This is a genomic window from Streptomyces sp. NPDC102437, assembly GCF_044765565.1.
Taxonomy (GTDB): Bacteria; Actinomycetota; Actinomycetes; order Streptomycetales; family Streptomycetaceae; genus Streptomyces.
In genome coordinates this window covers 567,172-747,850 of record NZ_JBIWKI010000001.1, presented here as the reverse complement: position 1 = coordinate 747,850, position 180,679 = coordinate 567,172, and the positions used below count along the sequence as shown (strand labels likewise).

133 protein-coding genes and 24 pseudogenes (1 of these 157 cut by a window edge) are annotated in these 180,679 nt (G+C 69.4%); 86 read left to right on the top strand and 71 right to left on the bottom strand.

Annotated features, from left to right (window positions below; genetic code table 11):
* Window positions 1–182: 182 nt before the first annotated feature.
* Window positions 183–1,526 carry an endonuclease domain-containing protein gene (locus tag ACIRJP_RS03300; protein WP_404167593.1) on the bottom strand — a complete coding sequence of 448 codons (1,344 nt, stop codon included), beginning with the start codon at window positions 1,524–1,526 and terminating at the stop codon, window positions 183–185.
* Window positions 1,527–1,915: 389 nt separating this feature from the next.
* Here ACIRJP_RS03300 and ACIRJP_RS03295 point away from each other — a divergent pair, with 389 nt between their 5' ends.
* Entirely contained in the window at window positions 1,916–2,434 is a 519-nt protein-coding gene (locus tag ACIRJP_RS03295) for a HEAT repeat domain-containing protein (RefSeq protein ID WP_404167591.1), read from the top strand.
* Window positions 2,435–3,110: 676 nt separating this feature from the next.
* Here the strand turns inward: ACIRJP_RS03295 and ACIRJP_RS03290 are convergent.
* Complete coding sequence (locus tag ACIRJP_RS03290; protein WP_404167589.1) at window positions 3,111–3,809, bottom strand: hypothetical protein; 699 nt, start codon at window positions 3,807–3,809, stop codon at window positions 3,111–3,113.
* Between the two features lie 149 nt (window positions 3,810–3,958).
* On the opposite strand from ACIRJP_RS03290, the pseudogene ACIRJP_RS03285 reads away from it, so the two are divergent.
* Window positions 3,959–4,154 (top strand): annotated as a pseudogene (locus ACIRJP_RS03285) (IS256 family transposase); the annotation flags it as partial.
* Here ACIRJP_RS03285 and ACIRJP_RS03280 read toward each other — a convergent pair.
* A complete protein-coding gene (locus ACIRJP_RS03280) occupies window positions 4,135–4,578 on the bottom strand; it encodes a hypothetical protein (protein WP_404167587.1) in 444 nt (147 codons plus the stop codon). The pseudogene ACIRJP_RS03285 and the gene ACIRJP_RS03280 sit on opposite strands and share 20 nt — an antisense overlap.
* Before the next feature lie 1,242 nt (window positions 4,579–5,820).
* Between ACIRJP_RS03280 and ACIRJP_RS03275 the strand changes: the two are divergent.
* Window positions 5,821–6,069 (top strand): annotated as a pseudogene (locus ACIRJP_RS03275) (TetR-like C-terminal domain-containing protein); the annotation flags it as partial.
* A 1-nt stretch (window position 6,070) separates the two neighbouring features.
* On the opposite strand, the gene ACIRJP_RS03270 reads toward ACIRJP_RS03275, so the two are convergent.
* The 5 genes from ACIRJP_RS03270 to ACIRJP_RS03250 all read right to left on the bottom strand — a co-directional run bounded on the left by ACIRJP_RS03270 (window position 6,071) and on the right by ACIRJP_RS03250 (window position 18,766).
* Complete coding sequence (locus tag ACIRJP_RS03270) at window positions 6,071–7,942, bottom strand: hypothetical protein (protein WP_404167585.1); 1,872 nt, start codon at window positions 7,940–7,942, stop codon at window positions 6,071–6,073.
* On the bottom strand, window positions 7,939–11,691 hold the full coding sequence (locus ACIRJP_RS03265; RefSeq protein ID WP_404167583.1) for a DUF5682 family protein: 3,753 nt from the start codon (window positions 11,689–11,691) through the stop codon (window positions 7,939–7,941). The genes ACIRJP_RS03270 and ACIRJP_RS03265 overlap by 4 nt, the downstream gene beginning before the upstream one ends.
* Window positions 11,688–12,842: an AAA family ATPase gene (locus ACIRJP_RS03260; RefSeq protein ID WP_404167581.1), complete on the bottom strand. Its 1,155-nt coding sequence runs from the start codon at window positions 12,840–12,842 to the stop codon at window positions 11,688–11,690. Before ACIRJP_RS03260 ends, ACIRJP_RS03265 begins: the two co-directional genes overlap by 4 nt.
* A gap of 153 nt (window positions 12,843–12,995) precedes the next feature.
* On the bottom strand, window positions 12,996–17,903 hold the full coding sequence (locus ACIRJP_RS03255) for a DNA-binding protein (protein ID WP_404167579.1): 4,908 nt from the start codon (window positions 17,901–17,903) through the stop codon (window positions 12,996–12,998).
* Window positions 17,900–18,766 carry a DUF4132 domain-containing protein gene (locus tag ACIRJP_RS03250; RefSeq protein WP_404167577.1) on the bottom strand — a complete coding sequence of 289 codons (867 nt, stop codon included), beginning with the start codon at window positions 18,764–18,766 and terminating at the stop codon, window positions 17,900–17,902. The genes ACIRJP_RS03255 and ACIRJP_RS03250 overlap by 4 nt, the downstream gene beginning before the upstream one ends.
* Window positions 18,767–19,235: 469 nt before the next feature.
* On the opposite strand from ACIRJP_RS03250, the gene ACIRJP_RS03245 reads away from it, so the two are divergent.
* A complete protein-coding gene (locus ACIRJP_RS03245) occupies window positions 19,236–19,715 on the top strand; it encodes a hypothetical protein (RefSeq protein WP_404167575.1) in 480 nt (159 codons plus the stop codon).
* Window positions 19,712–20,392, top strand: a complete 681-nt coding sequence (locus ACIRJP_RS03240; protein WP_404167573.1) for a vitamin K epoxide reductase family protein — start codon at window positions 19,712–19,714, stop codon at window positions 20,390–20,392. The genes ACIRJP_RS03245 and ACIRJP_RS03240 overlap by 4 nt, the downstream gene beginning before the upstream one ends.
* On the opposite strand, the gene ACIRJP_RS03235 is transcribed toward ACIRJP_RS03240, so the two are convergent.
* Window positions 20,343–21,677 carry a globin domain-containing protein gene (locus ACIRJP_RS03235; protein ID WP_404167571.1) on the bottom strand — a complete coding sequence of 445 codons (1,335 nt, stop codon included), beginning with the start codon at window positions 21,675–21,677 and terminating at the stop codon, window positions 20,343–20,345. The two genes, ACIRJP_RS03240 and ACIRJP_RS03235, sit on opposite strands and share 50 nt — an antisense overlap.
* A 277-nt stretch (window positions 21,678–21,954) precedes the next feature.
* On the opposite strand from ACIRJP_RS03235, the gene ACIRJP_RS03230 reads away from it, so the two are divergent.
* On the top strand, window positions 21,955–22,659 hold the full coding sequence (locus ACIRJP_RS03230; RefSeq protein WP_404167665.1) for a response regulator: 705 nt from the start codon (window positions 21,955–21,957) through the stop codon (window positions 22,657–22,659).
* A 48-nt stretch (window positions 22,660–22,707) separates the two neighbouring features.
* Here the strand turns inward: ACIRJP_RS03230 and ACIRJP_RS03225 are convergent, their stop codons facing one another.
* Complete coding sequence (locus ACIRJP_RS03225; protein WP_404167569.1) at window positions 22,708–24,381, bottom strand: GAF domain-containing protein; 1,674 nt, start codon at window positions 24,379–24,381, stop codon at window positions 22,708–22,710.
* Window positions 24,382–25,144: 763 nt separating this feature from the next.
* On the opposite strand from ACIRJP_RS03225, the gene ACIRJP_RS03220 reads away from it, so the two are divergent.
* The 4 genes from ACIRJP_RS03220 (at window position 25,145) to ACIRJP_RS03205 (ending at window position 27,620) form a co-directional block, all read left to right on the top strand.
* A complete protein-coding gene (locus ACIRJP_RS03220) occupies window positions 25,145–25,513 on the top strand; it encodes a hypothetical protein (protein WP_404167567.1) in 369 nt (122 codons plus the stop codon).
* Between the two features lie 190 nt (window positions 25,514–25,703).
* Complete coding sequence (locus ACIRJP_RS03215; protein ID WP_404167565.1) at window positions 25,704–26,354, top strand: hypothetical protein; 651 nt, start codon at window positions 25,704–25,706, stop codon at window positions 26,352–26,354.
* A gap of 334 nt (window positions 26,355–26,688) precedes the next feature.
* A complete protein-coding gene (locus ACIRJP_RS03210) occupies window positions 26,689–27,372 on the top strand; it encodes a transposase domain-containing protein (protein WP_404167563.1) in 684 nt (227 codons plus the stop codon).
* Window positions 27,360–27,620, top strand: a complete 261-nt coding sequence (locus ACIRJP_RS03205; RefSeq protein WP_404167561.1) for a DoxX family protein — start codon at window positions 27,360–27,362, stop codon at window positions 27,618–27,620. Before ACIRJP_RS03210 ends, ACIRJP_RS03205 begins: the two co-directional genes overlap by 13 nt.
* Before the next feature lie 105 nt (window positions 27,621–27,725).
* Here the strand turns inward: ACIRJP_RS03205 and ACIRJP_RS03200 are convergent, their stop codons facing one another.
* From ACIRJP_RS03200 to ACIRJP_RS03190, 3 genes and pseudogenes are all read right to left on the bottom strand, one after another.
* Complete coding sequence (locus ACIRJP_RS03200) at window positions 27,726–28,226, bottom strand: MarR family winged helix-turn-helix transcriptional regulator (protein WP_404167559.1); 501 nt, start codon at window positions 28,224–28,226, stop codon at window positions 27,726–27,728.
* 57 nt (window positions 28,227–28,283) lie between these two features.
* Window positions 28,284–28,736, bottom strand: a complete 453-nt coding sequence (locus ACIRJP_RS03195) for a hypothetical protein (RefSeq protein ID WP_404167670.1) — start codon at window positions 28,734–28,736, stop codon at window positions 28,284–28,286.
* A 109-nt stretch (window positions 28,737–28,845) separates the two neighbouring features.
* Window positions 28,846–28,950 (bottom strand): annotated as a pseudogene (locus ACIRJP_RS03190) (transposase); the annotation flags it as partial.
* A gap of 5 nt (window positions 28,951–28,955) precedes the next feature.
* Here ACIRJP_RS03190 and ACIRJP_RS03185 point away from each other — a divergent pair.
* The 3 genes and pseudogenes from ACIRJP_RS03185 to ACIRJP_RS03175 all read left to right on the top strand — a co-directional run.
* A pseudogene (locus ACIRJP_RS03185) lies at window positions 28,956–29,470 on the top strand (integrase core domain-containing protein); the annotation flags it as partial.
* Between the two features lie 134 nt (window positions 29,471–29,604).
* A pseudogene (locus ACIRJP_RS03180) lies at window positions 29,605–29,747 on the top strand (transposase); the annotation flags it as partial.
* Window positions 29,748–30,070: 323 nt separating this feature from the next.
* Window positions 30,071–30,301: a DUF6480 family protein gene (locus tag ACIRJP_RS03175; RefSeq protein ID WP_404167558.1), complete on the top strand. Its 231-nt coding sequence runs from the start codon at window positions 30,071–30,073 to the stop codon at window positions 30,299–30,301.
* Between the two features lie 365 nt (window positions 30,302–30,666).
* Here the strand turns inward: ACIRJP_RS03175 and ACIRJP_RS03170 are convergent, their stop codons facing one another.
* The 3 genes and pseudogenes from ACIRJP_RS03170 to ACIRJP_RS03160 all read right to left on the bottom strand — a co-directional run bounded on the left by ACIRJP_RS03170 (window position 30,667) and on the right by ACIRJP_RS03160 (window position 33,850).
* A complete protein-coding gene (locus ACIRJP_RS03170) occupies window positions 30,667–31,326 on the bottom strand; it encodes a CoA transferase subunit B (RefSeq protein WP_404167557.1) in 660 nt (219 codons plus the stop codon).
* Window position 31,327: 1 nt separating this feature from the next.
* On the bottom strand, window positions 31,328–32,104 hold the full coding sequence (locus tag ACIRJP_RS03165) for a CoA transferase subunit A (protein ID WP_404167556.1): 777 nt from the start codon (window positions 32,102–32,104) through the stop codon (window positions 31,328–31,330).
* 241 nt (window positions 32,105–32,345) lie between these two features.
* Window positions 32,346–33,850 (bottom strand): annotated as a pseudogene (locus ACIRJP_RS03160) (PHB depolymerase family esterase).
* A gap of 438 nt (window positions 33,851–34,288) precedes the next feature.
* Here ACIRJP_RS03160 and ACIRJP_RS03155 point away from each other — a divergent pair.
* From ACIRJP_RS03155 to ACIRJP_RS03135, 5 genes and pseudogenes are all read left to right on the top strand, one after another.
* Entirely contained in the window at window positions 34,289–35,083 is a 795-nt protein-coding gene (locus ACIRJP_RS03155; RefSeq protein ID WP_404167555.1) for a 3-hydroxybutyrate dehydrogenase, read from the top strand.
* Between the two features lie 79 nt (window positions 35,084–35,162).
* Window positions 35,163–36,536: an MFS transporter gene (locus tag ACIRJP_RS03150; RefSeq protein WP_404167553.1), complete on the top strand. Its 1,374-nt coding sequence runs from the start codon at window positions 35,163–35,165 to the stop codon at window positions 36,534–36,536.
* Between the two features lie 96 nt (window positions 36,537–36,632).
* Window positions 36,633–37,232, top strand: a pseudogene (locus ACIRJP_RS03145) (GAF domain-containing protein); the annotation flags it as partial.
* A gap of 1,226 nt (window positions 37,233–38,458) precedes the next feature.
* Complete coding sequence (locus ACIRJP_RS03140) at window positions 38,459–38,872, top strand: hypothetical protein (RefSeq protein WP_404167663.1); 414 nt, start codon at window positions 38,459–38,461, stop codon at window positions 38,870–38,872.
* A 105-nt stretch (window positions 38,873–38,977) separates the two neighbouring features.
* Complete coding sequence (locus tag ACIRJP_RS03135) at window positions 38,978–40,564, top strand: hypothetical protein (RefSeq protein WP_404167551.1); 1,587 nt, start codon at window positions 38,978–38,980, stop codon at window positions 40,562–40,564.
* A 2-nt stretch (window positions 40,565–40,566) separates the two neighbouring features.
* On the opposite strand, the gene ACIRJP_RS03130 is transcribed toward ACIRJP_RS03135, so the two are convergent.
* From ACIRJP_RS03130 to ACIRJP_RS03100, 7 genes are all read right to left on the bottom strand, one after another.
* Complete coding sequence (locus ACIRJP_RS03130; RefSeq protein ID WP_404167549.1) at window positions 40,567–41,160, bottom strand: M15 family metallopeptidase; 594 nt, start codon at window positions 41,158–41,160, stop codon at window positions 40,567–40,569.
* Between the two features lie 500 nt (window positions 41,161–41,660).
* Complete coding sequence (locus ACIRJP_RS03125) at window positions 41,661–42,221, bottom strand: hemerythrin domain-containing protein (RefSeq protein ID WP_404167547.1); 561 nt, start codon at window positions 42,219–42,221, stop codon at window positions 41,661–41,663.
* A 587-nt stretch (window positions 42,222–42,808) separates the two neighbouring features.
* Complete coding sequence (locus ACIRJP_RS03120) at window positions 42,809–43,282, bottom strand: MnhB domain-containing protein (RefSeq protein WP_404167545.1); 474 nt, start codon at window positions 43,280–43,282, stop codon at window positions 42,809–42,811.
* 128 nt (window positions 43,283–43,410) lie between these two features.
* Window positions 43,411–43,701: a DUF4040 domain-containing protein gene (locus ACIRJP_RS03115; RefSeq protein WP_404167543.1), complete on the bottom strand. Its 291-nt coding sequence runs from the start codon at window positions 43,699–43,701 to the stop codon at window positions 43,411–43,413.
* Window positions 43,698–44,000 carry a monovalent cation/H(+) antiporter subunit G gene (locus ACIRJP_RS03110; RefSeq protein WP_404167541.1) on the bottom strand — a complete coding sequence of 101 codons (303 nt, stop codon included), beginning with the start codon at window positions 43,998–44,000 and terminating at the stop codon, window positions 43,698–43,700. Before ACIRJP_RS03110 ends, ACIRJP_RS03115 begins: the two co-directional genes overlap by 4 nt.
* A gap of 638 nt (window positions 44,001–44,638) precedes the next feature.
* Window positions 44,639–45,691, bottom strand: coding sequence for an SDR family oxidoreductase (locus ACIRJP_RS03105; RefSeq protein WP_404167539.1), 1,053 nt, complete (start codon window positions 45,689–45,691; stop codon window positions 44,639–44,641).
* Complete coding sequence (locus ACIRJP_RS03100; protein WP_404167537.1) at window positions 45,688–45,939, bottom strand: hypothetical protein; 252 nt, start codon at window positions 45,937–45,939, stop codon at window positions 45,688–45,690. The genes ACIRJP_RS03105 and ACIRJP_RS03100 overlap by 4 nt, the downstream gene beginning before the upstream one ends.
* Window positions 45,940–46,566: 627 nt before the next feature.
* On the opposite strand from ACIRJP_RS03100, the gene ACIRJP_RS03095 reads away from it, so the two are divergent.
* Complete coding sequence (locus ACIRJP_RS03095) at window positions 46,567–46,923, top strand: hypothetical protein (RefSeq protein ID WP_404167535.1); 357 nt, start codon at window positions 46,567–46,569, stop codon at window positions 46,921–46,923.
* A 197-nt stretch (window positions 46,924–47,120) separates the two neighbouring features.
* Here ACIRJP_RS03095 and ACIRJP_RS03090 read toward each other — a convergent pair whose 3' ends face one another.
* Window positions 47,121–48,029 carry a Rieske 2Fe-2S domain-containing protein gene (locus tag ACIRJP_RS03090; protein ID WP_404167661.1) on the bottom strand — a complete coding sequence of 303 codons (909 nt, stop codon included), beginning with the start codon at window positions 48,027–48,029 and terminating at the stop codon, window positions 47,121–47,123.
* A 280-nt stretch (window positions 48,030–48,309) separates the two neighbouring features.
* Window positions 48,310–49,035 (bottom strand): annotated as a pseudogene (locus ACIRJP_RS03085) (TIGR03557 family F420-dependent LLM class oxidoreductase); the annotation flags it as partial.
* A 244-nt stretch (window positions 49,036–49,279) separates the two neighbouring features.
* On the opposite strand from ACIRJP_RS03085, the gene ACIRJP_RS03080 reads away from it, so the two are divergent.
* Window positions 49,280–49,723, top strand: a complete 444-nt coding sequence (locus ACIRJP_RS03080; RefSeq protein ID WP_404167533.1) for an HD domain-containing protein — start codon at window positions 49,280–49,282, stop codon at window positions 49,721–49,723.
* 54 nt (window positions 49,724–49,777) lie between these two features.
* On the top strand, window positions 49,778–49,960 hold the full coding sequence (locus ACIRJP_RS03075; RefSeq protein ID WP_404167531.1) for a hypothetical protein: 183 nt from the start codon (window positions 49,778–49,780) through the stop codon (window positions 49,958–49,960).
* Window positions 49,961–50,144: 184 nt separating this feature from the next.
* Here the strand turns inward: ACIRJP_RS03075 and ACIRJP_RS03070 are convergent, their stop codons facing one another.
* The 7 genes and pseudogenes from ACIRJP_RS03070 to ACIRJP_RS03040 all read right to left on the bottom strand — a co-directional run bounded on the left by ACIRJP_RS03070 (window position 50,145) and on the right by ACIRJP_RS03040 (window position 55,850).
* The gene (locus tag ACIRJP_RS03070) at window positions 50,145–51,005 is read right to left on the bottom strand and encodes a phosphotransferase (protein WP_404167659.1); all 861 of its coding nucleotides are present in this window, start codon (window positions 51,003–51,005) and stop codon (window positions 50,145–50,147) included.
* 432 nt (window positions 51,006–51,437) lie between these two features.
* Window positions 51,438–52,511 carry an SRPBCC family protein gene (locus ACIRJP_RS03065; RefSeq protein ID WP_404167529.1) on the bottom strand — a complete coding sequence of 358 codons (1,074 nt, stop codon included), beginning with the start codon at window positions 52,509–52,511 and terminating at the stop codon, window positions 51,438–51,440.
* A 6-nt stretch (window positions 52,512–52,517) separates the two neighbouring features.
* Entirely contained in the window at window positions 52,518–53,210 is a 693-nt protein-coding gene (locus ACIRJP_RS03060; protein ID WP_404167527.1) for a histone protein, read from the bottom strand.
* Window positions 53,211–54,416: 1,206 nt separating this feature from the next.
* A complete protein-coding gene (locus ACIRJP_RS03055) occupies window positions 54,417–54,956 on the bottom strand; it encodes an HAD hydrolase-like protein (protein ID WP_404167657.1) in 540 nt (179 codons plus the stop codon).
* Window positions 54,953–55,123 (bottom strand): annotated as a pseudogene (locus ACIRJP_RS03050) (cytochrome P450); the annotation flags it as partial. The pseudogene ACIRJP_RS03050 and the gene ACIRJP_RS03055, both read right to left, overlap by 4 nt.
* Window positions 55,124–55,157: 34 nt before the next feature.
* Window positions 55,158–55,481 (bottom strand): annotated as a pseudogene (locus ACIRJP_RS03045) (cytochrome P450); the annotation flags it as partial.
* 96 nt (window positions 55,482–55,577) lie between these two features.
* A complete protein-coding gene (locus tag ACIRJP_RS03040) occupies window positions 55,578–55,850 on the bottom strand; it encodes a hypothetical protein (RefSeq protein WP_404167525.1) in 273 nt (90 codons plus the stop codon).
* 989 nt (window positions 55,851–56,839) lie between these two features.
* Here ACIRJP_RS03040 and ACIRJP_RS03035 point away from each other — a divergent pair.
* From ACIRJP_RS03035 to ACIRJP_RS03025, 3 genes and pseudogenes are all read left to right on the top strand, one after another.
* The gene (locus ACIRJP_RS03035) at window positions 56,840–57,037 is read left to right on the top strand and encodes a hypothetical protein (RefSeq protein WP_404167669.1); all 198 of its coding nucleotides are present in this window, start codon (window positions 56,840–56,842) and stop codon (window positions 57,035–57,037) included.
* A pseudogene (locus ACIRJP_RS03030) lies at window positions 56,995–57,161 on the top strand (IS630 family transposase); the annotation flags it as partial. The gene ACIRJP_RS03035 and the pseudogene ACIRJP_RS03030, both read left to right, overlap by 43 nt.
* 82 nt (window positions 57,162–57,243) lie before the next feature.
* Entirely contained in the window at window positions 57,244–57,621 is a 378-nt protein-coding gene (locus ACIRJP_RS03025) for a nuclear transport factor 2 family protein (protein WP_404167523.1), read from the top strand.
* 71 nt (window positions 57,622–57,692) lie between these two features.
* Here the strand turns inward: ACIRJP_RS03025 and ACIRJP_RS03020 are convergent.
* From ACIRJP_RS03020 to ACIRJP_RS02995, 6 genes and pseudogenes are all read right to left on the bottom strand, one after another.
* A pseudogene (locus ACIRJP_RS03020) lies at window positions 57,693–58,085 on the bottom strand (transposase); the annotation flags it as partial.
* Between the two features lie 371 nt (window positions 58,086–58,456).
* Window positions 58,457–59,470 carry a BtrH N-terminal domain-containing protein gene (locus ACIRJP_RS03015; protein WP_404167521.1) on the bottom strand — a complete coding sequence of 338 codons (1,014 nt, stop codon included), beginning with the start codon at window positions 59,468–59,470 and terminating at the stop codon, window positions 58,457–58,459.
* On the bottom strand, window positions 59,467–60,273 hold the full coding sequence (locus ACIRJP_RS03010) for a MerR family transcriptional regulator (protein WP_404167519.1): 807 nt from the start codon (window positions 60,271–60,273) through the stop codon (window positions 59,467–59,469). Before ACIRJP_RS03010 ends, ACIRJP_RS03015 begins: the two co-directional genes overlap by 4 nt.
* A 160-nt stretch (window positions 60,274–60,433) precedes the next feature.
* A pseudogene (locus ACIRJP_RS03005) lies at window positions 60,434–61,135 on the bottom strand (MFS transporter); the annotation flags it as partial.
* A gap of 596 nt (window positions 61,136–61,731) precedes the next feature.
* Window positions 61,732–62,892, bottom strand: a complete 1,161-nt coding sequence (locus ACIRJP_RS03000) for a PP2C family protein-serine/threonine phosphatase (RefSeq protein WP_404167517.1) — start codon at window positions 62,890–62,892, stop codon at window positions 61,732–61,734.
* A gap of 468 nt (window positions 62,893–63,360) precedes the next feature.
* Window positions 63,361–64,065 (bottom strand): annotated as a pseudogene (locus ACIRJP_RS02995) (MBL fold metallo-hydrolase); the annotation flags it as partial.
* A gap of 71 nt (window positions 64,066–64,136) precedes the next feature.
* On the opposite strand from ACIRJP_RS02995, the gene ACIRJP_RS02990 reads away from it, so the two are divergent.
* Window positions 64,137–64,334 (top strand): hypothetical protein, encoded by a 198-nt coding sequence (locus ACIRJP_RS02990; RefSeq protein ID WP_404167515.1) that lies wholly within the window; start codon window positions 64,137–64,139, stop codon window positions 64,332–64,334.
* A gap of 147 nt (window positions 64,335–64,481) precedes the next feature.
* Here ACIRJP_RS02990 and ACIRJP_RS02985 read toward each other — a convergent pair whose 3' ends face one another.
* Window positions 64,482–65,225, bottom strand: coding sequence for an ArsR/SmtB family transcription factor (locus ACIRJP_RS02985; RefSeq protein ID WP_404167513.1), 744 nt, complete (start codon window positions 65,223–65,225; stop codon window positions 64,482–64,484).
* A gap of 126 nt (window positions 65,226–65,351) precedes the next feature.
* On the opposite strand from ACIRJP_RS02985, the gene ACIRJP_RS02980 reads away from it, so the two are divergent.
* Together ACIRJP_RS02980 and ACIRJP_RS02975 are read left to right on the top strand one after the other, a co-directional pair.
* Window positions 65,352–65,894 (top strand): GNAT family N-acetyltransferase, encoded by a 543-nt coding sequence (locus ACIRJP_RS02980; RefSeq protein ID WP_404167511.1) that lies wholly within the window; start codon window positions 65,352–65,354, stop codon window positions 65,892–65,894.
* Window positions 65,895–66,249: 355 nt separating this feature from the next.
* Window positions 66,250–66,479 (top strand): annotated as a pseudogene (locus ACIRJP_RS02975) (IS1380 family transposase); the annotation flags it as partial.
* Window positions 66,480–66,534: 55 nt separating this feature from the next.
* On the opposite strand, the gene ACIRJP_RS02970 reads toward ACIRJP_RS02975, so the two are convergent.
* Together ACIRJP_RS02970 and ACIRJP_RS02965 are read right to left on the bottom strand one after the other, a co-directional pair.
* Window positions 66,535–67,362, bottom strand: a complete 828-nt coding sequence (locus ACIRJP_RS02970) for a PhzF family phenazine biosynthesis protein (protein WP_404167509.1) — start codon at window positions 67,360–67,362, stop codon at window positions 66,535–66,537.
* Window positions 67,363–67,477: 115 nt separating this feature from the next.
* Window positions 67,478–68,118: pseudogene (locus ACIRJP_RS02965) on the bottom strand (fumarylacetoacetate hydrolase family protein).
* 396 nt (window positions 68,119–68,514) lie between these two features.
* On the opposite strand from ACIRJP_RS02965, the gene ACIRJP_RS02960 reads away from it, so the two are divergent.
* The 5 genes from ACIRJP_RS02960 to ACIRJP_RS02940 all read left to right on the top strand — a co-directional run bounded on the left by ACIRJP_RS02960 (window position 68,515) and on the right by ACIRJP_RS02940 (window position 75,507).
* Entirely contained in the window at window positions 68,515–69,081 is a 567-nt protein-coding gene (locus ACIRJP_RS02960; protein WP_404167507.1) for a TetR/AcrR family transcriptional regulator, read from the top strand.
* A 96-nt stretch (window positions 69,082–69,177) separates the two neighbouring features.
* Window positions 69,178–69,693 carry a VOC family protein gene (locus ACIRJP_RS02955; protein WP_404167505.1) on the top strand — a complete coding sequence of 172 codons (516 nt, stop codon included), beginning with the start codon at window positions 69,178–69,180 and terminating at the stop codon, window positions 69,691–69,693.
* Entirely contained in the window at window positions 69,690–71,357 is a 1,668-nt protein-coding gene (locus tag ACIRJP_RS02950) for an FAD-dependent monooxygenase (RefSeq protein WP_404167503.1), read from the top strand. Before ACIRJP_RS02955 ends, ACIRJP_RS02950 begins: the two co-directional genes overlap by 4 nt.
* Window positions 71,358–71,953: 596 nt before the next feature.
* Window positions 71,954–74,671, top strand: coding sequence for an indolepyruvate ferredoxin oxidoreductase family protein (locus ACIRJP_RS02945; protein WP_404167501.1), 2,718 nt, complete (start codon window positions 71,954–71,956; stop codon window positions 74,669–74,671).
* Window positions 74,668–75,507: a DUF6537 domain-containing protein gene (locus ACIRJP_RS02940; RefSeq protein ID WP_404167499.1), complete on the top strand. Its 840-nt coding sequence runs from the start codon at window positions 74,668–74,670 to the stop codon at window positions 75,505–75,507. The genes ACIRJP_RS02945 and ACIRJP_RS02940 overlap by 4 nt, the downstream gene beginning before the upstream one ends.
* Window positions 75,508–76,006: 499 nt before the next feature.
* On the opposite strand, the gene ACIRJP_RS02935 is transcribed toward ACIRJP_RS02940, so the two are convergent.
* Window positions 76,007–77,284, bottom strand: coding sequence for an MFS transporter (locus ACIRJP_RS02935; RefSeq protein WP_404167497.1), 1,278 nt, complete (start codon window positions 77,282–77,284; stop codon window positions 76,007–76,009).
* Window positions 77,285–77,588: 304 nt separating this feature from the next.
* On the opposite strand from ACIRJP_RS02935, the gene ACIRJP_RS02930 reads away from it, so the two are divergent.
* From ACIRJP_RS02930 to ACIRJP_RS02905, 6 genes are all read left to right on the top strand, one after another.
* On the top strand, window positions 77,589–77,912 hold the full coding sequence (locus ACIRJP_RS02930; protein WP_404167495.1) for a rhodanese-like domain-containing protein: 324 nt from the start codon (window positions 77,589–77,591) through the stop codon (window positions 77,910–77,912).
* Between the two features lie 101 nt (window positions 77,913–78,013).
* Window positions 78,014–79,408, top strand: coding sequence for a rhodanese-like domain-containing protein (locus ACIRJP_RS02925; protein WP_404167493.1), 1,395 nt, complete (start codon window positions 78,014–78,016; stop codon window positions 79,406–79,408).
* Window positions 79,409–79,490: 82 nt separating this feature from the next.
* Window positions 79,491–80,075, top strand: coding sequence for a rhodanese-like domain-containing protein (locus ACIRJP_RS02920; protein WP_404167491.1), 585 nt, complete (start codon window positions 79,491–79,493; stop codon window positions 80,073–80,075).
* Entirely contained in the window at window positions 80,072–80,989 is a 918-nt protein-coding gene (locus ACIRJP_RS02915) for a sulfite exporter TauE/SafE family protein (protein ID WP_404167489.1), read from the top strand. The genes ACIRJP_RS02920 and ACIRJP_RS02915 overlap by 4 nt, the downstream gene beginning before the upstream one ends.
* A gap of 63 nt (window positions 80,990–81,052) precedes the next feature.
* Window positions 81,053–81,745: a TetR/AcrR family transcriptional regulator gene (locus ACIRJP_RS02910; RefSeq protein WP_404167655.1), complete on the top strand. Its 693-nt coding sequence runs from the start codon at window positions 81,053–81,055 to the stop codon at window positions 81,743–81,745.
* A gap of 53 nt (window positions 81,746–81,798) precedes the next feature.
* On the top strand, window positions 81,799–83,370 hold the full coding sequence (locus ACIRJP_RS02905; RefSeq protein WP_404167487.1) for an FAD-dependent oxidoreductase: 1,572 nt from the start codon (window positions 81,799–81,801) through the stop codon (window positions 83,368–83,370).
* A gap of 193 nt (window positions 83,371–83,563) precedes the next feature.
* On the opposite strand, the pseudogene ACIRJP_RS02900 reads toward ACIRJP_RS02905, so the two are convergent.
* A pseudogene (locus ACIRJP_RS02900) lies at window positions 83,564–83,698 on the bottom strand (DoxX family protein); the annotation flags it as partial.
* A 3-nt stretch (window positions 83,699–83,701) separates the two neighbouring features.
* On the opposite strand from ACIRJP_RS02900, the pseudogene ACIRJP_RS02895 reads away from it, so the two are divergent.
* Window positions 83,702–84,043 (top strand): annotated as a pseudogene (locus ACIRJP_RS02895) (hypothetical protein); the annotation flags it as partial.
* Window positions 84,044–84,357: 314 nt separating this feature from the next.
* Here ACIRJP_RS02895 and ACIRJP_RS02890 read toward each other — a convergent pair.
* A complete protein-coding gene (locus ACIRJP_RS02890; RefSeq protein ID WP_404167485.1) occupies window positions 84,358–85,947 on the bottom strand; it encodes a N,N-dimethylformamidase beta subunit family domain-containing protein in 1,590 nt (529 codons plus the stop codon).
* A gap of 668 nt (window positions 85,948–86,615) precedes the next feature.
* On the opposite strand from ACIRJP_RS02890, the pseudogene ACIRJP_RS02885 reads away from it, so the two are divergent.
* Window positions 86,616–86,756 (top strand): annotated as a pseudogene (locus tag ACIRJP_RS02885) (stress protein); the annotation flags it as partial.
* Window positions 86,757–87,208: 452 nt separating this feature from the next.
* On the opposite strand, the gene ACIRJP_RS02880 reads toward ACIRJP_RS02885, so the two are convergent.
* Together ACIRJP_RS02880 and ACIRJP_RS02875 are read right to left on the bottom strand one after the other, a co-directional pair.
* Window positions 87,209–88,135 carry a hypothetical protein gene (locus tag ACIRJP_RS02880; RefSeq protein ID WP_404167483.1) on the bottom strand — a complete coding sequence of 309 codons (927 nt, stop codon included), beginning with the start codon at window positions 88,133–88,135 and terminating at the stop codon, window positions 87,209–87,211.
* A 1,071-nt stretch (window positions 88,136–89,206) separates the two neighbouring features.
* Window positions 89,207–90,073 (bottom strand): hypothetical protein, encoded by an 867-nt coding sequence (locus ACIRJP_RS02875; protein ID WP_404167481.1) that lies wholly within the window; start codon window positions 90,071–90,073, stop codon window positions 89,207–89,209.
* Between the two features lie 558 nt (window positions 90,074–90,631).
* On the opposite strand from ACIRJP_RS02875, the gene ACIRJP_RS02870 reads away from it, so the two are divergent.
* Complete coding sequence (locus ACIRJP_RS02870; protein ID WP_404167480.1) at window positions 90,632–91,921, top strand: esterase/lipase family protein; 1,290 nt, start codon at window positions 90,632–90,634, stop codon at window positions 91,919–91,921.
* 10 nt (window positions 91,922–91,931) lie between these two features.
* Window positions 91,932–92,957 (top strand): alpha/beta fold hydrolase, encoded by a 1,026-nt coding sequence (locus ACIRJP_RS02865; RefSeq protein WP_404167478.1) that lies wholly within the window; start codon window positions 91,932–91,934, stop codon window positions 92,955–92,957.
* Window positions 92,958–93,109: 152 nt separating this feature from the next.
* Here ACIRJP_RS02865 and ACIRJP_RS02860 read toward each other — a convergent pair whose 3' ends face one another.
* The gene (locus tag ACIRJP_RS02860; RefSeq protein WP_404167476.1) at window positions 93,110–93,844 is read right to left on the bottom strand and encodes an SDR family NAD(P)-dependent oxidoreductase; all 735 of its coding nucleotides are present in this window, start codon (window positions 93,842–93,844) and stop codon (window positions 93,110–93,112) included.
* 328 nt (window positions 93,845–94,172) lie between these two features.
* Window positions 94,173–95,741 carry an FAD-dependent monooxygenase gene (locus tag ACIRJP_RS02855; protein ID WP_404167474.1) on the bottom strand — a complete coding sequence of 523 codons (1,569 nt, stop codon included), beginning with the start codon at window positions 95,739–95,741 and terminating at the stop codon, window positions 94,173–94,175.
* A 101-nt stretch (window positions 95,742–95,842) separates the two neighbouring features.
* Between ACIRJP_RS02855 and ACIRJP_RS02850 the strand changes: the two genes are divergently transcribed.
* A complete protein-coding gene (locus ACIRJP_RS02850; RefSeq protein ID WP_404167472.1) occupies window positions 95,843–96,379 on the top strand; it encodes a CGNR zinc finger domain-containing protein in 537 nt (178 codons plus the stop codon).
* Between the two features lie 103 nt (window positions 96,380–96,482).
* Here the strand turns inward: ACIRJP_RS02850 and ACIRJP_RS02845 are convergent.
* Both ACIRJP_RS02845 and ACIRJP_RS02840 read right to left on the bottom strand, forming a co-directional pair.
* Window positions 96,483–96,604, bottom strand: a pseudogene (locus ACIRJP_RS02845) (transposase); the annotation flags it as partial.
* 314 nt (window positions 96,605–96,918) lie between these two features.
* Window positions 96,919–97,308, bottom strand: a complete 390-nt coding sequence (locus ACIRJP_RS02840; protein WP_404167470.1) for a hypothetical protein — start codon at window positions 97,306–97,308, stop codon at window positions 96,919–96,921.
* A 232-nt stretch (window positions 97,309–97,540) separates the two neighbouring features.
* Between ACIRJP_RS02840 and ACIRJP_RS02835 the strand changes: the two are divergent.
* Window positions 97,541–97,732 (top strand): annotated as a pseudogene (locus ACIRJP_RS02835) (MerR family transcriptional regulator); the annotation flags it as partial.
* A gap of 54 nt (window positions 97,733–97,786) precedes the next feature.
* Window positions 97,787–98,626 (top strand): hypothetical protein, encoded by an 840-nt coding sequence (locus ACIRJP_RS02830; protein ID WP_404167653.1) that lies wholly within the window; start codon window positions 97,787–97,789, stop codon window positions 98,624–98,626.
* Window positions 98,627–98,738: 112 nt separating this feature from the next.
* On the opposite strand, the gene yidD is transcribed toward ACIRJP_RS02830, so the two are convergent.
* A complete protein-coding gene (gene yidD / locus ACIRJP_RS02825; protein WP_404167651.1) occupies window positions 98,739–99,104 on the bottom strand; it encodes a membrane protein insertion efficiency factor YidD in 366 nt (121 codons plus the stop codon).
* A gap of 294 nt (window positions 99,105–99,398) precedes the next feature.
* Here yidD and ACIRJP_RS02820 point away from each other — a divergent pair.
* The 3 genes and pseudogenes from ACIRJP_RS02820 to ACIRJP_RS02810 form a co-directional block, all read left to right on the top strand.
* Window positions 99,399–99,614, top strand: a pseudogene (locus ACIRJP_RS02820) (transposase); the annotation flags it as partial.
* A 76-nt stretch (window positions 99,615–99,690) separates the two neighbouring features.
* Window positions 99,691–100,974 carry a hypothetical protein gene (locus ACIRJP_RS02815; RefSeq protein ID WP_404167468.1) on the top strand — a complete coding sequence of 428 codons (1,284 nt, stop codon included), beginning with the start codon at window positions 99,691–99,693 and terminating at the stop codon, window positions 100,972–100,974.
* Between the two features lie 906 nt (window positions 100,975–101,880).
* Window positions 101,881–102,459: a GNAT family N-acetyltransferase gene (locus ACIRJP_RS02810; RefSeq protein ID WP_404167466.1), complete on the top strand. Its 579-nt coding sequence runs from the start codon at window positions 101,881–101,883 to the stop codon at window positions 102,457–102,459.
* 899 nt (window positions 102,460–103,358) lie between these two features.
* Here the strand turns inward: ACIRJP_RS02810 and ACIRJP_RS02805 are convergent.
* From ACIRJP_RS02805 to ACIRJP_RS02785, 5 genes are all read right to left on the bottom strand, one after another.
* A complete protein-coding gene (locus ACIRJP_RS02805) occupies window positions 103,359–103,736 on the bottom strand; it encodes a hypothetical protein (RefSeq protein WP_404167464.1) in 378 nt (125 codons plus the stop codon).
* Between the two features lie 577 nt (window positions 103,737–104,313).
* On the bottom strand, window positions 104,314–104,829 hold the full coding sequence (locus ACIRJP_RS02800; protein WP_404167462.1) for a hypothetical protein: 516 nt from the start codon (window positions 104,827–104,829) through the stop codon (window positions 104,314–104,316).
* A gap of 15 nt (window positions 104,830–104,844) precedes the next feature.
* On the bottom strand, window positions 104,845–105,393 hold the full coding sequence (locus ACIRJP_RS02795) for a hypothetical protein (protein WP_404167460.1): 549 nt from the start codon (window positions 105,391–105,393) through the stop codon (window positions 104,845–104,847).
* A gap of 466 nt (window positions 105,394–105,859) precedes the next feature.
* Window positions 105,860–106,972 carry an AI-2E family transporter gene (locus ACIRJP_RS02790; protein ID WP_404167458.1) on the bottom strand — a complete coding sequence of 371 codons (1,113 nt, stop codon included), beginning with the start codon at window positions 106,970–106,972 and terminating at the stop codon, window positions 105,860–105,862.
* 382 nt (window positions 106,973–107,354) lie between these two features.
* Entirely contained in the window at window positions 107,355–107,948 is a 594-nt protein-coding gene (locus tag ACIRJP_RS02785) for an SMI1/KNR4 family protein (protein ID WP_404167456.1), read from the bottom strand.
* A 252-nt stretch (window positions 107,949–108,200) separates the two neighbouring features.
* Between ACIRJP_RS02785 and ACIRJP_RS02780 the strand changes: the two genes are divergently transcribed.
* A complete protein-coding gene (locus ACIRJP_RS02780; protein WP_404167454.1) occupies window positions 108,201–109,517 on the top strand; it encodes a PP2C family protein-serine/threonine phosphatase in 1,317 nt (438 codons plus the stop codon).
* A gap of 261 nt (window positions 109,518–109,778) precedes the next feature.
* Window positions 109,779–110,855 (top strand): NAD-dependent epimerase/dehydratase family protein, encoded by a 1,077-nt coding sequence (locus ACIRJP_RS02775; RefSeq protein ID WP_404167452.1) that lies wholly within the window; start codon window positions 109,779–109,781, stop codon window positions 110,853–110,855.
* Between the two features lie 22 nt (window positions 110,856–110,877).
* Here the strand turns inward: ACIRJP_RS02775 and ACIRJP_RS02770 are convergent.
* A pseudogene (locus ACIRJP_RS02770) lies at window positions 110,878–111,215 on the bottom strand (sensor histidine kinase); the annotation flags it as partial.
* A 170-nt stretch (window positions 111,216–111,385) separates the two neighbouring features.
* Between ACIRJP_RS02770 and ACIRJP_RS02765 the strand changes: the two are divergent.
* The 3 genes from ACIRJP_RS02765 to ACIRJP_RS02755 are packed head-to-tail and all read left to right on the top strand — an operon-like array spanning window position 111,386 to window position 113,630.
* Window positions 111,386–112,132: a glycosyltransferase family 2 protein gene (locus ACIRJP_RS02765; RefSeq protein WP_404167450.1), complete on the top strand. Its 747-nt coding sequence runs from the start codon at window positions 111,386–111,388 to the stop codon at window positions 112,130–112,132.
* A complete protein-coding gene (locus tag ACIRJP_RS02760; protein ID WP_404167448.1) occupies window positions 112,129–112,806 on the top strand; it encodes a DUF2064 domain-containing protein in 678 nt (225 codons plus the stop codon). Before ACIRJP_RS02765 ends, ACIRJP_RS02760 begins: the two co-directional genes overlap by 4 nt.
* Entirely contained in the window at window positions 112,803–113,630 is an 828-nt protein-coding gene (locus ACIRJP_RS02755; RefSeq protein WP_404167446.1) for a class I SAM-dependent methyltransferase, read from the top strand. Before ACIRJP_RS02760 ends, ACIRJP_RS02755 begins: the two co-directional genes overlap by 4 nt.
* A 349-nt stretch (window positions 113,631–113,979) precedes the next feature.
* On the opposite strand, the gene ACIRJP_RS02750 is transcribed toward ACIRJP_RS02755, so the two are convergent.
* A complete protein-coding gene (locus ACIRJP_RS02750) occupies window positions 113,980–115,293 on the bottom strand; it encodes a molybdopterin-dependent oxidoreductase (RefSeq protein WP_404167444.1) in 1,314 nt (437 codons plus the stop codon).
* A 162-nt stretch (window positions 115,294–115,455) separates the two neighbouring features.
* Here ACIRJP_RS02750 and ACIRJP_RS02745 point away from each other — a divergent pair, with 162 nt between their 5' ends.
* Together ACIRJP_RS02745 and ACIRJP_RS02740 are read left to right on the top strand one after the other, a co-directional pair.
* The gene (locus tag ACIRJP_RS02745) at window positions 115,456–116,850 is read left to right on the top strand and encodes a hypothetical protein (protein WP_404167442.1); all 1,395 of its coding nucleotides are present in this window, start codon (window positions 115,456–115,458) and stop codon (window positions 116,848–116,850) included.
* A 680-nt stretch (window positions 116,851–117,530) separates the two neighbouring features.
* Window positions 117,531–118,982 (top strand): amidase, encoded by a 1,452-nt coding sequence (locus tag ACIRJP_RS02740; protein WP_404167440.1) that lies wholly within the window; start codon window positions 117,531–117,533, stop codon window positions 118,980–118,982.
* On the opposite strand, the gene ACIRJP_RS02735 is transcribed toward ACIRJP_RS02740, so the two are convergent.
* Window positions 118,894–119,397 carry a hypothetical protein gene (locus ACIRJP_RS02735; RefSeq protein ID WP_404167439.1) on the bottom strand — a complete coding sequence of 168 codons (504 nt, stop codon included), beginning with the start codon at window positions 119,395–119,397 and terminating at the stop codon, window positions 118,894–118,896. The two genes, ACIRJP_RS02740 and ACIRJP_RS02735, sit on opposite strands and share 89 nt — an antisense overlap.
* A gap of 95 nt (window positions 119,398–119,492) precedes the next feature.
* Entirely contained in the window at window positions 119,493–119,807 is a 315-nt protein-coding gene (locus ACIRJP_RS02730) for a PQQ-binding-like beta-propeller repeat protein (RefSeq protein ID WP_404167437.1), read from the bottom strand.
* Window positions 119,808–119,836: 29 nt separating this feature from the next.
* On the opposite strand from ACIRJP_RS02730, the gene ACIRJP_RS02725 reads away from it, so the two are divergent.
* Together ACIRJP_RS02725 and ACIRJP_RS02720 are read left to right on the top strand one after the other, a co-directional pair.
* The gene (locus tag ACIRJP_RS02725) at window positions 119,837–120,940 is read left to right on the top strand and encodes a helix-turn-helix domain-containing protein (RefSeq protein WP_404167435.1); all 1,104 of its coding nucleotides are present in this window, start codon (window positions 119,837–119,839) and stop codon (window positions 120,938–120,940) included.
* Window positions 120,941–121,534: 594 nt separating this feature from the next.
* Window positions 121,535–122,230 (top strand): hypothetical protein, encoded by a 696-nt coding sequence (locus ACIRJP_RS02720; protein ID WP_404167433.1) that lies wholly within the window; start codon window positions 121,535–121,537, stop codon window positions 122,228–122,230.
* Between the two features lie 579 nt (window positions 122,231–122,809).
* On the opposite strand, the gene ACIRJP_RS02715 is transcribed toward ACIRJP_RS02720, so the two are convergent.
* Window positions 122,810–123,361 carry a YciI family protein gene (locus ACIRJP_RS02715; protein WP_404167649.1) on the bottom strand — a complete coding sequence of 184 codons (552 nt, stop codon included), beginning with the start codon at window positions 123,359–123,361 and terminating at the stop codon, window positions 122,810–122,812.
* A gap of 299 nt (window positions 123,362–123,660) precedes the next feature.
* Here ACIRJP_RS02715 and ACIRJP_RS02710 point away from each other — a divergent pair, with 299 nt between their 5' ends.
* The 3 genes from ACIRJP_RS02710 (at window position 123,661) to ACIRJP_RS02700 (ending at window position 129,302) form a co-directional block, all read left to right on the top strand.
* Window positions 123,661–125,724, top strand: a complete 2,064-nt coding sequence (locus ACIRJP_RS02710; RefSeq protein ID WP_404167431.1) for a discoidin domain-containing protein — start codon at window positions 123,661–123,663, stop codon at window positions 125,722–125,724.
* 222 nt (window positions 125,725–125,946) lie between these two features.
* The gene (locus ACIRJP_RS02705) at window positions 125,947–128,007 is read left to right on the top strand and encodes an alpha-galactosidase (RefSeq protein ID WP_404167429.1); all 2,061 of its coding nucleotides are present in this window, start codon (window positions 125,947–125,949) and stop codon (window positions 128,005–128,007) included.
* Window positions 128,004–129,302, top strand: a complete 1,299-nt coding sequence (locus ACIRJP_RS02700; protein ID WP_404167427.1) for an MFS transporter — start codon at window positions 128,004–128,006, stop codon at window positions 129,300–129,302. Before ACIRJP_RS02705 ends, ACIRJP_RS02700 begins: the two co-directional genes overlap by 4 nt.
* A 138-nt stretch (window positions 129,303–129,440) precedes the next feature.
* Here ACIRJP_RS02700 and ACIRJP_RS02695 read toward each other — a convergent pair whose 3' ends face one another.
* Window positions 129,441–130,064 (bottom strand): TetR family transcriptional regulator, encoded by a 624-nt coding sequence (locus ACIRJP_RS02695; protein ID WP_404167425.1) that lies wholly within the window; start codon window positions 130,062–130,064, stop codon window positions 129,441–129,443.
* A gap of 61 nt (window positions 130,065–130,125) precedes the next feature.
* Between ACIRJP_RS02695 and ACIRJP_RS02690 the strand changes: the two genes are divergently transcribed.
* A complete protein-coding gene (locus tag ACIRJP_RS02690; RefSeq protein WP_404167423.1) occupies window positions 130,126–131,460 on the top strand; it encodes a GH1 family beta-glucosidase in 1,335 nt (444 codons plus the stop codon).
* A gap of 301 nt (window positions 131,461–131,761) precedes the next feature.
* Here ACIRJP_RS02690 and ACIRJP_RS02685 read toward each other — a convergent pair whose 3' ends face one another.
* On the bottom strand, window positions 131,762–133,816 hold the full coding sequence (locus tag ACIRJP_RS02685) for a phosphocholine-specific phospholipase C (RefSeq protein ID WP_404167421.1): 2,055 nt from the start codon (window positions 133,814–133,816) through the stop codon (window positions 131,762–131,764).
* A gap of 105 nt (window positions 133,817–133,921) precedes the next feature.
* A complete protein-coding gene (locus ACIRJP_RS02680) occupies window positions 133,922–134,179 on the bottom strand; it encodes a hypothetical protein (RefSeq protein WP_404167419.1) in 258 nt (85 codons plus the stop codon).
* A gap of 547 nt (window positions 134,180–134,726) precedes the next feature.
* Between ACIRJP_RS02680 and ACIRJP_RS02675 the strand changes: the two genes are divergently transcribed.
* The 7 genes from ACIRJP_RS02675 (at window position 134,727) to ACIRJP_RS02645 (ending at window position 142,774) form a co-directional block, all read left to right on the top strand.
* Window positions 134,727–135,929: an aminotransferase class V-fold PLP-dependent enzyme gene (locus ACIRJP_RS02675; protein ID WP_404167417.1), complete on the top strand. Its 1,203-nt coding sequence runs from the start codon at window positions 134,727–134,729 to the stop codon at window positions 135,927–135,929.
* Complete coding sequence (locus ACIRJP_RS02670; RefSeq protein WP_404167415.1) at window positions 135,914–137,248, top strand: ABC transporter substrate-binding protein; 1,335 nt, start codon at window positions 135,914–135,916, stop codon at window positions 137,246–137,248. Before ACIRJP_RS02675 ends, ACIRJP_RS02670 begins: the two co-directional genes overlap by 16 nt.
* A 5-nt stretch (window positions 137,249–137,253) precedes the next feature.
* Window positions 137,254–138,216 (top strand): carbohydrate ABC transporter permease, encoded by a 963-nt coding sequence (locus tag ACIRJP_RS02665; protein ID WP_404167413.1) that lies wholly within the window; start codon window positions 137,254–137,256, stop codon window positions 138,214–138,216.
* Window positions 138,213–139,028: a carbohydrate ABC transporter permease gene (locus tag ACIRJP_RS02660; RefSeq protein WP_404167411.1), complete on the top strand. Its 816-nt coding sequence runs from the start codon at window positions 138,213–138,215 to the stop codon at window positions 139,026–139,028. The genes ACIRJP_RS02665 and ACIRJP_RS02660 overlap by 4 nt, the downstream gene beginning before the upstream one ends.
* A 5-nt stretch (window positions 139,029–139,033) precedes the next feature.
* The gene (locus ACIRJP_RS02655) at window positions 139,034–140,935 is read left to right on the top strand and encodes a glycoside hydrolase family 36 protein (RefSeq protein WP_404167409.1); all 1,902 of its coding nucleotides are present in this window, start codon (window positions 139,034–139,036) and stop codon (window positions 140,933–140,935) included.
* Between the two features lie 57 nt (window positions 140,936–140,992).
* Window positions 140,993–142,021 carry a LacI family DNA-binding transcriptional regulator gene (locus ACIRJP_RS02650; protein ID WP_404167407.1) on the top strand — a complete coding sequence of 343 codons (1,029 nt, stop codon included), beginning with the start codon at window positions 140,993–140,995 and terminating at the stop codon, window positions 142,019–142,021.
* A gap of 525 nt (window positions 142,022–142,546) precedes the next feature.
* On the top strand, window positions 142,547–142,774 hold the full coding sequence (locus ACIRJP_RS02645) for a hypothetical protein (protein WP_404167405.1): 228 nt from the start codon (window positions 142,547–142,549) through the stop codon (window positions 142,772–142,774).
* A gap of 367 nt (window positions 142,775–143,141) precedes the next feature.
* On the opposite strand, the gene ACIRJP_RS02640 is transcribed toward ACIRJP_RS02645, so the two are convergent.
* Together ACIRJP_RS02640 and ACIRJP_RS02635 are read right to left on the bottom strand one after the other, a co-directional pair.
* Window positions 143,142–145,292 (bottom strand): DUF6351 family protein, encoded by a 2,151-nt coding sequence (locus tag ACIRJP_RS02640; RefSeq protein WP_404167403.1) that lies wholly within the window; start codon window positions 145,290–145,292, stop codon window positions 143,142–143,144.
* 138 nt (window positions 145,293–145,430) lie between these two features.
* Window positions 145,431–146,573 carry a mandelate racemase/muconate lactonizing enzyme family protein gene (locus ACIRJP_RS02635; protein ID WP_404167401.1) on the bottom strand — a complete coding sequence of 381 codons (1,143 nt, stop codon included), beginning with the start codon at window positions 146,571–146,573 and terminating at the stop codon, window positions 145,431–145,433.
* A 260-nt stretch (window positions 146,574–146,833) separates the two neighbouring features.
* Between ACIRJP_RS02635 and ACIRJP_RS02630 the strand changes: the two genes are divergently transcribed.
* The 7 genes from ACIRJP_RS02630 (at window position 146,834) to ACIRJP_RS02600 (ending at window position 156,673) form a co-directional block, all read left to right on the top strand.
* The gene (locus ACIRJP_RS02630; protein WP_404167399.1) at window positions 146,834–147,835 is read left to right on the top strand and encodes a LacI family DNA-binding transcriptional regulator; all 1,002 of its coding nucleotides are present in this window, start codon (window positions 146,834–146,836) and stop codon (window positions 147,833–147,835) included.
* A 132-nt stretch (window positions 147,836–147,967) separates the two neighbouring features.
* A complete protein-coding gene (locus ACIRJP_RS02625; RefSeq protein ID WP_404167397.1) occupies window positions 147,968–149,308 on the top strand; it encodes an ABC transporter substrate-binding protein in 1,341 nt (446 codons plus the stop codon).
* Window positions 149,309–149,315: 7 nt separating this feature from the next.
* Window positions 149,316–150,263: a carbohydrate ABC transporter permease gene (locus ACIRJP_RS02620; RefSeq protein WP_404167395.1), complete on the top strand. Its 948-nt coding sequence runs from the start codon at window positions 149,316–149,318 to the stop codon at window positions 150,261–150,263.
* The gene (locus ACIRJP_RS02615) at window positions 150,260–151,138 is read left to right on the top strand and encodes a carbohydrate ABC transporter permease (protein ID WP_383713466.1); all 879 of its coding nucleotides are present in this window, start codon (window positions 150,260–150,262) and stop codon (window positions 151,136–151,138) included. Before ACIRJP_RS02620 ends, ACIRJP_RS02615 begins: the two co-directional genes overlap by 4 nt.
* Before the next feature lie 112 nt (window positions 151,139–151,250).
* Complete coding sequence (locus ACIRJP_RS02610) at window positions 151,251–153,542, top strand: hypothetical protein (protein WP_404167393.1); 2,292 nt, start codon at window positions 151,251–151,253, stop codon at window positions 153,540–153,542.
* Window positions 153,543–153,554: 12 nt separating this feature from the next.
* On the top strand, window positions 153,555–155,777 hold the full coding sequence (locus ACIRJP_RS02605; protein WP_404167391.1) for an FAD-dependent oxidoreductase: 2,223 nt from the start codon (window positions 153,555–153,557) through the stop codon (window positions 155,775–155,777).
* A gap of 26 nt (window positions 155,778–155,803) precedes the next feature.
* Complete coding sequence (locus tag ACIRJP_RS02600; RefSeq protein WP_404167389.1) at window positions 155,804–156,673, top strand: NAD-dependent epimerase/dehydratase family protein; 870 nt, start codon at window positions 155,804–155,806, stop codon at window positions 156,671–156,673.
* 252 nt (window positions 156,674–156,925) lie between these two features.
* Here the strand turns inward: ACIRJP_RS02600 and ACIRJP_RS02595 are convergent, their stop codons facing one another.
* Window positions 156,926–157,147: a hypothetical protein gene (locus ACIRJP_RS02595; protein WP_404167387.1), complete on the bottom strand. Its 222-nt coding sequence runs from the start codon at window positions 157,145–157,147 to the stop codon at window positions 156,926–156,928.
* Between the two features lie 244 nt (window positions 157,148–157,391).
* On the opposite strand from ACIRJP_RS02595, the gene ACIRJP_RS02590 reads away from it, so the two are divergent.
* Complete coding sequence (locus tag ACIRJP_RS02590) at window positions 157,392–157,736, top strand: hypothetical protein (RefSeq protein ID WP_404167385.1); 345 nt, start codon at window positions 157,392–157,394, stop codon at window positions 157,734–157,736.
* A 123-nt stretch (window positions 157,737–157,859) separates the two neighbouring features.
* Window positions 157,860–158,879: a proline racemase family protein gene (locus ACIRJP_RS02585; protein WP_404167383.1), complete on the top strand. Its 1,020-nt coding sequence runs from the start codon at window positions 157,860–157,862 to the stop codon at window positions 158,877–158,879.
* A gap of 314 nt (window positions 158,880–159,193) precedes the next feature.
* Here the strand turns inward: ACIRJP_RS02585 and ACIRJP_RS02580 are convergent, their stop codons facing one another.
* Both ACIRJP_RS02580 and ACIRJP_RS02575 read right to left on the bottom strand, forming a co-directional pair.
* Window positions 159,194–162,589 carry a S8 family serine peptidase gene (locus ACIRJP_RS02580; protein WP_404167381.1) on the bottom strand — a complete coding sequence of 1,132 codons (3,396 nt, stop codon included), beginning with the start codon at window positions 162,587–162,589 and terminating at the stop codon, window positions 159,194–159,196.
* Between the two features lie 137 nt (window positions 162,590–162,726).
* Window positions 162,727–163,758, bottom strand: coding sequence for a helix-turn-helix domain-containing protein (locus ACIRJP_RS02575; protein WP_404167379.1), 1,032 nt, complete (start codon window positions 163,756–163,758; stop codon window positions 162,727–162,729).
* 165 nt (window positions 163,759–163,923) lie between these two features.
* On the opposite strand from ACIRJP_RS02575, the gene ACIRJP_RS02570 reads away from it, so the two are divergent.
* On the top strand, window positions 163,924–165,045 hold the full coding sequence (locus tag ACIRJP_RS02570) for a PP2C family protein-serine/threonine phosphatase (RefSeq protein WP_404167377.1): 1,122 nt from the start codon (window positions 163,924–163,926) through the stop codon (window positions 165,043–165,045).
* 419 nt (window positions 165,046–165,464) lie between these two features.
* Here ACIRJP_RS02570 and ACIRJP_RS02565 read toward each other — a convergent pair whose 3' ends face one another.
* Window positions 165,465–166,298 (bottom strand): PIG-L family deacetylase, encoded by an 834-nt coding sequence (locus ACIRJP_RS02565; RefSeq protein WP_404167376.1) that lies wholly within the window; start codon window positions 166,296–166,298, stop codon window positions 165,465–165,467.
* 390 nt (window positions 166,299–166,688) lie between these two features.
* Between ACIRJP_RS02565 and ACIRJP_RS02560 the strand changes: the two genes are divergently transcribed.
* Together ACIRJP_RS02560 and ACIRJP_RS02555 are read left to right on the top strand one after the other, a co-directional pair.
* Window positions 166,689–166,988 carry a hypothetical protein gene (locus tag ACIRJP_RS02560; RefSeq protein ID WP_404167374.1) on the top strand — a complete coding sequence of 100 codons (300 nt, stop codon included), beginning with the start codon at window positions 166,689–166,691 and terminating at the stop codon, window positions 166,986–166,988.
* Between the two features lie 476 nt (window positions 166,989–167,464).
* A complete protein-coding gene (locus ACIRJP_RS02555; RefSeq protein ID WP_404167667.1) occupies window positions 167,465–167,833 on the top strand; it encodes a hypothetical protein in 369 nt (122 codons plus the stop codon).
* A 9-nt stretch (window positions 167,834–167,842) separates the two neighbouring features.
* Here the strand turns inward: ACIRJP_RS02555 and ACIRJP_RS02550 are convergent.
* Window positions 167,843–168,190 (bottom strand): annotated as a pseudogene (locus tag ACIRJP_RS02550) (hypothetical protein); the annotation flags it as partial.
* A gap of 91 nt (window positions 168,191–168,281) precedes the next feature.
* Between ACIRJP_RS02550 and ACIRJP_RS02545 the strand changes: the two are divergent.
* From ACIRJP_RS02545 to ACIRJP_RS02520, 6 genes are all read left to right on the top strand, one after another.
* A complete protein-coding gene (locus ACIRJP_RS02545) occupies window positions 168,282–168,851 on the top strand; it encodes a TetR/AcrR family transcriptional regulator (protein WP_404167372.1) in 570 nt (189 codons plus the stop codon).
* 94 nt (window positions 168,852–168,945) lie between these two features.
* Window positions 168,946–170,124: a GDSL-type esterase/lipase family protein gene (locus tag ACIRJP_RS02540; RefSeq protein WP_404167370.1), complete on the top strand. Its 1,179-nt coding sequence runs from the start codon at window positions 168,946–168,948 to the stop codon at window positions 170,122–170,124.
* A gap of 353 nt (window positions 170,125–170,477) precedes the next feature.
* The gene (locus tag ACIRJP_RS02535) at window positions 170,478–178,973 is read left to right on the top strand and encodes a type I polyketide synthase (RefSeq protein ID WP_404167368.1); all 8,496 of its coding nucleotides are present in this window, start codon (window positions 170,478–170,480) and stop codon (window positions 178,971–178,973) included.
* 144 nt (window positions 178,974–179,117) lie between these two features.
* Window positions 179,118–179,669 carry a DUF664 domain-containing protein gene (locus ACIRJP_RS02530; protein ID WP_404167366.1) on the top strand — a complete coding sequence of 184 codons (552 nt, stop codon included), beginning with the start codon at window positions 179,118–179,120 and terminating at the stop codon, window positions 179,667–179,669.
* Window positions 179,670–179,781: 112 nt separating this feature from the next.
* Window positions 179,782–179,907 carry a hypothetical protein gene (locus ACIRJP_RS02525; RefSeq protein ID WP_404167364.1) on the top strand — a complete coding sequence of 42 codons (126 nt, stop codon included), beginning with the start codon at window positions 179,782–179,784 and terminating at the stop codon, window positions 179,905–179,907.
* A 589-nt stretch (window positions 179,908–180,496) separates the two neighbouring features.
* Window positions 180,497–180,679, top strand: the start of a protein-coding gene (locus ACIRJP_RS02520) for an IclR family transcriptional regulator (protein WP_404167362.1). It continues 606 nt past the right edge of the window; the window shows 183 of its 789 coding nt (coding positions 1–183); its start codon is at window positions 180,497–180,499; the stop codon falls past the right edge of the window.

Here is a 180,679-nt window from a genome sequence, read left to right as displayed (position 1 = left end):
CGCCGCCACCTGATGACCGCCACCGAATACCGCGCCGAGATGACCACCCGCTTCGTGATCTGGGACCAGATCACCGGCGCCACTACCCCGCCCACGACAGCGTGACCCAGGTCCCCGCCCAGACCGCTACACGCCCTGACGCGCCCTCAATCGATCAACATCCCACCAACGTGACAACGCCCTCAAAACAGTTCTAGGTCCTTGCCGCTGGTGTCCGCGATGACTGGCCGGAACTGGGCAGGGAGGCCGTCCAGGCGGTCAGGACCGGCCGCGGCGGCCACGGCAGGTGCCGTCTCGGCCAACCACGCACGAAACCGCTCGGCGGCTTCGCGGTAGGGGACTCGCGCCAGGACACGGTGCTCGCCGGAGGGGCAGAAGTCGACGGCGACAGTGAGCAGGCAGGAACGGGGCGCCTTCTGACTGCCCGCCCAGGACACGCGCAGGGTACCGCAGGGCTTGCGCCCGCGGGGGGCGCGGTGGGTCGGACGCAGCGATCGGCAGGCTATGTGGGCGGTCCATGCGGCGAGGTGCGGCAGGGGCAGGGTGGTGCGTGCGCGGCAGCCGGGGCAGCGGTGCCAGTGGCGGAGCCAGTCGTCGGTGTCGGTGCGGAAGAGGCGTGTGTAGCGGTTGGCCACGCGGATGTCGTTGCTGTATAGGTGGTCGGGGCGTTCCTGTGTGTTGCAGGACTGGCAGACGGGGGCGCGAACGTAGCCGTGTTCGTGGCAGTGGTCGAGCACGGTGGCAGGCGCAGTGCGGCAGACGGCGCACGCCCACCCAGCCACCCTGCGGGAGGAACCGGTCTTCCTGCTGAGCACCGAGTACAGCTGGCCTTCCAATTCTTTGTTGTACGGGCGCAGTGCGGCGGTGGGGCCCTCGGGGCTCGTCGTCTGCCGACCGCCGGCGTCTCGGACCTGCCGGGGGTGGGAGGGCGGCTCGGTGACGGCTGCGCTTGCTTGGCGTGTCCGCGCGGCTTGCACCCACTGCGTTTCGGCGTGCTCGACCGCGTCCAGCAGCCTGACCACAGCGCGCGGCAGCCACCATGTGCGCTGTGTACCGGCGCGGGTCTGCTCCACGAGTATCTGCCGCCAGTCGATCCCCGCCAGATGGTACGGCTGGCCGACTTCACGTCGTGCTGCCCGCTCGGGGCCGCCCAGCTCCTGCAGTTCCTTCGTGATGTGCTGGCGCCAACGCAGCGGCGTTTCCTCGTTGCACTCCTGCCTCGGCGCCCCACGAAACGGACCGATACGGACCAGGTCCTGCCGATCCATCGCAACTGCGTTCAGTTCTGCGGCCGCCCGGCGCACCTCAACCTCCGGAACAATCCACTGACCGCCGCTCGCCCTCACCGTCGCCACCACATGGCCGCCGAGCAGGACGTACCCCACCCGGGCACGGGCAGGGGAGCAGGTGAATGCCCCAGAGGCCGTCGGCACAGCACTGTCGGCCGTCAAATCGACCCACAGGACATCCGCGGCAACCAAGGTGATCAGGCCGTCCGTGCGGCCGGGCATGACACGCTCTGACATACCGACAGGCTAACGGCCTGCAACGCGGCAACGGGTCCCAAGCGCCTCGGTCATACGGGCCGGCGCGAACCTGTCCGCGGCGTGTTCGCCGCCGGCGACGTCATCGACCCCACCTACCGCCAGGCCGTCACCGCCGCCGCCTCCGGCCGGGTCGTCCGCGTTCAGAAGGGAGGTTCGTCGCTGTACGTCTGCTGACTGCTGGTCTTCTTTTGCGGTGTTCCGGTGGCCTGGCTTTGTCCACGAGAACGGGAGTCGTTTGTCGATGAGCGCGGGAGGCGCCCCGGAGGCGGCCAAGTCGATGTTCACGAGTTCGGGAGGCACCCGCCGAGAATGATCTTGCTAGGGTCCACCCAGGATGGGGCGTTCAACGCGTGGGAGGTGGTCAAGCGATGACCCGCGAGGAGCAGGAACTGATCATGGGCCTGGTGTTCGTACCGGGCAAAGGCCGGACGCGCACGCTCGACGAGGTGCTCGCCCACTTCGGCGAGTCCGACGGCGAGGCCCTGGCGCTGAGTCTGCTCCGGGACGCCATGGAGCGCCAGGACGCCGACGACGTCGAAATGGCGCTGATCCTCCATGCCTCTGCCGGCGCCTCCGTCGAGGAGTTCCTGGAGCCGTTGACCGAGTTGTTCCCCGCCGACTGGCACAGGGACCACGAGGACATCGTGCGCATGCTGGGCAGGCTCCGCTCGCCCAGGACGGTGCCGACACTGGCCCTGGCAACCCACTGGGTCCCCGAGCACCTGGACTGGGACGAGAACCGGGCACTCGCGGTGAAGGCAATCTGGGCCCTCGGCGCCATTCCCGGCCCGGAGGCCCGGGATGCCCTCGAAGGTTTGCGCGACGATGGGAACGAGATCATCCGCGAGAACGCGCTAAATCAGCTCGCACGCCGCGGCGAACTCTGACCGCGGAGTCGTAGCCGCTCACCCGGAACGCCCGGCCGCGTTTCCTCGGCCAGGCGTTCCGCCCAAGATCAATCTCGCCAGGACTTCCTGTACCTCGGCCACTCAAGGGAGGTCACGCAAAACCAACCCGCCGGGCCATGAGTGACTCCCAAACTCATCGACATTGATCAAGGAACCGGGGTTCTGGCACACATTCCGTTTGCGCCGTGAGGCGCTGTTGGTTCGAGTGGAGGTGGAAGACCTGCGCCAACCCGCTGTCGCAGCAGTTGGGTTGCAGCTGAGGGCAGCCTGATCCGGGTGATGCCGGGGAGGGCGAGAGCGGCCCTGACAACGCCGGGACGTGTCCAGTACTGCCAGATGGGGCGGGTTTCACCTGCCCGCTCCCCCCTCACGCGGTCCTCTCCTGCTCCGGGCCCGCCGCCCCGGCCGGTCGACGGCGTCGGCTACGACCCGGTCGCCACCGAGTGCCTGGAGCCGTCGCCGAAGTCGGTGGTCTGTGAGGTCCTTGGGGAGCGTCGGCACCAGAACTGCCGTGGTCATGCAGCGCCCGCGACTACCGGCGGCATCCGAACAGGCCGCCCCTCCTCGTCAGCCCTTGGAGTGGCAAAACAGGTGCCCGCCCTGCGCGAGGAGCCCATGTGGCACCGAATCAGCGGACGGAGACCCTCCGCAGTGATCAGCGGTTAGTGTCCGCCATGGGCCAGTGTACGACCGTCGTCTCCGGCGTGACACGCTTCGGGTCCTGCTGCATTCCCATCCCTCCGACCATCTGGGCACGCCGGTGTTGAGACAACCAACTGAGAGAGCGAGACACCGTCTCGCGTTGACCGCCGAAGTCATGGCGGCAACTGTCACGGCCACCTTGGTCGTCGTTCTCGCCATCCAGCACGACACCGTACTTGCCTTCATCTTCGCGGTGGGCTCCGCCTCGTTCGTCGTCGACGCGATACGCCGGATCCGCAGAAGCTCGGGAGCAAGGACAAACTGAATACACCGGCGTACCCTTGCCGTCCTCGCCCCCGTCCTTGGCGGTCAGGAGGGTCACGAGGACGTCGTCCGGCAGCGGTCGGACCCATCGGGGGTAGTGACGGGGGCCGGCGGCGAGCCACCCGCGGACGATCCCCGACGGGTCCGTCGCCAAGGGGGCGAGCCGCGCCGGGTCGACGTACCGGTTGCGGGCGAGCGCGCGGCGGATGACTCCGGCCGGATGGCGCAGGGCAGCGTCGATGACGGCATCAGGCAGGTCACGACCCTCGCACATCAGCAGGCCGGCCTCACCGGCCACTCGATCCAACAGGCGTGCCAGTACGTCGGAGGGCCCCGCCGAATTGAAGGCGATGCCGCGCAGCCACGGTTCACGCAGAGAGTCGAACACCGTGTCATCCTGCTACCTCGTCGCTTGAACCGGGCCGCCCGACTACGACTGCGGCGGCGCCGGGGCGGCTCCGCGTCCACCCGCGCCGGGAGCACGCACGACATCTGGGCTGTCGAGGAGTTGGCCTAGCTGAGTTGGCCGCCGAGACGGACGATCGGGGCCGGCGCATCCGCAACGGCCACCACCGGCCCCGCACCGTGGTCACCGCGGCAGGTCCCCTCAAGGTCACCGCGCCACGGGTGAACGACCGGCGCGTGGACGAAGCCACCGGCCAAGCGGTTCTCCTCGAAGATCCTGCCGCCGGGGTGCCGCAAGTCCCCGGAGATCAGCGAGGTGCTGCCGCTGCGTCGCTCAGGAAGGTGACGAAGCGACCGAAGGCCTCGTCCCCAGAGCGATTACCGGCGAGCTCCGCGCACAACGCAGGGAAATCAGCCCAGGCCTCGCCCTCGACGGTCCACCTGGCAACGCTGCTACGCCCGTCACGGATGTGCACTTCGTCGACCCACCGGTCGAGGCCGTCGCCCGCCGAGTAGACGAAGAAGTGCGCGTCCTCCATAGCCGGTGCCAGGAGATCGATGAGCTGGTGAAGGTTGCGCATGTCGATGTAGCAGATGTCCGACAGCATCTCCAGGCCGAGGTAGTCAGCCTCCGGTGGGCCCAGGTCGAAGCCCCAGCCTCGCCCATGGACCTTCTGGTTGAGCAGATGGACCGGCCAGGTTTTCTGCCTGGGCACCTCGGCAGCCACCACCGAGAGCGTCTCCTCGACCAAAGACCGCCACCCCGGACGCACTCGAACAAACGTCCAGTTCGAGTCGGGCCACGGCGACACCTGAGGAAACCACAACCGGTACCGCCCATACCATCGATCATCGCGCCAACGATCATCCCCCCTGGTGACAAACGTTCCTGATAGCTCGATCGGTTGGGGCTCTCTCATGGGCGGAGCATATGAGACACCGCCGTCGGCGCCATGGAGCTCCACGTCCGGTCGGCAAGCCATCCCGGGCCGGCATGCCAGGCTCAAGCACAAGGCTTTCACCAAGCCTCAGTGAGACACCTCCACCCTCACGCACCACCTGACCCACAGCTCTTGACAATCGCTCATCCATGCGGCGAAGCCGATGTCGATGGCGACTCGTACTACCCCGACGACGACGTCCTGCCAGGCGTCGTCCAGGCCCTGGTGGTCGCCGGCTGCTCAGGCGTCGACAATGCGGTCCCAGCGGCGGACGCTCAACGTGCGGTAGTCCACCAGCCGCTGGAGCGGACGCGCCAAGCTCTCCGTTGACAAGCTTCACCAGTTGGCCGACCCCGGCCTGGAGTGGGCCACGGGGTGACGGAGGACGGCGGCGCCCGTCCCGGGGATGTGCCCGAGACGGGAGCCTCGTTCGTCCTTGCCGCCACGAGACCGCGTGGCCGGCCTTCTTGGGACTACGGGACGGATGTGTCGGGAGGGCTCGGGCCGGCCGAGGCGCAGGCGGGTGAGGAGGCTGAGTTCGTCCGGTCCGTTTGCCCGTACGTTTTCCAGCAGGCGGCGGTTGAGTCGGGTGCCGGTCTGGTGTTTGAACTGGAGGAACTTTTCCAGTTCGGGTTCGCCGTTCAGTACGTCGTCCTTGTCGCCGTAGGTGAGGGCGTGGGCGGCTCCGTCGTCCAGGAGGCGGCCGATCAGCTTGGCGAGGGCGCCGGGGGCGGAGCCGGTGTAGCCCCAGTACGGGCAGGGCTATGCCGAGGGTGGGCTGATGGCCGAGGTCGCGGCCCGTGCCGGGGCCAACGAGACCATGGTGTACGGGCGTTGAGGCATCCGGGAGAAGCTCGCACTGGACGCCATGCTGGCAGGCAGCGACGAGGGCATCCCCGACACCGGAGCCGTCCGCACCGACCTGGCCGCCTTCGCCCACGCACCGGCCGAGTACCAGGCCGCCCCGACCGGCCGCTCCGTCGGGCCTCGCTCAGCGCCGAGGACCCCGACCTCGCCGCGGCTTGGCACACCTTCTGACAGTCCCGCCTCGATCAGGCCGGCGCCATCATCAGCCGGGCCGTCGAACGCGGAGAACTCCCGGCGGACACGGACAGGGACACGGCCCTGGCACTGGAACTGCTCTGCTCCCCGCTCCAGACCCGCTCCCTGCTCGACCCCCGCCCGATCGAGCCGGACCTCCCGGAGCGCTTGACGGACTTGGTGCTGAACGGTCGGACCGGGGCCCGGGGCCGTCTGAGCCCATCGGGCGGCCCAGGCGGCCCGATGGGCTCAGTGTTGTAGGTCACGACCAGGACGCGGCCACCAGCGAGCGTTCCGCAGCCGCCAGGTGCACGGCCGAGGCGAGCCAGGCCCTCGCGTAGGCGTCGGCCGAGGGGTCGGTCAGGCGGCCGAAGGTGTCGCGGGGGCGGCCGCCCGCCTCCGTTGTCAGGGCCTGTGCGAGATGGGCCGCTACGCCGAGTTCCGCCCGGGTCAGGCGGGCGGAGAGCGAGGCCGCGTCCGTCCCGCGGCCCGCCTCCGCCACGGCACGGCGACCGCCCGCGACGCCCGTCTCCAGCAGGCGCCGGACACGCCACAGCGGTGCCTCCGCCAGCGGGTCGAGGCCTGCGGTGACCGGCCTGCAGGCCGCGGGTTCCGCCGCTGCGCGGGGGAAGTGCTCGCCCTGGAGCCGGTCGTAGCCCAGGTCGGCACGGCCCTTCCACGTGTCCGGCAGCCGCAGCGTGGCGGATGCCCCCGGCACCGGCCCCACCGCCAGCGGCAGGAGCGTCGCCGCCCGGTCCAGGTCGGGACGGCCGAGCACGCGCAGGGCGAGCCCCGGGTGACCGGCGATCCGGCGCAGGTTGGCGGCGTGCGGCAGCTCCGGGTGGGGGTGTGCGGGGCAAAGCCGCAGCAGCGGTCCCTCACCGGCGACGCGGACGACGACAGAGTCGCCGGCCGCACCGATCACCTCGACGTCGCAGCCCAGCAGACTCGGCGTTGTACTGCCGGGTCCGCCCGTCCCGGGCGGGCCGTCGGTGAGCACGGCGGCCATCGCCTCCTGCACCGGTCGGGCGAAGAGGGCGGCGGCAGGTTCCTCCGACCAGTCCACCCCGCGCAGTGGCGTAGCGCTGACCCCCCGTCCTGCCCCGAGCCGCCCGTCCGCGGAGACGGTCGCGCCGACGATCCGCAGACCTCCGCGTGCCAGCCCGGCGTGGTCGAGGACGGCACCGCCGAGCGCCACGGACGCGGACCCCGCGCCCTTCACGCGGGCGAGGCCACCGGGGCGCACGTCGGACACCGTGTAACCGGCGCCGTCCGAACCGACCAGGTGCGTGGTCACTCCGCCGTACCCCGTCGCGGACAGCACCGGCTCCCGGCACAGGCCGTACACCCGCAGGCTGCCGCCCTGTACGTAGACCCGGCGCGCGGAGCCGGCCGCCTCCGTGTCGGCCGACCCGGAGACGAGGAGGGCGGTGCCGGCCAGCAGCTCACGGAAGGCTCCGGTGAGGTCGGCGAGACTCTGTCCCTGGCTCCGCTCCCGCGCGGCCCTCAGGCTCCGTACAACTCGCAGCGCGGCCGCTTCGGCCCGCGGCAGCCCGGCCAGCCGCGCGGTGTGGGCGGCGCGGAGCAGCTCGGCCTGCACCACGGCGCCGCCCGCCGTGACACCGGCGGACAGGGCTTCGGCGGCGGCCTCCCACAGCGCCGTGGCGGCCTGGACCTGCGCCGCGGTGAGGGCCGCCGGCTTGACCACCGTGGCCGCAACGTCGATGGCGGGGGTGTTGGGTGCGGGCTCCTCGGGACCCGCACCTGTGTCGGAAGTTGTGCCCGGGCCTGCGGCCTCACCCGTACCTGAGTCGTCCTCCCCGCCCACGTCGTCCTCGCCGTCGGCGATGGGCGCCACGCCCAGGGCCGCGGCCCGGTGCAGGCAGCGCGGGGCCAACAGGCAGGTGCACACGGCCTGTTCCGCGTTGGTGACCGTGCCGGACGGGCCTGGACGCAGCGTGACCGTGGCGTCCTCGCCGAAGTGGACCTCGATCGCTCCCTCGGCCGTGGCGGAGGCCCGGTCGGCGCAGCCCGAGATCGCTGCGTCGAGTTTCTTGCGCAGCCGGGCGCTGAGCTGCTCCACGGCGTCGGCGAGGACGTCGGGGGCGACGGGAGGCAGGAGTTCTGTGCTCAACGGGGTTCTCCACGGAGGCGGTCGCCCACCCAGCGGGCGAGTTCGAGCGGGCTGAGGGCGGCCACCGGCATACCTGCCGCGACGAGTTGGCGCGCCACGGACACCGAGTAGCGCGGTCTGCCGGTGTCGTCGAGCGCCGCGCAACCCAGCAGGTGGGAGCCGGAGGCCGCCAGGGCACGCACCTCGCCCAGCAGCCCGCCGAGCGGGGCGCCCTCCTCGAAGTCGCTGACCACGACGACGAGCGTGCGGCTCGGCACGGTGATCAGCGAACGCGCGTGCGCGAGCCCGGCCGCGATGTGCGTACCGCCGCCGACCCGGACCTCCAGCAGCAGCGACAGCGGATCCTCGACCCGGTCGGTCAGGTCGATCACCTGCGTGGAGAAGGCCAGGAAGTGCGTGGACAGAGTCGGAACCCCGCCAAGAACCGCGGCCGTCAGCGCCGACCAGATCACCGACGCCTCCATGGAGCCGGAGACATCGACGACGAGGACCAGGCGCCAGTCCGCCTCCTTGCTCGCCCGCGTGCTGAACAGCGGGCGCTCCGGTACGACGACGAGCCGGCCGTCCTCCGTCCGCCGGGTGTGGGCGAGATTGGCCCTCAGGGTACGGGCGAGGTCGAGGCGCCCGCCGGGCCGTCGGGTCGGGCGAGGGGTGGCCAGACCGGTGAGCGCCGGGCGCAGTCGGGTGGCCAGCTCCCGGGACAGCTCGTCGACGAGCCGCTTCACCAGCGGCCGCAGCCGGGCGAGTTGGGCCTCGGGCATTCCTCCGGCCAGGGACAGCACCGAACCGAGCAGCTCCACCGACGGGCGCACCGACGCCGGATCGAGCTGCGCGAGCACGTCGGTGCGACCCGCGTCGGCGGCCTCCGCGAGGACCTCCTCGCGTACGTCGGTGCCGAAGAGGGCCTCCAGCTCCTGCGCCCACTCCCGCGCGGTGGGGAAGGACGGGTCCTGACCACCGCCTCGACCTGGTGCGCCGCCGTCCAGGTCCTGGGCGCCTTCGCCGCGCCCGCGGCCGTAGAGCTCGTCCAGAGCGTGGGCGTAGCGGCGCGCGTCGCCGGTGAGGCGTTCCTTGTGGCGACCGAGCAGCAGCCGCCAGCGGTCGGCACGGCCGAGCCGTCGGTCCGCGTCGTCCGCGGCGGCGCTGTGCGCTGCGGGCGGGGGTGCGGGGCGGGGATTGTCGGCCGAGTCCGGGCTCGGGTTCGTTTCCGCGTCGGCCTCCGCACCCGGCAGGCCCAGGGCCTTCAGCGCTGCCGATCCAGCCAGGTCGGCCGCCGCCCACAGGGCGAGCAGCTCGGGCGGGGCGTCGAGTGACAGGTCGAGCCGGTCGCCGAGCCGCTCCGTCACGGTGGTGAGCAGCCGGTCGCGCGCGGCGGGGGCCAGCGTGTCGAAGCCACCGCGCAGCGCCGGGAGCCGGTCGAGGAAGTCCTGGTCGGCCAGCGCATCAACCCGGTCCATGAGCACGGCGAGCGCGTCCGGTGACGCTTGGAGCAGGGGACCGGCTGCGGTGAGCAGCCCGGCAAGACGCTTCGCCAGCGCCCGGCGCGTGTCCGGAGCCGTGGCCCCGTCGATCCAGCCGGCCGTTCGCTCGCCCAGCCCGGCCACGTCGTCCAGGTCGAGCAGCACACGTACCGCCAGGGCCGCGCCCTGGATGAGTGGGGAGCCCTCGGCCGCCAGCTCGGCGAGCGCCCGCTCCAGTCGCAGGCCCAGGTGACGGGCGGCTGTCCGGTCCGCGAACGCCACCAGCGCCCCGGCGTCGGCGCCGCTGTCGCTCCCGGCGAGGCCGGGCAGGGACCGGACCGCGGCTTCGATGAGTTCCTCCGTGAGCGCGCCGGCCGTCGTGCGGGTGTCCTGCGTCGTGGCGGGGTAGTGGCCTCGCTGCAGTCCCTCCAACAGGTCCAGGGCCTGGAGGAGCTCGGGCAGGTCGGCGCTGTCGGGCAGCACGGCGGAGGCCTCGTACAGGCGCGCGTCGACCAGTTCGGGCAGGCCGCAGCGCGCGGCGGCGGTCAGCCCGGTGAGGATCTGGGCCGGGGTGGGTCCGCCTTCGGCGGCCTCGTGGCGCGCGGTCGCGGAGAGTGTACCGGCGGCGGCCTGGGCCGCGGTCACCCCGCGCGCGCCGGCGAGGTCGAGGCGCGCGGGCACGGACGGCGTCCATGCCAGACGCCACTTGGTGCCGAGCGCGGTGCCGTCGCCCGTGCTCGCCACGTCCAGAGGTTCGCCGTACGAGGCGCCGATCACCAGCAGCCGCTGGAGCAGCACTTCGCGACGGCCGTCCAACGGAGAACGGAGCGGGTCGAGGCGCAGGTCTCGGCGGTCGGGGGCGTCCGGTCTGGGCAGCCGCAGTTCCGCGAGCTCGGCCTCGACCGAGGGGCCGAGACCGGACCGGGGCGCGCGCGGGCTGATCCGGCCGCGCGCGGTGCCGACGAACACGGCCTCCAGCGCGCGGGCCAGGGCCCGGCCCCGGCCGAAGGGTTCACCCTGACCGAGGACAGTGGTGACGGCTTCCAGGACTTCGCCGCGCCCGGGAGCGGGCAGTCCGCGCAGGGCGGCCAGGTCGCAGGCCAGACGCAGCGTCTCGGCGGCCTCGCCGGTCCCCGCGGTGTGACCGCCGCGGCGCATCTCCCGACACAGGCCGGTCACCGCGTCCGCCACCGCCACCCGGATCCGTTCCGGATCGCCGGCGGCGGTTAGCACCGCCTGCTGCCACAACGGGTCGCGGATTCCGGCCGGGTAGCCGGACCGGGAGTCGAGCAGGTCGAAGGAGTAGGGCACGAGGGAGGTCACCGCCGAGCCATCGGTCGCTGCGGTGCCGTCTTCCCCGGCGCTGCCGGCCGCCCGAACCTCTGCCGCGTCCGAACCGGACCGCCACGTGCCGGGCCCCGCACCGCGCGGCCCGGCCTCGGACGGGACGGCCGCCCGCCCCGTAGCGCCGGAGACTCCCGTCGTCCCGGTCCGGGCCTCCGCTCCGGGATCCGCCTCCGTGGACGCGAGAAGCGCGGGTGCGTGGAAGGCGCCGACCACGGCTGCCACCCGGCGCCCGTCCGCCGCGGCAGAGGCGATTACCTGCCGCATCCACTCCTCTCGCGCCAGGTCGGCGGCGGGTACTGAGGCGTCGGCGCGCAGAGCCCAGCCCACGCCCAGTGCGGCTCGGCGCACCGCGTCCGGGGCGCACCCCGGAGCCAGCACCTCCACCGCGCGGTCCCACAGGTCGTCACCGTCCCGGCCGGTCCCGGCGGCGGCGAGCGCCTCGGCGTACGAGCGCCGCACCCGCGCCGTCCCGTCTTTGGGGGCAGGGTCCGGACCGGCGTCGAGCGCACCCGACGGCGTATTGGCCTCCGGACGTACGGCCTCGCTCCCGTCCGGGGCGCGCACCGGTCCGAGCGCCCCAACCGACCAGCCGGGGTCGCCGAGGGGGAGGTCACAGCACACAACCTCCACCCCGCGGCTTGTGGCCCAGCGGACCGCGGCGAGCTCCGGTGAGAAGTCGGCGAAGGGGTAGAACGAAAGCCGTCCCCCCTCGCCCGCCCCGGCCAGGGCGACCGGGGCCACGGTTTCGGGGTGTGCCAGGTGTTCCAGCCAGGGCTGGAAGTCGGTCGGCAGCTCGACGCAGACCACCTCGGCCCGCGCATCTTCCAGCAGGGCGGGTACCACCGCGGCCAGCGCCGGACTGTGGTGGCGCACTCCCAGCAGGTACGGCCTGCGCGATGCGGCCAGTGCGTCCACGGCCGTGCGAGGGTCGGCGGCCGTCAACGCAGGCTCCCGCGCAGGTCCCAGAGTCGGCGCCACATCGCCGAGCCGTTCTCCGCGCGGCGGCGCACCGGGCCGTCCCAGTAGCCCAGCAGCCGTGCGTGGTCGGCGGGGTCGTCCTTGCGGACCACTCCGAGCAGATGTCCCGGCAGCAGGTCGAGCACGTCCCCGCCGGGCAGATAGGCGGCCGCGACCCCGAGCGACGCCGCCACCTGGACGGCCTCGGCGGTGGACATGACCGTGCCCGGCCGCTCCACGTCCCATCCCTCGGTGGAGCGGCCGGTGCGCAGGTCCCGGAAAGCGGTGACCAGGGCGTCGAGAACGGCGTCATCGACGGCGAAGGCCGCGCCCGCCCGCTGCACGGCGGCGACAGCCTGGCGGCGGATGAGGACCGCCTCGGCGTCGGCGTCGGCGATCGGGTCGACGGTCTCGAAGTTGAAGCGGCGCTTCAGCGCGGCCGACATCTCGGAGACGCCCCGGTCGCGCAGGTTGGCGGTGGCGATGACGGTGAAGCCGGGGGCCGCGCGGACGACCGCGTCCTCGGTGGTGGTCAGCTCGGGTACGCTGATCCGCCGGTCCGAAAGGATGGAGACGAGGGCGTCCTGGACCTCGGGCAGACAGCGGGTGATCTCTTCGACCCGCACCACCCGTCCGGCTCGCATGGCGGCGAGGACCGGGGAGTCCACCAGGGCCTGCGGGGTGGGGCCCTGGGCGAGCAGCAGGGCGTAGTTCCATCCGTAGCGGAACGCGTCCTCGGTGGTGCCCGCCGTGCCCTGCACCGTCAGGGCGCTGGTCCCGCTGACAGCGGCCGCGAGCAGCTCCGACAGCATTGACTTGGCCGTACCGGGCTCGCCGGTGAGCAGCAGCCCCCGCTCTCCGGCGAGGGTGACCACACAGCGTTCGACCAGCGCGCGCTCGCCGACGAACTTCGGGGCGATCATCAGCTTCGGCGGCAGACCGGCGCGACGTCGGGGCACGGCCAGCTCCACGCTGTCGCTGCCGCAGACGAACGTGACCACCGCGCGAGGGGTGAGCGCCCAGCCGGGCGGGCGCGGGCCGGGGTCCTGGGCGGCGAGGAAAGCGAGTTCGGCGGCGTGGCGCTCCTCGGCCGGCTGGCCCTGCCGGACGGGTGCGGTCTCTTCGGTGACGGTCATGCGGGTTTCCTTGTCATGGCTCGACAGGTGTTGCGTACGGTTCGGGGAACCGGCGCGGCGCACCCGGGGGTGGGCGCGCCGCGCCGCGCTGACGACGGGCGGCTGGTCAGCGGCGGCTCAGGTGCCGCTCGGCGGCGTCACAGTGACGGCGCCTCAGCGGCGGCGCCTCGTACGCCGCGCCTTCAGCTCCTCGAAGCGCGGGAGGTCGCCGTCGAGGATCCGCTGCCAGGCCCTGGCGAACAGCTCCGCGGCCGGTTCGATCGGCACCAGGGCGCCCAGCACGGGCCGGCCGCCCGTGGCCACCCCATACATCGGCAGCTTCCACTGCTCGACGGGCAGAACGGGCGCCGCCTGCTCCGCCCAGGCGCCCGGCAAGAACAGAGAGCGTCCCGCCCGGACCCGTACGGCCGACACCACCAGATCGGTCTCGGCCAGTTCGGCCCGCGCCGTCTTGAGACGGGCCGGCTTCCACCCCGTCCATCGCGCGGTGTTGCGGTCCGTCGGGTCGGGCATGGCCAGCAGCATCAGGTACAGCGTCGCCGCGTCGGCGGTCAGACCGCGCGCCTCGGCGACCTCGGCCACCCGCTCGGGCGCCGAACGAGACGGATCCTGCGGCCACCACAGGCCCTCGTCGTCCGCCGTGCCGGCAGCGGGCGCGCCCGGGTCGGCCAGCAGCCGTGCGAACGCCGGGTCGTACGCCCGCCCCAGGGCCGTCTCGACACCGGTGTGCTGCTGATCGGGGCCGCGCAGTGCCACCAGGTACGGGTCGGAGCCGGTGGAGTCCAGCAGGGCGGGCCGTATGGCCGGCTGGGGCTGGCCGTCCTGCGTGGCCATGAGCACCACGCCGTACCGCTCGTGGTCCGGCGCCGTCTCCGTCGGGGCGCCTGCCACCTTCCGGAAGTCCGCGAGGCTCGTGTAGTGCCCAGCGGAGAGCAGCAGTTCGGGTGCCGCGAGACGCTGCCGTACGGCGGTCAGCGCACTCGGCAGCGCCGCCCGCACCGGATCGCCGGCGGGCAGCCGGTGGGCCAGCCAGGCCGTCAGGCTCATCGAGCCGGCCAGCACCGCCGAGGTGAACGGAGCGTCGGCCGGGGACGCCGTCGCCGGGTGATCGCCCTCGATGTGCCACGGCACGTCGACGCCGAGCTCCGGCGACGACGCCGGTTCCAGCAGCGCCGGGAGTGCCCGGTGCACAGGCCAGCCGCTGCGCACGGCGCGTGCAGCCTCCGCCGCCAGCCAGTCGGGCACCTGTCGGCGCCGTCCCACCTTCTCGTTCCACACGGCAGCCGCCGACGCCACGTCCGGGCCCTCGCTCCACAGCAGTGCCGGGTCGTCGGGCAGGAGCGCCGCGAGTACCGCTCGGCGTACCTCGACCGGGAGCGCGCGCAGTTCGTCGCGAGCATGTCCCGCCTCGGCCACCTTCAGATCGAGCGCCTTGCGCAGCTCGGTCGGCAGGAAGTTGTTCTCCCAGCTGTCCACGTCGGGCATGCCTGCGAGAACTATCCGGGCCAGCGCCCGGGACACGCCGGTGAGGCGGCTGAACTCGTCGGCGGCGCCCGGCAGGAAGGGCACCTCCTCACGGGACCGCGCCTCCCCGAGGAAGCCGGTCAGCCAGTCGGCGCCGCGCACCCGGTCGCCCACCGGGGCGTCACCGCTCACGGTGTAGGGGCCGGGCACCTCGAAACGGCCGCTCGGGTCGTGGAGCAGTGCGCCGAACACCCACCCGTCGTCGACGGCGGAGTTGTGTTCGGTGATGCCGAGCACAGCACCGCCGCCCAGGGGCAGCACACTGCGGTGCGCGACGTTGTGCCGCTGGCCGTCCGGCATGTGCAGGTGGGGTGTCGCCAGGCGGATCAGGACCCGGCGCCAGTGACCGGCCGAGGCCGCCGTCGAGGCCAGCCCCAGCGCGTCCACCCGGCCGAGGACTTCGAGCAGGGCTGCCCGGTGTGCCGGGTCGCTGCCGGGCGCGACGGCCCGGTAGGCGATCGCGGCGGGCTCGTCCAGGAGCGAGACGAATGGCAGCCCCGAGTAGGGCAGGGAGGGCAGATCGAAGTGCAGTCGGCCCGGCAGCGCCGTGGCTGTGGTGTCCGCGCGCACGGACCCAAGGGTCTCCAGGTATCGGTGGGTCACGTCGGTGTCCGCGCCGTAGCGGTAGTAGCCGGTGTCGACGATGCCGTGCAGCGCCCTGGCGAGCACGTGGTCGCTCGGTCCCTGGTCCCGGACCTCCGTGGGCTCGGCGGCGTCGAGCCGTGCGGCCACGGCGTCCAGTGCCTTCTGCTGCCGCACCGCGAAGCGCAGCACCTTCACCACGCCGGCGATCAGCTCGGGTGCCGAGACCTGTGGCAGCGCGGCGCTCACCAGTTCGGGCAGGTCCGCCACCCGCTCCGCGAGCACGGCCGCCTTCAGCAGGACGCCGGCCGAACCCGCGTCGGCGCGCCGCAGCGCCGCCGACCCCTGCGGATCACGCGCGCGCAGCATGTACAGGTACGGCAGCGGCGGCAGGGCCTGAGCCGCGGTTCCGTACAGCTCGTTGCGGTGGTCGCACTGGGCCGTCGTCGTGACCATGCCCTCCGGGTCGCTGAGCGACAGCTCGCGCCACTCCTGGGTCAGTGCCCGCGGCCGGTCGTCACCGGGGAACGTGAGCGCAGCGACCGGCCTGCCGGCACCCTTCGGAAGGGTGACGAACCGTCCGGTGGTGTCCTCGCCGTGGTGGCCGCCGTCGCGCAGCCGCACGACACGCCAGCCGAGGAGCCCCTCCGCCGACGTCCCCTGGGCTGAACCCGCCACCGCCGGGGCGGGCCGCAGCCGGCACGAGTCGGCCGCCAGCTCGGCCCCGGGAGCGTGCCGCAGCAGCGCGTCGGCGAGGAAGCCGGGCTGTGAGCGTCGGCCGTACGCGCCGCCCACGGGGTCGTACTCGAGCCAGCCGCCCTTGTCCGCACCGTCGCTGTCCTGCCACACCCAGTACGACGTGCCGTCGGAGAGCAGGGCGCGTTCCGCGGGCAGCTTCGTGTCGCCGATGTGGAGGACCCCGCCGCCGGTGGTTCGGCCGCCGCCGGACAACTGCAGGCTGAGGTGATCCGAACGCATCGCCCAGGAGTCGGCGCCGGCGAGAGCGAACACGGTGTCGGGCGCGGTGTGCCAGTAGCCCTGCGGCTCGCCGCGACCGTACGTGCTCCAGAACACCAGCAGCGCACCGTCCACGTAGTGGAAGCCCGTCCGCCACACGGACGTGGTGGGCACCCGCAGATCGTGCACGAGAACGGTGGAGTCGGCATCGATGACGCGCACCTGCGTAGCGTTGGCCACGATCAGGTACGGCCAGGCCTCGACGACCGTCAGGCCCTCGGTCGTGTGGAGCCCGGGCGCCAGCTCCATCAGCGCCTCCTCCCACGCCGGCCAGCGCAGCTCCTCCCACAGACCACCCCGAAGCGTGCGCGCCACGGCCTCGCCGAGATCGGCACCGGCCGCGGTCGCGACCTCCTGCGGTGCGAGTGCGAGGGCCTCGGAGGGCAGCCACGAAAGCCGCTCGATCGCCTTCGGCAGTCCGGGCAGCCCGGCCGCCACCGACGAGGCGGCCACCTCGCGCATCCACTCGGTGAGCATCGGGCGGCCACCGGGCGAGGCGGCCAGCCGCCGCATCACGTCCGCACCGGAGGACGCGCTGTTGTAGCTGTTCGCCCCTCGCCCGAAGGCGGGCCGGAAGCGCGGGTCGGCCGCCAGCGCGACCATGTCCCGCGGCTCCTCGCCGCGCGCCCAGTCCGACAGGTTCAGGGCATTGCCACGCTGGTAGGCGGACTTCTCCTCGGGGTCGGCGACCGCGATCTCCAGCGAGAGCAGGAGGTCCAGCAGGTTCACGTCCTCGACACCGATCCGCAGGAACCGCTCGCCCTCGGGCCGCGCCGCCAGATCGGTACGCAGCCGGCCGGCCGCCCCCTCGACCAGCTCCAGCAGGGCGGGCGGCGTCGGGCGCGGTCCCCAGCCGCGATGCCGGGCACCGTGGAAGCGCTCCAGCCAGCCCGCCGCGCCGTCGGAGCACTGCTCCTCCTGTGGCAGGTTGGCGTCCGCGAGACCGGCGTCGGCCCCCGACTCCGCCAGGATCCCCAGCCACAGCTCGGTCATCTCCCCGTTGTCGCCGGGCGGGGTCATCGACAGCAGCGTGCCCCGCACGGACGGAACGCGCCGGGCCAGCGCGACAAGCGCGCCGCGGTGCGACTTCCACCAACCGGCGGCGGCCCGCAAGGTGGCCGGCAGCGGAAGGAGCTCGGCAAGGTAGTCCTGCTCCGCCTCATTGCCGGACAGGGCCGCCGCGCGGGCGAGCCGCTTCAGCTCCACCGCGGCCTGGGCGGACGGCGCGAGACCGCCGGCGGTCCGGCGCACGCACAGCCGCCGGAACCGCTCGTAGGCCTCGACCGGGGCGAGCCGGGCCGACAGGTCCTTGCCGTAACCGGTCAGGACCTTCACCGGCAGCGCGCCGGCCAGGGCGAACTCCAGGAACACGGCGTCGAGCCGCTCCTCGTCGACCGTCAGCCCGTGCTGCGCCTCGCTCGTGCGGGCACGGCCGAACAGCTGGCCGGCGTACGTGCTGTTCTCGACGCCGAGGAAGACCCGCGCGGCCTGTTCGTAGAAGACGGGCAGGAAGTGCGGGACGGCCGAGGCGAGCCGCCCGGCCAGCTCGTGGCAGGCGTCCAGGGCGGCCTTGGGCTTGGTCTTGGCCTGCCGGGCCAGCCGGTCCAGCTCCGGCACGACCGCCAGGGCGTGGTGCCCGTCCTCGGGGTGGTGAACCAGCACCCACTCGGGAAAGCCGAGTTCCTGGCGCCGGCCAAGACCGACCACGGCCGGCTCACTTTGCGGCTCAAGTCCGAGGAAGCCGGCGGCGAGGTCCTCGGCGGGTCCCAGTTCGGCCGTGGCCAGCCGCACGACGACCCGATCCTCGCCGAGCACCGCGTGGCGATAGGCCCGCGCGGTCAGCTCGACCGCTGAAGGGCCCGCACCCTGCGTGTCGGCGGGGAGGACGGCGCCTGCCGCGAGCAGCTCCTTGTTGTCGTTCCCAACAGTCCCGGTCACGCGTTCCCACCCTCTTCGATCGTGCGGCCGGCGTACAGCGCAGCGGCCATGCGCATCCCTTCGGACCAGGCCACCGGCCCGACCTCGGTCAGCCGCACGGCACGGCCGTCCTCGTCGTGCCAGCTCAGCCCGCCGGTCTCCGACTCCCCGTCCCAGTACGGCTCGCCGATCCACACCGACGCCTCCGCGGTGCGGCCCCCATCGCGCACCTTGGACGTGGCGTAGCCACCGGACACCCGGTAGCCGAGGCCTGTGGCGCGCGCCGCAAGACCGAACCGCGAGGCGAACTTCCCGCCCGCGTAGTCCCGTATCTCCGTTGCCGTCTCCGGACGCCCGGCATCCGGCCCGTCCGGCCTGGTCCAGGTCGCCCGGTGGATCTGCTCCACCTTCTGAGTGATGCCGAGGTCGGCCGCGAAGTCCCGTACGTCGTCCAGGTCCGGCAGGAGCACGGGGTGGGGAAGCGTCACCGTGCGCGGCGACAGCCGCACGGTCTCACCGTCGAGGTCGACCACCTTGAGCTCCCCGTCGCCGGTGACGTCCCGCAGGAAGCCGACCTCGTCCGGATCGTCGCCCACGACGGCCATGTCGCGCAGCGCCGCCTGCCACGCCTCGTCCGGCCACACCCGCGCGATCAGTTCGGTCGGGACCGGAAGCGACGACACCATCCAGGCATCCACCTGCGCCACGCACGAGGCCGCGTGCCGGTCCAGCCACTCGGCCAGCTGTCTCAGCCGGTCGACCCCGGGGCTGTCGCGCAACGCCTTCGGCAGCGTTTTCAACTGCCGCCCCCCGACGCGCCGTGCGACCACACGCCCGTCCTCAAGGGTGATCTCGTACCCCTCACCCGCTGCCAGCCACGCCATCAGCTGTGCCCTTCTGCCTGTCCATCAGATGTCAGCGCAGCCCGAACCAAGGGCCACGGAGCCCCTGGACTGCGATATGAGGGGAGCCTAACGAGGGCCACTGACAACGCAGATCGGTCCGCGGTGCCCTCACGACGGCCCGGCAGGCATCTTGGCACTGCCGGGGACGGCAGGCGGCGCGGACGACGGCGGGAGGCAGTGCGGCCGATGGAACGTCAGCAGTGCGCCGTCCGGATGCGATCCGGACGTCGGCCGAGTGGTGCCTCCGTACCCGGTCCGGCTTCGCGGCACTCTCCGCGTCGACGGCCGGTACGAAGACGATGCCGACTTCCTGCCGGTCCGGCGCGCGGGAGTTCTGCCTCGACGGTGACCGCACCCCACCAGGGCCGATCGGCCCTAGTGGTGCGTGGCCTCCGATGGGTTCACTGCGATGCATCGCACGCCGCGGGTGCGCGAGAAGGGAAACATCGTGATCGCAGTCGTCGGACACAGGGACCTCGGCAACAGAACCCTGGAGTTGGTGGAAGCCGACCTGAGAGCGCGGCTGGACCGCTTGGCAACAGGTGCCGCCGCCCTGGTACGGGCCGGGGCGGGGCTGCCGTTGGTGTTCGGGCGGGCCGCCAGGGAGGCCGGGCGGAAGCTGACGGTGCTGTTGCCGGCCCAGGGCGCGGTCCCCACCGTGCTGCCCGAGCGGGACCGTTCGGCCGCGGGCGAATTGCTGGTGCTGGCCGAGCACGTACGGCTGCTGCCTTTCGATCCGGAGGACCGCAACGCGTGTGTCGGCGCCGATGAACAGCTGGTGGCGACCTGCCGGACCGTGCTCGCCGTGTGGGACGGATCGCCGTCAGACGGCCGGGACGCCACCGCGCATCTGGTCGCCTTCGCGCGTGCACGAGGAATCCGGGTGGAGGTCGTCTGGCCGGACGGTTCCGTGCGGGGGCGGGCATGAAACTTTCGGAGCGCGGTACGGGGAGGGTGGCGGACGGCCCCGAGGCCGGCGAGCGGGAATGCGCCGGTGTGTCCGCGACGGGCGACGCACGGGAGTGTGCCGGGGCGAGGCGGGGGTTCGGGTGGCTGCTGGTCGTCACCGCCGCGCTCGGATTGCTCGCCTCGTTCGTCATCACGATCGACAAGTTCGCCCTGCTCGCCGACCCCGGCTTCGTGCCCGCCTGCTCGCTGAGCCCCGTGGTGTCCTGCACCAGTGTGATGCGCAGCGATCAGGCGTCGACGTTCGGCTTTCCCAACCCGCTCATCGGGCTGGTCGCCTTCGGGACGGTGCTGGGGACCGGCGTGGGCCTGCTCGCGGGTGCGCGCTACCGGCGCTGGTACTGGTGGGGACTGAACCTGGGCATGCTTTTCGGTGCCGGCTTCTGTATGTGGCTGATGACCCAGGCGTTGTTCGAGATCGGCGCGCTCTGTCTGTGGTGCGTGCTCGTGTGGGTGGCCACCGTCTTCATGTTCTGGCACACCACGGTGCACAATCTGCGCCACGGCGTCCTGCCCGCGCCGCGCGCTCTGGTCGCGGCGGTGCTGGAGTTCCCCCTCGTGGTGCCGGTGACCTGGTGTCTGGCCATCGTCATGCTGATAGCAATCCGGTTCTGGTCGTACTGGCAGACATTTCTGTGACCGCGACCACGCCGGTGGCGTCATGACGGATCTGCTCGGCCGGTACTCCGGCGGCGGCCAGCCGAGCGGCGACGGCCTGCGCCGGCTCGGTCGTGGTGGCCTCGGGGGTCAGGGCCAGGAAAGCGTGCTGACCGGCGGCGGCCCCGGGCTGTGGGGGCAGTATTCCGTTCAGGGCCCTCAGTCCGGCACCCGCGAAGCGGGTGCTCGCCGCGTCTGCCGCTATGACGCTCAACCAGGGGCGCTTGCGCCGGAACGCTCCCAGATACGCAGCGTCGTACATCTCCCCGGCCGTCGCCGTCTCCCCTGCGGGACTCAGCAGCAGCAGTCGTACCCGGTGTGCGCGGGAGCGTTCGTCGTCGACCCGCTGGAGCAGAGCCTTCATCGGGGCCCAGCCCGTACCGGAGGCGATCAGCAGGAGGTCGGCGGCCGGAAGGTGATCCGGCAGGGCCAGTGCGCCGCGCGGGGCACTGAGCCGGACGGCGCTCCCCTCCCGCGTACCGAGCACCAGAGCATCGCTCACCCCGTCGGCACCCCGGGCCCGTACGTGGAACTCCAGTTCACCGTCCGGATGCGGAGCACGGGCCAGGTAGTACGGACGCCAGGCCTGCTCCAGCAGCGGCGACTCCAGGGACGCGTACTGCCCGGCCTCGAAGGCGTACGGCTGGTGGGGCCGTACCCGCAGTACCGCGAGATCGGGGGTGCGCAGTTCGTGCGAGGTCACCGTCGCCTCCCAGCTGGGTGGTTCGGCGATCGCCTCGTCCGCGCCCCTGACCATCGCCGAAACGGCCAGCCGCAGCATCCGCAGCCAGGCCTGCTCCAGCGCGTGGGTCCACCGGACGCCGGCGCGCACGCGCAGCGCCTCGATCAGCGCCGCCTCGAAGGCCTCGAAGTGCGCGGGACGCACACCGAGCTTGCGGTGATCGCGCCCCAACTGCCTGAAGACGCCGATCATTTCGCCCGTGCGGTGCAGATTGCCGATCAGATAGCGGAAGATCTTGGCGAGATGGGCCTGCTGGAAGGCCATCGACGCGGGGAACAACGACCGCAGATACGGGTGCCGTTCGAACAGGATTCGGTACAGCTCGGCGATCAGCTCCTCCAGCGGGTTCACCAGGGGCAGCGAGTCGCCGATCAGCAGTTGGTCGGCCGTTCCGTCGTACGTCTGCGGGGCCTTTGCGCCCCACTCCCCGACACGGCTGCCGGACGGGGCCAGGATGCGTCGCCGAAGCCGCATCGCGTCATGCCGTGCGAGCAGTGCATGGTAGTCCTCGCTCGGGGTGTTCATGGGCCGGTTGCTCCTCGTTGCAGCACAGTGGGGTGGCCGGGAAGGAAAACGTCCGGGACGCCCGGACGATCTTGGCGGCGTCAGTATGGCACCGCGCCCCACCCGCTGACCGGCCCCTGGCCACAGGGCCTTTCGGCCCTGTTCAGGCACCGATTTCCATGCTGCCGCACCCCGGCAGAAATAGCTCCGCGGGTGGGCACATACTGTTTGCGCCCCTCTCCCTGAACCGATCGAGCATGTGGTGAATGAGTTCGCGAATACCCCACCGAACACGACCCTGACGAGCACGGAATCGCCCCGGTCCGCAGCCCCCGTACGCGTCTTCATCCTCGACGACCACGAGGTCGTCCGGCGCGGCGTGCGCGATCTGCTGGAGGCCGAGGACGACATCGAGGTCGTCGGCGAGGCGTCCAACGCCCGGGAAGCGCTGGCCCGGGTACCGGCCAGCAGGCCGCAGGTCGCAGTGCTGGACGTACGCCTCGGCGACGACCGGGGCGGTGATCACGCCGGCATCGAGGTGTGCCGGGAACTACGCGCGCTGATGCCCGAACTTGCCTGCCTGATGCTGACATCGTTCGATGACGACGAGGCACTGTTCGACGCCATCATGGCGGGAGCCGCAGGGTACGTGCTCAAGCAGATCAACGGAGCCGATCTGCTCACCGCCGTACGCAGGGTCGCGTCGGGCACCTCGATGCTCGATCCGCGGACGACCGCCCGCGTGATGGAGCGACTGCGGAGCGGTGAGCGGCCCCCTGCCGAGGCGTCGAAGGGGTCGGAACTGGACGGACTCACGCCCAGGGAACGGCAGATCCTCGATCTCATCGGCGAGGGACTCACCAACCGCGAGATAGCGGAACGCCTATTCCTCGCCGAGAAGACCGTCAAGAACCGCATCTCCTCGATCCTCGCCAAACTGGGCGTGGGCCGCCGGATCCAGGCCGCGATGCTCGTCGGCCGGGTCAAGGACCGCCAGGGGTGACCCCAGGCCCCAAGGGGCTGACGGGTACTCGGACGCCGGTCTCTGGCATCAGTCGTGGAGCGGTGCTCGCCAGATGATCCGGGTGCCACCGTCCGCCGGCCGTTCGACGGCCAGGGTGCCGCCGCACAGTTCCGCCCGCGTACGCATATTGGTCAGCCCTCCGGGGCGCTCGGCTGCGGTCCCTGTCCCGGCCGTGGTCGTGACACCGTCCCGGATCCCGATGCCGTTGTCGGTGACGGTCAGAGTCACCGCGTCGTCGGCCGACAGCACGATGCCGATACGCGTGGCACGGGCATGGCGGGAGGCGTTGGACACCGCCTCGGCGGCGACCGCCACCACATGTTCGGCCACCTCGTCCGGGACCGTGGTGTCCACCGGCCCGTCGATCTGCAGAGAGGGCCGGAAACCGAGGGCGTGGGCCGCCGTGCGAGCGGTCTCCGTCATACGGTGCCGCAGCCCGCCGCAGCCCGGACCATCCGCCGTCCGCAGATCGAAGATGGTGGACCGGATGATCCGGATCGTGGTGTCCAGATCGTCCACCGCCCGGCTGACCCGCTCGGCCGCGTCCGGCCGGTCCGCGATGGCACGCGTGGTGCTCTGCAGGGTCATCCCGGTCGCGAAGAGACGCTGGATCGCCAGATCGTGCAGATCGCGGGCGATCCGGTCCCGGTCGTGCATGACGGCGAGTTCCTCGGACTCGGCCCGCCTGCGGGCCAGTTCCAGAGCGATGGCCGCCTGGTCGGCGAAGCCCGAGACGAGCGCGACCTCGGTGTCGTCGAACGGCGGGCGGTCCGCCGGCCGCCCCAGGCGCAGGGCGCCCCTGGTCTCCGCGTCGACCCGCAGAGGCACCGTCACCACCGGGCCCAAGCCGTCCTCGGCACCGTCGCCGAACGGGTGGGCCCGGGGATCGGTACGCACATCGGCGCAGTGCACGGGGGTCCCGGTACGGGCGGCGAGTCCGGCCAGTGAACCCCGCGCGGGTAGGGACAGGCCCATGACGCGCTCGGAGTCCCTGCCGTGGGCGACGGCAACGGTCAGACGTGCCTGCGCTTCGGCGGCCTCCGAAGCCCAGGAGCGGGGCGTGGGGGGTACCGGCAGCAGGATCGCGGCCCGATCAGCCCCGGCCACTTCCATCGCCCGCTCGGCAATCAGATGCAGCACCTCGTCGGCGTCCGTTCCCGAGAGCAGGGTGCGGGTGATCTCGCCCAGCGCCTCCAGTCGCCGCTCCCGGCGACGGCTCTCGTCGTACATGCGGGCGTTGTCGATGGCGACCCCGGCCGCGATCGACAGGGTGGTCAGCACCGCCTCGTCGTCGGCGTCGAAACTCACCCCGCCCCGCTTCTCGGTGAGATAGAGGTTGCCGAACACCTCGTCCCGCACTCGCACCGGCACGCCGAGAAAGGTACGCATCGGGGGATGGTGGGGCGGAAATCCGAAGCTGCGCGGATGGTCGCTGAGATCGGTGAGCCGCAGCGGTTCCGGGTGCCGGATCAGCTCACCGAGGATGCCGTGTCCGCACGGTGTCTGGCCGATCGCAGCGGCGAGCTGCTCCGATATGCCGACCGGCAGGAACTCCAGCAGTTTCTGCCCGTCCCCGACGATGCCAAGTGCCCCGTACTCCGCGTCCGTCAGGGTCACCGCGGCCTTCACGATCCCGCGGAGCACCTCGGGCAGTTCCAGGCCCCGCCCCAGGCTCATCACGGCATCCAGCAGACTGCGCATCCTGTCCGGCCGGCTGGGCTGCGGCCAGACCGCCGGGCCGGCACAGAGGGATTCGGGCAAAGCCCTGGGGGCTGTCTCTGTCATCGGGCGCCGCTCTCAGGATCCGTGTGCCGTATACCGGGAATCGCTCACCGGATCACCGCAGGTCTGGGACCGGTCCACGGACGGTCAGCCTACGGCAGCCGCAGGACGGTTCCGGCCGTGCGCCGCCGGCCCGGTGAGGCCGGTCGGCTCCCCTACACCCCGGCAAGTAGGGCCGGTCGGCCCGGCGGAACGTACCCCGTCGGTCCCTCGAGGGCTTCGAGGGGCGCGGCCAGCATGGTGTGGCCGGGAAGGTCCGGTCCCGTCCCCCTGTGATTCGCCGGACCTTTCCGGCCGCTCACCACCGCCCGTACGGCCGGGCGAACAGGGCCCGGCCCGACTCCCACCGCACCTCCACGCACACTGGCCAACCGCTCCCGGGAACTGGCAGCGGTTCACCAGCGCGTCTCTCCTGCGCAATACCGACCTGCCGCCCCGGCCGAGGGCGAGCAGCAGGCCGCGTGACGGTCTACCGCCCCGCCTACCTGTGGGTCTACCACGACAGCTACCGCCATCTACCGGTGGTTCTACTGCCGCTCTACTCATCACTAACGAGCGGCGCCCGCCCCGGGTGCTCCGGGAGTAGACACCACATCTGTCACACCAACCACGAAATTGCGTACCCGTGCACTCTGCCGTCACGGCAGGGGTAGTACATCCACCACCCGATGAAAGGGAGACCATGAGCTCTTGGATGATGCGGGCCCGTGTGCGGGTCGTAGCGGACGTAGCGGCCAGTAACCCGTACACCCGCCCTCGGGTCTACCGGGCCGGTGACGAACTGGAGATGCTCCTGCGAGGCATCCCCGGCGAGCCGATGAACTCCGCACAGTGGTGGTCCAGCGCGGACGTGAACGGCGCTTACATCCTCCCCTTCGAAGCGGTGGCTGTTCTGGAACCCCTCGGTCCGACCTGGGTCAAATGCGGCTGGTGCGAAGCAGGTGGGCGGATCGAACGGGATGATGACGGGCTGGCCTACGTGGACGTGGGAAGCAGAATTGCCCAGCGGCGGCGGGCCGCCAAGATTGCGACAAGGGGAGACCGAGCTTGACCCGATTGTCGGAGCCGGCCCGTACGGTTGAAACCGTCCCCGTTCGCGCTTCATGGCTGCGGAGCTACTCGGACGCCGCCCGAACATCCCCCGGGCGAGGCCGCGTATCTGGCCTGTTCAACCTCTGCCGGAAACGGGGGCTTTGGCGGTTCAATGGCTCCCCAGGTCATGAAATGCCACGGGGGGCGCTGTGCTGGCGGAAGAGTTCGGGTACCAGGTCACGTCACAGCCCGCTGCTGAACTGACAGCAACTATACGACCGGAGACAGAGCAAGCACTCCAGGCAGCAAAGGCTGCCTTGGCCAACGTTTCCATTGGCTTTGCATATCCCACTTCCTTTTTCATCACGTGTTTCATCGTCGCCAGCTTCAGGGACTCACCTACTCCATTCTTCATAGGCGTAATCGGCGTGATCTCGGTGATAATTTGGAACGTCTTCGCCGCGAGCACGGAGAGAGCTGCAATAGTCGAACTGGAAGAAAAGATTCCGGCTGTATTGACAAGCCCCTGGCAAGCATGGCCTTGCCGCGTAGAAGCCATCGCTGGAGACCAGGCCAAACGACTGCTTCTACTCGATCCCGACGGGGGTGTGGCTCGTGAGTTCCACTCAGTCATACCTCACGCCGTATGGATCGGTATGACAGATGGCCGAGCACTGATTTGGTTTGCTGGAGACATGCGATTCGGAGGTTTAGCCTCGCTCCCCGGCGGCAGCCCCATCTGGTGGGTTTCTGCACCGAAAGCACCATCGCAGCCTACGCCGAGTGGACCTCGACAACGCCTGATCGAGGAAGAACTGACGCGGCAGGCAGTGACGTACATGTTCGACGAGTGGCTCTGAGACCTATCACTGCGCTGACCATCCGGCCGCGGATGTGCAGATGGATGTGTCTGGGGACATGGCCCACGTTTCCTGCGAAGTGAGGGCCTGCCGAAGCTCTGCCAGGAGGCGCAGCCGAGGACGCGTGAGAGCGACGCCTGGCGGTAGGGCCTTCACCCAAGGCCGGGTAGTTAACGTATTCGTGCTGGTGGCAAGGGGGTTGGCGGCGATTTTGGCGTTGGAGGGAACGCGGGCAACGGAGCCCCGTTGGAGCAGGTAGTCCGCCAAGACTTTCTGCTGTTACGGAGCTCCGTTGCCTGCACGTCATTGTGTCCTGCCGCCTGGTCTAACGACCGTGTCCCGCGAGTTCGCGGTGGCCGGGGGTCGGTTCGTCCCCGGCCACCTGGGCGAACTGACCCAGGTGGTGCCGTTCGATCTTGTTGACGCTGTCCTGGAAGAGACGTTGACTGTGCAACGCCGACTGCGGGATCTGCCCTCGCGTGTGGGTGTCTACTTCGTGCTCGCGATGTGCCTGTTCCCGGAGGTCGGCTATCGGCTGGTATGGCAGAAGCTGACCGCAGCGCTGACAGGGGCGGGGCTGGAGATCGCGGCTCCGACCGCGAAGGCCCTGCGCGACCTGCGCCGCCGGGTCGGTGCCATCCCGATGCGGCGTTTGTTCGACATCCTGGCTGGGCCGCTGGCCCAGCCGACGACGCGCGGCGTGCGGTTCGGGCCGTTCCGCACGGTCTCCTTCGACGGCTGCAGCTCCATCAAGGTCCCCGAAAGCGACAGGAACGTGGACCGGTTCGGGCCGCAAAGCCGCGGCGGCTACCCCATGGTGGAGCTGATGACCCTCGTGGAGACCGGCACCCGAGCCCTGATCGGGGCGGTGTTCGGCCCCACCAGCGTCGGCGAGACCGACTACGCCCGCCGACTGCTGTCTGCCGCCTATATCGCTCTCGCCGTTCTACTGTCGTTGATGCTGGTCGTCTCGGGCCGGGCAAGCTCATCAAGGACCCGAAGCTCATGCCGGGCATGACTGCCGTGGGGGTCTCGCCCGGTATGGTGCCCGTACTGGCCGTTCTGGAGTTCGCCGGGGCGGGCGGGCTGCTCATCGGGATCGGCTACCGTCCGCTCGGCGTCGCGGCGGCCGTGGGTGTGGTCCTGTACTTCCTGGGCGCCGTGATTGCCCACCTGCGGGTCAAGGACCTCAAGGGAACGCCCGGCGCCGGCATTCTCCTCGTTGCCTCGGCGGCCGAACTCGCACTCGCCGCCGTCAGCATGTGATCGGCGGACAACCGCTCGGAACAACCCCGCTGTGAAGCACTGGAGCGGGCCGCCATGCCGGCGACCCGCTCCGTAATACCCGCGCTCCCGCCCCCGAGGGTGGCGTCAGAGGTGATCCATCGCCTCGCAGGGATTGTCCCCCGGGTGCGCGCGGTGGATGTGCATGGACAGACGCCCCGTCAGCGCCGTCAGCGCCGCGGCCTCCTGCGGGGACAGGGCCGACAGCAGATCGGCCTCCGCAGCGGCCACACGCTCCCCGTACTTGGCCAGTACCTCGGCACCCAGGTCGGTGGCCACGATCTTGCGGGCACGGCGGTCCACCGGGTCGGGGACACACTCGACCAGTCCGGCGTCGACGAGGGTATCGATCAGGTAGGTCAGGACTGTGCGGTCGATCCCCAGGTGAGTACCGATCGCCTGCTGGTTGGGCGGATTCGAGTACACAATGGTCGACAGAATGTGATACCCGCGCACGCCCGCCGGCATCCCGTCCATCGCTGTCTCGAAACGGGTCTGGAACCCCCGGAGGATGATTCCCAGATGCCGGACGAGATCCCCAGGAACGGCGGCGCCCTTCTCCGCAGGTGTGAGCGCGTTCGTGGCCATGCACTCACCTTACTGTGCGTGCACTGGCGGTCAACGACTCCGCCATGCGCATGATCATCACACCACGATGCCGTAAACCCGGTGCCGGGGCCCCGTCTTCGCGCGCCCGGCGTCCGGCCGGTGCCGGCCGCTCAGGCCTGGTCGCGTTCGCCGGCGAACTGCAGCCCCGTTGGTGCCGCCGGTCTCGATGAAGAGCTTCATGAACTGGGCAGCGGTGTCCTTGCGGGACCAGTCACGCTGGAGCTCGCACAGGAGCTGGGGCCAAGTGATCAGCTGCGCGCCTGCCTGCTCCATACGGCGCAGGGCGGTCTCGTGCGCCATGAGCCACGTGCCGCCGCCCGCGTCCACCACCGGGTACACCTCGTAGCCTCGCCCTCCTGGCGGATCGATTCCGGAGGTACGCCGGGGAGGGCCTGGCTCGACGACGAAGACACCGCCGTCGCCGCCCTGCCGTTTGCGAACTTCCCAGAACGAACCGGTGACCATCGTCGGGCACACCAACTTCCTCACGCCCTCGAAGGCGCAGCGTGCTGACCACCAGGGACTGGAGCCGGGTGAGGATCCGGTGCTGGGTGCCGTCCCGCTGCCATCGGCGGAACAGGTCGTAGATCCGTCCCCACGGCCCGTACTCGATGGGCACGTCCCGCCACGGCACACCGGTCCGGACCCGGAATCGTATGCCGTCGATCAGCTGCCGCCGAGGCCAGGCAGGCGGCCGCCCCACCCAACATCCCCGACGGTGGCGGACACAGAACCCTCGGGCGCCAAGCGGGCCGCAAAACCCGCTCCGGTGCCGGCCACAGCTACCTCCACAACGCCGTCGACGACCACTCCCGCCTCGCCTACAGCGAGATCCTCACCGACGAGAAGAAGGAGACCGCCGTCGCATTCTGGCAACGCGCCCACGCCTACTTCACCCCGGCCGGGATCACCGTTGAGCGGGTCCTGACCGACAACGGCGCCTGCCTCAAGAGCCACCTGTGGCACAACGCCCTTACAGGGCAAGGGATCTCACACAAGCGCGCCCACCCCTACCGGCCTCAGACCAACGGGAAGGTTGAACGGTTCAACCGAACCCTTCTGGACAAGTGGGCCTACGCCAAGCTCTACCGGAGCGAAGCCGAGCGACGCGCTACCTACCCCGCCTGGGCTCCACACCCACAATCACCACCGCGGACACACCGCGCTCAAGGGCCCAACCACCCGCCAGCCGCGTCCCCAACTTCACGGGTCATTACAGCTAGATAGCCCTTCGGGCATGCAACACCCGAACCCCGAGCCGTCCCCAGCTCCGCCCCCTGGCTGCACTGCGGCCGCGAGAGCACCCCCAGAGGATCCCGTCGACTGCCGCGGAATCCACGTCCCCGGCCACACCCGCGCAGATCGTGGACGGTTCTGGCAGGCATTTCTCCGCCGCTTCGATCTGAGCACACCTTCCGCTTCGCGAAGCAGACCCTCAGCTGGACCACCCCGAAACTCCGTACCCCCGAAGCGACGGACCGCTGGACCTGGATCCTGATCGATGTGCGCCGCCTGAGAGCCGCGATCGGAGAGTCTGCATAGCGGCCGTCCCACACCGGTCCGGGGTCTGCGGTATAGATCTGGCTCGCATGGGTAGGCAGCAGATAGGCGCCGAATCGGAAGCCACTCGGGTCGACGGACGCCCCGCCAAGGAACTCTGCGAGCGAATCGCGACGGATTCTCTTGTCACGGCGCAGTGCGGCGCTTGGTCCGCACTTTTCCAGAGGCGCGTACTTTCTCTGGAGAAGCGCTCGTCTCGAAGTTCGCCCCAAGTGAGGCAAGGGAGAGCAGGGTCCTGGCTTCCGGCGGATGAGGAGGACATGATGGCCGGAATCCATGAAGAGCTGCCGGACGAAGGTCTCTCCGTTCCGGAGGACACCCAGATGGCTGCCGGCGCCACACCGCCCGCTGAGTCAGGCGTTTCCGAACTCGGCCCCCCACAGGAAGCCCCACGGAGGAACTGGCGTCCGACACCCATGACACCGGTCCTGGCGGTGTTTGTCCTGGTCCTGCTTCTGGTGGCGGCGCTGGCGATCTTCAAGGCTGTGGGATGAGGACGCCCCTGAGGAGACCGCACTCACCGATGCGGCCCTTGGATCGGGCAGCGTACGAGCAGGCGCCGTCCGCAACAGGTCGGCTTGAATGCTGAGGCCGCCGACGTCGGCCACTCGGCATGGCGTCGGCGATCTCTGAGCCGGGACGGCACAAGAAGCTTCCGTGGAGCGCTGACTTGAAACACAGGGTGCGCCTCACGACCACTTGAAGCATTCCGCTCAGGCCCCTGTTGCACGACGATTCGGGGGCAGCCATACGACGGTCCCTGATCGGGGCTCCACTGGCCGCTGCCCATGTGAAGTGTCAGTCAGCCGTTGAATCCATTCGCCGCCGACCGGCCAGGAAGCCGTTGTGCAGAGGCCATTCACGCGGTGGGTACGGCGTCGAGTGCTGCCGACACCGTCAGTTCCGCGGCCGTGGCAGCCCGGACCTCGTCGACGGAGACGCCGGGAGCGAGTTCGAGGAGGAGGAATCCTTCCCCGGTGACATCCACCACGGCGAGATCGGTGATGACGCGCTGGACGACGGCACGGCCGGTGAGCGGCAGACTGCATTCGCTGACGAGCTTGGGGCTGCCGTCCTTGGCGGTGTGCTCCATCAGGACGATGACCCGGCCGGCGCCGTGGACGAGGTCCATGGCACCGCCCATGCCCTTGACCATCTTGCCGGGGATCATCCAGTTGGCGAGGTCGCCGGAGGAGGAGACCTGCATGGCGCCGAGGACGGCAGCGTCGATGTGGCCGCCGCGGATCATGCCGAAGGACAGGGCGGAGTCGAAGAAAGAGGCGCCGGGCAGCGTGGTGACGGTCTCCTTGCCCGCGTTGATGAGGTCGGCGTCGAGTTCGTCCTCCGTCGGGTAGGGGCCCACCCCGAGGATGCCGTTCTCGGATTGAAGAACAACCTCGACGCCGCGCGGCAGGTAGTTGGGGATGAGCGTGGGAAGGCCGATGCCAAGGTTGACGTAGCTGCCGTCGGTCAGTTCCCGGGCGGCGCGGGCCGCCATCTGCTCGCGGGTGAGGGCCATGTCAGGCGTCGCCTTCCTGTCGTACGGTCCGGCGCTCGATGCGCCGCTCGGCCGCGGGGTCGCCTGGAGTTGCCCGGACCACACGCTGGACGAAGATGCCGGGCAGATGGACCTCGTCGGGATCGAGCTCGCCCGGTTCGACGAGGTAGTCCACCTCGGCGATGGTGATCCGGCCCGCCATGGCGGCCAGCGGGTTGAAGTTGCGGGCCGAGGAGCGGAAGACCAGGTTGCCGTGCCGGTCGCCGATGGTCGCCCGGACCAGCGCGAAGTCAGTGGTGATGCCGTGCTCGAGCAGGTGCGGGCGCCCGTCGAACTCCCGTGTCTCCTTGGCAGGGGAGGCGACGGCGACCGATCCGTCGGCCGCGTATCGCCAGGGCAGTCCGCCCTCGCCGACCTGGGTTCCGGTGCCCGCAGGGGTGTAGAAGGCCGGGATGCCGGCGCCGCCGGCCCGCAGCCTCTCCGCCAGCGTTCCTTGGGGAACGAGTTCGACCTCGAGTTCTCCGCTCAGGTACTGGCGGGCGAACTCCTTGTTCTCGCCCACATAGGAGCTCGTCATGCGAGAGATCTGCCCGGCGGCGAGGAGCAGGCCGAGGCCCCAGTCGTCGATGCCGCAGTTGTTCGAGACGAACTTGAGGTCGTTCACCTCGCTCTGCCACAGCGCGTTGATCAACGTGCCCGGTATTCCGCACAGCCCGAAGCCGCCTACGGCGAGCGAGGCCCCTTCCGAGATGTCGGCCACCGCCTCTGCCGCGCTCGCGACCGTCTTGTCCAGCCCCATACGGAACCCTTTCCCTCAGGCGACGGGACCGACCCGCTGGTCGGCGCCGGTGCCATTACCAGCGATGGTCAGCGAGCCTAGGCAGGTGACGGAGTGACGACTATGGCCACCATCCACATGTCACCCCCCTCCTGTATGGCGGTCACCACTGGTGCTGGTGGAACCCCGTTGTGGCGGGGACGTGATGCGCGGCCCCGGTGGGTGGCGTTCGTCCACCGGAGCCGCAAGGAGGGTGCGAGGCTCAGGCCGAACAGCCGGAGTCCGCGACGATGTAGTAGCCGGGCGCGGTCTGCTTGAGGGCGTGCGTGGTGAACGCATTCCACAGGCCCATGCCCTGCTGAGACCCGTTGGCGTAGGTGTTGCCGCCGCTCTGGTAGGCACGTCCAGCCGCTACGTGGTCGTAGTTGCTCGCCGTGTGGCACGTGGGCGTGAAGCCGGTCGTGGTGGCGGACACGGCCGCGGAGGCCGCGCCTGCCGTGCCGGCCGCGTCCACGGCCGCCACTGTGTAGCCGTAGGTGGTGCCGGTGGCCAGGCCGGTGTCGGTGGCGGTGGTGGACGTGGTGGTGGCTACCTTCGTGCCGCCGCGGTAGACGGTGTACGAACTCGCGCCGTCGACCGCGGTCCAGCTGAGGGTGGCGCTGGCGTCGGTGATCCCGGTGACCTTCAGCCCCGTGGGTGCGGGCAGGGAACCGGTGCTCGGGGCGTCGCCGTCGAGCCCCCAGAAGCGGGCGGTGTGGTAGCTGGAGCAGATGGTGTCGAGGTAGTAGGTGCCGGTGCTGCCGCACTGCTCCGGGCCGCTGCCCGGGTCGACCGCGAGGCCGTGTGCCATCCCGGAGATGGAGTAGACCTCGACGGCGGGCCGGCCGGAGGTGTCTTCGTAGATGCTGAGCGTGGTTCCCCCGCTGAGGTCCTCGGTGCGGGTGGGTGTCTGGCCGAGGCCCCAAACGTTCGTCCACTGGTCGCGCAGTTCCGTGGCGTTGGCGGGCCTGACGGTGGTGTCGGCGGTACCGTGCCAGATCGCGACGCGGGGCCAGGAGACGGTGCCGGCGGGAGCGGCCGCGCGTACCAGGTCGCCCCACTGCGAGGGGTTCTTGTCCGGCGGACTGTACATACAGGTGTACGCCACATACAGGTGTACGCCGCGGAGACGCTGGTCGCGCAGGACGCGGGCAGTCCGGAGTCGATGGAGCCGCCCGCGAACACGTCGGGGTAGGCGGCGAGCATGTTCGCGGTCATGCCGGCGCCGGCGGACAGGCCGGTGATGTACACCCGCCGCGTGTCGCTGCCGAACTGGGCGACTGCCTTGTCGACCATCTGCTTGATCGACAGCGCCTCGCCCTGATCGCGCTTGCTGTCGCCGGATCCGAACCAGTTGAAGCAGGAGTTGAGGTTGTTGGCGCTGCTCGTCTGCGGGAAGACCAGTGCGAAGCCGTAGCGGTCGGCGAACGTCGGCCAGCCGGAGTGCGCGTAGTAGTCGTTCGCGCTCTGGGTGCAACCGTGCAGCGCGACCACCAGCGGGGCGCCGTCCGGCAGTGCGTCGGGTGCATAGGTGTACATGGACAGATTGCCGGGATTGCTGCCGAAGGAGGTGACCTGATCCAGACCCGCAGCGGACGCCTGCGGGCCTGCGACGACCAGGCCGCCTGTCAGGGCCAGGGCACCCGCGGCGGCGGTGACCCAGCGGTGGATGCCTCTGACGAGGCGGCGGCTCTTCGCGATACGGAACGGAGGGTGCGACGGTCCCATGACGACTGCCTCCTGATGTGGGGGGAACCGGTCGCACACCGACGTCGGACGACGGCCGGTGAGCGAGGTGAAGTGCATCATCACGGCGCACCCGCCCAAATTGGCATGGGCAGGACATCCAATTTCGCCGGTGTCCGTGTGTGACGGGCACCTATGCCCACGGTGTGATCGGCCAGGTATGACAGGAATCCGAGGAACGGGGGACGGACCCGACCAGCCTCGCGAATGCCTGCCCCCTGAGTGCGGGCCGCCGAGCCGGCCCTGCCGTGACGCCCTGAGCGGCTCGCTGCCGCGGTCCAGTCCGGCTGCGAGCCACACGGTCGGACTGTCTACTGTCCACGATCGGACCTCATGGTGGAATTCACCATGTAAATGTTGTGGTTTATAGCGACTGTATACATGGGAGAGGTGTAGGGGCTCTCTCTAACGTCTCCGGCCATGACGAACACATTTCCCAGCCCGGTTCCCTTGCCCTCACCCGCGGCCGCGATCGACCTGAGCGGGCGTACGGCGCTGGTGACCGGCGGCGGCAGTGGCATCGGCCATGCCTGTGTGCTCGCCCTGGTACAGGCGGGGGCCGATGTCCACGTGGTCGACCGGGACGGTGCGGCCGCGAAGGCCGTGGCCGAGATCACTGGCGGCGCAGCGCATGTGGTCGACCTCGCGGACGCAGGAGCCGTCGACCTTCTTCCGTCCGAGGTCGACATCCTGGTGAACAACGCCGGCCTTCAGCACGTCGCGCCGCTCACCGAGTTTCCGACGGAGCGCTTCGAGCTGATCCAGAAGGTGATGGTCACCGCTCCGTTTCTGCTGATGCGCCGAGTGCTCCCGCACATGTACGCACAGGGCTGGGGCCGGATCGTCAACGTCTCCAGCGTCCACGGACTGCGGGCCAGCGCCTACAAGTCCGCCTATGTCGCCGCCAAGCACGCCCTGGAGGGGCTGAGCAAGGTCGCCGCGATCGAGGGTGCCCCGCACGGAGTGACGAGCAACTGCGTCAGCCCCGGGTACGTCCGGACCCCCCTTGTCGAAGGCCAGGTGCGCGACCAGGCTGCCGCGCACGACATCAGCGAGCGCGACGTGCTCTCCAACGTCATGCTGGCCCGCTCGCCCGTCAAGCGACTCCTTGAGCCCGAAGAAGTCGCCGCCGCCGTCCTGTGGCTGTGCGGCCCCCACGCCGGCTACCTCACCGGCGCCTCCCTCCCGCTCGACGGCGGCTGGACCGCCGGCTGAATCACGGCCCCGGCTGCCCACACATCTCCGGCATCCCCCGCACCACCCCGTCCCGTCCGTTCGTGAAACCGGTGAATCCATGTCTGACACCACCACCACGCCGAGAGGCGGCATCAGCCGCATCGTGGCCGCGAGTCTGATCGGCACCACCATCGAGTGGTACGACTTCTTCCTCTACGGCTCGGCCGCCGCCCTTGTCTTCAACACGCTGTTCTTCCCCAGCGCCGACCCGCTGGTGGGCACGCTCATCGCCTTCGTCACCTATGCCATCGGGTTCGCCGCCCGGCCGTTGGGCGGCGTCGTCTTCGGCCACTTCGGCGACAAGGTCGGGCGTAAGAAGCTGCTGGTGGTGAGCCTCCTGATGATGGGCGGCGCGACCTTCGCCATGGGTCTGCTGCCCACCTACGACACCATCGGCGTCGGGGCGCCGATCCTGCTGACCGTGCTGCGCCTGATCCAGGGTTTCGCGCTGGGCGGCGAGTGGGGCGGGGCCGTTCTCATCGTCTCCGAGCACGGCGGCGACAAGAACCGTGGCTTCTGGGCGTCCTGGCCGCAAGCCGGTGCTCCCGGCGGGAACATGCTTGCCACTGGTGTGCTGGCACTGCTGGCCTCGTTCCAGTCGGAGGCGGCCTTCCAGTCCTGGGGCTGGCGCATACCGTTCCTGCTGTCCGGGCTTCTCGTGCTGATCGGCCTGTGGATCCGCGTCTCGGTGTCCGAGTCCCCGGTGTTCCTCGAAGCGCAGGCCAAGGCAGAGACCGCCGGGCAAGGCGCGAAGGAGAAAGCGCCGGTCGTCGAAGTGTTCCGGCGCAGCTGGCGCGAGGTCCTCTCCGCCATCGGCACCCGGTTCGGCGAAAACATCTCCTACTACATCCTCACCTCCTTCATCCTGGTGTACGTCACCGTGCATCTGGAGCTGCCCAAGAGCACCGCCCTGAACGCCGTCCTGATCGGCTCGGCCGTCCACTTCGTCACGATCCCCGCGTGGGGCGCCCTGTCCGACCGCGTCGGCCGACGACCGGTCACCCTGATCGGCTCCGTGGGCATGGCCGTCTGGGCCTTCGTCTTCTTCGGCCTCGTCGACTCCACTTCGTTCCCGGTGATCACCCTGGCTGTGACCGTCGGTCTGCTGCTGCACGGCGCGATGTACGGACCGCAGGCCGCGTTCATCTCCGAGATGTTCGACACCAAGGTCCGCTACTCCGGCGCCTCGATGGGCTCGCAGCTCGCTTCGATCCTCGCCGGTGCCCTCGCCCCGATCATCGCTGTCGAACTTCTCAAGGACTACGATTCGTCCACCCCCATCTCCATCTACCTTTGCGCGGCTGCCGTGATCACCACCATCACCGTGGCTGTTACCCGGGAGACCCGGGGCCGTGACCTCACCCGCTCGCGGGACGAGGAAGACGGGACGACAGCCGATGTCCCCGCTGTCACTGCGGGCGACCCCGCCTGAACCAGCCGCACACGAGCTGCCCGGTCTGCCGTCGGGGGAAACGAAGGACCGGGCCTACTGCGTACCCCCACGACACCCCGCCCGAGACGAGGCCCCATGACCACGGACCGCAGCGAACACACTCGGACATCGACCCGGCCGCCCACGGCTGCCGAAGAGGTCGCGCGGCGCCTGGTCAGCCTCCTCGCCGCCGACGCTCCTGCCGAAGAGCTCGCCCTCCAGTCGGCCCGCTCCCGTGCCAACGGGGCCGACGAGGCGGAGGCGGCCCGGATCGAGGAGAGTGCCGAGGCCGCCCTCGCCGTGCGGCGGGTACTCGACCAGTACCGTCGCCGCGAAGCGGAACTGGTGGCGCTGTTCGACACCGCGGGCGACCTGGCCGGCCTGAGGGACCTGGACGCCGTACTGCGCGCCATCGTCCGGCGGGCACGAACCCTGCTGGGCGCCGACGTCGCCTATCTCACCCTCAACGACCCGCTCGCGCAGGACACGTACATGCGCGTCACCGACGGCTCCGTCTCCGCCGCCTTCCAGCAGCTTCGCCTGGGCATGGGGGAAGGCCTCGGCGGCCTGGTCGCCCAGACCGCCCGCCCCTACGCCAGCACGGACTACCGCAACGACCGGCGCTACCAGCACACCGGCACCATCGACGGCGGCGTGGCCGAAGAGGGACTGCGCGGCATACTCGGCGTCCCGCTGTCAGTGGCTTTCGACAACGCCATGAGCTCAGCACGCTGCAGCCAGGGCCCTGCCCGCTCCTGGTAGCCGTGACCGGGCAGATCAACGGCAGGCCCTGGCGCGAGCACCTCGACTTCAACGAAGCCCCGAGCTTGATGCGGCACCTGTCCACCGCCGCGTTGATCGTCTGCCTCTACCTGACCGGCATGCGGCCGCAGGAAGTACAAGGTCTCCGGTCCGGCTGCTGCCCCGACCCCGAGGACGGGGGCCGACATCTCATCCGCAGTCGCCACTACAAGAACGTCACCGACGACGACGGCCAGCACGTCTCGGCCGGTGAGGAGCGGGATGTCCCTTGGGTCGCCATCACCCCGGTCGTCCATGCGATCCGAGTCCTTGAACGCATGGTTCCCGAGGGCGAACTGCTCTTCAGTTCCACCCATCTCGATTTTGTCCGTGGCCGCCAGTTCAGCGGCGCCTTGAAGAACGCCGGTATGAACCAGCGGATCGAGAGCTTCGTCGCCTGGATCAACCGGGAAGCCGAATCCCAAGGGCTGCCGGACCAGGGTGTTCCCGAAGATCCTCATGGCGCCATCGGGCTCGGACGGTTCCGTCGGACCCTTGCATGGCACGTCGCCCGCAGACCTGGCGGACTCGTCGCGCTCGCGATCCAGTACGGCCACATGCGCACCGTCCTCGACGCTCGTACGTCGAGCGGGTACGGCAGCCGAAGCCGCCGCGGCATCCACAGTGTCCTTGATGTCGAGACCGCCTTGGCCGCGGCTGACACCGCCGCACGGCTGCGGGACCGCCTCGCCGTCGGCGAAAAGATTTCCGGCCCCGCCGCCCGACGAGCCCTCACTGCCGCGGTCCAGGTGCCACGATTCGAGGGCCGCACCGTCACCCAGAAGTTCGCCAAACAGGCCGCCGACTACCTGGCCCGCGACGGCTTGGTCCTCTTCGACAACCCGGACGCTTCGCTGATCTGCGTCTTCAAGCGCGACAACGCGCTCTGCGAACCAGGCCCCGATGCAACCGCCCCGAACCTTCGACTGTCGCCCCGGCTGCGGGAACGCCGTCCGCCTCGACAGTCACGCGAACGAACTGCTGGAAGAGACCGACCGCATCAACAAACTCGCGGCCCTCTCCCCTCAGCCGCTGGCCCGGCGCCTCCGCATCGCCGCCGAGCAATACCGTGCCACCGCCGACACTCACCACGCCACCGCCCAATCTGCCGAGGACCTGTCGTGACCGAGCGATACACCGACGAGCGGGTACGCATCCGTGCCGCCATGGACCGGCTCCTCGCCGGCCGACCGACAGCCTCCGACGGCGCACTGACCGTCGTCGCTCTCGCGGCCGAGGCTGGTGTTCACCGCATGGCCCTCCAGAAGCGCCATGCGGACCTGAAGCACGAGTTCTACGAACGCGTCCGCACCGAGACGAAGCAACCTCCGGAATCGGAAAAGCGGCTCCGCAAGACCGTGTCCGACCTGAAGGAGACCGTTGCCGCGCAAAAGGCCGAAATCACGGTGCTCCGGCACCAAGTCACTCAACTCGCACTCGCGAACGCCGTCCTCACTCGCCAGGGCCACAATCTGAGCGAGAGCTTGGCGGAGGCGCCAGCCAATGTCGTACCCCTCCGTCCGAAGGGACAATGACCAGACGGGAACCTCCGACCGCAAGTCCGGGCCACCTCTCTACCGATGGCACCTGGGCATCGAAATCCAGGAGCCATTCGGTGACGTTCCGGGCAGGATGCCTCTGTGAACCATGCTCTGTGCGGGCTTGCCGCCAACGTAAGCCTGCCGTCCGAGCTGGTCGACCGGCTGATCGCGGTCGCGGACGCCGAGATCGCTGCGGACCTCTCTCATCGGGCCGACCTCAGGCACGCGCAGGCGGTGGTGCTGGCCTCGCGTGTCGAGGAAAGCTCTGTGTCTCTTGCGTATGCAGGCCTGCTGACCGCCGCAGACGTTGATCCCGCGACGCAACCGGACGTCGCGCTCGCCCTGCTTGCCGAGCGTGCCGGACGCCCGGAGTGGGCGCGCCTCCTCGCGGAAGATCCAGTCGTCGAGCGCCGGGAGAAGCTGGCGGCCTGCTCCGGCCTTCCTCTCGATGTGGTGGAGATGCTGGCCACCGACTCGGACGTACAGGTCGTCGCGGAGCTCGCGTTGTGGACGACACCGGAGACAGCCACCAGACTTGCGGCGCATCCGCATGCCGAGGTTCGTCGCGCGGTGGCGGCCAACGAGGCGACGCCACCGGCTGTACTGGCGGCGCTGCTCATCGGCGAGGGCCTGCCACCGGCACAGCGGTGCCTGGTCTGCGACCGTGAAGAGGCGCCGTTCGTGCACGATCCGCACTGCTCGCGACTCGACTGCGACCTGCCGTCCGGTGCCTCCTGCGACGACTCCCACGAGTCCACCAGGCACGACATGCAGCAGATGGCGATTCGGAACCCGGCCACACCCACGGAAGCCGTCGTTGGCTTCGTCGGCCACCCTTCGCTGCTGCTGCGCTGGGCGCTCGCCGGCCGCTCCGATCTGCCTTCGGAGGTCTGCGTTCGGCTCGCCGTGGATTCGAATCCCGGTGTTCGAGCTGACCTCGCCGAAAATCCGGCGATCGATGAGGCCCTGATGCGCGTACTGGCCACCGATCGTGACCACGAAGTACGGCGCAGGCTTGCCCGTAACCCGCTCGTACCGCTCGACGTGCTGACCCACTTGGCCGGCGCTACCAAGATCGGCGCCACTTTGCTGCCGCGGATCGCCTCGGCATCCCCCAACGAGGTCGAGAAGCTCGCCGAGTCGCCGAACCCAGCCGCGCGGATGCTCGTATCCCAACGCCGCGATTTGCCACCCGCTACACGCGACGCGCTGGCCGCCGACTCCGACGCAAAAGTGGTCAAGTCCATCGCTCCACACCCGGGCCTCTCCGAAGGCCAACTGCGCACCATGCTCGACCGGCACGGAGCCCGAGTCGTCGCCAAGGTGGCTTCCAATCCGGACGCGACTCCGGCACTTCTGGAAGACCTTGCCCGGCACGACCCATCGGTGCAGAAGGCGTTCCGCGAGATCGCCCGGCATCGCAATGCGTCGGCGCCGGCGCTTCTCGCCTGCCTGGCAGACGCACAAGCGAGGCGTATAGCCGCCAGTCATGCGGCACTTCCACCGCCGATCATCGAAGAGCTACTCAGCGACGCCGACTGGCAGGTGGTGGAGGCGGCAGCCGCCAATCCTTCGCTGCCCCTCGCTGTCATGTCGGATCTGATATCCCGGACCCGGGCGCCAATTGAGCTCTCTGCCCCGCCAGTCACATCCTGGGAGACTCTTCCAAAGACCTCCTACTCTTGAACTCAAGAACTTGACTGGGAACACCACTCTGTGGGGTAGTTGACCAGGCCAGCGGCCGTAAGTGCCGCACCCAGGATGTCTCGGTTGGAGCGGGCCTGGTCGCTGATGTTGTCGGCCAGGGTGTAACAGGCGCCCGCACTCTCTTCCGGAGTCGCGTCCATGTGGGTGCCCATGTCGAGTTCACGGCCGTCGGCGTCTCCGAGCGTCAAGTCAACGGCTGCGCCGGCGCTGTGAGGTGCGATCTCAGGCGGGGACACGCAGCGGCTGGCTGCCGAGCGGACCCGCTCAGCAGACCATTCCGGATGATCGGCCCGCAGCTGCGTTGCGTATTCGTCGAAGTAGCGGCGTTGAAGGGACGGCGGGCGATAGCCCTCGACGAACAGCAGCCGTATCCCTTGAGGCAGCTGTGCCTGGGCCTTGAGGAGTCGATCGAGCACGCCTTTCCGAAGATGTGCGAAGGCGCCGGCGGAGTCCTGCCACTCCCGCTCGTCAACCGAAAGAGAGTTGTCCCGTCGCACATCGACGAGCCGTTCACCACACTCCTGAACAGGCACGGCTGCAACCCTCGGGTCGGACATCAAGACGATCTCGGTCATGACGCGATCATCCCGCGACCTTGTGACTTCATAGCTCTCTTCCCGCCACTCGCCGAGGAAGGACTCTCGAATGAGTGCCCGTTTCCGGCATCGGGATAATGACCCTGAGGGCCGGTTGGGTTCTGCTCGGCACCCCGCGCCCCGCTCCTGCCCTGGGGAAGGTGGGCGGGCGGCGGGGCGCTCCTCGGGAGTTCGGAGTGGGGGCGGGCAGGACGCGGCAAAGGGCGGCGGCCCCTGGCGAGGGGGCCGCCTTTGGGCTGCGTTCAGCTTCATTGTCCGAACCCTGCCGCACCATCCGGGCAACGGGTCGGTCGATGGTATGGCTAGCCCCCTCTGAACTGGGGAAACTCGGAGGCCGGAGTGTGGCTGCCGCACTCAGATCATCCACGCGGCACCTGAGGGCACCCGACACGCCGGCAGCTTTCCGTCGAAGACGAAGCGTTCCCGGTCCGGCCGTCCGGCTGCCGAGCCGGGGACGTCGCGGGCTGGTGAGGGCGGGCTCAGCTCTTACCGCGACCGGTCAGCAGGTCACGGGCCCGGTCCACCAGCCCGACACCGGGCCCCAGCAGCTTGTTGCCGGGCGGGGTGCTTGGGGCGGAGGGGTGCGGGCGGGTCGGGGCCATCTTCTTCGCTGTGCGTACCTTGTCACCCAGTTCATCCAAAGCTGCGGGTGTACAGGCGGCAGCGAGCAGGGGGAACAACCGGTCTTCCTCGTCGCGCACGTGCCCGCTCACCTCGAGCTTCAGCTGCGCCACCAGAGGATCGAACTGCGGGTCGTCCGCAGCCATGCCCTCCAGATCCTTGAGGTGTTGTTCCACCTGGGCGTGGTCGGAGAGTTCCTTGTCCGCGATCACGTCCCCGTCCTCAACGTGCTTGCGCACGGCCGGGTACAGGTACATCTCCTCTGCGACGGAGTGGCGCACCAGTTCGATGGTGAGCTCATCGGCCAGCTTGCGGCGCTGCGCGTCGCCGGCCGGCTGAGCCTCGATCTTCGCGAACAGTCCGTCGACTTCCCGGTGATCAATGATGAGTTCCGCGATCACATTGCCGCCGTGTCCCATAAGGATCAATCCCTTCGCTTGTGTGGCGCGAACTGAAGACAGCTCACCGTTCCACAGCGGGCGACCGAGAGCGTGTCAACACGCGTGCGGTGTGGCTGTCAGGTGACGAGTCATCGGCTGCTCCCGCCGGGCTCTGCCCTTCTTTGGGTCCGGCGGGGGAACACATTGCTCGATCGAGGCACACGACCTGCGTACCCGCTCCTGCACGTACCCGCCCGCCCCGGGTGGCCGTGCCGCAGGTAGCCGACCGGCACCTACGGGGTCTCCGCCAGGCGCGTGGAGCCGGGCGAACCATCCGGCCGGACGCGCTCGCACTGCGTCAGAACCGGAAGTGGGACTATTGAGACGTGGGGCGTTCCCGACAGGGCGCCGACACGAAAGGAGGCTCCCTGAGTCCGAGTTCTACCGCCGTGACCGGCCAAAGAACGCCAGCCTTCCCGAGGCCCGGCCCCGTGGAGGCGGACCCGGAGATCCGTCTCCCCGACACCGGTCTCCGTGGACATGAATCATTGTGATCGTTCATCATCGTGCTGGCGGTCGCCAGCGTGGTGCCGCTGGTAGTGATAACCGGGCGAAGTCGTGCTCGGTCAAGGCGACGGAGTGCCCGTAACACCTCCGACAACGCCGGTGATCAGACCCGCGAAGCCGAGCGCAGTGAAGGCCCCGGCGCCGACCGCGTCCAGCGCGTCGAGCAGCGCGAGGGGGCGGACCCGGCGCAGCACCTTGTAGTCAGCGGTGAGGTAGGCGAGATGGAGGCCGGTCGCCAGGATGACCCCGCCCTGAAAGCCGCCACCGGGGCTCAGCTGACCGTGGGCGACGATATTGACGCCGGTGAGCAGTGTGACGGGCAACAAGGCGGCGCCCAGCAGCCGGACCGATGGCAGGGCGCGGCTCGGCTCTGGCCGTCTGGCCTCCTCGTCGCGGGCCCGGCGAAGCAGCACCACTGCTCCCAGTACTGCCCCGAACAGAATGGACTCCTCACCGAGTGTGTCCAGCGCCCGCTGGTCGAAGTTGACGGACGATACGACGTTGGCGGTGCGGTGGTGGAAGGAGGCGCTCACCGCGCGCTCGCCGTAAGGATGGTTCGAAGTCCCGAAAGGCGGCAGGCCGTAGCAGGCCTGTGAAGGCAGCAGCGAAGACGCCGGCCGCTACGAAGAAGAGCCGGAGCCTGACGGTCCTGGTCATGCCGTCACTCCCGCTTCTTCTCGTCGTGAGGGGCCTTTCGCCCGCCGCAGCGCACCTTGCGGACCGTCAGGAGAATGAGCAAGGGCGTGATCGTGGTGCCCACGCCGAGTTGCGACAGCGCCACATCGGGAGCCTGGACAAGCAGGAACAGCAGCGCGAGGCAGATTCCGAGCACGGCCAGCACGCAGGCTTGTCGCACCGGGTCGCGGGTGAGGACCGCAGCGGTCGCCGTCAAGGCGACCAGGGCAAGGGCCACAACAATCAGGAAATCCACGGCTCCGGGACCGATGTTCACGTCGGAGGTCCGTTCTCCACGAGCCCTTCTTCCTGGGCGGAGCTACGGCCGATGGCCATGGAAGTGACGGGGCCGGCAGTTGCTGAGAGAAGGGCGATGAACAGGAGCTTGATGGCAGTGCGCCCCGCTCCCGTTTCGAGCGCCAGCGCCAGGGCGATCAGCGGAAGCCCCAGGGACGTGGCCGGAGCGAGTGCGTGCAGCCGCGCGTACGGGGCCGCCAGCACCACGAGGGACAGCGCAGACAGCAGCAGCACGGCCACCCCACAGCCGAGCAGGACCAGGGCGCTCAAATGCCGCATATCCATCACCCGTTCCGGCTCCCTGGCTCCTGACCATCGGGTACCGGTTGGTCCTCGCCGACCACGAACCGGGCAAACACGAGGGTCCCGGCGGGGGCCAGTACCGCCAGGACGAAGGCCAGGATCAGCCCAAGGGCCGCTGCCGCGGACCAGCCACGAAGGCGCCGACGATGCCCAGCAGTACCGCGCGCCGACCACGACGGCGACCCTGGTGACCATCGGGTGCACGGCGACGGCGTACTTCTTGCGCGCGGCACGATCAGATAGTCCTCGGCGATCCGGAAGCCCACGTAGAAGGCGACGGTTGCCAGGGCCACCGGGAGGGATACCGCGACCCAGGCTGACGGCGATGAACAGCGCGAGAGTGGTCAGAATGAGGATGTCGCTGATCCGCAGCGCAGCGTCAATCAGCCGGTAGGCCAATACCGCGCCGTGGCCCGGGCCGATGCCGGCATCGAACCACGAGCGCGGCGACGGCCCGACGGGGACCGCTGCCTCGTCTGCGGTTTGCCGAACACACGATCCTCCCGCGCAGTTTCGGTACGACATATCGGGGCTGCCGCCGTGGACTGCGGCGGTCCCGGACCCGGCTGGCGCCGTTCGCCGCGGGCATGAGGCGCTTGCCGGGCCGGCGTTCATCAAGACCGGCGCGCCGGCCGAGGAGGTCGCCGCCTTCCAGGGCGGCGGAGCCTGCGGCTACCTGCCAGGGCGGTTGCGGCCCCGAGTGCCGTGCCCAGAGCCAAACCGGAAGCGAGCCCGGGATGGTGAGAGAACCACATTTGCGCAGAGCGGTCGTGGGCCTGGTCATCGAAGGCCCCGTGGGCGCCGTGGTCGTGCCCGTCGGCGCTGTCGACGGGGTACCACAGATTGTGCGGACGGTTGGGGTTGTCCGGTTCGGCGGTCTGCTGAGAGTCGAATCCGGTGCGGGCCAGGTACCGGTCGATGAGTCCGGGTGCGATCTTGTTCGCCAGGATTGTCAGGGCAGTGGAAGCGCCGACGTAGTACTGCTTGCGCCCGGGGTGATCTGCGGCGTACAGGACGCTCCTGGCTGCCACTTCGGGCTGGTAGATCGGCGGGACCGGCTGCGGGCGGTGTGGCAGCCGGGACAGTACCCAGGAGAACTGTGGGGTATTCACCGCCGGCATCTGCGCCACGGTGATGCGCACGTTACTTCCGCTGTGAATCAGTTCGGTGCGCACCGAGGAAGTGAAGCCGTTCACGGCATGTTTGGCGCCGCAGTAGGCCGATTGCAGGGGGACGGCGCGTGAACCGAGGGCGGATCCGACCTGGACGATAGTGCCGTGGTCGGTCGGCAGCATCCGGGCCAGTGCGGTCCGGGTACCGTTCACGACGCCGAGATAGGTCACTTGTGTAACGCGTTCGTACTCCTGCGGAGTGATTTCGGTGAATGGCGCGAAGACCGAGGCGAAGGCGACGTTGACCCATACGTCGATCTGCCCGAACGCCTCCTGAGCGGCGTCCGCCGCGGCGTCGATCTGTTGATGGTCCGCGGTGTCTGCCGGTACGGCCAGTGCCCGGCCGCCTGCCGCCTCGACTTCGCGTGCCGCCGCGTCCAGGCCGGCTTGACCGCGGGCGACCAGTACGACGTCTGCGCCGCGCGCGGCGAACAGCCGGGCGGTGGCCCGGCCGATCCCGGCGCTCGCTCCGGTGATGACGACGGTCTGCTTCATGGTGTCCTCTCTGTCCCGCCCGAGCGCTGGTTGGTCCGCCAGGGAATGGCCAGCCGGGTCACGGTTTCCAGCAGCAGTGCTTGGACGAATGCCTGGGGCAGGTTGCCGCGCAGTTGCCGTTGGGCGATGTCGTATTCCTCCGCGTACAGGCCTGCGGATCCGCAGGCGGCGCGGTTGTGTTCGAACCAGCGCAGCCCGTCTGCCTCGTGGCCCTGTTGGTGTTCCGCAGGGCCATCACGTAGCCGCACAGCAGGAAGGCGCTCTCGGCGACCTCGAGAGGCCGATCGTCGTGGCGGAACCTATAGGCGTAGTAGCCGTTCGTGAGGTCCCTACTGTGCGCGTGCAGGGTGTGTACGGTGCGCGGGTCGTCGGCGAGCAGCGCGCCGCGCAGGAGCGGCAGCAGCAGTGCCCCGCCCCTGCTTGGGGCCCGGCGGCGTGAACGGCAACTGGCCCTTCCGGTGGTATGCGGCAAGTGCGTCCAGTACCGGGGCCTTCTCATGGTCCATGAATCGCGCGTTCCCCCTGCCCTGCGAGGAAAAACGGCCCGGCCGGAGTACCACCCCCTGGTGAACGGCAAGCGGCCCAGTCGCCGGGCCGCAGCGGTGGAGCGGGAAGCCTCCCGACACGCGGCGCCAAGAGAGCAGGGTTCGGACCGCCTCCCCGCCCGAGCCGTGCGTCGCGACCGGTGCCCAGTGCCAGGGCGAGGTGACGCCTTCCTCGACTTCCATGAGCCGCAGATCGACGTACGAGACGAGGCACGCGGCGGGGGTGCCGCCCAGGTAGTGCGCCACCTCGCGGACAACCCTGTACGCGGCCCACTTGCGCGCGGCTCGCGAACCGCAAGACCTTGGCAGTGAGGTCGTTCCGTTGGTTTCGTGCAGGTGCTCATTGAGGTTGCTGCTGCGGCCATCGTGCCACTGCCTGTCCTGGCGACGGGGCAGCAGCCGGTCACCAGGGTGGCGGCTGCGCAGCGCCCTGAGCACGGGGCGCCTCTGCGCGCCCGCCGCCGCTGCGATCCGCTGTCGGCCGGGCTTTCCGTTGTCCGCCCCGGCCCGGCGGCTGGTGTGCGCCTGAGGCACGGCCTATCGCCGTCTCGGGCGCAGGCCCTGTCAGGATGCGAGGAGGTCGGTGAGGTCGTCGGCGTGTTCCTCCTCCTCTTCGAGGATGGATTCGATGAGGAGTCGGGTCGTGGTGTCGTGATCGCCAAGCCAGTTCGGGCGATCTCCTGGTAGGTGGAGGTGACGATGCGCTCGGCCAGCAGGTTGTGCTCCAGCATCGCCTTCAGATCCTTCTCGTCCGGCGCGGTGTAGTCGGTGTGAGCGCGCCGGACGAGTGTCGCGGGGCCGAAGTCCAGGGCGATCCGCTCGGCGGACCGCATTGCATCGCAACCGCCACGGCTGCGACGGTCCGTCGGTTCGGCGCGGGGTGCTCAGCCGGCGCCGGGCAGGCGCGCCTGCAGATTGCCCTCGCCGTCTGTGCGGGTGTCGAAGGTCGGCTGCGGGGCGGTGGCCGGGCCGCCCACGTTCCAGCCGTCCGAGAGACGGAACACGCTGCCGTGCCAGGGGCACGTCACGCAGCCGTCGGCGACCTCGCCTTCCGAGAGGGGGCCGGAGAAGTGGCTGCACCGGTCGGCCAGGACGTGGAAGACGTCGTCGGATTCCCTCACCACCAGTACCGGCACCTCGCCCACCATCCGGCGCACCCCCGTACCGGTGACGAACTCCTCGCGGCGCCCGAGCGTGTGCCAGCCGTCCTCCACCAGGTGGAGGACGGCCTCCGTCTTGTTCGCGCCGGCGGCCTGCCGGTAGGCGAGGTGGCCGCCGAGCGCGGCACCCGAGCCGACTGCGGTCAGTCCGGCGAAGCCCAGCGCGCGCCCAAGCCCGCCCCGGCCGCGCGACCGGGCGGTCCAGGACGCGCCGTACAGGCCCACCGCGGCGGCGATCGAGGCGGCGTGCAGCAGACCGGTGCGCATCTGCTGCTCGTGCTGCTCGGCCCAGTCGACCCAGCCCGTCCACACCGCCGGGGCGGCGCTGACGACGCCTACCGCGACGAGCAGGCGCGCGGCACGCTCAGAGCCGGGCACGAGGTCGAGAACGCCCGCGGCGATCCACGCACCGACCGGAATCTGGACCAGGGCCGGATGCAGCGGGTGGCCCAGGGGACGACCGTGCAGCACACCGCGCAGCCGCCCCAACGGCAGGCCCTGGACGGCGCGCTTCAGCGGCTCGGTGACCGCGTCGAGCTCCTCGGCACCACTCACGGCGTCGAGCACCTTCAGCGTCCGGATACCAATGCCGTCATCGCCGTCCGAGCGCGCGGCGGCGGTGATACGGGCCATGAAGGTTCCCATGGGGATCACACTGCTCTCCTTCCTGCATCAGCGCCGCCCGGGCTGGGCCGCACGGCGTACGCGAGCCGACAGCTGCATCAGCCGCAGCGGCGGGCCATGGATGTGTAGGCCGGCCACACACCGCCCGGGGTCAAGGCCCGGCCGGGAGGCGAGGACGGCGTCCAGGGCGGGACGGCTGCCCCCCGCGCGGGCCGCACCGACATCGCCCGCGGTCAGTCGCCCGCCGCAAACGACAACCGCAAGTCACCTGACGCGATGAAAGCAGAGGTCAGCCATGCAGGGCGGGCAGGACCAGTTCTCGGTAGGCATCGAAGAAGACCTCCTGGCCCGGGCCGATCTGTCCGACGTAGACCTCGTCGAAGCCGGCCCGGGTGTAGGCGCGCACCGTCTCCACGTGTTCATCCACAGCGTCGCCGCAGGTCACCGTGTCGGAGACCATCTCGCGGGTGACCAACTCGCTGGCCTGCTCGAAGTGTGCCGGGGTCGGCAAGACCTGGGCGAGTTCGCCGGGCAGCAGCTCGGTCGGCCACAGCCGGTGCACGAGATCGACGGCCTCCTCCCGGTTGCTGCTCCAGCACACCTTCACCCCGCCCGCCACCTTCTTGCCCGCGCCGCCGCTGTCGCGGAAGGTGCCCACGAGGTCGGCATCCGGCATCATGGTGACGAAGCCATCCCCGATCCTTTCGGCCAGCTCGGCGGCCTTCGGCCCGAACGCGGACACGTAGACCGGTAGCGGCTGGTCAGGGGCGGTGTACAGGCGGGCGTTTTCCACGGTGTAATGCGGGCCGCAGTGGCTGACCTGCTCGCCCGTGAACAGGCTCCGCATCACCTCGACCGCTTCTTCCAGCATCTCGGCCCGCGTCTCGAACGAGGGCCACGCATCACCGTGGATGTGCTCGTTCAGCGCCTCACCCGTTCCGACGCCGAGAGCGAAGCGCCCGCCGAGCAGCACGCTGGAGGTGGCTGCGGCCTGCTGACGGGCGATGGCCGCAGGACCCCCGTCCCCGAGTTGCCAGCCCAGCTTCAGTCCCGGGCTAGCAGGTCAACGTCCGATTCGGGTCGCGGGCCTTCACCAAGGCGCCCCGCGTCCCTCGAGCGCCGAAGGCAGTTCCCTCTGCCCCGGCACTGTGCACACCCCACGAATGGCCGGTCGCGGGACTACGAGTACACAGTTTCGGACCACGGCGAAAGCAGCCGCGAGGGAGCGGCGGAGGCTCGGTGCCCGTATGGTCATATCTATGCTTACGCTCGACCAGATCGAGGCGATCGCCCGCGAAGGCCACGCGCATCAGAGGGACGAAGGGGGTCATCCCTACCTGGAGCATGTCCAGGCAGTGGTCGACGGGGTAAGGGAGCGGGGTGGCTCCGACGAACAGATCGCCGCCGCCTGGCTGCACGACACGATCGAGGACAACGTTCTCTCCCGCGAGTGGCTCGACTCGGCCCAACTTCCGCAGGAGGTTAAGGATCTGGTCGACGCAATGACCAAACGCCCGGGGGAGGGCGACGCGTCGTACACGCAGCGGATCCTTGCCACCCCGGGCGCCCGCCTCATCAAGGAGGCCGACCTCGCCCACAACTCCGACCCGGACCGGCTTGCCCTGCTCGACGAGCCGACCCGGTCCCAGCTCGGCGAGAAATACACAAGGATGCGGCGGCTGCTCGACCTGCAGGAGCCGTAATGGTTCCTCTGCGTTGCTCGCGCGGCCTTCGGACAGGGAATCTTCAAACGCCGCATGATCTTCGAATGGGGTATCGGTGGTGACCAGGGAGCGTTGGGTTTGGCGCTCCAGTTGGCCTGGCTGAGCGGTTTTGGTGAGGCCATGGAGCTGGGGAAGCCCGGGCGCGGCTCGGTCTTCCGCCCACTGCTCCATAGATTGCGCAATCTGGTACCGCGCGCGGCCGCCACCTTGCCGTAGGCGGTTCTTCGCCCGTCTGCAGAGCCGAAGGACCTGGGTGGCTGGCTGGCCCAGGACTACGTCGACGACGAGCCGACGGAAAGTTCGGTGACCCGTGGGGTTGACGAGGTCCGGCATGGGGTTTGCAACGGCGACAGTCTCGCCGCTTGGTTCCTTGCCGCTTTCACGTGACCTTCGGCGATTTCTACAGACCATCCAGCCGCCTGGTCACCGTGTCGAGCGTCGGCCAAGGAGAACCCTCGCGCAACAAGCGCAGGAATTCCTCTCCGAATCGCCTCCCATTCGGAAACTGGTCGCCAAGCTCCCAGCGCCACGCGGCGACCATCGCGATAACGAGCTGCCGACACTCGTCCAGCAGCCCTTGGTCAACGCTTGGGTAGTGCTCGCAGACCGCCTCGGGAACATGGGCAAGATCGAACTCGACGGGTCCACGGCAGCATGTCTCAAGGTCGATGAACAACGGGCCGTTCCTCGTGCTGAGCACATTGCCTGGATGCGGCTCGCCGTGGAGCAGCTGCTCCACGGCGCCGCGGTCGTCGATCGCTCGTCGCAGACTTGCCAGCCTGCCGCTGAGGAACACGCGGTCCGCGTCGGTGAGCTCCGGCGAGCGATCCGGGTCGGCGACAACTTCTTCCGCCTCCGTGATCCGGTCCGTGAACCTCGGACTCGGCATCTCGACCTGGCGCATGACAGCGTGCAGCTGCTCCAGCGCCTTGGCGTAGCCGACCGGTGAGGTGGGAGGTGTCACAGGCTCGTAGTAGGTCCACAGCGTCACCGCGAAGTCATCGCGCGTGTACACACGCGGGTCTGCCCGAGGCTCCAAGGGACACACCGGGCATCCGGCGTCGGTGAGCCGCTGGGCGAGATCGACTTCGAACTGTGCAACCTCTTGTCCCACAGGGGCGACCCGGGCAAAGACGTCGCATGGTGTCAGCCGCAGTGCCAGCTTGTTCGAGTTATGGAGAACGATTGCATCGTCGGCTGGCAGGTCAAGCGATTCGGCGACCGAAGTCGCAGCCGCGATCGCACGCGTGACGTCCGTCATATCCACCCTCGAATCTTGGCATAGATGAGCGAGGGCGATGCCAGCCAGCGTGGCCAGGTGCCAACTGTCATGGCCCGGCATAGTGACGCAGGTCACTCAAAGTTCAACGACAATCGCTCAAACTTCGCTGCAGGAGGTCACACTCGCCGGTGGAGGAACCTCGGCGACGTCAGCGTGCTCCGGATTCCCGAGCGCACCAAACTGGCGGATTCCAGAGCCCGCGGCGAAGGGCGGGATGAGGCGTGATCGAGGCCGTCACCTCACGTACGCCGTCGCGCGGAAGCCGAACGGAAGCTGATGTGGCGGTCGGCGTGAGCCCAGTATCCGATCTCCACACTGTGGCCAGTCGGGATTGTACTCGCGGTTATCGGGGGCTGGTGGATCTCGGGGTCCCTGGGGCACGCGGTCGCTGATCGAAGGCACTGCTCGACGTCATTCTTCTTCGCCCTCAGGCTCGTCCTCGTAGTCTTCGTCCTCGTATTCATCTTCGTCCTCGTATTCATCTTCGTCTTCGTCCTCGTCTTCGTCTTCGTCTTCGTCTTCGCCCTCGTCTTCGTCTTCGTCTTCGTCTTCGTCTTCGTCTTCGTCTTCGTCTTCGTCTTCGTCTTCGGGATTGTCGCCCTCAGATTTCTCCCTGTATTCCTCTTCCTCGGACTCCTCGCCTTGTGCGTCCTCCTGTTCGGCGGACTCTTCTTCCATGGCGTCTTCGTGGGACACGACGACTTCACTGTCCCGGATCTCACCTCGCCAGCCCTCAGGCTCCTCTTCGGCGAGAGTGACGTATCGCTGAAAGTTCTTGAAGTCGAGGCGCATCCGACGCCCTTGTGCGCGCCACAGGTTGCCTGTCTTCTCGAAGAACCCGGAAGGGTAGTACTCCACAACCAGGACAATTCGAGTGAGACTGGGTGCCAGTTCATGGAAGCTGACCGCACCACGGGTAGTCCCCTTGGCTCCCTCGGAGGTCCAAACGATCCGGTCGTCGGGAATCTGTTCCTGGACAGTCGCTTTGAAACCGCGCGAGGAAGGGCCGATTTTTACCTTCCAGTCACTGGACATCTCATCGCTCTTCGAGACGTCGCGAACTCCCTTCGCAAAGCTGCTGAACTGGTCGTACTGCGTCCAGTGGTCGTACGCGACACGCAGGGGCACTCCCACATCGAGAACCTCGATAATGTTCATGACCTTGCTGCCGCTCGACTTGCGTTTCCCCCTTCCGCCGCCGAACACTCCCTTGGCCTTCTCCACGACTTCATCCTTGACGCCCTTGACTTTCTCTCCGACGAACGCCTTCAGCGGAGAATCGCCTTGGAGAATACGGGAGCCGATCGCAGCAAGTGATCCACTCTCGCCCACATCGGTGAGCTGACCAGCGACATCGGTCAGTTTGTCGCCCGCCTTCTCGGCGAGCCTCTCCACCTGTGCACTGAGGAAATTGGACGCCTCTTCGCGAAGCCGGTCCGCACCCGACATTTGTGCCGTGGGCCGGTCTGTTTCCGTCCTGGTCATGACTGGCTACCTTCGACGATCGGCATGCTTGGACGCTGCTCGCTTCGACGATGTCGTCTTCCGGGCAGCCGTCTTCTTGGCCTGAGCAGTCTTCTTCTTTGGCGGGGCCGCCTTCCGGGCAGCAGACTTCTTGGCCGCACGAGGCTTCTCTCCGTGGGGAGCGGCCTTCTTGCGTGCCGCGCCTTCTCTGGGCTGGGCGCGAGTCCGGCGCCGCTTCGACTGCTTCTCTTCCTCTTCAGGTTCCTCCTCTTCCTCAGCCTGGCCCCCTTCGTACTCGGTCTCCGGCTCTTCCTCTTCAGGTTCCTCCTCTTCCTCGTACTCCGGGCCTCCCTCTTCCGGCTCGTACTCCTCCTCGTCCCCCTCTTGCTCTTCTCCTTCATCCTGCTTCTCATCGAGCCGGGCCGTGCGGTCGCTGATGGCGTCAGCCAGCGAACTCATGCCCCGGTCGGCGACGGCAGCCACCGCCTTACGGCCTGCTCCGAAGACTTCCCCTTTCAGCTGTTCCTGCAGTTCGGCAAACTGGGGAACCTCTCCGAGTCTGCGCATCCCGGCGGCGGCAATCTGTCGGGGCTCAAGGCCGAATCGCCTCCCTGCCAGATACGTCGCAATTGTCAGTGCCAGCCGACCCTTCTTCGTCCGGCCCAGCACGTAGCCGCCCACTATTGCGGCCGCGAGGGTAGCCTTGGCTCTGTCATCCATGAGTGCGTCACCTTCGGTCGTTCACTGCGGGGCCGGCCTAGGCAATCGACCAGCCTTCCCTCTTCCCGGATTCGAAACCCCCTTCGGGTCGATATTTCCGCCTTCAATTTCCCGGTTCAGAACAGCAGGTTTCGCACGGAGCACCCCTGAGTCGCACAGTTCGTATTCGGCCGCGTCGCTGAGTTCCCGCCATCCCGATCAGACTGTGGACCGGTGCGATGGTGAGCGTGAGCAGTCCCATGGTCAGACTCCGGCGGCCTGAAGGAGTGCCCGCAGCGGCAAAGAAGTTGCAACATGGCAGCGGGCCCCTGACGTTCTTCTGCCATGCATTCAATTCTGATCGGTATTGGGCGCTTCGCACCTTGAGTGGAGCTAGACCATGGCCCAGCACGTGCGTCTATACGTGCCACGCGACGGCTCCGCCTGTCGTACGTGGCGTAAGGAGCCAGCGCACAAGCGGAACTAGCACATCGCACCCAAAGAGTGCGACCCTTTCCTCGGCATCACCCAGGCTCGGACCGCACTTCGCAAGCGCAGAACCGCTCACGGAGACGCCAGACGGATTCGCACGTTATAACTCCCGTGGCCACGACGACGGAGCCCTCCGCCACAATCATTGGACGCGCTGTCGCCGACGGTGGCTCTCAGCGGCGAGCTGCCCCGTGCAGGTGCCGGCGCAGCTGTGCGCGCAGGCAGAGAGACACTCGCGCCGAGCCGCCGCAGGAAGTCGGCAGCATCCCAGGTGATCAGGGCGTCCTGGCGGGAGAGGTACAGGTCCCTTGTCGATGCCGAACTGTTTGTCGTAGTCGAGCAGGAGGTGCCCGGCGAGCTGGTAGATCTTCTCCAGCCCGCAGTTCTGGACGGCGAGATCGTCGCGCTCGACCGTGAGGGGCGCAGTGACTTCGAGCGGCTGCAGTTCCGCATGGGCCTGACCTCGGCGGCGAGCGTCTGCTTGGATCCGCAGGGACAATGTCTCCAGCCGCGATCTGGCTGTTCTTCAGCGGCAGCACCGGAGGAAGATGCCCGCGATGAGGAGGCCGGCGCTCAGGCATACCGAGGCCGGCGCCTCACCGCTGAACCGCCGGATACGGATCGCGTTCACGTCATACCCGGGCCGACCCGGCGTTGCTGCCCCACCTCTTGGGAGGGGTCGTCTCGAAAGCGGCCCCGGTCTGGTTCATCGCCAGGGTTGATGCCGGGTGTCGATCACGTCCATGCCTGCGGATACGGCTGCCACGATGCCGTCGTCGGTGTTCTCGTGTGCGAGGCAGCATGAGGCGTGATGCCGAGGAGCCGGGCGGCGTGCAGGTAGCCGTCCGGGGCCGGCTTGGTCCGCGGGGTTTCCTCGCGGCCAACTACGGTCCACGGCAGGTCGTGGACGCCCATCGCCTCCAGGCCGTGGCGTACGACGTCGCTGTAGTTGGCGGAGACCACGGTGATGGCCGCGTGGTCTGCCGCGTTGCTTGCGGCGATCGAGCGGATCCGGTCGGTGTGGGCGAACCAGTATGTGCGGGCTGCTTCGGCGAATGTGTCCTGCGGAAGGTCGGGCGGCCTGATCCCGAGCCGCCTGCGTAGTTGGGCGGCGGTGAATACGGGTTCGGAGGCGATCCACGCGAGGGACACGGTGATTCTGTGGGCGGCCAGCGATGCTTGGACGGCGCGGTGGTCGAGGTCGGCCGTGTCGGCGAGGGTGCCGTCGAAGTCGAAGGCACAGGCGGCGTACTGGGTGTCGCGGCCATGGGTCACGGGGTGAACTCCACGGGTAGTTCGGCCAGGGCGTGTACGACGCGGGGGTGATGGGGGGCGGTTTGGGCGGGGTGGGCTGCCAGTCTCGGGTCGGGGAAGTGGCGCAGCATGGTGGTGAGGAGGATGCGCAGTTCGATGCGGGCGAGTTGGTCGCCTGGGCAGTGGTGGGGACCGTGCCCGAGGCTTGAGGTGTTTGGCGGCGTTGGGGCGGTGTGGGTCGAAGTGGTCCGGGTTGGTGAACCTGTCGGGGTCGCGGTTGGCGGCGGGTAGGTGCAGGACGATGCGGTCGCCGGTCCGGATGTGCTGGCCGACGATGGTCAGCGGCTCTCGGGCGACTCGTAGTAGGCCGAATTGCAGTACGGTCGCGTACCGCAGTGATTCCTCTGCGACGCAGTCGACCAGGTCTCCGGCGATGCCCTTCTCGATCAGTGGGTGGCCAGGGGCGAACTCCCATACAGCCAGCAGTGCCAGCAGGTGCGCGGCCACGTAGTTCTCCCAGACTGGCGCGCGGCTGGAGCCCAGCATGGCGATCAGTTGCTCTCGTTCCTGATCGGTGATCTGTGAGGCCGATCCCAGGCCGTGGACCACCAGGATCCGCGCACTCAGCATGATCATCCCGATTTAGGCGACCGTGTTGTCCTCGGCCCGTCCCGCCGTCGGAACGGGCCGGAGCATCGACGGCTCGAACCGGCCCGCTCCTGTGACGGCCAGGTAGACGTCGAACAGCAGACGCTTGCGAGCAGTTGAGAGGTGCTCGAAGCCTGCCAGCAGTTCACCTCCGACCACGTCGGCGTCCGCCACCTTGCCGTGCAAGGCGCCCTGGGCCACAGCCGTATCGAATGCGGTGGTCTGCGCACCCGGCGCGGACAGATACACGGCCAGGCGTCGTACCATCTGCGGATGACTGCCTCTGCGCCGTAACAGACACCAGTAACAAGGACGATTCGAGCGTGCGGCTCGCGCACGGCGCCCGCACCGCCCCGCAACTGCCGACGGCCGCGCCCAAACGCATGGACAGCCGCTGTTTCGCGGCCAGCAGGCCGAGCGGATCCGGCTCGGACATTCGGGCTGTGGGCAGTTTGGTCGTGCCGGCTTCATCCGTCGTCATCGTCACACGCTCCCGGCCGGGGACGACACCAGGACACCCCGGGTTCTCGATATCGCTGCGCGCCGACACCCCTGATGCCTGTCGCCACCGTGAGGAGGCGCCGACCTCACCGGTCGAGTCGACGTTCTCCTCACATCGTCCCTTCCGGCGAGAAGCGTGCCGGGCGATTCCATGCTCACCCGGAGCCTGCGCTCTCTGCACAGAAACACACAAAAGAGCATCACATGACCGATTCATCTGCTACAGCCCAATTCAATGGGCCTCGGTCGGATACCAGCAGTCTCCAGCAGTGAGCGATGACTTGCGAAGACGCTCAGAGCAGCGGACGTCAGGACCCGCCGGGTCCCGCCACCCGCCTTGGGGGCGGTGCGGGAGGTGCTTGGCGATGTTCTGGGCGGCGCACGGGCCGGTAGACGTTGTCGATGCGTTCGAGGCTGGCTTTCGGGGTCGGCGTTTGCCGGTCCACCAGGCCTTCACGGTGCGGCCGGTGACGGTCTGGACATCGACACCAGTACAGGCAGCTTCGACGGGGCACCGCAGTACTTCACTTCCCTCGGTGGCACCGGAACCCACTGGGCGGTGACGGGGTACACCGCCATCTACAGCCCCACCGCCACCGGGTTCAGGGTCTACGCCCAGCACAGGGACGGAACACCGCTCACCGTGCAGCACGCCACCCAGTACGGGTTCTTCATCAACTGGTTCGGTATCGACAACCCCTGGCCGTGCGAGAGGCACGCGGCAACCGTAGGAGAACCCGGGAAAGAGGAACGATATGGCGACTCTCCGCGTCGGCGCGGGCAAGACCGCGCCGGGTCAGGGGTGGCAGGCCTACCAGCCCGTCCCTGGCGTCATCTACATCGACGTCGACACCTCAGCGGCACACTTCGAGGGCAATCCCACCTACACCACATCCCTCAGCTCCACCGGCGGCTCCTGCTCCGCAAGGAGGGCGTCTCCTTTCAACGCCTGAAGTCCTGGAAAACTCCCGCGATCCGGACTACGCAGCCAAGAAAGCCCGCGTCGGGCATCTCTACGCGATCGCCAACGGTGAGGTCATGGCCGAGGACGGCGAGCCCGAAGTCGTTTTTTGCCTAGTCCTCTGACCGGGAAGGTTCACCGTGATCGGAAGGCGGCTCGTGGGACGAGTGCACGCGAAACGTCTGGTATTACTGAGGCATGCAGGAAGAGACCGCACGCTCCGCGATCGACACGTTCATCTCCGCGTTCAACGCCTCGGACGACAGCTATGTGACTGCCCTGCTCTCCCAGGCCCTGACCTCAGACGTGGTCTTCTGGGGGCCGTTGGGTCGCAGCGAAGGAATCGCGGCGGTCGAGCGGTTCGTGCTGGACATCCGACGTCACCCGGCGGGGACCGGCACGATGGTGCGCTGCTCAGCGGTGGACATGCCTGACGAGTGGGCCCGGTACCAGTGGGTCTTCACCACGCCTGATGGAGGCCCCCGCCTGGCGGGAACGGACGTCGTCCATATGCGACGGAGCCTCATCGACCAGGTCATCGTCTTCGCGGGGGAGATCGAACCGTCCGCCTCCTGAGTCATCCTTCTTGCGCTGTCCTTCTCCTGAACTTGCCCCGTCGGCGTTCGGTGGCTGCTGTTCGCGGTTGGTCAGGCCGCGGTGTTGAAAGGGCGTCCGCCCCAGCGAATGCCCTTTTCGCTGCGGGTGCGGGCGCGTTCCTTGCGTTGGGCGGCGAGTACATCGGGGTGGCGGGCGTCGGTGTTGCGCCAGCGCAGGTAGCGGCGCAGAGCCTGGGTTCGCGCAGGGTGGTGGGAGTTGGCCAGGGTGAACTGCCGCAGCTGGCCGAAGTGGGCCTCGATCGGGTTGGCCCAGGAAGCGTAGGTCGGGGTGAAGCACAGCTCGACCTTGTTCTTCTTCGCCCAGCGGCGGATGCCCGCGCCGGTGGGGGCGGAGAGGTTGTTTGGGACGATGTAGATCGAGGCGGCGCGGATCGACTTGAGCGCGGCCAGGGTGTTGGCGGTGCCCTTGCAGCGACAGTCGACGAAACGAGTCACTCGACGACGGGGACGGGGACCGACAACTCCGCGGCGCGCCCCCGCACGCACCCCTGCGCCAGGAACGTGCGAGCGCATTGCGGCTAGGAACTGTCCGGCCGACACTTCGCGTCCGCGATCCCCGGGTTTATGACCTCGCCGTCCTCCGAGCCACGAGGCAGCACCGTCGTCCACAACTCGGTGAGGAGGCCGTGCGCCTCTTCCTCACCAGCCCGGGGCCTTCGGCCCGGCAGGAGGGTGTGGGCGAGGCCGTGGCAAGCGATGTTCGAAGAGGCCCGGTGGCGGTACTCCGCGGGCTTCTGACGTTCCCGCAGGGCGATCTTCAGAATTCGAGATTCGAAAGGCGACCTTGAGGGCTGTCAGGGCTGGATCACTCTTGGCGTCTCACGCCCCAGGCAGCTCAGTGCCTGCATGGCCTCTCGCTCCAGACGTGAAAGGTCGCCGAGGACCGAGCCGGCCTGGGCGAGGCACTGCGCATCGCCCGATTCGCCGGCTTTCTTGATCAGTGCTGCCGCTTCCGTCCACAGGCCGGCTGCCTCGGTGTACAGCGCGTGGCCGGTGCGCAGATGGCTGCTGTCGAGCAGATCGGTGCATTCGGCGAGGAAGTCACGGTAGAGGTTACGGAACAGGGCGCCGCCGGTGCCGGCCTTCTCCATCATGAGGGCAGCCTGTGGCAGATCTCGCTGCGGGGCGTCGGTGCGCTGGAACCATCCACCCACCAGCTTGCCCGCCTTCTCAATGCCTCGGTGACCGAGGTTGGCAATGGGCGGGTTGAGGAAGGCATCGGCGCAGGCCGTGATGGCGGGGATGATCCGGCCCTGTGGGGAAGGCGGGTTCCTCGGTACGGTGAGAGTGAAGGAGCGGTGCTTGGCGGTCATCGGGCCCCGCGCGGCCCTGGCCTGGGCGAGGCTGGTCCGGCTGGTGGATACCTCTCCGCCTTGCTGGTCGGTGTCCATCAGGTAGGCGTTGTGGTCGTCGTAGCCATACATGGCCACGACGTGGCCACCGAAGTGGACCTCCGAACCGAAGTAGTCCAGGTAGTAGCTGTCGAGCTGCAGCCCGACCGGGCGGCCGGCGTCGATGGAAGCCACCACGTTGTCCCATGCCTTGCGCGGAGAGGTGGTTTCCTGGACCAGGAGCCCCAGCCCGAGTCCGGTGGCCAGTTTTCTGGTGAGATCGAAGGGCTTGACCCGTCCCCCGAGGAAGGGGAAGCCCATGCTCTTGCCGTCCCAGTAGATGAAGGACAGACCGGATCCGAGGCCGAACAGCATGGGCTCGGACAGATCAAGTCCTTGGTGCCGCAACAGCACCCCCAGGGCCGTCGTCTCGCAGTGCCGCGTACCGCGGGCATCAATGTCTATCAACACAGTCATGCCATGCTCTCCTGGATGGGGATGATCAGCCGCGTCATCAGTTCTTCTTGCGGTGCCTCTGCCGGTCCGACGAGATACGCCTCGCGTACCGGTGCTTGCGGGCGCAATCCGCACTCGTGGATGGCAGCGAAAAGCGCGTGGTAGGCCAAAGGCAGTTGCGCGTAGGACCCAATGTGCATGGTCTGAGCGACGAATCCACCGGGCAGCACCTCAAGTTCCAGGCCGGGCGTGCCTTGTCCCTGCGAGGTCTGCGCTCCGACGGTGATCTCCATCCGCTCTTCCAGATCCAACGGGTACAGCCCCCACAGCGGCGGCTCCCACGCGATTCCCGCCTTACCGAGCACGGGCAGCAGTCTGCCTACGCACTCCTCGAACTTGCCTCCGATCCCCGCAGGGGTGCAGACCGCCCGCACCACCACCAGCCGTCGCTCCGGCTCTCTGTTCACCGTCACCTCATAGCCGGGCAGACCACCCTCCGCCAGCCGCTCCAGCATCTCCAGTCGGGCCTGGTCCCTGCTGATCCGCTCGGCCAGCCGGTCCCGCTCAGCGCGCAGGAGCTGCGCCCTGCGCTCAGGCTCGGCACCCAGCGCCTTGGCGATCAAAGCCAAGGGAAGGTCCATCTCACGGAGCAGGGCGATGGTCAGGGCATCACGCGCCTGTTCGGGTGCGTAGTAGCGGTAGCCCGAGCTGACGTCTACGCGGACCGGGGCCAACAGTCCTATTTCGTCGTAGTGCCGTAGCTGCTTGACGCTGAGGCGGCACAGGCGGGCGAAGCGCCCGATGGTGAGAAGTTCGTCTTGCACACCATCATCGTGGACTCTCCCACAGTGGGAGAGTCCAGCGCTTCCTCAACGGGCTCAAGGACGTTCTATTCGCTACGTCATCATTCTCGGGCATACGGGTCATGCATGGGGCACAGCCCCCGGTCCTGGATTACGGTCTGCGGCACTGCGACACCGCACCCGGCGTCATGGTCATGACCGCGACCATGACGAGCTGGGTGAGGACCATGACCAGAGCGCCGAGGACAACGCCTCCGCGGCCCTCGCTCGTGTCGGCGGCGTCGGCGGCGGCCGGGTTGGCGACGGCGTCGGCTTGCGCTTTCTTCGCGACGGCGCGGGCCGGGAGTAGCGGCTCGGGTCGCAGTCAGGGGGCGAGGACGAGCGCGGCCAACGCGTAGGCGATGCCGGAAAGGATGAAGGGGCCGGCGAGGTTGGGGATGCCGAGGTGCTGGGCGAAGGTGCCGGTGGGGGCGGCGAGGTTGGGTCCGGTGACTCCGCCGAGGGTGGTGGCGACCAGGACGGTGGAGATGGCCTGTGCGCGGTGGCCGGGGGCAGCGAGATCGGCCCCGGCGTAGCGGTCCTGGAGGTTGGTGGCGGTGCCGGCGCCGTAGACGAACAGGGAGAGGAACAGTAGGGCGGGGTTGTTGAGGATGGCGGCGATGATGACGCCGGCGGAGCCGAGGGCGCCGAGGAGGTAGCCGGTCGCGAGGCCGGGGCGGCGGGCGTAGGCCTGGGAGATGCGGCCGACGGCGACGGCGGCGAGCGCAGAGCCGGCGGTGAACAGGGCGCTGGGCAGCCTCGCGAGGCTGGTGGAGCCGAGCATGTCCTGGGCGAGGAGAGCGCCGACGGTGATACCCACGGCGAGCCCGGCGCCGCTGAACACCCAGGACGGATCGCGCTGCTCTTTCTCCGGCGGCCAGGGCTCCTTCGATGTGTCCGGCGTATTCGGTCGCCGTCTCGGTCGACGCCCGGTGCAGCCGCCCGTCGAGCGTCGGCCGCTTTTAGAGGGGGTGGCCGAAGAGCGAGGATCCGCCGCACCGCACTATCCCTGCCAACCGAGTGAGACATAACCATGGCGTCTCTCGAAGTCACCCTGCAGGTGACCCCGGACAACCGCGCCGCAGCCGCAGGTGTGTACGAGAAGTACGAGCAGCCCTTCCTCGACACCGTCCCGCACGAGAACTCCAGCGCCATCGGCTGGCACCTCGGCCACCAGGCCCACGTCGCCCACTTCATGATCCGTAACCTCACCGCGGCCGAGCCCAGCCCCGACCCGGAACTCGACGGACTCATGGACTCGGCCAACCCGGAGAGGTTCCGCGGCGCGCTGCCCACCGTCGAACGGCTCACCGCTGCCGAACGCGTCCACGCCCGCATCGGCGACATCACCGCCGGCAAGGTCGGCGCCCCCGCCCAACTGCGTCGTCGCCCACCACCTGCGGTCCTGTGGAGCGGCGCTGGTGCGACCGGGGTCCTTTCCTACGGCGTGGGGTGCCACTCGGCCATCACGATGGTGGCGTCGTCGGACATCTGGTGCTCCTGGTGGCGCTTGAGTTGCTGTAGGAGTCGGCGCAGGGCTTCGGGGGCGGGTTCGCCGACGGTCATGGCGCGGATGACGGTGTCGGCGAGGCGCTGTTCGCCGAAGAGGTCGCCTTCGGGTGAGCGGGCCTCTGTGACGCCGTCGCTGTAGAGCAGGATGCGGTCGCCGGGCTGGAGCCGGGCGCGGTGCGTGGTGGGCGGAGTATGGCTGTGGAAGTTCCAGCCCAGTGGCAGGTCGGGTTCGCGTTGGAGGATGTGCAGGACCTGTCCGCCGCGTACGAGCAGGGGCGGCGGGTGTGCGCAGTTGACCCAGGTGAGGGTTCCGTCCGTGACGTCGAGGTCGGCGATGATCGCGGTCATGAGCCGGTCGGTGAACCATTCGTCCAGGATCCGGTCGATCTCGGTGACGATGTCGGTGAGTCGGCCGCCGGAGCGGCGGGTGGCGCGGCAGGCCGCGAGTCCGGCTGCGCTCGCTCCGCCGGAGGCCAGGTCGTGGCCCATGGCGTCCAGAAGCACCAGATGCAGCCCGTTGTCGGTGAAGCTGTGGTCGAACGCGTCGCCGCCGACACTGTAGGCCGGCTCCAGCACGGCGGTCGAGGTCGCCTGGGCGGTGCCGATGGTGCGCGGCGGGAGGAACGCCCACAGCAGTTCGGCCTGGACGGTCATGGGCTGTCGGCGCTCGGCTTCCACGAGCAGGTCGCTGTAGGACGACTTGGACACGAGCAGCAGCGCGGTCACTGCGGCCAGTGCCTCGCAGTCGGCGACGGGCAAGTCGTGGCCACAGGCTTTGAGCACGCCAAGGCGCTCGACGCCGTCGACCATGGGGATCCACGCGGTCATGCCGTCCTGCGTCAGGTGCGTGCGCTCCATCCGGTAGGCCAGCCCGGCCAGGGACGAGTCGATGTCCAGCGTGGGCTCCCCGGCGGACACCGGCTGCGGCAGGGCGATGAGCCGCGTCTGCTGCAGGTCGGTGACGTATACACCGGTGGCCGTCAGGCCCATGGCCTGGCCGGCGTCGAAGACCAGGCGGGCAAGGTCGCGGCCTGAGATCAGCTGCGAGCGTGCCACCAGGTCGGCCAGGAAACTGTTGCTCGCCACCATGGGAAGGGCCTCCCTTCACGGGGAGCCAGGTACCGCCTGCGCGTCTTGCGCGGGCGGTCGGCGCTCTCTATCCATGAGAGTACCCACGACAGGCTCTGAACATGATCACGTCGTGCGCAGGCGGCGGTCGGCGGACGGTTCGGACTCGTGGGCGGCGGTCCAGCGCTGCATGCAGACCTTGCATGGATTTTACCCGGAACATTGCAGGTCCACGAGGTTACGCAGCCACCGGGACGGGCCCGTGGTCATCCTGTCTGTCCCTGGAGCAGCGGGAGTGGGCTGGTTGGACAGGGCTTGAGCGGCGTGCAGCACCCGGCCATGCTGCACCTCACTTCGCGACCGTGACGCCGTCGTCGGCCAGGAGCGACACGTCGTCACCGAAGGACCGCTCGGGCCTTCGCCCACTTCCACGAAACCGCGCCCCGCAAACTGCGATGCCATGCAGCCTGCGTCGTCTGCCGCCTGCTCTCAGTTCGGCCGGCCCCAGTCCAGGCGGTCGGCAAGGCCGGCGGCGCTGAAGGCGGTTTCCACCTCGTCACGGCCTTCGCTGAAGTGAGCCCAGCTGTCGTAGTGGGCCGGAACCACACGGCCGGCGCCGAGGATCCTGGCGGCCTCAACCGCCATGGCGCTGTCCAGGACGATCACCTGGCCGTCGAAAAGGCCGGGGAAGCGGGGGGCGCCGGCGAAGAGAATGGCGGTATCGACCGGAGCGAAGCGGTCGGCGATCTCCCGGACCGCGGCGAGCGAGGCGTTGTCGCCGCTGACGTAGACGGTGGGCAGGCCCTGGCCGGTCAGAACGAAGCCGACGACATGGCCGAGGATCGGCTCGACCGCCTCCCGGGCGACTGGGCCGTGGATGGCCGGGACACCGGTCACGGTGATCGTGCCGCCACCGGGGCGGTCCAGTTCGACGGACTCCCAGTCGGCCAGCCCCTTGACCCTCGCGCCCAACCGCTCGCCCAGGCGCTTGCCGCCGCTGGGCGTGGTCAGGGTGAGAGGAACATCGGCGAGCAGGGCCCGGCCGGAGGTGTCGAGGTTGTCCTCGTGCTCGTCGTGCGAGAGCAGGACCACGTCGATGGGGCCGAGGCCGTCGGGCGTCGCGGCAGACGGCGCGGTCTTGGCCAGAACCGGGCGACCGGGCTGATTGTGACCGTACTCGCCCGGGCCGTCGAAGACGCATCAAGGCGGCCCCCCTCGATCCCGATACCGCCAACTCCCTCTGGGTCACCGGCTGGAACATCGGCATGGCCGGCGGCTCCCTGCTCGGCGGCGTCGTCCTGGACGGCGCCGACTCGGGGGCACTGCCGTGGACGGCCTCCGCCCTGCTCACCGCCTCCTTGCTGACAGCCACGCTCGCCCGACGCGCTGGTTTCCCGTCCCTCAGCCGCATGCACGCCCGCGCACAGCAAGGCTCTGCCATCTCTGCCGCGCCCGAGAGATGAGGCGGGGCGCCCCGGCCGGGCGCGGGGAGGTACTGCCGCCGACGCCGTGTATCGCCGTGGCTTCATGGTGTACGGCGGGCGGAGAACTCCTGCCGAGTGTGTCTCCCGGGACGGATACCAGGGTTTCGCGCCCCGCCAGCGTCTGCGTTACCGACGGCCGCCCAGGGAGCTTGAGCCGGCCAGTTGCAGGCCCAGGTGGTCGTGGAACGCCCGGCAGCCGGTAGCGGTCACGGCGAGCGCGCGCGTCGTGCCGATCCGCGTGACCCAGCCGGCGGTGAGTGCGTGGCTGCACAGGGCGGCGCCCAGGGCCCCGGCCAGGTGGGGGCGGCGCTCGGTCCAGTCCAGGCACGCACGCACCAGCGGCCGGCGCGAGCAACTCGCAACGGTGATACCGACCTCGGCCAGCCAGGCCGTTCCCTCATCGGTCAGACCCGGCTCGGGCCCCCATGCCAACAGCCCGCGCGCGACCATCGCGTCAGTGATCGCCAGCGCAACGGATCCAGCCAGGTGGTCGTAGCAAAGCCGGGCAGTTGCGAGTGCCCGCCGGCGGCCGGAAGCCGACAACGATCGCGGTCGGGCGGCCTGCTGCGGGGCCAGCTCGGCAAGGCTCTCGATCAGCTCGATCACCCGCCGGTCGGCCACCCGAAGGTAGCGGTGGCGACCATGCCGCTCCTCGACGAGGAGTCCGCCGGTGACGAGCAGGTTCAGGTGCGATGTCGCGGTAGAGGGCGCGACCCTGGCATGACGTGCGAGCTCGCTCGCCGTCCACGCCCGGCCGTCGAGCAGCGCCAGACAGAAGGTAGCCCGGGTCCCGTCAGCCAGCAGCCTGGCCACGGCCGCCAGGTCCACACCCACATCCTGGCCTGCGCGCTCAATGTCCATATCCCCCATTGTCGCCGTCCTCGGTTCGGCGGCCGTCGAAGCGTCCACGCCTTAGCGTCGACGGATGCGCAGGGAACGCCAGCACGCCCTGCAGCTGCACCGGGCGCATGCCGCCGCTCACACTCTGGAGGAACAATGCCCGCATCCAACGCCACCGCCGGCGTGCCGCCGCGTCACGAACCCCGGACGGAGCTCGTTGCCACCGATGCCCCAATGCCTGCGGACGCCATGGTGATCTCCGACGGGCTGGACCGGTTCAACATCGAGAAGACGGGAGTCGACGACCGCAGACCGCTCGCCATCCTCGTCCGTGATCTCGAGACGCGCCAGGTGATCGGCGGACTCACCGGGCGCACCTCGCTCGGGCTGTTCTTCGTCGACCTCTTCTTCCTCCCGCCCGAGTTGCGTGGCAGCGGGCTGGGCGCGGAGATACTTTGGCAGGCCGAGGACGAGGCTCGCGCCCGCGGCTGCCGCGCGGCCGTGCTCTACACGATCACGTTTCAGGCCCCCGACTTCTATCGGAAACAAGGGTGGGAGCGCTTGGGAGAGGTCCCCTGCGATCCGCCGGGCACCAACCGCGTCTTCATGACCAAAGAGCTCACTGCACGGAGCCGCGACAGAGTTCCTCAGGCAACGCCGCGAACGTTGCCTGACACCGAGCCTCGACCCACCGGGTGACGGTTCGTCCAGTTCCTAAAAGTGGAGATGCACTCTGAACTGGGAAAACAGGTGTTCTCTGGGCTTCTGTTCAACCAGTTCGGAGGTACATCTCCGGGATGCGGTCTTCCACGCCGCCACGTGCGGTGTCCGCTGTGTTCGATGACCGAATCTGATCGCGCATGCCGGGCTGGTCCCGGTGGCGACTGGCCGAGAGGTGCGGGCTTTCGCGGCTTGTGACGCAGAAGATTAAGCCGAGCGAGGCGAAGAACGGCGCGGGCGCCGGAGCGGACGCCAAGGTCGCCGGCATCGTGGGCGGCATGGCCGCGGGCGCGGACAGCATCCCCAACGACGCCTGGCAACAATCAGTTACGCCACCGCAGTGCCCGGCCCCGCCCCCGACGCCGACCCCGAGACCGGCGACCTCATCTCCGATGCCGAAGTCGCCGAGATACCCGCATACACCGCTTTCGCGAGCCGGAAGAGAGCGGAGCGGGTCACTCCCCGGCTGATCGTGCGCCGGGTCCGTGACCTGGCCGAACCCGCCACCTGGGGTGATCAGGGCGAGCTGTATCCCGTCTGGCGCTACCCCCCTTCTTCACCGACCAGCCCGCCGCAGCCCGGCGGGTGAACATGTGGCCGATCCCTTGGAATCGGCCGGTCAGGCGTGCAGGGTTCCGTCGAGGATGGTGACCGCATACCCGGTGAGATGAACGCGGTCACCGCGCACGGCAGTCCTGACAAGCCCAGTGCGCGCGGATAGCTGCAGGCCGGTGAGCCCGCTGCGGCCGATCCGCGCCGACCAGTAAGGGGCCAGGGCAGTGTGGGCGCTGCCTGTGACCGGATCCTCGAGGATGCCCTCGGCGGGTGAGAAGAAGCGGGAGACGAAATCGTATTCCAGGCCGGACCCGGAGGCCGGGGCCGTGATGATGACGCCGCGCAGGCCTTCACGGCGGGTCAGGTCGGCTATCGCCTCGAGGTCGGGGGTCACGGCCCGGACGGTGGCCTCGTCGGGCAGGACGGTCAGCAGGTCACCGAGCGCACCGGTACGGAAGGCGGCCTCCGGCTTCACCCCCAGAGCCTCCGACAGGCCTGTCGGCACCGGGACCTCGGTGCCGGGCGCGGCCGGAAAGTCCAGGGTGATGCTGCCGTCCTCGTGTGCATGCGCGGTAAGGATGCCGCTGAACCGGCTACGGAACCGCAGCGCGCCGACACCCCCTCGCTCCCGCCGCAGCGTGTGCGCCGTGGCCAATGTGGCATGGCCGCACAGATTGGTCTCGACAAGAGGGGCGAACCAGCGAATCTCCCAGTCGGCGCTCTCGTCGCCGGGGAGCGGCCGCACGAATGCGGTCTCCGAGTGATTCATCTCGGCGGCTACCTGCTGCATCCAGGCAACTGCCGGCCACTCTCCGGCATCGAGCAGGCACACGCCTGCAGGGTTGCCTGCGAAAGGCCGGTCGGTGAAGGCGTCTACGACGTGGATACGCATCCCGCGACCATATCGGCGCCAATCACAGCCAGACCAAGTCCAATCCGAGGAAAGTGGACTGATTTGCAGTTCCGGTGCGCATCGTGAGCGCCCGGCGTGCGGCGCGTCCCGGCTGTCATGCGCCCGCACTCGCCCCTTCGGGGGCGGCCCTCACACGGCTGCGGAGCGTCCCGATGTGCTCGACCTCGACCTCGACGACATCGCCGGGGCGTAGATGGCGACCGGAGAACACGCCGGCGCCGCGAGGTGTTCCGGTGAGGATCACGTCTCCGGGTTCGAGGGTCTGATAGCGGGAGAGGTAGGAAATCAGCTCGGCCACGCCGTGGATGAAGTTGCTGGTGCGGTCGTTCTGGCGTACGTCACCGTTGACCCGGGTGCGCAGCCGCAGGTCGAGCGGCTCGCTGAACTCGTCCGGGTGACCAGGCAGGGACCGAGCGGTTTGAATGTGTCGAAGCTCTTGGCCACGCCGATGGACGCGGTCGGGTCGCCTGACATCGCGCGCTGCTGGATGTCGCGCGCGGAGACGTCGTTGGCGATGGTCAGGCCGGCGATGTGGCTCGCAGCCTCGGCAACGGAGACGGCACTCGCGGGCCGACCGATCACCACGGCCACCTCGCCCTCGTAGTCGACCTCGTCGGCTGCGACGGCCGGCAGGTGGATGTCGTCGCCCGGTGCGGTGACCGCGGATCCGGCGACCAGCTGGAAATTCGGCTCAGTGGGCAGGGTGATGTCGGGCCGCCCCATCGCGGCGAACATCTCCAGGGCCTCCGCCGCGTGGCTGCGGTAGTTGAGGCCCACGATCAGAATCTTTCCGGGCCGGGGTACGGGGGCGTGCACCCGGACCTCGTCGAGGGCGACCCGCCGGACGACCGCCGCCTCGCGTGCGGCGTCGATACCCGGTCCGTACAGGAGGGCGCCCAGGTCGGCGAAGGGCAGGTCGAGTACGGAGAGCACGCCGGGGCTCTCTTCCCTGGCGATGCCCAGGGCTGTGCTGTACAGACGCATCACGGACTCCTGCGTGTTGGTGACACATTCTCTTGCTCCAAAGCCAAGAGTGTTCTTGTTTCGGAGTCAAGAGTTCCTCGAGTGCGGAACTGTTGTTCCCGGACGCAGCGGCCGGGGGTGGGGACACGCCGCCTAGGCTGGGTTGCTATGCCAAGGAACCGTCAACAGATCCCGAAAGCCGAGCGCGAGGCCGTCCTGGTCGACAGCGCGTGGGAGCTCTTCGCCGTCAAGGGATACAAAGGGACCAGCCTGACCGAGGTCGGCAAGGCGGCCGGCGTCGCGGCCAACGCTGTGCGCTGGTACTTCCCGACCAAGGACGACCTGTTCGCCGCCGCGCTGGACCGCCTCTTCCTGCGTGAGCGGGAGCGCGTGGAGACGGATCCGGCGATCGGAGGGGATCCGCAGCGGCAGCTGGTGGCGTTCCTTGCCGACCTGGAGGCGTACCGCGGACTGCACCGGGAGGCGTACGACCGCATGGACGAGTCGCCCGCCCTCGCCGACGTCTATTCCCGCATGCGGGAATGGCTGGAGGGGTGCCTTCTCGCGGCTGTCGCGAACCGGCTGCACGAGGGGGTCGATGTGGCACCCGTGGCGGACATGGCGCATGTGCTCTTCGAGGGGCTGCTGCTCAGCGCCCGAGGGCTGGACCGGCCGACCGAGGAGTTCATCGACCTCCTCATGGAGGCGCTGGTGGCCGTTGCGGGGGCACGCTGAGGCCGATCTCTTGACTGTCATACAAGAGACTGGCTAAGTTTCTCTTGTATGGCAGCCAAGATGGCTGTCGTGCCCTCGATCAGGAGGTCGCCGTTCATGGCTTCTCCAGGCAAACTTGCCCACATCGTCCTGCGCACCGGTCGTCTGTCGCCCATGACCGACTGGTACGTACGCGTTCTCGAAGGCCGCGTCACCTTCGCCAACGAGGCCCTCGCCTTCCTGACCTACGACGACGAGCACCACCGTGTCGCACTGGTCGCCACCGGAGCATCGGAGCGTCCGACGGATGCGCACACCGGTCTGCACCACGCGGCCTTCACCTACACCACGCTCGGAGATCTGCTGGGCACGTACCAGCGGCTGAAGAAGGACGGCATCCTGCCCTTCTGGTGCATCAACCACGGGCCGACCACCTCGATGTACTTCGAGGACCCCGACGGCAATCACATCGAGCTCCAGATCGACAACTTCGCCACCGACGAAGCCCTCGACGAGTGGTTCCGGTCCGGAGCCTTCGAAACCAATCCGATCGGGGTTGCGTTCGATCCCGACGACCTGGTGCGCCGCTTCGATGCGGGTGAGTCCTTCGCCGAACTGGTCAGGCGCGCATGACCGACATCGACGCCCCGGTCGTCATCATCGGGGCCGGCCCTGTGGGGCTCGCCACCGCGCTCGTCCTGGGCCGGCACGGCGTCCGCAGCGTGGTCTTCGAGCAGTACGACGGGATCAATCCGCACCCCCGGGCCCATATCGTCAACACCAGGTCCATGGAACTGTTCCGCACCTGGGGCATCGCCGACGCCGTCCGCGCGGACGCGGTCGACCCGGCCTGGGCCAACACCATCCTGTGGAAGCAGACCCTCGCCGGGGAACCACTGGGCCGGATCGGCCTCGTCGAAGGCCCGGAGGACCAGCTCCTGCGCCGGATCCAGGCCTCCGCCGAGCAGCTCATCTCGTGCGCCCAGGACCGTGTACAGCAACACCTCCTCGACGCGGTCCTCGCCCAGGGCATGGCCACCGTCCGCTACGGCACCACCGTCGTGGAGGTGACGGACCTCGGCGATCGCGTCGACGTCACCGTGCAGGGCGTGGACGGGCGACAGACACTGCGCAGCTGTTATGCAGTGGCGGCGGACGGGGCGACCGGCGGCTTGCGCGACACGCTCGGCATCCCGATGGACAGCTCCGCGGTTCTCGGCCACCAGCTGAACATCTACTTCCACGCCGATCTGTCCCCGTGGATGAGAGAGGATCCCGCTCTGCTGATCTGGCTGATCAACAGTGCCTCCCCGGGACTCCTCATCGGAATGGACGGAGCTCACCGGTGGACTTTCCAGCGGAGCTTCGACCCGGCTGCCGAAACGCCGCAGGACTACCCGCCCGAACGGTGTGCCCAGATCGTCCGGGAGGCCGTCGGAACCACCGAACTTGACGTGGACATCCGCTCCGTGGGGCCGTGGACCATGACGGCCCGGACCGCCGAGACGTACTGCAGCGGCCGTGTGTTCCTCGTGGGGGACGCGGCGCACCAGTTCCCACCGACAGGCGGCCTGGGGATGAACAGCGGCCTCGCCGACGCGGACAACCTCGGCTGGAAACTGGCCGCCGTGCTGAGGGACGGTGCTTCCGACGCGCTGCTCGACAGTTACGAGCGCGAACGCCGTCCCGTCGCCGTCGACAACGCCCGCCACAGCATGCTCAACGCCATCAAGATGGCCGAGGTCGGGATAGGGCCCGAAACGACCAGGATCGCTGCCCGCCTCGAAAGCCCCGACCCGGCAGTCGCCGCGGCGGAACGCCGACGGATCGCAGAGGCCATTCCTCCACAGCGCCCGCACTTCGACGCGCTCAACCTAGAGATCGGATACGTCTACGGAGCAGCCCGGCACGGCGACGGCGCCCCGTTCCCGGCCACCGACTACACGCCGATCGCCACCCCCGGAGCACGACTTCCGCACGCCTGGATCGAACGTGACGGGGATCGGGTGTCCACGCACGACCTCCTCATACCGGGCTTCACCCTCATCACGGGGCCCGAGGGAGCCGACTGGGCCGACGCCTTCGCGGAGTCCGGGGAGGACGTGGCGAAGCGGACTGTCGTGTTCGGCCGGGACGTCACCAGCCCGGACGGTCACTGCCCCGAGTTGCTCGGGATCGGCGAGGACGGAGCCCTTCTCGTCCGGCCGGACGGTCACATCGCGTGGCACAGCGCCGAGGGATCAACCCCTGCCTCCGCGCTCGCCACCCTGCTCAACGCCACTGAGCAGTCCGCCTAGCTAGGGCCTGTCCGGCGGATCAGGGCCGGACAGGGCGCAGCGTCTGGTGCGGTGCATCGCAAAACGCCGGAGCGTCTTGACAGCGGAGCTATTCGGACGTTTCAGCAACGCCGCGAGGCGCCGTGCCGGACGCCGCGACCCCGACCATGACCCGCCGGACAGGCCCTGGCTAGGCGCGGGGGCGTGGGGGCGCCGGCCGCGTGCCCGGCGCTCTTCCGGCCCTCGCTCCCGGCCTCGTACGGCGGTACGCCGGTCCATCGCCCCCTCGCTCGGCGTCCCCTTCACCGCGGCGTTCCGGCTTTCCGGCGCCCCCGCCCGAAAGCCCGAGTCCGACGGCCTCGGTCTGCTACGCCCGCCTTACGGATGTCAAAGTTCCGGCCGACGACGACTGGTCCATGCCTTTTCGGTCCATGCCTTTTCGGTCCGTGCCGCGAACCGGCGCCGGCCCGCGCCGACCGTCGGCGACCAGAACCGATACGCGCACCGAGGGCCGCCCCCTGCCGACGCGGCCGTTTCGAGCGCCCGCCCTTGCCGTACCGGGCCGACTCCTCGTCCGCCTCGACGGCCACAGATGCCCCACCCGGAGGAACACAGTGGTGACCCCTCAGAAAGCAACCGGCTCCCGCCCCACGCTTCAGGATCGATACGTACGCGAAGAAGGCGTCCTTCACCTCACCGGCATCCAGGCCCTCGCCCGCCTGCCGCTCGACATCCGTCGCGCCGACCGTCGCGAGCACCGCGGCACCGCGGGATTCGTCTCCGGATACGAGGGTTCGCCACTCGCCGGGTACGACATGGAACTCGCGCGGTGCGGCCCCCTTCTCGACGAGCACGACATCGTCTTCCGCCCCGGCGTCAACGAGGAACTCGCGGCGACGGCCGTCCAGGGCACCCAACTCGCCTCGGCACAGCCGGACAAGCGCGTCGACGGCGTCACGGCCATCTGGTACGGCAAGTCCCCGGGCCTCGACCGCGCCTCGGACGCCATCCGGCACAACAACCTGATGGGCACCCACCCGGACGGCGGCGCACTGGCTCTGGTCGGCGACGACCCTGCCGCCAAGTCGTCGACCGTCCCCGGCGCCTCCGAACTGCTCCTCGCCGACCTCGGCCTCCCCACGCTCTACCCCTCCGACCCGCAGGAAGCCCTCGACTTCGGGCTGCACGGCGTGGCGATGTCCCGGGCATCCGGACTGTGGGTGGCGCTGAAGATCGTGACGGCCGTAGCCGACGGTTCCGGCACGGTCGACGTGGGCGCCGGACGGGTGTCACCGGTCGTTCCGGACCTCGCGGTCGACGGAGTACCGTACCGCCACGCCGTAGGCAGCCGGATGGTGCAGCCGGCACTCGGCGATCTGGAACGCAGCCGGGACGGCGCCCGCCTGGAGATCGCCCGTCGCTACGCCGCCGCCAACAACCTCAACCGGATCACCAGGACGGGCCCCGACGACCGCATCGGCATCATCGCGGCGGGCAAGACCTTCCTCGACCTCCGTCAGGCCCTGCGCATCCTCGGACTCGACGACGCGGAACTGGAGCGCCGCGGCGTGCGACTGCTGCATCTCGGAATGATTTACCCTCTGGAACCCACGGTCGTCGAACGGTTCGCGAGGGGGCTGCGCCACATCGTCGTCGTGGAGGAGAAGCGGCCTCTCGTCGAGACCGCCCTCAAGGACCTGCTCTACTGCCGGGGCGACCAGCCGTCCGTCTCCGGCAAGCGCACACCCGACGGCTCGGCCCTGTTTCCCCTCGACGGAGAACTCGATCCCGACATCGTCGCCGCAAGGCTCGCGCCCTGTCTGGACGAACTGGGCGTATTCCCCACCGTCCAGAGCTGGTTGGAGAAAACGCGGGCAACGACCCGACGCAGGACTCTGCCACTTCTGCCCATGCTCACCCGCACCCCCTACTTCTGCTCCGGCTGCCCCCACAACCTCTCGACCAAGGCACCCGAGGGCGCCGCTGTCGGGGCCGGGATCGGCTGCCACGCCATGGTCACGCTCATGGACCCCGCCCAGGCCGGGGACGTGATCGGCATGACGCAGATGGGAGGCGAGGGCGCCCAGTGGATCGGCATGCAGCCGTTCCTCGAACGCGACCACCTGATCCAGAACCTCGGTGACGGTACCTTCCACCACTCTGGCAGCCTCGCCATCCGCGCTGCGGTCTCGGCCGGGGTGAACGTCACCTACAAGCTGCTCCACAACTCGGCGGTGGCGATGACCGGCGGCCAGCAACCCGTCGGCGTCATGTCCGTGCCCGCGATAGCCCAAGGCCTCCTGGCGGAGGGCGTCAAGCGCATCATCGTCACAACCGAGGACGTCAGGCGCTACCGGAAGGTCACGCTTCCGAAGTGCGTCGTCGTCTGGCACCGCGACCGGCTGACCGAGGCGCAGGAGGTGCTCGCCCGGACCCCCGGCGTCACCCTGCTCGTCCACGACCAGGAATGCGCGACGGAACTCCGACGCAAGCGCAAGCGCGGCCTTGTGCCCGAACCCACCGAGCGGGTGGTGATCAACGAGCGGGTGTGCGAAGGGTGCGGCGACTGCGGACAGCAGTCCAACTGCCTCTCCGTGCAGCCCGTCGACACCGAGTTCGGCCGCAAAACCCGGATCGACCAGTCCTCCTGCAACAAGGACTACGCCTGCCTGGCTGGGGACTGCCCCTCGTTCCTCACCGTTGTCCCCGCCGGCGGAAAGCCCGCCTTCACCCCCGTCCCGATGCCGGACGACGCTGCTCTGCCCGATCCCGAGCCTGTCGTACCGGCATCCCACACCACCCGGATCACCGGCGTCGGAGGCTCCGGTGTGGTCACCCTCGCCCAGATCCTCAGCACCGCGGCCTCACTCGCGGGCCTGCACGTCCGGGCCCTCGACCAGACAGGTCTGGCCCAGAAGGGCGGCGCGGTGGTCTCCGACATCAAGATCACCAAGGAGGCGACCGATCAGGCCGCCAAAGCAGCCCTGGACGAGTGCGATCTCTACCTCGGCTGTGACCTGCTCGTCGCCGCCGAGCCCGGACAACTGACGACGGCCGCACCGGCGCGAACGGTGGCGGTCGTCTCCACGGCAGAGGTCCCGACCGGACAGATGGTGATCGACCCGGAGGTTTCGTTCCCGCCTGCCGAACCTCTCAAGGAACGGATCCGGGCAGAGTCCAGGAACGCGGTCTTCCTCGACGCACGCCGGCTCGCCAACGACCTTCTGGGCGAAGACCAGTTCGCCAATCTCTGCTCACGGGCGCGGCCTACCAGACCGGCGGGCTGCCGCTGCCGGCTCGCGCCATCGAGGAGGCGATCACCCTCAACGGCGTGAAGGTCGAGGCCAACCTCAAGGCCTTCCGTCTCGGCCGCCAGGCCGTCGCCGACCCCGAGGCCTTCGCCGACCTCCTGGAAGGGCGGGCCGACGCACCGAAGCCGGAGCGCGGTCTGTCCGCCGAGGCCCGGCGCACCCTCGAACTGGTCGAGGCCGCCCCCGGCTCGGAACTCGCCCGGCTCCTGGCGGTCCGGGTGCCGGACCTCATCGCCTACCAGAACGTTGCCTACGCGACGAGGTACGCACGCTTCGTCGAACAGGTACGTCAAGCAGAGGGCGAGAGCGTCCCCGGCTCAACCGCACTCACCGAGGCCGTTGCCAGGCACCTGCACAAGCTGATGGCGTACAAGGACGAGTACGAGGTGGCCCGGCTCTCCCTCGACCCGGAGGTCGAGCGGGGGGTGAAGGCCCGCTTCGGGGGCGGCGCGCGGATCTCCTACCGTCTCCATCCGCCCGTACTGCGGGCACTCGGAATGACTCGCAAGATCGAACTCGGCCCCTGGTTCAAACCTGCCTTCCAAGCACTCGCCGCGATGCGCCGGCTCCGTGGCACCCGTCTGGACCCCTTCGGAGCGGCACGCGTGCGGCGTACGGAACGGGCCCTGGTCGTCGAGTACCAGGCCACGATCACCGAGGTCTGCCGGAATCTCGACGAGGACTGCCACGGCTTGGCTGTCGAGATCGCCTCACTGCCCGACACCGTGCGCGGCTACGAGAAGATCAAGATGACATCAGTGGCGCGATACAGGACCCGGTCCGCAGAACTCGTCGGCCGGCTGTCCTCGGGACGCGAACGTACGGAGGCCGACACGGCGGCATCCCGAGACGAGTTGTAGAGAGTCTCCGGGCCTGCACGGACTCCGGGGGCGATGACGTACAGGTCGCCGAGGACGAGGTGACGCTCGCCGCCGGCGATGCGGTCACCTGCGCCCTCACCAACAAGGCATACGGCAGCTCACCGTCACCGCACCCGACACCTACCCCTCACCCGACGCACACCCGGCCTGGCCCCGACGCCCCGACGTCCCCGGGCGACGGCCGGTTCTCCGGGGCCTGGACGAGGCGTGTCACATGGGCCATACCGCGCCGCACTTGCGCACTGGCCTCATTCACGTTTCACACCGTTCACACGTCTTCTGCGACCCAACTGACCCTGACTTGTCAGATGGCAACACGGCACCGCTTCTCCGGCGCAAGAGGTGTGGGGGGCGGCGACGGTCACAAAGCCGGTGCAGCTCAGCGCCGGCAGTTGACGGTCCCGGTGCGACAGGTGCGGCACCATCGTTCGATCCAGTGACGGCGCCCCTGTCGTTGCCGGGCGTCGTATGTGGTTCGTCAGCGATTCGTGGTGTCGGTGATCCAGCGGGCGGCGAGGAGCCCTGAGCCGGCGGTGAGGACGGCGGCTGCGCTGACGGCTGTTTTCAGGCCGAAGGCGTCGGCCAGGACTCCGGCGACGAGGGCTCCTCCGGCGTAGCCGATGTCCCGCCAGAAGCGGTAGGTGCCCAGGGCGTTGGCGCGCCAGGCGGGGTGGGCGTGGTCGGAGACGGAGGCGATGAGGGCGGGATAGACCATGGCGGTGCCGAGTCCGAGGGCGACGGCGGACAGGATTCCGGCCAGGAGCGGAGTGTCCAGCAGGGTGAGGGCCAGGACGAGTCCGGCGGCTTGGACGAGCATGCCGGTGACAATGAGGGGTTTGCGCCCGATGCGGTCGGCAAGGTGGCCGGTGGGTATCTGACCGATCCCCCAGAGGATCGGGTAGAGGCCCTTGATGAGGCCGACTGCGGCCAGACCCAGGCCGTGGTTGGTGAAGAGCAGGGGAAAGACGCCCCAGGTCAGGCCGTCGTTGAGGTTGTTGACCAGTCCGGCCTGGCTGGCGCCGCGCAGGGAGCGGTCGCGCCAGGAGGTCCGCGCGAACGTGGCGGCCAGTCCCGTGCTCTCGCCGGTGGACAGGGGCGCGGCGTGCTGGGCGAGTTCGAGGGCGACGTGCGCGGCGGTGTCCCGTACGACGAGGGTCAGGGCGAGGCCGGCGACGACGAAGACGACACCGATGAGCTCCGGGACGGGGCGCAGGCCATAGTCGGTGGCGAGGTAGCCGGTGAGCAGGGCGGTGGCGCCGACGGCGGTATAGCCCGCTGCCTCGTTCAACCCGGTGGCCAGGCCCCTGCGGGAAGGCCCTACAAGGTCGATCTTCATGTTGACCGTCATCGACCAGGTCAGGCCCTGGTTGAGGCCGAGCAGGACGTTCGCGGCGACAACCCACCCCCAGGACGGCGCCCAGGCGAGGGCGAAGGGTACGGGGACGCCGATCAGCCAGCCGGCGACGAGGAGCTGCTTGCGGCGGAAGCGGGCCGTCAGGGTTCCGGCTGCGAGGTTCGTGAGGGCCTTGGTGAGGCCGAAGGCAATGATGAAGGAGAAGACAGCCAGGTCACTCGTCAGGCCGAAGGTATCGGTGCCGATGAGCGGCACGGTGGTTCGCTCCAGGCCCACCAGGCCGCCTACGGCGACGTTGACGACGACGAGCAGGGTGAACTGAGACCAGTTCTTCCGCAGGCCGAGGCGGACGCAACGCCCCGACGCACCGGTCGGCGCGGCGGTCCCAGGGGTGGCTTTCACAAGCGGATGTCCTTCGTGCCTTGACGAGGTGGGGGAGGCACAGGGCGTGCCCCGGCGGGCCGGGCCAGGTGGACCTGCAGCAGACCTGCGCGAGGCACTCAGTGTGTCCCGGCGGTATCAGTCCTGAGTTGCCATGCAGCCCATACCTGCACTTCAGCATACCCCTACCGGTATTTTGGACGGAGCGGTCATACGCCTGCCCCCTGTGACCCGGATACCCAGGGGGGTATTTGACTTCCTCGCGGGTGTCGCCCTACCGTCGAGTGCGTAAATACCCATGGGGGTATCGAGAAGGGGTACCTCGATGCGTGAGACAGATCTGGACGTCTTTGCGGCCGAGCTCGCCGATGGCGCGTTCGTCATCGACGTCCGCGAGTTTGACGAGTACGCGGCAGGCCACGTGCCGGGAGCGCTCAGCCTTCCGCTGTCGGCGCTCGGTGCCGCACTCGGTGAGCTGCCCGTCGACCGGCCGGTGTACGTGATCTGTGCCAGCGGCAGTCGCAGCGCCTGGGCCGCCGAACATCTCGCCGGCTTCAAAGTGGACGCCGTCTCCGTCGCAGGCGGCACCGCAGGCTGGGCCCGCACCGGTCGTCCGCTCGTGCACGGCACGAGCGTGCACGCCGCCTGAGCACCGGACCCACCCGCCCGTGGGCCTGGACTTGTAACGACCCAGTGTCCCAGCACTCTCGCACCCGTCCCGGGGTGCGCGTTCCGTATGAAGGGATTGCCGTGTTCTTCGCCCAGTACTACCTCGACTGCCTCTCCCAGGCGTCATACATGATCGCCGACCAGCGCACGGGCCAGGCGGTGGTCGTCGACCCCCGCAGGGACGTCTCCGAGTACCTGGCCGACGCCGCCGCGCACGGCTTCACAGTGGTCGGCGTGATCAACACGCACTTCCACGCGGACTTCGTCGCCGGCCACCTGGAGATGGCGGACGAGACCGGCGCCTGGATCGCATACGGCCGGCGGGCCGAGACCGAGTACCCGATCCGCAAGCTCACCGAGGGCGAGCGCATCTCCCTCGGTGACGTCACCCTGAAGATCCTGGAAACGCCCGGACACACCCCCGAGTCCATCAGCGTCCTCGTGTACGAGGACATCGACGACTCCGTCCCGTACGGCGTCCTCACTGGCGACGCGCTGTTCATCGGCGATGTCGGACGCCCCGACCTGCTCGCCTCCGTCGGCGTCACCGCCGAGGAACTCGGCACGATGCTCCACGACAGTGTGCAGAACAAGCTGATGGGCCTGCCCGACGAGGTCCGCGTCTTCCCCGCGCACGGCGCCGGATCGGCCTGCGGCAAGAACCTCTCGACCGAGAAACAGTCGACCATCGGTGAGCAGCGCGCCACCAACTACGCGTGCGCCCCGATGGGCCGTGAGGAGTTCGTCGCGCTCGTCACCGCCGGCCAGTCCGCCGCACCCGGCTACTTCGCCTACGACGCCGAACTGAATCGCAAGGACCGCGCCCGGTACGACGCGACGACGGCCCCCCGGCCGCTGACGCTCGCCAAGTTCACCGAGCTGCGCGCTGCCGGAGCGATTGTGGTTGACGCCCGCGACCCGCAGGAGTTCGCCGCCGGACACCTGCGCGGCGCGGTGAACGTCCCCGCGGACGGGCGGTTCGCCGAACAGGCCGGCACCGTTCTCGCACCGGCCGACGAACTGGTCGTCATGGCGCCGCAGAACCGGGAGGAGGAGGTCGTCACCCGCCTCGCCCGGATCGGTTTCGACCACGCTGTCGGCTACCTGCGCAATCCCGAGGACGCGCTGGAATCGCTGGCCGACGAAGTCACCCCCGCCAGCCGTCTGACCGCCGCCCACTTGCGCACCGCGCTCGCCGGGGACGCTCCTCCCCTCGTAGTCGATGTCCGCACCTGCGGTGAGCGCGAGGCGAACGGCTTCATCGAGTCCGCTCTGCATATCCCGCTCAGCGAACTCCCTGGGCGTACGGGCGAGCTGCCCGCCGACCTCCCGCTGGTCCTGCACTGCGCCGGCGGTCACCGCTCCTCGATCGCGGCAAGCCTGCTGCGATCGCGCGGCTTCGAGGACGTCTCCGACATCCTCGGCGGATACGCCGCCTGGTCGCTGTCGCTGGAGCCGGCCGAAGCCGGCGCCTGACCCTGGGCCCCGGCGAACGCCGGGGCCCCTCACACCTCCCCATATACCCCCCATGCGTATGTATCATCTGAACGGAACCCCCATGAGCACCACGCCTGCACCAGCCTCCCCCCTCTCCCCCGCCCTGCTGCACCGCCTCGTCCAGGAAGGGCGGGCACCGCGTCTGCTCGATGTGCGCACGCCCGGTGAGTTCCGTACGGCGCACATCCCTGGCTCCTACAACGTGCCCCTGGACACTCTGCGCGAACACCGGACCGAGCTGCTGGCCCACCTGGACGAGGACGTCGTTCTCGTCTGCCGCTCCGGGGCCCGGGCCGCACAGGCCGAAAAGGCCCTGGCCGGCGCCGGCCTGCCCAACCTCCGTGTCCTGGAAGGCGGCATCGTCGCCTGGGAGACGGTCGGCGCACCCGTCAACCGGGGCCCCGAGCGGTGGGACATGGAGCGCCAGGTGCGGCTCGTGGCCGGCTCGGTCGTCCTGGCCACCGGCCTGGTCGGCGTGTTCGTGCCCGGCGCGCACCTGATCGGCACCGCGATCGGCGCCGGCCTGACCTACGCGGCCGTCAGTAACTCCTGCGCCATGGGTGTCCTGTTGTCCAAGCTGCCCTACAACCGGGGGCCGCGCCCCGACATCCGCACCGTGATCGCGGAGCTGCGGAGCGCGTCGTGACCGCCCTGGTCGTCGCGGCGTCCCTTCTCATCGGCGTCAGCCTCGGCATTCTCGGTGGCGGCGGCTCGATCCTGACGGTGCCGATCCTGGTCTACCTTGCAGGGCAGGACACCAAGGAAGCCATCGCCACCTCGCTGTTCGTGGTCGGTGTCACCAGCCTCGCGGCCCTGATCCCGCACGCCCGGGCGCACCGGGTCCGCTGGCGGACCGGCCTGCTCTTCGGCGCGTTCAGCATGGTCGGTGCCTACGGAGCCGGGCGCCTCGCCGAGTACATCCCCGGCACGGCCCTCCTCGTCGTCTTCGCGCTGATGATGCTGGCCACGGCTTTCGCGATGCTCCGCAAGCCCCGGAACGACCGAAAGAAGACTCGGCCCGCACACGGTGATCTGCCTCTGAAGCACATCGCGGTAGAGGGTCTCGTCGTCGGCGCGGTGACGGGCCTGGTCGGCTCCGGCGGCGGATTCCTCGTCGTCCCTGCCCTCGCCATCCTCGGCGGACTCCCGATGGGCATCGCCGTCGGCACCTCGCTCCTCGTCATCGCGATGAAGTCATTCGCCGGACTCGTCGGGCACCTCTCCGGCGTCGCGATCGACTGGCCTCTCGCCCTGACCGTGACAGCCGCCGCGGTGATCGGCAGCCTGGCCGGCGGGCGGCTTGCGGGCCGCATCCCTCAGGACGCGCTGCGCAAGGCGTTCGGCTGGTTCGTCGTCGTCATGGGCGTCTTCGTGCTCGCGCAGCAGCTCGGCACCGCCGTCTGGACCCACCCGGTCACATGGGCGGGGCTCGCAGTCGCGCTGACCGCCGCGGTCGCCGCCCGGGTGCCGCGAGCCGAACGCCCACCGCGCCCGCATACGGCTGCCTCCGGACCGCAGCACTCCACACCGCTGGAGAAACACAGCACAGCAAAGTCCTGATATATGCACCTTGGAGCGCCGCACCAATTTGGTGCGGCGCTCCAATTGTGCCTCGGTGGAGGCATGGAAACGAGAACCCGTCGGCCTCAGCGGCGTAACCAAGTGCTCTCCCAGGAGCAGATCATTGAGTCTGCGATCGAGTTGCTCGATGCGGGTGGCGAGAGCGCGCTGACCACTCGAGCACTGACCGAGCGCCTGTCTACCGGGTCCGGGGCGATCTACTACCGGGTGGGCAGCCGTGACGAGCTGCTGGACCTGGCAACGGAAACAGTCGTCACCGCTGCGCTGGCAGCCGAGCCCGCCGCAGTCGCGGCCACGCCCGAGGACAAGATCTGCAGCGTCGCGCTGGCACTGTTCGACGCGGTCGCCGAGCACCAGTGGCTCGCGACACGGCTGACTCTGCAGATCGTCCGGAGGCCATCCGGCCCGGTGACGGTGGGGCTCTTCGAGAGGATCGGCCGTCAGGTGGGCACGCTGGGTGTGCCACAGACTTCCTGGTTCGACGCCGCCTCGACGCTTGTGCACTACATCCTCGGGGCCGTCAGCCAGAACGCCCGCATCGACGGTGACACCTCGACCGTCCAGCCCGACCGTGCCGAGTTTCTCGGAGCGACGGCGACGGCCTGGCAGGACCTCGCCTCCGAGGACTACCCGTTCATACACGCCATCGTCGGTCAGGTAAGGGAGCACGACGATCGCGAGCAGTTCCTCACCGGCATCGCCATCGTCCTCGATGGTCTGTCCCGGTTGGGCTGACCTGCCCCATCCGGCCAGGGCCCCCATCGTACGTTTTCAGGAAGGTTTCCCCCATGCGTGACGTAGTGATTGCAGGTGGCGGCCCGGTCGGTTTGTTCCTGGCCACCGAGCTCGCCCTGGGCGGCTGTTCCGTGCTGGGCCTGGAGCGGGACGTGGAGGTCACCTCGCCCTGCAAGGCGCTCCCGCTCGGATTGCGCGGCCTGAGCGCAGGGTCGGCCGAGGTGTTCTACGGCCGCGGCCTGCTCGAAGCGGTGATTGACGCTTCCGGCGCCGATGCGAAGAAGGTTGGCGCGGCCCCCGACACGATCGCGGCGCCGGCTCCCCGGGACGTGAGCCATTTCGCGGGCATGGGCCTGGACGCGGCCGACATCGACGTGTCCGCCTTCCCGTTCCGGCTGCCCAGCCCGGCAATGGAAGGTTTCATGACCAGCCTCGAAGCGGTCAGCAAGGTCCTGGCCGAGCGTGCCATTGCGCTCGGCGTGGACATCGTCCGCGGTGCTCCCGTCACGGCTGTGACGCAGGACGACCAGTCCGTCGCCGTCACGGCAGCCGGACAGGAGTACCAGGCGCGCTACCTGGTGGGATGCGACGGCGGCCGCAGCACGGTGCGCGGCCTCGCCGGCTTCGACTTCGTCGGCACGGATCCGCTCTTCACCGGCTACGTCGCCTGCGTCACCTTCACCGACCCGCAGCAGCTGCCACTCGGCTTCAACCTGACGCCGAACGGCATGTATCTGCGTACGCCCTTTGAGGGGCACCTGGGCATGATGGACTTCGACGGCGGCACGTTCGACCGCTCCCATCCGCTGACCCGTGAGCACCTCCAGGAAGTCCTGCGCCGCATCACCAATACCGACCTGACGCTGACCGATGTCCATCTGGCATCGAGCTTCACGGACCGCGCGATGCAGGTGACGACCTACCGCATGGGCCGCGTCCTGCTCGCCGGCGACGCCGCGCACATCCACTCCCCCCTCGGCGGCCAGGGGCTCAACCTCGGCATCGGTGACGCCGCCAACCTCGGCTGGAAGCTCGCCGCGACCGTGCACGGCGCCGCGCCCGAAGGGCTGCTCGACACCTACACCGGTGAGCGCCACCCCGTCGGCGCCGCCATCCTGGACTGGTCACGCGCCCAGGTCGCCACCATGAAGCCCGGCCCCAATGCCCCCGCGCTGCGGCAGCTGGTCCACGAGCTGCTGAGCACCAAGGACGGAACGACCCTCGCGTACCGGAAGACAACCGGGTTCAACTGCTACGACCTGGGCAGCGCGCAACCGCTCGTCGGCAGCACCGCCCCCGACTTCCACTTCGAGGACGGCACTCGCCTCGGTGACCTGTTGCGCCAAGGCCGGGGCGTGGTCCTCGACTTCACCCGCGATCACGCTCTGCAGCGTGTGGCCAAGAGCTGGCAGGGCCGGATCCAGTACGCGACCGGCACGGCACGCAACGACCTCGGATTCAGCGCCCTGCTCATCCGCCCGGACGGCGTTGTGGCCTGGACAGACGATCAAGCTCTCGATCTCAAGGCGTTCCGGCAAGCCGCGTGCCGCTGGTTCGGCAGCCCGCAGAAGTCGATCGCTGCGCCGGCTCGGGAGACGCGCGGAAACAACAGGTCAGTGGGTTGACCCGGCGCGAGCACGAGAAGAGGCAGGGCGGCATCACAGAAGTTGTGCGTGCCAGAACCCGAGTTGCGCCAGCAGTTGTACGCCTCACCGAGCAGCGCGTGGATGGCGGCGTGTTCGATGTTCATGGGAATTGACAGCGGCCGTGGGGCGGCTGGTCCCGGATTCACAGCCTCCGGTCAAGGACTGTGCTCGATCACAGCCTGGCGGCCAGCCAGATGGTCATGGCCGCGGTGGCGGTGAGCCCGACGTTGAATGCGATCCGGCGGTCTTCGCCGGTCAGGTGGACGGCGATCGCACCGGTCTGCAGGACGACGAAGCCGATGGCTGCGTGTTCCAGTTCCCGCAGGGCACCGACCCTGTCTGGCAGTCGTACTGGAACGGCGGCAGGCCACGCGAGGGCCCAGTGGTGCGCGCCGTCCAGGAATGCCTGCAGGCCGTGCTGTGGAACGGCACGGTCGGTCTGGCCCCGCTCGGACACGACCTGCCCGCAGAGCTGGCCGTGGTACCGCTGATCGACATGGCGCCGAGCCGCGTGGTCGCGGTGTGGAACGAAGGTGACACCAACCCACTGATCCGATCCTTCGTCGAGATCGCGACAGCCGCGTACCGCCCTGAGCCCCCGCAGGCCGTCAACCGCGCTGACGGTCACCGTCACCGGACCGAGCCGCTCTGAGGAGTTCTGCCCATAGGTGCTTCCGCAGATGTCCCCCAGCACCCTCAGCCTGCTGAGCACCCTGGCGGCCTCACCCGTGGGGTAGGAGTTCACCACGGCCCCGACCTCGTGCGACGACTGTGCGTGGCGTCGTTCGCTCGGGTAGCGGGCCGGGCACGGGGGTAGCGACCGGCCCCAAGCCACCGCGCTGACCGGCAACGACCAGAGCACCGTACTCACTTCCCACAGGTGGCTAACCTGTGGCCGCACGATCCGGCCGTGCGCGACCTCTTCGGTGATGAACGGTGTTCTCCGGCGGGGCGGCACCGATGGTGTCAACGTGGTGCGGACGCATACACGTCTCTCACATCGTCCCTGGGCCTGGGCCTGGTCCGGCCGCACGGGCCCGCCGCGAACGCGTGGAGTAGGTTCTCCGTGCTCCGGGTGACAAAAGCTCCCGTGCGGGCGTCCATACCGTGGTTGCGTCCATTCTCGCGGGTTCCCGCCATCAGAGCCTCGACCCACCGCATCGTCCCGGAGGCGAAGACTCCCGCCCCGCTCGGCACGGTGTAGTAGGCGGAGTCGGAGTAACTGGGCCTGCCCTTACAAACGAGGGGGGAATGGGCGATGATCTCGAGCGGTGTCGGAACGGGCACGCCGGGAGTGACCCGGTCGTACTCCACTCCGACCAGATGGTCGAAGGAGGCTCCTCGCTTCACGCCTGTCCCCTCGAAGAGCCAGTGGTCGCCCCGGCGGACGACATACGGGGCGTCCACGGGATAGCCCTCGTAGAGGACACCGGTCAGAGAGGACTCGGGGAAGGCGCCGGGGGGCTGGCGGAAGTCGTTGGTCGGCATGTCCGGGTGGTCGCGGAGGTACGGGTCATTACGGTAGTCGGTCTTGTAGCAGACAACAGTGCGGTCGGTGCCGGTGGCGTCCGGCTCCAACCTGACCCTGCGGAAGCAGGCGTTTGCCCCGAGGAAAGCCACATTCGTTCCGCTGTCGCGCGCCCGGGTGACATGCGCCCGTTGCTGCGGCGTCCAGTACTCGTCGTGTCCCAGCGAGACAGCTCCAGCCGCGTTGTGAAGAATTCCGGTGTCGCGATGGACGTCCAAGCCCGTGGTGTAGGCGAGCGGGATACCCAGCCTCTCCGCCAGAACCACCACCGCCCGTTCATAGACCATGAACTTCTGGGCGCCGTTGCCGTCATAGGGCCGGTCGAAGCTGACGGCGAGCGACCGCGTGCCATAGGCGCCGTTCTCGCCCTGGTAAAGGCTGTAGCCGCCCCACCGGTTGTATGCCTGCCATGTTGCCGGGGCGTGCATCAGCACGACTCTGCCCGCGGCACCTGCCGAGCGGACGATCAGTGGCACAAAGTGCTGATGGGTGTCTTCCGAGTCCAGCCGTAGAAGATACGCCCCCTCAGGCCAGCCGCTGGTACGGACAGGGAGTGTACGTTGCCAGCCTGCCCGTACAGTACGGGTGGCGTGGATGAGTTGGGGACGGCCCTGGACCGAGCCGGCAACACGGTGCGAACGCCAGACCAGTCGCGCCTGCGCCCCGCCGTACCAGCCGACACGGTAGGCCGAGACCCAGAACGCCGGGGCGGTGGTGGAGACGTACAGGCCGAGCTCCTCGCCCGGTAACACACTCACCTTGTCGGTATAGCCTTCGATGGCCCCGGGCGGTCCCAACGGACGGAGCCGCCAGCCGGGGTCCCCCGCCCGGGCGTTCTCCCTGTTCTCGGCGCGGTGGTCGACGCCGGGATGGGTGAACCCGCCAGTCCCGGTCCGCCCCGTCTCGGAGGAGTGGCAACCAGCCACCCCCAAACCACCGGCCATTGCCCCGCTCAACGCCCCAGCCAGGAAGAGCCTGCGGTCCGGTCGGCCAGGGATCCCGGCCTCCTGCCCCTCACCGTGCTTCATCTCGCCTGCCGAATCCTTCCGCAACACTGTCACCGGCCATCGTCCCCCGCCACCTGCTCGGGGTCGACGAGGCAGCGCCGAACGTCTTACAGTCCCGTTCACCGCACCCAGCCCGCCTGACCGCTCTCTGCCGCGCAGCGCCTCACCTCTCCTCAGCCGCGTTGACGGCTCGTTCCGAGCCTCTGGCTCCGTCCCGGCACGTGCGTCGGTCAGGCTCTCCGCTCCGTTGGGGCCGGGCCAGAACTCGTCGGCGTTCGGGTCGTCCTGGCCATCGTTTTCCCAGGTTCACTCGGCACAGCTCTGGAATTGTTCCCGGGCTTCCAGAGGGCTACTTGGGCGGGGTCCAGCACCCCGATCTCGCCGACCAGGACGCGGGGGCGGCCGTCGCGCTGTTCGTACGCGTCGGTGAGGGCGCGCCAGCTGCGCCACACCTCGTGGACCTCCGCGCATGGTCGGCCAGCCGGCCGCACGAGCCGTGGGGCAGCGGGACCGATGGGCCGACAGCGCGGGACCGGCACCTGATACCTCCGCAACCGTGGGAACGGGCTCGGAGATGACGTACGCGCCGACAGGAGGGCATTCCCTGTGTGATGGGGGGTGAGGTACTCCGAAGGCTCCCAGGCACACTCTAGGTGTCGCTAACCCGTTGCAAAGAGGATGGACCACACATGATTACCCTCAAGAAGGAAGACGGCCCGGCGGATCTGGACGGTGTGACTCATCTGTCCATCGGAGTGTCCTGGGATCCCACTGCCGGCAGCAGTGGCGGGGTGAAGGGGATACTCCGGCGCAAGTCCGGTACCGACCTCTCGAGTGGCGGTAGGTAGCAGATTGATCACTTTTGGCACATGGTTGGCGCGGGGTGCAGCAACGGAGCGAAGGGGCGTCCGGCGTGGGCGGCCCCCCGACCGGAGCCGTGGAACCCGGCGCCCACGTGACGTGACAGCCGGGCCACCGGCCTGACCACTACCAGCCCGACCACCCGCAACGGCCCGCCGAGGAAACCGGCAGACTGTCACGAAAGGTCGGGGCTGATCTCTTGTGGTGCGATCACGCCCGCCCCGCATGAGGATCGGACTCGGTGCGGTGGTCCGGCTGCGCCCCTGTCCCTGTCCGTGCGCGGAAACAGGGCGCTCCTCGGCGATCCGGTCTGATTCCCGACCCGAGAAGCGAATGCTGCTCGGTCATTTCGTCTTCGCGATGACGACTGGCCTTACAGCACGCCAGTTACTCGTGCGCGAATTTCTGATGTTCGGGCAGATCAGCCGGTCTGGGTGTAGTGCTGGAGATAGAGGAAGAACGAATTCAGGCCCGATCCCACGTGAACGATGTGCAGTTGCCCGCCCGACGAACCGAAGTCCCAGGCAGCGATCCCCTGAACCTCGTCTCCCGACTCGACGTCCTGGTGGAACTCGTAAGAGATGCCGCCGGAGACCGTATCGATCGAGTAGACGGACTTGGCCGAGTCATCCACGGAGGCATAGAGCCTCCCCTGCCACATCGCGGCACCCTGGATTCTACTCAGGGGCTGCGACAACGTCACGGTTTTCACCACCGGGAGCGTCGAGCCAGCCGGAAGGGTCAGTAAATCGTCCAGGCTGTAGGCGACTAACTTGTTCGTGCCATGCACAGCGTCCTGAGTCCAGGGGGCGGTGTAGAGCAGTCCGGAGGCGGCATCCACCGCAACCCACGGCACCCCGCCCGGCATCTGTTCGAGGGGCAGTTGCACATAGCGGCCCGTGTAGCTCAGGTCACTTGCTTTGTACAGCGCCAACAGCGGGTGCTGATAGCCGTCGCCGTCCTCGATCGGGGCGACCACATAGCCGCCGTAGTACTCCACGTCCCCGATGTGGTCACTGCCATACTTCCCGCTCAGCTCCGACGGAATCGGGAATGCCGACGACGCCACCTCCGAGTCGTTCGCGACAGTAGCCTTCACCATCCCGCCAGGCCCTGCGTAGTAGAAGTACGTCCCGTCCGTCGCCACCCCCTGTCCGCGCTCCAGCGCGTTGAACCCGGTCCAGCGCTGGTAGTCCGCCGTCCGTGTCCAGGCCGCTGCCATCGCGGGAGACGCTGCGCTCCCGATGAGTGTCGCGACCGCGAGCATCGCACCCGCAGCCATCCTGCCCAGCTTCATCCGGTCGCCGCCCTTCTCTTGTTCCAGTATTTGCCGACCGTGTTTCCTCATGGAGAAAGGATTACAGCGGTGCGGTTGACGAGCGTCAATGCCGCGAATCGGCCTCAGCCACCGTCTCGCTGGTGGCCTTCATCGGGTCTGTCGCTGATCTCGTGACGCGGTCGGACCCGGTTCCTCAGGAGGACTCGAGTGTGGAGGAGGTCGAGCTTGGCCCGGGGGCGGTACCCGGCCGGGGCCTGGGCCAAGAACCCGGGATTCGCCGCCCGGACCGCGGACACCAACGCGCAGCGCCGGGATGCCGACCTCCCGGTCGAACGCGTTGGCCGAGGCGCGGTTCCCTGCGTCGGAGAAGATCGATCCGGGGTGGTGCCCGGCATGGGACACGGCGACTCGCCCAGCAGTGTGTCCAAGGGCGGCGGGGCCGTGCCCGTGACCGCGGGCGAGGCGGTCGTCCGGGGCGAGAGCGTCGGACGGTGGGTGAGCACGCAGCCAGGCATCCGGCACCACCGCACCGACCGTCACCAGTACAGCCCCCGACGGCCGCGACCGGCTGCTGAGCGACACCCTCGTCTACTCCCTCACCCGCGCCGAAGCACGCCTGGAAAGCCGGACTCAGGGCACCGCCCGCGACACGCCTGCCGAACGTCTCGCGATCTCATCGGCTTCGGACTCCCACGCACCCAGGACGACGTCCTCGAATGCCGCCTGTGGAGCGCACTGGAGATCCGCTCCGCCGGATCCGGCGAACTCACCGCCGCCCTCACCGAACTACGCCGCCGCGTCCCGACCCCGCTCGTCGCCGCTGTCGAAGACCGCCTGGATCGCGGCGACTTCCACGACTGCGCCCCGACGACGTAGCTACCGTCGCAACGGCGCCCCTCGACGGCCTGACCAACCAGCTCCTCACCGACCCCCGCTGCCGCGCCCCTCGACGACGCCCACCGCCTGGCCGGACACGGAACGGCCGGTGAAGCAGACGCAGGCGTGAAGTGGGCGGTCAGCCTCCTGGCAGCAGCCCGGCAGGTCCACACACGTGCGGCTCAGCGCGGAACGGCGAGCCAAACTCGACGGGCTCGGCATGCGCTGGCAAGAGGCAGGCAGCGGCGCACGGACGGAGGGCATTCACGGGGCGAACAGTTCGCCGAACGGGGGCGTGCTGGCATCGGACGCGGGACGCGCGAGATGCAGTGCGGTGTGGAAATGGCCGGCCGATTCCTTGCCCTCCGGGTCCTGCCCAAGGGAGGTGACCGCGTCTATGGCGTACTGCTGCTCGGCAGCGCCGGTGAAGCGGCGTTGGACGAAGGTGCGCCCGGCGTACGTCTCGGTGGTCAGACCGTGACCGGCCAAGTGCGCGGCGATGGGCGCGTAGGAGCCGGTACGCAGTACGAAGGCGGCGACCCACGGCAAAGTGCGGGCGCTCTCCAGGAGTGGCTGGAATGTGGCCTGGGACAGGAAGCTGGCACCACCCGTGATGGTGATGAGTCGGATGCTCCGAACCGCGTCCAGCAGGCCTTGGGTCGGCTGGGTGGTCTCCAGATTCTCGGCGAATCCGTCGTCGAGCAATCCGACCGCTCGTGCGTAGGCGATGGCGTTGGGCGCGATGTCGAGACCGATCACCGGAACGGCGTCCCGTCTGCGGCGGGCGCGGAAGAAGGACCTGTCGTGCTCGGCCAGTTCCTCCACGCTCATGGCCGTCGCCCGCGGCGAGGTGTAGTGGGCATACAAGTCGTCCAGGGTCAGTTCGTGGTTGAGCAGGGCTGCGTTGACGCCGTACGAACAGCACAGGTCCAGCACCGCTTCCCCCGGGGCTCGCAGCCGGAGTGCCGCCAGGCGGCGGAAGATGCGCTGGGCGTGATGCGGTGTCCGGTAGCCGAACGCGCCGAGTTCACGGAAGAAGGCGCGGGGATCGGCCCGGTCGTAGATGTCGTCGAACGCGGTCATCGTGCGCTGTGCGGGCTCCTCCGCGTCGTCTTCCCGTACCTCGGCCATCACATGCTCCGTTCTGCCGGCCGGGCCGTCGTCCGTGGTCGCCAAAGCCTCCCGCACAGGGCGGGCCGGGGAAACAGGCCGCTGACGGATCCGGCCATGTCCGGAGGAACAACGGTGGGCAGACTTCAAGCCGTTCTGTGGTCACGCCCCAGGCTCCGGCCACTTCGCCACCTGGTGCGACGAAGAGACCCGTGCGACCGCACTCGGCCACTACCAAGGCATCTACGACGTCCACTGACACAGGCCGCACCTGCATTGCAACCTCACTCCATCCGCTGCGAACCCACAACCGCACGGCTTAGCTGCTCGAAAGGGGAGGCAAGGCCCCCACGTTCGATCCCCACGGAGGCGAACAGGTTGGGCTACCGTGACGATGCGGCACACCGCCCGCCCGGGACCCCGGCACCTGCACCCGTCGCGACGAGACACGCCTGGTCGGGTTCGGCATCTGACCCCATACGGGCCGCTCCCCTTGTGTAGTCCACATACATCCCCTCCCCTGTCGCCCCTTCCCTAGTGTGTGCGTCGCATCGGCGTCGTGGCCAAGGAGGCAGGGACATGCGGTACAGATGGAACGCTGGGCGCCGGTGGTGGCTGCTGCCCGCCCTGCTCCTGGCAGTGGCGGCCGGGCTGCCGGTCACCGGCGGAAGCGCCGCGGCCGCCGCGGCACCCGCGTATCTCACCCTTGAGGCGAGCTACGGAGCCGGCACCGTCACCAACGGCTGGGAGCGTGTCGACCGCTATCTCGACACCACCAGCGGCTTCCGCGCCGAGGGCTACCCCTCGGACGGACGAGGCGACCAGGACGGCAAGCGAGTCACCTACTTCGGTGGCGCCTCCCGCCCGTCCTCGGACCGCTTCCTCCTCTACTCCGCCCCCGGCTGGAACACCGGATCCCGCACCACGCCCGTCCTCCTCGTCCACGGCGCGAACGACACCGCGGACCGCGCCTGGGCCAACCCGGGCGAGTCGGGCGGCTACGGCTGCGGAGCTCTGTCCTGCCCATCGACCGGGCTGATGCAGTCTCTGTCCGCGCGCGGCCACCGCGTCTTTGCCGTCGGCTTCGCGCACAAGCAGGGTGACAACCTGATGCAGGCGCAGATCGTCGGCGACGCCATCGCCGTCATCAAGGCGAAGCTGGGTGTGAGCGAGGTCGATCTGGTCGGCTGGAGCAAGGGCGAGATGTCGACCCGCGCGTATGTGTCGTCCGTTAAGCCGAACTGGGGGCGGGCGTACGCCGGCGACGTACGGAAGCTGATCACGCTCGGCGGTCCGAACGGCGGCTACGACTACCCGTACGCCCACGGCTGGGCCCACGACTTCTCCATCTGGCCCGAGTGCGGAGGAAAGATCAACGCCCCCTCCCCGCACTCCCACATGACCTGCTATGGCCAGTACACCGCGCACCCCGAGTTCTCGATGACGCCCTCCGGCGGATACGACAACTATCCCGGCCAGCGCCAGATGCTGGCACGCTGGGACGGTACATACGGAGTCGACGGCGCCGCGCAGGACTGGTACACGACCTATTACGGCGGCCAGGGCTTCTACACCGCGGGCAGCGGCATCCAGGCCGCCATCGACACCGGATCGCTGATCGCACCGCTGCACAGCGCCGGAATACCCGCCTCCGTCACCACCTATCTGCTGGCCGGCGGGTCCCCCGACATCGTCGGCATCTTCAACGAGAACCGCGGACCCAGCGACGGCGTCGTCTTCATCTCCAGTGCGCTCGACACAACCGGCATCCCCACGATCGGCGGCAAGGCCACCATCACCACCGCCAACCACCTCGAACTGGGCTGGCACAGCGCAGCCACCTCCCAGGTCGCCACCTGGCTCTCCTGAAGGACCTGACATGGCCTCAATCCGCACCCGCCGCGTCTCCACCGGCCGGCTGACCGTCCAGATCCTCGACGTCCGGGACGAGGGAGAACCGGTCGTCTTCGTCCACGGCAACGTCTCCTCCTCCGCCTTCTGGCGCACCGCCCTGCTCACCCTCCCGCAGCGATACCGGCCCATCGCAATGGACCTGCGCGGCTTCGGCGGCACGGACCCGCTGCCGGTCGACGCGACACGCGGACTGCTCGACTACACCGACGACCTCGCCGCGCTGCTCGCCGCCCTCGAAATCGACCGGCCCCACCTGGTGGGCTGGTCCATGGGCGGAGGGGTGGTCATGCAGTACCTGCGGGACCACCCGGCCGCGGTGCGTTCACTGACCCTGGTCAGCCCCGTCTCCCCGTACGGCTTCGGCGGGACGCACGGGCCGGACGGCATCCTCAACTCCCCCGACGGGGCCGGATCGGGCGGCGGCACGGCCAACCCCGAGTTCGTCCAGCTGCTCGCCAAAGGCGACCGCACCGAGGACTCGCCGCTCTCGCCCCGCAGCGTCCTGGCGACCTGCTACGTCAAGCCGCCGATGCGCCCCGAGCACGAGGACGAGTACATCGAGTCCATGCTCACCACACGCACCGGCGACTACCACTACCCGGGCGACAGCGCGCCATCCTCCGCCTGGCCGGGAATCGCGCCAGGCACCCGCGGGGTACTCAACTGCCTTGCGCCGACATACTTCCGCATCGGCGACCTGCACATGATCGATCCCAAGCCACCGGTGCTGTGGGTACGCGGAGAGGATGACGTCATCGTCTCCGACACCTCGATGTTCGACCTGGCACACCTGGGCTCGATCGGCGCGGTGCCGGGCTGGGACGGGACCCCCGCCCAGCCGATGGTGGCGCAGACCCGTCATGTCCTGGACCAGTACGCGGCAGCCGGCGGCTCAGTACGGGAAGTCACCCTTTCCGGAGCGGGACATTCGGTGCATTTGGAACGCCCCGAGGAGTTCGGCGCAGCACTGTCGGGGATCCTGTCGGCATAACAGTGTGCATCACGTGTCCGGGCGCCGTCCGAAGCCGCCGGGCCCCGGACGGGCCGGCGACGGGGTCGTGCACGACAACTCCGTCGCCGTGATCACGGCGGCGCTCGTGCGTGGGTGCCCAGCGGCGTCGGCTGCCCTGGGCCCCTTGCCGCTCAGATGGCCAGAATGCCGCCGTCCACCGCCACATGACTGCCGGTGGCGAATGAGGAGCGGTCGCTCAGCAGCCACAGGGCCGCTTCCGCCACCTCTTGCGGCTCGGCCATCCGCTTTTGGATCTGGCGTGCGACGAATGCCTCCTCCAAAGCCGGGTCGGCCGTCACCGCCGAGTTGATCATTTCCGTCCGGGTGGTGCCCACGATCAGCGAGTTGACGCGGATGCCGTACGCCCCGTATTCGGCAGCTGTGGCCTTCGTCAGGCCCAGGACGGCGTGCTTCGCCGCGACGTAGGGGGACGGTGCGCCGGTGGCGATGAGGCCCGCCGAACTGGCGGTGTTGACGATCGTCCCGTGGCCGGCGTCCAGCATGACGGGGATCTGACGGCGCAGGCAGTTCCATGTCCCGGTCACGTTGACATCCATGATGCGGTCGAAATCCTCTTCCGGCAGTTCGTGCGATCGGCCGAATGTGGAGCCGGCGTAGCCGGCGTTGTTGAAGGCGCCGTCGAGGCGGCCGAAGCGTTCGATGGCCGTCGCGACGGTGCGCTCGACATCGTCGGCCCGCGTCACGTCGCCGACGCTGCAGGCTGCTCGTCCGCCGGATGTCTCGATCTCATGGGTGAGGTCCTTGAGCCGGCCTTCGCGACGGGCCATGAGGACGACGGCCGCGCCTTCGGAGGCGAAGAGCCGCGCTGCGGCCTCGCCTATGCCACTCGACGCTCCGGTGATCATCACGGTCCTGCCGGTCAGCAGGCCAGTGCTGTGCGCTGGGGGTTTCCTATCGTTCATGATGCGAGTAAATCTGAAGCGGCGGTCCGTCACACGACTTTCACCGGGCGGGCGTTCGATTCGGTGATGTGGCGCGGCTCGATGGCGCATTGCGTCCTCAAGGTTGATGAGGCAAGTCCGGCAAGTAGCGACATGGGAGGTAGGCGCCGGGCTCCTGGAAGACGAAGCCGGACTCCGCCGATCAACGAGGCAGACGGGGAATGCAGGCGATCAAGCCCTCGACCAGCGTCGCCAGCACGCACTCGGGTCGTCAGGCCCGCACCTGTGGGCGTCACGGTGCCGCAAGTATGCGCCGTACGAGGGCAGGAAGAGTCGACAGGTCCGCCGGGCAGGTGCCGCGCCAGGCGATGTGTCCGTCGGGGCGCACCAGGAGTGCGACGTCCTCGTGTTCGGAGCCGATGAGACGTGCCCACTGCCCAGGCTCGCCCTCCCGCTGCGCGGTGGTGCGGAGGATGAGGGGGATGCCCGCCCGTTGTACGGCTTCGGCCTGCCGCTGCCATTGCGGGGTCTCATGGGCTGCGATCAGGGTGAAGCCGGGGCCGATGAGGTCGAGGGTGGATGTCACGTGCGAGGGGCCTCCGGTGAGGCGGACGTGGGGTACGCGCTCTCCGGGCCGGCCGCCGGGACGGGAGCCGGACGTGTTGAGGGTGCTGGGGTGATCGGCTTCCTTCGGGTCGGAGATGACGGCGGCGGATCGGTAGGCGGCGGTCAGCAGGAGTTCGTCATCGATGCGGTAGCCGGTCCGGCGCGCCGCGTTGGCGGTGGAGATGTCGATGACCTGGCGTGCGAGGGGGCGTCGCTCGGTCTCGTAGGTGTCCAGGAGGGCTTCGCCGGCGTGGCCGGCGGCGACGGCGGCGAGTTTCCAGGCGAGGTTGTCGGCGTCGCCGATACCGGTGTTCATGCCGTGCCCGCCGGTCGGCGGGATGACGTGGGCGGCATCGCCCGCCAGCAGGACGCGTGAGTGGCGGTAGGTGTCGGCGAGTTGGGCGTCCATGCACCAGGTCATCGTGTCGCGGACCGTCACGTCCAGGTCGGGGATGCCGGCGGCCGTGCGGACCAGTTCTGCCAGGAGTTGGTGGTCCGTCGGATCCACCTCCGCGCTCGCATCTGCGGCAAGGGGGTACTGGTAGATCCAGTGGCGGTCATTGTCGACGGCCATGAATCCGCCCCGCCCCGGGGCGGTGAGGAAGTACGAGGCGCTGGCGCGGCCGGCCACCACCCGACCCAGGGGTGCCTCGAAGCGGATGCTCAGATACCGCCCCAGACCGGTTGGGCCTTCCATCCTGATCCCGGCCCCGGCGCGCACGGTGCTTGCGGCGCCGTCGCAGCCGACGAGCCAGTCCGCCCGCAGGCGGTGCCGGTGGCCGGTGGCCCGTTCCTCGATGACGGCCTGGATACCGAGGGCGTGATCGGCGAAGGAGGCCAGGCGAGTACCGAACCGGATCCGGGAGCCGGCCAGCTGCTCGGCGCGCCGCAGCAGCAGGGGCTCCAGAGCGTCCTGGGAGCAGATGAGGCCCGGCGACGGTGTGCTTTCGGGGCCCTCGCCGGGATCCCGGGCAAGGCCGGTGCGGACGTACTCGGGGTCGACCAGGTCACGACCCCGGTAGAAGTGGACCTGGTCGGCCGACAGCCCCGCGGCGCGGACCGCTCCCTCCAGCCCGATGCGCCGGAAGATCTCCATGGACCGGGCCGAGACACCCCGGGCCTTGGGATGGCGCGAGGTGGCGGGGTGAGCCTCGATCAGGACGTGGTCCACACCGTGGTCCGACAACAGACAGGACAGGGTCAGCCCGACGGGTCCGCCTCCGACGACCAGCACGGACGTATGCGCCTCGGACACGGCGAGCCTCTTCCTGCCTGCACGATCAATCGCGTAACGACTATGAACAATTTAGACGTTACCATGGTGGGGTGATGCCAGCTCACCGAACGGAAGAGCCCATGGCCCAGCAGTTCACCGACGACAACCCGCGCGGCCTCTACTTCCTCGCCGATCTGATCAATGCCGTACAGGACGGAAGCGGAGCCACGCCGGCCGGCCTGGAAGCCGTGGTGGCAGCACACGGCGGCCCGCCTCTACGACTGACCGGGACCACCACGGAAGAGGTGCGCGAGGCGGTGGCGGTCATCGTCAGCATCTTCAATACGAAGGACGAGGACAGCGCCGCCGAGGCGATCAACACCCTGCTCGACCGGTACCCCGCCCAACCTCGACTGGCCCGCATGCCGGATCGTCGCTGGTCACTCCATACCCAGGCCCCCCGCGACGCGCAGCCGGCCCAATGGCTGCTGTCCACCGCCGCGCTCGCCCTGGCACTCTGGCTCAGCGAACGCGGATACTGCGCATGGGGCCGCTGTGCCGCACCCGGATGCGACCGCTACTTCATCGACACAGGGCGCCGCACCCCGCAGCGCTACTGCTCGACCCGCTGCGGAACCCGGGTCCGAGTCGCCGCCCACCGCAATCGGAGCCAATGACCTGCACCGGCGCCACTGCCGACGCCGACCATCAGGGCCTCGCGGCGCAAAACCGGCCGACCGACGACCCACCGCACGAAGGCACTCGCACTGCCCACCACACCCGGATGGTGCAGCCCTGCTCGGCCAGGAAGGGCTGGACTTGGTGAACGGCCCTGGTGAGGGTGCTGCCGTTGACTCCGAAAGCTGGGCGAGCAGGTCGGTCCGGCCGGACCGAAGTCTCAGGTCGGACAGGCGCTTCGACCGAATCACCTTCCGCGAGGGCCGGCCGACGTTCTCGAACGAGAGTCCACGAAATGGCTCGGCCGAACCATTCCGGTATCTCGCGGACGCTCGGGAACGGGTCGATCCAACGAGCCTCGCCAGCCGAAGAAGAGCCCCGGCGCCTCGGGCGCTTCCGATACCCGGTCAGCTCCTCCCCCGCGGGTCCGCCGCAAAAGGTCCCACGGATCCGCTGACCGGCCGCATCGCCCAGAAGAATCCCTCACAGGCCCGGCCTTCACCCCGCGCGCCCTGACACAGCCACCTGAAACCGGATATCAAGCAGGCCGTCGTGCCCTCTCAAGCGCGGCCTGGACTTCCGCGAAACGTTTCGCACCCTGCACTTTGCCCGCGTATCCCGCCATGCCGCTGAGGGCATACGCGGTGGTCTTGAACCCGTCAGTACGGTGGAACTCGGCACCCCAGTTGCCGAGCGTCACATGCGTGACCTGCTCCACGGACAACCGCTGAGTACCCCACGGGTTGACCGCGACAACCAGCTCAGGACCAATCTCAAGCCGGACTCGCAATATCACCCACCAGAAGAAGCAGCAGGCACCCACTGCCAGTCCAGTCCACACGCCTGCGAGCCGGACACCAGCCCACGTCGGTGCCAGCACCCACCAGAACCAGCACCGAGCGGCTACGAACACGACAACGGCCGCCATGACATACACCGCGGCACGTGAACCCCCTGCGACGCGCCACGCCGCGACTCCTTCCCCACCCAGGTCTCCCGTGGCCCCATTGTGGCTCCCACCAGCGGTCAGCGGTCCCCATATACTGAAGTGGTACTTGGCCCTCGTCCTCGACAATGTGTAGACGCGCTCGGATCGTTCTGCGCCCGACGATACTTTCAGCGCTTGACCTTGACGCAACGGCAGCGTTTCTACTGGCGGCATGCGAATCGGAGAGATCGCCGCGCTCGTGGGGCTCACCACCCGGGCGAGCCGGCACTACCACCATGCCGGGCTGCTTCCGGAACCGGAGCGGCGCCCCGACGGCTACCAGGCCTCCAGCGTCCGTGATGCCGTGCTGATCGCCCAGGTGCGCCGGCTCACCGAACTCGGCCTCAGCCTCGATGAAGTGCGTTACGTCCTCGCCGACGGGCCGGCTCATGGACGCGTTCATGGAAAGGGGCCGGGGATGAGCGGCCGGCCAAGGGACATACGAGCGGCGCGGGTCGCAGTAGCCGCTGTGCTGCCGGGGGAACTGGCCCTGGCAGCCTGCCTGATGGCCGGGGTCCGGCCTCCCGGATGGGCACTGGCGGGCGCCGAAACGCTGGTGCTCGCGGTGCTGCTGATGGAGGCCTGGGTGCTGCGCTCACTGTACGTTGCCGCGCGCGCCCGCGGCGCAGACCGCCGGGCGGCGCGGCGGGCTGCCCTGCAGGAGGCGGTGCCGGTGACGGTCCGCCGCCTGGTTCTCCACGAGCTGCGCGCCCTCGCCTCCCTGGGGCGGTGGGTCCGGCGCGGCACGCACGGGGTGCGCCCCGGGGACCTCGCTGCCACGTACACCGGGCCCCAGACCGCGATGATGTACGGGCTGCTCTTCGTGATGGTCATCGAGACGGTCGGTCTGGCCCTCCTCATCCCTTGGCCGGTGCTCCACCGGGCGATCCTGGTACTCGACCTGTACGGCGTCGTCCTCGTGCTGGCCCTGCACGCCGCCTGCGTCACCCGACCGCACGTCGTGCACCCCGACGGCTCTCTGCGGATCCGCTACGGAGCCCTGTTCGACCTCGCCGTACCGCACGACGCGGTCGCCTCAGTACGGGTCGACCGGCGCTACCCCGAGGGCCGCCTGATCACCCTCTCCGAGGACGGGGTCCTCGACCTGATCGTGGGCAGCCAGACCTCGGTGACCCTGGAGCTGAACCGGCCACTCCCCTTCACCCGCCCGCTCGGCGCAACGGAAAAGGCCCGCACCATCCGCTTCCACGCCGACGACCCGCGCGCACTGGTCAGTGCACTCCGCCGGCCCACCTAAGACCATGCCCTATGTGGTGATTGCTCGTTGGGCTGTTCACGGGGCGGGATACGTGGAGTCCACGACGGCGTCCCAACGAATCCGTTCACGTGCCGTACCGCGTCCCGGCCTGTCAGCCGGGCACCGGATCGCGGCCGCCCCTCCGCTGGGCAGCTCCCGGCCTGCACCGCAGAAGGCGCCCCAGAACCAGCCGGCCACCACGCAGCGCACCATGCTGGTGCAGCGCCTTGACTGCGTAGGTGGAGCAACTCGGCGTGTAGGGACAGCAGGCGGGCAGCAGTGGACTGGCCTTTGTGCGGTAGCGCCGGACGGCTTCATACAGCGCGCCCGCCGCCCGACCGCTCGGGCGGGGCGCCGCCGGGTCTTCACCAACGGACCTCGGGAGTCCGGCCGCCCGGGACAGGACAATGAGGAGAAGGGAGACGAGCCACAGGTCGGGGCAGCACGTGCGGCTCCAGAAGCAGCTGTCGGCGCACATGTCGCCGCAGTTCTCCTTTCGGCCGCTGCCCCTGCTGCCCTTGCGTCGCCCTCTCACCTGACCTGCCCCTTTCTTCGACTGCGCCATGATCCTACGGACGACTGATGACGCGCCAGAAGGACCCTGGCGACCCTGGCGGAACACGTTCGGCAAGCCCAGCCCGCCGCAGCGCCCCGACGCGTTCCGGGGCCGGGTACGAACGGCAGGAAACCATCGCATTACCAGACCTTCGAGGTGGGGAGGCTCGGACCGCCATTAAGACGGTGTCCTATGTGGTGATCACTCGTTGGGCGCGGGAAACGGATCGGCGTACGCATAGCCCGCAAAGGAATCGAGTCCGGCGAACGGCTCGGACGCCGCAGTTGGGTCATCGAACGGATCATGTCGTGGCTGACCGGCTACCGCAGACTCGACCACCGCTACGAACGCCACCCCCGCAACTACCTGGCCTTCCTCATCCTCGCTGCCGCCCTCTGCTGCTGCAAACGGCTCCTCCGACTCAGCACGTAGGACGCCGTCTAAGCGAACGCGCCGCGAGGACAACGACACTAGGATGCCGCGGAGTTGCCCAACGAAGGAGATCACTGTGCGAGCGACGCACCGGCACGTCATGCATCTGGCTCTCGTGGCCGTGCTGACCGGTTTGGCAGGCTGTTCCGACGGCGCGTCCGGGACGCACGCGGACGCCGGGGCCCCGGGTGCGGCCTCCGGCGCCGAACCTCCGGCCGCGGCGAAGGCGAAGGCGTTCGATCCTCCGGCGAAGTTCGGCAAGGAGATCGCGCTGCCCGTGGACGAGGACATCAAGGACTGGGGGTTCGCCCTGCTCGGGCCCACGCTGTACCACCGGACCTCCGAGGCCCTCGACGCCTACGACACCCACTCCGGACGCAAGCTCTGGTCGTCCTCCCTCGGCCGCAAGGACTGGTACACCGGCAAGGAGGGCGTGCCGAACGACGACCAGACCATCCCCCCGGTCCTCGCCCAGCAGGACGGGCACACGGGCGTCCTCTTCGCGTACGCCGACCACACGAAGGGCTCAGGCACCGAGCCCGACCGGACCGACGTCTACCTGCGTTCCGTCGACGCGGACAGCGGCAAGGTGTCCTGGACGGCACGGCTGCCCGCGCCGAAGGGGGCGACCGTCGGCGATCTGGAGCCCGCGGTGATCGGCGCCGAGGACGGAACCGCAGCTGTCAGGGTCCTCACCAGCACGGACGATTCCGGCAGTGACGGCGGCCAGAGTGCCACCACCTACGCCGTCGATCTCAAGAACCACCAAGTGACCTGGCAGAAGGACGGATTCGCGGGCGAGACGCTCGACAGCGGTGTCGTCATCGGTGCCCAGCTCGGCGACGAGGCGACCTTCCAGGCAATCGACGGCTGGCACTCCATGGACGAAGACCTCGCTCTCGCGGGCCTGGCACTCACGGACGGTGCCCCGCGCTGGAAGCAGGAGGGTCGCACCGCCGTGGAGGTCGAGCAGGTGGGCGGCGGCTTCTTCGTCGCCGGATCGCTGCGCGACAGCCGTACCGGCGAGCCCGTCCCCAGTGAACCGAGCGGCAGCTTCCTCCACTGCTTCAACGACCAGCGGTCCGTGATCGTGTGCGACACCAAGGAGACCGCACGGGGCATCGACGCCCAGAGCCGCAAGGTGCTCTGGACCATCTCCGAGGACGACCCCTCACGGAAGAAGCCCGAGGTCGGAAACGCCTTCCACGGGGCCGTCTACGCCTCCGCGGGCGCCGACGGCGTGATCCTCGACGCCCGGACGGGCAAGGACCGCAGCCTCTACGACAACGCGAGCACGTACGTGATCAACGAGTACGCCGCGGTGGGCATCGACATGAACGTGTACCCCGCAACCGGATGAGCTGGGGCTTCGGTCGATCTGCGGCCGGTGCGCCGATGCGGCCAGCCTCAACCCGGGACCGCCGCAACTACCTGGCCTTCCTTGGGGTCGCCGCCGCTCTCTGTGGCTGCAAGCGCCTCGCCCGCCTCACCACATAGGACACGGTCTAACAGAAGGCGGACTTCGAGATTGTGCTGCAGGAGCTCCAGAAGGAGTGGGCCGGACAGCTGGAGGCCCAGCCGAAGCCGGTGACGGGCGGGCAGGAAGCGATACGCCAGCAGTACCTGAAGGTTCTGGAGACCGTCCAGGCAGGAACCTCCGGGCTGCGCGAGGAGAACCGGGGAACTGCGCCGCCGCCAGGAGCGACTGATCTCGGACGTCACCGAAGCACGACAAGGGGTGTCAACAGTCCGCACCGAACTCGCCCAGGCGCTGCTTGCCCGCGCCTACCCCCGCCGGAGAACACCGCCGCACCGACGGCCGAGACCCGCTCCCTGCCTGACACAGAAGCGCCTGCCGAATCCGGCCGGGTTGCCACCGAGCTCGACACTGTCGGCAGGGGAACCCAGCACAGGGTGCGTATCACGCTCGACGACGGCGCACCTGTTGCACAGCCCGAACCGGCCGGGACCGGCTCGGAGACAGGCACACCAGACAAGTGACGGTGGCGGGGCGGTGATGGAGGGAAGTGGTGCTCCGAGCAGGGGCTGTTCACGCTGCCACGGCCGTAGCCACTCCCGCGGGCCGCAACCAGCCTGCTCAGCCCAACCGAAAGGCCCAACCGGCATCACCTCAGGTGTCGCCCTCCGGGGCGGGGCGCTCGGTCGCACCGATGAGCGCACGCGTCTGCCGGCCCACCGAGAAAACCCGTTGCGAGTGACCCGCGTCGGATGTCTGATTGATCGGTCACCGGTCAGGAAAGGGAACATGAGGACGTCGCTGCCCACCCCCTCGTTGCACACCGCTCGCCTTCGACTGCGCGCCTTCGAAGACGCTGATGCGGACGACCTCTTCGCACTGCACAGCAGCGCCTACGTGCTGCGCTACTGGGACGCGCCACCGTGGAGCGAACGCGTCCGCGCCGAGAAGTTCATCACGGCTTGCCGGCAGATGGCACAGGAGGGCACCGGGGCGCGGCTGGCCGTAGATCGTGTCTCCGACGGGGCGTTCATCGGCTGGTGCAGCCTGAGCGGGTGGAATCCGGACTACCGCAGCGCGTCGCTTGGCTACTGCTTCGACGATGCAGCGTGGGGCCACGGCTACGCGACCGAGGCCGCGCGCGCTCTGCTGCGGTGGGCATTCGACACGCTGGACCTGAATCGCGTCCAAGCCGAGGCCGATACACGCAACGTGGCTTCTGCCCGCGTGCTGGAGAAGCTCGGCTTCGTGCGTGAAGGGACGTTGCGGGAAGACTGCGTCGTCAACGGCGACGTCTCTGACTCGTGGGTCTACGGGCTGATCAGGCGGGAGTGGCAGCCGTCGTCCGATCCGGCCCCCGCCCGCTGAGTTCCGTCGATCGGCACCCGGTACCGGCCAACCCCTAGCAACTGATCACTGCGCCTCGTCCACACGCAATGGCGAACTGGATAAAGAGTTACATGCCGTCCGCCAAGAACTCGTAGCACGAGCTTGTTGAGGTTTCCTGGTTGGGTTTGTCCAGTGTGACGATACGGCTGTTCGTGATGCGGTTACGCTGGGGTCGTGATGGTCAAGGGGCAGGCGGAGGGTGGCTGGCCGCCGCACTGGCCGCGTCTGCGGTACTCACCTCAGGGTGTACGGACTCAGTCGACACCGAAAAGTCGCCCGGCGTTTTTTACTCCGGCCCCGCCGACTTCAGTGGTCGATGGGAGTTCGTCGACAGCAACTCGTCCAGCGACTGCATCCATCTGACGGTCGATGACGGTGGACCCGGTGAGACCGACGCATCCAGCCCTGCACGAGCAGTCGAGGGACGGTGGAGTTTCGCACTCCGGACAAGCCGTCGTCCCTGGTGCTCACCAGGGTGGCCGCGACGTAGATCCTGCGGCGCGGGCACCGGAGGCCGGTGGTAGCTGGTACCTCTCGATCTCCCCCAACCGGTTGCGCCATGCCCCCGGAAGCATGCTGAGCATCTGATGGAGAGAGGACGGCCTGGGCGGCCCGTCAGGACGGCGCTGCCGGGGGTGGTCTATCTCGGCACGAGGCTCGACAACGTCCGCAAACACGCCGCAAAACTCCCCGGGCAGCGTCCGGCGGACCTAGATGAGCTCGGGATGCCTTGGTAACCGAGCTGGAGCGGGGCGGTCGGGGGCAGCGGGCGTGGCCCCTGCTGACTTGTCCTTGAGCCGCGCCCATGCACACCTACCGGCGACGGCCAGCGCCACACTGCGCCGGCCCAGCTGCGGGCCGGGCCGGCGCAGTGTGCGTTACGGGCGCGGTATCTCTGTGGTGACCTGGTCGTACCGGACAAGACGAGGAGTGAAGGAATACGACGGATGTCTCTCCTGGAGGCGTGCCGTGGCATCGTCGAGATACGCCCACATGTCGGCGGGGTCGGCGCCGACGCCGAACGTCGCTTCGTTTAGCACCTCTATGTCAGGACTCGCGATGTATGCCACGTACTTGAGGGTCTGACTACCGCTGGCCATGGTTGCCTTGGTCTCCTTCGAAGTGCTGTGTGGTGTGTTCCCGTCGTTGCCGCCCGTGGTGTCTGCGGCCTGTGCTGTTCCGGTTGTCGTGAGAACTGTCGATGCGGCAACTGCGCCGGTAGCACCCAACAGTGCTCGCCGGGAAATGTCTGACACAGTCCCTCCCCTGGCTTGATGGCCCTCCCCGCGAGGGCTCACGGCTGACGTTACAGCCACGTCTTCGCGGTGGAAGGATCATTGCGGTGACTAGGGTCCCTGTGCCGAAGCTCCCTTGCGGGGGCGGGCCCTTCGGTCTGCCCAGGATGCCGGAGCCGTACGTCGTCACGGTACCTGTCACGGAATGCGGTGAACGTTAGAACCCGACGACTTCGTCCGGACCACGCCGGTGTCGTGCGGATAGACGCTGCACGCGTAGCCGGCCGGCGGCGGCGAGCCGCCTGGCCCCGCGTACGGACCCATGCGGACGTCGCCGGACATCGGGCCGACAGTATGAATCGCCCGCCCCGGGACACTCCCAGCGCGGGCGAGGACGATGTCGGCGAGGCTCTGCGGCCGTCGTTCGTCGGCAGGGCTGTGCCGTGGCGAAGGAACGGTCTCCACAGCTCACCCCCAAGGGGGCGGCCTCGACTCCGCTGCGGCAGCCGTCTTCGTGGAATCCTCAGCCATGGTAGGCACCTGCGAACAGGAGCCCGAGCCTCCTGGATATCCAGGACCTGCCGGTCACTCGGTCCGCTCAGGTATTCAGCAGCCGGTTGAAGAACGACCGGTAGCGTTGCAGAGCGACGCGCAGTTCCTCGGTCGCCACTTCCTCGCCGCGCTGCCACTGGCCTTCGAGCCCTTGCTTGTGGTCGGAGAAGGTCCGGGCGAGTGCCTGCATCACTTCCGCGACCAAGGTGTCGGCAGCGCTTACCGCTTCGCGGGGGTCATCCACGAAGTCGCCCTGGATCCGCTGCCACCGGGCGCGGAACGCCTCCTGCTCCTCGCCGAGAAGCGGCTCACTCCCGTCCCCGTCTGCGCCGGTGGCGGCCGTGTCGGGCCCGGCGGTGGCCGCCGGTGCGTGCCGTGCCTCGCCATCACCGCCCGGGAGGTCGCTGGGGTCAGCCGTCGTGGCTTCCCCCGGGAAGGTCGGTGGAACTTCGGTCGGGGTATCGCGGGCTTCCGGCGCCGGGGCACCCCCACCGCCGCGTAGATCGTCAGTGGACAGTTTGCCTGCATCGGACCCGCGAGGGTCCCGAGGTTCCGTCGCCATTGCTTCCTCCATCCATTACTCCCGCGGCCGCCCGCCGTTGTGAAGCAACTCGTCGAACAGAGCCCGGTAGTGCACCATCGCGCCCCGTAGTTCTTCCGTGGTCGCCTGGTGACGGCTGCTGCGGTCGCTGACTTCGTGGGCGGTGCGGTAGCTCTGCAGAGTACGGCCGTGCTCGACCGACAGGTCTCTGGCCTGCTGCTCGAACCCCTTGGTCGGATAGCCGCGCTCGCTCATCAGCGCGGTCACGAGCCGGTCGGCTTCGTGGACCGCGTCGTCGGGATGGTCGACGAACCGCTCCTGCGCCTGGCTCCAGCCCTGGGCGTACTTCTCACGGTCCGCCGCCGAGAGCGGCTTGATCTCCAGAGCGTCATGGCGCTGTTCCCGTTCCCGCAGTTCGTGTTCCGCGGCCGGACGACTCTGTTTCTCCTCCACGAGCCGCTCGTACTCCGGGCCGAACTGTTTCTTCAGATGGCGCCTGCGCGCAACCTGCCATGCCACGAGGGCGCACACCAGCAAGACGACCACTACCGCAACGATGATCGCTATGAGGGTTCCGGTCGACATGGCTCCTCCGCTCGCCGACTGCCGAGAAACGAAGAATTGGGCCAGAGACGCCATGCCCCCGTCACCATCTCCGGCGGAAACCGCCGATGGGAGAAGCCGGCCGGCCACCGGTAGCCACACGAGCCGTTGCCCGGTCGTTCTACCAGTAGTGCCATCGCCGGGAGACCGCTTTCAACTCGTCCCCAGGCCCGGATCGGAACGATAGCTGCACACTCCCATCTCGTGTGTGCTCCTCTTCAACTGTGTCCCCCACGAGCCGGTGCGGCAACTGCCGACGGTACGTCGTGATCGCGTCCGGGCGTCCTGGTGTGCCCGCTGCGCCTGGCCGTGAAGAAGTCGTACCGGTAGCCGCACTGTCTGGTGGCGAGGAGGCAAGCGTTCGGCCTCCGGCCCACTGATGGGGGCAGGCCGGCCGAGGAGGCCGGTACCTCGCCTCTGCCGCGGCGCACCGTTCCGTGCACGCGGCTCAGCCCTTCGTATGCGTGGACTCGTTTGCGTGGAGCGTCTGGTGAACCGACCAGAGGACTGACACAAGCGGTACCGCCACCACGGCTCCGAGCACTCCGGCCGCGATGGCGCCGCCGATCACCGAGAGCGCGACCACAATTGGGTGCAGGCGAACGGCCCAACCCATCACGAGCGGATGCAGCAGATGGCCCTCGATCTGGCCGATGACCACGATCAGGACGAGGACGATGGCTGCCACGATCGGCCCTTTGGCCGCCAGTGCTACCACGGCCGCGACCGCGAGGGCGATCGGTGAGCCGATCAACGGAATGAAGGCGGCGAAGAACTCCAGCAGCGCCAGCGGCAGAGCCAATGGCACTCGGAGTGCGAACAGGGCCAGTCCTACGAATACGGCGTTGGTCCCTGCCACCAGGATGATGCCGTGGGTATATCCGGTGAACGTACGCCAGGCGGCCCGGCCCGCGATCGCCACCCGGCCCTGGACCTTCTGCGGGAGTTGACCGCAGAACCAGCCCCACTGCCGGTCGCCGGAGTGCATGAAGAAGACCGAGCAGAACAACGCCAGGGCGAATACCGTCACGACCTCGACCAGTCGGCCCACACCACTGACGGCGGTGCTGAGGAGGGTGGAGCGATGGCTTGACAAGTACCGCCCGATCCGGGACTGGAGGTCGTCGAGCGTCCTCGGACTCAGCCGGAACGGCGGCCCCTCCAGCCAGTGTTCGATCCTTCTCAGCCCCTCACCCAACTCCCTTTCCAGCCGGGCTCGTTCTCCGGCGACCGCCTCGCCGACGAGCGTCAGGACACCGAGGACGAGAACGATACTGACGAGCAGCGCGACGGCGACGGCGAGCGGCCGCGGCATCAGGCGGGCCAGGAGGTCCGCGACCGGGCGCAGCACCGCGGTCACGACCAGGCCGAGGAAGACGGCTACCGCCACCTCGTGGAATCGCCCCAGCGCCGAGAAGACCGCGTACACGACGGCTCCCACCGCGAGGATCCGCCAGGCGTAGGCGGCGGCCGTCTGGAGCGTGGGGTTCACATATGGCGTGAACCGCGGGTGGAGCGGCGCCTGTCGTGCGCCCGGGTTCCGGGCCGCGGTACCGGTCATACCGCGCAGTGCCCGACGTGACGCGGCGCGGATCCGGTGCCGTCGTCCTTCGGACGGAACGCCGGGGTCCGTACGGTCGGGCTGCGGATACGAGGGACTGGGCATTCCCTGCTGTTACCAGGAAAGGCCGCGTCGTTCCGGGCTCCCGGTCCGGCATGTGCAGGATTTCACCCCATGGGCGGAGGAGTCGACTATTCGATCCACTCGCCTGGACTGTCGGGCTCGTAATTCCGCGTCGGCGATGAGCGCTTGACCACGCAGAGGACAGATTCGCTTCTGGCGGGCTGCCAGGAGAGGCTGATCTTGTCCATCGGTGGCGGTGTGCGCGTTCGGTGGCGTTGACTCCAGAAGTCACGGAGTTCGGGGTCGTCGGGTGACGACTTCAGGCATCCGCGAACCAGGAGCGGCCCTGGGCCCAGTGGGTCACCCACCCCGCGAAACCGGGCGTGCCCGGCATCAGGGAAGTGTCCGGCCGGGTGCCGAAGGGTATCGCGCCGTTCTCGTCGATCAGCCAGACGTGACCGCGCTGCGAGCCGGTGACGATCAGGTGCCAGTACCTGCCGCAGCCGTCGGTGCCCAGCAGCAGTGAGCCGTGGTCGAACACGGAGTCCATCCGGGCCTCCAACTCCTGTTCCGGCAGTGCCTCGTCGTCCTCTGCTTCCTCCTCCCACAGCCATGCCGCCATGAGCGGAAAAGGCTCGGCAAGGAGGCGCTCGGGGCGGTCCGAGCCCCAGTCCGAGGGCGTTCGCGCGAGGGGCAGCAGACCGTAGTAGGGCGGTCCCGCGCGCAGTCCGTCGCAGATCTCCGCCACGAACGTGCGGTATGGCTCCGGGAGCACGATGCCGTACTCCGTCTCGAAGGACCGCACCGTCTCCCAACCGGCCGACGGCACCGCCTCGGGGCGGGACGTGAAGATCTCGCGTAGGGCAGACAACTCGGCTGGGTCACAGGTTTCCGTGTTCATGCAGGCCATCATGCAAGATCCGAAGGAGGCCCAGGCCCCGCCAGTCCTGGGAGGCGGCATCGGCGCCGATGCCGCCGGGATGTGCACCCACGCCGTGGACGTTGTGGCCCTCAAGCTGGGCACCCGGATTACCAGGTCAGACCAGGCGGGCCGGCCGGGCTGGTGCTGGTCTCGTCCTCGACGGCATCGACGTCGGCGAGCCATGGAGAAGCAGGCCCGCTGCGAGATCCTGCGCGGCGGGCCCTGTGGGTGTAGACCGGGCTTATGGGCTTCAGACAGCGGCTTCCGCGCCGACAGCGCCCTCGGCAAGCGTCCGATGCCCTGCTGGCGGTCCCGCTCGGGCTGATCGTGACCATCGTGCTGGCCGATGTGCTGAGCCCGCGCGGTGTGCCGCTGGGGCCGCTGCTGATCGTGGCGCCCGCGATCACGGCGTCGTTCGCCGGTCCCGTCCCGACCGGGGTGATGGGTGGTATTGCGGTGGCGGCGCTCCTGGGCATCGGCCTGGCACACGAGAACCTCCTGGGGACGCTGTACTTCGATTCGCAGATCATCGCTCTGCTGGTGGTCTCCGTGATCGTGACCCTGTTCCGGTACCTGCAGGTGCGGCACGACCGTGAGCTGATGCAAGTACGGACGGTGTCGGAAGTCACGCAGAACGTGGTCATGCGGCCTCTGCCACGCCGGATCGGCCCACTACGGGTGGCGTCGATGTACCTGGCAGCGCAGGAACACGCCATGATCGGCGGCGACCTCTACGCCGCCGTCCGCACCCCTACCGGCACCCGGCTGATCATCGGCGACGCGCGGGGCAAGGGCCTGACCGCGATCAGCGACGCCGCGCTGCTTCTGAGCGCCTTCCGCGAAGCCGCGCACCGCGAGGCCACGCTGCCCGCCCTCATGTCCTACCTGGAGCACAGCGTGTGCTGGAACCTGGCTGAGCCCGCCGAAGCGGAGACAGCCGGGGAATGCTTCATCACCGCCGCCGTCCTCGACATCCCCGACAAGACCGCCCCGGCACAGATGGTCACGTGCGGGCACCCACCGCCCTTGCTGCTGCACCACGGGCAGGCCACCGCGCTGTCTGCGCCAAGCCCCGCGCCGCCGCTGGGCCTGGGCGGGCTGAGCCGCCCCGACTACCGTGTCGACACATTCACCCTGGAGCCGAACGATGTGCTGCTGCTGCACACCGACGGCCTGACCGAGGCCCGCGATGCCCGGGGAGTCTTCTACCCGCTGGCCGAGCGCGCCGCCGCGTGGACGGACGAGAGCCCCCCGGCACTGATCCGCCGTCTGCGCACCGACCTGCTCGCCCACGTCGGCGGGCACCTGGCCGACGACGCCGCCGTGATCGCCCTCCAACACACCCACAGCCAGTTCCCCACCGAGTCGGACCGGCGCATACACGAACCTCACCCGAGCGAGGAGACAGCGACGACGGTCCACAGAGGAATCACTACCCTTTTACGCGCGTCAGGTCCAGGAGCGCCGAAGCAGCCGAAGGACCAGCGCACCACGGGGAGCCGGACGGTGCGGCAGCGGTGGGCTGAAGCCGTAGCGGATCACCGCTGTCAAAACTTCTGAGGCAACGACGGTGTTCCATTCCTACGGGCACGGCCCCCGACGACGCGGCGCTGAACCGGGCCCGCCCGGCGTCCGTCACGAGCTCGGCGGGGCCGACCGGACCGCCGGTCCGGCAGCCTCGGGTGGCCGGGCAGGCGTCGAGGCTGCCAGCCGGTCGGCTCATATGTTCTGCAGGCGTCCCGCAGGGACATCTCTTACGGTCCTGTGACGCGCCGTGCCCGAACCGGTCATGTGACCCACCATCTGCCTAGCGTGGGCACCATGCGCGTACTGGTTACCGGCGGAGCCGGATTCATTGGGGCGGAGATCGTCCGTACCCTCACGTCAGCCGGGCATCAGGCGGTCGTGTTCGACGCACTGCTGCCTTCGGTACACGGTGCGGCAGCAGGCTCTGCGGACTGCGACACCGGACGAATCATCGCGGACGTTCGCGATCGGGAGGCGGTGGACAAGGCCCTGCGGGGCATCGACGCTGTGTGTCATCAGGCAGCGATGGTCGGCTTGGGAAGTGACTTCGCGGACGCACCTGAGTATGTCGGGTGCAATGATCTCGGGACAGCAGTGCTGCTTGCGGCGATGGCCGAGGCGGGTGTGCGAAGCCTGGTCTTGGCTGGTTCGATGGTGGTCTATGGCGAGGGACGCTACGAGTGTCCCCTCCACGGCACGGTCCGGCCTGGACCGAGGGCGGTGGCCGACCTGGACGCGGGCCGGTTCGAGCCGCGCTGTCCGTGCTGTGGTGCGGAGTTGACGCCTGGCCTGGTCACCGAGGAAGCATCCACGGACCCGCGTAATGTGTACGCGGCCACCAAGCTCGCCCAGGAACATCTCACCGCGGCCTGGGCGCGCGCGACGGGCGGGTCCGCGGTTTCGCTGCGTTACCACAACGTGTACGGACCGGGAATGCCGCGCGACACACCGTATGCCGGTGTCGCGTCCTTTTTTCGGTCGGCTCTGGCCCGTGGAGAGGCCCCTCGTGTCTTCGAGGACGGTTGCCAGCGGAGGGATTTCGTCCACGTACGGGATGTCGCCGCCGCGAACGCCTTGGCGCTGGAGGCCGTCGAAGGACGTGGGCCGGGCGGTTTCACTGTTTACAACACTGGGAGCGGGGATCCCCGCACCATCGGCGAGATGGCCTCGGCACTGGCTTCAGCACATGGCGGCCCTGTTCCTGAACTCACCGGCGAATACCGACTCGGTGATGTACGGCATGTCACCGCGGACTCACGACGGCTGCGTGACGAGCTGGGCTGGAAACCACAGCACGGGTTCGCCGAGGGAATGGCGGAGTTCGCGACGGCTCCGTTGCGAGGAATGCGCCCGGGCACCGGGACGCTCTGAACATTTCGCTCCGGTCTGGTCCTGCCCGGATGCTGGAGGTGTCCAGAACCCGGCTCATCTCCTTGCTGTCGACCTCCACGGGAACGGCATCGATACGGCTCCCGATCAGCCGCACACCGTGCTTGAGGGCCAGCGGGCCGGTGCCCGCGAGGGAGTCTCCGACCAGTTCGTGGACAAAGGTGCGGGCGGGGACAGGGCGAGCGTTCCGGCGTGGATCCGGGAGCGTTCGAAGAGATCGCCGACCATGTCATTCATGCGCTCCACCTCTGTGCGGATCCGCCGCAGGCAGCGCCGGGAGGCTGCGGCCATGCCGTCCTCCAGCGCCTCGGACATGGCCCGCAACCCGGCGAGCGGGGTTCGCGGGAGTAGTGAGTACCTGGGCCTGAACCATCCGGGATGTTCTCCATCTCACCACCCTGGCACGCAGGTGCGGCGCGCGTGGGCCCGGTCCGCTGCCACCGGGCCGACGTCTATTTTTCGTAAGAGAATGGAGCCCGGAATGCGGGATTCTGCTCCGTAGGGTGAGCGGCGTGACCGACTCCCCCCTGACTGGCCCTCCCGATGCCTGTATCCCTACGCCGAGTGCCGATGTGGTTCTGCCCTGTCTGGACGAGGCCGCGGCACTGCCCCGGGTGCTGGGCGCCGTCCCGGACGGCTGGCGCGCGATCGTCGTCGACAACGGCTCCACCGACGGATCGGCCGAGCTGGCCCGCTCGCTCGGCGCCACCGTCGTGCACGAGCCGCGGCGCGGTTTCGGTGCCGCCTGCCATGCCGGACTGCTTGCCGCCGAGGCGGAGTTCGTCTGTTTCTGCGACTGCGACGGCTCGCTCGATCCCGGCCTGCTCCCCGCCTTCGTACGCCGGATCGCCGACTGCGAAACCGACCTGCTGCTCGGCCGCCGCCGCCCCGCGGGCCGTGGGGCTTGGCCGCTGCACGCCCGCGTCGGCAATTTCGCGCTGGCCCGGATGGTGCGCCGCCGCACCGGGTTGCGGTTGCACGACCTCGGCCCGATGCGCGCCGGGCGCCGGGCGGATCTGCTGATGCTCGGTCTCACCGACCGGCGCAGCGGCTACCCGCTGCAGATGGTGGTCCGCGCGGCGGACGCCGGGCTTCGGGTCTCGGAGACCGACGTCCCGTATTCCCCGCGCAGTGGTAAGTCGAAGGTCACCGGCACCTGGCGGGGTACTTGGCAGGCGGTGCGCGACATGCGCGCGGTGCTGCTCCAGTCACCGGCCGGTACGGCTCCCGGACCAGTGCGTCCGGAGGGGCCCCGGTGAGCGCCCCGGCCGGTCCCGGTGCGGCCGAGGACTTGTCGGGCCCTACGACCTTGCTGGTCATCGCCAAGGAACCGGTGCAGGGCCGGGTCAAGACCCGGCTCACCCCGCCGTTCACGCCCGCCCAGGCCGCCCGGCTTGCCGAGGCGGCGCTCGGTGACACTCTGCGGACCGTGGGCACCCTGCCCGCCCGGCGCCGCGCCGTCGTCCTCGAAGGACAGCCGGGACCGTGGCTGCCGCCCGGCATCGAGGTGTGGCCGCAGGGAACCGGCCGTCTCGACGAACGGCTTGCCGCAGCCTTCGCCCGCTGTACCGGCCCGACTCTCCTCATCGGCATGGACACCCCCCAGATCACCGCCGCCCATCTGGCCGCCGCGCTTCGTCCTGCCGCCTGGGACGGCTGCGACGCCTGGTTCGGACCGGCCGACGACGGCGGCTTCTGGGCGCTCGGGCTGGCGGTCCCCGCCCCGGAACTGCTGCTCGGCGTTCCCATGTCCGTGCCGGAGACCGGCGCGGTCCAGCGCCGGCGCCTGGTCGACGCCGGGCTGACCGTGCGCGACCTTCCGCAGTTGCGTGATGTGGACACTGCGCAGGACGCCGTCGCTGTCGCCGCCGCGGCGCCGCACGGCCGGTTCGCCGCGACGCTCGCTCTGCTGGCCCCGGCGGAGGCCCGATGAACTCGGTCCCTCACCGCGGCAGGCTGGTCGCGGCACCCCCGCCTCCCGGCCGTGGCGCCACGTCCTGGGGCACCGATCCGTACGCCGACGCACTGCGCAACGGTCATGGACCGCTCTTCCTCCGCCGTACCGACGGCTGGCTGTTGCCCCTGGACGTCGAACGCTGGTGCGCGAACGCCGACGCCGCGGACCTGACAGCGCTGGACCGCTGTGAAGGCCCCGTTCTGGACGTCGGCTGCGGGCCCGGCCGGCTGGTCGCCGAGCTCGCCGTCCGCGGTCGCCGCGCACTCGGCATCGATATCAGCGCGACCGCTGTCGCCCACACCCTTCGACTAGGTGGCGCGGCTCTGCGCCGCTCCGTCTTCGATCCGCTGCCGGGCGAGGGCCGCTGGGGCACCGTCCTGCTCCTCGACGGCAACATCGGCATCGGCGGGAACCCGCCTCTCCTCCTGGGCCGCACGACCGGCCTGCTCGCCCCGGGTGGTCTGCTCATCGCCGAGACGACACCGCAGGACATCGACGAGAGAGTCCTGGTCCGGCTGGACGACGGATGCGGGACGGCGGCCGCCGACACCGGCGTGTTCGGTCCCGCGGCCGCCTCGCCCTTTCCCTGGGCCCGGCTCGGCACACCGGCCCTGCTGCGGTACGCGCAGATGTGCGGCTGGCAGCCCGTCGATCAGTGGGAGGCGGACGGCCGCCCCTTCGTGTGCCTGCGCCGCGACCGGGCGGTACGGAGGACGAGCAACAGCGCCGAGCCCGCGAAAAGCAACCCTGTGATCAGCAGCCAGTTCCCCAGGAAGACATCGAGGGACAGCCCGCTGTAGGGCTCGTACCGCACCGCGTGCCGGGTGATCAGCGGCCACCACATCAGCAGGAGCAGGCCGCAGAGGAAGGCCGGTACGCGGATGTAGTTGACCAGCCGGGTGCGAGGTTTGAGTGCCCGGCGCAGGACCAGGTCCGCCGACGCGTACAGCGGCAGCAGCACGAGGTCGTGCAGGAGCGCGGAGCCGATGAACCACACCGCGATCGCGAACGTGTCGCCGGCCAGCAGACGTACGCCCGCGTAGCCCGCGAGGGCGAATGTCGCCACCAGCAGGAGGAGATGCAGCGGCCCCTCCCCGTACCAGCGCCTGAGAAACACTCGTGGATCCACCCGGTTGCCCGCCTTCCCTCTCACAATGCCTCGAACGTCAGCCGGGCGACCCATTTGGTGTTGAGCACGCCAGGGGCCGCCGGGACGATGACCCGGGCCGGATATCCGTGGTCGAGCGAGAGAGTCTCGCCGTTGACCTGCAAGGCCAGCAGCGCGCGCGGGTCGCGTACCTGGTTGTCGCGCAGCGCCACCTTCCGGAACGCCCCGCTGTGCTGGGCGGACTCCACCAGCACTCCGGGCGGCCGGTCCGGATACCCCGCGAGGGCCGCCAGATCGCTCAGACGCACCCCGCGCCACCACTGGTCCGACGTCGACCAGCCCTCCACGCACGCGATCGGCAGCGCGGCACTGTACTGGTCCATGGCCAGCAGCTGTGCCCTGCTGAGCCGGATCTTCCCGGCGGGCCCACTGACGGTCAGTCGCCAGTCCCGTCCCGTGTCGGCCGCCGTCACTCCGGCGGCTGCGGCCGTCTTGTTGATCTGGAAGCCGTTCGGACCCGGGCCCGGTTCGGCCGCGCCGCGCGGGGTGAGGAGGGCGACCTGCCGTAGCGGCCCGTCGAAGCTCCGGCCCGCCGACGTGATCAGCAGCAGCAGCGATCCACCGCCCGTCATGGCGAGTGCTCCGCGCCGGGAGATGGTCGGCACAGCGGGGTCGGGTGCGGCCAGTTCATCCGCCTCGCCCGGCGCGGAGCCCTCCAGCCGGCCGCCCCGCAGCACCCGCACGGCCCGCGGCAGCTTCAGCCCGGTATGGGCGAGGAACGCGGCGAAGAACACCCACGCCCCGTAGAAGTGCAGCGGATAGAACGACCCAGGGAACACGTACTCCAGCTGGATGTTGAGCAGTCCGGTGATGAACTCGAACAGTGCTCCGCCGACGAGCAGCAGCAACGACAGCCGCTCCAGCGCATGCCCCGCCGACCGGGCCGGCGGCAGCGCGAAAAGTTTCGGGATCACCGACCAGAGCTTCGCCAGCAGTACGGGGACGAGGGCGATGCCCACCGTGACGTGCAGGCCCTGCGTCAGCCGGTACAGCCAGTGCGGGCCGGTCGGCCAGGCGAAGAGATAGAACCCCAGCAGCCCCTTGTCCGGCGTCTTGTCGTTGACCGGCGCGAGGTCCGGGTTGTACGCGGCGTACGACAGCAGGCCCGTCACGAACAGCAGGGTGAGCCCGGCGAGCAGAACCAGCCCGAGCACCGCCGTGAACCGGACGCCGCGCACCGGGCTGCGCCAGAACCCGGGAGCGGAGGGAAGCCACCTGGCAAAGGCCGTGCCGCGCCCCGTTGCCGAGTCCGGAAGCGAGGAGGGGGAGCTTTTTACGAACCGTCTGTCACCCATGTCCCGAAGTTATGCCCGTGACGCCCGAACTCAGGTCGTACGACTCCTGACGAATCTCCGACGTCACACCTTGGATCGGGCAGCCGGAGCAAAATCTGACGGCTCGGTGACGCGATTCTGCGGCTTCACACGCAACCGCCCTGCTGTGCGTAGCGTGCCTGCGTGAAAACCGAGGACCGCACAGAACACCCCGCCATCAACGAAACCGGGCACCGCACCGGCCGACGCAGCGACTTGATCGCCGCCGCGGTGGGCGTTCTGCTCGTCAGCGCCGCCGTCCTCGTCGGCCGGTCGATCCAGGACGCCGACGGAAGCCTCTACGTCCACTGGCCTCCCCTGCTGGCGTCCTGGTACCCGCACACCGGCCCCGGCACCCCGGCCGCCGTCGCCGTGGCAGCGGCCGTCATCGCGTACGGGCCGCCGCTGGCCGACCGTATCCGTCACCGGGCGCTGCTCCCGGGCGCCTGGGCGGCGTCGCTCGCCTGGGTCTTCTCACTGGCGTTGATCGACGGCTGGGGCCGGGGCATCGCCGGACGGCTCACCACCAAGCATGAATATCTCCAGGCCATCGACCGTTTCCAGGACATCGGTGCAGCCCTGCGCGGCTTCGACGACCACATCCTGACCGGCTCGCCGGACAACTGGCCCACCCACGTCGCCGGTCATCCACCGGGTGCCACACTCACCTTCGTCCTGCTTGACCGCATCGGGCTGGGCGGCGGGTCCTGGGCCGGGAGCTGGTGCATCGTGATCGGCACCTCCGCCGTCCCGGCCGCCCTGACCGCGCTCCGGGTCCTGGCCGACGAACGCCTCGCGCGCCGCGCAGCCCCGTTTCTGGTCCTCGCACCGGTCGCGGTGTGGACCGGCGCCTCGGCGGATGCATACTTCGCCGCCGTCGCCGCTTGGTCCGTGGCATTCCTCGCCCTGGCCGCGACCCGTTCGGTCCGCCTCCCCATGGCCGCCGCATTCGCCTCCGGTCTGCTGTTCGGGCTGACCTGCTACCTCAGTTACGGTCTGACGCTGATCACGATTGTGCTCCTGGCCGTCCTCGTCCTCACCCGTAACGCCCGCCCTGTCCCCCTCTTCCTCGCCGGAGCGCTGGTCGTCCCGGTCCTCTGCACCCAGGCGGGCTACGACTGGTGGGAGGGTTACCGTCTGCTGGTCGAGCGCTACCACCAAGGAGCCGGCGGCATCCGCCCGTACTCCTACTGGGTCTGGGCGAATCTCGCCTGCACGACAATCGCTGCGGGCCTCGCCACGGTCGCCGGACTAAGCCGTGCCACGGCCGGCGCTCCCGGAGCCGTGAGCGCCCTGCGCACCAACACCACCCATGCGTCCCAACGGCTGATTCTGCTCACTCTGATGGCGCTCCTGGCACTCCTGGCCGCCGACCTGTCCGGGATGAGCAAGGCGGAGACGGAGCGTATCTGGCAGCCCTTCATCCTCTGGCTGCTGCCCACCACCGCCCTGCTGCCCACCAGCACCCGGCGCGGCTGGCTGACAGCGCAGGCTGTCGTCGCCCTGCTCGTCAACCACCTGCTCCGGACTGAGTGGTGACGAGAAAGGGCCGTTGAGCTGTTCTGTCGGCCGCAGCCGCCTTGTGACCGGGTTGTCCCGCCCGAATGCCGCCCGGCGGACGGAAAAGGCCTGGTGAACCTGACCGGAACCTCACCCTCGACGAGTTCGGTCCTTTGGGTGTCCGCCCCACCGCCGGGACCTGCTGTGCCCGGAAGGGCAGGCCCGGGACGCAGCCGGTGACCTTCAACCGCACCGACGGGGTGACGTGCTTCCACGCGCTGCCCCACGATCCGCCGTTGGGCGGCGAAGCAGAAGGGCGGCGTTGGTGGTGCTGCAGTGACCAGCAGGGCCGCGACAACTCCTACTGGTTGACGGACCGTGGCTCATCGGAGTCTCGGTCCAGGCCCGCTTTCCAGCGACGTTGCGCCTCGAGCCAGTGGACGTAGCGCGACGATCGCTGAGGACTTCGCGCTCGAACAACCGCTGCTGACGAAGCTGTCCGGGCATACGTCTGTCCGCAGCCTCGCGAAGTACGTGCAGGTGTCCAATGATGGTCTCCTGAACTCCCAGGCCGACACCGATCCCGCCGCGCGTCGCCATCGTCGGCGACCGGACGGAGTGTCTGTGGCCGGAGACGAACATGATGAGTATGGAGACTCCGTCCCGTTGCGCGAAGCGGCATTTCGTGCCCTGCTCCAGAGGCCAATACGGTCGGTTTCATGGAGTGGAATTTTCAGACGGCCGAAGAACTCGTGGCTGCCTTGCGTGCCGGTGAAGTGACCTCGGCTGAACTGACTGACGAGGCGATCGTCCGCATCGAGCGGGACGACAAGGCGATCAACGCGATCTGTGTGCCGGACTTCGACCGTGCACGGGCCGCGGCGCGCGGTGCCGACCAGGCGCGCGCCCGCGGTGAGGACCGTCCGCTGCTCGGTATTCCGGTGACGGTCAAAGAGTCCTACAACATGGCTGGGCTGCCCACGACCTGGGGCATGCCGCAACACCGGGACTATGTGCCGGCCCAGGACGCGGTACAGGTGTCGCGGCTCAAGGCCGCGGGCGCGGTGGTGCTGGGCAAGACCAATGTGCCCTTGGGGCTGCAGGATATCCAGAGCTTCAACGAGATCTACGGCACCACTAACAATCCGTGGGATCGCGATCGCACGCCGGGCGGATCCTCCGGCGGATCAGCGGCGGCCCTGGCATCCGGATTCTGCGCGCTGTCCATCGGCTCCGATCTCGCCGGTTCGCTGCGCACCCCCGCGCATTTCTGCGGCATCTATGCACACAAGCCGACACTCGGACTGGCGGCAACCCGCGGCATGGTCGCGCCGTCGGCACCGCCGTTGCCGGTCGACCTAGACCTCGCCGTCGTCGGTCCGATGGCGCGCACTGCCCGCGACCTCACGCTCCTGCTCGATGTCATGGCCGGACCGGACCCGCTGACGCTCGGCAAGGCGCACGACTTGACGCTGCCGCCCGCGCGCCACGAGCGGCTCGGCGACTTCCGGGTCCTGGTCGTCGAAGAGCATCCGCTCATTGCGACCGGGTCCGCCGTGAGGGCGGGGGTGAACCGGGTGGCCGACGCGCTTGCCGACGGCGGCGCCCGCGTCGAACGGCACAGCCGGTTGCTGCCCGATCTGGCCGAAGCCGCGATGCTCTACACGCAGTTGCTGTTCTCGAGCTCCGTTGCACGATTTCCCGTCGAAGCGTACGAGCAGTTGCAGACCCGCGCCGCCGGACTGAGTCCGGACGACCGGAGTCTCGATGCGGCGCGGCTGCGCGGCATGGTGTTCAGCCACCGCGACTGGATCGAGGTGAACAGCCGTCGTGAGCTCCACCGCCAGGGCTGGCGGCAGCTCTTCGCCGAGTTCGACGCCGTGGTGTGTCCCATCACGCCCACTCCCGCGTTCCCGCACGACCACAACCCCGATCCGATGCAACGCCGGCTCGACATCGACGGCGTCGGGTACGCGTACTTCGATCAGCTCGTCTGGGCCGGTCTGGCCACCATGCCCGGCCTGCCCGCCACCGCCGTACCAGCGGGCCGGTCCCCCGAGGGTCTGCCGGTGGGAGTGCAGCTCATCGGTCCGATTTTCGAGGACCGCACCCCGCTGCGGCTGGCCGAACTGCTCGAACAGAAGATCGGCGGCTTCCAGGCACCGAAGTAGGGCTTACTACCTGGTATCCGTCGACCAACGCTCGATTGACCTTGCCAAGGTCGGCGCCGTCCAGTTCGCCCTCGGCCTGGGCATCCCCCGCCCCGACGAAGGCGCCGGGGTTGTCAGCGCAGACCAGAGCCAGCGTGCCGAACTTGCTCACACAGACGAAGATCCGGGTGCCGCATACGGCCGCGTCCCCGGGCACGACGACGCGGCCGTACTCGCTGGAGTCCTGGGTTTCCTGCTCAGCTGTGCAACGAGCCCCGAAGTCACCTTCGAGCCGGGTCACCAGACCGCCGAAGAGGGCTGCGGTCTCATCGCGTTTGTAGCGCTGCGGCCACTCCAGCCACTCCGGATCGTCGAGCCCGCGCAGCAGATCCGCTTCGCTCCCGGTCATGCCCTCATCCTGACGCGACAGCCCCACGCGGAGCTGCTCGGGGTACTCCCACGCCCGCCGTGCCCGGACAACGCCCGTTCAGGTTCTGTAGCGGGCCGAGCAGGTACCGAATGGTGACGGACCTATGTCGGGTGCGTGCCGGTGGCCGCGTCGAAGGCGAGCAGTTGGCCCGACGTGGCCACATACACCAAACGGCCGTGGACGATGGGGTGGTTGCCGTCCGCGGTGAGCCCCACCCGTTCGCCGGGACTGGCGCTCCACACTTCGGAGCCGTCCTTGGCGTCCAGTGCCAGGACGGGTGGGGAGAATTCTTCGCGGTCGGCGACGTATACCCGCCCGTCGGCGACGGCCGGGATGGTCCCCTCCCGGTCTCCGGCGACCCACTTCCGCTTGCCGTCGGCCGCGTCCCCACGGCCGCCGCAGGTGGTCCGTCGCATGGCTGGGCCATTCACGAGCGACCTTCTGCATGCGCTTCGGCGGTATCGACTGGACAAGGCCGGTAATAGCCTCGGGGGGCCGAGCTGTCTCGGCGAACCGATGGGTAATCACCAGAGCGGCGATAGCAGGGGCGGACATGTGGCTGAACGTGTCGAACGAGGAACTTCCCGCGCAGGAGCGGTTGCCCTTCTGGGCGGACATGCTCTCCCGCGAACTGGTTCCTCTCACCGTGAGCAGCGCAAGAGCCGATGCCGACTTCCCCGCAAGGGGCTGCCTGCTGGATCTCGGTCTCGTACGGGTGGCCGCGTTCGACAGCCCGCCTGCGCACCTGAAACGCACATGGGCCGACGTCCGGCAGGCCGATCCGGCCACGTACCAGCTCACTTTCGTCTCCGGCACGCCCCTGTGGATCAGCCAGCGGCGCCAGGACTCCGGGCTGGTGTGCGACGACATGGTGCTCTGGAACAGCTCGCACCCGTTCGAGGGTGAGGTGCCCGACCGGGGCCGGAACGTTCAGTCGCATATTCTGCAACTGCCGTGCGAGGAGCTGCCGCTCCCACCCGACAAGGTCGACCGGCTCCTCGCCCGGCCCCTGTCCGCCCGTACCGGCATGGGAGCGATTCTCTCCCGGTTCGTGACAACTCTGGACGCCTACGGCCCCGAGTGCGAACCGCGCGATCTGGGCCGACTGGGAGCGATGGCGCTCGACCTGGCAGGCGCCTGCCTGGCGCAGCACATCGATGCTTACGGCGACCTCCCGGCCGAGACCCGCCGGCAGGCCCTTCTGGCCCGCGTCAACACCTTCATCGACCACAACCTCGGTGATCCGGAACTGAGCCCGGCGGACATCGCGGCGCACCATCACATCTCTCTGCGATCCCTGCACGCCCTCTTCCGGCAGCAGGAGGAGACCGTGGCGGCCTCAATACGCCGGCGTCGGCTGGAACGCTGTCACGCCGACCTCACCGATCCCCGCCTGCGACGGCGCCCGATCAGCGCCATCGCCGCCCGGTGGGGGTTTCTGCGCCCGCCGGAATTCAGCAGGGCCTTCCGCGCGAGATATGGCGTGCCTCCCAGAGAGCTCAGGCAGATGGCACTGGGCAGTGTGCCTGATACGGAAGGGTCGCGCTGAGCGACAAGTAACGTGGCGCGGATCGCCAACTCGCGGATGCCACCGCACGCCACGATGTCAGGGACGGGGGGCACTGGGCTCCGCCATCGGGCAGAGCCCAGCTCGTCCTCACCCGTCGCAGTGGTCAATCTTCCGTGGCGACGAGGAAGTGTGCTGCCGGCCGCACACGATCGCAATGACATGGCGTGCACGAGCATTGGAGGCACGCCCATGAGTAGTCCTCTTCTGCAGTTCCTTCTGTGCGTGACTGTCCATCCCTGGGTTTTGCGATCGTAGTGGCGGTGCAGGCGGGGGGATCCGGCGAGCCAGGACGCCGTCCTCTCGACGGCCCAGCGGTGGCAACGCAGCCGTGCGGGAGGAGCCGGCGCCCTTGCTGGCGAGGGGGTGACGGATGCCCCTCTTGCGCAACCGTCGCAGCCGGGGTTGGCGGGGTCGAGTCCGTAGCGGTCAGCGAAGGGCCGGCCCGGGGACGTGATCGAGGACGAGGGGGCTGCGCATGGGGCACGGTGCACCTGCCACATACGCCGTCGCCATGAGTGCCAACCGGACTCGAAATCAGATGGCTTGCACAATCTGGGAGAGTGAGGGACCCGCATGGAGATTGTCGTCCTGACGTTGTGCGTCCTGGCCGTGTACGGACTTTTCCTGAAGACCCGGACCGTGCTCCACGCCTGGCGGCTTCCCGCCCTGTCCATCAACATGGATCGGTTGGACATCTACCAGAAGCAGGCGTTCCAGGAGATCTGCCGAAGATCCCCGAGCCTCGGCACCCGAGTCCGCCTGGCACCGTACTTCGACGAGCAGCAGTGGAACCGCGCCGACGCACTGCTTGTCCTCGCCGAACCCGTCAAGCACAGACTCGTGCGTATCGAGGGATGGAAGTTCGGTTCCTACGCCCTCACCCGCAAGGGCTGGCTCGAGTACCGGAAGCACTTCATGTGGACAGGGATCAGTGACGAATCCATGCATATAACAGCTTCTGAGGGCGGCCTCGCGGCAGTCAACGTCAACAGCCCTCACGGGGTGGCCCAGAGCAGCGGGCGTGACAGCAGCGCCGACCTGTCCGGCATCTCGTACCACCAGCTGGCCACCGCTCTCATGGCCGACTCGGAAAGCGCCCCGTCCGAGGAGGCGGTCAGGGCGCGGGAGTATGCCGAAGACCTGACGGACGCGGCCGGTGCGCAGGACACCGACCGGGCCAGCCGCGTCCTCGGCCGCGTCAATACCTTTCTCGCAACTGCGAGTTCCGCCTTCACCCTGACGAGGAACCTACTGCCGCCCGGCAACTGAAACCGGAGACATCGCGCGCGGCTCGGCTTTCGGAGGTCGGTGATAGCTGGTGCGAGCACGGCGTCTGCGCCGTCCTGGATATCGCCGTATTCGATCCGGGATGGCGCCCAGGGCGGCACCGTTCAGGTGAAGTGTCCTGGTTGACCAGGTGATGCCAGGGGTGATCAGAGGTTTTCTGCGTCCCGCCGCCTTGCGGCGCACCTCAGTCGGGCCAGGGCGGAGCAGGGCCTGGCACACGGCGGGACGGCGTCGCCGCCATGTCCCGATGTCCGGCCGTCCGGTCGTCAGTTGTCCGATCGGGAACCGTGCGGTGCGGCTGGACAGAGCGATCGAGGACGGGTGGACAGGCACGCCAAGCTCCTGGTGGAAGCGGGTGCAATCGCGTGAGAGACCGCCCAGCAGGAGCTTCTTCGTTGCGCAGGAGTCCAAGTCGCGATGAGCACTGCGAGGTCGGGAAAGGCCGCCCACCGTCCCCGCCGGTCATCCGTTCAGGATCTGTGGAAGTGGCTGGAACCGTGGTGCCGTGAGGCTGCTGACGTCAACCGGCAGGCTTCGGTGGCGTGATGCTGCCCTGCCGCTTCAGGACCGTCGCCCGCCGAACTCCCAGTGGTGCACCTCGATTTCGGCGTACGCGTCCGGGGCAAGGACGGCGCGTGCCGCGTCCGGGTCCGGAGCACTGAGCAGCACCGCAGTACCCAGCCAGGTGTCACCGTCGTCGGACAGCAGCGGACCGAACGCAATCAGTTCGTCCCGGTCGCGCGGCAGGACGAGATCGGCGGGCTGACCCGAGCCGAGGCCGAGTACCAGGTACCGGTCGTCACCGGTCGGGCCGCCGTGGAAGTCCCACATGGTCCTTCCGAGCATGTTGCGCCACCGGCGCAGCAGCACATCACGGTACGCGCCGGCCTGGTAGTTGGGCTCATTGAAGGCGAATGCGCGGGCAGCGACGTGATCCGGCAGGTCGACGATGTGCACGCTGCCGATGGGCGTTTCGCCGTCGGCGGCAAAAACCGGGCCGCGAGCGATCATCTCCCTGGCGTACTGGTCCATGTACGACCAGTGTTCTTGCAGCAGTTCGTTGCGCAGGGCGAGGGAGTCGGGCCGGTCGCGGTGGTAGCAGAAGAACTCCATGCCCATGACCTTCTCCGACGTACGGCCGCATCACAACAGGCTTTCACACGACGCGCGGCGCCGCCTGCGGCGCGCGCCAAGGCGCCGCGCCTGGGTCGCCCCGTCCCACGCACGCGCCCGTCATGTCCGGGGCGCCCATGCGCTCCATGATCTCGAACACAGGTGTGCGAGCACCCGTTTCCGGGGGGTGCTCCTCCTCATTTCCCGGGGATGGCCCCGACAGGGACTTGGCGTCGCGGGCTCGTATCCCTAAGTTATGAGAAGAACATGAGTCCCGCTCACATTTAAGGATCTACGCGATGACCATGATTCAACCTCCGCGCCACAGATTCAGATCCCTCACGGTGGTGTCACTGCTCCTCGCCGTGATGACCCTGGTACTCGGCCCGGTGCCCAGCTCCGCGTCGGAGCTCAACTGGTGGGATCCGACCGCCCGGCCCACACCCGACTCACAGATCAACGTCACGGGCGAGCCCTTCAAGGGCACCGACGCCCAGGGGCGCGTAAAGGGCTTCGTCGACGCCCACGACCACATCATGTCCAACGAGGGCTTCGGCGGCCGACTGATCTGCGGCAAGCCGTTCTCGGAGCAGGGTGTCACCGACGCGCTCAAGGACTGCCCCGAGCACTACCCCGACGGCACGGGCGCCGTCTTCGACTTCATCACCAAGGGGGACGGGAAGCACGACCCCGACGGGTGGCCCACGTTCAAGGACTGGCCCGCCCACGACTCACTGACCCATCAGCAGAACTACTACGCCTGGATCGAGCGAGCATGGCGCGGCGGCCAGCGGGTGCTGGTCAACGACCTGGTCACCAATGGAGTGATCTGCTCGGTCTACTTCTTCAAGGACCGCAGCTGCGACGAGATGACCGCCATCCGTCTGGAGGCGCAGAAGTCGTACGACATGCAGGCCTTCATCGACAAGATGTACGGCGGCCCGGGCAAGGGCTGGTTCCGTATCGTCACCGACAGCGCGCAGGCACGCGAGGTCATCAAGCAGGGCAAGCTGGCCGTCGTCCTGGGGGTCGAGACCTCCGAGCCGTTCGGCTGCAAGCAGATCCTGGACATCGCGCAATGCAGCAAGGAGGACATCGACCGCGGCCTCGACGAGCTGTACAAGCTGGGCGTGCGCAGCATGTTCCTGTGCCACAAGTTCGACAACGCCCTGTGCGGGGTGCGCTATGACTCCGGCGCCCTCGGTACGGCCATCAACGTGGGCCAGTTCCTGTCGACCGGCACCTTCTGGAAGACGGAGACCTGCCGCGGCCCGCAGCACGACAACCCCATCGGCAACGCGAAGGCACCCCAGGCGGAGAAGCAGCTGCCGGCGGGGGTGGCCGTCCCCTCGTACGCCTCGGACGCGCAGTGCAACACCCGCGGACTGACCGACCTCGGCGCGTACGCGGTGCGCGGCATGATGCAACGTCACATGATGCTGGAACTGGACCACATGAGCGTCAAGGCCGCCGGTCAGGCCTTCGACATCATGGAGTCGGAGTCGTACCCGGGCGCCATCTCCTCGCACAGCTGGATGGACCTGGGCTGGACCGAGCGGCTCTACAAGCTCGGCGGGTTCGCCGCCCAGTACATGAGCGGCTCCGAGGCGTTCAGCGCGGAGGCCAGGCGCACGGACGCGCTGCGTGAGAAGTACCAGGTCGGCTACGGATACGGCACCGACATGAACGGTGTCGGCGGCTGGCCGGCCCCGCGGGGCGGGGACACCCCGAACCCGGTCAAGTACCCCTTCCGCAGCACGGACGGCGGCTCGGTGATCGACAAGCAGACCGCCGGCGAGCGCACATGGGACTTCAACACCGATGGCGCCTCGCACTACGGCATGGTCCCGGACTGGATAGAGGACATCCGGATCGTCGGCGGCCAGGGGGTCGTGGACGACCTCTTCTCGGGCGCCGAGTCCTACCTCCGCACCTGGGGCAACACCGAGCAGCACAAGTCCGGGGCGAACCTGGCCTCGGGCGCCACCACCTCGGCGTCCTCGTCGGAATGGTGGAACCCGTTCGTCAGCTTCGCGCCCGGCAAGGCCGTGGACGGCGACAACAGCACCCGCTGGGCCAGCGAGTGGAACAACGACCAGTGGCTGCGGATCGACCTCGGATCCTCGAAGCCGGTCGACCGCGTCACCCTCGACTGGGAGGCGGCGTACGGGAAGTCGTACCGCGTCGAACTGTCGGAGGACGGCACGACCTGGAAGACGGTCTGGTCCACGACCGCCGGTGACGGCGGCCTGGACACGGCACGTTTCGCCGCAACTCGGGCGCGCCACGTCCGAATCACCGGGCAGGAGCGCGGCACCCAGTGGGGCTACTCGCTTCGCGAGGTCGGCGTCTACGCCGACTGACCCGCCCATGAGGCGGCGCCCGGGGCCGGGGCCGGCCGGATCAGCTCTCCTGATCCGGCCGGCCCCGGCTGACTTTCCGGCGCGTTCGCCGCCCGGTCCGCACAGAGCGCGGGGAACCACCTGCCGCGAATTTCGACAGCCACCGTCAGGGGGCTTGGCGTCGCGGGTTCACATGCCTAACGTATGACCAAACATGAGCCCTACTCACGTTTGAGGACTTGCGTGATCACTCACCACTCCGAAGCCCGCCTCTGGCTCCTGAGCTCCCCTGGCGCCTCCTACGCCTTCCGGCTGGACGCCGACGACACCCCCCGGCATGTGCACTGGGGCCGGCCGCTGACCCTGGAGCAGGCCGTCGTGATCGCGGCCGACCTGCCCGACGAGGACCCCGGCGGCGACGACCCCGGGGGTGAGGAGTACGTGGTCGAGGGCGGCCTGCGGTTCGGGGCGCAGTCGCTGACCGTCCGGTTCGACGACGGTGTCCGCGGCTTCGAGTGGCGGTTTCTCTCGCACACGGTCGAGGACGGTCTGCTCACGCTCTCCTTCACCGACCGTGTCCGCTCCCTCGGCCTCGACCTGCACTACCGGCTCCGGGACGGCCATGACCAGATCGAGCGCTGGGCCGTACTCACCGCGGACGAGCCGGTGGACGTCCTGCGCTTCGACTCCGCCGCCTGGACGCTGCCCGCCCGCGACGACTACCGCGTCAGCCATGTGGTGGGGGAATGGGGCCGGGAGTTCCAGCTCCAGCGCGACCGGGTGCCCGTCGGGGAGACCGTGTTCACCAGCCGGCTCGGCATCACGGGCCAGCACGCCGGGCCGTGGCTGATGCTCGACGCGCAGGACGCCGCCGAGGAGCACGGCGAGGTCTGGAGCGCGGCCCTGGCCTGGAGCGGCAGCCGCCGGATCACCCTGCGTCGCGACTCCTACGGCCGCGCCTCCTGGACGGGCGGGTTCGGCCACGAGGGCCTGGTCTGGAAGCTGGCCGCCGGCGAGCGTCTGGAGACCCCCGTCTTCACCGGGCTGTACGCCCCCGACGGCTTCGGCGGCACCAGCCGCCGCTGGCACGCCTACGTCGAACGTGAGGTGCTGCCCGCCCGCCCTGCCGAACGCCCGTTGATCTTCAACTCGTGGGAGGCGACCGAGTTCGACATCAGCGAGAAGCAGCAGACCGAGCTGGCCGGCCTGGCCGCGGGTCTCGGCGTCGAGGTCTTCGTCGTGGACGACGCCTGGTTCGGCGCGCGCACCAGCGACATGGCAGGGCTCGGCGACTGGTGGCCCAACCCCGACCGCTTCCCGAACGGCCTGGGCCCGCTGGCCGACCACGTCCGCGCGCTGGGCATGGACTTCGGCCTGTGGGTCGAGCCCGAGGCGGTCAACCCCGACAGCGACCTCTTCCGTGCGCACCCCGACTGGATCCTGCGCCAGGACGGCCGTACCCGAACCCAGCGCCGCCACCAGCACGTGCTGAACTTCGCCCGCCACGACGTCCGGGAATGGGCGGTCGACTGGCTGGTCAGGACCGTCACCGAGCTGGACGTGGTCTTCCTCAAGTGGGACATGAACCGGCCCTTCAGCGAGGCGGGGCAGCCCGGTGCCGCCGACCCCGACCGAGTCTGGATCGAGCACACGCGCGGGGTCTACGAGGTGATGGACCGGCTGCGCGCAGCCCGTCCCGGCCTGTACCTGGAATCGTGCGCGGGCGGCGGCGGCCGGGCCGACCTGGGCGTGCTGGCCCGCGCCGACCAGGTCTGGACGTCGGACAACACCGACGCCGCCGACCGGGTCGCGATCCAGCACGGCCACTGCCAGCTGCTGCCCGCCCGGACCATGGGCGCCTGGGTCACCGACAGCCCGCACAGCTTCACCGCCCGCCCGACCTCGATCCGGTACCGCTTCCATGTCTCGATGGCCGGGGCGATGGGCATCGGCGGCAACCTGCGGAACTGGAGCGAGGAGGATCTGGCCTGGGCCCGGATGCTGGTCGAGCAGTACAAGCGGATCCGGCCCGTGGTGCACGGCGGCGTCCAGTACCGCCTGGAGCACGACGCCGTGCAGTACCTCAACGGGAACGAGGTCGTCGTTTTCCAGTTCCAGCCGTCCGCGCTGACCCGCTCGGTCGCCCGCACCCGGCTGAAGGGCCTCGACCCCGACGCCCGCTACCGGGACGAGACCACCGGCGCCGTCCACGAGGGCGCCGTCCTGCTCAGCCACGGCCTCCCGCCGCTGCTGCCCTTCGACTGGACGAGCGAGCTCGTCCACCTCAAGAGAGTGTCCCGATGAGCCTTGCCCCCGAGCTGCCCGAGCGCCCCGAGCGCAGCCAGCTGTCCGAGCACCCCGAGGCCCTCGCCGAGCCCGTCCGGCGGGTCGGCCCCGGCTGGGTCGCCCTGTACGTCCTGGCCAACGTCGGCGTGTTCATCCCGATGCAGGTGCCGACCACGTTCCTGATGCCCGAGCAGATCGCCCAGATAGACCCGGCGGGGAAGGTCGGCAGCTACGCCTGGGTCAGCATGATGGGCGCGATCTCGGGCATCGTCATCGCACCGCTGGCCGGCGCGCTCAGCGACCGCACCACCAGCCGGTTCGGCCGCCGCCGGCCGTGGATGCTCGTGGGCTCGCTCGTCTGCATGGCGACGCTGGTCTTCACCGGCCTCCAGACGACGGTCGTCGGGGTCGCGCTCGGCTCCCTCGTACTGTCCGCCTCGTTCATGATCATCGGCGCCGGACTCTCGCCGGTGGTGCCCGACCAGGTCCCGGTCGCCCAACGCGGTGCCGTGCTGGGCTGGGCCATGGTCCCGCAGGCGGGCGCCCTGATCGCGGGCGGGCTGCTGATCGGTCTCGTCACCGGCTTCGCCTCGCAGTACCTGCTGATGACCGTACTGCCGCTCCTGATCCTGCTGTTCGCGACCACCATGAAGGATCCGCCGCTGCCCCGCCTGCACCGCGAGCCGTTCTCGCTGCGCACCTTCCTGGACGGCTACCGGATCAGCCCTCGCGCGCACCCCGACTTCGTCTGGGCGATGAGCTCCCGCTTCATCATGGGTCTCGGCTACGGCATGGGCACGCTCTACCTGCCGTACTTCCTGGACGACGTCCTGCACTACGAGAAGTTGTTCCCCGGCCGGTCCACCGAGGACGGCCTGCTCATCGTGATCGGCATCAACTGCCTGGCCACGATCTCGACGGTCGTGCTCAGCGGCTGGCTCTCCGACAAGCTGGGCAAGCGGCGCATGCTGGTCTTCCTCGGCGGCCTCACGATGGCCGTCGCCGCGGTCCCCCTCGCGCTGTCGCCCACGTGGACCATGACGCTGGTCGCGGCCGTCATCCTGGGCCTGGGCTACGGCGTGTACCTGGCCGTCGACACCGCCCTGGTCACCGAGGTGCTCCCCGCCTCGGCCGATCGCGGCAAGGACATGGCCCTGGCCAACCTGATGACCTCCCTGCCCTACGTGCTCGTTCCCGCGATCGCCTCGGTCGTGCTCAGCGGTCCGGGGGGCTACAGCTCACTGTTCCTCTGCTCGGCGGCCCTGTCCGCGCTGGGCGCGGTACTGGTCTGGAAGGTCAAAGCCGTCCGTTAGCACCCGGGCAGGGCGGCGGCGGCATCCCCCGGCAGATCCAGGGCATCACACCCGGCGTGGCTCGCGACAGCGCCCGGGTGGTCCCGCCCATTCGTGCCTCCGGCCGCGAAGCACGCGTCGGGCACTGCTGGTCGCCGGTCACCGGCGTCGGTCGTTCAGATAGCTGTTGAGGACTCGTTTGCACTCAGCGATCAGCTGGGCATCGCCCTGCGGATCGACACGGAAGGCGAGTTGCAGCACGCTGTCCGCGCACTCCAGGGCAACCCGCACCGCGATCTCGAATTCGGCGTCGTCCTGGACCCCTATCAGGGAGGCGGTCAGCGAGCGCAGCCTTCCGGCGACCGCGGTGTTGTTGTCCAGGGTCGGTTCCAGGATGTGGTCCTGTCCCACCGCGCCGAAGTCGACCACGCCGAAACCGGTGATCGTCCGGCGCATGGTGACGAACTCGTCGACGGTCACATCCACGATGCCCGAGATGCCTTCGGGCTCCTCCTGCTCCAGCCGGTCCGTCACCCGCCCCAGGAAGGACTCCAGATTGCGGGCGGCGAGCGCACCGATCAGCCCCTCCCGGTCGGAGAAGAACTGGTAAAGGGTGCCGATGGGCACCTCGGCCCTGCGGGCCACCTCCTTGGTGGTCAGCCCTGCGTAGCCGACCTCGTCCAGGAGTTCGGCGCAAGCGTCCAGCAGCCGTTCGAAGCGTTCGGCGCTGCGCTTCTGGACCGGCAGCCGGCGCAGCGTCCCTGCGGTGCGATCTTGATTCACGCTTCCATCATCCCATCGAGCGGGTTAACGTGAGCCCTGCTCATGTTTTAGGAGGTTAGACGTGACACTGGACCATCTCCCTGCGGACTTCGTCTGGGGCGCCTCGACGGCGTCATATCAGATCGAGGGTGCCACCGAGGAGGACGGCCGCGGACCCTCGGTATGGGACACCTTCACCGCGCGGCCCGGCACGATCCGCGACGGGCACACCGGTGACGTGGCCTGCGACCACTACCACCGGTACGAGGAGGACATCGCACTGATGGCCGAGGCGGGCCTCACCGGCTACCGCTTCTCCATCGCCTGGCCCCGGATCCAGCCGACCGGCAAGGGCGAGGTCAACGCCAAGGGCCTGGACTTCTACGAGCGACTGGTCGACGGCCTGCTCACACGCGGCATCGAACCCGTCCCGACCTTGTTCCACTGGGACCTGCCGCAGGCCCTCGAGGACGACGGCGGCTGGCTGAACCGCGACACAGCACACCGCTTCGCCGAGTACGCCGCCATCATGGCCGACAGGCTGGGCGACCGCGTCCAGAAGTGGATAACGCTCAACGAGCCGTTCATCCACATGGTCTGGGGCTACGGGCTCGGCACTCACGCACCGGGCCGCACCCTGCTCCTGGACTGCCTGCCGGTCGCCCACCATCAGCTGCTCGGCCATGGCCTGGCGCTCGGGGAGCTGCGGGCGCGTGGCCTCCAGGTGATGATCGCCAACAACTGCACCCCGGTCTGGCCCGCCTCGGACTCCCCCGCCGACCGCGCCGCCGCGCGAGCCTATGACAACCTGCACAACCGCCTGTTCAACGACCCGATCTTCACCGGCGCCTACCCGGACCTGTCGGACTTCGGTGCGGACGTGACCCTCGACGGCTGCGTACGGGACGGCGATCTCGAACTGATCTCGGCCCCTTTGAGCGCGCTCGGCATCAACTACTACAACCCGACCCGGATCCAGGCGCCGGCGTCCGAGGGGCTGCCGTTCGAAGAGGCTCCCATCGAGGGCTACCGCCGCACCTCCTTCGACTGGCCCGTCGTCCCCGACGGCCTGCGGGAACTGCTCGTCGGCCTCAAGGAGCGCTACCCGGCACTCCCGCCGGTCTACATCACGGAGAACGGCTGCTCGGCCGAGGACGTCGTCAACGCTGACGGGGCCGTCCTCGACCCCGACCGCATCGACTACCTGGACACCCATCTCCAGGCCGTCGACACCGCCGTGGCCCAAGGCGTGGACGTGCGCGGCTACTTCACCTGGACCCTGATCGACAACTTCGAATGGGCCGAGGGCTTCCACCAGCGCTTCGGTCTCGTCCACGTCGACCACGACACCCAGGTCCGCACCCCGAAGGCGTCCTTCGCGTGGTACCGCGACCTCATCCGCGCTCAGCGCGGCTGAGCCGCCCGCCGGGCTCACGTCGCGGATTCCGTACGTGCTCCGGCGGACCCGGGCGCCGGACTCGCACCCGAGCCGGACAGGCGGGCAGACAGGCGCTTCGCATCCTTCTGCCCCAGTCGTAGGACCTCGGGCCTGCGTCGACGAGACGCCTTGACGGCCGGGCCGCAGCGCGGTCGTCTCCTCGATCAGGTCCCGGCCCGACGGGCCGGGCCGACGGGGCGGTGAGCCCGGGCACATCACGCCGACGCCTCGTCATCCTCCGGGTGTGCGCCCCTCCGTCCCCGACGGAGGGGCACAGGTCTCACACGGTTGCGATGCCCGGGTCGCTCACGCCGACCCGACCGTTCTCGACGTGCCCGGCCAGGCGTCGCAGGTATCCGGCGTTGCCCTCGACGACGATCGTCAGGTCGTACCATCGCTTGGTCGCGCACAGGTCGATGCTCTGCTCGACGGTGGCGCCGGCGCGGACCGTACAGGTCTGGCGCCGGCCTCCGTACGCGTTGGTCACGGTGAGGTGTGCGTCGACGGTCGACGGGTTGGTCAGGGTGAGCTTCAGGTTGCCGGCGTCGTGGCGTGCCGTCACCTCCGGCTCGGCGGCCTTGTTGTTGCCCTTGAAAGCGCGCAGGAACCCGTTCGGGCCGTGGGCCGTGAGGTCGTAACCGCCGCCGGAATAATACGAGTTCCAGCTGTCGGAGACGGGCTTCCCGGCTGCCGCCGTGTACGTCCACGGGCCGTCGGTGCGATTCAGGGAACGTACCTGGAAGGCGGCGCCCGCCTGGTCCCCTGCGCTGAACGTCAGCTTGTACTTGCCGGTCGAGAGGTCTGCGGCCCCATCGACGTACGGAGCGTAGGAGAGCGGGCGGCTCGGCCGCGCCCCCGCCTCCTGCCGGGGCAGGGCCCCCTGGGCGGGTGGCCGCGGTACGTAGCTGTTGTGTCGGTCACGGTCCGGCGGGGCGTAGCCCGCGGTGTCCGGCAGGTCGGCCGGGTTCGTGTTCTTGAGGGAGAAGTCGAAGGCGGATGTGAGGTCACCGCAGATGGCGCGCCGCCATGGCGAGATGTTGGTCTCCTTCACCCCGAACCGGTTCTCCATGAAGCGCAGGATCGAGGTGTGGTCGAAGGTCTCGGAGCAGACGTATCCGCCGGTGGACCATGGCGAGACAACGATCATCGGGACACGCTGCCCGAGGCCGTACGGGCCTGCTGCGTATCCGATACTGCCCTTGTAGTGGTCGAGCGTTGTATCGACGGTGGACAGGCCCTGGCCGGCGGAGGCCGGCGGATAGGGCGGCACGACGTGGTCGAAGTAGCCGTCGTTCTCGTCGTATGTGATGAACAGGGCGGTCCTGCTCCATACCTCGGGGTTCGAGGTGAGCGCGTCAAGGACGTGCGAGATGTACCAAGCGCCATAGTTCGCAGGCCAGTTGGGGTGTTCGGAGAACGCTTCGGGGGCGGCGATCCAGGAGATCTGCGGCAGCCTGCCGGCCCTGACGTCGGCTTTGAGGATGTCGAAGTATCCGTCTCCCGCCTTGGCGTTCGTGCCGGTGCGGGCCTTTTCGTAAAGGGGGTCTCCGGGCTTGGCATTGCGGTAGTTGTTGAAGTACAGCAGGGAATTGTCGCCGTAGTTGCCGCGGTATGCGTCGTTGATCCAGCCCCAGCCGCCGGCCGCGTCGAGGCCGTCGCCGATGTCCTGGTACACCTTCCAGGAAATGCCTGCCTTCTCAAGGCGCTCGGCGTACGTCGTCCAGCCGTAGCCCGCTTCCTGATTGCCGAGGACCGGTCCGCCGCCGGTGCCGTCATTGCCGACGTGTCCGGAAAGCATGTAGTAGCGGTTCGGGTCGGTCGCACCCATGAACGAGCAGTGGTAGTCGTCGCAGACGGTGAATTTATCGGCGAGGGCGTAGTGGAACGGGATGTCTTCCCGGGTCAGGTACGCCATGGTGCCGGTTCCCTTGGCGGGGATCCAGTTGTCGTACTTACCGTTGTTGAACGCGCTGTGCCCACCGGCCCAGTCGTGGTCGAGGCCTGCGATGAACTGCATGCCCAGGTCGTCGGCGTCCGGGTGGTACGGCAGAGTTTCCTTGCCGAAGAAGCTTGCCTGATGCCATACCGGCTTGCCGCTGGGCAGTGTCACCGGGCGGGGGTCGCCGAAGCCCCGGACGCCCTTCATCGACCCGAAGTAATGATCGAAGGAACGGTTCTCCTGCATGAGGACGACGATGTGTTCGACGTCCTGGACAGTTCCACTGCGGCGCGCCGCGGGGATGGCTGCGGCGCGGTCGATGGATCCGGACAGAGCGGTGAACCCCGCGGTGGCTCCCGCGATTTGAAGGAAGCGACGCCGGTTGATTTCGGTCATGGCTGTGGGGATCCTCCTGTTGCTTCAGTGATTTCCGTCCACGATGAGCGGCAGACGGAGTATTCAAGAGAACCCGGGCTTATGGAAGGAGGGCCGAGGTGACAGTCACGCAAAATATGGGTGGATAGTGCGCGGGACGTCGGCGCACAGCCGCAGATCGTCCCACAAGTCCCATTCCGCTGCCTTCGGATCGGCTTCCGTCCCGTAGGCGCGGGCGTCACCTTCGTCGTACGCAACCGCTTCTCCGAGCTGCCGCAGACGTTCATTCATGTCCGATTCACGGGCGGCGGACAGGAGTTCGCGCACCCCCGCCGCGAGGAACTGCCGCCCCGGGTTACCGGCAAGGCGCGGCATCCCGTGCACCGCGAGCTCCTGCCGACCCGCAGAGTGTGTTCGCCACACCGGATCCCGGAGTTCACCGGAGGGGTGATCTGACGACCCGGAGCTGAATTTCCGGCCGCCGACGGAAGCGTCCTCGCCCGCTACGAGGACGCCCTCCCCCGCGACATCGATTCGCTCCCGGGGACAACAGCATCGTCAGGGTACGTACGGATTCCTGTCCGTGGGGCCGGCCCGCGACCACTCCTTCGGGGCCGATGCCACTGGCGTCGATGCCGGTCAGTACCAGCTGACGTTGTTGCGAACCGGGGAGTGCACCGGTGCGGCCGACCCATGCCGAACGGATGGGCGGTCGGCGGTGGGTGCGGTGCCACGCCGACGCGCGGGCGGCGCCGCACCGGATCCACGTGACCGTGAGGGGCTTGCGCATACCGCCCACCCGCGCCGGGCCGGTCGGCCGTCTCGCTGGGAAGTAGTTGCGCTGAACGTCTTGCCGGGTCGTCCCGATCTCTCTACTGTGAACCTTCAAATTCCTGAAGATGCGTGTATCGAGCTCTGTTAGGTCATTCTTTTGAACGATCAAATCTGTCCGGCACCCGAAGCCGCCACCCCCGCGATCTCCGGTCCGGCTTCCGCTCACGGTCCGAGGGCGGGCTACCTCGACTACGCCAGGATCGGCCCGCTCTCCCGCCCGGCCGCCGCCGCGCTCGCCGCCACGACCGCGCTCGCCGCCCGCCTCGACCCCACCGACCTCGACCGGCTGTTCGCCCTCAGCGATGCCGCCCAGACTTCGGCCGCCAGGCTGCTCGACGCCCGTCGACACGAGATCGCCCTCGCCCCGTCCACCAGCAACGGCCTCTTCACCGTGGCCGCCGCACTCCACGGCCCCGGTACCGTCCTGGTGCCCCGCGACGAGTTCCCCGCCAACCTCTACCCCTGGCTTCGCTTCGCGGGCCGCGGCGGCCCCGCCGTCCGCCTCGTCGACCCGGACGGGCAGCGGCACATCACCCCCGACCTCCTGCGCCGCCACCTCACTCCCGACGTCACCGCCCTCGCCGTCAGCGCCGTCGACTCGCTCACCGGCCACCTGGCACCGCTCGCCGCCCTCAAGGAGGTCCTCGGGCCCGGCCGGCTGCTGATCGTCGACGCCATCCAGGGCCTGGGTTCCGTCCCACTCGAAGTGGACGCCGCAGACGTCCTCGTCAGCGGCGGCCAGAAGTGGCTGCGGGCCGGCTGGGGAGCCGCGCTGCTACTGATCCGCGACCGGTGCGCCGAGCGCCTGGCTCCCGGGCTCGGTGGCTGGGCCGGCGTCGCGGAGCCCTTCGCGCCCCGGCATCCGGCGCCACCGCTGCCTGGGGCCGCCGCCCATCTCGCCACCAACCCGGACTTCCCGGCCGCCGCAGCCATCGGCGCAGCCATCGACGACCTGTTCGAGCAGGGCGGCCCGGCCGCCGTCGGCGCCCGTATCCGCGTCACCCTCGCCGAACTGCTCGACCATGCCCGGCGGGCCGGCGCCGACATCCTGCTGGACGGACCCGGTCCCCACGAGCGCGCCGGCATCGGCACCTTCCGCCTGCCCGGCCACGACCCCGCCACCGTCCACCGCACCCTCGAAGCGGCCGGCCTGATCACCACCCGCCGTGACGAGTGGATCCGGCTGTCTCCCCACATCTCCACCCCGGACGCCGCGACCGACCTGTTCGCCGAGGCACTGCACACCCTCACTCACCGCACAACCCACTATCCCCAGGAGCCGACATGTCCCATCAACTGAGCCGCCGCCGGCTGCTCCAGATCGCCACCGCCTCCGCCGCCGGACTCGGCCTGGCCGCCTGCGGCGGCAACGGCTCGGGCAGCGGCACCACCGGCGGCGACGGCGACAGCGGCCGGATCACCGTCTGGAGCTGGACCACCGCGGCCGAGGCCCTGCGCGGCGTCGTCCCCTCATTCGAGCGGGACAACCCCGGCATCGAGGTCGATGTCCAGGACGTCGGCAACCCGGCCATCTGGGACAAGATCACTGTCGGCCTCGCATCGGGCGGCAAGGGGCTCGCCGACGTCCTGCACATCGGTGTCGACTACCTGCCCGGCTACCTGGAGAAGTTCCCCGACGGCCTCGCCGACCTGTCCGGTCTCGGGGCCGACCGGTACAGGACAGATTTCGCCCAAGGGTTGTGGCCGACCGTCATAGGCAAGGACAAGGCCGCCCGTGCCCTCCCGTGGGAGGTCAACCCGCTCGGTCTGTTCTATCGGCAGGACTACTTCGACAAGGCCGGTGTCGATCCCGCGGACATCAGCAGCTGGGACGACCTGATCGCCGCCGGACCGAAGATCCTCGCCGCCACCGGCGCCCGACTGCTCGGGCTCGACAAGCCCGGCACCACCCCGGACATGGACTTCTTCCAGAACCTGATGCAGCTTCAGGGGGCTTTCTACTTCAACCAGCAAGGCGAGATCACACTCGCCTCCCCGGAAGCCGTCCGGGCCCTCACCATCATCAAGCGGCTCGACGACGGCGGTCTGCTCGCCGACACCGCGGGCCAGGGCACCAGGAAGCGCCTGCTCGGCCAGGGCAAGCTCGCCACGTCACCGGACCCCGCCTGGGCGGTCGAGTACCTGGCGGCCAAGTTCCCCGACCAGAAGGGGAAATGGCGTGTCATGCAGCCTCCCGCCGCTGTGCCCGGGGGCGGTCGCAGCGCCATCGTCAACTCCACCTACCTGGCTGTCTCCGAATCGAGCAAGCGCCGCCGGGCCGCCTGGCGATTCATCGAATACGCACTCACCAAGCCCGTCGAGATCAACCGGATGTTCACCTCCGGTGGCGTCTTCCCCGCCCTCAGCGCGGCGTACGACGATCCGAAGTTCAGCGCGCCTCACCCGTTCTACGGCGGTCAGAAGGTACTGAAGACCTTCGTCGACACGCTCGGCTACGGATCCGAAGCCACCAACTTCACCGCCGATTACACCCGAGCTCTCAAGCTCGCCAGTGACGCCCAGAGCCAGGTCCTGGTCAAGGGCGCCGATCCGGGCAACGCTCTCAAGGCCGCCGCCGAACGGCTCGCGCAGCAGACCGGCCGGCAGCAGGCGGCCTGACCACCATGTCCCTCGCCCCGCCCGAACACGCTCCCGCCACCGCCACCGCCACCCCGGCCGGCCGCGGCACCCCCACACACACCGACCGCGCCCGCCCGGGCCGACGCCGGCTGCTGACCCGCGATTCCGTCCCGTACTTGTTGATCACGCCCGCCGTCCTGGGATTCGCGATCTTCAAGGCGTACCCCATCGTCTCCTCGCTCTGGATCAGCCTCACCACCGGCAACGGCGACAGCCGGCACTTCGCCGGAATCGCCAACTACCGGCGTCTGCTGGACGATCCGCTGTTCTGGACCGCGCTGAAGAACACCGCGCTGATCCTGGTCGTCCAAGTGCCGCTGATGCTCGGCCTGGCCCTGCTCGTCGCCCTCGCCCTCAATTCCACCAAGGTCCGGCTGCGTCCGCTCTGGCGACTCGGCGTCTTCGTCCCCTCGCTGACCGGACTGGTCGCCGCGGGCGTGATGTTCTCCGTGATCCTCAACCGCGACGCCGGGCTGCTGAACTGGGTACTCTCCCTGTTCGGCGTCGACCGGGTGAACTGGCTCGGCAGCCCCTTCTGGGCGCGCGTGGGCGTCGTCCTCGTCATCACCTGGCACTACACCGGCTACAACGCGGTGATGTACCTCGCCGGCCTGCAGGGCATTCCCCGGGAGTTGTACGAGGCCGCGATGGTCGACGGCGCGGGACCGGTCCGCCGCTTCGTCTCCATCACCCTTCCCCAGCTGCGGCCGATCCTGCTCCTCACCGTGGTGCTCTCCACCATCGGCACCCTGCAGCTCTTCGACGAGCCGTACGTCCTCACCGGCGGCGGCCCCGACAACGCCACCTTGACGGTCACCATGTACCTCTACAACAACGGCTTCAAGTACTTCGACTTCGGCTACGCCTCGGCCATCGCCTACGCGCTCGCTCTGATCGTGTCCGTGCTCGGCATCCTTCAGGTCCGTCTGATGGGAGAGCGCCGGTGAAGCCCCGAGGCCCCCTGCTCACCCTGCTGCTCGCGGGCGCCTTCGCGCTCTGCGTCGGTCCGTTCTACTGGCTCGCCGTCGCCGCGACCCAGGAGGACAAGGACGTGTTCTCCTGGCCGCCGAAACTGCTGCCCGGCGGCCACCTCATGGAGAACCTCCGAGGACTCGAGGAGTCCATCGGACTCACCCGGGTCCTGCTCAACACCCTGCTGGTGGCGGGCGTCCAGACGATGGGTGCCGTCGCCGTCTCGGTCCTGGCCGGATACGCCTTCGCCAAGTTCGACTTCCGCGGGCGCAACCTGTTCTTCGTCCTGCTGCTCAGCACCCTGGTCATCCCCGACACGGTCATGCTGATCCCGATCTTCCAGATGATGATGGAACTGGGCCTGATCGACTCCTACCAGTCCATCATCCTGCCCGGACTGGTCACCCCGTTCGGCATCTTCCTGATGCGGCAGGCACTGCGCTCCATGCCCGACGAACTCCTCGACGCCGCCCGCGTCGACGGCGCCGGCGAACTGCGGGTGCTGTGGCGGATCGTCATCCCGGTCAACCGGCCGGTCATCGCGGCACTCGCGCTGTTCGTCTTCCTCGGCAGCTGGAACCAGTTCGTCTGGCCGCTGATCGCGCTGCGCAGCCCCGAGATGTACACGCTGCCCGTGGCCACCGCGACCTTGCAGGGGCTGTCGACCACCAACTACGCGCAGGTCCTGCTCGCCGCGGGCATCGCCGCCATCCCCGTGATGGCCCTCTTCCTCGTCCTGCAACGCCAGTTCATCTCCGGCCTGTTGGCCGGGGCCACCAAGGAGTGACCACCATGACCACCGCACCACGCCCCGTGGGCGAGCACACCGGGAGTCCGCACGTGCCCGCCGAGCCGGACGCCACCCCGCAGCAGCCCGTCCCGGTGTGGCGCCCGAACACGCCGGCCGGGGCCACTCCCGACACCACCGGCCACCGGCAGCTCGCCACCGGCCTGTTCGACTCCACCGGAGCCCCGCTCGACGTCCACCTCACCGGGCTCGGCTGCGACCGGCTGGAGACCGTCGTCACCCCGGTCGGCGACGGCGTGGCCCTGATCGAGGTCACGACTGCGGCCGCGGCCACCGTCCGTGCCGAATGGCGGGTTCCCTGCCTCGGGGCCACCGCCTACTGGACCCCGGACACCAACGCCTCCCACTGGCTGCCGCCGTCCTGGATCGCCCCCCGGACCGTCTCGCTCGCCCTGGGCGCCCCCGTCGCCAGTCTGGTCGGCGCCGACGACCGCGCCCTGTGCACCGCCGCCGCCGACGAGACCTCGGCACCCGTGCGCGTCGGCGCCGGCGTGGTGGAGGAAAGCAGCGAGTTCGCCTTCACCGTGGAACAGGACCTCACTCCGGACGGGCCGCCGCTGCGGCTGCGGATCGATCTCAGCGGCCGGCACTTCGCCGCCACCCTGCAGGCCGTCACCGCCTGGTGGGCCGAGGGCCTGCACCACCCCGGTGTCTCCCCCGCCGCCCGGATGCCCGCGTACTCCACCTGGTACAGCCTCCACCAGAACGTCGACGACACCGCCGTCGAACGCCAGGCCTCCCTCGCCGCGGCCGTCGGCTGCGAGAGCATCATCGTCGACGACGGCTGGCAGACCACCGACCGTGCGCGCGGCTACGGCCACTGCGGCGACTGGGAGCCCAACCCGGCGGCCTTCCCCGACCCCGCGGCCCACGTCGCCGAGGTCCACCGGATCGGTCTCGCCTACCTCCTGTGGTACGCACTGCCGTTCATCGGGCGCCACAACGATGCCTGGGACCGCTTCAAGGCAACGGTCCTGCGCGAGGAACCCCTCCTGGACGCGGCCGTGCTCGACCCCCGCCACCCCGAGGTCCGCGCCTACCTGGTCGAGAAGGTCTCCCGCGCCGTCGAGCAGTGGGACATGGACGGTGTGAAGCTCGACTTCATCGACCGCTTCGCCGTCCCCGATCCCCCGCCCGCCCCGGCCGGTGCCGACCGCACCGCCGTCCACGAGGGCGTGCTCCAGCTGCTCTCCGACCTCGACGCCCGCTTGCGCAGCACCCGGCCCGACGTGATCGTCGAGCACCGCCAGCCGTACGTCAGCCCCGGGCTGTGGCCGTACGCCACCATGGTCCGTGCCACCGACTGCCCGCTCAGTCCTGCCGAGAACCGCCAGCGCACCGTCGACTGCCGCCTCACCGCGGGCCCGCTCGCCGTCCATTCCGACATGATCACGTGGAACTCCGCCGAGACGCCCGAGTCCGTCGCCGTCCACCTCGTCAACGCGCTGTTCTCGGTGCCGCAGATCTCCGTCGACCTCACCACCCAGAGCCCCGACCAGCTCGCCACCCTGCGCTTCTGGCTCGGCATCTCCCGCCGGTACGCCGACGTCCTCCAGCTCGGCGTCCTGGAACCCGCCCGGCCGGACCTGGGCTACCCCCTGGTCCGCGCCCGCGACCACCGCACCACCGTGGTCGCACGCTACGCGCCACTGCCCGTCGCCCTCCCGGACCGGCACGCCGCGGACGGCCCGCAGACCCTGCTCGTCGCCAACGCGGACGGCGACCCCGCGGTGCTCCTGACCTGCCCCCGACCGGAACAGGCCCTCGCGCGCGTCCAGGACTGCCGTGGTGAGATCCTGTCCGAGACCGTGCTCGACCTCGTCGCCGGGGTGAACTCGGTGACCGTGCCGACCGGTGGCCTGCTCACCCTGACCCGCGAGCACTGAGAACCGCGGGCTGGGGGAGGCCACCGCCACCCCCAGCCCGCCGACCACAGAGGAACGATGACCGCTCGACAGGTGACCATCGAGGACGTCGCACACGCGGCCGGAGTCTCCCGCCAGACCGTCTCGAACGCCCTCAACGCACCTCACCGGCTGCGCGCCACCACCCTCGCCCGGGTCACCGCCGCCATCGACGAACTCGGTTACCAGCCCGACCAGTCCGCCCGCAGCCTGCGCACCGGTACCCGCAAGATCATCGGCTATCCCGCCCCCGCCGACAACCCTGCCGACCCCAACCCCCTGATGGGCGGCTTCCTCCAGGCGCTGGTGACCGCCGCCGACGCGGTCGGCCACCGCATCCTGGTGTTCCGTTCCGACCCCCAACAAGGCACCGGAGCAGTCGCCAGGTCCTTCAACGGACTGATCGCGGCCCGCCAGGTCGACGGGTTCGTCCTCTCCGACGTCGTCCACGACGACCCCCGTGTCGACGTGCTCACCGAGGCCGGTTTTCCGTTCGCCGCCTTCGGCCGCACCGCCCCCGGCCGCCCGCAGAACTGGGTGGACATCGACTCCACCGCCGCCACCGCCGCGCTGGTCGGGCTCCTGCTGGACCAGGGCCACCGACGGATCTGCTACCTCAACTCCGCCGCATCCCTGCCCTGGCTCGCCGACCGCAGGGCCGGCTTCCTGCAGGCAGCGGCCACCGCACCCGACGGCGCCTTCGAGGTCGGCGTTCCCGGCGACGACCCGGCCGCGCTTTCCCACGCCGTCCAGCGCCTGCTCACCGGTCCTGACCGCCCGACCGCCCTGGTATGCGCAAGCGACTGGCTCGCCCTGACCGCCTACCAGGCCGTCCGCGCGGCGGGCCTCACCGTCGGCCACGATGTCGCCGTCACCGGCTTCAACGACATCCCGCTCTGCACGCTGCTCCAGCCCGCCCTCACCAGCGCGCGCCTGCCCCTGGCCGCCATCGCGCGCGCCCTCGTCGACCAGCTGATCGCCGCCGTCGAGGACCCCGCCGCCACCCCGACGAGCGGGCTGCTGCTCCCTGCGGAGCCGGTCGTGCGCGACAGCACGCCCGGGCGGTAGCGGCGGCCGGCAGCGCACTTTGCCCGGATGTCTCCTCGGTCATGTCCGCCTGGGCGGGTTCCGCCCAGGAGCGCAGTCCGGCGGCGAACGAAGGTCGTAGCCGGGCATTCTCGCCCCCCCTGCCCTTCACGGTGTGTTCTGTCGTTGGACAGTGGGCGGAGCGGGCTGAATCTGCGGCTGATGGCTGACCTCGGTCACCTCGACCGGCGCGATGCGGAGAGCGTCCACGCTGACACGGGCAGCGCAGATCCGGGGGTTGTCCCCACCCCTGGAGGGGGTCCACCCACCTCGACGCCCGTTGTGGTGGCAACAAGGATCTGGATCTCCAAGGACGCGCACGTCACGGCTGCCGGCCGACCGGAAACCTGGGGATAGAGACTACGACAAGCGCACCACCGGGTACTCCACTGTGCACCGCGACTACTCCCTCCTCGCCGATGACGCGCTCGCTGCGCTCCGCTTGCTGGGCGACCGACCCGGAGCCGACCGGGCCAGGACCGGGATGTGGGGACTGTCCGAGGGGGCGTGGGCGGTGTCCCTGGCGGCGAGCCGGCGGCGGACGTGTCGTTCGTGATCACCGCGGGAGCGGTCGGCACGGAACCTGCCCGGCAGCAGGCATGGGCCTATGGTGAGTACCTGGCTCATGCGGGTGTCTCCGGCTCGCTTCCGCACACCGTGCGCCTCGGTCTTCTGCTTGCCGCGGGGATGGTCTTCGTGCCGTGGGGGGTGTACTGGGGGCTTCTCGTCCCTTGAGTCGTCGGGAGAGCCGCGCTGAGGGGTCGGCAGGTCACACGTGAGGGTGCGGGCCCCGCATGCCGGGGCCCGCACCTTCGGGCGTCCGCCCGTACGCTCACTGCGCCGGCGGCAGGAGGGAGGCGAGTCGGGACTCGCGCCCCTTGCTCACCGCGCGCAGCCGGTCCGGTCGGATCGATCGTCGCGCGAGCCGTCTTTGGCGCTGGGGTCTTTCGTCTGGATCAGGCCGGATCAGGGAGCGGGGGGCGGTGCCGTGCATCGCAAGGCGAAGGACGAAGTCGGATGCGTACGCCGGCATTCCCGTCCCCACCGGCATCGGAGCGAGGGGTCGCACCTGCCCCAGTCCGGTCCCTCGGCCGCGATCCTTTCACTTCCGGTCGAAGGAGAGCCATGTACCGGCGAGGTCCTGCTGACCCGCGCCGGGCTTGGACCAGTCGCAGACACCGTCCCGGAAGATCGCCTGCAGATCCTCCAACTGGCCATCGGTCACCGGCACCCGGTAGTCGGAGCGGGTCACGGGACGCTTGCGGCACTTGACGATGTCGTTGGCCACATCGGCTCCGGCGACCATCCGCGGCGATGTCCACACCGGGTAGAGGGTGTTGCACTCGGTGTTGTCGATGCCCTCGACCTGGGGCTCCGCGATCTTCTTCGCACCGGTGCCACGCGTCCAGCAGGCGTCCGTGAGACCCTGCGGCCGGTGGCGGACGATCTTTTCGATGGGAGCGTCGTCGCCGGAGTCCCCCTTGATGCCGGTGAGCCACTGGTCCATGTCGGACAGCATCCCGGCGAGGGTGAATCCGTGCCCGCTGGAGCGGGTGAGCATCACCTGGTTGGCGTGGGTGCCGTTGGCCTTGTCCAAGCGGGCCCGGGTGGAGAAGGAGTGGAAGCGCATGTGCATGTCGCCGGCGGCCGCGTCGTCGGTGTAGTCGCGGTAGTCGATGATCGGGACGTCGGCGAGGCCACCGCCGCCGTTCAGCATGCGGCCCGTGCGGTAGGCGAGCCGTACCGCCTTGAGATCGGCGACGGTGCGCTCCGCGGCAGGCTTGGCGTCGTCGTCGAGGCCGCCGATGCGCCGGTTCAGGTCGATGAACTGGTCCATGTCGATGGCCCCCTTGTTCAGGGCCTCAAGTCCGTACTGGATACCGGTGTTGTCGAGCGGTCTGCGCGCCTTCCCGGTCTCCGGTACCTCGCCGTAGACATTCACGGTGTGGCTGTAGACGTCACAGCGGGCACCGTCCGGGTTGGTGCCGGGGTCGTAGCGCTGCCCCGCGGGCAGCTGGGACGGGCAGTAGACCGTGGGGTCGATCCGGCCGGCGGCGCGGGCCAGGCTGCCGATGCTCTCCCACTTGCCGAACCCGGAGACCGCCCGCTGCTGCTCCTCGGTGAACGCGTCCGGCGCGACATCCTTGAAGTAGTGGTTCAGAAGCTGGGCGTCGCTGAGCGTCTGAATCGTCCCGAAGCCGACGTCGGGGAAGCTGCAGCCGGAGAGGATGCCGTCCAGCAGACCCGGGTAGTTGTCGGCGATCTGGTGGGTCTGGTACGAGCCGCCGGAGCAGCCGTTTCCGATGGTGAAGGCCGGGTCGCCGTACGTCTCCACGAAGCGTTCCTTGACCATGCTCATGGTCTCCGCGGCCAGCAGGTCGTTGCAGTTGTTTCCGAAGACGTTCAGCGTGGACGATGCGACGCCGTAGCCCTTGCTCAGATACGTGTCGTTCATGATGCCGACGGTGTTGCGGCCCTGGACGTACCAGCCGCCGTTGCAGCCCCCGCCGAAGCCGTACACGAGGCGCCCGTTCCAGCCCGGCCCGCGTTGCAGCGGGTCGGGGGCGGCGGACTGCGGATCGTGCAGCACGGCCGTCTCGTAGATGGCTCGGTTGATGGTGCCGGTCTCGACGCGGACGATGTACGGCACCTTCTTGCCCGTGCTCGTCGTGGCCGTGGCCAGGTCGGCAGGTCGGGCACTCTCGTCGGGCAGCGGAACGAACTTGCCGGCCGTGGTGCGGTACATGTAGTCGACGCGGGTCCTGACCGAGCAGTCCTCGTCGAGCGGCTGCCCGAGGGTGCCGCCGGTCACCGTCTTGAACTCGGCGGTGTCGCAGACGAACGGCTGCTCGTGCGGCCCGGCGAACACCGGCCCCGTGATGGGGTGGTTCTTCAGGGTCAGCTGTCCGGCGTCGGCGCCCGGAGCCCGGGCCGTGAGCCTGTTGTCGCCCTTGGACAACTCCTTCACCACGCCCATCAGCGCATGGTCGCCAAAGGCCCGGAAGCTCGACGTCACGTCCCGGCCCGCCACCTCGACCCGGACCCCGTCGGCCGCCACGGAGGCGGGCACCTCGACGCGTATCAGGGCATCGTCTCCCGACACCGTGCCGGGCCGCGACGACACGGCGCTCACCTGTAGCTTCTCGCGTTCCTGGCTGCCGGCCGGCGTCGCCGACGCGCCTATCAGCACACCCATGAACGCTGTGCCGGCAAGGACCAGTTCGACCGGTCTCGCGGCTCGTGTGAATGACACCACGGAGTTCCCCTCGCTTCTGAAGTCTGAGGTCGTGCTCGGAGGTTGTGCTCGGAGGCCGTGCTCTGAGGTCGTGCTCGGAGTACGGGCGCGGGCTCGGGACCGCGCGACCGCCCGGAACCGGCCGGATCCGCCCGGCTACCAGTTGGTGAACGCCCCGTCCGCCGTGCGCAAGTGCGGGCGCTCGGCCGCCGCGGCCTGGTACCGGCGCGCCGCCTCCAGGTCGATGTCGACGCCGATGCCGGGCAGTTCGCTCAGCTCCACCCGCCCCGGCAGGATCGTCGGCCGCGCGGTGAAGAGGGCTGCGATGGCCGGGTCGGGGTCGGTCTGGTGCTCCTGAATCGCCATATTGGGGCAGGCCAGGTTGAGCTGGAGCGAGGAGGCGGCGGTGACCGGGCCGAGGGGGTTGTGGGTGGCGAGCTTGATGTGGTGGGTCTCCGCCATCGCCGCGATCTTCTTCGCCTCGGTCAGGCCCGCGGCGACCCCGACGTCCACTCGCGCGTAATCGATGAGATCATCTTCGATGAGTGTCCTGAACTCCCATTTGGATCCGTACTGCTCACCTGCGGCCAGCGGTACGCCGGTACGCGCCCGCAGCATGCGGTAGCTGTCCGGGTTCTCACAGCGCAGCGGGTCCTCGACGAAGTACGGGCGGGCCGCCTCGATCTCCCGGCACAGGGTCAGCGCCTCCGGCGGATCCAGGCGGGTGTGGACGTCGAGGATCAACTCCACCTCGTCGCCGACCGCATCCCGGACCTCGTGGAAGAGACCGACCGAGTCACGCAGGCAGCGGCGGGCGTCGAGCCTGCCGTCGGCGTCGTGCGGCGAGGCGAACCGCAGATGGCGCCAGCCCTCAGCGACCAGGCCGCGGCAGCGGTCCAGGAACCACGCGCGGTCGTGGTAGCCGTCGCCGACATGCACATAGGCGGGTACGTGATCACGCACCCGACCCCCGAGGAGTTCATGCACCGGCACGCCGAGCGCCTTGCCCCGGATGTCCCAGAGCGCCACGTCCACTGCTGCGATGGCGGCGCCGAGTATGCGGTCGGCGGGAAAGAAACCGCGCCGGAACATCACCTGCCAGAGGTGCTCGATCCGTCGCGGGTCCTCGCCGACGATCAGCTCCGCCAGGTGCTCGAGACCGCCCGCGACCGCCCGTTGGCGCGACCTGATGCCGACCTCGCCCAAGCCGTGGATGCCCTCGTCGGTGTCGACCACGACCAGCATCATGCTGTCGCCGTGGTCGGGAAGAGTCAGCACTTCCAGGCTGGTGATCTTCATGCCACTCCTCTATGAAAACGTTCCCGCAATTGCAGTGCCGTTCTTGAGAACACATCATCAGCAGCAGTCGAGCCGAAGCACAAGTCCCGTGCACCCAGCGGATTTTCCTCGATGAAATAGTTCTGACACACGTCTTGACACGTCCCGGGAACGTTCGCAAACATCAACCGCATTCGCAGGGTCCAGACGCGAGACGATCGGGATCCCCCGGATCAGGAAGACCGGGGTCCCCCGGGCTCAAGACGACGAGGAGGCCGTCCGTGGCAGTCACGATCCGGGAGGTGGCGAGCGCCGCGGGCGTCTCGGTGTCGACGGTGTCCCGCGCGTTCACCGCACCCGACCAGGTGCAGCCGACGACCCGGCAGCGCATCCTCGACGCCGCGGCCGAGCTCGGCTACTCACCCAACCCGGCGGCCCGTTCACTGCGCGGCGGCGGCACCGGAACGCTCGGCCTGATCGTCCCGGACATCGCCAACCCGTTCTTCCCGCCGATCATCAAGGCGATGCAGGCCCGCGCCCGACACCTGGGCTACACGGTTCTGGTCGCCGACAGCGACGAGCGCGAGGCCGACGAACTGGCGGCCATCGCGGCCGTCTCGAAGCGGGTCGACGGCCTGATCCTGTGGGCCTCCACCCTCACCGAGGACCGGCTCCATGAACTCGCGGGCCGGATGCCGCTGGTGGTGGTGAACCGTCACGTCCCGGGCATCCCCGAGGTCCGGATCTCCCTGTCCGCCGGCATCTCCCAGGCCGCCGAGCAGTTGAAGGCGTACGGTCATCGGCGCTGTGTCTTCATCAACGCGTCCCGCGCCGAGCTGAGCCGCGGGAAGTCCATCCAGGAGTCCTTCGAAGCACTCGACCTCTCCCTGTCCGAGCTCGGCCCGTACGAGCCGCGGTTCGAGACGGGCGTGCACGCCGCCACCCTCGTCGCCGCGCACGACGCGACCGCCGTGATCGCCCACAACGACCTGGTCGCCCTCGGCGTGCTGCACCAGATGGCAAACCTCGGCGTGAGCGTGCCGCGCGACGTCAGTGTCATCGGCATCGACGACACACTGCTCGCCTCCGTCTCCACTCCCAGCCTCACCACGATCAGGATCGACCCCGAAGAGATCGCCACGCGGGCGGGGGACCTCCTGATCGAGACGATCGCGAACACAACAGGCCGCACCGGACGGGGACCCGATGCCGCTTCCCCCATCGTGGAGATCGGCTCCCGCCTGATCCCCCGCGCCTCGACGGGCCCCGCACCCGCGCACTGACCACCCACGGCACACACCACCACAACGAGCAAAGCACCGCACAACACCGCGCTACACCGCACCGCACCCACTCCTGCCCTTCTTGGAGCCGTTATGCCCAGAAACTCCCGCTGTGCGGCCATACTTGGCTGCATGGCGCTGACCGCGACCCTCGCGGGCTGTTCCTCCCTCACCCCCAGCAGTGCCGGCGGGGACGGCGATCTCCTGCTGCGGGTACAGGGCATGCCGCCGGCCACCGACAAGCCGGGGCTCGCCCTTTTCAAGAAGCAGGTGACCGACTTCGAGAAGGCCAATCCAGGCATCAAGGTCAAGGGCTCGACCACGGTCTTCGATCCGCTGACGTTCTCCGCGAAGCTGTCCGGCGGCAATGTCGAAGACGTCATCAAGGTGCCGCTGACCGAGCCGCAGCGGCTCATCCAGCAGAAGCAGGTGCAGCCGATCACCGGGCAGCTCAAGGAGTGGCAGCACTTCAAGGAGTTCAACCCTCAGGTCCTCCAGCCGCTCACCGACAGCGCCGGCGACGTGTACGGCGTACCGCAGAATCCGTACGCCCAGGGTCTGGTCTACAACCGCGAGCTCTTCGAGAAGGCCGGCCTGGACCCGGACAGACCGCCGACCACCTGGGCGGAAGTCCGCACAGCCGCCAAGAGGATCAGCGACAGCACCGGCAAGGCGGGCTTCGTCCATGAGTCCAAGGACAACCAGGGCGGCTGGCAGCTGACGATGCTGTCGTACGCCTTCGGCGGCGAGCTGGAGAAGGAGCAGGGCGGCAAGTACACCGCCACGCTCACCGGGGAGCCGACGAAGCAGGGGCTGCGGCTGCTCAAGGACATGCGCTGGAAGGACGATTCGCTCGGCAAGACCCTGCTCAACAATCAGAACGACGTGATCAAGCAGTTCGCGGCCGGTCAGGTCGGCATGTTCATGGGCAGCCCGGGGACGTACCGACTGGCGAAGATGCAGTTCGGCATGGAGAACACCGACGCCTTCGGTGTGGCTCCGATGCCGCAGTCCGGCGGCGATGCGACACTCACCGGCGGCGACATCTACATGGTCCCGAAGTCCGCCGACAAGAAGCACGCGGCAGCGGCCGTCAAGTGGCTGACCTTCGCCTACGCCAAGCCGCAGTACAGCACCGACTTGGCCGCCGAGCAGGCCAAGGCGCTCTCCGCCGACCCGAAGTCCGCGGTGGGCGTGCCGACGCTGCCGGTCTTCGACAAGGATCGGCAGGCCGAGATCGATGCCGCGATCAAGCCGTACGTCAATGTGAAGCTGCAGAACTTCAAGCCGTACATCGACGGTCTCTCCGCGCTGAGGCTGAAGCCGGAGCCGCCGTACCAGGCGCAGAAGCTGTACACCGCGCTCGACCCGGTGGTCCAGGCTGTGCTCACCGAGCGCGACGCCGACATCGACTCCCTGCTGGCCTCGGCCGAGAAGGACGTCAATGCCAAGCTCGCCGCGGACCAGAAGTAGCCGGCCCATGGCTCTGCTCACTGCGTCCCGGCGCCCGGCCCCTGTGGCCGGGGAGCCCGTGCCGCGAACCTTGCCCCGGCGGCGTGGCACCGGCTCCCGCAAGCAGTTCACGGCCTGGCTTTTCCTCGTCCCCGCGCTGCTGGTCTTCGGGCTCTTCGCCTGGTGGCCGATCGCGCGCAGCCTGCTGCTCAGCTTCCAGAAGACCAACCTCGTCGAGCCCGCGGTCTGGGTCGGCCTGGACAACTTCCGTACCCTGTTCGACGATCCGCTGCTCGGCACCGCTGTCGGGAACACCCTGTTCTTCGTCGTACTCGGCCTGCTGATCGGCTTCCCGGCGCCACTGATCCTGGCCGCGGTCATGTCGACGGTGCGGCGCGGCGCGGGCGTCTTCCGCTTCCTCGTGTATCTGCCGGTGGTCATCCCGCCAGTGGTGGCGATCCTGCTCTGGAAGTGGTTCTACGATCCCGGGAGCGGGCTCTTCAACAACGTCCTCGGCAAGTTCGGGCTCGGCCCGTACCCGTGGCTGGAGTCCTCCGGCAGCGCCATGCCCTCGCTGGTCCTGGAGGCCACCTGGGCGGGCATGGGCGGCGCCGTCCTGATCTACCTCGCGGCGATGGTCGGCATCCCCGGCGAACTCTACGAGGCCGCCGAGGTGGACGGCGCCGGGATCTGGCGGCGTATCCGGCATGTGATGCTGCCCCAGCTCCGTTCCGTCATCGGACTGTTGCTGCTTGTCCAGCTGATCAACACGGTGCAGGTCTTCACCGAGCCGTACGTCTTCACCGGTGGCGGACCCGAGAACTCCACTCTCACGGTCCTGCTGCTGATCTTCCGGTACGCCTTCCAGGACGGCGAGTACGGCCAGGCCGCCGCGCTCTCCTTCCTGATGGTGCTCGCCCTCGCCCTGCTCTCCGCGGTGTATCTGCGGGCCACCCGCAGCTGGAGCAAGTCATGACCACGCTCACCACCTTCGTCTCCGCCAACGACCGCCGACGGCCCGGCGTACGCGCCGCCGTGCGCTCCGTCCAGGTGCTCACCCTGATCCTGCTGCTGCTCATCGGCATCGGACCGCTGTACTGGATGGTCAAGGGCGCGGTGTCGACGCCCACCGAGCTCACCACCCAGCCCCTGGCCCTCTGGCCGGACCGGCCGGCCCTGGGAAACTTCTCGGCGGCGTACACCGATCTGGGTGTCGGCCGCTATCTGATGAACACCTTCCTGGTGGTCGGCGGATCGTGGTTCGTGCAGCTCTTCGTCTCGGCCACGGCGGGCTTCGCCCTGTCGGTGCTCAGGCCGAAGTTCGGGAAGGTCGTCTACGGGGCGATCCTCGCCACGATGTTCGTGCCGTACACGGTGAACATGGTCAGCCTCTTCATGACCGTGACCGATGTGCCGTTCCTCCACCTCAACCTGGGCGACACCTACTGGGCGATCTGGCTGCCGGCCGGCACGAACGCCTTCACGGTGCTGCTCGCCAAGCAGTTCTTCGACGCCCTGCCGAAGGAGCTGTTCGACGCGGCGCGGGTCGACGGTGCGAGTACCCGGCAACTGCTCACCAGGATCGTGCTGCCCATGAGCAAGCCTGTGCTGGCCGTGATCAGTCTGCTTGCGGTGATGCACTCCTGGAAGGACTTCCTCTGGCCGCTGGTGGCCATCACCGACCCCGAGAAGCAGCCGATCAGCGTGGCTCTCGCCCAGCTCACCACGCAGGCCCCGCAGGACCAGCTGATCGCCGCGATGGTGCTCGCCGTCGCCCCGCCGGTGCTCGTCTTCGTCGTCTGCCAGAAGTACATCGTCGCCGGGCTCGGCTTCACCGGAGTCAAGGGCTGAGTCCCGCCGGCGCCGACGGCCGGGCCGTCGACTCCCCACCACACCTTCCGCTTCGGAGCCTGCTCAGCCTTCGGAGCATCCGGAACACCCAGACCGAGAGAAGGGCACCTCCATGTCAGTCGCCCGCCGCAGATTCATCCAAGGCACGGCCGTCGCCACCGGCGCCGCACTGTTGCCGGCCGTTCCCGCGCACGCCGCGGACCCGGTCACCATCGAGGCCGACGGCATCACGCTGGTCGGCCGTGTCGACGGCAGCATCCTCGTGCAGGACGGTGCGGGCGCCGACCGCGTCCTGCTCAGCCACTTCATGATCAAGGACACCGCGCTCGGCCAGCAGCGCACCTTCGGCGGCACGCCCGCCCGGATCACGCTCGCCGACGGGCGGCCCGCGATTCAGGTCACGTACACGATGGCGAGCGGCGCGTCCGGAGTCACGGTACGCGGCACCTTCGACGTCACGGCTCGCAAGGCGCACATGAAGTGGGAGGTCGGCGGCTCCGGCACGCTCACACCGGCCGGCTTCATGTTCTCCCGCACGGTGTACGGGGCGAGCGCGGCGGAGTCGTACGAAGCGCTGACCGTATGGGAGCGGGACGCCCGGGGCGGCATTCCGTACGAGGTGAACGCGGGCGGCGCGTACGTGGAGACGTGGGCGGGCTCGAAGGGCTTCTTCTGCCTCTCGTCCACCGTCCCGGCGAGCACGAACGCCACATGGATCCATTCCCCCGGCACCTCGACCGGTGCGGGCACCGCGGTCACCGAGGCCGATCTGGTCCTCGGCGATCTGCGGCCGCGCGGGGCGGGAGCGCTCGCCGCCAGAAGGCCCCTCGGGGTGGAGGTGTGGACCGACCAGCCGTTCAACCTCTACAAGGCGGCCGGACAGACGATGACGCTCAGGGCGCAGGTCGTCAACGGCTCGGCCGCGACCAGGAAGGTGACGCTCACCTGGTGGGCGCGGGACTTCGGCGGCAAGCGGATCGGTGGTGGAACGCTCTCCAGGAGCCTCGCGGCGGGCGCCGCCTGGAACGCCTCCTTTCCCCTGACCTCGCCCTCGCAGAACATCGTGTTCACCGAGGTGGAGGTGGCCAGCGGCAACGACAGGGCGCTGGCCCGCACGAATCTGAGCGTGCTCCCGGAGTTCACGTACAAGGCGGGCAAGGAGTCGATGTTCGGCCTCGCCAACTACCCCTGGCTGCTCGTGCCCGGAAAGGACGCCGTGCTCGGGCTGGTCAGGACGCTCGGCATCAAGTGGATCCGCATCGCCTACGCGGGCGCCCCGGGCATCGACACCGCGACCCTGGACGCGAACGGCATCGGGCACAACGTGGAGCTGAGCGGCATCCCCGTGGGCGGCAGCCCGGAGCAGATCGCGGCCTGGGCCGACACGAATGTCGCCAAGGCCCTGGACGCCGAGGCCGCGTACTTCGAGGTGAGCAACGAGGTCAACCAGCCCTGGATGTCGGGCCGCGGCGCCGACGCCTACGTCCGGGACGGTCTGCGCCAGGTCACCACGCGCCTCGACGCGGCGGGCTCACGGATGAAGGTCATGAACGCCGGCCTCGGCGGCATGGACTACATATGGACCAAGAACTTCCGTGACGCGGGCGGCTGGGACCTCATCGACGCCTTCGCCTTCCACCCCGGCCGCGGCAACTTCACGCCCGACTTCGCGCCGCCGCCCGAGGAGTGGACGCAAGGGTCGTCCGGCTCGTACTGGAACTTCCTCGGCGCACTGCGCAAGGCGAACCAGGTCCTTCAGGAGTACGGCGGCGACAAGGAGCTGTGGCTCACCGAGGCGTACGCTCCGACCCGGCCCAACGCCTGGTGGAGCGACACCTACCGGCACGCCGCCGAGAACACGCTGCTCACGCTCGCTCTCGCCAAGTCCGAGAAGGTACGCGCCGTCAACTGGTACCAGCTGCACGACTCGGTGATCCACCACCCCCAGGAGGCCGACCCGGCCAACCCCGAGTACCACTACGGCCTGATGAACCGCGACACCAGCGCCAAGCCCTCGCTGCTCGCCTTCGCGACCGCCGCCCGGGTCCTGGACGAGGCCGAGTTCGTCCGGCATCTCGCCTTCGCGGACCAGGACATCAAGGGGCTCCTGTTCACCACACCCGGCGGTCCGGTGTCGATCATCTGGAGCCGCAAGGACGGGTACGTCCTCAACTCCGAGCACGGTGAGGATCCCTGGTACGCATCGCCCGAGCCATGGATCGACACCTGGACGACCAGGACAAAGGTCGTGGCCCACTCGGGGACGGTCGACGGAAAGGTGCGGGAGCTCAACTGCATCGGCCAGGAACGCTCTCTGAAAGCCTCCAACGGCAAGGTCACCCTCACCCTCGACGGCGCCCCGCGCATCTACTACGGCCTCGCCACCGATCCCGACTGGAAGTAAGTGACGCACGACATGAGGAATGAAACCGCACGGCACGACATCACCGTCGTCGGCGGCGGCCTGGCCGGGGTCTGCGCGGCAATCGCCGCCGCCCGGCTCGGCCGGAGCGTCGCGCTGATCAACAACAGGCCGGTGCTCGGCGGCAACGCGAGCAGCGAGGTCCGGGTCTGGGTGTGCGGCGCGACCGGCCACGGCAGGAATCACCATGCCCGAGAGGGCGGCATCATGGGCGAGTTGCTCGTGGAGAACCAGTTCCGCAACCCGGACGGGAACCCCTACTACTGGGATGCCGTGGTCCTGGACGCCGTACGCGCCGAGCCGGGCATCACGCTCTATCTCAACACCGACGTGCGCGAGGTCGACGCCGAAGGTCCGGACGAGGCCCGGCGGATCACCTCGGTCACCGGCTGGATGATGGGCTCGGAGCGGCGGATACGTTTCGAGAGCCCCCTCTTCCTCGACTGCACGGGAGACGGCCTGATCGGCCACCTGGCGGGCGCGCACCACCGCATCGGCCGGGAATCGCGCGCCGAGTACGACGAGGCATGGGCTCCGGAGACGGCCGACGACATCACCCTGGGCTCCACGCTCCTCTTCTACACGAAGGACGCCGGCCACCCGGTCAAGTTCGTGGCGCCCGGCTTCGCCAAGGACATCACCGGGACCTCCATCCCGCAGCGGCGCATCATCAAGGCGGGCGACAACGGCTGCGCGTACTGGTGGATCGAGTTCGGCGGCGAGCTCGACACCGTCCACGACAACGAACGCATCCGCGACGAGCTGTGGTCGGTGATCCACGGCATCTGGGACCACATCAAGAACTCGGGCGAGTTCGACGCGGCGAACATGACCCTGGAGTGGGTGGGCTCGGTCCCCGGCAAACGGGAGTACCGGCGCTTCCTCGGCGACTACGTCCTGCACCAGGGCGACATCCTCGGCCAGACCGAGTTCGCCGACCGGGTCGCGTTCGGCGGCTGGTCGATCGACCTGCATCCGCCCCAGGGCATGTATGCCACCGGGGCAGGTGCCAGACAGCTCTACGCGGACGGCATTTACCACATTCCGTACCGCAGCCTCTACTCGGTGAACACCGAGAACCTGCTCTTCGCCGGGCGCAACATCTCCGCCAGCCATGTCGCCTTCGGCTCGACCCGGGTCATGGCCACCTGCGCCACGATCGGCCAGGCAGCCGGCACGGCGGCGGCGCTCTGCGCCACCCGGGATGTCACCCCGCGCGGACTCCCCGTGCCCGAGCTGCAACGGGCGCTGCTGCGCCAGGATGCCTCGCTCATCGGCCTCGCCTCGACGGACCCGGAGGACCTGGCCCTGCGGGCGACGGTCAGCGCATCCTCCGCCTTGAGCAGCTTGGCGGTCGAGGAGTCCGACGAGCCATGGCCGCTCGCGGCGGACGCCGGAATCGTCCTCCCCGCGGACCCGGGCCTCTTGGGGGTGGAGCTGCTCGTCGACGCCGACCGCGACACCGAGATCGTGATCGATCTGTACGACCCCGAACTCGGCCAGAACTACGTCCCGCGCCGCCTGGTCACCTCCACCACCGTGCCCGTCGCCGCCGGTGCCCGGCAGTGGATCAGGACGGGCCTGGACTGGTCTCCCGAAACCCCTCGCAACGCCTTCCTGGTGGTCCGCGCCAACGACGCCCTCACCCTGCACCGCTCCGACCGCCCGGCCCCCGGCGTCCTGTGCTTCACACGCGTCCCGCTGCGCCCGTCGGACGAATCGCCGCAGCCGCTGCGCGAGTGGACGGACACGGGCCTGCTTCGCCGCACCTTCTGCCTCCGTACGGGAGAGACCGCGGCCTACTCCCCCGCCAAGGCCACCGACGGCTATGCCCGCCCGTACGCGGGACCGCACATGTGGGTCTCCGCACCACTGGCGGACGACCCCTCCCCATGGCTCGAGTTGGCCTGGCCCGAACCGGTCGCCCTGGGCCGGATCGAGGTCATCGCCGACGACGACGTCAACGAGGACCTGATCAACCTGCACCACCACCGCACGCCCTTCGACACCCTCCCCACCCTCCTTCGCGACTACCGCGTCGAGGCACTGGATACCGACGGCACCTGGCGCGTGATCGCCCGTTCGGCGCAGAATCGGCGGCGCCGCGAGACGTACACGCCGGCGGAGCCGGTCACCACATCGGCGATCCGGGTCGTCGTCGAGACCACCAACGGGGCGGCGTCGGCGCATGTCGTCGCCGTGCGCGCCTACGCGTAGAAGCACCGACACGGGAGAGTGACTGGATGGTCAGAAGAGCGATGGTCACCGGGGCCGCCGGGCGGATCGGGCGCGCGGTCCTCGCGCTGCTCGCCGAGCGCGGGATCGAGGCGAACGCCCTGGTCCTCGAGGATCCCGGTGATCTCGCGGGGGCGCGCCTGGTGGTGACCGGTGACGCGGCCGACGCGAAGACCGTGCGGGCGGCTCTGGAGGGCGCCGACGCGGTCATCCACCTGGCGGCGATCCCGACTCCCGCGCGCAACACCGCGTTCGAGGTCTTCGCGGGCAACAGCCTCTCCACCTTCACCGTCCTGGAGGAGGCCGGCCGGGCCGGGATCCGGCACGCGGCGGTGGCGAGCTCCTGGGGTGTCACGGGCCTGCCCTGGACGGCCGCCGAGGATCCTCATCCGCCGTACGCACCGGTCGATGAGGAGATGGCCTCCCAGGTGGCCGATCCCTACGGCCTGTCCAAGCAGGTCGACGAGCTGACAGCGCAGATGATGGCGCGGCGGCACGGGATGAGCGTGGTGTGCCTGCGCTATCCGTACGTGGGCGGATTCGAGGAACGGCTGTACGCGCACGCCGCCCGGCTCACGGCCGACCCGGCCGCGGGGGCGAGAGAGTTGTGGACGTACCTGGAGGTCCACGACGCGGCGAGGGCCGCGCTGCTGGCCCTCGACGTGCCAGGCCGTGCGGCGCACGCGGTACACCTCTGCGCCCCCGAGATCATCGTGCCGTACCCGACGGAGGAGTTGCTGCGCCGCTTTCACCCCACGACCGTGCTCCGGCGCCCGCTGCCGGGTCGCGCGGCACCCGTCGACACCTCGGCCGCGCGCAGGCTGCTGGGGTTCACGGCACAGAACCTCCTCGGTCACGGGGCGGTCCTGCCGAGCTGAGATCACGACGACCGCCCGTCCACCGCAGACGGGAGAGAACGGGTCCGGACTTCCCTTCCCCGGCGGCAAACCCGTCGCAGCGATTTGGCGCGGCCCTGCGGGCCGCGACCGCCTGGGCGTACTTCGAGGCCGTCGGGCACGGCGGGAAGGACAGCCCCGCGGACGACTACTGTTGATCCCCCGGTCCTACAACGCCCAGGCCGGCGGGGCACCGCGCACTCCCGGCAGCGGGTCCGGGCGCGGTGTCGGCGGTCAGGTCCCCCTGGTGAACAGTCGGTCGAGGTGCCGGTCGACGGCGGTCAGGGCCTCCTGGGGCTCGATCACGCTCGGCTCGATGAGCGGGGTCAAGGCGGTGAGTGCCGCGAGCAGGTCGGTCTCTGTCGCCGGGTCGTGGCCGGGGCCGATGTGGCCATCGGTGATTGCCTGGCGGACGATCTGCTCGATGAGGTCGCCGGTGGACTTCGGCGATGCCACGCCGAGGCTGCCGGCCAACTCGCCCAGGCGGAAGCCTTCTCGGCATCGAGCTGCAGGATTATGTCACCGTGGTCGGTGGCCAGCCGGACCTTGGACATGACGACCTCATTGTCTGTGTACGTACGACGACTGAACGATCAAGAGCATTGTCACGGCCCCGCCCGGGCGCGGCTCGCCGCACGGCAGACGGGGCTCGTGACCGCAGCCACCGAGGGATGATGCGGCTGCCCACCGTGGCCGATTCGTGCCAGTGACGCTCCTGGGCACCGAGCGGGCGCGGTGCGGGATACCGTCCGGGAGCCGCCGAACGGCGGTGGCGGCGGCGAGGTTACCCGAGCCGTGCCGGGAGGCCACCGTCACCACCGAGGAGGAACGTGACGCCGAGCTCGAAGAGGCGTTCGGCGATCTCCGCCTCGTCATGGCCGACCGGGAGGTCGCCGAACTCCGCGAGGCCGCGGAATCCACCGTGCGCGGATTCACCGACGGGGCGAGACCGTGGACGATCCCGGTCGGCACACGGGAAACGGCAGCCAGGTCATCGGCCCGCGCGCGGACGTCCCGTCGCGAGGCGGACCGGATCCAAGCCTGAGCTCCGAATCGGCGGAGCGGCGCCGACCCGTCCGGACGAACTCACCGTGCCCGACGAGTTCGTCGACGCCGCTCGGATCCGGCCGGCTCACACCCTGCGCTCACCAGCTCCGTGGAGGACCTCATGACCATCCACCAGGTACTCACCACCGACTACCACACCGGTGGTGAACCGTTCCGCATCGTCCCCGACCCGCCGGTCGCCATCGAAGGCGCCACCGTCGCCGAACGCCGTATGTTCGCCATCGACAACGCCGACGTGGACAACCTGCGGAAGCTGTTGTGCTTCGAACCGCGCGGACACGCGGACATGTACGGCGGGTTCATCACCCCGCCCGATGACGAGGGTGCTCACTTCGGCGTGCTGTTCTGGCACAAGGACGGCTTCTCGACAGCCTGCGGCCACGGTTCCATCGCGCTCGCCGTCTGGGCCGTGCAGACCGGCCGCGTCGCCCGCGACCCCTCCGGCATCACCACCGTGGTCATCGACGTCCCCTCGGGCCGGGTCACCCTGCGCGTGCAGACCGCCGGTGAACAGATCACCGGAGTCGACTTCGTCAACGTCCCCAGCTACCGGCTCGCCGAACACATCACCGTCGCCACATCCCGCGGGGACATGGTCGTCGATGTCGCCTACGGCGGCGCCATCTACGCGCATCTGGAAGCGGCAGGCGCAGGACTGGCAGTCACCCCCGAGCACTACTCCGACCTCATCGCGATCGGGCGCGAGGTCAAATGGGCGCTGAACGACAGCGAGTACGCCCGTCACCCTGTCGACGACCGCCTCAGCGGCATCTACGGAACCATCCTGTACGACGACCTCGGCACCGACGAGAACGGCAACCCGCACCAGCGCAACGTCACCGTCTTCGCCGACGGCCAGGTCGACCGTTCCCCGTGCGGCTCCGGCACCTGCTCCCGCGTAGCAGTGCTCGCAGCGACCGGCCACCTCGAGCCGGGGCGGATTCTCGTCCACGACTCGATCGTCGGCACCCGTTTCCACGCACGGGTCGTCGCGGAGTCGGCCGCCGACGGCTACGCCGCTGTCATTCCAGAGGTCACGGGGATGGCGTACCGGACCGGCGAGCACCGCTTCGACCTCGATCCCGCGGACGGACTCGGCACCGGCTTCGTCCTGCGATAACCGCCCGTCGACCGCTGGGGATGCGCGTGCGCGGTGCTGACGTCCCGCGTACGCCTCTCACTCGGGAGTCAGTCTCGGCCCGTGCTGCCCGGTCGACCGCACGGCGTCACCGTCGACGGAACCAGCCTCGGCACCACCGAGAAGGTCCACCGCTGATGGCCGGTCCCACCTGACGCCCGGACGTGACTGCGTCCTGACGGGAAACAGGCGGTATCGGCCTGTTGGGCCGCAAACCGCATTCATCTTCTCATGCAAGGTTGCGCCCGGAAGGGCCGCGTGGTCGACGTACTGACCACGCGGCCCGTGCCAGGTGATTACCGGACGTCGTAGGCGCGGATGACCGTCTGGGTGACCGCGTTGCCGTTGGCGTCGGTGAACGTCGCCTTCGTCGTGACCTGCTTTCCGGAGGCTCCGGTGTGGTCGAGCAGGGCCGTCCAGCGGCCGTCATGCTGTTCGGTCTGCGCCTGGGTCCAGGTGGTGCCGCCGTCGTAGGAGTAGGACAGCGTGGCCGCCGTGATCGCGCCCGGCGTGTATCCGGCGTGTCCCTCGACCGACAGGCCGACCTTCAGTCCCTTCTCCGCAGGAAGGGTGTTCATGCCGTCCACCGGTACGTCGTACGCCGGGAAGAGGAGCGGCAGGCCGCGCGAGAATACGTCCGCCTCCCGGTGGGAGCGGAAACTCCACGTGGTGGTGACGGCGCTTGAGCGCAGCCAGTTCCGGTCGGAGGTGGGGATCTTCTCCATTTTCTGGGTGAGTTCGTAGGCGGAATCCTCGTCCGGCACCGTGAACACGTCGTACGGGTAGGTGCTCCGGCCGATCTCCTCGCCGTTGCGCTTCAGCAGAAGGTTGCCGATGTCGCCGAAGGACCCGCCGGGGGACCAGTGGTCGCCGGACCCGTCGAGCCAGAACGCGGTCTGGATGCCCATCAGGTCGCCCTGCCGTTCGGCGGCGAGCACGGGCTTGCCGTCGGTGTCACGCGGGGCGGCGGGCCGCAGCACGCCGCGGTACCACTCCTCGGCCCGGCGCTGTCCGGTCCGGTAGGTCCGCTCCTGGTCACCCATGAACGCGGCGAACGGGAAGCTGCTCATCGCGCCGTGGTACCAGACGTCGTCGCCGGTCGTGTAGTAGGCGGTGCGGGTCGTGGGCACGTGCACCGCGCCGTACGGACTCACGGGGATGTAGCCGCTGCCGTTCTCGGGGCGGCGGACGAACATCGCGTCGAGGTAGTCGGCTTCCTTGCCCACGGCGTTCCAGGTCTCGGTGACCTGCGCCATCCGTGAGTCCTTGGGCCGGTAGACCTGGTCGGAGTGGAGCGGTCCCGAAGTCGGGAACGTCAGGTTGTAGACGTACGGCGAGCCTCCCTCGGAGCCGCTCGCGCGCCAGGTGGGCCGGAATTCGAAGGTACCGTTCGTGGCGCGTCCGTCGATGTCCGCGTAGACCTTCTGGGCGGTGCCGGACATCGAGACCGAGCCGGAGATCAGCCAGGTGTCGTCCCAGGTGCGGGCGTAGCTGATCGTGCTCAGGTCCACCGTCGCCGGCCGGTCGGTCTCCAGGCTCAGACGGTGGGCCTGCCCGGCGTCGAGAACGACCGTGGTGTCCCGGGTGATCCGGAGCTGCGGCCGCGCGAGGTAACTGACCGATTCGGCGGCGCCGTTCGCGTCGTACGTCGACACGAAGCCGCTGATGGAGTAGTTGCCCGGACGGACACGGTACGTCTGCTCGGGCGCCCCGGAGTTGCTGCGGCGCTCTCCCTTGTCGGTGTCCAGGCTGACGAGATCCACGGAGGAGCTGCCGGCCGCCGGCTTGCCGTTGCGGTCCACGGTCTTGACCCGGAGGGTGACCGTCTCCGGCTGGACGTACAACGTGACCGGAACGGAGACGTGCACGTCGCCGCCGGTGGCGAGGATCCGGCCGGTGACCGCACCGTACTGGGAGTCCTGGAGACGGGCGGTCGGGTCGATCTGCATTGGCACCTGAGCGGTGGCCCCGGCGGGGATCGTCACCCTGCGCTGCTCCAGCCTGACGACGTCGGAGTGGACCTCGCTGCCGTCGTTGCCGTGTACGCCGCTGACGCTCAGGTTCAGGGTCAGGTCGCTGCCGCTGTTGTTGGTGAAGGGCACCTTCACGGATGTGCGGTCCGACGCGTCCTGCGGCCAGTTGTAGTTGCCGGCCTGAACGGCGGGCGCGGAGACCACCTTCTGGTTCACCGCGGCGAACACGTCGAGCACGCCGGCGCCTGTGTGGTCGGCGCCCTCCACCTTCCCGCCGGTGCGGGCCGAGGAGACGAGCGCGGCCTTGATCTGCTGAGCGGTCCAGTCCGGGTGGGCCTGGCGGAGGATGGCCGCGGCGCCTGCGACGTGCGGGGTCGCCATGGAGGTGCCGGACATCGACCGGTAGGCGTAGACGCCGCGACCGCCCGCGCTCGCCGCCGAGATGTCGACGCCGGGGGCGGCGATCTCGGGCTTGAGGGTGTGCGTGACGGCGACGGGGCCGCGGCTGGAGAACTGCGCGGTGCTGTCGTCCCGGTCCACGGCGCCGACGGTCAGCACACTGGGCACGCACCCGGGCGAGGAGACGGTCTCGGTGCCAGGGCCGGCGTTGCCCGCCGCGACGACGAACAGGGTGTGCGTGTTCTGCGCGAGCTGCTTCGTGGCCTGGGCCACCGGGTCGGTGCAGTCCTTGACCGACGGGTTGCCCAGGCTCATGGAGACGACGTCGGCCTTCTGGTCGACAGCCCACTGCATCCCGGCGATGACCCAGGAGTCCAGCCCGGATCCGCCGTCGTTGAGAACCTTTCCGATGAGCAGTGAGGCGCCGGGGGCCACGCCCTTCTTGCGGCCGTCACTTGCGGCTCCGGACCCGCCGACCGTGGAGGCGGTGTGGGTTCCGTGCCCGACACGGTCGTCGGTGGTCTTGGAATCCGTGAAGTTCTTGGAGGTTGCGACCCGGTCCACGAGGTCCGGGTGCTCGGCGTCCACGCCCGTGTCCAGCACGGCGACCTTGGTGTTCTTGCCGTCGTAGCCGGCCGCCCAGGCCTCCGGCGCGTGGACCTGCTTGGTGGAACGGTCCAGCGTGGCCTCGACCTTGCCGTCCAGCCACAGCTTCTTCAACGCGGAGGCGGAACGCGAACGGGAGTCGGTGACGTCCCGCCAGAACGTGGCGGCGGTGTCCTTGTCCGCCTTGAGCGCGACGCCGCCCACGGCGGGAAGCGACAGGCCCCGTTCGGAGCCACGAGGTGCCTCCGGTGCGTTCTTGGCGACGTTCACACTGTTCCCGTACGTGGCGATCAGCGGGAGCGAGTCGGTGTGCGCGTCGTCATATCCCTGACGGATGAGCCCGGTGACGTTGAACAACTGCTCATCGACCCTGCCCTCGCCGACCGCCTGGGAGGCGCCCTCGGGGTAGACGTAGAGGTCCTTGCCCGACTGGTAGGTCTGGAACATCGGCTGCGTGCCGTCCTGGCGTGGCAGCACCGCCGCGGAGCTTCGGCCCGACTTGTCCGTGGTCACGAGGACCTTGTCTCCGGTGACGAGCGTGACCGCCGTCTGCTTGCCGCGGTCCTGCGCGGTCTCGCTGCCGACGACGGGGTTCTTCCCCGAACCCGGTGCGGCGTCATGCGGTGCATCCGCCGCCCCGGACGGCGTGACTGCCGTGAAGGCCAGGGCCGCGGCGGACGCCGCGCCCATGGCTATACGTGTGATGGGGCGCATGAATCTCCCTACTTGATGCAATGAAATGCCGTGGTGCGGCTGCAGCCTGGCAGACATGCAGATGGCGTAGGGATGCCTGCACATGACGGGTTTCCCGCATGTCGGGTTTCCGTCAGACGCTCACGAGGGAGAGCCGGTCACAGCCAGCCCGCGCGGGCGGCGTGCCAGCCGAGCTGCAGGCGGGAATCGGCTCCCGCGAGGTCCATCAGGCGGCGCGTCCGCCGCTCCACGGTCCGGATGGAGACACCGAGCTGCGAAGCAGCGCGCCGGTCGGAGATCCCCGCCAGCAGCAAGGACAGGACTTCGAGTTCGCCCTCCGTCGGCCATTGCTCCGCTGCCGTCTGCGCCCGTACGCCCGAGGCAGTGGGGTACAGCGGCCGGGCCCGGTCCCATTCCTTCTCGAACAGGTGCACAAGGGCGGTGAGCAGACCGCTGCGGTGCACCACGATGGCGCTCGGCTCGCCACAGGGACCGGCCATCTCCAGCGGCACCATGGCGCGCTCCCGGTCCGACACGACCATCTTCAGCGGCAAGTCGTCGACCAGGCGGAGTTCCAGCCCAGCGGTGATGGCCGCCCGCATGTCCGCTGCCACCTCGTGTCCGTCGAGGTAGTCCTTCGTGGCCACTACCCGGAATTCGACGCCGCGGTCGAGCGCGGAACTCTCCGCCATGTCGGTGTCCTCGCGCGGCACCGCCATCGGCGAGCCAACCAGGAACACGAGCAGCTCCCGCTGCGCGCCGAGCTCCAGCTGGTGGAACCGGTGGGCTACCTGCTCCACGCCGACAACCACCTCCACGACACTGCCCGCAGGGTGTGCGGCGGTGCTCCGGTACTGCTCGGTCAGCACCGAGAACGCGTTCTCGGCCCGCTGCAACGCGTTGCGCTGCTCGACGAGAAGCGGGGCGAGGGCTACGGAAGGCGGCGTGAGCCGGTACCGGGCGGCGGGTCCTCCGTCGGCTCCTTGGCCGGCCGGGGCAGACACCTCACCGCCCGCCTCCGACACCACCGCGACCAGGCCACGTGCCGCCAGATCGAGCAGGACCCGGGCGATCTCGGCCCGCTCCAGTCCGGTCTGCCGGACGAGTTCCTGGGCCGAGGCGGACGAACGCGGCAGCAGAGCGGTGTAGACAGCCTCTTCGGCTGAGCCCAGTCCCAATGCCTGCAACATCCGGTTCCCCCCTCGGGGAGACCTTATCCCCGCCGCCCGGCGCACCGTGCGCCGGGCCGGAGTACCGGCCGCCGAGTGGGTGCCGTCGTCCGGCGGGGCGCGGCCGCCCCGCGGTCGGGGCCTGCTTACTGTAAACAGAAATGCCCCATCTGCCCCGGAGGTCCCGTGGTACGTAAGCATTCGAAGAGGCCGGTGCGTCCGGCCGAGGCCATCGAACCGCCGAGCGGGGCCGAAGTCGTGATCGTCGTCGCCTCGGTCACCTTGCTGGTGCTGGTTCTGGGGGCCCTGTCGCAGTCCCCGGTGTGGCTTCTGGGCCTTCTCGTCTTCCTTCCGGCGGCGGCGTCGGCACTGTGCACCGTCCGCCAGACGAAGTTCGTGTCCGCCTGGACCGGACTCGTCGTGATCGTCACCATGCTGGTCCGGCACGGGGACGGGCGGCCGTGGCTCGACAGGATCCTCATGATCCTGCTCACCCTCGTACTGGGTGCGGCCTCCGTCTACGCGTGCCACCGGCGCATCAGCCGTGAGCAGGAGATGATCGGGCTGCGCTCCACAGCGGCCGCGATGCAGCGGCACATCCTGCGCCCACTGCCCATGCTCACCGAAGACGTCCTGGTGAACGGCGTGTACGAGCCCGTGCAGGAGGACCGTCTGGTCGGCGGGGACATCTACGACGTCGTCGACTCGCCGTGGGGAACCCGGGTGCTGATCGGCGACGTCCAGGGAAAGGGTCTCCCGGCGGTCGGCGCCGCGTTCGCCGTCATCGGCGCGTTCCGTGCGACGGCCCACCGGGAACCCACCCTGACCGCGCTCGTCGACGCCCTGGACGCCTCCGTGGTACGGCACAACTCCTATGCCTCACAGACCGGCGACGACGAACGGTTCGTCACCGCGCTCATCCTCAACATCGACGCGGGTGCGGAGGTGCAGGCCATCAACTGCGGTCACGTCCTGCCACAGGTGCTGCAGGACGCCACCGTCACGACACTGGCCCTCACGTCCGGCGTCCCCCTCGGTCTCGCCGAGCTCGCCCACGAACCCGCGACGGTCGACTGGTTCGTCTTCCCGCCCGGCGCGACCCTGCTCCTGACCACGGACGGACTCACCGAGACCCGCGCCGCGGACGGTGCGTTCTACCCGCTCACCGAGAGCCTCACCCGGCGCGTGTCGGTCTCCCCCACCGAGCTGCCGCGTGCGCTGTACAACGACGCGCGTGCGTTCGCCGGGGGTGGCGGCCAGCACGACGACGTGGCGGTACTGACGGTGCGCCGGTCACCGAGCCGCTGAGCGGTCGTTCGACGTACCTCGTCATACACGTGATGACCCGTGCACGGCAGAGGCGTACTCGCTGTCCCGCTGCTGCTCGCCGTCCCCGCCGTCCGCGCACTTGCCGCCCCCTCGCCCGCAAGAAGCCGGCGGACGCCCGAGTCCAGACCGCCTACGAACAACTCCGCACGGCATGGGCCACAGCCGGGTACCAGTGGATCCGGCCTTCAGCAGAATCTGATTCGCCTGATCACTCGTCCTGGACACCCCGTGGGCGCGGTGCCGGACGGAGCGGTGGGAAGGGTACGCGAGGAGCCGGCCGGCCTTGACTCGGGACCGGGCCCTCGCCGCGCTCGCGGTGCTGACGGCCGGCGCCCGCCCGACTGGCGAACGGTCCAGTCCAAGCCGGCGCCAACGCGGCAATGACGACACACAGCGGATCAGCGCAGTCCGGCGAAGAGATCGTTCTCGGGTACGGCGGCGCCGGCGGCGCCCTTGACACGTACGAAGGTCTCCATGCCCATCAACTCGCCAAACCTCTCCTTGCCCATCTTGAGGAAGAAGATGTTCTCGCCCTGACTGGCGTGCGCGGCCAGCGCATCGAACTTCTGACCGCTGAATGCGGTGGTGTCCACCCACGTGGTGATCTCATCGTCGGGCAGGCCGATCTCGGCCATCGCGGCGGCCTCGGCAGGATCCGGCTCCGGCATGTCCCCACGAAACTCGCGCATGGTCTCCCCGAACCGCTGCATCATCGAGCGGGGCGCCGTCGTCCAGTACACCTTCGGTGTCAGCGCGGTCATCTCCAGCGCCGCCATCGTGATGCGGTGGGCCTGAATGTGGTCGGGGTGGCCGTAGAAGCCGTTCTCGTCGTAGGTGACGACCACATCGGGTCGGTAGTGCCGCATGAGTTCCGCAAGTCGGGCAGCGCCTTCCTCCACGGGGGTCCGCCAGAAGGATCCAGGGGCGTCATTGCTCGGCCAGCCCATCATCCCGGAGTCGGCATACTCCAGCATCTCAAGATCGCTGACCTTCAGGATGTCACAACTCTCCTTGAGTTCTTGGCGGCGCATCAAGGCAACGGCCGCCGGATCATGCCCGGGATCGCCCGGCTTGACACCGCCCGGTCCATCACCGCAACCGCCGTCGGTACACGTCACGAGAACCGTGCGGATGCCTTCCGCCGCGTACCGCGCGAGGACCCCTCCGGTTCCGGTGGCCTCGTCGTCGGGGTGGGCGTGTACTGCCATGAGCGTCAACGGCCGGTCAGTCATGAAACGGTCCTCCTGCAGAAGTACGTCTTTGTCCGAGTGCGCGGCGGGCGTACCGCGACCCTGGAATCCGGATCCTGGCGGGGCGGATGACCTTTCAGTCACCGTGTTCCCCGCCCGTACGGCGCCGGTCCCTCGGTCGATGCAACCGTGCAGACCGGGCCGGCTGTTCCCGGCGCAGCCGATCGGCCTTCCAGGCGTCGGATTTTCAACGCGAACACGGTACAGGCGCGGCCTTCACGTCGCAGCGCCACGTCGGCCTCCGCCCCGCCGCACCAAGCCGCCGGTCAACCCGGCTCATTCCCCCAAATTCGACCCGGGTCCGAAGCCCGCCGGTCGAAGGCTCATGTGGACTGACTCTGCACCGGCACCAGCACCCGTGGAGAACAGCCGGTGGGCGGCCGGCCGCCGAGCGGCGCTCAGCTGCGCAGCCCGCGCGACGTTGAGCTGGAAGAACTGCGAGCCAGGTCGCATGTCACCCGCTCCGCCATCACCCACCCCCTGGTTGCGCTGCGGCTCCTCGTGCCCGACCCGACTGTCCACGCCACCGCACAGGCGATGGTCATCGCCACCTACGACATGGTTGATGCCGCCACGAGCATCGAGGAGCTCACCACAGCGCAGGACACCGCACGAGCCGCACACGACCGCTTCGTCGATGCTGCCACTGCATATTTCAGCGCCAACACATGAGAGTGCCTATTTCCCGCAGCCTGAAGTGACTTGCTCCATACCGACGGCGAGCAGACACGAAGATCACGGTCTACAGCCGAAGTATGGGCGCTCCAACCGGACTTCTTCATTCGCACTGGTCAACGGCTTGGACGTGGAGAGTGGAGCTGTCATTGCCGGGGCACCCCGCCCGAACGCGTGGGCGCGCTGCTTGCAGGGGCAACGGCGGGCGCGTGCTCGGTGGCGGCGACGCTGGTGGAACCCACCGTCGCGTGCAGACAAAGGCGGTTGCGTGATGTTGGGCGGGAACACCACGGAACGGAAACTCCGTTACAAGAACCCGGTGACCGAGCCAGCGTCGGCTGACGAGCCCACTCGTCTCCTGCGGGCCCCTGCCGGCGATCTGGCCGGCGTGGTCTGCCGAGGTGGTTCGCGCACCGCACCACGCGCCGTCCGACCTTGCATCCAGCACGGACCGCACCCCAGGAGGGGACACCATGGGCAAACAGCGCATCACCGTCTGCCTGCCGCCCGTCGGCCCCGCCGGGCTGAAGCAGGCGATCGGGCAGGCCATGGCCCCGTTCTGGTACGACCGTGAGGACCGTCCCAACTCGGACTGGGTGGGCGAGTGGAGCTACTGGTTCGTTTCCGGGGCGGGCTGTCTCTTCGACGTACTGCCCGGCCACGAGGACGACCCCCGGCTCGTGCGATACGACCACTGGACCGAACCCCCCGAGGACCTGCCGCCCTCCCGCTGCCACGGCGGCCCGCGCGGCATCCTCGCCCTCGACACGCCCCGCGCCGCCGAGGCCCGCCGGGCAACCGGCACCTGGACGGCGTACCGCGCGTTCGCTGGCCGGAGCTGAATCCACCACGAGTTCGGCGTCGGCAACGACGGTCAGTCCGGCCGCGAGGCCGCCGAGCAGCGGGTAGGACGAGACGAGCCAGTTGAGGGCGCGGTCCCGGGGACGCTGGGCGACGCGCTCACCGGTGAGCCGGTCTCGGCGGCCGCCCGCGACGTCCATCGCGGCGGAGACCGTACGGGTCAGGGCGTACGCGAAGGCGAGTTGCCGGTCGGGCAGGACGGTGTCCCAGCGCGGCCATTGGGCCAGCAGCTGGTCGGGTTCGCCGTCCGCGGTGCCGCACCGCTCGTGGACGCCGGTCTTGCGCCAGCGGGCGGCGAGCTGCTCCTCGTCGCCGTCGGGGTAGCTCTCGGGATGGTGTCGAGCGGGCCTCTCCGGCGGACCGTTCCGCACATTTGCCTAAAAGTATTAGGTAAATGCATAATGATTATCGCCGAATGAAGGGAAGGTCATGGTTCGCATGGGTCTGACCACGGAGCGCCTGACGCGTGCGGGGGCGGAACTGGCCGACGAGGTCGGCTTCGACCAGGTGACCGTCTCGGCGCTCGCCCGGCGGTTCGATGTCAAGGTCGCGAGTCTGTACTCGCACCTGAAGAACTCTCAGGACCTCAAGACCAGGATCGCCCTGCTCGCACTGGAAGAACTCGCCGACCGGGTCTCCGCCGCGCTGGCCGGGCGGGCCGGCAAGGACGCCCTGGTCGCCTTTGCGGATGCCTACCGCGACTACGCCCGCAAGCATCCCGGCCGCTACGACGCCGCCCGTCTCCGGCTCGACCCCGAGACCGCGGCCGCCAGCGCCGGGGTGCGGCACGCACAGATGACGCGGGCGATCCTGCGCGGCTACCACCTGACGGAGCCGGACCAGACGCACGCGGTCCGGATGCTGGGCAGCGTCTTCCACGGCTACGTCAGCCTGGAGATGGCCGGAGGCTTCAGTCACACCGCCGTCGACTCGCAGGAATCCTGGGCCTGGATCCTGGATTCCCTCGATGTTCTGTTGCGGAACCGGGCCAAGCCTTGACCAGCGGGGGCCGCGCCGCCGGAGACGGGCCGCCGCTCACCGGCACAACCGCGCACCTGAACATGCCGAGAATCTTGATCAAAAGGCTGGGACAGTGAACACCGAACACGACTGGATCACCACACCTGTCACCGCGGACATACTGCGTGGATTCCTCGACGTGGAACCGACCGCACACGGCCTGCTGCCGCATCGGCTGCCCGCTCGGGCCCGCCGGCAGATCCCTGACAACCAACTGGCCGTGGCCGAGGCCCAGCCCTCCGGCGTACGGCTGGCCTTCCGTACCCGGGCCACCACCATCGAACTGGACACCCTGCCCACCAAGCGGGTCTACCGAGGCTTCCCGGCCCCGGCGGACGGCGTCTACGACCTGCTGGTCGATGGCCGACTCGCCGCCCAGGCCACAGTGCCCGGCGGTAACGTGCGCACCATCACCGACATGGTCACCCAGTCCGCCGAACTGCTCGAGGGGCCCGCCGGCACCGCCCGGTTCACCGGTCTGCCGGCGCGTGAGAAGGACATCGAGATCTGGCTTCCGCATACGGAGATCACCGAGCTGATCGCTCTGCGTACCAATGCCCCGGTCGAACCGGCGCGGGACAGCGGGCGCAGGGTATGGCTGCACCACGGCAGTTCCATCAGTCACGGCTCGAACGCCGCCCACCCGACGGCGATCTGGCCTGCTCTCGCCGCGGCCCAGGGCGAAGTGGAGCTGGTCAACCTGGGGTTCGGCGGCAGCGCGCTGCTCGACCCGTTCACCGCACGCGCGATGCGAGACCCCCCTGCGGACCTGATCAGCGTCAAGATCGGCATCAATGTCGTCAACTCCGACGTGATGCGCCTGCGCGCCTTCACCCCTGCGGTCCACGGCTTCCTCGACACCATCCGCGAGGGGCATCCGCCCACACCGCTGCTGGTCGTGTCCCCCGTCCTGTGCCCAGTACAGGAGGACACTCCCGGGCCCCTCGCGCCCGACTTCGACGGCGGGACATTGCGGTTCAAGGCCACGGGCGATCCTGCCGAACGCGCTGCCGGACGTCTGACGCTCAACGTCATCCGCGACGAACTCGCCCGGATCGTCGAACAGCGCACGGCTGACGACCCGAACCTGCACTACCTCGACGGCCGTGACCTCTACGGTGAGGAGGACTACGCCGAATTCCCGCTGCCCGACGAGGTCCATCCTGATCCGGCAGGCCACCGCCGCATCGGCGAGAACTTCGCGCGGCTCGTCTTCGGCGATGGCGGTCCCTTCGCCGCCGGGACCGGCTGACCTCACGGTCACGCAGACCGTGATCATTGCGTGGCCTTGCCGGGGCTGGGCAGTCCCCCGCCCGCGCGGCCGATGCCGGGCCCCGGACCTCACGCACGGGCACAGCGCGGACCCGAGCGCAGGAGGCCGGCTGCTGTCCCGGCGAGTTCTGGCCGACCGGAGCGACTGGCGTGCCGTGCGCCGGCTGGTGGCCGCGAGTCGGCCTACGGCATCGGTGAAGAGCGTCCGGTGCGCGAGAACAACTGCTCGGGCCAGGTGAGTCGTACTCCGTCGGCGTCGGTCCGTCTCCGGGAGGCAACCGGGGGCACTGTGCCATCGTCCTCAACGGCGGGTCGTCTCAAGGAGGTCATGCGGTGGGCAAGCACGCCGACATCGTCAAGCCACTGCCGGAACTGCTCGGGCGCCACGCCCGGCGCCTCGGAAACAAGGTCTGTTTCGAGGACCGGCTCAGGCGTTTGACCTACCGGGAGCTGGAACGGAGGACCGCACGGCTGGCCGGTCATCTGGCCGGACTCGGTCTGGAGCGTGGTGACCGGGTGGCCGTGCTGCTCGGCAACCGCGTCGAGGCGGTCGAGAGCCTGCTCGCCGTCACCCGGGCGAGCGGCGTGGGCGTGCCGCTGGACCCCGGGAACTCGGTGGAAGAGCTGACCCGCCTGCTGGACGACAGCGGGGCACGGGTGCTCATCACGGATGATGCCTGCCTGGCGCGGCGGCGACCGCTGCCGTTGCGCACCGGTTTGATCGTGGTGGTGGCCGAGGGCGGTGCCGAGGACGGGGGCGGGAGCGGGGGCTCGGATTCGGGCGCGGAACTCACGGAAATCGTGGAGCCGGCGGGCGAGGTCGGCGAAGTCGGGGACCGGCCCACCGGGGTGGCGGGTGCGGGTGCCGTTCTGCGGTTCGAGGAGTTGGCGGCTACGGAGCCGAGGACGCCTGCCCGGGACGATCTCGCGCTGGACGAAGTGGCCTGGCTGCTCTACACCTCGGGCTCCTCCGGTGTGCCCAAGGGCGTGCTGTCCACCCAGCGCAACCGGCTCTCGCCGGTCGCGACGGGCCTGGTCGGTGTTCTGGGCCTGTCCGAACAGGACCGTGTGCTGTGGCCGTTGCCCCTCCATCACGCGATGAGCCAGATCGTGTGTTTCCTCGGGGTGACCGCGGTGGGGGCGAGCGCGGTGCTGCTGCCCAGGTTCTCGGTGGTGGGGGTGCTCGGCGAACTGCGTCGTGAGGACCGCTCGTTCACCTTGCTCGGTGGGGTTCCGACCACGTACTCGGCACTGCTCGACGCGGTCCGGGGCCAGAGCGGCGGTCAGGACGGCGGCGGCGGTCTCGGCGGCCCCGCGCTGCGGGGTTGTGTCAGTGGTGGCGCGGCGGCTGGGCCCGGGTTCCACGAATCCTTCGAGGCGATCTGCGGTGTGCCCTATCTGGAGCATTACGGCAGCACGGAGGCGGGCCCGGTCACCATGTCGGCGCCGGGCGGGGCGATGGCGTCCGGGGCGTGCGGGCGGGTGCTGCCCGGGACCCGGGTCCGGGTCGGCGGGGGGCCGGACGGCCGGGACACGGGCGAGGGCGAGTTGTGGGTCAGCGGGCCCGGGGTGATGGCCGGTTACCACGGCAGGCCGGAAGCCACCGCGAAGGTACTGCGCGACGGCTGGTTCCGCACGGGTGACCTGGCCAGGATCGATGGCTTCGGCGCACTGGCGATCACCGGCCGGGCGAGCGATCTGATCATCCGGGGCGGGGTGAACATCCACCCTTCGGAGGTGGAGGCGGTACTGCGGCGGCTGCCCGGCGTCGCGGACGCCGCCGTGGCCGGACGTCCGCACCCCGCCTTCGGCGAGGTGCCGGTCGGCTATCTGGTTGCCGAGCCCGGCGGCGTAGTGGACCGGGGACGCGTCCTCGCCGCCTGTCGTGCGGAACTGTCCGGCTCCAAGGTGCCCGCCGAGCTGTTCGAGGTGGAGGAACTTCCCCGTACCTCTTCCGGGAAGATCCTGCGGCAGGATCTCGCCGGTCTGCCCGCACGGGCGCTGGGCGTGGAGGCCACCGGCAACGGGAAGCGGTCGGAGGACCTGCTCGCCCTGGTGCGGAGCGAGGTTGCGGCCGTGCTCGGCTGCACGGCCCGGGCGGTGGAGCCGAGCACCGCGCTGCGGGACCTGGGCATGGACTCCCTTACGGCCACGTTGTTGCGGGAGCGGTTGTCGGCGGTGACCGGTCTGAGGCTCTCCGAGGCCGTCGCCTTCGACTTTCCCACGGCCGAGGCACTCGCCGCCCACCTCGGGGAACGGAACGCCGTCGCACCGGCCGGTGCCGGGCCGGTGGACCGGAGTGCGGCCAGTTCGGACGACGATCCCGTGGTGATCGTGGGGATGGCCTGCCGCTACCCCGGGGACGTGACCTCGCCCGAGGAGCTGTGGCAACTGGTGGCCGAGGGGCGGGACGCCGTCGGCCCCTTCCCCACCGACCGGGGCTGGGACGTCGACGCGCTCTACGACCCGGACCCCGGGCGGCCCGGGAGGACGTATGTGCGCGAGGGCGGCTTCCTCTCCGGTGCGGACCGCTTCGACCCCGCCTTCTTCGGCATCTCGCCCCGCGAGGCCCTGGCCATGGACCCGCAGCACCGGTTGCTGCTCGAAGTGGCGTGGGAGGCCTTCGAGTACGCCGGTCTCGTCCCGGGCACTCTGCGCGGCTCGGAGACCGGTGTGTACGTCGGGCTGATGTACAGCGACTACGCGCGCCGTCTGGCAAGGACACCCGAGCAGGTCGAGGGGTACCTCGGCCTCGGGAACGCCGGAAGCGTCGCCTCGGGCCGCATCGCGTACGCCTTCGGCCTCGAAGGCCCGGCCCTCACCGTGGACACGGCGTGTTCCTCGTCCCTGGTGGCCCTGCATCTGGCGGCCCAGGCGCTGCGCCGGGGTGAGTGTGCCTTCGCGTTGGCCGGTGGCGCCACGGTGATGTCAGGGCCCTCGTCGTTCGTGGAGTTCAGTCGCCAGCGGGCGCTGGCGCCGGACGGCCGCTGCAAGGCGTTCGGTGCGTCCGCCGACGGCACGGGGTGGGCCGAGGGTGCCGGAATGCTGCTGCTGAGCCGGCTGTCCGAGGCACGCCGGGCCGGGCTTCCGGTACTGGCCGTGGTGCGCGGCTCGGCGGTGAACCAGGACGGGGCGAGCAATGGGCTGACCGCGCCGCACGGGCCGGCGCAGCAGCGGGTGATCCGGCAGGCGCTCGCGGACGCGGGTCTGAATCCCGGGGACATCGACGCGGTGGAGGCACATGGCACCGGCACCCGGCTGGGGGACGTCATCGAGGCGGAGGCCTTCCTCGCGACGTACGGGCGGCAGGAGCGGGAGCGTCCCCTCCGGCTGGGCTCGGTGAAGTCGAACATCGGTCACACCCAGGCCGCTGCCGGTGTGGCCGGGGTGATCAAGATGGTCCAGGCGATGCGGCACGGTGTGCTGCCGCGTACCTTGCACGCCGACGAGCCGACGCCCCGGGTCGACTGGTCTGCGGGGCGGATCGCGCTGCTGAGCCGGGCGGTGGAGTGGCCCGCGACGGACCGCCGGCGCCTGGTGGGGGTGTCGTCGTTCGGGATCAGCGGCACCAATGCCCATGTGGTGCTGGAAGAGCCTCCGGTCGACCGGGAGGCCGCGGCGCTGTGTGCCGGGGCGGGCGGCGGGGCCGCGAGCAGCGGCCGTGTCGGGCCCGGGGTGGAGTCGGAGTGTGCGGCGCGTCCTGGGCGGGCCGCAGTGGCCTTTCCGGTGTCGGCGAGGAGCGTGCCGGGGTTGCGGGCCCAGGCCCGACGGCTGTACGACCACGTGACCGCCGCTCCTGACGCGTCCCTGGTGGACATCGGGTACTCGCTCGCCACCACGCGTGCGGCCCTGGAGCACCGGGCCGTGGTAGTGGCCCGGGACCGTGCGGAGCTGCTCGGCTCCCTGCGGGCCGTGGCCGAGGGTGGCAACCGGTCAGGAGTGCATACGGGCACGTCCCGCCATCACGGCTCGACGGCCTTCCTGTTCACCGGTCAGGGCAGTCAACGTTGCGGCGTGGGGCTCGAGTTGTACGAGTCACCGGATCTGTACCCGGCCTTCGCCCGTTCGTTGGACGAGTGCTGCGCCCTGCTCGACCCACTGCTGCCGGTGCCCCTGCGGGACGTCATGTTCGCCGGACCCGGCACGGAGAAGGGCGCGTTGCTGGAAACGACCCGGTTCGCGCAGCCGGCGCTCTTCGCTCTGGAGACCGCGTTGTTCCGGCAGTTCGAGGCGTGGGGAGTACGCCCCGGTCTGGTGGCCGGGCACTCGGTGGGCGAGGTGGCGGCGGCGCACGCCGCCGGGGTGTTGTCCCTCGCGGACGCGTGCACGCTGGTGGCGGCCCGGGGCCGGCTGATGGACGCGCTGCCTCCGGGCGGCGCGATGGCGGCCGTGGCCGCGGGCGCGGACGAGGTGGCCGGCCACCTCTCCGGGGCCGGGAGCGCGGTGGAGATCGCCGCGGTCAACGGGCCTGCGTCGGTGGTGGTCTCCGGTGACGAGTCCGCGGTGCGGGAGGTGGCCGCGCACTTCCGGGAGCGGGGCCGTTCGGTGACGCCGCTGCGGGTCGGCCACGCCTTCCACTCCGCCCGGATGGAACCCGTGCTGGCCGAGTTCGCGGACGTGGTCGGGCGCCTGGCCTTCGCAGCACCGCACCTGCCCCTGATCACCGCAGTACCGGGCCGGGCGGCCACCGCCGAGGAGGTGGGCGCACCGGCATTCTGGGTGGACCATGTCCGCCGTCCGGTCCGCTTCGCCGATTCGGTGGCGTACTTGGGTGAGCAAGGCGCGGCACACTACGTCGAACTGGGGCCGGACGGTGTGCTCACCGGCCTGGTGCGTGATTGCCTCGCCGTGTCCGGGCCGGGCACGGAAGCAAACGGCACGGACGGCCGCCCGGCCACGGGCGAAGCGGGCGATGGCGAGCGGGGCCCGGCACCGCTGGTTCTGCCGACACTGCGCAGGACGCGGCCGGAGGCGGATGCCCTGCTCGACACGCTGGCCGCGCTGCATGCCCACGGTGTTCCCGTCGACTGGCGGGCCGCCCTCGCCGGGGGCGGCGGGCGGCGCGTGGCGCTGCCCACGTACGCCTTCCAGCGCCGCCGGTACTGGCTGGAGGCCGGCCCGGAGCTTCCGCCCGCCTCCCGGGCGGCCGGGGCCGCCCATCCGTTCCTGCGGTCGTACACCCGTACGGCCGACGACGACGGGTTGCTGCTGAGCGGGTTGCTTTCGGTGCGGGACCAGCCGTGGCTTGCCGACCACGTGGTGGCCGGTGAGATCCTGCTTCCTGCGACCGCCTACCTCGAAATGGCCGTCCACGCAGGCGAGTTGATGGGTGCCGCTGTCCTGGACGAGCTCGTTCTGAGCGCACCGCTGCCGTTGTCCCCGGACGGTGCCGTCGCCTTGCAGGTGAAGGTGGCGGGGGCGGACGAAGCGGGGCGGCGGGCTGTGCTCTTCCACTCCCGGCCGAATACTCCGGCGGGTGACGGTCCCTGGCTCCGCAACGCCGTCGGCACTCTTTCGCCGACGCGGCCGCCCGAGGACCGGACAACGGCGGCAGGTGAGACCGGCGGCGGGCCCCTGCCCGACGCATCCTGGCCTCCGGAGGGGGCGATGCCGCTGCACGCCGACGGCGCGGGGACGGGGCCGTATGAGCGACTGGCCGCCGACGGGCTGCGATACGGCCCCGCCTTCCGGGGCATGCGTGCCGCCTGGAGGCACGGGGAGGAGTTGTACGCGGACGTCGCTCTGCCTGAAGCTGTCAGGGCCGCCCACCGGGAGACGGGCGGCCCTGAGTTCGTCCTGCATCCCGCGCTGCTCGACGCGGCGCTCCACGCCCTGGCCCTGGACGGCCTGGTCGCGAACGTATCCGGGGCGGCCGGTCCGGTGGACGGCGGGTTGTCCCTGCCGTTCGCTTTCAGCGGGGTGCGTGTGCACATCGCCGGTGGGCAGCGCTTGCGGGTACGGGTGGCCCCCGGTCCGGACGGCCGGCCCTCGGTGGAGCTGACCGACGAGAAGGGCTCGCCGGTGGCGACGGTCCGTTCGCTGGCGCTCCGGCCTCTTCCGCGTACCGAAGCCGGCTCCGGCTCAACGGCGGCGGGCGCGGTCGCCGGTGCCCTCCACCGGACGGACTGGGTGGCGATGGCCGAGCCGTCCGCGCCCATGACGCCGCCTCGCTGGGGGGTTCTGGGCGCCGCGGGCACATGGCTGGTGGATGCTCTCGCGCCGCCCGGTTCCGGTGTCCCGGTGTACCCCGGCCCGGCGGCGTGCGACGCGTCTTCGGCCGTCGTCGTGGCGCCGTGCCCACTGCCCGGCGCGGCCGGTGACGGACAGGACCAGGCTGCTGGTCTGCTGCGGGCAGCGGACCGGGCACTGAGGCTCGTGCAGGAGTGGCTCGCCGAGCCGCGCATGTCCCGTTCCCGTCTCGTCCTCGTGACGTCCGGTGCCGTCGCTCCGGCAGATGACGGATTCCCCAACGACGATGCCGCCGGTCGCGGGAGTGACGGCCGGTCCGGCGAGGCAGGGTCCGTACCGTTGCACGCCCCGGTGTGGGGTCTGGTCCGCTCGGCGCTGCGGGAGAATCCGGGCCGCTTCGCCGTGATCGACGTGGACGAACACCCCGATTCGTGGAGCGCCCTTCCCGGCCTGCTGGCCGCCTCGGTACCGGAGGCGGCCGTACGCCGGGGGGCGGTGTACGTACCGAAGCTGGTGCCGCTGCCGACCGAGGTGGCACCGAAGCCATGGAAGGGGCGGACGCTCGACCCGGAGGGCACCGTCCTGGTCACCGGCGGCACCGGTTCCCTGGGGATGCTGGTGGCTCGGCACCTGGTCACCGCTCACGGCGTCCGGCACCTGCTGCTCGCCGGCCGACGCGGGCCGGACGCTCCGGGGGCCCGTGAACTCGTATCGGAGTTGTACGAGGCGGGCGCCCGGGTGACCGTTCACGCCTGTGATGTCGCGGACCGGACCGCGCTCGCGGCCCTGCTCCACGCGGTGCCGGCGGCCCACCCGCTGACGGGCGTCGTGCACACCGCGGGAGTGCTGGACGACGGTGTCGTCGCGGCGCTCACCACGGACCGGGTGAGGCGAGTGATGCGCCCCAAGGCGGACGCCGCCCTCGCTCTGCACGAACTGACCCGGAGTCATGACCTTGCCGTTTTCGCGTTGTTCTCCTCGGTGGCGGGTAGCTTCGGCTCCGCGGGCCAGGCCAATTACGCCGCGGCCAACTGTGTGCTCGATGCCCTGGCGCGGCACCGCGGGCGGCTCGGGCTGCCGGGCACGTCGATCGTCTGGGGCCCCTGGCGGCAGAACGACGGCATGATGGCGCACCTCGGCGACGCGGACCGGCAGCGGATGGCCCGTTCCGGGTTCGGCCCGCTCGGGCCGGAAGAGGGCCTGGCGCTCTTCGACGCGGCGGTGGCCGGCGACCAACCCGTGGTGGTGGCGGCCCGCCTCGCCCCGGCCGCTCTCCGCAGCGGTGACACGGCGGCGAACCGGCTCCGATCCCCTGCCGAGGACGGAAACCACGGGGGCGACGAGGGCGGGGATCAGCACGGCCGGTTGCCGACGGCTGCTTCCCCCGGCGAGATGGGCAGTGTGCTGCTCACGAAGGTCCGGACGCTGGCGGCCCGCGTCCTGGGCCATCGGGAGGACGCGAGCGAGATCGACGAGGACGCCCTGCTGGCGGACCTGGGGCTGGATTCCCTGGCCGCGGTCGATCTGCGCAATGAGCTCGCGGCGTGGACGGGGCTCGCCCTGCCGTCCACGCTGCTGTTCGACTTCCCGACGCCGCGCGCGCTCGCCGTCGAGCTGACGCGGCGGTATGCCGCCGAGGCGCCATCTGCGGGTGCCGCGCCCGACGCCCGGGCACGGCCCGGGACCGTCGGCTCCCTGAACTCCCCGGAAATTTCGGGGCTTTCGGGGCTTTCGGCGGACGATGATCCGGGAAGCAGTGCAGGGAACCCTCCTGGGACGGGCGCTCCGTCGAACGTCCGGGGGCGCACCGAAGCACCGCACGCAGAGGAGTCTCCCGACTCCCTGGGCGCGCTCTTCCGTACCGCATGCGCCCGGGGCCGGAGCTGGGACGGCATGGTGCTCCTCACCGTCGCCGCGCGCTTGCGCCCGGTCTTCGACGGGACCGGGGCGCGCGGCGCGACGCACGAACCCGTCATGCTCGCGACAGGCGGCACGGGAGCCCGGCTGGTCTGCTCCCCCGCGCTCAGCGCACTTTCCGGCCCGCAGGAGTACGCGCGGCTCGGTGCCGGGCTACGAGGGCTGCGGCCGGTTTCCGCGGTGCGGCACCCGGGGTTCGAGCCCCGCGAGGCGCTGCCCGCCACACTGGACGCGTTCGTCACGGCCCAGGTCACCGCTGTCCGCGCGGCCTCGGCCGAAGGCCCTCCGGTACTGCTGGGGCGGTCCGCCGGTGGCTGGGTGGCCCACGCGGTGGCCGAGCGTCTGGAGTCCGAGGGTGCCGCCCCGGCCGCCGTCGTCCTGGTGGACACCTATCCCCCCGGTCACGGCGACCGGGGGCAGGTGCTCTCCGCGATGACATCGGACATGCTGCGCCGGGCGGCGGAGTTCGCCTCCGCCAGTACCGGCCGGCTCACCGCCATGGCCGGATACTTCGAGCTCTTCAGCGGCTGGAAACCCTCTCCGCTTGTCTGTCCCACCCTGTACGTACGAGCCCGGGACCTGCTGCCCGGCGCGGATCCCGCCCCGGACTGGAGCCTGCCGCACGCCGAGGTCACCGTGCCGGGGGACCACTTCACCATGCTGGAGGAGCACGCCCGCAGCACAGCGCTCGCCATCCACGAGTGGCTCGGCAGCCGGTTCTGAGGGGTCTTGGGAACCGCAGTCGAGCCATCGGGTGGCCGGCTGCCCGATCCGGACTTCGACGTCCGGCGGCAGCATTCGTCCCGGACGAAGCCGACGTCCCGGCGCGGCTTCCTGGAGCGCTTGCCGAGGCCTCATGATGCAGTCATGAGGATTCCCGACCGACGGATCGAACTCTTCGCCGGTACTGACAGCGACAACCGGTTCAGCGGCCCTGCGACGGGAGGCGAACGGCCCATGCTCACAGCCATGCTGGACGCCCAGCGCGCCACCCTGGAGCTCAAGTGTTCGGCTCTCGGGCCGGAGTTGGCGACGCGATCCGTTTCCCCGTCCTCGCTCTCGCTGCTCGGCCTGGTCCGGCATCTCGCCGACGTGGAGCGCCGCTGGTTCCGGGCCGTGCTCGCCGGGCACGACGTCGAGCTGCGCTTCTCCTCGGCGAACGCCCCGGAGGGCGATTTCGACGGTGCGGTTCCTGCACCTGAGGTCGTCGCCGCCTCCTGGCGGGCCTGGCGGGACGAGGTGGCCTTCGCGCGCGAGTTCGCCGCCGAGGCCCCTCACCTCGACATCCAGGGCCGTGACGCCTGGCGAGGCGCGGTCTCCCTGAGGTGGGTACTCATCCACATGATCGAGGAGTACGCCCGCCACAACGGACACGCCGACCTGATCCGTGAACGGATCGACGGAGCCGTCGGGGTGTGACCGAGGGCGAGCCCGGCCGGTCCACGCGCTGTCGGTCCGGGTCCAGTTGCAGCGGTTCACCCGCTGTGCATGGCGAAGCGACTGTCCTCTTCGCCGCACTCAAAGAATGGTCATGACAGCTGTGTGCCACCCCGGCATCATGGACGCCATGGACACGCCGATCAACGACTGGATCACCATCGCGGCCTACGAGAATCTACCGGGCCGCCCCCGCCCGATCGAGGCTGTCCGCGCTTGACTGCGCGATCGCGGCATCGACTGGATGCCCTTCTGCCTGGACGAGATCCAATGCGGTCTGGCCTGCGGCATCGGTGCTGACGGCCACTGGCACGGTTGGTTCCACGTCCATGTCCGCGCCGACGCTCTCCGACGTCTCGGGCTCCATCCCGACCAGCCCACCGCCTAGGTCACCGGCACATCTCCACCCGGCTGGTGGCACGCCGCCGCGGAACGCAACCCGCGCTCGTGGGTGTCCTGCCGACCAAGCCGGGTCAGCCGGCGGTGACTTGCGCCGCGAAGCTGAGGCCCCGCGCGTTCGAGGGCTCGCCCACGTGGCGGCTGTGTCTCCACGAAAGGCAGAAGTCCCGGCCTGTCCCCAGGCGTACGGCCCCGCCCGGCTCCGTTCCTCCCCCTGGCCCTGTTCATCGGCGCCCTCGCCGCGATCCGCCCGGTGAGGCGGACGGCTCGTCGGCCCGGGCGCCGTCCCGTGCGAGACGGTTCGGGCCCGGATCCGGTCCTTCGTGAGCCGGTGGAACTCAGGGACATCCCCAGGTCGACGCGATATGCTGATGCAGATTGTGCAAGCCATTTGCAAAATGAGGAGGGTCATGGCCACGCGGGCGACCGATGCCGGGACGAACCAGAGCGTCGAACGAGCGGTCTCGGTGCTGCGCGCACTCGACGCCGGCCGCGCCGAACTACGCGTCTCCGACGTCGCCGAACTCACCGGGCTGGGATCTTCCACCACCTCTCGGCTCCTGTCCACCCTCGAACGGCTCGACATGGTCGAA

Coding starts and splice junctions, on each gene's coding strand:
- ACIRJP_RS03300 (WP_404167593.1), bottom strand. CDS start 1,526: ATGTCAGAGCGTGTCATGCCCGGCCGCACGGACGGCCTGATCACCTTG.
- ACIRJP_RS03295 (WP_404167591.1), top strand. CDS start 1,916: ATGACCCGCGAGGAGCAGGAACTGATCATGGGCCTGGTGTTCGTACCG.
- ACIRJP_RS03260 (WP_404167581.1), bottom strand. CDS start 12,842: ATGACCGTCACCGAAGAGACCGCACCCGTCCGGCAGGGCCAGCCGGCC.
- ACIRJP_RS03250 (WP_404167577.1), bottom strand. CDS start 18,766: ATGGCGTGGCTGGCAGCGGGTGAGGGGTACGAGATCACCCTTGAGGAC.
- ACIRJP_RS03240 (WP_404167573.1), top strand. CDS start 19,712: ATGAAACTTTCGGAGCGCGGTACGGGGAGGGTGGCGGACGGCCCCGAG.
- ACIRJP_RS03235 (WP_404167571.1), bottom strand. CDS start 21,677: ATGAACACCCCGAGCGAGGACTACCATGCACTGCTCGCACGGCATGAC.
- ACIRJP_RS03225 (WP_404167569.1), bottom strand. CDS start 24,381: ATGCGCAGTCTGCTGGATGCCGTGATGAGCCTGGGGCGGGGCCTGGAA.
- ACIRJP_RS03220 (WP_404167567.1), top strand. CDS start 25,145: ATGAGCTCTTGGATGATGCGGGCCCGTGTGCGGGTCGTAGCGGACGTA.
- ACIRJP_RS03205 (WP_404167561.1), top strand. CDS start 27,360: ATGCCGGGCATGACTGCCGTGGGGGTCTCGCCCGGTATGGTGCCCGTA.
- ACIRJP_RS03200 (WP_404167559.1), bottom strand. CDS start 28,226: ATGGCCACGAACGCGCTCACACCTGCGGAGAAGGGCGCCGCCGTTCCT.
- ACIRJP_RS03175 (WP_404167558.1), top strand. CDS start 30,071: ATGGCCGGAATCCATGAAGAGCTGCCGGACGAAGGTCTCTCCGTTCCG.
- ACIRJP_RS03170 (WP_404167557.1), bottom strand. CDS start 31,326: ATGGCCCTCACCCGCGAGCAGATGGCGGCCCGCGCCGCCCGGGAACTG.
- ACIRJP_RS03165 (WP_404167556.1), bottom strand. CDS start 32,104: ATGGGGCTGGACAAGACGGTCGCGAGCGCGGCAGAGGCGGTGGCCGAC.
- ACIRJP_RS03155 (WP_404167555.1), top strand. CDS start 34,289: ATGACGAACACATTTCCCAGCCCGGTTCCCTTGCCCTCACCCGCGGCC.
- ACIRJP_RS03150 (WP_404167553.1), top strand. CDS start 35,163: ATGTCTGACACCACCACCACGCCGAGAGGCGGCATCAGCCGCATCGTG.
- ACIRJP_RS03130 (WP_404167549.1), bottom strand. CDS start 41,160: ATGACCGAGATCGTCTTGATGTCCGACCCGAGGGTTGCAGCCGTGCCT.
- ACIRJP_RS03125 (WP_404167547.1), bottom strand. CDS start 42,221: ATGGGACACGGCGGCAATGTGATCGCGGAACTCATCATTGATCACCGG.
- ACIRJP_RS03110 (WP_404167541.1), bottom strand. CDS start 44,000: ATGCGGCATTTGAGCGCCCTGGTCCTGCTCGGCTGTGGGGTGGCCGTG.
- ACIRJP_RS03105 (WP_404167539.1), bottom strand. CDS start 45,691: ATGAAGCAGACCGTCGTCATCACCGGAGCGAGCGCCGGGATCGGCCGG.
- ACIRJP_RS03090 (WP_404167661.1), bottom strand. CDS start 48,029: ATGGCCCGTATCACCGCCGCCGCGCGCTCGGACGGCGATGACGGCATT.
- ACIRJP_RS03080 (WP_404167533.1), top strand. CDS start 49,280: ATGCTTACGCTCGACCAGATCGAGGCGATCGCCCGCGAAGGCCACGCG.
- ACIRJP_RS03075 (WP_404167531.1), top strand. CDS start 49,778: ATGATCTTCGAATGGGGTATCGGTGGTGACCAGGGAGCGTTGGGTTTG.
- ACIRJP_RS03070 (WP_404167659.1), bottom strand. CDS start 51,005: ATGACGGACGTCACGCGTGCGATCGCGGCTGCGACTTCGGTCGCCGAA.
- ACIRJP_RS03065 (WP_404167529.1), bottom strand. CDS start 52,511: ATGACCAGGACGGAAACAGACCGGCCCACGGCACAAATGTCGGGTGCG.
- ACIRJP_RS03060 (WP_404167527.1), bottom strand. CDS start 53,210: ATGGATGACAGAGCCAAGGCTACCCTCGCGGCCGCAATAGTGGGCGGC.
- ACIRJP_RS03040 (WP_404167525.1), bottom strand. CDS start 55,850: ATGGTACGACGCCTGGCCGTGTATCTGTCCGCGCCGGGTGCGCAGACC.
- ACIRJP_RS03035 (WP_404167669.1), top strand. CDS start 56,840: ATGGCGACTCTCCGCGTCGGCGCGGGCAAGACCGCGCCGGGTCAGGGG.
- ACIRJP_RS03025 (WP_404167523.1), top strand. CDS start 57,244: ATGCAGGAAGAGACCGCACGCTCCGCGATCGACACGTTCATCTCCGCG.
- ACIRJP_RS03015 (WP_404167521.1), bottom strand. CDS start 59,470: ATGACTGTGTTGATAGACATTGATGCCCGCGGTACGCGGCACTGCGAG.
- ACIRJP_RS03000 (WP_404167517.1), bottom strand. CDS start 62,892: ATGGTGGCGAGCAACAGTTTCCTGGCCGACCTGGTGGCACGCTCGCAG.
- ACIRJP_RS02990 (WP_404167515.1), top strand. CDS start 64,137: ATGGCCGGCGGCTCCCTGCTCGGCGGCGTCGTCCTGGACGGCGCCGAC.
- ACIRJP_RS02985 (WP_404167513.1), bottom strand. CDS start 65,225: ATGGGGGATATGGACATTGAGCGCGCAGGCCAGGATGTGGGTGTGGAC.
- ACIRJP_RS02980 (WP_404167511.1), top strand. CDS start 65,352: ATGCCCGCATCCAACGCCACCGCCGGCGTGCCGCCGCGTCACGAACCC.
- ACIRJP_RS02970 (WP_404167509.1), bottom strand. CDS start 67,362: ATGCGTATCCACGTCGTAGACGCCTTCACCGACCGGCCTTTCGCAGGC.
- ACIRJP_RS02960 (WP_404167507.1), top strand. CDS start 68,515: ATGCCAAGGAACCGTCAACAGATCCCGAAAGCCGAGCGCGAGGCCGTC.
- ACIRJP_RS02955 (WP_404167505.1), top strand. CDS start 69,178: ATGGCTTCTCCAGGCAAACTTGCCCACATCGTCCTGCGCACCGGTCGT.
- ACIRJP_RS02950 (WP_404167503.1), top strand. CDS start 69,690: ATGACCGACATCGACGCCCCGGTCGTCATCATCGGGGCCGGCCCTGTG.
- ACIRJP_RS02930 (WP_404167495.1), top strand. CDS start 77,589: ATGCGTGAGACAGATCTGGACGTCTTTGCGGCCGAGCTCGCCGATGGC.
- ACIRJP_RS02920 (WP_404167491.1), top strand. CDS start 79,491: ATGAGCACCACGCCTGCACCAGCCTCCCCCCTCTCCCCCGCCCTGCTG.
- ACIRJP_RS02910 (WP_404167655.1), top strand. CDS start 81,053: ATGGAAACGAGAACCCGTCGGCCTCAGCGGCGTAACCAAGTGCTCTCC.
- ACIRJP_RS02905 (WP_404167487.1), top strand. CDS start 81,799: ATGCGTGACGTAGTGATTGCAGGTGGCGGCCCGGTCGGTTTGTTCCTG.
- ACIRJP_RS02890 (WP_404167485.1), bottom strand. CDS start 85,947: ATGAAGCACGGTGAGGGGCAGGAGGCCGGGATCCCTGGCCGACCGGAC.
- ACIRJP_RS02880 (WP_404167483.1), bottom strand. CDS start 88,135: ATGAGGAAACACGGTCGGCAAATACTGGAACAAGAGAAGGGCGGCGAC.
- ACIRJP_RS02875 (WP_404167481.1), bottom strand. CDS start 90,073: ATGGCCGAGGTACGGGAAGACGACGCGGAGGAGCCCGCACAGCGCACG.
- ACIRJP_RS02870 (WP_404167480.1), top strand. CDS start 90,632: ATGCGGTACAGATGGAACGCTGGGCGCCGGTGGTGGCTGCTGCCCGCC.
- ACIRJP_RS02865 (WP_404167478.1), top strand. CDS start 91,932: ATGGCCTCAATCCGCACCCGCCGCGTCTCCACCGGCCGGCTGACCGTC.
- ACIRJP_RS02860 (WP_404167476.1), bottom strand. CDS start 93,844: ATGATCACCGGAGCGTCGAGTGGCATAGGCGAGGCCGCAGCGCGGCTC.
- ACIRJP_RS02850 (WP_404167472.1), top strand. CDS start 95,843: ATGGCCCAGCAGTTCACCGACGACAACCCGCGCGGCCTCTACTTCCTC.
- ACIRJP_RS02840 (WP_404167470.1), bottom strand. CDS start 97,308: ATGGCGGCCGTTGTCGTGTTCGTAGCCGCTCGGTGCTGGTTCTGGTGG.
- ACIRJP_RS02830 (WP_404167653.1), top strand. CDS start 97,787: ATGAGCGGCCGGCCAAGGGACATACGAGCGGCGCGGGTCGCAGTAGCC.
- yidD (WP_404167651.1), bottom strand. CDS start 99,104: ATGTGCGCCGACAGCTGCTTCTGGAGCCGCACGTGCTGCCCCGACCTG.
- ACIRJP_RS02810 (WP_404167466.1), top strand. CDS start 101,881: ATGAGGACGTCGCTGCCCACCCCCTCGTTGCACACCGCTCGCCTTCGA.
- ACIRJP_RS02800 (WP_404167462.1), bottom strand. CDS start 104,829: ATGGCGACGGAACCTCGGGACCCTCGCGGGTCCGATGCAGGCAAACTG.
- ACIRJP_RS02795 (WP_404167460.1), bottom strand. CDS start 105,393: ATGTCGACCGGAACCCTCATAGCGATCATCGTTGCGGTAGTGGTCGTC.
- ACIRJP_RS02790 (WP_404167458.1), bottom strand. CDS start 106,972: ATGACCGGTACCGCGGCCCGGAACCCGGGCGCACGACAGGCGCCGCTC.
- ACIRJP_RS02785 (WP_404167456.1), bottom strand. CDS start 107,948: ATGATGGCCTGCATGAACACGGAAACCTGTGACCCAGCCGAGTTGTCT.
- ACIRJP_RS02780 (WP_404167454.1), top strand. CDS start 108,201: ATGGGCTTCAGACAGCGGCTTCCGCGCCGACAGCGCCCTCGGCAAGCG.
- ACIRJP_RS02775 (WP_404167452.1), top strand. CDS start 109,779: ATGCGCGTACTGGTTACCGGCGGAGCCGGATTCATTGGGGCGGAGATC.
- ACIRJP_RS02755 (WP_404167446.1), top strand. CDS start 112,803: ATGAACTCGGTCCCTCACCGCGGCAGGCTGGTCGCGGCACCCCCGCCT.
- ACIRJP_RS02750 (WP_404167444.1), bottom strand. CDS start 115,293: ATGGGTGACAGACGGTTCGTAAAAAGCTCCCCCTCCTCGCTTCCGGAC.
- ACIRJP_RS02740 (WP_404167440.1), top strand. CDS start 117,531: ATGGAGTGGAATTTTCAGACGGCCGAAGAACTCGTGGCTGCCTTGCGT.
- ACIRJP_RS02730 (WP_404167437.1), bottom strand. CDS start 119,807: ATGCGACGGACCACCTGCGGCGGCCGTGGGGACGCGGCCGACGGCAAG.
- ACIRJP_RS02725 (WP_404167435.1), top strand. CDS start 119,837: ATGCGCTTCGGCGGTATCGACTGGACAAGGCCGGTAATAGCCTCGGGG.
- ACIRJP_RS02720 (WP_404167433.1), top strand. CDS start 121,535: ATGGAGATTGTCGTCCTGACGTTGTGCGTCCTGGCCGTGTACGGACTT.
- ACIRJP_RS02715 (WP_404167649.1), bottom strand. CDS start 123,361: ATGGAGTTCTTCTGCTACCACCGCGACCGGCCCGACTCCCTCGCCCTG.
- ACIRJP_RS02710 (WP_404167431.1), top strand. CDS start 123,661: ATGACCATGATTCAACCTCCGCGCCACAGATTCAGATCCCTCACGGTG.
- ACIRJP_RS02700 (WP_404167427.1), top strand. CDS start 128,004: ATGAGCCTTGCCCCCGAGCTGCCCGAGCGCCCCGAGCGCAGCCAGCTG.
- ACIRJP_RS02685 (WP_404167421.1), bottom strand. CDS start 133,816: ATGACCGAAATCAACCGGCGTCGCTTCCTTCAAATCGCGGGAGCCACC.
- ACIRJP_RS02670 (WP_404167415.1), top strand. CDS start 135,914: ATGTCCCATCAACTGAGCCGCCGCCGGCTGCTCCAGATCGCCACCGCC.
- ACIRJP_RS02665 (WP_404167413.1), top strand. CDS start 137,254: ATGTCCCTCGCCCCGCCCGAACACGCTCCCGCCACCGCCACCGCCACC.
- ACIRJP_RS02655 (WP_404167409.1), top strand. CDS start 139,034: ATGACCACCGCACCACGCCCCGTGGGCGAGCACACCGGGAGTCCGCAC.
- ACIRJP_RS02650 (WP_404167407.1), top strand. CDS start 140,993: ATGACCGCTCGACAGGTGACCATCGAGGACGTCGCACACGCGGCCGGA.
- ACIRJP_RS02635 (WP_404167401.1), bottom strand. CDS start 146,573: ATGAAGATCACCAGCCTGGAAGTGCTGACTCTTCCCGACCACGGCGAC.
- ACIRJP_RS02625 (WP_404167397.1), top strand. CDS start 147,968: ATGGCGCTGACCGCGACCCTCGCGGGCTGTTCCTCCCTCACCCCCAGC.
- ACIRJP_RS02620 (WP_404167395.1), top strand. CDS start 149,316: ATGGCTCTGCTCACTGCGTCCCGGCGCCCGGCCCCTGTGGCCGGGGAG.
- ACIRJP_RS02615 (WP_383713466.1), top strand. CDS start 150,260: ATGACCACGCTCACCACCTTCGTCTCCGCCAACGACCGCCGACGGCCC.
- ACIRJP_RS02610 (WP_404167393.1), top strand. CDS start 151,251: ATGTCAGTCGCCCGCCGCAGATTCATCCAAGGCACGGCCGTCGCCACC.
- ACIRJP_RS02605 (WP_404167391.1), top strand. CDS start 153,555: ATGAGGAATGAAACCGCACGGCACGACATCACCGTCGTCGGCGGCGGC.
- ACIRJP_RS02600 (WP_404167389.1), top strand. CDS start 155,804: ATGGTCAGAAGAGCGATGGTCACCGGGGCCGCCGGGCGGATCGGGCGC.
- ACIRJP_RS02585 (WP_404167383.1), top strand. CDS start 157,860: ATGACCATCCACCAGGTACTCACCACCGACTACCACACCGGTGGTGAA.
- ACIRJP_RS02580 (WP_404167381.1), bottom strand. CDS start 162,589: ATGCGCCCCATCACACGTATAGCCATGGGCGCGGCGTCCGCCGCGGCC.
- ACIRJP_RS02575 (WP_404167379.1), bottom strand. CDS start 163,758: ATGTTGCAGGCATTGGGACTGGGCTCAGCCGAAGAGGCTGTCTACACC.
- ACIRJP_RS02565 (WP_404167376.1), bottom strand. CDS start 166,298: ATGACTGACCGGCCGTTGACGCTCATGGCAGTACACGCCCACCCCGAC.
- ACIRJP_RS02555 (WP_404167667.1), top strand. CDS start 167,465: ATGGGCAAACAGCGCATCACCGTCTGCCTGCCGCCCGTCGGCCCCGCC.
- ACIRJP_RS02545 (WP_404167372.1), top strand. CDS start 168,282: ATGGTTCGCATGGGTCTGACCACGGAGCGCCTGACGCGTGCGGGGGCG.
- ACIRJP_RS02530 (WP_404167366.1), top strand. CDS start 179,118: ATGAGGATTCCCGACCGACGGATCGAACTCTTCGCCGGTACTGACAGC.
- ACIRJP_RS02525 (WP_404167364.1), top strand. CDS start 179,782: ATGACAGCTGTGTGCCACCCCGGCATCATGGACGCCATGGACACGCCG.